Here is a 230,686-nt window from a genome sequence, read left to right as displayed (position 1 = left end):
TCACCACTGGAATCAAGGCATTCTTAAAGGAATGCTTGTAAACAACCCAAAACATTTTCATTCCTTTAGCACGAGCCGTACGAATGAAATCCGATCTCATGACTTCCAGCATGGACGAACGTGTCATCCTTGCAATAATCGCCATCGGAATGGTAGCAAGCGCTATCCCCGGCAAAATGAGATGCTTGATCACCTCGAAAAACTGATCAACCCTGCCAGCCATGAGTGTATCTATCAAATACAGGCCGGTTATGGCCTCAACAGGATCCCTGATATTGTCCCGCCCTGTCGTCGGAAGTAAATCCCATTGAATTGAAATGATGTATTGCTCCATTAATCCCAGCCAGAAAATAGGCATGGACAAACCAATCAACGCAATCACCATGGCGACATAATCAAACCATGAGTTTTGAAACCAAGCTGATACTATCCCTGCATTCACGCCTATGACTACGGCGATGATCATCGCGATCAAGGCCAGTTCAATCGTGGCCATCAAGTATGGTCCAATTTCTTCCGAAACCGGACTATTCGTTTTTAACGAAACACCCAGGTCCCCCTTTAACAGGCCTGATAAGTAATCCCAAAATTGAATGAACCAAGGTTTATCCAGGCCAAGTTCCTTTGTCATCGCAGCGACTGCCTCTTCCGTTGCTTGCTGCCCTAAAATCACCTGTGCTGGATTTCCAGGAATTGCCCGTATCATCATGAATACAATAAACGCCATTCCGAGTAGCACCGGAATGAGAGATCCTAAACGTCGTACGGTATAGGAAAACAAAACAATCACCCGCCTTTTAAATAAGGGTCCTTCGAAGCGCCCTCGATCATTTTGAAATGCTTCCATAACAAAACCGGGAAGCATGCAAGACTCCATACTACCCGGTTCGTACGGTTAATTTTCTAGAGAAACATTAACAAGGGATTGTGAACCAGTTGGATGTGGAACAAACCCTTTGACCGTCTTAGATCCGGCTAACTGCGGTAAAGAGTGTACAAGCGGAACCCATGGGGCTTCATCATGGATGATTTCCTGGGCTTTTCCATACAACTCATTACGCTTGGCTTCATCTGCCGTGGACTGGGCTTCGATCAGCAGTTCATGGACTTCATCGTTTGCGTAACGGGCATAGTTGTTGGAGCCGATATTATCTTTATCCAATAATGTATAAAGGAAGTTATCCGCATCTCCATTATCGCCTGTCCAGCCCATCATGAAGGATTGGGCTTCACCAGCCTGCACTTTCTCTAAATATGCAGCCCATTCGTACGAAACGATATTCGCTTCGATGCCGACTTGTTTTAGGCTTGCTTGAATGGCTTCAGCCACTTTTTGACCATCCGGCATATATGGGCGCGGTACCGGCATTGCCCATAGATCCATTTTAAATCCGTCTTCAAGTCCAGCTTTTTTCAGCAGTTCTTTCGCTTTTTCTACATCGTAATCATAGTCTTCGATTTTGTCATTGTAGCCAGAAACGGATGGAGGCATAGGATTCTTGGCAGGCTCTGCTGTGCCTTCATAAAAATTATCAATGATTTCCTTTTTGTTGATCAAATGCGAGATGGCTTGACGCACTTCTTTCTTGTCGAATGGCGCTTTCTCAACATTGAAAGCAAAGTACCCGACGTTCATGGATGCACGTTCGAATATTTGCAGTTTTTCATCTCCTGTAACCTTACTGATATCACTTGGGTTCAACCCGTCCATCAGGTCTATTTCACCCTTGATTGCAGCATTTAAACGTGCAGAGTTATCTTTAATGACCTTAAACGTGACTCCATCAAGTTTAGGCAGTCCATCTTGCCAATAGTCATCGTTTTTCACCACTTCAATCGTATCGCCAGGTTTCCATGATTTGAACTTGAAAGGGCCTGTACCAGATGGGTTTTTAGTGAAGTCGTCACCCTCTTTTTCAATTCCATCAGGACTGGCTATAGCAAATGTAGGCATGGCAAGGTTTTTCAGGAACGGCGCCTGAGGACGGTTCAAAGTGAATTCCACCGTGCTGGCATCGATCGCTTTTACTTCTTTGATAACATGGCCTTCATCGCCTTCAAATCCTCCGAACATGGAGGCATAGTACGCAAATTTCCCTTCATCCTTACTTTTTGCCCACCGTTGAAAGTTTTTTACGACCGCATCCGCATTGAAATCCGTACCATCATGGAACTTGATTCCGGTTTCCAATTTGAATGTGTAGGTTTTCGCGTCATCGGACACTTCCCATGACTTTGCAAGACCCGGTTTGATTTCCGTATCATCTTCCCCATATTTCACAAGCGTTTCAAAAATCTGCTGAGTGACGATGAATGATTCCCCATCGGTTACGATAGCTGGGTCAAGACCGACAGCATCTCCGCCTTTACCGTATATCAATACGCCGCCCTTCGCTTCACTCGATCCCCCTTTACCATCATCTTTCTCTTTTGATGTAGACGAGGAGCATCCCGCAAGCGCCAGCGAAAGAGCCAGGATACCAGTCAGCAACAATGCCAATGTTTTCTTCATATTCTTCCCCCTTATCATTTGCGAATTTATGTATACGTCGTGTCAATTGTATAGATGACAAGCAACGTAGTGACCAGGTTTATGTTCAGTCAGGATTGGCTTGTCCGTATTGCATTCTGCCATCGCCTTCGGACATCTCGTATGGAATGGACAGCCGCTGGGAGGGTTTGATGGGCTTGGAACATCTCCCTGCAGGATTACCCTATCCCCCTTATATTCCACATCCGGAATGGGCACGGCCGATAATAAAGCCTGGGTATATGGGTGAAGCGGATTTTCATAAAGCCCTTCACTTTCCGTCAATTCAACAATATGTCCGAGATACATGACACCGACACGGTCGGAGATATGCCTTACCACTCCAAGATCATGAGCAATGAACAAGTAGGTCAAATCAAAATCTTCCTGCAAATCCTGCAACAGATTCAAGACCTGGGCTTGAATCGACACATCCAGTGCAGATACCGGCTCATCTGCAATGATCAGTTTGGGATTGACTGCAAGTGCCCTCGCGATGCCAATACGCTGCCGCTGGCCCCCACTGAATTGATGCGGATACCTTTTAGCATGGTAACTGCTTAGGCCAACGACCTTAAGAAGTTCCTGTACACGGGCCTTTCGCGCCTTTTTATCTTTAACCCCGTGGACGATGAGCGGTTCTTCCAAAATTTTTTCAATAGTATGCCTGGGATTGAGGGAGGCGAATGGGTCCTGGAAGACCATCTGCATTTCACGGCGCATCTTTCTCATTTCACTGGAAGATAAAGCTGTCAGGTCCTTTCCTTCGAAATAAACATTGCCCTCGCTCGGCTCAAGCAATCGAAGCAATAACCTTCCCGTCGTGGATTTTCCGCAACCGCTTTCACCGACAAGCCCCAAGGTTTCCCCTTTATAAATGGAAAAAGACAAACCATCAACTGCCTTGACCTCTCCAATGGTCTTTCCCAGAACCCCTCCTTTTATCGGAAAATGCTTCTTTAGGTTTTCTACCTTAACCAATGTTTGATTCATGCAAGGAAGCTCCTTTCCCATCTTCATAAAGCCAGCAGCGAACATGCTGACCCTCATCGAATTCCAGTAGAGACGGGGTCTCATTTATACATTGCTCCATGGCATGGGAGCAGCGGGGGGCAAACTGGCATCCGAGGTTGCTTGTCCCAGGTTTTGGCACATTACCCGGTATCGAGTAAAGGCGCTCTTTCTTTATTCGCATATCGGGAATCGACTGGAGTAAACCGACCGTATAAGGATGCTTAGGGTTTTGAAAAATCGTTTGCACATTTCCTTCCTCTATCACCTTGCCGGCATACATGACAATGACACGTTCACACATTTGCGCCACTACCCCAAGATCATGGGTAATCATCATGATTGCCGTGTCTGTTTCTTTATTTAAATTCTTCATTAACTCCAGGATTTGTGCCTGGATCGTCACATCCAAAGCCGTTGTCGGTTCATCGGCTATAAGGAGTTTCGGCTCACAAATCATGGCCATTGCTATCATGACCCTTTGTCTCATTCCGCCAGAAAGCTGATGCGGATACTCTTTGAGCAATTCCTCGGCACGGCCAAGCCCAACCAGCTTCAACATTTCCACCGCTCTATTTCGTGCCTGCTTTTTATTCCATTTTTTATGTATCCGAAGCGTCTCGACCAACTGCTCGCCAATAGTGAACACGGGATTCAAGCTTGTCATCGGTTCCTGAAATATCATCGCTATATCATTTCCGCGAATTTTTCTCATTTTCGCTTCAGAGGCATTTGCGATGTTTTCTCCTTTAAAAAGGATTTCCCCCTCCACCTTACCAGCCGGTGAAGAAACCAGACCCATGATGGACAGAGAAGTTACGCTTTTTCCGCATCCCGATTCTCCTACAATCCCTAAAACCTCACCAGGATTGACATGAAAATCGATTGAATTCACGACAGGGATCACCCCGTCGTCCGTACGAAAACTGGTTCGAAGCCCATTAACCTTAATAATTGGTTCGTCCATCAAATCACTTCCTATATATAACTTATTTCCCATTATATTATTGGGTTTATTATTGCATCAAAATTAAAATATTACAATATATTTTCTAAAAATTCTAATTTAACAGAATTATTTTTTATTTTTTTCTATTTACTCACATTTTGGCACAAAAAAAAGACTGCTTATTTGCAGTCATTACAAGGGGGAAATCATATAACTCAATTTTTTTGAGGGTAAATCGGGGTTTACTGCGGAGAAAAAGCTATATTAGCTTTGGGGAATGAATGATGAAAAAAAATTCTATATGCTACTGCCTAGTTTCATAAAAAATACCTGTATTCCATGCATTGGTTTTTCATTATGGTCATATAAATACTTTTTTGTGTAAAAGCAAGCTAGCATGCCCAACCTTCACGTAACACTATAAACCAATATGTTCAAAATCCCTGGGCTTTCCATCATTTTGTTTAGTTCCGATGAATTGAACCCTCTCGGAGACCACTTCAGTTACATATACATATTTACCCTCCTGATTTTCGTATCTCCTTGTTTGTATTCTGCCAGTTATGCCGATTATGGCTCCTTTTTTACAATATTGAGCAGTATTTTCAGCCGACTTTTTCCATATGATACACTGTACAAAGTCTGCCTCATAGTTACCGACAGTATTTCGGAAGTTCCGGTTGACTGCTAATGTGATATTGGAAACAGCCTTGCCATCAGGTGTGTATCTTAATTCTGGATCCTTCGTAAGCCTGCCGACGAGGGTAACTTGGTTGATCATTGTTTCACTCCTTCCTCTTTAATTACTTTAATCATACGCTTTCTTCCATCGATTAAAAAATGGAGGAAATGATTTGATTACACCATTTTTCTTCATAAAAAGTCGTTTGGATTGGTGCAAAAACATTTTTTAGTGATTAAAATCAGGTAAAAAACGAATAGTTAACAAAATTAAATATTTTGCAAATTTTTATTCCATCCTTCATAATTTAGACAAATGTTGGGTTTTCATTTCATTAAGAGACTTTTTTTTAGTATGATATAATTACCTTTAAAAGGATTAATCGATATGTACCCTTTAAAAATTTACGTTAAGAGAGGTAATCGCCGCTCTTTCTTGCAAGAAACGGAGGAATTAGATGAAATCATTCAAATTGATCTCGTTGCAAATTGTTACTGAAAATTTAAACTTGATTGATATTGCATTAACAGATGGATTGATCATAAATAAAGAAAACGATGCTAGATCATGGTTACTGGAAGCCTTTGTAGAAGAAAAACATTTCAAAGAGCTTGAACCCTCACTTCCCGATATAGACGGAGAGGTGTATATCCAGGCAGTCATTACCAAAAAGGACAATGAACCGGCTTTGTTTCAAACTGTTTTACGTACAATAAGAAAAGTGGGCAATCATTATAGCCTTTTATTTGTTGGTCACATCCAAAAAACACGGAGCAAATATGCAGAACTCCTTCTTGAAGATTTGGTCCAAAAAGGTCTCGTCGGCGATGAACTTATAAAAGAGTTCAAGAAAAAAATCCGCTCAAAGCCTAAGTTAGCAACCAATAAATAAAAACCCTTCCCTTAATTTCCATCCCCTAATCGAATGCACATAAAAAAGACTGACTTAGACGGATAAGGATATTAATCCTCTTTTGCCTAAGCAGTCTTTCTCATTCTGTGCTAATTACTTATTTTTGTCGTCATTATTATCAGGGTCTTCAATCAAGTCATCGGCATCATTATCGTTATTATCGTCGTTTTCAAGGATGTCATCATCGTTATTGTTGTCGTTATCAAGCATGCCATCATCGTTACCGTTGTTGTTATCATCTGTACCATTGTTATCATCTTCTATGATGTTGTTATCTTCTTCTGGTGCGGGATTGTTGTTGTCATCATTATCCGTTCCACATCCAGCAAGGAACATAATAGATAATAAAGATCCCCCAAGTAGTGCAAAAATTTTCTTCATCATTTTTGGCAACCTCCCTTCTTTCTTTATCATTAGGTATTTTGCCCGAATATGAAAATAACTTGCGTCCTATTTTAAATTTAAAAAGAAAATCTGCTTTTTGGATTAAACATTAAAAATGCCGGACATAAAATGTCCGGCATTCAAAGGGAGAATAGAAAGATCTAAAAACCGCTCTTGCTTTAAAAAAGCAATGCAGTGCTTTTTATATACACCGCTTCACGATTCCTTAAACCACTTTTTGAAATATATAGTTAAAACATTCCATTCCCATCACGGAAAAAGAATTCTTATTTGTCACCAAAAGCAAACATGATATCGGCCTCACATGCTGTTTCCCCATCAACCGTTGCCACTGCTTTCCCTTTACCCATTGACCCTCTCATACGCACTATTTCCACTTCCAGACGCAGCTGATCACCTGGTTTAACTTGCTTTTTAAAGCGGCAATTATCAATCCCAGCGAAAAATGCAAGCCGGCCTTTATATTCTTCTTGTTTCAAGACGGCTACAGCGCCAACCTGCGCTAAGGCCTCTACAATTAAAACTCCAGGCATTACTGGATAATCGGGGAAATGGCCATTAAAGAATTCTTCATTTGCCGAGACATTCTTCAATCCAACCGCTCTTTTCCCTTCATCAATTTCTATGATCCGGTCGACTAATAAGAATGGGTAACGATGCGGAATAATTTCCTTTATTTGTGTGATATCTAGCATACTTGTTCCTCCTATGACTTAAATATTTCAAACATAACGTAAACTCGCCCCTGTCATCTAGACAGAGGCGTAGTTGCCATGAAATATAAATCCGTTAACGACAGCAACTACTTCAAAAAAACATGGAACTACGCGCCCTTGTTCACTATATCAAAAATATGGGTCCATGTGGATTTTTGGAAAACATCCATTGCATGTCCTCCGCCAATCACACTATATCCTAATAGTGCCCCGGATAATACAGCAATGAAAATCAATCCGATTACAATGAGTAAACGAAGCCAAATTGGCAAAAGACGGACCTTGATCCTACGATTCGGTTTCGCCTCAACTTCCTTTATCTCTTCTTCAATTTGTTGTCTCATTACACGATTTTGTTCCATATAGAATGTGAAAGCTCCTTTTAAGAAAACTCGCCGACTGATTTCCCCGATACAGAAATTCAGCAGCTATGCAAAATGGTCGGCACGAATGATTTCTCTTGTTATGAATTCATTATAACCGATTTGCTCTAATTCCGCAGGGAGACATTTTATTTACCAGGTACCTTAACGGATTCCATTGACTAATCCGCTCATTTGATCTGCCATCGTTACCGCCCGGGATTGAAATTGGTAAGACCGCTGAACATTGATTAGATCCGTCATTTCTTTGGAAAGATCGACATTCGAGGACTCCAGAGTACCTTGACGGACCGCTGCCCGGTTGCGGGAATCCCCTGTTAATGCAGTCATGATATCGACTTCCGTAACACCCAAGGCATTGAAGTTTTTGGGCAGGCCAAGTAAATTCCCGCCTAGCCGGTCAAGAAATTGCGGTTTCTTGACCGAGACTATTCCGAGCCCAAAACTCTTCTCGCCATATTCTTCCGTATCCACTATCAATAAGCCATTTTCCGAAATCTTAATGCCTTTAATATTTCCCTCTATGAGGATCGGTTCACCATTTTCATCAAGTACTTTATGTCCAGCAGAGGTAACAAGCATCATTCGATCGTTAGCATTAGGGGATAAATAAAAGGCACCATCCCTTGTTAGCCTTGTATTGACCCCATTATCGTCCTGAACGCTTACGGTGAAGAATTGGTCATCCCGGGTGAATGCTGCATCAAGGTTGCGGTCCGTCGTCTTTAAGGCACCCTGTGAAAGCACCAATTGAGATTTGCTTAACATAGCACCTGTTCCCTGCCGGATGCCAGGTGCGGTCAACCTTCCTTTTTCCTTGGTCTCACCCGGTTGATTATTGAAACTCTGTGTCAATAAGTCAATGAAACTCGTTTGGGTCTTTTTGAAGGCTGTCGTGTCCACATTCGCGATATTATTACTTATTTGATCGATTTTACTTTGAAGTTGGTTCAGCGCATTCGTCGCCGTCATCATCGTCCGGTTCATGGTTTTTCCCCTTTTCCGAATTTCACCTACTGCTCAATTAAAGCCTGCCAACTTCATTGACCGCTTTATCCAAACTTTTATCATAGGCTTGAAGCACCTTCTGACTCGCTTCAAAAGAGCGGTATGCCGACATCATTTCTGTCATCGTTCTCGATTGGTCAACATTGGAGCCTTCAAGAAAGCCCTGCTTAGTAGAAAAACCGTCATCCGCAGCCGCGTATGCGCTAGGTAAATCCCCATCATTCACAGCCTTATATAGACCTTCGCCATCTTTCATGAGCTGTAATGACGGATCATCCGAATAACGGATCCCTAAACGTGCGGTTTGAACATTTCCTTCTAAAATAACACCGTTTTCCGCTACTGTGAATCGATCGCTATCAAGCTGGATCTTTTCATTACTTTCGTTCAATACATAATGACCGGACGGCGTAGTCAGATGACCTTGCCCATCCAGGGTGAAACTGCCGTTACGCGTATAACGGATAGCACCATCGCCATCCTGGACAGTAAAAAACACCGAGCCTTGCCGACCCGTTTCCTCATTGATCGGTAGGTTTACATCAACAAGGGAAATATCCGTATCAAGCTGGGTTTCCTCCAATGTTCCCTGGGTAAATAAAGGATTCGCCTCCTGTACGTAAACACCCGTACTTACCCCCCAACTTGGGAAAAACTGGACATGCTCAATTTGCTCTCCGTGGGAACCGTTTCACCACCCATGCTGCTTATGAGCATTTCCGGAAAAGACCTTACACTCAATTGATCCGCTTTATACCCTGTTGTATTCGCATTGGACATATTGTTTGTGAGTAATTCCGTGCGCCTTTGCTGTGCAAGCATCCCGGAAGCAGCCGTATAAAAACCTCTTAACATCTTCTTCACTCCCCAATCTACATAACTTATCCGTTCAATATCTCATATCTATCTTATCGGTCATGAACATCAGTATCTTAAGGAAAAGGAGAAGCATTAGGCAGAAGAATTTGTCATATCGTAGGCTAGGTCAAATTTAAAGGAATGGTGTTAAATTCTCGACTAAAAGAAGAGGGCCTATTGCTCATCAGTACTGGAACTGCACGCACTTTCACTATGCCTCACGTTTGTCTGAACCTTAGACCCCTATCTTATGATGCGGATTTCCACCCGCTTTTTAGTTGAATTTGTGCCGTGGCAATTTATCCATATTATCAAGCATGATACCGGTTCCGATTGCTACACAATCCATTGGCTGCTCGGCAACGAGTACTGGGACCTTAAGTTCTTCAGCAAGAAGTAAATCAATCCCGTGAAGCAAGGCTCCCCCGCCTGTTAAAATGACGCCGCGGTCGATGATATCAGCAGAAAGTTCTGGCGGCGTCCGCTCAAGTACGCTTTTTGCAGCTTGTACAATGATGGAAACCTGCTCGCGAAGTGCCTCCTCAATTTCTTCAGAATTGACCGAAATGGTTCTAGGCAATCCCGATACCATATCACGCCCACGGATATCGATGACTTCATTACGAGATCCAGGGAAGACGGTTGCAACCTGGATTTTAATGTTCTCCGCTGTACGTTCACCAATCAGGAGCTTATACTTCCGCTTGATATAATTTAATATTTCATTATCGAATTTGTCACCGGCCATTTTAATGGATGAAGATGTAACGATATCCCCCATTGAAAGAACGGCAATATCCGTTGTACCCCCGCCAATGTCTACGACCATATTGCCGCTTGGTTGAAAAATATCCATACCGGCACCGATTGCAGCCACTTTCGGCTCTTCTTCAAGGTATACTTTCTTCCCGCCGCTTTTTTCGGCAGCTTCTTTAATCGCCTTTTGTTCGACACTTGTTATGTTGGTCGGGCAGCAAATTAAAATTCTAGGCTTTGAAAGAAAGCCTTTCACATTCAATGTATTGATAAAATGCTTAAGCATCGATTCTGTTACATCGAAATCTGCAATGACACCGTCTTTTAAAGGACGGATTGCGATGATGTTTCCCGGAGTACGGCCTACCATTTTTCGAGCTTCTTCCCCGACGGCAAGAACACGGTTCGTATTCTTATCAATCGCGACTACCGAAGGCTCATTTAACACAATTCCTTTACCTTTGACATGTATAAGAACATTGGCTGTTCCAAGATCTATCCCAATATCTCTAGCAAACATTTCTTAAATCCTCCTTGAATATCCTCACATATAACCTACTTCTGTCCTAATTGTTTATTTTACCATATTGCATTGACACAAGTAAGTATGAATTATAAATAAACACAAATACAGACTATTATTTCCTATTTTGACAATATGTAAAAAAAATCAATGTCTTATGTACTACCTTACCGTATTTTACCATAAAAAAATCCCGGCATGGAACCGCATCAAGGTTAAGAAAAAGCTGACACTCACTTTCATGTCCCCTTATTCATTCCCCGATAGCCCGATTCACTTCCAATTGCCGGAATGATTCAAGTATCATTTAACGATTTCTTCTTCTCTTTCAGAACGTTTGTATTTTAATTTTGTCGCTTCTCCACCTCTAAGGTGACGAATGGATTTATGATAATCCAATATATCCTTCACTTCGTTAGCCAAATCAGGATTAATTTCTGGCAGCCTCTCAGTTAAGTCTTTATGCACTGTGCTTTTAGAGACCCCGAACTCTTTTGCAATGACGCGGACTGTTTTTCTAGTTTCCACGATATACTTTCCTATCTTGATAGTTCTTTCTTTGATGTAATCGTGCACACCACTCGACCTCCCCAAATTGGATGTGAGAAGTGTGAAATGAGATTCGTATTTTTCGAATCGAATACCGCTGCCCTATAAACAATGAAAGATAGAATTATTCACCTATTAGATAATTTGTAATAAACGATTCCTCACCTCAAACACTCTCTTTGCATGGTTTATAACATCTTATTAGCTTGGTTAAGAATATATGCCTAATGGGACAGGAGGTTTGGATTTATTTCTGATTTTCATCTGTTTATTTTCATTAAACGTAAATTATTTCCCGAGAAATTTGTCAGAAATTCAAAGGTTTCAGCATATTGGCCAATATTTCCCCGAAAGAAAAAAAAGAAGCCGTTCAAAGTGAACGGCCTCCTTTTACCAAATTTTCAGTTGTTGTCATTCGTAACGCTCTAGGTTTTTGTTTTGATTTTATTAAAAATCTTAATCTTAATTAGATTGATTTAACGAATCTTTTAAGGAATCGCTTTCTTCAGTTGTATCTTCACCAGGGACAGAGCCTTCCTCATCAGTGCCACTCTCTAAATCAGTGCTCTCGTCAGTTTCGTCAACTGCAGGCGTTTCTTCTTTATCAGCTTCAGATCCTTCGACTGCAGGTGTTTCTTCTTTATCAGCTTCAGATCCTTCGACTGCAGGTGTTTCTTCTTTGTCAGCTTCAGACCCTTCGACTGCAGGTGTTTCTTTGTCAGCTTCTGATCCTTCGACTGCAGGTGTTTCTTCTTTGTCAGCTTCGGCTTCAGTTGCAGATTGAATCGCGGAAGCTTGTTTATCAACAAAATCAAGTGGGTTTAACGCAATGTTATCTTTTCTGATTTCGAAGTGGACATGTACGCCAGCCTCATCATTGATTTGGCTTTTTCCGGCTGTAGCAATTGCTTGTCCTTGTTTCACTTTGTCACCGACTGCAACCTTAATGTCTTTAACAGATTGATAACGAGTAACAACGCCATCTTCATGCTCTACTTCAACTAAATTTCCAAGTAACGCATCGTCTTGAACTTTCGTTACATTTCCACTTAAGGAAGCTTTTACATCGAAAGACTTTCCATCTTCCATTGCAATGTCTATACCTTTGTTTTGCTCATATCTATTGTTGTAGAAAACCAATGCTTCTTCTTGTGCCTTTTCATCCGCATTCACATCATAAAACTGTTTCTTGATAACCGATTTGTCTGCATCGGCGACAGGCATCTTGATTGTCTCAAGATTGCTATTAACCTCTACAGAAGGCTCACCATAGTTTTTTCCTGTTTCAGCCGATTCCTCTTTGCCATCTTTCGCTGAATCATCAAAACTATTTTGTAATAAGAAGGCCGCGGCTAAGATTATGGCTGCACTTGCGATATAGATTGCTGATAATGCCCAACGTTGTTTTAGTATACGTCGGATTGTGGAAGTTGGTTTCTTTTCTTCCTCTCTCATATTAATCACCTCAGCAATCATTCTGAACATTTTGTTAAAATTATATACATTCAGGAAAAAATTTTTTTTGGATTTATTTTGTGGAAATGAAACCGATTTTATTCGTAGAATGGTAAAATGTTTGGTATCTTACTGTTGAAGGATGTTTAAATCATGAAAAAAGCTTTTAAACTTGTGTTAACGTTATTGCCTTTTCTATATATGATTGCCATTTGGATAATGTCGAGCAACCCCGATGATATGATTCTTGATCTTCCCTCATCGTCATTTGACCGATTTATCAAAGAGGCACTTCATTTGGTCGAATTTGCCCTTTTGTATATATTATTTGTTTCGGCACTTGCTGCACACCAAAAACTGAGACCTGGTTTAAGCCTGTTGGCTGCCCTTGTAGCTTGCCTTTATGGAGTGATTGATGAATACCATCAATCTTTCATCCCATACCGCTCCTCTAGCATAATAGATGTCATTAAAGATATCATTGGGGTAGCTGCAGTTTATTTTCATGTCCAATATCATTATTTCAAGCGTAAACGGGGCTTTTTGACCTTTATAGAAAAATTAAACGAAAAGAAATGAGAGATGGGAATTCCCATCTCTCATTTTTTTGCCGTCATCGTATTCAGCCACTTACTTGAAGACTGAACTTTAACGCCTTTATAATAATATTTCACGATGTCTTCATAGGTTTTCCCTTCCCTGGCCATGCCGTTAGCACCGTATTGGCTCATTCCAACTCCGTGTCCAGATCCTTTTGTCGTGATCACAATCTGGTTGCCTTGACGCTCCCAGTCAAAATCGGAAGATGTCAGCCCGAGCTTCTCACGAATCTGTTTTCCTGTCATTTTCTTTCCTCCGATATCCACTACACCTACGCGATTACCTGATGTTCTTTCAATGACAGTTCCTATGGATGTTCCCGAAGAAAGACTTACACCCAATTTTCTTTCAAAATCTGCAGTATCGACTACTACTTTATTATAAAACTTTGGTGATTCTTCTTTATCCCATGGACTGGATACACTTTTTAAATAGGGGAATTCAGCTTGCCAATAGTCCTCGGAATTCTCCGTATAGCCATTGCTTGTCGAAAAAAAAGTGGCAGTAATCGGTTTTCCTTCATAGGTTAAGATTTGACCCGCCGTTTCTTTTATGGCCTTGTTAATTTTTTGCATTTTCCATTTATAATCAGAGCCCCACTGTTTTTTCAGCTCATCATTATTCTTATAAACTTGGTGCATGACCGTATCGCTTACATCGGCACCATCGGGCAAGCCTAATCGACTTTCGCTTATGAGCTGATTGACAATATAGGTTCTCGCCGTCAACGCTTGTGCTTTCAGCGCTTCTTCTTCAAAATCTGCTGGCATTTCAGCTGCAACCACACCACTCAAGTACGATTCAATCGGCAGTTTTTCAATCCTTTTTGCTGATGTGCGGTAAACGGCAACTTCTACGGAACTCATTTCATTTGCCGCTACCTCTTTGCCCTCACTCTTCCCTTGCTTTTCCAATTGCTCAGTTAACTGCCCACTTGTCTTATCATTTGAAAATGGAAGCACAAGCACTGCCGGAATCATGATAATTACGAATGCTACTGCTATGAATAGTACGACCATCGGTTTGATTGCTTTCAAATTCCTGAGCCTCCCTACACTTGTTCTCTGCCGTATTATCGTATCCAGCAGGTATCTTTACATAACAAATGTATGTCGAAGAACAAGCATTTATGAATAGAAAAACGACAACTATTTAACAGTCGGCCAAGAATCCGGAACATGATAAAAAAAACCATTCACGGTTCGGAGACTCGAACGTGAATGGTTTTATAAGCTACTTATGCGTTTAAATCTGCAATTTTTTTTGTTTCAGCAGGCACATCTTCGTTAATACGTTCCACATCAGCACCTAGAGATGCCAATTTACCATGGAAATTCACGTATCCTCTGTCAAGATGCTTTAATTCTGTAACACGTGTAATGCCATCTGCAACCAATCCAGTCAGGATGAGCGCTGCAGCGGCACGTAAATCTGTTGCAGCTACTTCAGCACCTTGAATGTTAGTTGGACCATTAACGATAACGGAACGGCCTTCTATTTTAATATTGGCATTCATGCGACGGAATTCTTCAACATGCATGAAACGGTTTTCGAAAACGGTCTCCGTAATCATACTTGTTCCTTCAGCACGCAGTAATAATGCCATCATTTGCGATTGCATATCAGTCGGGAAACCAGGATGCGGCATTGTTTTGATGTCAATGGCCTTCAAGGTTTTTGGACCGATAACGCGTAATCCATCTTCTTCTTCAAGAATTTTAACGCCCATTTCCTCCATTTTAGCAATAAGGGAAGTAAGGTGTTCAGGTACAGCTCCTTGAACAAGAACATTGCCGCCAGTAAGAGCGGCCGCTGTCATGAATGTACCAGCTTCGATACGGTCAGGTATAATCGTATGTTCAGTGCCATATAATTTATCGACACCTTCGATTCTCATCGTACCAGTACCGGCACCTCTGACTTTGGCACCCATTTTATTAAGGAGATTCGCAAGATCTACAATTTCAGGCTCTTTGGCCACATTTTCAAGAATCGTAATACCTTCAGCAAGCGTAGCAGCCATCATGATGTTTTCGGTGGCACCAACACTTGGGAAGTCAAGATACACTCTTGCACCCTTAAGTCTGCCTTCTACCTCGGCATCAATGAAACCATTGCCGACCTTCACTTTTGCTCCCATCGCTTCAAAGCCCTTTAAATGCTGGTCGATAGGACGTGATCCGATGGCACAGCCACCAGGAAGAGCAACGCGGGCCCGGCCATTCCTTGCTAGTAATGAGCCCATCACTAAAACGGAAGCTCTCATTTTACGTACATATTCAAATGGTGCTTCTTCTAATAACTCTCTTGATGCATCTACAGTTACTTGATTGTCATGAAAGGCAACATCTGCATTTAAGTTGCGCAATACTTCATTGATTGTATATACATCGGAGAGCGTAGGAACATCTTTAATGATACTTTTCCCATCACTTGCTAATAATGTTGCAGCGATAACTGGCAAAACGGCGTTTTTAGCACCTTCTACTTTAACTGTCCCGCTAAGCCTTTTTCCGCCGCGGACGATGATTTTTTCCAAAAGTATTCCCCTCCGCGTCCATTTTCTCTATATTAATATTCAAACGTTATGATTGGTGTGCCAACTACAAAGTTCGTTCGGTCACCCAATCCTTCTGTCCGTAGCCCAAACTGCAAATTTAATTTTTCTTTTGTCAAAGGTTGTTTAAACAAAGTTGAATGTGCAGATATAGATGTAAAGTTTGTTTCGTGCACACTCTCAATTTCCCTTGCTTGGAACATATCTAACAGGTCTTCAGTTTTAGAGTTTAAAACCGAATCCATATTATCATTGATAGACCCTTTAATACAAGAAAAAATTGAAGGAGTTCCTATAAATAGGTCATTCACCCTGTTTTGGAACGTAGCGGTAAAAAAGGCATTATTGGCTTTCTTCCACTTTTTCCCCTTCACTTCGTAAATAACATAGGTAACTTTATCAAATTTCTCTTCCGTTGTCATTATTTTGATAGACTCGGTCAGACCTGAATCGACATTGTAAGTTAACGCCTCAGCCTTCCAGCCGGAAGCATCATCTTTCCGATGCCATTGAAATTGAGGGTATTTTCGTTTTAAAGCTGTAACTTCGCTTTCAAACTCTTGTTTAATTGTAATCTCTTTATTTATTTCTCTAGTGAGTACAGACCAATCCCCTATGTCTAAATCTTTATCTTCCTGTAACAGTCCCACCATTTTAACTATATCTGGTTTACTTTCTGCCACAATCGTACTATTCCCAATTAAAATCACCATCAAACCGAGAAATACTATGTATGTTAACATTTTTTTATTTAAAAAATACATGTTAAATCCCTCCCCTTTTACACATTCTTTCCATAAGGAGAGAGATCATACTTCGAGTTTTCCGACAATTGGTGACACCTTCCCCTTAAACTTGCAGGAAGCAATAGCGAATACAAGAGTAGAATCATATTTTGCTATAAGAATATTCTTACAGCTTATCAGTCATTACTAAACATATACGGAAGTTGGTTTGCAAATCCCAGGTAGTCGAGGAAGAAATTACTTACAACTGAACCGATGGCAACCGTTAATAAAATATATAATACCCTGGCCTTGATGACCGAATTGGATCTTAACATTTTATCAAAATGTAATGCCTGTAAAGCCCACCAGGTAACTGCGATGAAAAACAAGTGTGCAATTATTCCTGTTAAAGCCTGCTGTCCCATTGCTGAAAACATGTACATACCTCCTAAAAGACACCCGAATTCTATTCTAACACAAAACCCCTTCATATTTGGAATTAAAAAGGAAGAATTGCAAAATATCTTTTTAAAACTGTAAATAGAGGCTTGATCCAATGGAACAAGCCTCTGATACAGGCATTATATCATTTACTCGAAATAAAGTCTGTAAAATCACCAAATTGATCATGAATAAAATCAAAGGCAATATTTGGCGCCACCCCGAAAAGTATGGTGCCTATTACGCATATGATCAATACGATGTGAAGACCCGGACGAATTTTAATGATCTTCTCTGAATGAACCGGTCGGAAAAAGACCTGTACCAATAATCCGAAATAATACACATAGGACACAATGGTACCTGCAATCATGATTCCCGCAAGGACGAAATGTCCAGGCTCCGTTATGAATGTCCCAAGAAAAATATTGAGTTTGCCAATGAAACCTGTCGTCCCGGGAATTCCAGCAAGCGACAGGATGAATACGGTGAATGCCATGGCAAGGTACGGGGATTTCCTCCCCATTCCTGCAAGAATGCTGATATCTTCGGACCCACTTTGACTGGAGAGCAGCTGAATGACTGCAAATACACCGATATTCATTAATACATAAGCCATTAGGTAAAACCAGACAGTATCAAGCAGGAAATATCCCCCGCCCAATGTTGCCACCGCCACAAGCAGGTAACCCGCATGAGCGATGCTTGAATAGGCAAACATTCGTTTTAAGTTTTGCTGCCTTAACGCAACCACATTTCCAATGATGATCGTCAGCCCCGCCAATGAAGCTATATAAATATTATTTTTTTCCAAAAAATCTAGCGCCCCGAACGTATCACCGGAAGCCGTTAGGAACAACGAAAGAAAAAGGCGCAGGATGATGACGAAACCCGCCATTTTCGAAATTACACTCAAGAAGGCTGCGACCGGTGTCGGTGCCCCTTCATAGACATCCGGCGCCCACATATGAAACGGTGCGGCAGCTATCTTGAAGGATACACCGACAAATACCATGAAGAAAGCGAGCCCCATGATGTATTGCAGCTGCCCGTCCGTCATCGCAGCCATCGTCCTGCTCATTTCGCCTAGATTGACGGAACCGGTCACTCCATATAAATAGCTCATCCCGAATAAAGTGATTGCTGTGGAAATGCCTCCGTTTATCACATACTTCATGGACGCTTCGTTGGACTTCCGATCACGCTTGCGCATTCCGACTAATATATAAGATGAAAGTGAAAGAAGTTCCAGTCCAACGAACAGCGTGATCAAATCACCGCTTGAGGACATGACCATCGCTCCAAGCAAAGCGGTAAGGAACAGATAATAAAATTCCCCCCGGTGCTCCCGCAGCCCCTCTCGCGGTTCATATCCTTCAGCCAGAAGGATGATCAGGGCCGCTCCGAATAATAGTAGCAGCTTAAAAGCTTTTGCAAATGAATCTAAACGAAACGTATCGGATAAGATACTGACTGTCTCAAAGGACAGCAGGCTAATCAGTGACAAACATGCCAAAATGATTCCGGTTAGCGCGAGCCATGCCAGTTTTCTCCGATTAAAGTGCTTCGGCCAGAATAAATCCAGTATCGAAAGAATCATGGTCGTTCCAAGAATGATGAATTCCGGCATCATCGCTCCCCAATCATAAGAAAGCATCGTGTTCCAATCCATCCTTCATCGCCCCCCTAGAGCAAGCATCATGGCTTCAATCGTTCCTTGAAGAGGCCCGCCTAACAAATTTGGGTATACCCCAACAGATATTATCAAACCGAGAAGAACCAACGTCGGCAAAAACTCCCAGCCCCTTAGGTCCCATTTCTCTTTTTCTATCAAGCTATCATTTTTCCCGAAAGTCATAAGCATGACCGCCCTCAGTACATAAACAGCGGTTAATACCAGCCCGATCACCCCTATTGCCGCAAGCAACGGCTGACTCTTGAATAAGCCAAGAAATACCATGAATTCACTGATGAAACCGGACATACCAGGCAAACCGAGTGAAGCCATCCCGCAAGCTAACATGAACCCTGAAAAAATCGGCATCGACTTGGCCAGCCCTCCAAGCTTAGGAAGCATCGTGGTTCCTGTACGCTCATACAACGCTCCCACCAAGAAAAACAACAAAGCAGCAATTAGCCCGTGTGAGATGACTTGAAAAATAGCTCCCTGAATGCCCGCTTCATTCAAGGCTCCCAGCCCCATCATGACGATACCCATATGCGAAATTGATGAGTAGGCTAAGACGAGCTTGAAATCCGTTTGTACCAATGCCAGAAAAGCACCATATAAAAAACTGAGGACCCCAAATAGGACTATGGTAAAGGCCAAGCTTTTATATTGTTCAGGAAATATCCCCATTCCAAACCGGATGATTCCGTACGCCCCAATTTTCAATAAGACACCGGCATGTATCATGACTATGGATGGAGGTGCTTCTGCATGGACCCGCACCATCCAGCTATGAAAGGGAAAGACCGGCAGCTTTATCGCAAATGCCACGAGAAATGCAAGACATAAACCATATTTCATCGAACCGGATATGGGTGCAAAAAGCGAAACGCCGCCCATTGTCATCATCTGTGTCAATGCTGCAATGTTGGTCGTACCTGTCCTGGCAAACAAAATCAAAATCGCCACCAATAAAACAGCCGAACCAATGCCATTATAGATCAGAAAACTATAAGAAGCTTTCTCCCTCTCCAGAAAGCCCCATCTGCCAATCAAAAAGAAAGCAGGAATCAAAGTCATTTCGAAAAAGATGAAAAAAAGGATCAAATTTTCTGCCGTGAATACACCGAGCATTCCAATCTCCAGGATCAAAAATAATAAATAATACCCTTTCCATTCTTTTTTTATATAAATGGATGCGATTGCGGCCAGTGATGAAATGATTGTTGTCAGTAATATGAAGATGAGACTTAAGCCATCCAGCCCCAACTCAAAATCAACCGTGAAGAGCTTGGGATCATACATTTCCAAATTTCCAAACCTGATCCAATTCAACTTAATGTCAAATATGGATAGGGCCACACCCGAATAATATTGGCTGCAAAGAAAGAATGATAGGAAAAGGGGAGGCAGTGTTCCGAAAAAACCAAATTGTTTAATCGTCCTTTCCTCTTTTTTCGGCATGAGGGCAACCATCACGATGCCCAGCAGCGGTGAAAACACTAAAAGCGAGAGCAAATAGACATTCATCTTAGATACCCCCCAGTTACTGCAAAAATCACCAACAGTACCGCAAGTCCCAGAAAGGCTATCATGCCATATTGCTGTACCTGTCCCGTTTGCAGTTTAGACCCTACTTTCCCCAATCCTTCTATTGAACTTGTTACAGTGGAAACAAGGCCACCGACAATGAACCTTTCAATATAAGATAGGAATATACTAAAGCCTTTGATTGCATAGCCTGCAGTAAAATGATAAATCTCATCAATGTAATACTTATTTTCCAAAATCCTAAATACCTCGGAGTTTTCTTTGACAAGCCATTCCCGAGATAACTTCTTTTTAACGTATATCATATAAGCAAGGTAAATCCCGGCCAGCGACACAAGCACGGCCATCAACATTATCCAAACGGGCCCCTCACTATGGCTGGCGCCTAGAAGAGCTTCATTTCCCTCCACAAGCCACTCCCCAAGAAAAGTTCCAAACCACGGTGTTTGGATATACCCACCGATTACAGCAAGCAAAGCCAATGCGAGCATGGGAATTAGCATGATGAAAGGTGATTCCTTGACCTGTTCTGCCTGACTGCGTGAATCGCCTGCAAACATCATGAAAAACAGCCGGAACATATAAAACGCAGTTAAAAAGGAGGTAACCACCGCTAGACCAAACAATATATAACTACCATTCTCCCAAGCTGCCATTAGAATTTCATCTTTACTGAAAAAGCCCGAGAGCAACGGAAACCCCGATATCGCCAACGTGCCAGTCAAGAACAGCGGACCGGTCCAATTCAACTTGCGCCATAAGCCGCCCATTTTTTCCATATCCTGTGTATGTATAGCGTGAATAACACTGCCTGCTGCCAAAAACAGCAAAGCTTTAAAAAAGGCATGGGTCATTAAATGAAACACCCCGGCCACATATCCCGAAGTACCCAAAGCAAGCATCATAAAGCCAAGCTGAGAGATGGTCGAATAGGCCAATACACGCTTAACATCCTTTTGCACCATGGCAATGCTTGCGGCAAATATGGCTGTAATCCCACCTGTTATGGCCACTACCTGCATCGCAGCAGAACTAGCCATGAATAACGGAAACATGGCCGCCACCAGGTATACCCCTGCAGCAACCATGGTTGCTGCGTGTATCAATGCGGAAACCGGAGTCGGGCCTTCCATTGCGTCCGGAAGCCATGTATGAAGTGGAAATTGTCCAGACTTCCCAACCGCACCGATAAAAATCAAAATAGCAATTAATGTCAATTTTTCACTTGATATCATGCCCGACTGAACAGCTTGAAAGATCTCTCCATATTCAAAGCTGCCTGTTTCCCAGAATAGAAGAATGATGCCGATTAATAGCCCTACATCCCCAATCCTGGTCATGATGAATGCCTTCTTCGCCGCAGCCTTAGCTTCCAGTTTATAAAAGTAAAAACCAATGAGCAGGAAAGACCCCACCCCGACCAATTCCCAGAAGATATAAAGTTGTAATAAATTGGGTGCCATGACTAGTCCAAGCATGGCAAAGGTGAAGAAGCCCAGATAAGCATAAAAAATGGAGAATCGCACTTCACCCTTCATATACCCCTTCGAATATATCTGGACAAGCAGGCTGACAAGGGAAACGACCACAAGCATCAAGGCATTGAGCTGATTTATTTCGAATCCAGCTGAAAGTTGCGTCCCTCCGAAGGAAAGCCAATCTATCGATATATTATACGTAGGTTCCTTAAATCGCTCGATCAGGACAAGCAACGATAAAACGAACGAAGCCAATGTACATATTATTCCTATAAAAGCGCCTCGATCCCGCAACCGCCCGCCTGATAGAAGCAGAACCAGAAACGTGACGAGTGGAAAGATCGGTATGAGCCATGCGTGCTCCATCATCGTATCAAATCCCCTTCTTCAATTATATAAACCTTCAATTCTTCATCATTTCCATTTCATCGACATTGACCGTCTTACGATTGCGATAAAGGGACATTAGTATGGCCAGCCCTACAGCTGCCTCAGCTGCAGCAATCGTAATCGTGAATAAGGAAAAAACTTGACCCGTAATGGATGGCGTAACCCCGAATTTACTGAAGGCCACTAAATTGATATTTGCAGCGTTCAGCATCAGCTCGATTGAAATCAAAACAATGACCGCATTTCTTTTCGTCAAGGCACCATACAGCCCTATACAAAATAAAACGAGAGCCAATACAAGATAAGCCGACAAAGGAACTCCCGTCATGATCGATCTCCCTCCTCATCATCTTTTTTAGCCAATACGATGGCACCGACTAAAGCAACAAGCAGGAGTACCGACATCACTTCAAATGGAATTACATATTTTGAAAAAAGTTCGATTCCTATTTGCTTTGTATTTTCCTCATGCAACGCCGTTGGCTGTACAGGTATATCCAGATTATAAATCCCCAGATACACCGCTACGGCAAACCCGGCAATCGCTGCCAGCAAGGAGAAACTCCCCCAGCCCCCTTTAGCCGGTGCATCATTTTCCTGGTGTTTTGTCAGCATAATCCCGAATAGCATCACGATCGTAATTGCCCCTGAATAAATAAGGATTTGGACAATGGCGACAAACTCTGCCGAGAGCAACATATAAATTCCTGCAATGCCCAAGAAAGTAAAAACAAGTGCGATAACCATGTGCACCACTTTTGTTAAGGTAATCAGCAACACCCCGCCCACTATCGCGACAAGTGCCAAACCAATAAAGGCAATTAACTCACCCGACAAACTCATACTTTATTCACCTTCCGGATATTTTCATCATTTTCATCCAGCCACTCCAGGTTTTTAAATAGATGATCACGGCTATACTCGGCAAGCTCGAATTGATTCGTCATCACGATCGCTTCTGTAGGGCAGACCTCCGTACATAAATCACATAAAATGCAAATCTCGAAATTGATGTCATACGTCTCGATGATTTTCCCTTTTTTCGACGGGTCCGGATGTTTCTTACCAGTTAATTGAATACAATCCGTTGGACAAATCGTCACGCATTGATTGCATACGATACACTTTTCAGGATAGAATTTTTGGATTCCGCGAAATCGGTCAGGGAGCGGAAGCGGCTCATTCGGGTAGTCATAGGTCACTTTTTTCCTCGTCAAGTTCTTTAATGTATAGGTTAAACCTTTTGCTAAACCAAGCATATAAATCCCTCGCTTTCCGACCAGCTTAAGTTTCTAAAAAAGGTTAAGCAATTCTTTTATTAGTGCCGTCAAAAATATATTTGCCAATGCAACCGGAAGCAGCACTTTCCATCCGAATTCCATCAATTGATCAGCCCTTATCCGAGGAAAGGTTACACGGATCCAGACCAATATATAGAATACGGCACTGAACTTCAGACCGAACCAGATGGCCGCCGGAATAAAATCCAAAAACGGAATAGAATTCCATCCCCCTAAAAATAATACAGTGGTTAGCGTTGCCATTGCAAACATATACACATATTCGGATAACATAAAGAAGGCCCAGCGAAATCCAGAGTATTCAACATGATAGCCTGCTACAAGTTCGGATTCCGCTTCCGGAAGGTCAAAAGGAACCCTGTTCAACTCGGCAACCGATGCAATGAAAAACACGATGAACGCAACCGGCTGAAGAAAAATGAACCAAACCTTTTCCTGGGCTGCAACAATATCATTCAAGTTTAAACTGCCTGTTATGAGGACGATGCCCACTAGCGACATCACCAAAGGGATCTCATAAGATATCATTTGCGCGGCTGCCCTCATTCCGCCAATCAAAGAATATTTATTATTGGATGCCCAACCTGCAGTGACGATGCCGATGGTCGATATGCCGGAAATCGCCATATAATAAAGCAGTCCGACACCTATATCAGCAAATTGGAAGGCATCGGTGAACGGCAAGGTGGCAAGCACCATGAAAGCGGGAGCAAAAGCAATTACCGGAGCTAAAATATATAACGGCTTATCAGCTTTCTTGGGTATCGTATCTTCCTTGATCAGAAGTTTCAAAACATCAGCAACGGTCTGTAAAAGACCCCATTTCCCTCCAATTTGGTTTGGGCCGACACGCATCTGCATGAATCCCATGATTTTACGCTCTGAAAGGATTCCATAGGTTACAAACCCTAATACGACAAACAGGAGCAGGACTGCCAAACCGAAAAAAATGCCAAAATTCAGTAGGCTTGGAGCGGAGTGGAGAAGATCCTTGATCATTTATCCATCCACCTCCCCTAACACGATATCGATTGCACCCAAAATCGTTATCAAGTTCGCCATATTTTCCCCCTCCAATAATTTCGGAAGAATTTGCAGATTATAAAACGAAGGTCTGCGGAATTTCAAGCGGTATGGCTCCTTTTTCCCTTCACTCGCGATATAACAGCCTATTTCCCCTCTTGGTGATTCAATTCGGACAAATGCCTCACCCTTGGGAACCTTTATTATTTTAGGGACCTTAGCAAGGACCGGCCCTTCTGGAAATTGCTCAACCGCCTGCTCGATGATCTTCAGTGACTCTTCGATTTCTTCCATTCTACAATGATAGCGTGAAAAGGCATCACCCTCTTCCCTTGTAGGAACATCGAATGTGAACCTGTCATAAATGGAATATGGTTCATTTTTTCGTAAATCCCACTTCACACCTGTACACCTTAAGTTGGCACCGCTAAGCGAATACTGCAAGGCTTCTTCCTTCGAATAGATGCCCACCCCTTTAACCCGATTAACAAAGATTTCATTCCCTGTCACAAGCTCATGGTAACCGGCAAGCTGCTCCCTCATATAAGGGACAAACTCGGCAACCTTCGCAATCCAGTCTTCAGGAGCATCCCATTTCACACCTCCGACACGCATATAATTGAATGTTAGGCGTGCCCCTGACAATTCAGTCAATAAATTAACGATCATTTCACGTTCTCGGAATGCGTAAAGGAAAGGACTCGTCGCACCTATATCCAGCAAGTATGTACCCCACCAGACGAGGTGGCTTGCAACTCTGCCCAATTCCATTGCGATGACCCGCAAATATTCTGCCCTTTCAGGGATCTCCACCCCCATCATTGTCTCAACAGCATGGCAAAGTACATAATTATTTGTCATTGCCGCCAGATAATCGAGCCGGTCAGTATATGGGATTATTTGTGTATATTGCAGATTTTCCGCTAGTTTTTCCGTACCGCGATGCAGATACCCGATGACAGGTGTAGCCTCTTTGATAATCTCACCGTCAATCTTGATGACAAGCCGAAAAACACCATGTGTACTCGGATGCTGCGGCCCGACATTGAGAAGCATTTCTTCCGTCCTTAACATAGGGGTTACACCTCCACATCATAAGGCTCATAATCTTTTCTAAGGGGATACCCTTTCCAATCTTCCCCAAGTAAAATCCGCTTTAAATCAGGGTGTTCATAAAAGTTAATGCCCAATAAATCATACGCCTCACATTCTGGCCAATTTGCACCTGACCATAATGGGACCAATGATGGGATAACGGGAGTATCCCTATCAAGCTTAACCTTCAAGGCAACTGATTGGTTCATTTTGAATGAGTGTAAATGTACATAGATTTCCATATGGGATTCAAAATCCGTACCATGAAGTTCCGATAAATACGAAAAGTCAAGTTGTTCATCATACCGCAGAAATTTGGCTATTGAGAAATATGTATCCGGATTAGCCACTAAAGTGGGTACATCTTTTGATAGTCTATTAATATAGTTCTCTAATAATGCCCCTTGTCCTACATGGCTTTCAATAGCAGAAACAATTTGATCGAGTTTCGACTGATTTGGGGAAATTTCGCTAGGGGTGTCAGCTTCCTCGCTTTCCTGTACAGCAGTCCTTTTCTTCGCAGCAGCAGCCGATTTCGCTTTGGCAGCAGCTGCTGCCTTCGCCTTGGCCGCTGCCTTTTGCTTCACTGCATCGATTTCGCCTTCCGGCTTTTCTCCGGCTTCTTCTTTCGCCTGTTTCCGGGCCAGTGCCGCTGCCTTCGCCTTGGCCGCTGCCGCCGCTTTTTGTTTTGCTATATCCATTTCGCCTTCCGGCTTTTCTGCCGCTTCTTCTTTCGCCTGTTTCCGGGCCAATGCCGCTGCCTTCGCCTTGGCCGCTGCCGCCGCCTTTTGCTTCGCTGCATCCGTTTCGCCTTCCGGCTTTTCTCCGGCTTCTGCTTTCGCCTGTTTCCGGGCCAATGCCGCTGCCTTCGGCTTGGCCGCCGCCTTTTGCTTCGCTGCATCCGTTTCGCCTTCCGGCTTTTCTCCGGCTTCTGCTTTCGCCTGTTTCCGGGCCAATGCCGCTGCCTTCGGCTTGGCCGCCGCCTTTTGCTTCGCTGCATCCGTTTCGCCTTCCGGCTTTTCTCCGGCTTCTGCTTTCGCCTGTTTCCGGGCCAATGCCGCTGCCTTCGGCTTGGCCGCCGCCTTTTGCTTCGCTGCATCCGTTTCGCCTTCCGGCTTTTCTGCCGCTTCTTCTTCTTTCGCCTGTTTTTTGGCCAGTGCCGCTGCCTTTGCCTTGGCTGCTGCCGCTGCCTTTTGTTTCGCTAAGTCTTCCTTTTCACTCATCTATATCACCCGCTTTCCGGTTTTCGCCTCATAACGGATTTTTTCTTTTAATTTATTGATCCCGTAAATAAGTGCAGCTGGGTTTGGGGGACAACCCGGTATATATACATCGACAGGTACAATTTGATCTACCCCTTTGACCACTGAGTAAGAGTGAACATAAGGCCCGCCAGCAGTTGCACAGGAGCCCATTGCAATAACCCATTTCGGTTCTGGCATTTGTTCGTATAATCTACTTATTATTGGTGCCATTTTTTTCGTTACCGTTCCTGAAACAATCATGACATCCGATTGTCTGGGGGATGTCCGAAAAAAAGAACCAAATCGGTCCAAATCATAATGAGAGGAGCCGACACCCATCATTTCAATTGCACAACATGCCAAACCGAAAGTCATTGGCCAGAGTGAGTTACTTCTAGCCCAGCCTTTTATTTGTTCAAGTGTGGATAAGAAAATACTGTGGCGCATTTCTTCCATTTCTTTAGGGGTAAGTTCATCCAATTTCAATTCCACTTTAACACCTTCTTTTTCCAAGCATAGATTAGCCCTAGCATAAGGATCACGACAAAAAACAGCATTTCAACCAATGCAAACAGTCCGAGTTCATCATAGGCAACCGCCCATGGGTACAGAAAAACCGTTTCTACATCAAATATGACGAACATCAATCCAAATAGATAATACCTGACATTGAATTGAACCCTTGAATCCTGAAAAGGTTCGATTCCGCTTTCATAAGTCGTATACTTCATATCTGTCGGTTTATAAGGCCTTAGCAGTCTACCAAGAAATAAAGCGATCACAGGTAATAAAATTCCGAGACAAAGGAAAACAAATACAATTAAATAATTATTTTGGTAAATATGCAGCTGTCCCATGTTCATCTCCCTTTATGGATATATCATGTTAAATGGCTACAATTTAAGTTTGCTTGTCTTCATTTTGGATACGTTATAAATATTATGCAGAGTAACATTCTTTTAGAAGCAACGTGAAAGGAGGGGTATGAAGCAATAAATGTAAGCGTATACATTATAACATTAGGATAAAAGCATGTCGACGAGTTAAGGGTTAAAATGGAAAATACTTTACTCTATAATTCGACATTTTATTCCTAATTCTGATATTCCATGTCAATAATCTTCAAAAACCATCTGGATAAAAAAACACCTGATCTTACCACGAATGGTTTGATCAGGTGTTTTCATCAATTAAAGTTATCGCATTTCTGCAATTTGGATTCGGTTGATTGCACGTTTAAGCGCTAAATCAGCTCTTTTGGCATCATTTGATCCATCATTGTTCTGCAATCTTTGTTCAGCACGGGCTTTTGCTGCTTGAGCACGTGCAAGATCGATAGTTTCAGCTCTTTCAGCAGATTGAGCTAAAATGGTTACCACATCAGGGCGAACTTCTAAGAAGCCACCATTTACAGCTACATAGTCTGTGTTGCTTCCATTTTTAAGACGGACAGCACCAATGGTAAGCGGGGCTACAGTTGGAACGTGTCCAGCCATGATTCCCAGCTCACCGCTTTTAGCTTTAGTGCTTACCATTTCAACTTCTGCATCATATACTGGGCCATCGGGAGTAACAACATTGACTTTAATGGTCTTCATTTCATTCCCTCCTAGGTCCCTTTAATTAAGCCATTTCTTTTGCTTTAGCAACAACTTCTTCGATGCGGCCAACTAGACGGAAAGCATCTTCTGGAAGTTCGTCATATTTTCCAGCTAGGATATCTTTGAATCCTTGGACTGTTTCTTTAACTGGTACATAAGATCCCTTTTGACCAGTGAATTGTTCAGCCACGTGGAAGTTTTGTGACAAGAAGTTTTGAATTCGACGAGCACGTTGAACGATTACTTTTTCGTCTTCGCTTAATTCGTCCATACCTAAGATGGCAATAATATCTTGAAGTTCTTTATATTTCTGTAATGTTGATTGCACTTGACGAGCCACTTTATAGTGCTCAGCCCCAACGATTTCTGGGCTAAGGGCACGAGAAGAAGACGCCAATGGATCAACTGCAGGGTAGATACCCATTTCAGAAAGTTTACGCTCAAGGTTAGTTGTTGCATCCAAGTGAGCGAAAGTTGTAGCTGGAGCCGGATCCGTATAGTCATCGGCAGGTACATAGATCGCTTGAATGGATGTAACTGAACCTTTATTAGTTGAAGTGATACGTTCTTGCAATTGGCCCATTTCAGTAGCAAGAGTTGGTTGGTAACCAACCGCTGAAGGCATACGTCCTAGTAGGGCGGAAACCTCAGAACCTGCTTGTGTGAAACGGAAAATGTTATCGATGAAGAATAGAACGTCTTGTCCTTGTTCGTCACGGAAATATTCAGCCATTGTCAAACCGCTAAGAGCTACACGCATACGTGCACCTGGCGGCTCGTTCATTTGTCCGAATACCATTGCCGTTTTCTTGATAACACCGGAATCAGTCATCTCGTAGAAAAGGTCATTACCTTCACGAGTACGCTCACCTACACCAGCGAATACCGAGATACCGCCGTGCTCTTGTGCGATGTTATTGATAAGTTCTTGGATAAGTACAGTTTTACCAACACCGGCTCCACCGAAGAGACCGATTTTACCACCTTTGATGTAAGGAGCAAGTAAATCTACTACTTTAATACCAGTTTCAAGAATTTCAACTGTTGTTGATAAGTCCTCAAAAGTTGGTGCTTGTCTGTGAATTGGATCACGGCGCACCTCTGCTGTAAGTGGTTCGAATAGGTCAATGTTTTCCCCTAATACGTTGAAAACGCGGCCTAGTGTTACTTCACCTACAGGAACGGAAATTGGAGCTCCTGTATCAACAGTCTCTGCACCACGGGTTAAACCATCAGTGGAAGACATTGCTACAGTACGAACTGTATTATCACCTAGTTGAAGGGCTACTTCAAGAGTTAGTCCTGTACCAGACGCTGTATTTTCGATTCTTAACGCGTTATAGATCTTAGGAAGTTGTCCGTCTTCGAATTTCACGTCAACAACCGGACCCATAACTTGAGTAACGCGTCCTATATTCATCGTTTTCCCTCCTAACGTTGCTTATAACGACAATCTAGTTTATGGAACGGCCAAGCATCGTCCGGTCCGACCGTCCCTTTAATAATTTTTATTCTAAAGCTGCTGCACCGCCGACAATTTCCGTTATTTCTTGAGTAATTGCGGCCTGACGTGCACGGTTATATTGCAATGAAAGTGAATCAATCAATTCTTTAGCATTATCGGTCGCATTTTTCATTGCAGTCATACGTGCAGAGTGCTCACTTGCTTTACCATCTAACAAAGCACCATAAATTAAACTTTCTGCGTACTGAGGCAGTAATACCTCAAGGATTTCTTCTGCATTCGGTTCAAATTCATAAGAAGTCATTGCTGCATTGGAAGTATTAAAGTCAGCTAACGGAAGGACTTGCGTTTCCGTTACATCCTGCTGGATTGGGCTGACATAATGGTTATAGTACATGTAAAGCTCATCACACAGTTCATTTAGATACAAATTCACTGTTGATTTTGCAAGGGAGCTAATGTCAGCGAAAGAAGGCTGATCAGGAACTCCAGTTACTTCAAGCTCTACGTGCATGTTACGGCTGACAAAGAAATCACGGCCAACCCTTCCGATTGCGATAATGACGAACTCATCATTGGATTTATGGCGTTCAAGAATGGTTTTATGAACGTGGCGAAGGATACTACTATTGTATGCTCCTGCCAATCCGCGGTCCGATGTGATTACCAGGTAACCGGTTTTCTTAACTGGACGCGAGACAAGCATTGGATGAGATGCACCCGTACTTCCGTTCGCAATACTTGATACTACTTCTTGAATTTTATCCATATATGGAACATATGCTTTAGCATTAGCTTCAGCACGGTTCATTTTAGAAGCAGATACCATCTGCATCGCTTTTGTAATTTGACTCGTCTTTTTCGTTGAAGTAATCCGAGACTTAATATCGCGTAAAGAGGCCATTCATTCTCACCACCCTTTATAAATTAGTTAGACCCTTATTATTCAGAAATAACGAAGTTCTTTTTGAACTCGTTAATTGCAGCAACGATAGCAGCATCTTCAGGAAGACCTTTCGTTGTGCGAATGTGATCTAATAATTCCGGATGAGAACGATCTAGGAATACATAGTATTCTTCTTCAAAACGAAGGATATCCGATACTGGAATATCATCTAAATGACCTTTAGTCAATGCATAGAAAATCATGACTTGTTTCTCAACTTTGATCGGTTTGTTTAGATCTTGTTTTAGAACTTCAACTGTACGAGCACCACGGTTAAGTTTTGCTTGAGTTGCAGCATCAAGATCAGAACCGAATTGAGAGAATGCTTCCAATTCACGATAAGAAGCCAAGTCTAGACGTAAAGTACCAGCAACTTTCTTCATCGCTTTAATTTGTGCAGATCCACCAACACGGGATACGGATAGACCAGCGTTAATCGCAGGACGTACACCCGAGAAGAACAAATCGGATTGCAAGAAGATTTGTCCATCAGTGATGGAAATTACGTTTGTTGGAATGTAAGCAGAGATGTCGCCTGCTTGTGTTTCAACAAATGGAAGCGCAGTGATTGAACCGGCACCTAAAGTGTCATTCAATTTAGCTGCACGCTCAAGTAAACGGGAGTGCAAGTAGAATACATCCCCTGGGAATGCTTCACGACCTGGAGGACGGCGAAGTAGCAAGGAAAGTTCACGGTATGCAGATGCTTGTTTAGAAAGATCATCATAAACCACAAGAACGTGCTTGCCAGCGAACATGAACTCTTCACCCATAGTCACACCAGCATATGGCGCTAGGTATAAAAGTGGTGCTGGTTGAGAAGCTGATGCAGATACAACGATTGTGTAATCCAATGCACCATTTTTACGCAGTGTTTCAACAGTTCCACGAACAGTTGATTCTTTTTGACCGATAGCCACATAGATACAGATCATATCTTGGTCAGCTTGGTTAAGGATTGTATCGATCGCAACTGATGTTTTACCAGTTTGACGGTCACCGATGATTAACTCACGTTGTCCACGTCCGATAGGTACTAGCGCATCGATTGCTTTAATTCCTGTTTGTAATGGTTCATGAACAGATTTACGGTCCATAACACCTGTAGCAGGGCTTTCGATTGGACGAGTTTTTGTTGTAGCGATCGGACCAAGACCATCTAATGGTTGTCCTAACGGATTCACGACACGCCCGATTAATTCTTCTCCAACTGGTACTTCCATGATACGGCCAGTACGGCGTACTTCACTGCCTTCTTGAATGTCTCTGAATGGTCCAAGAATAACAACACCTACGTTATTTTGCTCAAGGTTTTGTGCCAATCCCATTGAACCATTAGAAAATTCTAAGAGCTCCCCAGCCATTGCATTGTCTAAACCATGAACGCGAGCGATACCATCACCAACAGTGATTACTGTACCTACATCGCTTACTTTAATTTCCGACTGATAGTTTTCAATCTGCTTTTTAATCAGCGCACTGATTTCTTCAGCTTTGATGCTCATGAATTTCACCCCTATCTGTGAATATTAACCTAATAGTTGTTTGCTAAGGCGATCAAGCTTCCCACGTATCGTTCCGTCATAAATACGGTTACCGATTTGAAGTTTGATACCGCCAAGAATATTGCTATCCGTAACATTAGTGATACGCAAATTACGTTTGCCGATCTTTGCAGCAAAAGCTGAAGACACAGCTTCCGCTTCAGCTTCAGTTAATGGATTAACTGTATAAACAGTCGCATCCGCAACTGAATTTTCTTCATTCGCAAGTTCAATGAACTCTTGTGCCATAGGAATCACTTCATCTGTACGATGACGCTCCACCATTAACATTACAGTGTTTCGAACGGAAGACGAAAGACTTGCAAATGCATTTGCAAGCATTGTATTTTTTGCATCTCTAGTCATTTTAGGATGAGCCAAGAAGCTTAATAGATCTTTATCATTTGTGAAAACTTCATTCACTATGCGAAGCTCTTCTTCAAGTTGGTTAATGAGATTTTGCTCTTTCGCAATTTGGAAAAGAGCTACAGCATAACGTCCTGCTACAGTTATATCGCTCATTTACCTTCTCCTGCCTCTTGAATATATTCATTGATTAGTTTTTCTTGATCAGCTGATGAAAGTTCTTTCTCAATCACCTTAGAGGCGATCATGACAGATAATGAAGCTACTTGCTCGCGTAAGGCGGCAACTGCTTTTTCTCTCTCTTGAACGATTTCACGTTTTGCTGATTCTTTAACACGTTCAGCCTCTGCACGCGCTTGATTAATAATATCTTCGCGTTGTGCTTCGCCTTGTTGCTTAGCATTCTCTATAAGTTGTCCCGCTTCAGTGCGAGATTGTTTTACGATTTCACGCTGTTCTTCTAAATATTTCAGTGCTTCTTTTCTGCTAACTTCAGCTGCTTCAATTTCATTCGCAACATGCTCTTCACGTTCTTTCATGATGCCCATTAGCGGACCCCATGCAAACTTCTTAAGCAACGCTAACAAAATAATAAAGATTACAAGCTGGTATATGATATCTCCACCATTAAAGTGGACTTGACCAAGAACAAAATTGCTTGTTAACACGCTCGGTTCACTCCCTTCATGAGATTCACTATTGAAGTTCTGTATTTTCGATTGACAGTATCACTGCCATAAATGTTCACTTTAAACACAGAGCAATGGCGAAGGGTCTCCTTGGATCATCTTCGCCATTATTGAACTTTTTCAAGTTATCTTATTTACCCATTACAATAAACGCGATAACTACAGCGATGATTGGAAGTGCCTCAACTAATGCAATACCAACGAACATTGTAGTTTGAAGCATACCACGAGCTTCCGGCTGACGAGCCATTCCTTCAATTGTACGCCCAACGATAAGACCGTTACCAATACCCGCACCTAGTGCACCTAATCCAACTGCGATAGCAGCAGCTATAAGACCTAAAGAACCTGTCATGATAAATTTCCTCCTTGAAATGTTGTTTTATTTTTTCATCAATATAATGTTCTAAATGAACAATATTTATAATTAATGGTCGTCACTTACTTTATGGGAAAGATAAACCATCGTTAACATAGTAAAGATAAAAGCTTGAATGGAGCCGACAAAGATACTAAACCCTTCCCAAGCTAACATCGGTAATGCAGCAGTGGCTGCACCCACAACACCACTTGTTCCTAGTCCAGCAAGTAAAGTTAATAGTAACTCACCCGCATAAATATTCCCGTAAAGCCGCAATCCTAGAGTTAACGTATTAGCGAACTCCTCAATAATCTTTAACGGAAACAAGAAACCCATTGGCTGAACATAAGTTTTGGCATAATTTTTCATGCCTCTCATCTTGATACCATAATAATGAGTTAAACCCATTACCATAACTGCCAAAGTTAAAGTTATTGCCGGATCAGATGTAGGTGATTTCCACCAAAGTTCATGTCCTATTACAATCGAGAACGGCAATCCTAACATGTTTGAAACAAATACGTACAATATTAACGTCATTCCCAACATTAGGAACTGACCACCCGTACGCCAATCCATATTGCTGTTGATGATATTTTTCACAAAATCCATAACCCATTCGATAAAGTTTTGGATACCTGTTGGCTTCATCGCAAGTTTTCGAGTTGCTGCTACAGCAATAATGAAGACAATGAGACTTGCGATGGTCATCATAAGAACATTAGCCAAGTTGAAATGTATTCCGGTATTCATAAATTCCCACATAGGAGCTTCATGATTCAACAGTATTCACCTCTCTTCTTTACTACCTACGTATGTTTTGCATAAAATAATCTATCATAATGACAAAGTAAACTGTCATTAATCCCACAACCACGCAGACAACCTGAAATTCACCAGGATATCTCAATGCAATAATTGCAGCTAAACCCGCTACAGACATTCTAGTTAAACTACCAAGGGAGCGCGTTTTCTTTCCTTCGGCAACCTCTTGGGCGAACTTCTTGTTCTTTTTGACCATTGACCAGAATATAAATAGGCTGAAGGCAGTTCCAAGCAATAATCCTTGGAAGACTGAATCATGGGAAGTGAAAACCACCCCAAGTAGATAAATACCCATTAAATACAACATGTATTTTAGCTGCCTATTGAACATTTTTTCCAATTCTAGCATTTTGTCATGTAATCTCCCTAGAAATATTGTAGTATCTTGTTTAGCTTAGGAGAATTTGCCCGTAACAAGTCCAATTAGAAGGTCAAAAACTCACTTCTATTTGACACGTTATTAACGTATGAAACCCCTCTCATTTTACATCCTTAGTTAGCATACAATAGGCTAGAATCATTGTCAATGAGTGGTTAGTGAAATTTGTCACAGGTTTGTAATTATTAACGAATTGTTCACAAATTATCTTTTTTCTTCTATTGACATCCATTTTATTTTACTTATTGTCCTCTCTTCACTCGATAAGTAACGTCTTTTCTATCCGATCTTCCCTTCCGCCCCTTCTCGCAAAGATTATCGCTTTATACACTCCTTTAGGCGGCAAGTCCTTTTTCAATACATCTTTTTTGATCAAACCGGAAGGAGCAGATCTCGACCAATCCAAATATCCAGCGAATTTCAAGCTATCTTCCTCATAAAGGGCAATACCGAATTCTTCAGCCCCGCGCGGAAGATACATTTCGTATCGATATGTGCCTTCCTGGTCCCCTTGGCCAAAATCAAATCCCATTATCCTTGGATAATCCGGCTCTTCTTTTACATATAAATAAGGAAGGGATATTCTTTTGGTTCCTTCCATTATAATGAGGTATCCATCAAAGACTCCCTTTTTAAGTTCGGCTGGGTTGACCTGCAACCCGACTTTTAACCGTTTCTTTTCCTTCGGTTTCAAAGTAAGGGATTTCGGCAATTCCCAAGTGAGTCCCATCTCTTTTAATGGGACCATGAATGAGTACTTCCTCATTTCCGTTCCGGTATTTTCTATGACTATCGTTTCATGATGCTCTTCAATTCCCTCTTTTTTTGTATACATCCCAAAGGACAATGAGCTTGGATTCAAGAGCGTGTCCGCTTTTAACGCTTCGTCGACCTGGATGCGTCCAGCCCCCTGTTCATATGTGTGATACAATTGATTTGCTGTTTTCCTCAATGGCTTGGAAGTGCTCATCAATGCAGATTTCACTTGATCAGGAGTCCATTCCGGGTGTTTTTGCAGGATTAAGGCGCATGCTCCTGCAACATGCGGTGCGGACATACTTGTTCCATCCAGGGACATATATCCTTTAGGAATGGTGCTTTCAATTTCCACTCCCGGTGCCAATACGTCAGGCTTTATTCCCCATGATACGGTTACCGGTCCCCTGGAGCTAAAATCCGCGAGCCTATCCTGCTCGTTCTTATAAACAAATTGAACGGTTTTGCTCTCCCCTTGCTCCATGATTTGCTTAAGCTGCAATCCATCTCTTCTATTAATAGAAGCGGCTGGGATGTTCATTTCTTTTTCCAAGCTTCCAGTAAAGGTCCCGCTCGTATTATTAAAAACAATTACACCCTTCGCACCTGCCTTTTCTGCATTGGATACTTTCTGCTGGAAGGTAAGTGTGCCACGTTCCATCAACACAATCTTATCCCGAACATTCTTCAGGTCCTTTCCATTACCCAGTCCACCATATATGACATCCTCGGAAAACGTCAGGTTCCATTTTTTAGAGCCTTGAAACAAGGTTAAATGCGATTGATGCTTTTTTGATCCAAGTCCGTATATCATATACGGAACCCTTAAGGGCGGAGTCGAAGCCCCAACGGAAATCGCTTTTTCCGCTGTACCGGGTGAACCGACGGTCCATACAGCCGGACCGGAATTCCCGTTTGATGTCACGGCAACGATGCCGCTTTCCACAGCCTTATTCAACGCAAGGGAGATAGGTAAATCAGGACCATTGACGTTATTGCCTAGAGAGAGGTTCAATACATCCACTTTATCCTTCATGGCTGACTCAATGGCCGTCAATACTTGATCTGTATCGCCAGAACCGCCTGGCCCCAATGCTCGATATGCGTAAATCTCCGCTTCAGGTGCGACGCCTTTCATTTTTCCATTGGCTGCAATGATGCCCGCCACATGAGTGCCATGCAATGTATCCAGGTCGCCTTGATTTTTGGTTTCCATCGGATCTGCATCACCATCAACCAGATCCTTACCTCCTTTATAAGCTCGTTGCAAATCTGGATGTGTATAATCAATGCCAGTATCGATTATCCCTACCTTTATCCCTTTCCCGGTGATCCGGTGATTCTCCTTATCAAAGACCCCCCTGACCCTGTCTCCTCCTATGTATGGGACACTTTTATCCAACACGGCTTGATAAACGGATACTTCCGTTACTGCCTGAATTCCACCCTCCTTTTTAAGTTGTTCTATTTCATTCATTTTCCCATGAAGGGAAAATCCATCCAAGGCAACCGAATAAACATTCCGTAATTGAAGGGATGGATATTTTTCAAGCAATTTTTCGATCTTTTTTCGATTAAACGCCTTATCCATCGTGACAACAACCGTTACTTCGTTAGATTCAGATAGTTTTGGTAAAGGCGGCAGAATGACTTTTGCGAAGCCCCTTTCATATTGATATATAAATATAAAAAGGAAAACAAACACTATGAACGTTTTCTTTCCCAACATAATCATCCCCTTAGCAATTATCTTTTCTCAACAATCTTGGAGTATGCAAATAAAAAAAGGAAAAGCGCATGGCTTTTCCTTTTTTATGGTTCAAATCTAGTTGGCGGCATATTCACTTGCTTAAAATGGTAACGGATGGCTTCAGCTATGCGGACCGAAGCATTTCCGTCCCCATATGGATTTGAAGCTTTGGACATTTTTTCGTGCACCTCTTGATCGGTGAGCAATTCATGTGCCAAATCATATATGGTTTGTTCATCAGTACCAGCCAATCTTAAGGTTCCAGCCGTAATCCCCTCAGGACGTTCGGTCGTATCCCTTAAAACCAGGACGGGTACACCAAGTGACGGTGCCTCTTCCTGGATTCCTCCAGAATCAGTCAAAATCAGATAGGCTCTAGAAGCGAAGTTATGGAAATCCAATACATCCAGCGGTTCGATCAAATGAACCCGCGGATCGTCCCCGAGAACTTCGTTTGCCAATTCTTGAACAAGCGGATTTAAATGGACAGGATATACCACTTGAACATCATCATGCTCAACAATGATTCGCTTAACTGCCCTGAAGATATTCCTCATGGGTTCCCCTAGATTTTCCCTGCGATGGGCGGTAAGCAAAATGAGCCTGTCTTCTCCAAGGCCATTTAAAACCGGATGGGAATATGTCGACCTCACAGTCGTTTTTAAAGCATCCGTTGCCGTATTTCCCGTCACGAAGATATTATCCTTCTTGTTCTCGTTCACCAGATTCTCCTCGGCTTTCGAAGTCGGAGCAAAATGCAAATCCGCCATCGTACCCGTAAGCTGTCGATTCATCTCTTCCGGATAGGGGGAATACTTATTCCATGTGCGCAGCCCCGCTTCTACATGCCCAATGACAATTTGATTATAAAAAGCTGCCAGACTGGCAACAAACGTTGTGGTTGTATCACCATGCACGAGAACAATATCTGGTTTAGCTTCCTTCATTACGGAATCAAGACCATTCAATGCTCTTGTTGTAATGTCAGCAAGCGTTTGCCTTTCCTTCATTATGTCCAAGTCATAGTCCGGCTGTATGGAAAATAGTTCGAGAACTTGATCTAACATTTGGCGATGCTGAGCCGTAACAGCAACGATCGGCTTGAAATATTCTGGGTGTTTTTGAAATTCGAGTACTAAGGGAGCCATTTTGACAGCTTCTGGTCTCGTCCCGAAAATGGTCATGACTTTAATCGGTTTGTTCATTCGTGACACCTCAGTTTCTTTCCTTATTTTGTGCCGAATAAACGATCTCCTGCGTCTCCAAGACCCGGAACGATATAACCATGTTCATTCAGTTTTTCGTCAAGACCAGCAATATAGATATCAACATCAGGATGAGCTTCTTTTAAAGCTTCCACACCCTCTGGAGCTGCAATCAAACACATGAATTTAATATTCACTGCACCGCGTTTTTTAATGGAATGGATTGCTTCGATGGCTGATCCGCCAGTGGCTAGCATCGGGTCAACGACAATACATTCCCTTTCTGCCAAGTCACTTGGCATCTTCGCATAATATTCAACCGGTTTCAATGTTTCAGGATCACGGTAAAGTCCAACATGTCCGACCTTTGCAGCAGGAATCAGCTTGATGATTCCGTCCACCATACCTATGCCAGCACGTAAAATCGGGACGATCCCCACTTTTTTACCAGAAAGCATTTTCACTTTCGCTGTGCTTACAGGCGTTTGGATTTCCACTTCTTCCAGCGGCATATCCCTCGTGATTTCAAATGCCATCAATGATGCAACTTCATCCACTAGTTCACGGAATTCTTTTGTTCCTGTATTTATATCACGTATATAGGCTAATTTGTGTTGAATTAACGGGTGGTCAAAAACATAAACTTTTCCCATTTGGCATCTCTCCAATTCCATTGCTTAGTTTTGCGCTTTTTTATGATTTCCCTAATCGAATAGAAAAATTTTCGTGTCTTTTAAATTTCACTTCAACCTATTTTACAGAAAAATGTTTCAATCTTCAATAAAGGTTTAGTTGTCAGACCTATTTTCACTATTCGGATTCTTCTAACACACCGACCTTACATAAATGAAAAAACCGCTCCCTTTAAAGGGAGCGGCCCGATATTACAATGAAGGATATAATTCAAATTTGTTCGCTAATGATTCAACACGCTGTTTTGCTTCTTCAAGCTTAGCTGCGTCTTCATTATTTTTCAATACAAGTCCGATGATAGCAGCTATTTCATCCATGTCTTCCAATCCGAAGCCACGTGATGTCACTGCCGCAGTCCCAATACGTATACCGCTGGTAACGAATGGTTTTTCCGGGTCATAAGGAATCGCATTTTTGTTCACGGTAATACCGATTTCATCCAAAACATGCTCTGCGATTTTTCCCGTTAACCCTGTAGAGCGCACATCAAGAAGAATCAAGTGATTGTCCGTTCCATCAGAAACAAGAGTGAACCCTTCTTTCTTCAAACCTTCACCCAAACGTTTAGCATTGTCGATGATTTGTTGGGCATATACTTTAAAATCATCTTGAAGCGCTTCGCCGAATGCAACAGCCTTGGCTGATATAACATGCATCAAAGGACCGCCTTGAATTCCAGGGAAGATCGATTTATCGATCTTTTTACCGAATTCTTCTTTACAGATGATCATCCCGCCGCGTGGTCCGCGAAGTGTTTTATGAGTAGTTGTCGTTACAAAGTCAGCATAAGGAATTGGACTTGGATGTAATCCAGCCGCAACTAAACCTGCAATATGCGCCATGTCGACCATTAAATATGCCCCGACTTCATCCGCAATTTCACGGAATCTCTTGAAGTCGATTTCCCGTGGATATGCACTTGCACCCGCTACGATCAATTTAGGTTTGTGTTGACGCGCTTTTTCCAATACATCATTGTAATCGATACGGTGATCTTTTTCGTCTACACCATATTCAACAAAATTGTAGTTAACACCACTGAAGTTTACTGGACTTCCATGTGTTAAGTGACCACCATGCGAAAGGTTCATCCCAAGCACTGTGTCGCCAGTTTGAAGCACTGTAAAGTAAACGGCCATATTGGCTTGAGCTCCAGAGTGAGGCTGTACGTTCACATACTCGCCTCCGAAAATTTCTTTCGCACGCTCACGTGCTAGATCTTCAACGATGTCTACATACTCACATCCGCCATAGTAACGTTTTCCAGGGTATCCTTCTGCATACTTATTAGTCAAGACCGACCCTTGCGCTTCCATGACAGCTTCACTCACGAAGTTTTCAGAAGCAATAAGCTCAATTTTACTTCTTTGACGCCCTAATTCCAGTTGAATTGCGTTAAACACTTGCTCATCTTGCTTTGCTAAACGATTCATTCCGTAATTCCTCCTTAAATTGTGCGTGATTCGCTTTTTAGTATTTATGTGCAACATGCCTTCAAAAAGCATGAAAAAGCCATTTCAATAGTTATTAGAAAATTCTACTCCATTTTAACATGTCTAATTTAGAAGTGATAGTCTAATTTTATCGAACATTAAATGTTTTTTCATTTAAAAATGTTCGTATTTGACATCGAAATTGTGATAAATAGCTCTTTCACCCTATATTACAAGAGCGAAATCACCATTCTATTAGCACTATAAAGGAAATTTTTTTCTTCTGATCCTTTACCTTGAGCGTTACGATTTTGCCCGCCTCAATTAAAAAACAGCATTCCCCATCCGAGAAATGCTGTCTTACTTACCCATTAAGTACAACTTTTGTTTTCAGAGAGGTCCCGATAAACTGCACGCTCCCCGCCAATCAGTTTCGGGCGGTTTTTTGCCATGGTCACATGTGCATGTCCTATTTCTTTAATGGCAGAGCGAACCGGAACCGCAACATGCTTCAGATGCATACCAATGAATGTGTCTCCTATATCTATCCCCGCATCCGCTTTGATATGTTCAACGACGACTGCATCTTTCCATTGCTGATAGGCGTACGTCGCCATCGATCCCCCAGCTGTTCTTACAGGTACGACCGAAACTTCTTCATAACCATACCGAATCGCGGTTTCCCTTTGTAAAACCAAGGCCCTGTTTAGATGCTCACAACATTGATATGCAACCTGAACACCCGTTTTTCCTTGAAAATCCCTCACTACGGAAAAAATCATCCCAGCAACATCGAGTGTCCCTTCAGTACCGATCCTTTTCCCGATCACTTCACTTGTACTGCAGCCGATAACCAGCAGCTGTTTCTCTTTTAAAGCCGTCTGTTCTTGGAACTCGTATAAAAGTTCCCGAAACTGGTTTTCCCATATCTCAAGCTCATTTGAAAATGTAGCATCACTTGTCATGAAAACGCATCCTTTCAATAAGAAAACTGGAACTCTCCAAAACCAAAGGAATTAGCTGTGCTTACCTTCGTACTCCGCAATCTTACCAATCCTGTTTTGATGGCGCCCGCCCTCAAATTCCGAAGTCAGCCACGTTTGGGCAATTTCCCTGGCTAGACCCGGGCCAATGACACGTTCCCCCATCGCTAACATATTGGTATCATTATGCTGACGGGTCAATTTCGCACTATAGACATCATGAACCAATGCACATCGTATTCCTTTGACCTTATTGGCAGCAATGCTCATTCCGATTCCAGTTCCACAGATTAAAATGCCCCGATCGAACTCACCCCGTGCCACTTTTTCAGCAACCGGCAAGGCATAATCAGGATAATCCACCGACGTACTGCATTCACACCCAAAGTCCTCAAATGGAATCTGTAACTCATTCAATAAATTCTTTATTTCTTCACGGATATGTATACCACCATGATCCGAAGCAATCGCAACTTTCATCATAATCCTCCTCTAGCTTTTTCATTTGATTTTATTGTGTCACAAAATTATGAAAAGATAAAGGATGTCCATCCTTTTCCCCGCAAAGAAGCAGGAAACCAACTCTGGTTTCCTGCTAGCGGGTAATGGTCCTGTTCAACTTTTCCGCTTTCGCTTTAAGTTCCATTGCCGATTTTTCGACATTTTCCATGACTGCCCCTTTTTCGCTTGTGACAGCCGTCACTTCTTCCGCTCCAGCAGATGCTTATTCTGCAATGGCAGCCAATGCTGCCTTGATCCTATACCAAGCTTAGTAATATCTTTTACCCCAGCGGCCACATTATGTACCCCAGTTCAATTTTTAAGCCTTTTGACTAATTCATCTATCAATTCCTGCAGCTCTCTGAACGTTTCCCGATAAATGCCTTCAGAACCGCCGAACGGATCCATTATATCTCTATCATATTTATCGCCGAGAATGAATTCTTTTAAAGTAAAGGTCTTATCGATCATTTGGGGATATGAACGGGTAATGGCCGATTTATGCCCTTCCGTCATGGTGAAGATATGAGTCGCCCACTCCATTTCCTTCGCAGATAAAGGCGCTGAATGATGATTATGCACTATGTCATTTTCAACCAATACATTTTTAGCATGCATTGAAGCATCCTGACCTGTCGAAGCATACACGCCTGCGGACTTCACTTCAACACCCGCAATATTCTTGTTTTTCAATATCGCTTCTGCCATCGGGCTTCGGCATGTGTTACCTGTACATACAAATAATACTCGGATCATTTTAACGCCTCCTTTTTTATTCATTATAAGCTATCGCCCGTTTATTATAGTCAAAAAATCACTGTCATTGTGTCCGAAGAAAAATAAAAACCGCTCCGTTAATCGGAACAGTTGAGGAAGGAATGATATGAATTCAGGCGGATCAAAAAGAGAATAATAATTTCAATCCAAACGCACACAGGATGCTTCCGCCAAGAATCTCACTATACACGCCAAGCAAACCCTGCATTTTTCTACCCAGTAAAAGCCCGGCCCACGTTAATAGAGTGGCGGCAAACCCAAAACAAAGAACCGTTAAAATCGTTTTAGCACCGTAAATCCCCAGAGTCAACCCTACCGAGAAGCTATCCAGGCTTACCCCTAAAGCAAAAATGATTAAACCTTTCCCGACAGGAGCCAGCATCTTATTTTGCATGGCACCAGCTCCATCCTTTTTACCAGGAATAAACATCTGAATACCAAGAATGATCAACAATAGACCGCCGGCGTATGTAGCGAAGGTCCCGAATTTTTCTGAAATGAAACGGCCTGCCCCCATTCCAAGCAAGGGCATCCAAATATGAAAAATGCCTACTGTCAAACCTATAAACAGAACTTGCCTCAACCTTAGCTTAAACATTCCCATTCCAAGGCCCACTGAAAAGGCATCCATTCCCAAAGCGAAGGCCATTAGCAATAAGGTTATGATTTCTCCAGCAAATGTATTCATTCCAATCCCCCTCGGACGTGCCTACTACATGTTATGCATGTCCGAAAAGAAATAGAAGGATAAATCAGTCCTTATTACACATGTTCCTTGATGATTTGATGACCTGCAGCCTTCTCAAGCCGGTTCATGACCGCAGCCCCTATTCCATGGTCAGGAAACATTTCACTAAAAATGACATCGACCTCCAGCTCGTCAAACTGTCTTAAGGCATCATATAAGCCTGTCGCAACAGTATGTAAATCGGCTAATGAACCTGGGACAACCACATAATCCGCCTTATAATCCTGTTGATGTTCATAAGCCGTAATGATGCCCACCTTTAACCCGTCACTTCTTTTTTCATCCACAAGCTTCTGAAGGAAAGCTTGATTACCCTTGACTAAAAATAGAGGGGCCTTCGGAGCATAATGGGTATATTTCATGCCCGGGGCTTTTGGCGCCGTTTCCTGATTCTTCAAAGCGACATCTTGCCTGACTTCCCCTATTACCGCTTCCAGCTGTTCCAGGGTCACCCCGCCAGGCCTTAAAATAACAGGGACTTCCACAGTGCAATCCAGTACTGTGGATTCCACGCCCACACCTGTATTCCCGCCATCGACTATACCTGCAATCCGCCCCATCAAGTCATCTTCAACATGTTTTGCTGAAGTGGGGCTTGGTTTCCCGGAAGTATTTGCACTTGGGGCCGCAATGGGCAAATCACTCGCACGAATAAGGCCAAGGGCAACCTGGTGATCCGGCATCCTGACAGCCACCGTGTCCAATCCAGCTGTCACAAGATTCGATAGCTGGCCCGGTTTCCGTTTCATGATCAAAGTCAAAGGACCCGGCCAAAACTCTGCCATTAGCTTCCGGGCCTGTTCCGGAATCTCTTCTACAATACCCGACAACTGGTCATCGGAGGCTATATGAACGATTAAAGGATTATCACTCGGACGACCCTTTGCTTCGAACACTTTTTTGACCGCCTCGTCATTTTTGGCATTCGCGCCGAGTCCATAAACGGTCTCTGTAGGAAAAGCAACCACTTGATTAGCCTTTAATAATTCAGCTGATTGTGTAATCTGGGGATAACTTTGTAAATTATCCACATTTTTATCCACTGACCAAATTTTCGTTTTCATCTTGAACACCATCGCCTTTTAACATTTCTTATTTTATATAATCGCTTTAATATGAACGGTATTTTCAACTTAACGTACGAATTCCACTTAAAAGATACTTTGAAAGTATAAAAGAAGTATACACATAATTCAAGTGTTATCCACAAATTGGGGATAACTACATCGAATCCGTGGATAAGTTTGTGGATATTAATGATTAATGACAGACTTTTTTGATTTTTTGTTAATAACCCTGTGGATATGTTTTTAAAATTATCTGAATTTAAAGAAGAGGGACTCTGCCCCCTCCTTAAAATAGATCGTTGAAGATTTCTGCAAACAAGGACTTCACTTCCACCTCGGGCTCCTTTTCCCCTTCATATAATTGTTGACCTTTTTCATTGGATGCCGCAAGTTCAACCTTGTTTTCTTCAACTTTCCCTTCAATAACTTCCTCTGTCACCTGTTCCTTATCTTTCACTACTGCCACTTCTTCTTTTACCTCTGGCTCTACAACCTCTTCTTTTACCGTTACTTCCGGTGCTTCCTCTTTTACGCTCTCCTCGATTACCTCTTCTTCAACTACTTCCTCCGGCCTTTTTTCCTTTTCAGCCAGCACTTCTACTTCAACCACTTCCTCCGCAACAGGTTCACTTTCTTCATTCGTTGCAGCATACGCCGTTCCCTCCGAAGTCAAGGAACCTTCCTCTTCATCCTCGACAATCGGACTTTGACTTACAGCCGTCCCATTTGAAAAATCCAAGAAACACAATGGGGGAAATAACACACACCACCAATTAGCGCCGTCCCCTTCACCAAGCGTGATAATCACTGCTTCATATTCCCCTGCCGGATATAAATACTGCCCGTACAGCTTTGTCGGAAATTCAGCTTGTCCAAAATCCACTTTCACCGACTGCTCCAAACCCTGTTCCTTTATTACCGCCTCAGCCGTCGCCTGGATATCTGGCAGATGCGAGGTGATCACATCCCTCGCCTCATCCAAAGAAGTAAGCTCAGCGACCCACTTTGTGATATCTTCATTTACCTCATCCCTAATCAGCCGTTTAACCGCTTGATCCTCTTCTTTATCACTATTGGCGAGTATCCGCAGCCGAATCGCCTCATCCGGGATTACCTTCGTATCTTCTGCACCGACCATCTCCGCTTTAGGCATATATATACTTACGATCGTTCCTATAGTTAAGATTAATAGATAAATAATGGCTAAATGTTTAGTTTTCATCGCCTTCGCCCCCTCACATGAATTAGTCTCACCATTTTCCAGCTATCTTAAACTAGTAAAAACAAAAAAAGTTGATAGCTGGAAATATAGATTCCAAAGGATAATGAGGGTGCTGTCCCTAAAAAAACCGTCTCACATAAGGGAGACGGATCATTTTAATTCAGCAAAGACCATTCGATCTTTTTCATTAATGTCATTTATGATGGATACTTCCGCGGCAGGAAAGGTTCGCTTCAATAAATCGGCAACCGCCGCACCCTGTCCTGCACCCACTTCAAAACCGATCAGTCCAGGCACATTCATCACCAAAGGTAACTGTTCCATAAAGCGGCGGTAAAAATCCAGCCCATCGATACCGGCAAACAACGCACGGTGTGGTTCATGACCAGTCACGACCACTGACATGGATTTATGATCATCTTCTGGTATATATGGCGGATTCGATAAAAGGATGTCCACCTTCTCGTTTATATCCATGAACGGCGAAAGCAAATCACCTTGCATGAACTCCACTTCGGCACCAAGTGATTCGGCATTTTTCCTCGCCACCTCAAGCGATGGTTCCGCTATGTCCGTGGCCGTCACCATCAGGTTTGATTTTTCAAGCTTCATCGTTATGGCAATTGCGCCGCTGCCAGTCCCAATATCAGCTAAACGGAGCTTCTGTCCCTCCATAAAAATGGCCGGGAGTTTACGTAATGTATAATAAATCAATTCTTCTGTTTCCGGTCTCGGTATGAGCACTTCTTTATTCACAAAAAAGGTCCGTCCATAAAATTCTTCACTGCCGATTATATATTGGATGGGCGTCCCCTCAGCATGCAGCTCAATAGCGTCCTTAAATTGCCCAAAATCCGCTTCACTAAGCTCATCATGAAGGTTGGCCAGCATTTGGGAGCGAGTTTGCTTTAAAAAGTGCTGTAACAGGATTTCCCCAGCATTGGCATCACGATCATTTTCCTTTAAAAAAGAAGAAGCCCATTTAAGGGCTTCAAAAACTTTCACGGCAGAATTACTCATCTGCATTTTCCAGCCTTGAAGATTGGTCTTCCATGATTAATGCATCAACGACTTCATCCAGTTTACCTTCCATGATTTGATCCAGTTTTTGAATCGTTAAACCAATGCGGTGGTCGGTAACGCGGTTTTGCGGGAAGTTATAAGTTCGAATCCTTTCAGATCGATCGCCCGTTCCAACGGCCAGCTTCCTGTTTTGATCATATTCCGCCTGTATTTCGCGATTGATTTTATCGAACACCCTGGCACGCAAAACCTTCATTGCCTTTTCTTTGTTCTTGATTTGTGATTTTTCATCTTGACAGGATACAACCGTATTAGTCGGAATATGAGTCAAGCGCACCGCTGACATTGTCGTATTGACACTTTGCCCTCCAGGACCGCTTGATGCAAAGGTATCGACACGAATATCCTTATCATGGATTTCAACTTCCACTTCCTCAGCTTCAGGTAAAACGGCAACCGTGGCTGTAGATGTATGAATCCGACCGCCTGATTCCGTTTCAGGTACTCGCTGAACGCGATGGGCTCCATTTTCGAATTTCAACTTTGAATAAGCGCCATTGCCATTAATCATGAATATGATTTCCTTATAGCCGCCAAGCCCAGTAGGATTTGCTTCAATGACTTCAGTCCGCCAGCCCTGCACCTCGGCAAAACGGCTATACATCCGGTATAGACTGCCTGCAAATAAGGCCGCCTCATCTCCGCCAGCCGCACCACGGATCTCCATGATTACGTTTTTATCATCGTTGGGGTCTTTCGGAATAAGCAATATTTTCAGCTTATCCTCAAGGTCTTGTATGGTCTCATCAAGTTCATTGATCTCTTCTTTTACCATTTCACGCATTTCCGCATCAAGTTTCTCCTCCAGCATCGCCTTCGCTTCCTGAAGTTGCTCACGAACCGCTTTATATTCTTTATAAGTCGACGCGGTCTCTTGAATGCTGGATTGCTCCTTGGAATATTCCCTTAGCTTCTTGGAGTCATTAATGATCTCCGGGTCACTTAATAGTTCATTCAATCTTTCATATCTATCTTCTACTGCTTGCAAACGATCAAACAAATTATTCACCTCATAAATTTTCCAAAACATCTTAAACGAATTGGAAGTAATCCATCTCTTATTACTATAAATAAGTAGCTCAGTGCCCCAGCTCAGTTCACTTCTAGGTTAATTATAGTATAGGTGAATAATCAACGTCAAAGAGATTCAAAAATGTCTGCCGTTACTTGTTTAATTTGACATCTACATTATATTGAGGCACAACCCTGTTTATCATGCCTTGTATTCGCTGCATTTCCTTATTTCTTTCTTTTTCGTTCTTGATTTTTCCTTTATCATGGACCGTAACGTGTATGGTATTTCCATTAAACCAAACGGAACCGGCCTCATAATCAGTTTCCGATTCGATCACCCCGCGGATTTCATCAATTTGCTGACCCATGGATGGAGAATTATTGGATGTATGATGCGGTGTGTTGAGGACCTGATCTGATGGTCGTTCCGCTTCATTATCCCAATCATTATTGGACACTTGATTTAAACCATTGCCAACCCTGCCATCCCGGGATTGATCTCCATATTCCGAATCATTATTTATTGCATTGTCATTTTGACCGCATGCCGTTAATGCAGCAAGCAGAAAGGCCGTCATGATAAGCAGTTTTGATTTCATATTTTTTCCCTCCATTTTGACTGGTTAAGAAGAACATTTCCTCGTTAGCCTACCCAAAATGGGGCAATATTTATCTTTTATTTCCCTTCCATGTATTGGTCAGGCGACCTGAATAACTCGACAGTTTTTCCACTTTTCCGCATAAAAAAAAGCACCCTGTGATCTCATTGGATCATAGGGCACCATCATTCAAATATGTTCTTTAATCCCAACAGCCTGCTTACCCGGAACTTCGTGATGATGGCGGCAGCGGGGCTCGTACGATTCCGATGCACCCACAAGGATGATCGGCTCATCATAGGAGGCCGGCTCCCCATCTATCAAGCGCTGTGTCCTGCTCGCAGGTGATCCGCATACTTCACACACTGCCTGCAGCTTAGTCACCGATTCTGCAAGCGATAATAGAACAGGCATAGGGCCGAATGGTTCACCTCTGAAATCTTGATCAAGTCCAGCCATAATCACTCGATAACCGCTGTCCGCAAGATGCTGGGCAACCCCGATAATTTCATGATCAAAAAATTGCACTTCATCTATTGCAATGATATCCAAGGGCTTGTCCAAATACTTAAAAATATCCGTTGAATGGGCAATCGGTTTTGCCATCACAGAAGAGCCATTGTGTGATACGACAGCCTCTTCCGCATAGCGATTATCAATAGCTGGTTTAAATACAGCTATCTGCTCTTTAGCAAATTGAGCACGGCTGACTCGTTTAATCAATTCTTCAGATTTACCTGAAAACATGCTTCCGCAAATAAGCTCGATCCAGCCTGTTTGTTTCATTACATACATGGAAACAGCTACTCCCTTCCACCTGTCGATCCATTGGCCATAATTGAAGTCGACCTGGCTTTGTATAAATTCTTACTTGTTTATGGAAAAGAAAAAACAGGCAAGAAAAATACTTGCCTGTTTTTTAAAAAGTCCGGCTTATTTAATACCGTATTTTTTGTTGAAACGATCAACACGTCCGCCAGCTTCAGCGAATTTTTGACGACCAGTATAGAATGGATGGCACTCTGAACAAGTCTCAACTTTGATCTCTTCTTTAACTGAACCAGTTTCAAAAGTGTTTCCGCAAGAGCAAATTACTTTTGAAAGCTTATAATTTGGATGAATTCCAGTTTTCATTCTTTTCATCTCCTTATGCCCTGAATCATTCGAAACAGAGTTATATACTTCAAGTTGAGGGAAAAGCACCCTCACATTTATTGTAAAAACACATGAACTCATTATAACAACTTAAGACTAGTTGTGCAACTGTTTGTTTCTTACAGGGTTTAAGAACGTTTTACGCTCGCTGGACCCTTTTTCATTTCTGACATCTCTTCATCCAGCTTACTGAAAAATTCTTCATTGCCTTTTGTCTGTTTTAGACGGCGAAGGAATTTCTCCGAGAAATCAGGCGAATCTGACATCGTTTTCCTGATGGCCCATAGTTTATCCAGGCGATCTTTCGGAATTAGCAATTCTTCTTTACGCGTGCCTGAGCGACGAATATCGATTGCCGGGAAGATCCGCCTTTCGGCAAGGGCACGATCTAGATGCAGCTCCATATTGCCCGTACCTTTAAACTCTTCATAAATGACATCATCCATTCTTGAACCCGTATCTACCAATGCTGTAGCAAGGATCGTCAGACTGCCGCCTTCCTCGATATTCCTCGCCGCACCGAAAAAGCGTTTCGGACGATGGAATGCAGCAGGGTCAATACCCCCTGACAGTGTACGCCCGCTCGGCGGAATGACAAGGTTGTAAGCACGGGCTAGGCGAGTGATGCTGTCCATTAAAATGATGACATCCCGTTTATGCTCCACAAGGCGCATGGCTCGTTCCAACACCAGCTCAGCCACCTTGATATGGTTTTCCGGCACTTCATCGAAAGTTGAACTTACCACGTCTCCTGCGACGGAACGTTCAATGTCTGTCACTTCTTCCGGGCGTTCATCGATCAACAGCACAATCAATTCCGATTCGGGATGGTTTGTGGTTATCGCATTGGCAATTTCCTTGATGAGCATCGTTTTACCGGCTTTTGGCGGTGCAACAATCAGACCACGCTGTCCAAAACCGACCGGTGCCAGGACATCCATAATCCTGGTCGATAAGTTCTTCGGTGTCGTTTCCAGTTTAATTTGCCTGTTAGGATACAGCGGTGTTAAACCTGGAAAGTGGACACGCTCTTTAGCTGATTCCGGATTATCGCCATTGACCGCTTCAACATGCAGCAATCCATAATAGCGCTCATTTTCTTTTGGAGGCCTTACCTTACCGGACACTTTATCTCCATTTCGCAAATCGAATCTGCGGATCTGTGAAGCCGAAATATAAATATCCTCCGAGCTTGGAGAATAATTAATTGGACGCAGGAAACCGAAGCCCTCTGAAGGGATGATCTCTAAAACGCCCTCCATGAATAGGAGACCATCCTGCTCAGCTTGCGCTTTCAGGATAGCGAAAATAAGTTCCTTTTTGGAAAGTTTGCTGTAATAGGAAACTTTATATTCACGAGCGTGCTCATAGAGATCCTTAAGTTTCATGTTTTCTAAATTAGAAATAGTTAAATTCATTATGACACCACACTTTTATTAATTAAACGTTTTCACCCATACTGAAAAAGAATTGGTTTGTTAGATGGAAGAAAAACCGCAATCCATGTACCCGACCAGAGTTTTCTTAGAAAGGATGATACATTTTTACATGTAAAGAAGAAAATTATTTGAAGGCTTCTTGAAGTTTGGAGTGAAAGGGCAGATTTTAAATTATTAATAGTAGACCAAGCTTTATTTTACTTTTTTTATTTTAATTATTCAACTTAAATTTTTTTAAAGAGAAAGCGAGCGATGAAACCGCTCGCCTTTTAAAAGTGATTTTTCTAAAAAACGCTATCAGTCAATCAAACCATTCGGTTTAATCTTAAGACTGTGACGCCCATCAATGAATCGAACGGTACCAGATTTAGCACGCATGACTACGGATTGCGTTTCGCCGTAATGCCCTTTAAATTGTACACCGCGTAAAAGTTCTCCGTCAGTCACACCTGTTGCAGCAAAAATTGCGTCATCTCCGCGAACAAGATCTTCCATTCTGAGGACTTTTCCTAATTCAAGGCCCATTTTCCCACAGCGTTCCACTTCTTCATCAGTATGTGGAACGAGCTTACCTTGAATTTCCCCTCCAAGGCATTTCAAGGCAACGGCTGCAATGACTCCCTCTGGAGCTCCGCCAGATCCGAATAAGATGTCAACACCGGTAAGATCGAAGGCCGTATTTATCGCTCCTGCGACATCTCCATCATTGATCAGCTTAATACGTGCCCCTGCCTCACGAAGTTCATGAATGATCTTCGAATGACGATCGCGGTTCAATACTGTTGCAACCACGTCTTGGATATCTTTATTTTTTGCCTTGGCTACCGCTTTCAGGTTGTCCAACACGGAAGCATTGATATCAATCTGACCAACCGCCTCGGGTCCGACTGCTATTTTATCCATATACATATCCGGGGCGTGAAGCAAGTTCCCCTTATCGGCTATAGCCAATACAGCCAATGCATTCCAGCCGCCAGATGCAACGATGTTCGTTCCTTCTAAAGGATCAACCGCAACATCCACTAGTGGCCCAAGACCAGTGCCAAGTTTTTCGCCAATATAAAGCATTGGCGCCTCATCCATTTCCCCTTCACCGATTACAACCGTTCCTTGCATGGGAATGGTATTGAAAACATCCCGCATCGCAGTGGTTGCTGCATCATCCGCTTCGTCTTTCTTTCCTCTTCCCATCCAACGAGCTGAATTTAGGGCCGCCGCCTCTGTTACGCGGACTAGCTCCATCGATAAACTTCTTTCCATTTCCGGTTCCCCCTCATGTACACTAGCATGATTTATTTATATATTAGTATAACACATTATATCATATATAGTAACACAATGAGGTAACAAGAAAAGGGATCAGCTTTTAAGCTGCTCCACTTCTTCTTGCGTCATTTCTTCACGCCAAATCGTCGCTCCCAAACCTGAAAGTTTTTCAACAAGATGGCTATATCCGCGATCTATATGTTCAAGCCCGGTCACTTCTGTAATCCCTTCAGCCATTAAACCGGCAATTACCAGAGCTGCTCCGGCACGTAAATCGCTTGCCTTCACTTTTGCCCCATGAAGTTGGACAGGACCATCGACGATGCCCGCTCTGCCCTCGACTTTGATCTTCGCATTCATGCGTCGCAGTTCATCAATATGCTTAAATCGTGCCCCGTATATCGTATCGGTCACCATGCTAGAACCGCTTGCTTTTGTTAAAAGGGAAGTGAAAGGTTGCTGAAGATCTGTTGGGAATCCAGGGTAAACCAACGTCTTGATATCAACGGATTTATAATTTTCTCCCGGTGAGACAAATATCTGGTCATCACCCGCTTCAATATTGATCCCCATTTCCCTCAATTTGGCAGTCAGTGACTCCAAATGCTGGGGAATGACATTATCGATCAGAATCCCTTCACCGACAGCAGCGGCTAAAATCATGAAAGTACCGGCTTCAATCCGATCCGGTATGATTGTATGCTTGCAACCATGCAAACTTTCCACACCATCAATACGAATGATATCCGTTCCAGCACCCTTAATTTTTGCTCCCATATTGGTCAACAATGTGGCGACATCGATGATTTCCGGTTCTTTCGCAGCGTTTTCAATCACAGTGCGGCCTTTGGCCAAAACGGCGGCAAGCATGATGTTGATCGTTGCCCCTACACTAACGACATCCAAATATATGCGTGCTCCACGGAGCTCGTCCGCCCTAAGGTAAATGGCTCCTTGTTCATTCGTCACTTGTGCGCCAAGTGCTTCGAACCCCTTAATATGCTGATCTATCGGACGGGGTCCTAAATGGCAGCCACCTGGCAAGCCGATCACTGCCTTTTTGAATTTACCAAGCATTGCCCCCATTAAATAATACGAAGCACGTAACTTCTTGACCCTGCCATTCGGAAGAGGCATTGAAATCATCCTGCTGGGGTTGACTGTCATCTGTCCTTCATCAAAGGACACCTCACCGCCAATTTCCTCCATTAACTCTTTCAGCATCTGTACATCCGAGATATCAGGCAGACCTTCAATCGTTACGGGAGAGTCCGCTAAAATTGTTGCCGGAATAAGGGCAACCGCACTATTTTTTGCTCCGCTGACACGAATGCTTCCCTTTAGAGGATAGCCACCGGCAATTTTAAGTTTTTCCATAATAAACTCCCTTCCACGCTAAGCACTTAGAAGCTACTTCCAAAAAGTAATATTTTACCACAAGAAAATTGCATAATCCGACAACATTTACTATCTAGTTCTTTAGTTTACACAAAAGTAGAAAATTCATGTAAAAAAAAGATAAAAATTTCTAATTTATGTTAATTTTATTAAAACAGTGCAATCTATAGCGACTTAGCGGCAAGGCATTATGCTTCTGTACGTGAATTCCAATCATTCAAGAAAGCTTCAATCCCTTTATCCGTTAATGGGTGGTGGAATAATTGCATTAAAACTTTATAAGGGATCGTTGCAATATGTGCTCCTTTAAGAGCCGCTTCTGTAATATGCATCGGGTGGCGGATGGAAGCTGCAATGATCTCAGCATTGATATCATGGATTGCAAATATGTCAGCAATATCCGAAATTAAATCCAAACCATTTTGGCCAATATCGTCCAAGCGTCCTAAAAATGGCGATACATAAGTTGCTCCCGCCCTAGCTGCCAATAATGCTTGGTTGGCACTGAAAATAAGCGTGACATTTGTTTTGACACCTTGTTTTGTAAGTGCTGAAACAGCCTTCAAGCCGTCTGGAGTCATTGGCACTTTGATCGTGATATTAGGTGCAATCGCAACAAGCTCCTTGGCTTCTGCCATCATTCCTTCAAAATCAAGCGCAATGACTTCAGCAGAAACGGATTCCTTAACAAGGCTTGTGATTTCTTTTAGCCGGTCATGGAAAGAAACTCCCTTTTCCCTTGCAACAAGTGATGGGTTAGTCGTAACACCTGCTAGAACGCCAAGTTCGTGCGCTTGTTTGATTTCTTCCATATTTGCTGTATCTATAAAGAATTTCATAAAATATCCTCCGTATGTAATCGATTTTTTATTTCTCTATCGAATTCTAATTGTTCGAAAAATAGAGCCCGGATTAAGCCTGCATCTAAAAGAAACCATTAGGGGGGAGCCCCCCAATGGGAATATTGCCTTACATTTAAAGGGAAGGAACCCCTTTGAAATTATGCTTTGCCGTTTGAACCGAATTCACGAATTTTGCCGATGACGGTTTCTTTAATAGCTTCACGGCCAGGAACCATGTATTTACGAGGATCGTACACTTCAGAATCGTTATTCAGGATTTCACGAACCGCTTTTGTGAACACGATTTGATTTTCCGTATTCACATTGATTTTTGATGTTCCAAGTGAAATCGCTTTTTGGATATCTTTCAGAGGGATGCCTGTACCACCATGAAGAACAAGAGGTTTGTTCGTTAAATCCCGTACTTCTTCCATTTCTTTATAGCCTAGGTTAGGTTCACCTTTGTATGGTCCGTGAACGGATCCCAAAGCTGGAGCAAAACAGTCGACATTCGTTTCTTTAACCAACTGTTCACATTCTTGAGGGTCTGCATATACGACTCCATCAGCGATAATATCATCTTCTTGTCCGCCAACCGTTCCCACTTCCGCTTCAACCGAAACATTCCGTGCATGAGCGAATTCGACAACCTTTTTGGTTGTTTCGATATTTTCTTCGATCGGATGATGTGAAGCGTCGATCATTACTGAAGTGAATCCGGCTTCGATAGCTTCCTTACATTTATCAAAACTTGAACCATGGTCAAGGTGAATGGCCACAGGAACAGTGATTTTCATGTCTTCCAACAATCCTTGAACCATCATGACAGTCGTTTTAAAACCACCCATATGACGGGCAGCACCTTCGGAAACACCAAGGATGACTGGAGATTTTTCTTGTTCAGCAGCAGCTAGGATAGCTTGAGTCCATTCAAGGTTATTGATATTGAATTGACCTACTGCATATTTTTCATCAAGGGCTTTATTCAGCATATCTTTCATAGAAACTAAAGGCATTTGATTTCCTCCTACTAGTGGATGTTTATTTTTAAAGTTAATTCTTTCTAGATATTCCCTAAAACGAAAGTAGCATACGCTTATTAATCAGAATATCTCTCCTCTTTTAGCATATCAATACATCAAAAAAACAGCAACAATTACAACTGTACCATGCCTCAAAATTTATTCAAAAAAACACGGCCCATCTAAGAAAAGATAGCCGCGGCAATTTCCCCGTCAATAATATTAAATTTTCAAGACCGTTAACTCGATTGAATCGGTAAGTATTCACGAACGGCTTTTCTAATATCATCAATATCAAACGGCTTTGCAAAGTGTGTCATTGCACCTAAATCCTTTGCTTCTTGAATCATATCAAGTTCACCATATGCCGTCATGATTATGACCCGGATGTCCGGATCGACGACTTTCATCCTTTTCAAGATCTCAATGCCATCCATTCCCGGAATCTTCATATCCAGCAATACAAGATCGGGTGAATGGTTATTTAGCACTTCCAAGGCTTGAATGCCATTAGCTGCTTGAAATGTTTCATACCCTTCTTTATGTAACACCTCGTTCAATAAAATACGAATCCCGAATTGATCATCAACAATCAATATTTTCCCTGGCATTTTATCACCTCCCCCTTCCCGATTCATCCATTAAATATATTAGCCTATTCGGCCCATTACCCGAAAAAGGGTAGTTACATAGATTGCGTCAAATTACTTGAGCAACGCATTTATTCATTCATGATATCTATGTTCATATTCGATAATTGTAACAAAATTCCTGCTGTATGGCTAAAAGGAATTTTAATTTTTTTGTTTTTTCGACCGATTTAGTTAATTCTGCCCTTTGGACCAATAACCCTGAAACCTGTCAATGCAAAGGAAAGTCCTTTATAATTAGTATATTAATTTTTAAAGGAGTCCCTGATCATGTTAAAAATTTTCTCGACACAGATAAGCGGTTTATTTAAAAAAATGATTGAAAATGAAGCCTTTGAAATGGAGGATGCCGGACGCCTGCTGGCTCAGGCTGTGGTTGGGGACGGTTCTGTGTTCATTCACGGTTTTGGTGAAATGCAGGGCGTCACTGCCGAGGCATTGAATGGGGCAGAACCCTTTCCTAAGGCAAAAAGCTATGAATTAAGTGGAACAATTTCCAGGGAAGATCGATTTCTTATATTCAGCCGCCATTCGGACGATTCAGAAGCATTGATGCTGGCAAAACAACTCAAGGAAAAAGATATCCCATTTGTTGCGGTTTCTACATCCGTCCCTTCCGAAGGGGATTCTCTTTTGGAGTTGGCTGACGTACATATTGATTTACGCATCCAACGGGGATTGATTCCCGATGAAACCGGAAATCGATATGGGTACCCTACCCTCCTTACCGCTCTTTTCGCTTATCATGGAATTAAATTCACTCTTGAAGAAATCATAAAAGAATATGAAGATGAAGAATGATGAATTCATCTAAAAAAGGTTCGGAAAAATATATTTTTCATCAAATGATGTTCCCGAACCCACTGACCACCCTTTAAATGTTAAAACAAATTTGATTGGAGCGGGTGTGCGGGACTCATGTGGGAAAGCGCGTCTAAGCGGTGCTTGGAGTGGCCATCAACCCTCCCAAAGTACAAACCATAAAAAAAACTGTAGGCAAACTCGATTTTCTTCAAGTTTGCCTACAGTCTGAAACAGCCACAGGGGCTGTTTTTTTGTTTATTAAAGATTTTTGCCGTTCTTTAATGACATACCGACAAAGTCGCGGAATAGCGGCTGTGGACGGTTAGGACGTGACGTGAATTCCGGATGGAATTGGGAAGCCACAAACCAAGGATGATCTTTCAGTTCAATGATTTCGACTAGACGACCGTCTGGACTTGTACCGGAGAACACGAATCCTGCTTCTTCCATAGCTTGACGGTAGTGGTTATTGAATTCATAACGGTGACGGTGACGTTCATAAACAACCTCGTCATTATAAGCTTCGTATGCTTTAGTACCTTCGATAAGCTTACATGGATACAGACCAAGACGCAGTGTTCCGCCCAAATCTTCTACATCCTTCTGCTCAGGAAGAAGATCGATGATTGGATCAGGAGTATCCTCCTTAATTTCAGCTGAATGTGCTTCTGGCAATCCCAGGACGTTGCGTGCATACTCAATGGACGCCAACTGCATGCCTAAGCAAATTCCGAAGAATGGTTTTTTTGTCGTGCGGGCAAATTCAGTCGCTGCAATTTTCCCTTCGATTCCACGATCTCCAAAACCTCCAGGTACAAGGATTCCATCTGCATCTTGAAGAAGTTCTGCAACATTTTCTTTAGTTACATCTTCGGAATTCACCCAGTCGATTTCAACATCTGCATCAAATGCGTAACCAGCATGCTTAAGTGCTTCCACTACAGAAAGATAAGCATCTTGCAATTCAACATATTTTCCGACTAAGGCGATTTTCGTTTTCTTTGATAAAGAAGTAACCTTTTTGACTAGTTCCTTCCAATCTTCCATATCCGCTTCGCCACAGTCCAATTGCAAGTGATCACAAACGATTTGGTCCATATTTTGTGCTTGAAGCGCTAAAGGGATGGAGTAAAGTGTATCAGCATCAAGACATTCAATAACAGAATTTTTATCGATATCGCAGAATAAAGCGATTTTATCCTTCATATCTTGTGAAATCGGGCTTTCTGTACGTGCAACGATGATATTTGGCTGAATGCCAAGACTGCGTAATTCTTTTACACTATGCTGTGTCGGTTTTGTTTTCATTTCACCTGCAGCTTTGATGTAAGGAACCAGTGTACAGTGGATATACATAACATTATTGATGCCGATATCACTCTTGATTTGGCGAATCGCTTCAAGGAATGGAAGAGACTCGATATCCCCTACAGTACCGCCAATTTCAGTGATGACTATGTCGGCATTCGTTTCATTGCCTGAACGGAAAACCCGTTCTTTGATTTCATTCGTGATATGGGGAATGACTTGAACCGTTCCACCTAGATAATCGCCACGGCGTTCTTTTCTCAGGACGGTTGAATAAATTCTGCCTGTAGTCACATTGCTGTGTTTACCAAGGTTGATATCGATGAAACGCTCATAGTGCCCCAAATCCAAATCCGTTTCAGCACCATCATCCGTTACAAACACTTCACCATGTTGATATGGACTCATCGTACCAGGATCCAAGTTGATATAAGGGTCAAACTTCTGGATCGTAACATTCAATCCCCTATTTTTTAATAATCTTCCTAAAGAAGCGGCCGTAATCCCTTTTCCCAAGGAAGAAACTACTCCACCTGTCACAAAAATATATTTTGTCATCTTATATCCTCCTAATAGAATGTTTTCTTCCAATTCAGTTCTTCACATCATTAGATCGGAACCTGAATCAAATCTTCCGCCACATGAGCGGTTAAAAGCTAAAAACCGTAACCAGTACAAACCATTAATCACTTAAAGGTCTTTAGTGAGAGTCATGCAGGATACATGAACAAGAATAAATTTCCTTAAATGACAGTTAACATAAATATGTTCTCTATAGTTTTTACAATTCTACGAGAAATCATTTTTAAAAATAAAAAAATGATGTCATTTATTCATTCCATCATTAAAAACAAAAACGCTCCGCTTACAAAAAAGTAAGGGAGCGATATAATTTAATCATTGTGTCCTTTTTTAAGGAGCCCAAAAATGATTCTACAAATTTCGCCTTAAAAAGTCAAGGGCGATTATTTATTTCTCATCTTCTTCATTCAAGTCATCCAATTCATCTTCGTCGTCATCTTCGTCCTCATCATCTTCCAGGACAAATGCATCATCCTCGATTATTTCTTCTTCCAGATCGTCGTCATCATCCACGTCATCATCCAAAAGCACTTCGTCGATGACTGGAGAACCTAGAATATCATCATCGTCGTCATCTTCATCCTCGTCCAGATCATCGATATCCTCTTCAAAGTCAAGATCTTCGTCTTCAAGTTCATCGAAATCATCGATGACGACAGCAGCCTTTTTGGCTTTCTTTTTCTTTTTAGGTTTTACAACATGTACCACTTCTTCTTCGATTTGGTCAACTGGGTACCATGTTTTCAATCCCCAGCGGTTGTCTCCAAGTGAAGTGAAACGGCCATCCACATTTAAATCCGTATAGAATTGTGCAATTTTCTTTTCCACTTCCGCTTTGGATAAATGGTGCAGCGAAGCTAATTCACTAATTAAGTCTTTAAATGGAATCGGTTCATTTCTTTCAACTAACAAATCATATGCCATCTCTATTAAGGACATTTCCAATAATTGCTCTTTTGAGTATTGTTTTAAACTCAAATTCCGCACTTCCCTTCTCTATTCAAACACTGAATTCCGTGTTTTTTCACATAAAAAAATAATCTAAAACAGTAGTTCGATAAAATAACGACAATTCCTGCTAGACATATACTCCATTATAAACAATCTAAATGGGTTTATGCTAGTTCTATATGATACTTTCACAGATTTACCTTATTGTCTATCATTCACAGGAAACCAAAAGCTAAAGATCATTCCTTTTTTTCTTTTTCGATTTCTGACGATAGGCTGCCGTAAAAAAGACAACAGTCAGGATAAAAAAAGAAATGGCTCCCAATTGATGCTCATACAGCTCAAATAAAAAAATGATGGCAAGAATGTAACCTATGATCAACCCAATCATCTTCAGGTTCATTTTCTCAACTCCAATAGGGCTGATTCTTCATTTTTGCCCCTTTTCCGAATAATTATAAGGTAAAATCTTCATTTTGTTAAAAAAGACGGGAATTATTAAAAAAAAGGGCCCCTAAACGTTCGGAGCCCCCCTTCTTTAGTTTACATATTTCTTCGATATTGACCGCCTACATCATATAACGCCCTCGTTATCTGACCCAGACTGGCCACCCTCACGCAGTTCATGAGCTCAGCAAAGATATTTTCCCCATTCATGGCTGCCAATTTCAGTTTAGTTAACGCTTCATCCGTGAACTCCTTATTTCTTTCCTGGAATGCCCGGAGATTTATGATTTGCCCTTCCTTTTCTTCCTTGGTTGCACGGGCAATTTCCATGCTGTTCACCGCTTCTTCGGAAGGAGGATTTGGATTCAAATACGTATTTACACCGATGATCGGCAATTCTCCCGTATGCTTTTTCATTTCGTAATGCATCGATTCATCCTGGATTTTACCGCGCTGATATTGCGTCTCCATTGCACCCAGCACACCGCCACGATCATTGATGCGATCGAACTCTTGCAGGACGGCCTCTTCGACTAGATCCGTCAATTCCTCCACGATGAAGGCACCTTGCATCGGGTTTTCATTTTTTGAGAGACCATGCTCCTTCGTAATGATCATTTGGATGGCCATTGCCCGGCGCACGGATTCTTCTGTAGGCGTCGTGATGGCTTCATCGTACGCATTAGTATGCAGGGAATTACAGTTGTCCTGCAGTGCCATTAAAGCTTGAAGTGTCGTTCTGATATCATTAAAATCAATTTCTTGGGCATGAAGCGAGCGCCCGGAAGTCTGTATATGATATTTGAGCTTCTGGCTGCGGTCGTTCGCACCATATTTATCCCGCATGACTGTCGCCCAGATCCTTCTTGCCACCCTCCCGATGACCGTATATTCCGGGTCGAGCCCATTTGAGAAGAAGAACGACAAATTCGGGGCAAAGTCATCAATATTCATTCCGCGGCTTAAATAATATTCGATGTAAGTAAAGCCATTCGCTAATGTAAAAGCCAGCTGTGAAATTGGGTTGGCACCCGCTTCTGCAATGTGATAGCCAGAAATGGATACAGAGTAATAGTTCCTGACTTTCCGATCGATGAAATAGGCTTGAATGTCGCCCATTAACCTTAGAGCAAATTCCGTAGAGAAGATGCATGTATTCTGGCCTTGGTCCTCTTTCAGAATATCCGCCTGAACAGTTCCGCGTACCGTCTGAAGCGTATAATCCTGCACTTCTTCAGCTTCGGCGTCTGTAAGGGGACGGCCTAGCTCTTCTTCTTTCCGTTGAATCTGCTGATCGACCGCCGTATTCATATACATGGCCAAAATGATTGGTGCCGGTCCATTGATGGTCATGGATACAGAGGTTGAGGGGTGGCAAAGATCAAAACCTGCATACAGCTTTTTCATGTCATCCAACGTGCAGATGCTGACCCCGCTTTCTCCTACCTTTCCATAGATATCAGGTCGGTGATCAGGGTCCTCGCCATATAAAGTTACAGAATCGAAAGCCGTACTTAGCCGTTTAGCCGTATCATCCTTTGATAAATAATGAAAACGCCTGTTGGTACGGTCGGGCGATCCTTCACCGGCAAATTGCCGCTTCGGGTCTTCCCCTTCACGCTTGAATGGAAAGACTCCCGCTGTGTAAGGAAAGAAGCCCGGAACGTTCTCACGGAATACCCATCCCAAAATCTCTCCATAATCCACATATTTCGGCAGTGATACTCTCGGGATCATTAAACCTGATAAACTTTTCGTTTTCAGCTTTGTCACGATTTCTTTATCCCTGACTTTCGTTACAAACTGCTCACCTGCATACTTTTCTTTTAAATCGATCCAGCCAGAAAGGATTTTTTTAGATTCAGGTGATAAATTCGAAGCGGTTTCCTTTTTAAGTTTTTCTAAAGAAGCCACCATATCGCCGTCGTTATCATTTTCCTTAACTGCATCAATGGCTCCTTCAAGCTGGAAAAGCCTCCGGGCAATACGCACTTGTTCAGCGGCACGCTTATGATATGATCTGACCGTATCACTGATTTCACGTAAATAATACCGGCGGTCAGTTGGAATGATGACATTTTGCTTGTAAACATCCGCTTCTTTCGAAAAGGCCGTGCTCCAAGCCGTTCCTGATTTTTCATTAAGCTTTTCAATCAGTGCAGCGAATAATGCATTGGTGCCTGGGTCATTGAATTGGGAAGCGATTGTACCGTATACTGGCATTTCAGATGGATCTTGATCAAAAAGCGTACGGCTTCTTTGGTATTGCTTTTGAACTTGGTTTTTTGCATCTTCGGAACCTTTGCGCTCGTATTTGTTAATGACTATCAAGTCTGCATAATCAATCATATCGATTTTTTCAAGTTGCGAAGGAGCACCGAATTCACTCGTCATTACATACATGGATACATCGCATATTTCGGCAATTTCTGCATCACCCTGACCGATCCCGCTCGTTTCAACGATGATTAAATCGAAGCCTGCTGCCTTCACGACGGAAATGGCATCCTTTATCGCCAAAGACAGCTCACTTTTTGAATGGCGCGTGGCTAGGCTCCGCATATAAACACGATCTGAAAAAATCGAGTTCATTCTGATCCTGTCACCAAGAAGGGCACCGCCCGTTTTCTGTTTGGTCGGGTCTACAGATAGAATGGCGACTCTCTCGTCCGGAATTTCGTTAATGAACCTTCGTATCAATTCATCAGTCAATGAACTTTTTCCAGCTCCGCCAGTCCCCGTGATTCCCAGAACAGGAACCTTCTTTTCGGAAGTCTTGATCTGCTCAAAAAGACTCTCCACCGCTGCCGCTGATTCCTGTGAAACATCGAGCCTATTTTCGGCAAAGGTAATGAATTGGGCAATGGCATTCGTTCCCCCGGCAATCAATTCATCAAAACGTTCCTGTAAAGATGGTTTGACTGTCGAGAAATCACACTCCTCCATCAAAACGTTTATCATTCCTTGAAGCCCATATTCCCTCCCTTCATCAGGCGAAAAGATACGGGCAATTCCATAATCATGGAGTTCTTTAATTTCCCTAGGGATGATGACTCCGCCACCGCCGGCAAAAATCCGAATGTGCCCGGCTCCTTTTTCCATCAGCAGGTCATACATATATTTAAAATATTCCACATGTCCGCCTTGGTAAGATGACATGGCTATGCCTTGAACATCTTCCTGGATGGCCGCATTCACGATTTCTTCCACCGAACGATTATGACCTAGGTGAATTACTTCCGCCCCGCTGGACTGAAGGATTCTCCTCATTATATTGATGGATGCATCATGTCCATCAAATAAGCTCGAAGCTGTAACGAATCTAATATGGTTCTTCGGTTTATACACCTCAACTGTACTCATTTAGCTCCCCCTTATTGAAACTTATTTATATCAGTGCACTTTGGAACCCGATACATTTTGAATCAATAATTGCGTCTGCAGTTCAACATACTCTTGAAGCGTGTACTGTTTATGCAATGCCCATCTTCTAAAACTCCACATCTGTCCCTGTACGAAAATGTTATGTGAAACAAGGCTTATTTGTTTTTCCGTTAATGAGAGCTCCCCATTCTCGACACATTTCGTTATCACTTTTTCGAACATGCCCACCATCCGAAGTTCTTTGTTCAGAACATATGGTAAAGCATCTTTCGTCAGGGCCTTCACTTCCTGATACATGACAAGCACTTCGTCTTGCATATCATCCATCACTTTATAAAAATAGGCGATCGTCAGCTTCAAGCTTTCAAGTGTCCCATCACTCTGTTCTATTTCCTTCTGAAGCTTTTCCTGGACTTCATCATAAATAAAGTCACAAACGAGATATAATATATCTTCCTTGGTCCGGATATACTCGTATAATGTGCCAATGCTAAAGCCTGCCGCTTTGGCAATTTCCCTGGTTGTCGTACGATGAAATCCCTTTTCTTTAAAAAGGGTTACCGCTCCCTTAATCATTTGCGTACGCCTTTTTTCAACCAGCCGCTCATCCTTTACAGATGCAAGAACCTCTCTTTTTTCCATTTCCAAACTCCTTTTGAAAGCCCATTATTCAATCATTGATATTCTGAAGAAATTGAAAAGGGAATTCCGGTAAAGGCAGAGCCTCATCGGAAAACCACAGTTTCAACCCTATTTAGTAACCATCCGTGAGATGACCAGCTTTTGAATTTCCTGAGTACCTTCGTAAATCTGGGTTATTTTCGCATCACGCATATACCGCTCCACTGGATAATCTTTTGTATATCCATAGCCCCCGAAAACCTGTACGGCCTCCGTCGTCACTTTCATTGCTGTATCTCCAGCAAAAAGTTTGGACATGGCCGACTCTTTCCCATAAGGAAGGCCCACTGATTCCAACCAGGCTGCCTGATAGGTTAATAGTCTTGAAGCCTCAACACCCGTTGCCATATCCGCCAATTTAAAACCGATTCCCTGCTGTGCAGAAATTGGCTTGCCGAATTGGACGCGCTCTTTTGCATAATCAACCGCGGCATCCAATGCACCTTGGGCTATCCCTACAGCCTGGGCTGCAATTCCATTACGGCCGCCATCAAGCGTCATCATCGCGATTTTAAAGCCTTCCCCTTCTTTTCCAAGGAGATTTTCTTTAGGAACACGGCACTCGTCAAAGATGATTTCCGTAGTCGGTGATGAACGGATTCCAAGCTTCTTCTCTTTTTTACCAACACTGAAGCCCGGGAAGTCCTTTTCAATGATAAAAGCACTCGTTCCTTTTTGCTTCGATTCAGGATCCGTCAATGCAAAGACGACATATGTATCCGCAATCCCGCCGTTCGTAATGAAGATTTTGGAACCGCTGATAACATATTCATCACCCACAAGCTTTGCAGTCGTTCTCATCCCGCCGGCGTCTGAGCCTGAGCTAGGCTCAGTCAGGCCATATGCACCGATCTTTTCACCCTGTGCCATCGGGCGAAGGTATTTTTGTTTTTGTTCTTCAGTGCCAAACTTATATATTGGCCATCCTGCGAGCGAAGTATGGGCTGATAAAGTCACCCCAGTAGAAGCGCAAACTCGGGAAAGTTCCTCAACCGCTATGCAATACGCTAAGTAATCACTTCCAATTCCGCCGTATTCCTCAGGCCACGGAATCCCGGTCAATCCAAGTTCAGCCATTTTATCGAAGATTTCACGGTCGAATCGTTCTTCTTCATCCCTCTCGGCAGCAGTAGGAGCCACTTCATTCTGGGCAAAGTCGCGCACCATTTTCCTGATCATTTCATGTTCTTCCGTTAGTTTAAATTGCATGGCAATGCCTCCTAAGTTTCTCGTAATTATAGATTTTTACTGATGACCATTCTCTGTATTTCGCTTGTACCCTCATAAATTTCAGTTACCTTTGCATCCCTGAAATATCGTTCGACCGGATAATCCGTTGTATATCCATAGCCTCCGAACACTTGGACTGCTTCTATCGCCACCTCAACGGCCGTCCTCGAAGCGAATAGCTTAGCCATCGCTGCCTCTTTACCGCAATTCAATCCTTGCGAGCGTAAATATGCCGCCCGATAGACGAGTAGCCTCGAAGCTTCTATGCTCGTTGCCATTTCTGCCAGTTTGAAACCAATCCCTTGCTGTTCTGCAATGGGTTTTCCGAATTGCTCCCTGCTTTTTGCATATTGGACAGCATGTTCCATGGCTCCTTCTGCAATACCTAGCGCTTGAGCGGCAATCCCGATCCTTCCAGCATCCAAGTTGGCCATGGCGATCTTAAAACCTTCACCTTCTTTGCCAAGGAGATTGGCTGTAGGGACTTTCATATCCTCGAATGTTACCTGCACGGTACTCGACCCATGAAGGCCCATTTTACGTTCATCTTTACCGATGATTAAACCTGGCGTCCCTTTTTCTACGACAAAAGCAGAGATTCCCTTGCTTCCCTTTTGAGGGTCGGTTGAAGCAAAAACAATGAACACATCCGCTTCCCCGCCATTGGTGATAAAAACCTTGGACCCATTTATTCGATATTGTCCGCCTTCCTTTACTGCCACTGCCTTCGATTTCAAACTCGCAGCATCGGAACCTGAGCTTTGCTCAGTCAAACAAAAGGCCCCTAAATTTTCACCAGCGGCTAACTTAGGTACATACTTTCGCTTCTGCTCTTCCGTTCCAAAATAAACGATTGGATTTGTGCCAACAGATGTATGAACGGACAGTATGACACCAAGAGTGGGACTTACTTTGGAAATCTCATTGATGGCAATGATATAAGACATGAAGTCCATACCCGCGCCACCGTATTCTTCTGAAATCGGAATTCCCATCAAACCAAGCTCACCCATTTTTTGCAGAATCGTTTTTGGAAACACGCCGGTTTCCATTGCCTCGATATGAGGAGTGATCTCATTCTCCGCAAAAGAGCTTACCATTTTCCGCATCATTTCATGTTCTTCGGTAAACTTGAATTCCATCCTTCTTCCCTCCCTGGCTGCACATCTTTCCATGATTAGTTATATTCATAAAAGCCCCGTCCTGATTTCTTTCCTAACCACCCAGCCTTTACATATTTCCTTAACAGCGGACACGGTCGGTATTTATCGTCTCCCAGTCCTTGGTGAAGGGTTTCCATTATATACAAGCATGTATCCAGGCCGATGAAGTCAGCTAGCGTAAGCGGGCCCATCGGATGGTTCATGCCCAGTTTCATTACGTCATCGATCGCTTCTTTAGTAGCGACACCCTCATAAAGTGTATAGATGGCCTCATTGATCATCGGCATCAAAATCCGATTCGCTACAAAACCTGGAAAATCATTGACTTCCACCGGTACCTTATTCAAGGATTCAGCCATCTTTTCAACCTCTTGATAAACTTCATCCGCTGTAGCAAGGCCGCGTATGACCTCAACCAGCTTCATGACTGGAACTGGGTTCATAAAGTGCATGCCAATTACCTTTTCCGGCCTTTTCGTGGCAGCGGCTATCTCGGTAATCGGCAGCGAAGAAGTATTGGATGCAAGAATGACGTGCCGGGGCGTGATTTCATCCAACTCGGCGAATATTCTTGTTTTTATTTCCATGTTTTCCACTGCCGCTTCAATCACCAAATCTACTGCAGCTGCATTTTTCAAATTCGTTGAGGAAGTAAGCCGGGAAAGGATTGCATCCTTCTCCTCGGATTCCATTTTCCCTTTTTCAACCTGCCGGGATAGGTTTTTGGCAATAGTCCCTAACCCCTTTTCTACATATTCATCCTTTAAATCGTGTAAAAGAACTTCATAACCGCTCATTGCACAGACCTGGGCAATGCCAGATCCCATCTGTCCCGCACCAATGACCATCACTTTTTGAATGCCCATGGGAATATCCCTCCTCATTTATCTATGAAACTATTATCCTTGCTTAGGCACTTCTATTAAAATGGCATCTCCCTGACCTCCGCCACTACAGATCGCTGCGATGCCCAATCCCCCTCCGCGGCGTTTCAGTTCATGCATCAGCGTAATGATGATGCGGGCACCACTTGCCCCGATTGGGTGACCTAATGCTACAGCCCCTCCGTTTACGTTCACTTTTCCAGGCTCGATGTTGGCAATTTTCCCGCTGGCCAATGCAACCGCTGCAAATGCTTCATTCACTTCAAATAAATCTATTTCCTCTATCGATTTACCTGTCTTCTTCAGAAGTTCATTTATGACCAGACCTGGCGTTTTAGGGAAGTCCTTTGCTTCCACTGCCACTTCTGCATGAGCTAAAATATAGGCAAAAGGCGTTTTCCCTTCCTTTTCAGCACGTTCCTCACTCATCAATACGAGTGCACCTGCCCCGTCATTGACACCGGGTGCATTACCAGCCGTAATGGTCCCCTCATTATTGAAAGCTGGACCTAGTTTAGCCAACTTTCCGGCAGATGTATCTTTTCTTGGGGCTTCATCATGTTCGATGGTAATTGGTTCGCCTTTTCGGACCGGCACCTGTACGGAAATGATTTCTTCTGCAAGAATTCCGCCATCGATTGCTTTTATCGCTTTTTGGTGACTCTCATAAGCCCAGTTATCTTGTTCCTCACGGGTGATTTCAAGATCCTCGGCTGTACTGTTACCGTAAGTCCCCATATGTACGCCCGTAAAACTGCAGCTTAGTCCATCCGATATCATCGTATCCTTCAGTTCCCCATCACCCATCCTTAGGCCCCACCTTGCTTTCGGAAGGATATAAGGTGCATTGCTCATCGATTCCATTCCGCCGGCAACAATGATTTCTTCTTCACCTAAGCGAATGATCTGATCAGCCAATGTGACACTGCGAAGTCCTGATGCGCATACTTTATTAATGGTTTCCGTTTTCACTTCCCAAGGCAATCCAGCATGACGGGCTGCCTGGCGGGACGGTATTTGGCCTTGGCCTGCTTGAAGCACATTCCCCATGATGACCTCGTCCACTTGGCTTCCTTCAATCCCTGCCCGAACAAGTGCCTCTTTGATTGCTATTCCACCAAGTTGTGATGCGGTCAAACTGCTAAGACCACCGCCAAATTTGCCAAAAGGTGTTCTCACACCGCTAATAATCACTGTTTTCGCCATCATTATTTCCCCCTATAAGTAACATTGATTGAACGCTCGCTCAATTTGGAGTTTAAAAAATAGTGTTGTAAGCGCTTAATATTATATTATATTACACATTTTTCTCAAAAATGAAAATATTTAGTTTATAAATATTGAAAATATTGCCTGCTCCCATTTGAATCTCATTTAGAGGAAGCAGGCTATTCCATTTAATATTAAGAGGCAATCGATTTATTTTCACCAATGACCGCTTTTTCGAGTAGTTCAGCTACATCATACGTTTTAACATTTTCCTCAATTTCTTTTGCTTTCGTCCCATCAGATAGCATGGTCAGGCAATAAGGACATCCTGAGCTGATCACTGTTGGACTGACGGCCAGCGCTTGTTCGGTACGGGCCACATTAATGCGGTTTCCAGTTTCTTCTTCCATCCACATCAAACCGCCTCCAGCTCCGCAGCACATACCCTTCTCACGGTTACGCTCCATCTCAATAAGTTTCACTCCATCGATGGATTGTAAGATTTCACGCGGCGGGCTGTAAACTTCATTGTATCTTCCCAAATAACAGGAATCGTGGAATGTAATCGTCTCATTCACCGGATATTGCGGCACCAGCCTGCCTTCACTGACAAGTTTGGACAACAGCTCAGTATGGTGATACACTTCCGCTTCCAAGCCAAAATCCGGATACTCATTCTTAAAGATATTGTATGCATGCGGATCGATCGTCACGATTTTCGTTATTTCATTCTTCTGGAATTCTTCTATATTTTTCATGGCAAGTTCCTGAAAAACAAACTCATTACCCAATCGACGTGGAGTATCCCCTGAGTTTTTCTCCTTATTTCCGAGAATTGCAAATTTGACGCCCGCTTCATTCAATAATTTAGCAAAGGAAAGGGCAATCTTCTGGCTTCGGTTATCGTACGACCCCATTGAACCCACCCAAAATAAATACTCGAATTCTTCGTCTGCCTTTTTTAATTCCTTCACGGTTGGGACGCTGACATCTTCCCGAAGGCTTCGCCAATCTTCTCTCTCTTTACGGTTCAATCCCCACGGGTTCCCTTGACGCTCGATATTCGTCATGGCACGCTGGGCATCGGAATCAAGTCTACCCTCAGTAAGCACTAGATAACGGCGCATATCAATGATTTTGTCGACATGTTCATTCATTACCGGGCATTGATCTTCACAGTTCCGGCATGTGGTGCAAGCCCAAAGTTCTTCTTCCGTAATGACTTCGCCAATCAGGCTCGGACTGTATGCTTCTGTTGCTGCAGCTGACTCCTGCGCCCCCTGCGCGGCACCAGCCAAAGCAATCTTATTTCCCTTCGTATTTCCAAAAACAAAAGATGGAACCCATGGCTGCTTCGTTGTAACGGCAGCGCCTGTATTTGTTAAATGGTCACGCATCTTGATTATGATATCCATCGGGGACAGCATTTTCCCGGTACCTGTAGCCGGGCACATATTCGTACAGCGACCGCACTCCACACAGGCATAGAGGTCCACCATTTGATATTGCGTCAAGTCCTCGATATATTTGGCACCGTAATATTGATTGCCTTCTTTGTCGAGAATCTCTTCTTCCAAATCAACCGGTTTCAATTTCCCCGGATTGTCCAGGCGATTAAGGAATACATTTATTGGACCGGCAATCAAATGAGCGTGCTTAGATTGCGGGATATAAACAAGGAAAGATAATATGATCAGTAAATGCAGCCACCAAGCTACATAAAAAACGACGGTTGCCGCTGTTGGCCCCATCCAGCCGAATAGAAATGCGATGCTCGATGCGACTGGCTCCGACCAGGTTGCATCGTGTCCATGCCAGATCATTCCCATTCCATTCCCCAGTAATACGGTGATCATGATACCGGTAATGAAGATGACAACCAAACCTGCTTTGAAATCCCTTTTCAAGCGAACAAGCTTTTCGACATAACGGCGGTATGCCGCCCATAGGATTGCAACAAGAACGGTAAGCGTCACAATTTCCTGGAAGAAAGTAAAGGCCGGATAAACAGGGCCAAACGGTAAATGCCACCCCGGCCTTAAGCCTTTAACAAAAAAATCAAGTGCACCAAATTGCACTAATATGAAACCATAAAATAACAAGGCATGAATGATCCCGCTCTTTTTATCTTTAAAGAGCTTCTTCTGTCCAAATACATAAACCCCTATTTTGACAAGACGATCTTTCACACGGTTATCGAATTCCACTTTTTTGCCAAGTTTTATATAAGCAATACGAGTCTTTATCAAATAGACAAACAAACCGGCGGCGTAAGCGGTTACAAGCAGGAATGCAACTAAGTTGATCCAAAGTAAACCATTCATTTCCATGCAGTCTTTCCCCCTCTTTAGTAAATTGCAAAATGCCAGGTACCATTATGGGAAATTTGGCATTTTTCTGAAATTTGATTAATTCCATTATATAATGAATGAGCATTCAGTCAACTTTTTTCTTTTAAAAACCATTTAATTTTTCTGCCCCTTAATTTATATAATTCGACAAATCCATGCATTACCCTTCTGCATTCTAAAAAAATGAAGATCCTTTCCCCCTTTTTAATGGTTACTGTCAGGGAATTAGAGCCAAACTAAATATAATCATTTAGGGGGGATTTTTTTTGAAGATAATCACTACGATTGCCTCTATATTTTTATTGATCTTCTCTTGGTGCTGGGTTGATCTTAAGGTAGGGCATAAGCGTTATTTGAAGCAAGCAAACAACATTAAATATCCGCCTCGGAATAGTGAAATGACTGTATTCACATCAGGGAAAATCCTGTTTGAAGATTATATCAAGGAAGTCAGGCAAGCTCAGGATTCCATCCATATCCTTTTTTATATAGTAAAAAATGATAAATTCAGCAAGGACTTTTTGAAGTTACTGCAGTCAAAAGCGGAAGAGGGCGTGGAAGTGCGGCTTTTAGTCGATTGGATAGGGAGTAAAGGGATGTCCCGCCAAACCATTCAGGAGCTGACTGAAAGCGGCGTTCATTTTTCTTTCAGCTTTAAACCGAAACTCCCCTTCCTTTTCTATTCCATACAAAAAAGAAATCACCGTAAGATCTCGGTGATAGATGGAAAAATCGGCTATCTTGGCGGCTTCAATATCGGTAAGGAGTATATAAACCAAGGGGAAAAGCTGAACCCATGGAGGGATTACCATTTAAAAATGACCGGGGAAGGTGTAAAGGACCTTCAGGAAGTCTTCCTCTCTGATTGGTTCTATGATACAAACGAGGATTACAGAGGGACTCCTGCCTATTTTCCGACATTGACTCCCGGGACGCAGGCCCATCAGTTTGTCGTCACGAATGGCAGTGATCTTGAACAGTCACTGACACACATGATTCGTCAAGCGACTAAAAAAATCATTATCGGGACTCCATACTTCATTCCCAGTGAAACTTTATTTCAGGAATTAAGGGATGCCCTTGCACGCAATGTTTCCGTTACGGTCATCGTACCTGAAATTTCAGACCACGCCCTTGTAAAAGAAGCTTCTTTTCCCTATTTTCGGGTACTAATAAAAGACGGGGCGGAAATCATGCAATTTCAAAGAGGGTTCTACCATTCTAAAGTGATATTGATCGATGATATAATGTGTGATATCGGTACGGCTAATTTTGATAAACGCAGTTGTTTTTTAAATAGTGAAATGAACTGCATCGTATTTGACCGGACATTTATAAAAGATGTAGAAAAGGAATTGGCAGTGGACCTGGCCGAATCCAAGCCGCTGAACGGGGACGCTCTTTCCAGTATGAATGTAGTCCGTTCCGCAAAAGAATCACTGGCTTCCATCCTTTCTCCTTTTCTTTGACAACCCTTTGCTCAAGGAGAAAAATATAATGAAAATAAGATTTGGGTTCGTATCCAATGCCACCTGTTTATGGGAGGCTTCTCCGGCTAAGACACTTACTTTCAAGCGATATAGCACACTTGGTGCAGAAAAAGGAATGGAAAAGCTCCTGGATGTGACAAGGCAGAACATTGAAAATACCTTAAGGGTCCTCCAATATAACACGGCACACCAAATAGAAGTGTACCGGATGTCCAGTTCCATTGTTCCTTTAGCCACACATCCCGACATCGAATGGGATTTCGTCACTCCTTTTAAGAAAGAGTGGAAACAGCTTGGCGATTGGGCCACTGCACACAAGATGAGGATCAGCTTTCATCCCAATCAGTTTACGCTGTTCACCAGCCCTAAGCCCGAGATCACACAAAATGCAGTGAAAGATATGGAGTTCCATTATAAAATGCTTGATGCAATGGGCATTGCGGGCACCTCTTTCATCAATATCCATGTCGGTGGGGCCTATGGTGATAAAGAGTCCGCCCTTGTAAGGGTTCATGACAACCTTAAATCGCTGCCTATGCACATCAAGGAAAGAATGACTTTGGAGAATGATGATAAAACCTATACAGCATCCGAAACCCTCGGCGTATGTAAAAGGGAGGGCATCCCGCTTGTATTCGATTATCACCATCATCTCGCAAACCTTTCAGATGAGCCGCTTAACGAGCTGCTCACCGAGGTGTTCACCACTTGGAATCAAGCAGGGGCGGTACCAAAGATCCATATTTCATCGCCAAAATCGGCAGGTGAATTTCGCTCGCATGCAGATTATATCGATTTGGACTTCATCATGCCCCTTTTTAAAGTGCTTAAGGATCTTGGACAGGACGCGGATTTCATGATCGAGGCCAAGATGAAGGATCGGGCAATGTTGCAGCTGATTGAAGATATGGCTAAGATTCGAGGTGTAAAAAGGGTGAGCGGCGGAGCCATTGAGTGCTAAATAACCTAAAAAAAGCGGCTGTTTCGCTAGAAACAGCCGCTTTTTTCCATTACATTTTTTCCGGTGCCGAAACCCCGATGATGGCCAATGCATTCTTTAACGTAATTTGGACGGATTTGACCAGTCCAAGACGCGCCTTACTTCTTTCCATTTCTTCAACATCCAGAACCTTATCTGCATTGTAGAAACTGTGGAATGTAGAGGCCAGGTCGAATATATAGTTCGTCATACGGTGAGGCATCCGTTTTTCGGCTGCTTCCGCTATTGCCTGCGGGAACTCTCCTAATTTCTTCAAAAGCTCCACTTCTTTTTCAGTAGCTAGGGCAGAGAAATCAGTGACTCCTTCATAGCTGATCCCTTGTTCCACACCTTGGCGTAAAATGCTTGAAATACGGGCGTGGGCATACTGTGCATAATAAACCGGGTTTTCATTGGACTGTGATACTGCAAGATCCAAATCGAAATCCATATGAGTATCCGCACTTCTCATTGCAAAGAAATAACGTGTTGCATCCAGACCCACTTCATCAATCAGGTCACGCATCGTAACTGCTTTACCGGTACGTTTACTCATCTTCATTTTCTCGCCATCCTTGTACAGGTGAACAAGCTGGATGATTTCCACTTCAAGCTGCTCGCGGTTGTACCCTAATGCTTCGATCGCTGCTTTCATGCGCGGTATATACCCGTGGTGGTCTGCACCCCAGATATTGATCAACGTTTCAAAGCCGCGCTCCAATTTATTACGATGATAGGCAATATCCGGTGTCAAATATGTGTAAGACCCATCCTGCTTAATAAGCACTCGGTCTTTATCATCGCCTAATTCCGTAGAGCGGAACCATGTAGCCCCATCTTCCTCGTAAACATGGCCCCTTTCCCTCAACACTTTAAGTGCTTCATCAATTTTACCGTCTTGATAGAGGGATGTCTCGGAGTACCATACATCAAATCCGACACGGAAATTACCCAAGTCCGTTTTCAGTTTTTCCATTTCATATTTCAAGCCGTACTCACGGAAAAATTCAAAACGTTCCTTCTCATCGGCATTTACATATTTATCCCCATACTCACTTGCAAGTGTCTTACCGATGCCAATGATATCTTCGCCATGATAACCGTCCTCAGGCATATCCTTTTCGAGGCCAAGTGCCTGGAAATAACGGGCTTCTATGGAAATGGCCAAATTATTGATTTGGTTACCGGCATCATTGATATAGTATTCACGTGAAACATCATAACCTGCTTTAGCTAGGATATTACATAGCGTATCACCTACTGCTGCACCACGGGCATGACCAAGATGGAGATCACCGGTCGGGTTCGCGGAAACGAACTCCACTTGGATTTTTTCGCCTTTACCAAAGTCACTTTCCCCATATGCTTCATCCACTTTCAAAATGACAGGAACCAGTTCTGTCAAATACGCATTATTCATGTGGAAATTGATAAAACCCGGTCCTGCAATTTCAATTTTTTCGATGGATGCTTTTGAATTGTCAAAGTTTTCGATGATTGCCTCTGCTATCATCTTTGGCGCTTTCTTTGCAATCTTCGTTAATTGCATGGCCATATTCGTGGAATAATCTCCGTGTGTCTTATCTCTTGGCAGCTCCAATACAACATTCGGAATTTGCTCTTCCGTTGCTAAACCGGCTTTAATGACTGCCGCTTTAATCTCTTCTTTCAGTTTTTCCTGTACCTCTTTTACTATATTCATGCGTTATGCTTCCTCCTTGTAGGAAATCGTCATCTCATATTGACCGGGTTCGCTTCCCTGCATATGTAACGTATATTTAAGGACAAGTTTCCCTTGTTTGGCCTGCTCATCCCATTGATGATGGATCTTCTTCGCGGTCGTCCGTAATCCTAACCTGCCATATATACTTTCGTAATGCCCATTTGTCGCTTCCTGCAGGCGGAAAAGCTGCCTCATTTTAATGGCACCATTTCTAAGCAGGATCGTTTCATCCGGTTTGTGCTTGATGGTCGTTTGTGTTTGACCGGTTTCATTTTCCTCTTTATATTGCAAATATAAATCTGCACCTTTATACATTTTTGTACCAAATGTGACCAGCTCATACGTTTCCGTTTCTGAACCGTGCTTGATTTTTGTCTGTAAGGTCACTTTAATAGCATGCTTATCTATATCATGAAGAGTCAAAGCTACACTTCCTTCATCATGTCGTTCTTAACTTTATAAGTATAAATATTCTTCAAGGAAGTTTCAACTTGGAGCGGAAAATAAAGTGTTAAACCAAAAGTGTGCTGTCGAAATCAAGTTGTTGCAATTCATTTGATTTTAACGCAATAATGACTCATTGGGCGTAATTATTCAAAAAGAGCCCTTCGGATTCTTTTCCATGGATAAAAAAAGACCATTCCCGCTAAAAAACAGGAACAGTCAATTCTTCCATGATTAACCTTTTTGAACCCACCCTAGGATCATTTCGCGAATCAGCTTGCTCGCCGTATTCGCAGTTTGCTCGGATGGATCATAGATCGGCGCCACTTCTACTAAATCGCAGCCGACCACATTTATTTCAGACCGTGCTATCTCATGAATCGAAGCTAAAAGCTCTTTGGAAGTGATGCCTCCACAATCAACGGTGCCTGTTCCCGGCGCGTGCGCAGGGTCAAGAACATCGATGTCGATCGTCACATATACAGGACGGCCAGCTAACTGCGGCAACACTTCTTTCAAAGGTTCAAGAACTTCAAATTTAGAGATGTGCATGCCATTTTCTTTTGCCCATTGGAATTCTTCCTTCAAACCGGAACGAATGCCGAAAGAGTATACATTTTTCGGGCCGATAAGTTCTGCGGATTTACGAATGATGGACGCATGGGAAAGCGGCTCTCCCTCATAATCCTCACGTAAATCTGTATGGGCATCCATATGGATGATGGCCATATCGGGATACTTTTTGAACATGGCTTTGATGACAGGCCATGTGACAAGATGTTCCCCTCCCATACCCATTGGAAACTTACCTGCATCCAACAAGCTGTCGACAAATTTTTCAATCATATCGATACTGCGCTGCGGATTGCCGAATGGTAATGGAATGTCCCCGGCATCAAAGAATTTAACTTCCTCTAATTCACGATCTAAATACGGACTGTACTCTTCCAAACCAATCGAAACTTCACGAATCCGGGTAGGGCCGAAGCGAGAACCCGGACGGAAACTTACCGTCCAGTCCATCGGCATGCCGTATAGCACAGCTTCTGATTCCTCAAAAACAGGATGGCTTTTAATGAATACATTACCTGAATAGGCTTCATCGAATTTCATGGTCCATGCCTCCCTTACTTCACTAAATCTTGAACGAATTTAGGCAGAACGAATGCTGCTTTATGAAGTTCTTTTGTATAATATTTAGTTTCCATTTCATGGAAACGATCTTCAGTCACTTCTAATGGATTATATTTTTTCGATCCGATCGTGAACGCCCAAAGGCCGCTTGGATACGTCGGGATATTCGCTAAGTACAGGCTCGTGATTGGGAATATCTCTTTCACATCACGTTGTACATCGCGAATTAAGTCCGCTTTAAACCAAGGGTTGTCGGATTGTGCCACAAAAATCCCGTCTTCTTTCAAAGCTTTGGAAATCCCGGCATAAAAACCTTTTGTGAATAAATTGACAGCAGGTCCGACAGGTTCAGTTGAGTCGACCATGATCACGTCATATTCATTTTCACTTTTGGCGATGTGCATGAAGCCATCCCCAACTTGTACGTCTACACGCGGATCTTCAAGCATGCCTGCAATTTCCGGCAGGTATTTCTTTGAGTATTCGATGACTTTCCCATCGATATCCACCAATGTAGCTTTTTTTACGCTTGGGTGTTTAAGGATTTCACGGATAACTCCTCCGTCCCCTCCACCTACAACCAAAACGTTTTCTGGATTAGGATGGGTAAATAAAGGAACATGGGCTACCATTTCATGGTAAACGAATTCATCGCGCTGTGAAGTCATTACCATGTCATCCAGCAATAGCATATTGCCCCACTCTTCCGTTTCAATCATATCAAGCTTTTGAAACTCAGTTTGCTCCGTATGTAAAGTACGATTCACTTTCATCGTAATACCAAAGTTCTCTGTTTGTTTTTCAGTAAACCAAATGCTCATTTATTAACGCTCCTTTTCCATTTCATATTGTCAGTCACCTTATAGGTTCCCCAAAATCGGTATAGTCATTAGCTAGAAAAATTATAGACGAATCTAGCAGAATTGCAAGATAAATTTCTTAAATGCAGTTCTTATGTTTAAAATTTTCTTTTTTTTCCATAATAGTAATAGATACTAGATTCTTACCTGATAAGAGAGGTGAAAGCAATGGAATTGATTCCAAGCGAACGATTTAAAAGGACAACTAAATATGTACGGGCCTTCATTATCCTTGCCACAATCGGGCTGACAATACTCTTTGTATTGCTTCTCTCTTTACTGATTTACGCAAAAATATTAGGTCCGCCTCCTTTGGTCGTGCCGCAGTCCACTCTCTATTACAGTGATGATGGAAATGTGATCGGTGAAACAGATAATGGCCAGAAGCGTTATTGGGCCGGAATGGAGTCGATTTCACCACAGCTCATCAAAGCGACTGTCGCCGTTGAGGACCGCCAATTTTATACTCATTATGGATTTGATATAAAGCGGATCGGCGGTGCCATCCTTGCCGATATTAAGGCAATGTCCAAGGTCCAGGGTGCAAGCACCATTACCCAGCAGTATGCCCGGAACCTGTTTCTTGGGCATGACAAAACGTGGTCGCGTAAACTTAATGAGGCCTTTTATACGATACGTTTAGAAATGAACTACTCCAAAAAGGAAATTCTAGAAGGCTATTTAAATACGATTTACTATGGCCATGGCGCATATGGAGCCCAAGCTGCAAGTCAATATTACTTTGGCAAGGATGCCAAGGATCTGACTCTTCCTGAAGCGAGCATGCTGGCCGGAATACCAAAAGGGCCGTCAAACTATTCTCCATTGGATAACTTTGAAAAAGCGAAATCAAGGCAGAAAGTTGTCCTGCAATCCATGAAAAGCAAAAACTACGTTTCAGACAAGGATATCGCGGAAGCGCTGCGAACATCCCTTACATTAAAGGGGGAACACGGAACGGTCACCAAGAAGACCGCTCCCTATTTCAAGGATGCCGTCAAGCAGGCTTTAAAATCTCAGCTTCATTTAGATGACCGGACGATCGAGCTCGGCGGCCTTAAGGTGTATACGACACTTGACGAAACCCAGCAGGATGCTGCCGAAGAGGTCCTTTCCAATACCATACCCAAGTCTTCAGGCATTCAAGCCTCGATAGTGGCAATGGATCCGGATACCGGGGAGGTCCGTGCGCTGGTCGGCGGTAAAGATTATTCCGAGTCTCCATTCAATCGGGCCACACAGGCCGTTCGCCAGCCTGGGTCAACCATGAAGCCATTGCTATACTATTCAGCGCTGGAGAATGGTTTCACACCGTCCACCACCTTGAAAAGCGAGACAACTACATTTTCTTTCGATGATGGTCACTCATCTTACACACCGCATAATTATAACCATCAATATGCGAAAGGCGAAATCACGATGGCTCAGGCCATTGCTCTTTCTGATAATATCTTTGCCGTAAAAACGCATTTGTTCCTTGGGGAACAGTCATTGGTCGATACCGCGCGTCGATTCGGAATCACGGCAAAGATGGATGCCGTCCCTTCCCTGGCACTCGGTACGTCAGGTGTTAGGGCGATTGAAATGGTGAACGCATACAGCATTCTGGCTAACGGCGGCAAGAAGGTGGAACCCGTGTTTATCAAAAAGGTGGAAAATCAAAAAGGTGAAGTGATTTTTGATGAAAAGGAGAAACCGGAACAGATTCTGGATAAGGACAAGGCATTTGTCATGACCCAGATGCTTACTGGTGTTTTCGATGAAACATTAAATGGCTATACGAAAGTGACCGGCAGCACCATCAGTTCCCGGCTGACCCGCCCATATGCCGGCAAATCAGGCTCCACCCCGACGGATAGCTGGATGATCGGTTACACACCGGAGCTTGTAGCAGGAGTATGGACTGGATATGACCAAGGCAAAAAGATCGAGATCCCTGCTGAAAAAGGCTATGCAAAGAAAATCTGGGCTTCCTATATGGAAAAGGGTTTAAAAGGTAAACCGGCAAAATCATTTAAGGAAACCGAAAACGTAATCGGGGTAAACGTGAATCCCGTAAGCGGAAAATTGGCCACAAAGGATTGTCCCGTCTCAAGAATGACTTATTATGTTAAAGGAACCGAGCCTGTCGAATACTGTGCCGAGCACTTTAAGGGTGAGAATCCGAAACATGCCCCAAAAGAAGAAGAACTTAAAAAGGCCCCTTGGTACAAGAAAATCTTAAAACCTTGGGGATAACGAAAAACCCCCGAAGCCTGCAGAGGCTTCGGGGGTTTTTCTGTCCTAGTTCCACAGTGACTAAACTGCTGTCTTTAAGTTTACTGATTTTATCGCTTTCCTACAAGTGCATTTTTCACTAAACTTAACATTTCATCCATCAAACGAGATTCAAACCGTCAATGACTCCTTCAGCTGATCTGAAGAACGCTCCCACATTCCCGCATCATGATTTTTCAGGAAGTCTGCGAGCACACGTTTTGATTTATCGTCCATGTCCTCAACGATGATCTTTCGTTTTAGCGATTTATCCATCCGGTTAACATGCTCCGGAAGCGATTTGTAACCGCGTCTAATTGACCTGTCGACCATCATTTCACATGCTGTCACACCTGCATAGTGCGGACCATTTTGAGTGGCTTCAATGGTCACCCAAACAAGCCAGTAGGGTTTGGCATTCGGGACTTCCTCTTTAGTCTTTAAGAACTTGATCCCTTTTTCCACTGCACTTCTTGCATGCATCGCTCCGATATCGACCTCTGCTTCACCCGCATCCACATCGATGATGACCGGGGAAATATTATCGAGTGTTAATACCCCTGCCCCATATCCGCCATGGCCTTCTGTTGGGTCGTTTTTTATAATATTGAAGCCTACCTTTTTCTTTGGTTGTTCTTCCATGTTCATATCCCCCTTTATTGTTTGTCATTCCTTATTATTGGTTAAAAAAACAAAAGTGAAAAAAATTGACTCAAGGTGCCTCCTACAAATTTAATGCCAGTATCCAAAATCGGTCTAATTGTATATTGACTCATCGGTGTGATGATCAGGATCAAAAAAATAAGGGAGCCATATTGTTCATACTGGGTCATTTTTGCCCGCAAGTTTGCTGAAACAAGATCCTGAACGATCCTATAACCATCGAGAGGCGGCAGCGGTAACAGATTAAATACAAATAAAAGGACATTTAAATTTATGAGTATATTTAAGAAGGGCTCGACGAAAAACGGTAAATCAGGTCCAACGCCTGCCGCCAGCAACCCGTAAAAAATCAAATACCCCAAAATTGCAACAAGCAAATTACTGAACGGACCGGCAAAAGAGACGAGCACTCCTGCCAATTTTGGATTCTTGAAATGAAAACGATTGACCGGTACGGGTCTCGCCCAACCAAAACCGGCTATCAATATCAACAGAGTTCCGATCGGATCCAAATGTGAAATCGGATTCAACGTGACTCTCCCTTCATTCTTTGCTGTCGGGTCACCGAACTTATAGGCCACATACGCATGGGAAAATTCATGAACCGTAAATGCGATCAACAGTGACACAATGACATATGGAAGCTTTTCCAAAGGATAAACCAAAAACCGTTCTATTTGCTCCAAGAATTGCATCGATAGCTTCTCCCCCAATGTTTAATACCGTTAGTATACATCAAAAGCTCAAGAAGTGAAAAAACTCTGACTTCCGTGTCTTGCAATTATTTTTCCATTGTGAAACACTACAAGATAAGAGAGGAAGGGGGGGAAAAGAGATGCCATATGTAACAGTCAAAATGCTTGAAGGCCGTACAGACGAACAAAAAAAAGCTTTAGTCGAAAAGGTGACTGCAGCAGTGACGGAAACAACTGGAGCACCAGCGGAAGCCGTGACGATTTTCATTGAAGAAATGTCAAAAAATCATTTAGCAGTAGCCGGTGTCCGTAAAAGCGATCTATAAGATTTACATAATGGGGAAAAGCTAAGCCATCAATTCGGCTTAGCTTTTGTTTTTAACTGCTCAATATATTCATATGCCTCATCAATTTCTTCAAGGGTATACTTTTGTTTGCTTTTCAGCGTGAAAATTTTCTCGGTGACTTCCTCTTTTTCAAGCGTGTCGAAGTATAATACCGTTGAAACCAGCTCCAAAAACCTGGCATTCTGTTCGTTCATATCCTGTAAGCATGCCTCAAGTGCCGGCATCTCCACTTCCTGTATGGATAGGAAATCCTGGCCGGCATCCGTTATCGAATAACAATATTGATAATAGCCCGCTTTTTTTTCCCTTACTTCATTCAAGTAGCCCATTTCGCAGAGCTCTTCAATCCGTAAGGTCAACTCCTCCGAATACGGTCCATAAAAGTGAAACTGAAACTTTTCATGAAATGGGAAGGACAGCTTCTTCGCGATATAAACGATTTTTTGTAATTTTTTCCGACCCGAGATTTCACCGGCAGTAGAAATTGCATTGATAATGTTTGCATGATCCTTAAACAAGGCTCGTCACTCCTCACCAAAAATGTACCACTTTAATCCGATAGCTCCAAAAGCTTGCGGATCTGTTTTTTAATATTTTTTTTCGTAGATTCATCACGCAATAAATCCGCTGGATAATACAACTTATGATCCGTTCTTCTTTTCCCTGAAATTGCATCGACAATTTCGGATTCACGTGATAATTCACGAATTTCGCCATTATTTTTAAGCAAGTGAATCGGAAGTCTCTCCTCTTCCTCACCTGGCCGGTAAAAATCATACGGCAGATCTGATGAGGAATCGACGACAAGATAATAATCCGGATCGATGCCTGCCTTCTTGAATAGCGTCCTTAATTCCATCAATCTGTTCATTTGACTGTTCGACGGATGGAATTCCACATATTTAAATAGTTTACGGTTAACGAAGCGAGTGCATAAATCTTTTAAAATCGCATCGTTTTCCTCTTCCCATGCTTCGAAATAATAGAGCATCACCGATTCATCCATTTTCAAATAGTCCGTTAAAGTCACTTCACCCTTGAACAATGAATAAAAATGGTGCGGTTCTTGAGCAAACTCATAACCGGATTCATATAAATGTTTCGCCCTATGTAGGATCTTGGTAAGTATGACCTCCGCACTTCTCGTAACTGGATGGAAATAAACCTGCCAATACATTTGGTAGCGACTCATGATATAATCCTCAACCGCATGCATCCCGCTCTGCTTTATGACGGCATGTTCTTCCCTTGGCCTCATCACACGCAAAAGCCTTTCCATATCGAAATGACCATAACTCACGCCAGTGAAATAAGCATCACGCTGTAAATAGTCCATTCTATCAGCATCGATCTGACTTGAAATCAGGCTGACTACTAATTTGCCTTTATAGGTTTTCGCGATGACTTCTGCCACTTTTTTTGGAAAATCACGCCCAACTCTAAGGAGGATCTTATTCACTTCCGTATCGCCGACGATTATCTGCTGCGTGAATTGCTCATGATCCAGATCAAACACTTTTTCAAAAGAATGAGAGAAAGGACCATGACCCAAATCATGCAGGAGGGCTGCGCACAAGGATAATAACCGCTCCTCTGGTTTCCATTCCGGTCTGCCCTCGAAAACATCATCCACGATTCTCCGGACAATCTCGTATACTCCAAGCGAATGGCTAAGCCGACTATGTTCCGCACCATGAAAGGTTAAATAAGTCGTTCCCAGCTGTTTGATCCTACGAAGCCGCTGGAATTCCTTCGTCCCTATTAAATCCCATATAACCCGGTCACGAACATGTATATATCGGTGCACCGGATCCTTGAATACTTTTTCTTCTTGTAATTTTTCGCCGGAATATCCCATGAACTACCCTCTTTTTCATAATCTCGATGCACTCATTATAGCGTGTTTTGACAAAAAACCCTAACTTCCACCTTGCTAGTAAGAGGGGGCATTTTGTAAGAAAACGGAAGTCCCAGTCTGGTTTTGTCTCGAAAATAAGGAAATAAAAAATCACCGCAGTGTGTCGAATCTGGGTGATGATTACTGGTTCCATATATCATAAGAAACAATCCACTCTACCTATATATCATGGATCCTACTTTAGTTTTTTATTGATTTTATCTAGTAACTCGTCTTCTGTCAGTGCAGCAACCGGACGGTTATTGACAAAGGCAAAAGACTTCTTTCTGCCAGGACCGCAGTAGGATTGGCAGCCCACTTCAATTTTCGCGTCGGGATCAAGCTTTTCAAGACGCGGGATCAATGTTTTTATGTTTACCGCCAAGCAGTCATCGCACACTCTGAATTCATTGGACATCCTCCGGTCACCATCCTTTCCATGACAAACTGTATTTCATCCATTTATATGACTAAAAGGTATTTTACCGTTTCTACTTATGAATATCAAGAGGGCTGAATGATGTGTAAAATGATGTAATTAATCAAAAAACTAGTATCCTTTTAACCTTTTTGTATAAAAAATCCATATTTTGTCCAAAATGCTAGTAGAACACTCCATAAATCACTGCTACACGATATTTTATATAGTTATTTATTTTAAAAGTTACCAGAAAGGGAGTATGTAGAAATGAAGGTTCGTCAAGACGCCTGGACAGAAGAAGATGATTTGCTTTTGGCAGAAACGGTATTGCGCCATGTGCGGGAAGGCAGCACTCAGCTTAATGCTTTTGAAGAGGTAGGAGATAAGTTGAATCGCACCTCTGCAGCATGCGGATTCCGCTGGAATGCAGTTGTCCGCCATAATTATGATAAAGCGCTATCCCTTGCCAAGAAACAGCGTAAGCAGCGGCAAAGGATCCTTGGAAAAGATCAAGGAGGGAAAAAACGGCTTCTTTATACACCGCCGTCCCCAACGATTTCCGACATAATGGTTCCCCATGTACAAGAGGAGGAACTAGAGTTGAATACCGAAGTCGATACTGCCAATTATGAATCAGCAGAGGAATTCGTTGTGGCAGAAGCCCTCGCTCCTAAGACACAGCACACACCAGTTACTTTGGAATCGGCCATGAGCCTTGATGCCGTCATCGCCTATTTGGAATCCATGAACGGCCGCATGCTTCAAGCCGAAGTATTAAAAACCGAAAATGAAAGATTGAAGCTTGAAATTAAAGGACTGAAAAAGCGAAACGAAGATTTGGAGAATAAAATCAGCCACCTAGAACAAAACAGCGGCTTGATGCAGGAAGATTATGAAACTTTGATGAATATCATGAATCGAGCAAGAAAGCTGGTCTTGTTGGAGGAAGAGGAACGTCCGGCAACTAAGTTCAAGATGGACCGGAATGGCAATTTGGAAAAAATGGCCGAGTAATAAGATAATGTGGGGTTCTGTTATATAGATCAACCACATGCCAGAGGCCGTTTCACCCCTATTTATCCGAAAAAGGGAGCCAACAAGGCTCTTTTTTTCATTGTCTCAAGAAAGAAGGAATGCTATCTCCGCCTATCATACAGTCCTTTTACAGTTTCAGTGAATGCTAAAGTCCTATTAAATGAAAGAAGCCATTCCTGACTTAATGGAACGGCTTCTTTCATTTCAATCCTTTAATGCATCGAACACTTTATCATTGCGTTCGACCACTCTCGTCAAATACGCCTCATACAACGGCCATTCCTCAGCGGAAAGTGTGTCAGAGAATATCCTTTCGCTATGTTCCTTCAATACTTGAAGGAATCTGAGCATCACGTCTTGAACACTTAATTGCACACCCAACAATTCGGTTAGGGACGCCATTACCGAAGGGACGATATCAGGATAAGCGAATTTGGTTTCTGCATTTCCTTTAGCTGCATCATAAAAACCCTTTACGAGACTGGCACGTTCAGCCCCGCTTCCATTGACACACAAATAGATTTGCACCGCTACGCCATTGCGGATCCTGCGTTGGGATATACCGGCAAACTTTTGTCCATTTATACTTAAATCATAACTGCCAGGACAATAGGAGCCGACGATTTCCCGCGCCTCCATCTTGACTGGGAAATCGGAAAACATCAATTGGACAAGCTCCCACATCGCATCATATCCACGATTGATTTCAATTTTCTGCTCGTTTTCAGGAAAAATGAGCGAAAAATTAAGGACTCCCTCATCCAGGACGACTGCAAGCCCTCCGGAATTCCTCACGATGGCCCGGAAACCATGTTCCTCCAAATGCTCCAAGCCCTTTTTAAGAAAAGGCAACTTCGTATCCTGTATACCCATGACGATGGTTCGGTGGTGTACCCACGCCCTGGCTACGGCCGCTGATTTACCTGACCCAACGGAAGCGCAAAATGTATCATCCATCGCAAAGGACTCCAGAGCAGGAAACTGAGGTCCAACGGAAGATTGATCAATAATCCTCCACTCTTGCTGCATTAATAATGAATCTGTCTCACCCATACGAATCTCCCTCTACATTTAATCCTCAAGCTGCCTATTGATACTGCGCCACAAATCCCTGTGCAGCTGTAATGACAGCCAGTTTATATACATCCTCTTCACTGCATCCCCTCGAAAGGTCGTTCACCGGACGATTCAGCCCCTGAAGGATCGGACCGACAGCTTCGAAACCACCCAAGCGCTGTACCATCTTATAGCTAATGTTCCCAGCTTCGAGACTTGGGAAAATAAAAACATTCGCATCCCCCTGAATAAGGGAATCCGGTGCTTTCTTCCTTGCCACAGAAGGAACGAAGGCTGCGTCAAACTGAAATTCCCCATCAAGAATGACTTCAGGGTTCATTTCCTTTGCCAAATCGACGGCATCAACCACTTTTAAGGTCTCGGGGGATGTTGCCGATCCCTTTGTCGAAAAGCTCAGCATCGCCACACGCGGTTCGATATCGAACATTAATGCAGTCTTCGCACTTTCTATAGCAATTTCAGCCAGGTCCTGGGAACTCGGGTTTATATTGATCGCACAATCCGCGAATACATATTTCTCTTCCTCCCGGACCATGATGAACACTCCCGAGGTTTTTTGGACGCCCGGCTTTGTTTTAATGATCTTTAAGGCAGGACGAACCGTATCGGCTGTAGAATGCGTTGCGCCACTAACCATTCCATGTGCCAGTTTCATATGGACGAGCATGGTTCCAAAATAGTTCTCATCCATTAAGATTTCACGTGCTTGTACATCAGTGTCTTTACCATCGCGGACCTTCACGAACGCTTCAACCATTTCATCCATCATGATATAATTCTTCGGATCATATATTTCGATTGCATCAAGGGAGATCTTTAAGTCTTTTGCCTTCTCTTGAATCAACCCGATATCCCCGATCAATACCGGTGTCACCAGTTTAGCTTGGGCTAGCCTGCCTGCTGCTCCCAAAATCCGTTCATCCAACCCTTCCGGAAAAACGATCTTTAAATTATGCCCCATAATTTTCGATTCCAATATTTCAAATAAATCACTCATTGGCTCTTCCTCCTTTTTAGATACGTTTCCCCCATTTTTTCTATATTTAACCATCCGGTAAAATCCATTGTCGTCTTCTTTTAAGAATACTCCAGCAGCCAGGTAAATTCCAGCCCTCCGCAAATTTGAAAATTACAGAAACACCGAAAAACAGTGATGGTGTTTGCGGGTTGATATAAATTTCCTTATACTGAAACTATGCTATATTAAAGTTATAAAAAGACTTAGGAGTGATTGTAATGAGTGAAGCAGCACAAACACTGGACGGCTGGTATTGTTTACATGATTTCCGCCTGATCGACTGGGCTTCTTGGAAAACGTTATCAAGTGACGAACGCCAATTGGCCATCTCGGAATTCCAAGGTTTATTGGATAAATGGAATATGACACAAAGCGACAATGAAGGCAGCCATGCCCTATATTCCATCGTTGGTCAGAAAGCGGACTTCATGCTTATGTTTGCCCGCCCGACCATGGAAGAATTGAATGCAATCGAAAACGAATTCAACAAAACGAAGCTTGCCGAATATACAATTCCCGCTTATTCATACGTTTCGGTCGTGGAATTAAGCAATTACTTAGCTGGCGGAGATGGTGAGGACCCATATCAGAATCCTCATGTTCGTTCCAGACTTTATCCGATACTGCCAAAAGCGAAACATGTATGCTTCTATCCAATGGACAAGCGTCGTGATGGCGATGATAACTGGTATATGCTTTCCATGGAAGAGCGCAAAGGCTTAATGCGTTCCCACGGCTTGATTGGCCGCAGTTATGCCGGTAAAGTAAAACAAATCATTTCAGGTTCTGTCGGTTTTGACGATTATGAATGGGGCGTGACTCTATTCGCAGAGGATGTCCTTCAATTCAAAAAATTAATCTATGAAATGCGTTTTGATGAAGTGAGTGCACGATACGCTGCATTTGGCTCTTTCTTTGTAGGCAATATCCTGCCTGAAGAAAATGTATCTTCATTCCTATACGTTTAAGACGAAAGGCTTCCGGTTTCCGGAAGCTTTTTTTGCGTCCGCTCCTTTTTATTTTTTCCCCGTCTGTGGAATAAATCCAATCCCCATCCCATACATTTTCAATAGTGATGAATTTATTTTTTCACAGTCCCATTCAGCTTCAGGAAAATTAATCAAGGCAATTCCTGACTCCAGCGAGGTGAAGGAACGTTACTTCTATTCATTAGCCGGCAAGAGGATAAGGCTTATATCATGAACGGCAGCCGTTATGTATCACTTAACATTCATTGTGGTTTTTTAAGCCACCCGGGGATTGTCCAGAAAACATATACAATACTACCGGTCGCTATAAATCGCACTGTTTCTCCCAGTCCACACTCTCGGATTATCCAAATTCCACAGCATCAACTAAACCTTGAACTCAGGAGGGAATGCAATGTCACAAAATAATCCTTATGGTAATTACCCGTACGGAGGAAGCCCTTATTACCCCTATGAAAATAATGAGCCTGAACTAAGGCAGCAGAATCCTAACCAGCAGCAGGGTTACCCGCAGCAAGGATACCAACAACCACCATACCAGCCACAACAGCCCACTATGGCAGGCACGCCACAACCAATGCCGATGCAGGTGAGTCCAGCAACTTCCGGACCGCAGATACCTGGCATGCTTCCGGTCGAACAGTCGTACATCGAGAACATCTTGCGTTTGAATAAAGGGAAATTGGTCACTGTCTATACAACGTTTGAAAACAACAAGGAATGGAATGCCAAGATCTTCAAAGGAATCATCGAAGCTGCAGGACGTGATCACTTAATCATAAGCGACCCTCAAACGGGAAAACGATTCTTAATCCCGATGGTATACTTAGATTATATAACGTTCGATGAAGAAATCGAATATGACTATCCATTCGGAGGCACTGGGCTTACCACCTATTCGCCAAGGTAAAAAAATCCTATATAGAAGAGCCTCAGAATCTATTTGATTCTGAGGCTCTTCTTATATTGGCATGACTTTTTCCAAAAAGATCGATCAGCTCAGTTTGTAGAGGTTCGGAAAACACTCCACCTTCAACTCATCAGGTATGGTTTCTATCTATATGTAATAACAAAGTTGATTGGAGAAAACGGTGCGGGCCCGCCTCTGGATAAGCGAGTGCCTGCAGCGGTAATATACGTCCAAATTGTACAATCCATAAAAAAACTGCAGGCAAACTCGATTTCTTCGAATTTGTCTACAGCCTTAGCTGACCTTACAAGTATTTATACGCAGCAATGATCATTAAGACCCAAGCAACCAAGAAAGAAACTCCGCCAAGCGGTGTGATGGCACCAAGGACTTTGATTTGCGTAACGCTTAGAACGAATAGACTTCCGGAAAACAGGATAATTCCTATTAGCATAAGCCAGCCGGACCAGTTGATCAGCGGACTATCAATTTTCCCAGCCAATAAACCGAGTACCAATAAACCCACCGCGTGGAACATTTGATATTGAACAGCGGTTTGCCAAGTTTCCAAATATTTATCAGGAATTTTCCCTTCCAGGCCGTGTGCACCGAATGCACCAAGTGCCACAGCAATAAACCCATTCAATGCACCTAAAATGATGAACAGTTTCAATTATTTCGCTCCCCTTCCCTAATTTAAAAATCGAACAAGGACTCCCCATTGGCCTCATCCATTTTAACCGGTTCTACATTCGGTGTAGCCGACATGACGGGCTGGGTCAATGTGATTGGCTTCTGTATGCTGATGTTCGCAGCTTTTTCATCAACCATCACTTCACAAAGGGACTTAATGGCCATTACATACCCTTGCACCTTATCCCCTGAATTTGCCTGTTTCGCTTTTAAAACAAGCTCTTCGATTTTATCTAACATTTGTCTTGATGAAATATCCAACTTTACCACCTCGTCTATATACAGGTCAAAACTATCATAACTAGCATAGCAAAAATCAGAGAAGAAAACACCTTGCATATTTCCTACCTTTTAATTGGCCTTGCTTGAAATTTCAAGCATGGCTCTCCTGAAGAACGAAAGACATCAAGAGAAGGCTGGTTTGATGTTTTGAATTGAAAAGCACGGCAGCCTTTTGGAAAACTGAGATCCCAAGTTATATAGAAATGACGGCACGCCATACAATTCACCCGTTTCGTTTCTCTTGCCGATATCATCGGTTCGGAATTTTCCAATCAATTGGGGATTCCCCCATTTCCATCAGCAATTGATTTGTTTTGGAAAATGGTTTGGTGCCAAAGAAACCACGGGAAGCCGACAGCGGACTCGGATGTACGGACTTAATGATTTTATGGCGGGCTTCATCAATCAAAGGGATTTTGGTTTGAGCAGGTTTCCCCCACAGGATGAATACAACCGGTTTCGGACGGTCATTCAATAGGCGAATAATTTGATTCGTAAAGATTTCCCATCCTTTTCCGCGGTGTGAGTGCGCCTCTCCCTCACGGACAGTCAAGACGGTATTCAATAGAAGCACTCCCTGTTTTGCCCATTCGACCAGGTAACCATTGTCTGGTACCTCATAGCCAAGATCGGTGTGTAACTCTTTAAAGATATTTCTTAAAGAGGGCGGGATGCGTACCTCCGGCTTGACTGAAAAACTAAGGCCATGCGCCTGACCCTGGCCATGGTAAGGGTCCTGTCCAAGGATGACAACCTTTACATCTTCAAAAGGAGTATAGTGAAGCGCATTGAAAATATCGTCCTGATCCGGATGGATGACTTGCTGACTGTACTCTTTCTTTATGAATTCCCATAGCTCCTGGTAATATTCTTTTTTGAATTCCTCTTTCAATAGAGGCCACCAATCATTTGTTAAAAACTGCTTTGCCATCTGCCACAGCCCCTCTCCGCTTTTTGAAACTATATTATATCAAACTTCATCGCCTTGCCTTTTTCCATAGATTACGATTTATGTTTCTATATACCCCAAAAAGGGGAAAATAGAAAGCTAGCAAGCAATTTAACCATGTTGGAGGCATTCCTATGAAAAAGTGGTACAAAAGAAAACGCTTTTATCTGTTTGTCAGCATTTTGATCGTCATTGCAATCGTCATTGCCTATAACAGCTACAAGCCACTTCCCGATGGCATTTCTTATGAAGGGAAGGTTCATCATGTCGAGGAAATCGATTTCATCTATGATCTTTCCTATCACGACGAACAAGGGAATCTGCAACATGAGCAGCGAATTTTCCAAACCATAAATCAAGCCATAGAAGAGGCTGATTCTTATATCGTAATCGATATGTTTTTGTTTAATGCTTTTTATGATGAAAAGATAAACTTCCCGAAGTTAACCGAGACGCTGAAGGATAATCTGGTTGAACAGAAGAAAAAGAAACCTGACCTCCAGATTATATTCATTACTGATGAAGTGAATACTTCCTATAATGCCTACAAGTTAGAGGCATTGGAAACGATGAAGAAAAATGGAATTGATGTCATTGTTACCAACTTAGACCGCCTCCGGGATCCAAATCCTCTCTATTCAGGTGTGTATCGGACCTTTTTCCAATGGTTCGGTGAAAGCGGGAAAGGCTGGATTGTCAATCCAATGGCTAAAAGCGCACCAAAGGTCACCTTGCGTTCTTATCTTAGACTGATGAATATCAAAGCCAATCACAGAAAAGTGGTCGCGACTGAAAAAACGGCCATCATCTCATCTGCCAATCCTCATGACGCAAGTGGCTTCCACTCCAATATTGCCTTCCAGATGGACGGGAATATCATCGGCGATTTCGTTAAAGCCGAAGAAGCCGCTTCGAAATTCTCGGGAGGACCAAAGTCATTTCCTGAGTTCAAGGAGAAATCAGCTGATAAAGGGCCAATATCAGTACAACTGCTAACGGAAGGAAAAATCAATGAACATGTCCTAAAGGCAATTAAGGATGCTGAAAATGGTGACAAGATCCATCTTGCCATGTTCTACATTGCCGATCGCGAGGTTGTCGAGGCATTAACGGATGCAGCTAAACGGGGTGTGAAGATAGAAATGATATTGGATCCGAATCAAAACGCATTCGGAAGTGAAAAAATCGGGCTGCCCAATCTTCCGGTTGCCGCCGAATTCGAAAAACTGGGGGATGAAAACATCTCGATCCGCTGGTATAAAACAGATAAGGAACAGTTCCATACAAAATTGATGATGATCCAAAAGGCTGATGAAATGGTCATTCTTGGAGGATCGGCTAATTATACTTCACGAAATCTAGATGACTATAACCTTGAAGCGAATGTTGAAATCCATGCTCCAAATGATGCGGACGTTTCCAAGGATGTCGAAAGCTATTTCCATAGACTCTGGACAAATCAAAACGGAACATACACGGTGGATTACAGTGAATACCAAAAGAAACTGCCTGTCTTCAAGTACTTGACCTACCGCATACAGAAGGTATTCCGCTTCACCACTTACTAAATATTCTTTGAGATAAATGTTTAACAGGGCCCAAATGAGGTTATATACTACTATAGCCAACCAGCAACTGTAATAAGCAAGATTCCATTTACCCATTTCCAAGAAAATCTTAATGAAATTCAAGGAGGAGTTTATATGTATCAAGTACATGTAGTAGAAAACGGTTTACAAGCAAAGGAAAAAATCGATGAATTAGTTACATCAGGTTATACGAAAGACGATGTATATTTGTTTGCCCATGATAAAACCCGTTCTAAACACCTTACCGAGAATACAAATACAGAAGGTGTAGGCATGAAGGAACAAGGTTTCCTTGATACCGTCGGAAATCTCTTTAAATCTCGCGGAGATGAACTTCGTAATCGAATGAGCAACCTTGGCCTTACTGATATGGAGGCAGAGCGTTACGAGGAAGTTCTTGACGAAGGAAAAGTAGTCATCGTTGCTTCCAAACAAGATAACAAAGACGGGGTCACACACTAAAACCCGTACCATTACCCTATATGGATTCATAAAAAAACGAGGCCCAAAAACCTGGGGCCTCGTTTTTTTATGAGCATTATCCCAGGATGCTTTGGTACGCGGCCTTTGCATGGACCATATCTTTCGTACCGTGAATCAACGCCCTGCCATCCTTGAAAATGACGATACGTTCCCCTGCTTTTTCACAGGAGAGAAGAAATGGATTGAATTTCACCAAATAACCGCTGCCGTCCAGATCTTTGGCTAATTTTTCGAGTTGCAGTTCCAGAGGTTTTGGCGGTCTTACCTGTACAGTGTCCCTCCCGCAAAGAACAGCCGTTTTCGTTGCATTTTCCATTGTTAAAAAGGGGTATGTCCTCTGCTCTCCGCATGAGAGACAATCTTTCTTTTTCGCTTTTGTCAATTTAACGGTTTGGTATTGATTTCTCCACAGATCAAAAGAAACAAGTGCAGGCCGTACCGATTCCCAATCTTCAACAAGGATTTTCAAAGCCTCGGCAGTTTGGTGTGCCACTACCATCGTAACAGCTGGTGATATGATCCCTCCTGTGTCACAGGTCATTCCTTGAATCGGGATCGCTTTAAGCAAACAGTGCAAACATGGAGTCTGCCCGGGAAGGATCGTCAAAGTCATGCCCACGCTCCCCACACAAGCCCCATAAATCCACGGTATATGAAGCTTTTGTGATAAATCATTAATAATCATCCGTGTCTCAAAGTTGTCGGTTGCATCCAATATCAAATCAACATCACCTAGCAGCTGTTCGAGATTCTGGGCAGTTGCGTCCATGATGATGGCATTCACTTCAACTTCATGGTTGATATCCAATAAATGACGCTTTGCCGCCTCTGCTTTTGGCAGTTTCTCCGCGACATCCCGTTCCGTATACATTTGTTGGCGCTGTAAATTACTGGTCTCGACATAATCCCTGTCGACAATGGTAAGCTTCCCTACTCCTGCACGAGTAAGGGCCTCGGCATTAGCAGATCCCAAAGCCCCTGCACCAAGAAGCAAGACATGCTTCTTCATAATTTTCAATTGGCCCCCCTCACCAACTGGGGCGAACAAAGTTTGCCTTGAATATCGCTCTTTCACCGTGAGCCCTCCCTTCCGGACGCTTCACCCTCCACTTACCGGCGGTATGAAAGCAACTGTATCTCCATCAGATAAAATCGTGTCATCATCAGCAAATTCCTCATTGACCGCTGTCATCACGGTTTCAAGACCTTCCAATTGAAAATCCACCTTCATCTTTCCTTTTAGCTGGGCAACACTCATTCCATTTCCTTCTATTGAAACAGTCTCTTTGCCTAGCTCATCTTTCAATTGGGCAAATAAAAGTACATTAATCATCAATATCCCCCTCTTCCGGTTTCCCTGATGGATATGGAACGGTTTCCAACTGGTTTCCTACCCATGTTTCCCCATCTTCCCAATGTTCTTTTTTCCAAATCGGGACGATTTCTTTAATTCTTTCGATCGCATACCTATTCGCCTCATATGCATCATTTCGGTGTGGCGTACTAACGGCAATAACCACTGCGATATCCGTGATTTCAAGTTTACCTACACGATGGGTGATCGCCGTTTCTGCATCTGGCCAACGCTCCTTGATCTCAGCTCCGATTTGCTCCAATTTTTTGTTGGCCATCGGTACATACGCTTCGTAAATTAAGAAGAGGGTCTTTTTTCCTTTCGTCATTTCCCTCACTGTACCAATAAAAGTCGTGACGGCACCCGCATTTCGACTGACTACTTTATCAATCACTTCCTGGATGACAATCGGCTCTTTTGAAATATTATAATTCATGTCTACCATCCTTTATATAATTCAGTTTGATCAATATAATCTGCCTCTTGATACTCTTTCCTCGTATTCATATTGAAAAAAAGGTAGTGAAATTGTTCAGGATTCTCGCGATATAACGTAAAGTCGGTTTCTTTCATGATTTTCACCGAGATCTTTTCCAAGAATAGACTCATTTTTAATTCATGTCTTAATAAACACTCCGTCAGTACAGGAAGACACCTTTTATGGTAAACAGCAAAAAGCGGCTGGATCCTGCCATTTATTTCTGGAATGACAGCATCGAATCCAGGTTCATAATGGGTAATGATATCCTTTATGGCATCTGCACTCACAAACGGCATATCGCACGCTGCAAGGAACTGAAGCTCCGTTTTCGATGAGGTCAGCCCTGCATGCAATCCGCCAAGAGGCCCTTGATCTTTATGTAAATCCGGAATGAGCGGAAGTTGCAGAAAATGATATTCTTCAGACGTATTCGTAATGACCATAATGTTTTCTGACACCTTTTTCAATTCGGATGCCACTCTTGAAATGTTCACAACGCCGCCTACGGTCAAAAGTGCCTTATTCACTCCCATACGGCTTGATTTCCCGCCGGCTAAAAGCAACATGGTCCATTCCATAGAAACCAACCTCCCTTTTTTGGGTTTAATCCAGCATCGAACGGAAAAGCTATACTAAATGTATCTCCACTATATTTAAATATTTTAAATCAAATTTGAAAATAATGACACTTTCACAACCTTTGCTATGTCCATCAAAAGTTGGAGGTAGGGTCCAAAGCTAAAAGTGCATGCTGACATCCATCGAATTTCCTTAATTACAGATTCGAAAAATGACTTATACGAGGCGATTGCCCTTCCTTCGCCAAGACACTCATAGTAGGCTGAAACTAAGTTTTACATAAAAGAAATTTTGGTATATTCTAAAAATAGGATATTAACTGGTATGCTGATAATATCGATATCTAATTCTCCTGAGGAGGTCACATAATGACTATGAAAAGAGCTATGACAGTTGCCGGATCTGATTCGAGCGGCGGCGCAGGTCTTCAAGCAGATTTAAAGACATTCCAAGAATTCGGCGTTTACGGTATGTCCGCTTTAACCACAATCGTGACGATGGATCCGAAGAATGGCTGGGCCCATAATGTATTCCCTACACCGGTCGAAGTTTTGGAAGCCCAAATCGAAACGATTCTATCAATAGGCATTGATGCCATGAAGACGGGAATGCTTGGATCAGTGGAAATCATTGAACTTGTTGCCCGTAAAATAGATGAGTTGAAGCTGGACAAAGTCGTAATCGATCCAGTTATGGTATGTAAAGGTGAAGATGAAGTATTACACCCTGAAACGGCTGTAGCACTGCGCGAACTGCTTGTTCCACGTGCAACTGTAGTCACACCTAACCTGTTCGAGGCCGCTCAGTTAGCGGGAACTGCTCCTATCAAGACGATTGATGATATGAGGGCTGCAGCTGAAAAGATTCATGCACTAGGTGCAAAATATGTCTTGATCAAAGGCGGTAATAAGCTTGACCATGATAAAGCCATCGACCTTTTATATGATGGACAAGAATTTGAAATCCTTGAATCGGAAAAAATCGAAACGACCAATACACATGGTGCCGGCTGTTCATCTTCTGCCGCCATTGCAGCTCAATTGGCTGAAGGGAAAAGCCCGCGTGAAGCTATCCTCATTTCCAAAGACTTCATCACCGAAGCGGTTCGCCATTCTTGGAAAATGAATGACTATGTCGGACCCGTCAATCATGGTGCATACCATAAATATGGAGTTGCGGATAAAACACAAAAATAAAACATCAAGTTTAATGGCTGCTCAAATTCATCGAGCGGCCTTTTTCGCTTTTTTTGTTTTTATTTAGTAAAATAGAAAGAAGGAAAAGCTTATCTAGCCGCCCAGTTAAGGAGGAAATTATCGAATGAAACCTATAGACCGTACAGAGGTGCAAAATGCCATTGATTCTTTCGCCGGACAAGATGTATATCTTCACCTTGAAACGACAAATGGCGCCTATGCCACTCATGTAGATGAAGCTTTCTTCTCGGCAGGTGCTTATATTCGTAACGCTTTTATTCAATATGAACATGGCAAGATAGTTGGGGATGGACCCTATCGCATCGGCTTGAAGCTCAATATTGGCTGGGTATATGCAGAAGGCGTTAACCACTTCGAAATGGATGAACAGGGGAGATTGCTATTGGCAGGCCTTGATTTTTCCGGAAAGCTTGCTGTCTCCATGCAGCTCAGTCCCACTCCCTTTGAATGATGACAACTTGCTTGATATATATCATATGATGATTCCGATGAAAACTCCCATTCACCGATAAACATACTTACTGTAAGTAGTACGGAAGGAGAAATATACCTTGGAAAAAGAACGCCATGTATTAGTTATATTCCCACATCCCGATGATGAAGCCTTCTCGGTCTCCGGAACGCTTGCCCTTCATAGAGAAGCGGGCACTCCTGTCACCTATTTATGCTTAACTTTAGGAGAAATGGGACGTAATTTAGGAAACCCTCCATTCGCAACAAGGGAATCGCTTCCTAAAATTCGTAAAAAGGAATTAATCGATGCAGCAAATGCGATCGGCATCCAAGATCTACGCATGCTTGGATTGCGTGATAAGACGATTGAATTCGAAGATGATGAAAAGCTGACTTCATTATTTACCGATGCCATCAATGAATTGAATCCTTCATTGATCATTACGTTTTACCCAGGATACAGTGTCCATCCGGACCATGAAGCGACAGCACGGGCTGTAGTTCGGGCCGTGGAAAGAATGGAAGAGAAAGAGAGACCTAAACTTCATTGTGTCGCCTTCTCGAATAACTGCATTGACGAATTGGGACAGCCCGACATCGTCCATGATATCACTGCCGTCGAAGAAAAAAAGGTAGCCACATTCACTGCCCACCGTTCGCAAACGGAAGCAATGGTGATCGATTGGAAAGAGAAATTCGAAAATCAGGATGCAGATTTCCTAGACTGGATCCGCAAAGAAAGATTATGGACCTATAAATTTTAAGAAAACCGCCAATAAGGCGGTTTTCTTTGTTTATGGCATAAAAAAAACGCCTGTTGGATTACAGGCGGAGAAAAGGGGGATACTTTGGAAAATCAATCATAATATAAGCATCCCCAAAATTCTTCTTTTTATACAATCCTATTGAAAAAATTCAGGCAGACAATCGTTCCTCATGCTGCATTTTCACTCTTGCCGAGGCTTTTTTCCCATGTGCCAAGTAATAAATGCCAATAAGTACGAATGCAAAAACCGACATTCCCATGAATAACCCTTTGAACCCTGTAAATGGAATAAGGAATCCCAATAGGAATGGACCAACACCAATACCGAAGTCATACATTGTAAAAAATGTGGATGTGGCTAATCCCATCCGATTTGATGGGGCTTCCTTGATGGAAATCGCTTGACAGCTTGATTGGAATGTACCGTACCCCACTCCGATCAAGGCGCCGGCAATCAGAAGCGTAATACCATGATGGGATTGACTGAGGATGACCATACCGACGGCAAATAGTAAGAGCGATGGGTAAATAACTGCATTTTCCCCCTTCACATCAAACATCCGTCCTGTAAACGGACGGGACGCCAAAAGGAAAACAGCAAAAACGACAAAGAAAAAGCTCGCCGCATCCATTAAATCCATTTCCTTTGCAAAAGACGTTAAATAGGACAAGATGCTCGAATAGGTAAATCCGGCAAACCCGATAAAAATGGAAATGGGCAGTGCCCTTTTTTCAAAGTAATCGCTGATTTTAAATCCTTTTTGTGGCGAAGCTCCGCCCTTATCCCCCTCAGGCACATTCATGAATAATGATGCAACTAAAGAAAATGCGGCAAATAAGGAGGCTGCATAGAAAATGATGGAATAACTGAAATGCTGTGTTATCAACAATCCAATGAACGGACCGAATGCCATTGCCAAGTTGGTACTCATGGCAAAGTAACCCGTACCTTCCCCGCGTCTTTCATTCGGAATGATATCCGCAGCAATCGTTCCAGTTGCCGTAGTGGCAAGGCCAAAAGCAAAACCTTGAATAAACCGATCGATCAATAAGAGGGATAAACTAATCACCAGGAAATAGCCGATGGATGCGATCAGGAATAGAACCAACGAGCCAAGCAACATCTTTCTGCGGCCGATCTTGTCAATTTTTTTCCCTGCAATCGGTCTGACAAGCACAGCCCCCAGAACAAAAATACTTGAAGCAAGCCCTGCTTGTGCTTGCGACGCATTAAAATTATCCATGGTATAAATGGTCAATGTCACCATCAGGACATAAAAAGTTAAAAATAGAAAAAAGTTCACAGACGAAACAATCAGAAAGTCTTTCGTCCACAATTTCGGTTTGTGATTCATTTCAATCCTTCTTCCTTACTATTGTTTTAATTTTTCCTTCAGGAAAATCAACGTACGTAACGTTGCCTCCCGGTCTTCTTCAGCCAAACCGCTCATTAATTGAAGTTCAAATTCCTCAACTACCTTTTTGGCCTCTTGATAAGTCCTTAAACCTGACTCCGTTAACCGTATTCTCCGTTCCCGTTTATCTTTTCCTGGAACTTGTTCAATCAACTCAAGTTCTTCCAATCGGTTTACCGTCCTGGTTACCGTCGGTTTCTCCACATCTAAATAAGTGCTTATTTCAACAAGCGTAGAACAGCCGAACTGACTCAGATAATATACAATCGACCATTGGGAATGATAAAGATCAACCTTGGCCAATTGTTCATTTAACTTTTTCGTAAATGACCTTGAAAATTGTAAGTTATGATGAAAAAAACCATTTTGAAAGGACAAAGGTATTCCTCCTGTAAAGTAGTTACCTAGGTAACTATATACCTATTCAATAAAAATGTCTAGCCCTCAGGAAGAACGAAAACAATCGTAGGGACACGGTATCCTCAGCTTCTACACCACTTCCGAGACAAAAAAATCCCTTTTCAGGGGATTCGCGATTTTACTCGTGAATTTCACGCTTTTACTCGTGAGTTTGGGCGTTATTCGTGAGTTTCACCCCTTTACTCGTGAGTTTCACAACTTTACTCGTGAATTTCGCACTTTTACTCGTGAATTTCATGCTTTTACTCGTGAATTTCATGCTTTTACTCGTGAATTTCATGCTTTTACACGTGAGTTTCACGGCGTTAGTCGTGCCATACACAAAAAGGAAACCCCGCTATTGGCGAGGTTTCCCAAATATATGCTTCTTTTCTGCTCATTGATAACATCAAGGCATATTTAACCGAGATAGCGGCAAACGATATAGCTTATCATCCTTTTCATCAGGATTTCCTCGGCCGTCCGTATTGTTGCTTATGAAATATATGAATTCTTCATCAACGAATACATCACGTATCCTTCCTGAGCCCGTTATGATATTGGTCAGTTTTCCGCTCTTTACATCGTAACTCTTTAGCGCTTCGCCCCTTAAGGCTGCAAAATATAGCTTTCCATCAAAATAGGCCATGCCTGAAGGAGCCCATGTATTTTCACCGGAATGAATCAATGGTTTTACCATATCCGGTTTCTGCTCATCGCCCTGTATCTCTGGCCAGCCATAGTTCTTACCGGGGTCAATTTTATTTAATTCATCGAGGGCCGAATCTCCGTGCTCACTTTCATACAACTCTCCTGCTTCATCCCAAGCCAGACCTTGTGGATTGCGGTGACCGTATGAATAGACATATGAATTCCCGAAAGGATTATCTTTAGGAATGGTGCCATCCAGGTTCAAGCGCAGAATTTTCCCGCCTAAAGATTCTATGTCCTGTGCGATTTCAGACTTTCTTGCATCACCTGTTGTTGCATATAGCTTACCATCCGGTCCAATCTTGATCCTGCCGCCATGGTGGAAGTCCCCGCTTGGTATTCCGTCGATTAAGGTCTCCATCTCCTGCCATATATCATCATTTTTTTCTAAAATGACGATGCGATTGATGGAATCCCCGCCCTCTTCATAAGTATAATAGGCGAAAGCTTGCCCGCTCTTAGAGAAATCGGGAGCTAGCAAAAATCCAAGAAATCCAGCTTCCGCTTTAGCTGACAATGTCTTTTTAAGATTGACCTTTTGCCGTGTCATCTTATCCTTGTCCCATTCGACGATGGTTCCTGTCCGCTCTGACACATACATTGTGTCCCCATTCTTCTGAATCGACCACGGGGCCTGCAGGTTCGTTACCAACACATCCGGATCTTCCCCTAAAGTGCCCGTCACTTCCTTATCAGGATTCGGCTCGGTTTCAGTGTCATCATCATTCATGTTGCAACCAGTTAAAAACAATGTAGCCATAAGGAAAAATAAGAGCAATTTTTTCAATGTCTTTTCCCCCTTTGATTCATGAGTTTAATAGGCTGACTGTTTAAGTACCTTTAAAATGGCCTCCGCGACGCCTGATTCATCATTCTTGCCTGTTACTTCATCACACAGTTTTTTAATTTCGAGCGGGGCATTTCCCATTGCGACAGACAAACCTACCCGTTCAAACATGGATACATCATTATAATTATCCCCAATAGCCATGGTTTCCTGCATCGAGCCGGATTTTCCATTCACATATGTTTCAAGTGCCGTACCTTTTTGAGCCGTTTCACTCATGATTTCTACATTTTCACGTCCTGATGAAGTGACTGTAACTCCCTGTCCTTCCAATTTCGAAGCAATTTGATTTAATAAAGTTAAATCCTTTGAGAAGCTGAGAATTTTATAATATTCCTCATTCGAACGGCTGAATAACTCGGAATAATCGGAAATGGAAGTTACCTGTCCCAGTTGTAAACGCTGCTCTGCAAATTTTCGCATACCCTCAGGGTCAATGTCGGGATTGGCTGTAACGAATACATCAACCAAAACAGATATTGCGTTTTCATAGTCTTTGGAATAAATCCCCTGACTCGTATATATTTCGAAATAAATCCCTTGTTCTTCGAGGAATCCAGCAACCATTTTAGCAGTGGCTGCTGACATTGGATTGGAAGCGGCAATCTTTCCTTCCTCCGTGAAGAGGGCAGCACCATTTACACAGATGACAGGGCAAACGATGCCTGCTTCATCTAAAGCGAACCTTGCTTCCACATAAGATCTTCCAGTAGCAATGATCACTTCCACTCCCTCGCTTTGCGCCCTCTTGATTGCTTGTTTATTTTCCTCACTGACCTTTTGCATTTTGTTTAGCAATGTTCCGTCCATATCAATCGCAATCGTCTTTATCAATTCAATCGGCCCCTTTTTTCAATATAATCCCTATTTTAACCGAAAGGGCGTGGATAAACACGTTTAACAAACCCGTACATATTCTTGATGTGGCTTCAGGGGTTAAAAAGTCTTTTATGTATATAAATAAACTGCGCCTATTTAAGGTAGGCGCAGTTTATTTTCTTAATGTAGAATCGTTTTTCTATCGGCATCTTGTGCCCGTTCAGTAATCTGTTCATTGATGTCTTTTTGAATATCATCGATGGCTGTAAAATCCATTGCTTTTACATAAATCTTTTCGAGTTCGTCATGCAGCTCTTTTGCCTTTGCCAGATTTGCTGTCGCTTCATTCATTTTCGTCCGATACCTGGTGGAAACATCCTTTAATTGATCGGCATATATTTCATCTGTTCCTGGCAAAATGGCCGTTTTATATATATCAATGATTTCGTCCCCACCACAACTCGGGAAATATTCATGAGGCGATGTGCTGTCAAAGATGGCGATTCCCACCTCCCGGACGATTACCATGTCCAAGCTATGCGGATCGAAACCACAATGATATATTTCCACATCAAAGCCCCTTTGCTCCGCAGCCTTTGCAATCTTCTTCAGCATCGTTGATTTCCCTGAACCTGGACGCCCCTTTAAAAAGTACCGTTTTTGTATTCCCTCAGTAATATTGGGTATGAAATCAACTGCACCAGTTGGTGTAGCTGCACCTAAGAATCGGTGACGAACATCCGACTTCTTATTAAGGGCGATATCTCTATAAAAGCTTTCAATCAATTTATTGGTCAACCCATTCAATTTTGCGAAATCAATATTTGACTTGTAAATGTCTTCCCATTCATCATGTATCTTTAATGCTTCAGCGAATAGGGCATATGCTTTTTCGAAACTCTTGCTTCTCGCATTCGTCAACTTTATGATAGCCGCTCTTTCAGAAGCCAGCTGCTGGGAATCCCAGGCAGCCCCAAGATTCACATATTCCTCAATCGCCCCTGGTGCCTTCGGCTCAATTACATGCGGCGCAGTCCCATCCACGATACCGATTTTCAAAGCCGGTATGATTACTCCATCAATGGAATCGTTATCGGACGAACAATGTAAATACTCGATGTCATAGCCTTTATCCAGCCATTCTTGGCCGATTTTTTTCATAATGGTCGATTTACCGGAACCAGGTCCGCCTTTTAATATGAATAATCTTTCCAGACCTTTTAAATTTGAATCATATAAACTATAAAAACCTTTAGCCGTATTGCCTCCAGCGAAATAATTCATCACTTTTCCTGTCACTTTTACACTCTCCCTCACAATAAAGATGTGATCTTCAAGACAGCGTATGAAAAAAGTGCCTAATAGGTGAATACCTAAAGGTAAACAATTTATTTTATTAGGGCTGAAGATTCCGCTTGTGTGACTTCCAGGAATTCTGACGGTTTTAAAACGATCTGTGTACCGATTTTCCCGCCACTTACGATGATTTCAGTCAGGTTTGCTGCACTTTCATCGATAAAGGTCGGGTATTGTTTTTTCATTCCGATCGGGGAACAGCCTCCCCGAATGTACCCTGTGTATTTTTGCAGATCTTTAACCGCAAGCATTTCAATTTTTTTTGCACCTGCTGCCTTCGCTGCTTTTTTCAAGTCTAGTTCGGTGGCTACAGGAATGACAAATACGTAAAGCTGCTGGGGTCCATTATGGGTGACAAGCGTTTTAAAAACGGTTTCTGGCGCTTTTCCAATCTTGTCCGCAACAGTGATCCCATCAATTTTTCCATCGCGGGCATCATAACTCATCATGCCATACTCTATACGTTTGTTATCAAGAATTCGCATTGCATTCGTTTTACTGGCTCCCATAAGAAATTCCCCTTATCGTTTTATTCCATCTTACCATTTTAATTACCAGGCAAAAAGAAAAGCACAGTGCTTATGCATCTGTGCTTTCAGACTATAGACAAATTCGAGGAAAAGCCTGTTTTCCTCAGTTTTTATTAAAAAAGTTCCAGTTGTGTTCTGAAGTCCGCTCTCTTTTCGACAAATTGAAGCTCAGTGCTCATTCATCCTAAGAGTCATTCTAAATGGCGTCTTTGAAAATCCGCTATCCTCTTGTAGTCGCCTTCCAATTGCCTGCTTACGGATAAATAAATTGACATCAATTCTTCATACACTTTGACGTTCTCTTCGATCGGGACAAGTTCATTCGTTTCACCAACCATACCCTCAACCTCCTCAAGGCTTTCGATTTCGCCTAAAGCATATAATCCAAGAACGGCGGCACCTAAGCTCGAACTCTCAAAGCTTTCTGGAATTGTCACGTTTTGATTGAATATATCAGCCATGATTTGGCGCCAGAGCTTCGAACGGACAAATCCGCCGCTTGCATGAATCTTCTCGGGAGCACCGGTCAATTCCTTTACGGCTATAAGGACACTGTACAAGTTATACATTACACCCTCCAGTACTGCCCGGACCATATGGTCACGAGTGTGATGAAGCGCCAGCCCAAAGAAGGAGCCCCTTGCATCGGCACTCCATAATGGTGCCCGTTCCCCTGCCATATACGGATGGAATATCAACCCATCAGAACCAGGTGCAATATTAGAAGCCATGTCCGTCAGAATCTCATAGGAGTCCTGTCCCGAAGCCTTCGCTTTTTCGATTTCCACACGGCCCAATTGATCGCGTGCCCATCGGAAGGTGATTCCCCCATTGTTGACCGGTCCGCCGATTACCCAATGATTCTCAGTAAGGGCATAGCAGAATGTCCGGCCTTTGGGATCGGTAAGCGGCCTGTCACTGACGGTTCTTACCGCACCGCTCGTTCCGATTGTCACTGCCAGAACGCCTGGCTTGATTGCGTTTTGACCTAAGTTGGCAAGCACGCCATCACTCGCTCCAATCACAAACGGTGTACCAGCATGAATGTTCATTTTTGAAGCTAATTCCTCACTTAAATCTGAGAGGATATGCGTTGTAGGGACAAGCATCGGCAGCTTATCAGCCCCAATTCCAGCAATGGTGAGTGCCTCTTCATCCCAATTCAGGTCATTCATGTTGAACATGCCCGTTGCAGAAGCGAGTGAATAATCCATTACATACTCATTGAAAAATTTATAGATGATATATTCTTTAATTCCTATAAATTTGTCCGTTTCGTTAAAAATCCCGGGGTGCTCATTTTTTAACCACATTACCTTCGTGATTGGGGACATCGGGTGAACAGGCGTTCCGGTCCTGTGATACAATTGCATCCCTTGTTCCGAAGCCTTCAGTTTCCTCGCATAAGCAACACTTCGATTATCCGCCCATGTAATGCTATTCGTAAGCGGGTTGCCATCCTTACCCATGGCGATCAAGCTATGCATCGCCGAACTGAACGATATCAAGCCCAGTTCTTGCTTTTCTATTCCGCTTGCAATCATGACCTCGCCTATAGCAATGATGACCGCTTTATAAATTTCTTCGGGATCTTGTTCCGCAACGGAAGGAGTTGGACTGTGCAGAGGATAACCCCTTGAACAAGATTGGACAACTTCCCCCCCTTTTGAAAAAAGAACAACTTTCGTACTCGTCGTGCCAATATCGATCCCCATCATATAACCTGAATGTTTCATATATACATCATGCTCCTTTCTCTTAAACAATTGAATTCAATAGTAAGATTAGGATAAGTGAAACGACTGATATAATCATTTCCATAACCGTTCAAGACTTTATCGTTTGTGCGACTGCTGACCATCCAAAATCTGCTCCATTCACATGTGATGGAGTAATGGACCGGCAATTTAGGTATAACACCAGGACAGCAGATATGATCGGCAGGCAGCTTAATATTTATCATGGCTGTAACGAGCCAGCCCAACAATATCAAAGGATTTCGCTAGACTGACTTGCAATGGCTTCATTAACCAGCTCTTGCCATACATTTTTAAATGCACCGCCCGCTCCAATAATCTAGATGATGGAGGCAGCGGACATGAATTGGTTTTGCTCCCCTTTATTAAAACCTCTAGCGCAACCTAATGTAAAGAATGAAACCATGAGGCGCAATGATTGGTTTTCCGATGAAATCAACCCATCATTCCATGTTGAATCTTCACCAAAGCTCCGATCAACATTACCAAAGTATTACCTACCCCTGTCTGAACAGCATCTGCAACATCCCGAATATCCATACCTGTGATGATCCCTAAAATGACGGATGCGAGCAGTAAGGAAATATATGGGTTTCATTTTACTTTGGCAATGATAAAACCGGGCAACAAGCCCGCCTATCCAAATAAACCAAACATCTTATTCAAGCATTCACTCTAAATAGGAAAGGAATCCATCAAGGTAAGATCTCAATGAAAAAAGCATCGAACCCGTTCATTATGAACTAAACTCGATGCCTGATTCAGTCTTGGATCGATCAACCGCCAATAAAAAGAGGACCGGATCTTTGCTTGATTTCTTCCTCCAGTTGTTCAGGATAGGCAATGAGGAAGCAGGTGGATGGTCCTGATGATTTTCCAATATCGACTTTATTGCTTATATGCACAGAAACACCTTCACCACTTTGATCCAGATGCCCCCATTCATACGCTATCCCTTTTGAGCCGACTGGAAGTACATGAACACCTACCATTTCACATAAGCTTTTATATAAAGATAATGGCGCGACCCATTCTTGCTGTTCCATAACTTCCTCTCCAACGAGTGGCCTGCCGATCAGAGCGATTTTCCGTAAGGGCTGTTCCTTTTTAACACGTTCATTCACTCGTTTACCAATCACCATAAGACCAAGTGCCGACTGAAGAAGCGGCATGTTACTTTCTGTGCTGCCAGTGATGGGAAGATCCTCCATTCCCAATTCATTCAGCCCCATCCTGACACCCCTGGTCAAGTCCCCCCAGGCTTCATCACCGCAGAAATTATTTAGTACGACGGATACGGGGCTTCCGCCAACGCCCAGGCATTCCATGACGGCAACCCGAAAGGAATAATATCCAACGACCTCATAAGGGACATGTACAAGATCTTTTTCCTTCAGCCCGATCCCGCCGCTATTGTCACTTGAGACGATCAAGGAATCTGATTCGGAAAATGGCAAAATCAATGAATCACTCATTCAGCTAATCCATCTTTAAGAATGATTTTTTTCAAAACAGGTTCCAAGCGCGGCAATAAAAGGACTGCCAATACTACATTTACCGCCGTCGCCACCGTTAAGCCCGGAACCAATAACGTGTAAAAGCCAGGGCTGATCAGAAATGCGAAAGGCAGGGCCAAAACGAAGGCATTACTGATAAATAAGAGAAAAAATGCGCCTACTTTTTTTCCGTTTATATATAAAATGCTAAACATCCATGTCAGGACAGCCATTTCGACCATGATCAAAAAATGGAATGGCCCAAGTGTCATGCCGCCGATGAACGCTGAAATGATATGACCAAGCCCAGCAACTATCCCCCCCGATACCGGGCCAAGTATGACAGCCGCCAAAAGGGCCGGAAAACTATCTAAAGCAATGCTTCCGATCGGTGAAGGGATTTTAATCATTGCCCCTACCGCCGATAAGGCGATGAATATAGCAATTGCACTAATTTTTCTTACATCCATGTTTACTCTTTTTCCTTTCTTTTCCCTCCTCGGAACACATTTGCGCTGCGGATATATTCCACATCTTTTACACCAAGACGGAAATTGATCACACGTGCAACAGCAAAGAAGTAATCCGACAAACGATTTAAATATTGAAGTGATAATGGTGAAACGGCCGCACCCGACTTGATCAATGAAACGACCAGCCGTTCTGCCCTTCTTGTCACGGTTCGGGCAATGTGAATCGTTGCAGCCGCTTTTGAGCCGCCAGGCAGGATAAACTTTTCCAGTTCCGGCGCTTCAAGTATGAAGGCATCTATCCGTTCTTCCAAATAGGTAATGGTCTCATCCGTCAGCTTTTGCGGGGCTTTCTCAGAAACAGTTGCCAAATCTCCTCCGCAGTCAAACAACTCATGCTGGATTTTTTCTAGATCGGCCAGTACATCCGTAAATATCGCAGGATCCAATTCTGTCACCGCAAGACCGATATAGCTATTCACTTCATCTACCGTTCCATAAGATTCAACACGAATGTCATCCTTGTCAAGCCGACCTCCGATTACGCTGGTTTGTCCCTTATCCCCTGTACGTGTATAGATTTTCATCCCAATTACCTCCTCTACTTTATTCGCTGGTTAATTCCATACCAGATGATATCAACGCGCTTTGATATGGATGCTACATCTTGATAGACCCATCCGCAGGCATCGCGCCATCTGCGGTCTCTTGCTTCCATCGGGACTATTCCCTTGGAAATATCAGAACCGATCACAATGCAGCAGTGTTCATCCCTTTCATTCTCCCATATTCGCCAATCAGCCATGATTTCCTTCCATCTTCTTCGAATCGAATCTGAATCCATCTCTTCTGCATCTTGTTGAATCCATGCATCCAAACCTTGCAATACAACTGCCTTGCCTTGGAAATCAATCAATTCCGGCTGTTCTTGTCGATAACCGGATAACCAAAGGACATCATTTTCCAAACCATACAATTGCTTTACCCACTTAGTTTTGCCATTATAGGCGCCTCCTGTAACAAAGTGCAGCGTTCTCCCCTCCTTAAGCTGTTCCGGTCTTCCCATATCAGCTCATATCCCCGGCCATGGGAAATTCCCCAATCAAAAAAAGACTTTTCCTGCGGGGCATAACGGACCAATAAATCACGAATTACCCCTCCATGCGTCATTAGGGCAAATCGGTTCTCCTTACAGGCAATCAATTGTTTCCAGCCATTATTCACACGTTCGGAAAATGCAGGATAACTTTCACCCCCAGGCACCAGTGCCTCCATGGGACGTTCCAGCCAATTAAGATAATCTCCATCTGTCTTCAACTCATGATACGTCCGCCCTTCCCAACTGCCGAAGTTCATCTCACGGAACGAAGGGTTTTTGATCGGAACTGCATGTGGAAACAGCAGGCGTGCAGTTTCCACACATCGGGACAAATCACTGCTGAAAATTTTTTCATACTGTGGGTACGAGCCCCTTAAGTCCAGTATTTCCTTTTCTCCTTCGGTACTTAATGGAGAATCCGTCCATCCTAAATAGGCCTTTCGTTCATTAGCTACTGTCAGCCCATGGCGAAGTAGTGTAATAGCCACAATATCAGCCATAACCAAAGCTCAACCCCTTCCATGGATGCCCCCAGTACATCCCCCGTTATCCCACCGAACCAACTGAGGATTTTACGTTTCATATATACCAGGAAAAACACGGCAGCCAGACACATGATGAAAAATAAGGGGACAAGCTTAAAATCGATGATCCAGGCAAACGCCAGACTTACAAGGAGGTACAGCCAATAAATGGGCAAACTGCTTTTCATCACTGCACTTTGAAAAAAAGCACCTAGCCCCTCTTTTTTAGCGAGCGGCATCCGGATGAGTAAATAACCCATCACACATTTGCTTAAGAGCGGAAGGGCAATGATCAAGAAGTATGTCCATTCATTTACCCTTTCGACAATTTCAAAGATAAATAGAAACCGGGCGGCCAATAGGACTATGACGGAGATGACACCGAATGCACCTGTCCTGGAATCCTTCATGATTTCCAATCGCCGCTCTTTATCCTGATAGGAAAAAAAAGCATCACTTGCATCGATCCAGCCATCGAGATGCAAGCCTCCCGTTAATGCCATGGTCAAAAACCAAAGGAAAAAGGCAATCGAAAGCGATGACAATGGGGTCCATTCCACAAGTGCATACAAAACGCCGCCCAATATCAAGCCTAGCAAAAGACCTACTAATGGAAAGGTTTGAATGGCACGGTGAATATACTTCTTCTCCATCGGAAGCTGCTTCTTTATTGGAAAGACCGTAAAGAACTGCAGGTTAATTAAAAATCCGATCACTCCGCTCATTCCTGCATGCCCCCTTTCTTCCGCAATGGAAGGCCCGCTTCCACTAGATAGGCTTCATCGGCCAGCCCGACGATCGTTTGATGAAGCAATCCCAGTGTTTTTCCGTATATATGAAGGAAATCATCCTGGAAAATCGGTTCCTGCACCAATTCATTGCTCACGACAATTAAACAATTGGATTGTTTTCTAACCTCATTAATTCCGGTTATTATTTTTGAAAAAACACTATTTAAGAATTCTTCTTCAAGCGGAAGGCCAGGGCCAAATAGTTCGTTATCAAGCAGGGTTGTCAGACAATCGAGCAGAATTATGGAATCCTGATCAATATCCGCCCCTATTCTTGTAATATCCGTTGCGTATTCGGAGGTCTTCCACGCAACCGGGCTGCTTTCTCTATCTTTTCGGTGCCTAAGGATGCGTTCACCCATCTCAGCGTCACTGACTCGGCCACAGGCGAGGTAATGCAAGTTCCCATCCATCTGGAGTGCATACTCCAGGGCTTTTCTTTCCGCGAAGCTGCTTTTTCCAGAACGGACACCCCCGCTTATAAAACAGAGCCTTGCTTTCTCCACTGTCTTACCCCCTCCATCAGTGCTTCGTTTTCATGTTCACTCTTCACTGCAAACCGAAGCCACCTTCCATCCAAACCCGGAAAATTATAGGTATGGCGCGGTACGATTCCTTTTTTCAGCAAAAAGGGGAAAAGGGATAAAGATTCATCTTTCACCAAATAAAAATTAACTGTGCTATCGGAGACATCCAACCCCTGCTCCTCATAAAACCGGAATAGTTTTTGCTTTTGCCATGCAATATAGTCTCTTGTTTTTCTCATATAGTCTTCTTCTGCAAGACAGATTTTCCCTACTTCAAGTGCCACATGGTTGACGCTCCAATGCGGTTTATAATTTCTTACCCGTTTTATGATGTCAGGTGACGCAAGCAAATAGCCTAGTCTCAAACCGGGGATCGCAAAGATTTTAGTCATTGATCTTAGTATGAGTAAATGTGGAAATGCATTGATTAAAGAAGCATAACTAAAGGCATCCTCCGTGAAATCATAAAAAGCCTCATCCAGGACAACCAGGCAATCCGCTTTTTGGCATTCAATGATCAATTCCCTAACTGTATCCCGCTTAAATGAAACTCCCGTCGGATTATTAGGCGTACATAAGAAAATGGCATCATATTCGGGTAATCGCGGAATCAATCGTTCCAGGTCCAATTGCCACGCAGGAGCATCAAGCTGGTGAAAATCGACCTTACATCCTGCTGCCAAACAAGCTTCAGCATATTCCGCAAATGCCGGCTGTATGATCAGCACCCTTTGATTGGCTAATCCGTTCGCTACCAGCATGATGATTTCAGCACCACCGTTCCCCATCAAAATGGATTGCTCAGAAAGTGCTTCTTTTTTTGCAATTGATTTTGTCAGTTCAATGGCATGCGGATCTGGATATCGAAGGATTCCTTCGAAAAACCCAGACCACTGTTGCTTTATGCGTAAAGGCGGACCCAATGGGTTGATGTTAGCACTGAAGTCGAGAACCGATTCAGGCATTTCGATTGCCAGCGCTTCATAAAGATAATGAGGATTAGAGCCATGAGAAGGTAACGTCAAGAATAATTCCCCCTAACCATAGCATCAGCAGAAATAGAAAAGATGACCGATGCATGATGGTAATCGTTTGTGGTATATGTTTTGCTTCCAATCGAACAAGCGGAACTCCCATCCTCGCACGGTCGGAAACAATTCCTTTGTACATATTCCGGCCACCAAGCTGTATTCCCAAAATGGCAGCAACGCCTGCTTCACACCACCCGCTATTCGGGCTTGGATGTTTTTTTGCATCATTGAATAATATCTTCCATCTGGCGCCGAATCCATGATAGCCGGATTTCGAGCTCAGCAACATCAGGAATCCGGTGAGGCGGCTGGGAATCCAGTTGACGATATCATCGAGCTTGGCTGAAGCCCATCCGAATTGCCCATATTTATCATTCTTGTACCCTACCATGGAATCGCAGGTATTAATCGCCCTGTACACCATCGCGAGCGGCGCACCGCCGATAGCTGCCCAAAATAATGGCGCTGTAATCCCATCACTGGTATTTTCCGCTACGGTTTCCACGGTGCCCCTGACGATTTCTGGCTCATCAAGATCAGCCGTATCACGGCCGACGATATAGGAAAGCTTTACCCTCGCCTCAGGGAAATCCCGTTCATTAAGCGGAAGGCAAACATCCATCCCAGCTTGCTTCAAGCCCTTCTGAGCTATCGTTGTGGAAATGACAACAGCTTCCCAAAAGATACCTGCAAGCGGATGGATTAGATAAGCCAAATAAACGGTAAGAACTGTAATCAATAACACCGCCGATAGGACGATGATCAACATGAAGAGCCCTTTCCGTTTCTTATATGCCCCTTTATTGAATGCCAGGTCCAACTTGCTAATCATCGTTCCTATCCATTTGACTGGATGCGGCCAACTTGGCGGATCTCCAATTAATAAATCAAGGAAGAACGCCAGCGTAACCGCAAAAAGATGATGATAAATCATAATTCCTCAATCCGTTTCCGATTATTCGTCAATGCTTCCACTGTACAATCATATACACCGCGACTGATCAGCTTCCCTAACGGAGTGATGGTGCCTGCATATTGAAGCTTTGCCCCTCTTTGAGTTGCCGCAATCAAAATGCTGTCTGTCGATGTTCCAGTTGCACAAGTATTTGTCACCTTATCCATGACATGCAAATCATGAAGCGCTTTTACTTTTGCCTCGGTCGCAGTCACTATACTGTGGATATATGCCTCTTCTGCCAAATGCCCATTTACGAATATCCATGTATTTATCGTTCCTGGAGCGGAACTCCAAGAATGCCGGTCAGCTAATGAAGCGTCGATGGCATTCCCTACACCGGCCGTCACAATGATAAAAACCGAGAAATCTTCAGCTCTTAATAGCTTGCTTGCGACCGTATCGAGAAAGACAGCTGTCATCATCCCTACCGTTTCCTGAGGCTCAAAACCATGAGTTGTTAAATAGTCGGCCATTTCAACATGGTGATCCTCGCAATCATAACCATGATGGACGTGCCTATTCACAAAATACTTATGCCAGCCCGTCCCCGAACCGGTCACTCCAGAAGACATCGTTCTAAGCGGGATCGGAGACTTCAATTGAATCATCTCAAATCCGACTGTCAAAAAAGAATCATCAATTTCCAACGGGATAGTATCCTGGCCATGCTTTTCCGGAACGATGAACATTTGCGGTTTCGGAAGGGCGGGATGTGGATGTTTTTCGATCGTCGTATGATATACACCCTGAATCCGCTCCTGTTGAAGCACTTCATTCGGCACATCAACAACCTGAATCTCCCCTTTCTCAAGCAGCATAAGCCGATCACAATATAATCCAGCCAAATTCAAATCATGAAAAATTGAAATAACGGTCAACTTCTGCTCTTTTGCCATTTTCCTCATTAGATCAAGAAGATCTTTTTGATAGGAAAGATCCAAATGGTTCGTAGGTTCATCCAAAAAAAGGATTTCCGGCTCTTGGGCAAGGGCCTGTGCCAGCAGGACCCTCTGTCTTTCCCCTCCTGATAATCGATCAAAATGAAGATCCTGAAAATCAGCTACTCCCGTTTGTTCCATCACCCGCTGGACAATCGATTCATCTTCTGCGGACCAACTATGGAACCAACCTGATTGATGGGCATATCGCCCAAGTGAGACCGTCTCTTTTACTGTATAGGAGAAAGCTAATGAGGAATGCTGAGGAAGCACGGCAATGACCTGTGCAAGTTGCTTTGACGAATAATCCTTCAAATCCCTGCCGCTTATCCGTACGCTTCCGCCTTTATAATCGAGCACCCCGCTAAGCATACTTAAAAGCGTCGTTTTCCCGCTGCCATTAGGACCAAGAATCCCGAATAATTCCCCCTTATGTACATCAAAAGAGACAGAGTCCAATACAGCTTTGTTGTGATATCCGCCTGTTAACCCTTTTACTTCAAGCATCCGTTTTTACCCTTCTCTCCGTCTCTTTAATAAAATCAGCGCAAATGCAGGTGCCCCGATTAGTGAGGTGATCACCCCGATCGGCAGTTCCGATGGGGCAATGATCGTTCGTGCTACAAAATCGGCCAATATCAAGAATCCGCCTCCTATTAACAATGACAACGGAAGCAAATGTTTATGGTCAGGTCCCCAAATCTTACGGACAAAATGAGGAATGACCAATCCTACAAAACCAATCGCCCCTGAAACGGCAACGGCTGCCCCTGTCAATGTCGAACCGGCTATCAAGATCCACATTTTCCGCCGCTTGACATTCACACCTAAATGTTTTGCCCGGTCTTCCCCGAAAGTCATCGCATTCAATTCTTTTGTATTCATGATCAAGGTCAACGAACCTATGATAAAAAACGGCATAATGATTACGATATAATTCCAGCCGCGCATTGAAACGCTTCCCATCAGCCAGCCGATGATTTGTCTTAATTCATCACCCGTCAGCGCAATCATCAATGAAATGAAGGCACTTAAAAACGAGCTGAAAATGATTCCCGTTAAAATGATCGTTTCCACTTTCATCGATCGATCCATTTTTTTTGCAAAAGTCAGTACGCAGAGCATCGTGAGCACTGAACATAAAATACTCAATGCCGGAAGGGTATATAAACCGATGAATGGCAGTGATATATTCAAGAATATTGTCAAAACGGCCCCGACCGATGCTCCTGATGAAATACCTAATGTGTAAGGATCAGCGAGCGGGTTCCGGAGCAGTCCCTGAAAAGCCGCACCCGCAATCGCAAGTGATGCCCCAACCAAACCAGCGAGCAGCACCCGCGGCAAGCGGATGTTCATCACGATATTCGTTAGCATCACATCCGGATCGGCAGAAATCGGCAAGTGGAAAATCTCCTTGCCGATTATTTGTATAAGTACGGGAATCGGAACTGGCACCGAACCAAAGGAAATGCCTATCGTCATTGCGAATAACAAAATCAACAACGCAATCAAATAAGCAAACGCCCATTTAGTTGTCAAATTGGTTCGGATAGACTGCTTTGGCAAGTTCCTCTACTCCTTCTATTAAGCGTGGACCGGAACGGGTCACCAAGTCAGAATGGACATCAAAGACTTGGCCATTCTTAACAGCATTTACGTCTTGCCATCCTTTTCGGGCCGTCACTTCACTTACTGCATCTTTCGTATAATAACCATACGTTGTAATGATGACATCAGGATTTGCAGCAATCATCGACTCTTCATCAATTTTTGCCCAACCGTCCAATTCAGCAGCCGCATTATCCGCTGAAATAATATGAAGCATCTCATTCATGAACGTATTTTTTCCAGGTGTGTATATTTCCGGTGAAGGCGAAACTTCCACTAAAACGGTCTTCCTATCCTCTTTCTTTACGGATTTGGCTTTTTCCTGGATATCCTTGAGCTTCGTTTTCATATCTGCAACGATTTCGTTTGCCTTATCATGTTCTCCCGTTGCCTGTCCAATCATTTCAATAGATTCATAGACTTGGTCAAAGCTTTGTGCATCATTGACTACGAGCACATCTATTCCAGCATCCTTAAGCTGCTGTAAACCCTCATTTGAATTATGGGCACTTGATGCATGCGCAAGAACAAGGTCAGGCTTCATGGAGACAATCAGCTCCGTGTTCATTTCCATTCCGCCAACTTTTTCAATTTCTTTCGTCTCTTCCGGGTAATTATCATTGTCGGAAACACCAACGACCTTTTTACCCAAACCAAGTGCAAAGACCACTTCCGTATTACTTGGTATCAACGAAACGATTTTCTTCGGTTCTTTTTCTATCGTAACTTTTTCCCCGCTTGCATCTTTAATCGTAATCGGGAAAGCTTCGTGTTGAGCATGATTCGTTTGCTTCTTTTCTTTTCCTTCATCAGCAGCACCGCAGCCTACCATCATGCCTGCAGTAAGCAACATCAACAATATCAGACCAAAAATCTTCTTCATTTTCATTCCCCACAATCTTTTTATTTAATTTCTTCATACCTAACAGAGAAAACCAATACCGGAAGATACCCTCAAAACAAAAAGCATCTCCCGTTAAACGGAAGATGCTTGCATGGCAACAATATCAATACGGACTCTTTCTTAGGGTCTGCCACACACCTTCCCATCCGCGTAGGTTACAGGTGTACGAATTCTGGCAGGTCTCCTGGCTCATGGTCATCGTCAACGGCACCTTCCCATATCTCATACAGTGGTACACAGCCGTCAGCTCCCATATACAGTGGCGGGACCGCGTTGGCATTTCACCAACTTCCCTTTTAAGTCATTAAGACACCAAATCGTTCATATGTATATAATTTTCACTGCCTTCATTATACACCATGTAAGAATCGATTATTATATGATTTTTCTGAACAAGTGCGAAATGACCCTTCCACCTTCAATGCTTTGAAGCATTTTCAATCAGCGACGCAAACCCATTGATCGATAACCCTGGTGAAATCCGAACTCGATGCAGAGCATGCATCCCTTGGTCGCTTGAAGCTCCCCCAGGTTCGGTAGTGACTGCCATCTTATATCCAGCTTCTTCTGACAACCTGAGACTCTCTTCGTTATACCGGCCAACCGGATAGGAAAGCACTGTCGTGTCCTGGTCGAGGATATGGTCGAACAGCACCTTCGACTGAACCATTTCGGCTTCTTGCTGCTCTGCGGTCATGCGGTTCAGCTCCAAATGGTTGATGGTATGGCTTTCAATTGAAATCCCATCCCTGCTCATCTCCAACATTTGATTTTCAGTCAGGTGATGACCTTTATCAATGGCCTTCCCGATCATGAAGACAGTTGCTTTCATATCATGTTCTTTTAATATCGGGAAAGCCTCCGTGTAATTATCTGTATAGCCATCATCAAAAGTAAGCCAGACGCACTTCTCACTTGGCATCCGATTCTCAGTTAAAACGAGGAATGCTTCCTCAGGGGATAATGTATAGTAACCATTCTCCCGAAGCCAAGCCATCTGTGATCGGAATTCCTCCCTTGGAACCCGAAGGCCATTCCCTTCAGAAATGCTGTGATACATCAATATCGGAAGCTGGACCGGGGACTCGGCCTTCCTCCAGCCTCCCGTATCGATTTGCCCCTCCGAATCCTGCCCGGTCCCATTCTCAGCCGCTTCGGCCACTTCAATGTCATCTTCCGTAATCGGTGCAGCCGTCTTTGTGGCTATCCCCTCTAAAATCCCTTGTGAGCATCCAGGTAAAATCAAAACCCCCAGCAATGCCGCCATCCTTAAAACTCTATATTTTTTCACTATCATTCTCCTGATTTTTTTATAGTATAATAGTACCAGGAAACCAGTGAACAATAAAGTATTCCATTTAATGAAAAAAGGGGAAAAACGAAAGCTTAGCGACACGCTAAACATTTATGAGGATTTTTTTTCATAAGTATGTGCTATTAGCTTGAAAAGTTTGCCTATAAGAAATATAATAAATAAGTCGTCGACTTTAATATATGTCCCAGTAGCTCAGCAGGATAGAGCGACAGCCTCCTAAGCTGTAGGTCGTAGGTTCGATTCCTATCTGGGACGCTAAAGTTTATAAGCCCTGTTATAATGCGGTTTCTCCGTGTTGTAGCAGGGTTTTTTTCTGTTGGTATGACCGTAAAAGCCGTAAATTGCATGTAGGATAAAAGCATTTCTGTACGTAGGAACAGTGATATTCCATTTCACTATTATTTTTCTATGTCTGGAGGTGCTTTTTTTCATGAAGAAACACGTTATTAAACAGCGTGGAACTGCGTTAAGGGAACGGAAATTGGACAGTAAGGCTACGGAAAGTTGCACGATTGAATACACACTGCAAGAAGCCTTAGATATTTTTCTCCGTGCAAAAGTTGCTGAAGGTGTCCGACAGCGAACATTAGGCGAATATGTGTGAAGTGAAAAGGATATTTTCGAAAATTCTTGTTGGACTATAGTAAAAGGGGTTTATCAGTGATAAAGACTGATAAACCCCTAAATTCATTTTATTGAAAATTAATCACTTCTATTTCTTTAATGTTAAAGAGCGTTTCCACGAACCATTCCATTTAAATCCAATAGGGTGTCCTGCAATTATAACACCTAGCACATAAACCCCATCAACAGTTATGTTAGCAGTATCTTTTGTACTGTTCTTTTTACTGAAGGATGCCTTCCCGCCTTTATGTAACCAGTCAACTTCCAAATTAATTCCAGTTAAGTAAGAATCGTAATTAGAAACTGATACAAACTGAGGTTTATTATTAACCAATTTATATTTGTATTTTATTCGAATATTCTTGTATGAACCTAGTACGATTTCCCATTTTGAACTGGTGACCAACAGTTCAAAAGTTTTGAGCCACTCTTTGTAGTAGCAAAAGTTTGCATTCTACCGGAGTTTTCTTCATCTTCAGAAACTGAAATTTCTTCATTTTTTAAAATATATGTTTTAACCTGTCCCATCCGGGTATACAAATACTGTAAGACATTCTCACCAAAGGAGATGATAGTGCATGATGAGTACAATCAGAAGCCAATGGAACAAAGAGAATGACGCAGCGGTGTTTAGTCCCGGTGATCAGCGTTAGAGTCAATTGAAGAGTTGGATGATAATCAAACATGAGAATTACTAGTCTTCTCATCCAAAGGAGGAAGATACGATCATGAGTATTTACAGCCTATGGAATCCAGAGAATGATGAAGCAATTTTCAGTCCGGGTGATCAAAAACCATTCAGTACGCTCATACGAGTAGACTCGGATAAACACACACACACTGACAAAACACTTGAATATGAATTACATGGCACCGTACTGAATGAAATTTAGTCGTAGCAGGAATATACCGAAAAAGGATGGAGCGATTGCTCCATCCTTTTTCTTTTATTTATCGAATTTCAGTTTCGCCAAGGCATCTGCCAATGCAGTATTGATCGGCTCTTCTTTATTTTGCTTTTTCATATAATTGGATACTTCATTTTTGGATACTTTTTGATTTTTATTTTGACCTCTTCGTTTATTGTAAGAAGATAGTTTTTCGTGAAAACCGCATTTACAGGTGAATGTCTGTGCTTCTCCTTGACCGCGCATTTCCATCTTTTTATGACATTGCGGGCATCTGGCATTTGTTACACGTGAAACACTTTTTTTGTGGCCGCAATCACGATCTTGACAGACAAGCATTTTTCCCTTTTTACTATTCACTTCCAGCATCAGCTTGCCGCAATCAGGACATTTCGTTCCTGACACGTTATCATGCTTGAATTTTTGGTCACTATTTTTGATTTCATGGACGATATTTTTGGCGTAGGAGCGCATATCGCCGATGAAAGCCTGTTTTGGCAGCTTTCCTTTTGCTATCGCAGTTAACTTTTGCTCCCATTGAGCTGTCAAAGCTGGAGAACGCAAGTCTTCAGGTGCCAATTGAAGAAGTTGTTTTCCTTTCGAGGTGACATGAAGGCCCTTTCCTCTCTTCTCGATCAGGAAGCTATTGAACAGTTTTTCAATGACATCCGCACGTGTTGCAACAGTTCCAATCCCGCCAGTTTCACCAAGTGTCTTGATGAGCTCTTTGCTTTCCCCTGCCATGAAACGAGCGGGATTTTCCATTGCCGAAAGAAGCGACCCCTCATTGAATGGTTCCGGCGGTTTCGTTTCACCCTCTGTTTGTTTCACAGTCGAAATGGTTAAACTGTCACCTTTTTGAACGTTCGGAAGCAGTTGCTCCGCAAGGCCATCTTTAGCTTCTTCCTCATCGAATTGATGATCATAAACTTCCTTCCAACCTGACTTCAGGATGACCTTCCCTTTTGCCATGAACATCTCCTGCCCCATTTTTGCGGTGATGGTCGTTTGTTCATATTCAAAAGGCGGCATCAATACAGCAAGGAACCTTTTAACGACCAAATCGTAGATTTTCGATTCTTTGTCGCTCAGTTTTCCCGGCAGCGGCGTTTGCTCAGTGGGGATGATTGCATGGTGATCAGAAACCTTGCTATCGTCCACGAACGATTTATTTGTTTTAATCGGGCTGCGCAGGATCCTTGATGCATACTGGGCATATGGTTTAATGCTTACAGCCTGTAATCTTTCTTTTAGCGTATCAACCAAATCCGTTGATAAAAAGCGTGAATCCGTCCTTGGATAAGTCAAGACCTTATGGCTTTCATATAAGCGCTGCATGATCGATAACGTCTCCTTCGCAGAATAGCCGAATTTCTTATTGGCGTCCCGTTGAAGTTCTGTTAAATCATATAAAGAAGGGGAAAAACTTTTCTTATGTGCCTTGTTCACTTCAACCACTTCTGCACTTTTCCCCTTAACTGCTGCAAGAACCTTTTCTGCCTTGTTTTTATCAAATGTGCGGATATCTTTTGATTGGGCATCTTGCCAGACGAGGCGCAAATTGGGTTCTGCAATTGCCGAAACGCCATAATATTTCTTAGGCCGGAACTGTTTTATTTCCTCTTCTTTTTTTGCAATCATCGCAAGTGTCGGCGTTTGGACCCTCCCGCAGGATAACTGGGCATTGTGCTTGGTCGTTAGGGCACGCGTCGCGTTCATCCCAACGATCCAGTCCGCTTCCGCCCTTGCTACAGCAGAGGCAAATAGGTTTTCATACTCCTTGCCATCTTTCAGATTTTTAAATCCATCTTTGATCGCTTTATCCGTTACAGAGGAAATCCAAAGCCGCTTGACCGGCTTCTTCACATTCGCTTTTTCGAGAATCCAGCGTGCAACAAGTTCCCCTTCACGGCCTGCATCCGTTGCAATGATGACATCCTTGACATCATTGCGATTCAATTGTGTTTTAACTGATTGAAACTGTTTGCCTGATTGCTTGATCACGACCAATTTCAAAGTAGGCGGCAACATGGGCAGGTCCTCAAGGCGCCACGTTTTATATTTTTCATCATAAGATTCCGGATCTGCATGGGTAACCAAATGACCCAGTGCCCAAGTGACGATATACTGATCGCCTTCAAAAAAGCCATTCCCCTTTTTCCCGCAATTCAACACTTTTGCTATATCTCTGCCGACCGAAGGTTTCTCGGCCAGTACGACTGTTTTACTCATATTAACATCCTTTCGCTTTTAAACTGGTTCCTCTATTATCTCATATAATTTATGACAGGGCGATAATGCACCATGGCATTGGACCGGTTGGTTCACTTTAAGGATTCCCCGTACCCACATATATGTAAATTAATAGATTAGATAGCATTCCCGTGCAGATTTTAGTATGATGAAACGTAGGGATTTTTTCAAATTAATTGGGAGGTTCAATATAAATGAGCTTACTTTCTATAGATAAATTAGCACACAGCTTTGGTGACCGTACCTTATTCAAGGATGTTTCCTTCCGCCTGATGGCTGGCGAACATGTTGGTCTGGTCGGGGCAAATGGTGTCGGGAAATCAACGATGATGAATATCATTACAGGGCAACTCATCCATGATGATGGCCGGGTCGAATGGACACCTGGTGTCGAATATGGCTATCTTGATCAACATACGATACTTTCAAAAGGTAAATCGATTCGCGACGTCTTACGGGATGCCTACTTGCCTTTATTCGAGCAGGAAAAAGCACTGAATGAAGTTACAGAGAAAATGGGTACTGCCACTCCGGAGGAACTTGAAGAACTCTTGGAACAAATGGGTGAAATCCAGGACAAGCTGGAAGCCGGCGGTTTTTACAATCTGGATATTAAAATTGAAGAAGCGGCCCGCGGTTTAGGGTTGGATGCAATCGGCTTGGACCGTGATGTCTCTGCCCTGAGCGGCGGACAGCGGACAAAGGTTTTATTAGCCAAGCTACTATTGGAACAGCCTGAAGTACTGCTCCTTGATGAACCGACGAACTACTTGGATGTGGAGCATATCCGCTGGCTGAGCAGCTACTTAAAGGAATATCCTAATGCATTCTTACTAATTTCGCATGACACTGAGTTCATGAACGGCGTCGTCGACGTCATCTTCCATCTTGAATTTTCTAAACTGACCCGTTACACGGCAACTTATGAAAAATTCCTTGAGCTGGCTGAATTGAATAAAAACCAACATATTAACGCCTATGAAAAACAGCGTGAATTCATTAAAAAGCAGGAAGATTTCATTGCAAAGAATAAAGCACGCTATTCAACGACCGGACGGGCAAAGAGCCGTCAAAAGCAATTGAATCGCATGGAACGCATCGATCGTCCTGAAACTGCAATGAAACCTACCTTTGACTTTAAAGAGTCACGTGCGAGCAGCCGTTATGTCTTTGAAGGTGAAGATCTGGAAATCGGATATGACCGCCCATTGCTTCCGAAGTTGTCCATGACCATCGAGCGGGGAGAAAAAATTGCCGTGGTCGGCTGTAACGGAGTTGGTAAATCCACTCTATTAAAAACGATTTTGGGTAAAATCGATCCTCTAGGCGGTAAAAGATCACTTGGCGATTTCCTTTTTTCTTCTTATTTTGAACAAGAAGTGAAAGCAGGCGATACGACGCCGATCGATGAAGTATGGAATGCATTTCCGCATCTGGATCAACCGCAGGTACGTGCGATTCTTGCCCGTGTCGGTTTGAAAAACGAGCACATTACACGTCCGATGAGCCATTTAAGCGGTGGGGAACAAGCAAAAGTGCGCCTTTGTAAACTCATGCTTACCGAAAGCAATTGGCTGTTATTCGATGAACCGACAAACCATTTGGATGTCGTTGCAAAAGAAGAACTGAAACGTGCATTGAAAGAGTATAAAGGAACGATTGTCCTTGTATGCCATGAACCTGATTTCTATGAAGATTGGGTAACCAAAGTATGGGATGTAGAGGAATGGTCGGCACAAAATTAATTTTTTTCGGGGATGCTGCAGAAGCGGCATCCCCTTTATTATGGAATAAATAAAAAGCTGACTGAAAACACTCCTTCAGTCAGCTTTCATTCCCTCATCATGCAGCTTAAACTCGTTCCGCCACCAAGGTATATGTTTTCGGAAGACCGATATCATGGATTTTATGATTCGGTTCTTCCTCGAGCACTTTAATAACGAGTCCTGATTGACCTATTGACGTTATAAGTTCCCCGATTGTCCATTTACGCTGTACAACTCTTGAAAGGCTCCCTTTTTCCTCATCCGGCATATGCTTCGAAAATGCGACCTCATTATTTTCGATTGCCGGAGCGAAATAGTTGCCTGTTATTTTATGTTTTTTACCATTTGAAGTAATGAGCTTTGTTGAAATCGGATGAAATTCATGCAGTACGAATCGGCCTCCGGGTTTCAGCATCTTTTTAATTTTTTCAAATAACGGCTGCAGATCTATTAAGTAATGAAGTACACCGAGCTCCATTAAAACCAAATCCTGATTCCCTGATTCATGCTCGAATGATAGCGAAAGGACATCCGAAACGATATACTCGATGGAGACATTGGCGCCACTTGCCAGCTCATTTGCAAACATTGCGTTTTCCTGGGAAAAATCAACAACTTTCACTTCTGCTCCCAATATGGCCAGTGCCACTGCCTTAACACCGTTCGATCCCATCAAATGTGTGATTTTTTTGCCGGATATTTCCCCCATATATTTATAAAAAGGGTGCAGTCTCCATTTTGGGTTTTGTTTGATTTTTGATGCCAATTCAACGGGATTTCCATAACGATTGACAAGCGCTAAATAATTATTCTGGTTCCAGGCTTGTTCATTTTCCGCTGTGAACCCCTTCTGCTCGGCTGATAAGTAAGCATGAATCTCGGCACTGAACTTTCTCATTTCTTCTTCGTATAAATAGCTGTATAACGACCTGCACCAAACCTCCATATCCCCCATCTTTATGGATAAACGATAAGGGTCCGTTTTAATGGTCGTGTTAAACCGGCAGCGAACAGTGACAGAAATCCCATCGACATCCATTAGAAAGAATGCAGTCTCAGGACTTCTTTCAGGCTTTGTTGGCGCGTATTCGGAAAAAAGATCCAAAGCCTCATTAAAGACATCCCATTGTACATCCATGCCGATTTTCTTATATTCATCGATATCCACTCCTTGTACGAAAAGCGCAGATCGACCTGTATATTGGTAGGGAATATTGGCTTGATCCAATATGTTCGCCATTAATGTGATTGCATGATAATAACTTGCCTTCATATGTACCTCCTAAACATCAAAAGAGCATGACAATTATTCTTCCATAGCAAATTTCAAACCGGTACTCGTAATGGCAATCAGCTCTTCATCGTGGCGATCTATGCCATAAACGAGTAATGTAACAAGCATATATATGGCTCTGAACCGGGCTAGGCTCTTTGTTTCCTTTTCGATTTCACCATAGATTTCGAAAAAAGCACTGCGCACCTCTTTTGGGAAATAACTGTATAAAAAGGAGAAATCAATGGCTGGATTCCCGATATGGACATCTCCCCAATCAATTACACCTGCGAGAACGCCTTCGTCATCAAGTAAAACATTCCGGATATGGATGTCTCCATGAACGAGCGAAATCGGATGCTGAACATCCAATTCACCTTCACCTAAGGTTTCAACAAAACCCTTAACTGCATGCGCCTGTTCAAAGTATCCTAGCTTTATTAGATTCGAGACATTTTCCATAAGTGATTTCTTTCGATAGGGTACATCAAGCCTCATCATCCCATCAGGCTGCACACCTAAACGCATAGCCTTTTCGACAGGGAAACTGTGAAGAACCTTCAAAAAGCGGGCAAATCTTTTTGCCGATTCGACCTTTTTTGCTTTTGTTCCTTCTACAGGCAAGTGTCCCTTCACCATTTTATAACCGGTAAAAGGATAAGGATACAAAGTGCTTGGTTTCCCAAAAAAGATTGGTTCAGGGATAGCAAGCGGAAAAGTGCCTGCAATGGAAGGCAAAAGCTGATTTTCCACTTGAATCAACGTAACTGCAATAGGGCGGCGGGGAAAACGGAATACAAATTGCCCATTGATTTGTATGACCGTGTTATCGAAACCCTCCCCAAGTTGCTCGATCTCTTTCAACTCAATTTCCGGAAACTGCAGCATGATCAATTTCCCTGCCAGCTCCAGAGAAACTGGATATTCCGCCAACCAAGGCTTGTTCACTCCCGTCTCCCCCTTTTACCGGTTTCTCCCTCTATTGGGGCTGCTGCCAGATCCACCTCTGCGATTGCTCGCGCCTTGTGTACTAGTTGATCTACGGCTGTCTCTTTGATCTCCTCGTGGATTGTCACGCTTTTGTCCACGGCCGTCTTCCGAGCGGCCACCCCGCGGATTCTCTCTCCTTGGTCCGCGGCCGTTTTCCGAACGAACTCCCCGTGAATCCTCACGTATAGACCCGCGGCTGTTTTCCATCCGGCCTCCACGTGGTTTCTCCCTCTCGACTTCACGATTGTCCGCTTGATTTACAGAACGGTGACTGCCCCGATTCGGTCCTCTCGTATCGATCCGTTCCCGATGTTTCCTTCCCCCTCCCGAACGCGGGCGGCGGGTACCCTCATCGGAAGGGTCTTCATGACGCTTCCTTTTTTGCCTCACCTCATCGGGTTGGAACATTTTCACTCCTTCAATCGTCCTTCTTTCAATTTTCATGGAGATCCCTTTTTCAATATCGCTTAATAGCTGAAGATCCTTCGTTGCTATGAAGGTGACAGCCAAGCCATTCTCACCCGCACGGCCCGTCCGCCCGATTCGGTGGATGTAACTTTCTGCATCCTCGGGAACATCGTAATTAAACACATGGGTTACGCCTTCTACATCAAGCCCTCGTGCAGCAACATCCGTCGCCACTAAATATTGAAGCTTTGCGTCTCTGAAGTTTTTCATGACACGTTCCCGCTTTGCCTGTGAAAGGTCACCATGAAGCTCTTCAGAATTGAATCCAGCTGCCTTCAGGGCATCATTCAATACCGAAACGCGACGTTTTGTACGGCAAAATATGATTGCAAGGTATGGCTGTTCTTCTTTGATCATGTTGATTAATGAAGATTGTTTGGCACGATCGGTCGTCTCGATGACAAGCTGCCTGATTTTCTCGACCGTTACTTGCTCGGCCTTCACAGCGGCAGTTAATGGTTTAGTCATGTAGCGTTTAGCCAATTGATGAACCTGTTCAGGCATCGTCGCTGAAAAGAGCAGCGTTTGGCGCTCCTCTGGAAGCTGTTCCATGATCTCTTCCACTTCTGGTAAAAACCCAATATGAAGCATTTGATCAGCTTCATCCAGCACAAGCGTTCCAGTTTGTGAGAGATCGATGGTGCCTCTTCGTAAATGATCTAATAACCTGCCGGGCGTGGCGACCACCACGGAGATGTTTCTTGTCAGCTTTTTCATTTGCTGCTCGACATCCTGTCCGCCATAAACTGCAAGCACTTGAAGTCCTTCGATTTCATCAGCGAATTTTTTCAATTCAGCAGTGATTTGCAAAGCCAATTCCCTTGTTGGCGTGACGATCAGTGATTGTATGTGGGATGCGGCGGGATCGACTTTTTCCAGGATTGGCAGCAAAAAGGCCAAAGTCTTCCCCGTTCCTGTCTGCGCCTTCGCGATGACATCCCTTCCAGCAAGGATATCGGGTATCGATTTCTCCTGAATCGGGGTAGGGGCGGATATTCCTATTTGCTTTAATATGTTGTTAATCGCCGGGCTGACGCCAAGGTCGATGAATTCTGTCATGTATGGGCCTACTTTCTGAATTTCTTCATTTAATTTACTGATAAATCCACTTAAATGGTAACAGCTTCCTTCATTTCAAGTCATTATCCTTAGTCTAAGCTATTTGTTAGTATATCATTATCTATTTTCGAGAAAACCTGTACCTTAAAATTTTTCATCCTATTGTACTTTAGTTATTTTTCTAATATAATTTATAAGATTTATTATCCATCTATCGAGCTACTTACTTGAAAAAGGGTAAGCATCTCCTCCTTGTAGATTTTTGCAAGGATTTTTTGTATATAAAAAAGGAGTGACCGCATGTTTAAATTAAAAGAACGGAATTCAAATATTAAAACGGAAGTACTTGCGGGGCTTACAACCTTTTTAACACTGGCTTATATCATCGTTGTAAACCCCATGATCCTTTCTGATGCGGGCGTTCCCTTCGACCAGGCATTCACAGCAACCATAATTGCAATAATAGTCGGTACACTATGCATGGCCCTTTTAGCCAATTACCCAATTGTCATAGCCCCGGCAATGGGATTGAATGCGTATTTTGCATACTCGGTATTGGGAACCCATGATATCTCATACACAGTTGCCTTCTCTGCAGTCTTTGTTACCGGTATCATCTTTATCCTTTTATCCCTAACCTCTTTCCGCTCAAAATTGATCGAGGCCATCCCTAATAACTTAAAGCATGCAATCAGTGCCGGAATCGGGCTCTTCATTACCTTCATCGGACTTCGTTTGTCAGGTGTCGTCACACAGCATGAATCCAACCTGGTTACCCTTGGAAGCTTCAGGGATCCCAGTGTGGCACTTACATTGGTTGGTTTGGTCATAACGATCGTACTGATCGTTCGCAATGTGCAGGGAGCGATATTCATCGGAATGATCGTGACTGCCATAATCGCTTTCTTTACAGGCCAATTGGAAATTAACGGTCTGGTTTCCACCCCTTCCTTACCTGAAGGGATAATAGTCGCCAATCCAATCACATCTATCGCCGATGTGATTAACTATGGGCTTTATGGCGTCGTCTTCTCCATTTTGCTTGTCATGCTTTTCGATACGACTGGTGCTTTATTGGGCATTGTCCGTCAAGCTGGATTGCTGAAGGAAAATAAGCTTGAAAAATCCGGCAGTGCCTTCTTTGCAGATTCGATCGGCACTACTGTCGGCGCCATGTTCGGCACAAGCCCGACCGCTGCCTCGGTTGAATCATCAGCTGGTGTAGGAGCGGGCGGCAAGACAGGTTTAACCGCGTTGGTGGTGGCCATCCTATTCTTAATAACCGCCTTTTTCAGCCCGCTGATAGGAGCTGTCTCAAATGTAGCGGCAATCACGGCACCTAGCTTGATCATCGTCGGAAGCATGATGATTAAGAGCATTAATGAAATTGACTGGACACACTTTGATGAATCATTCCCAGCCTTTTTGGTCATTGTCGCCATGCCTTTAACATCAAGCATCGCCAACGGGATAGCACTCGGATTCATCGCCTACCCCATTTTAAAAATGGCTAGAGGGAAATTCCGTGAAGTGCATCCGTTCGTGTACATGTTTGCCGTTTTATTTCTTTACCAACTGATTTTCCTGGCTTGATTATCTTAAGAGGAATCCTTGGTGGTTCCTCTTTTTTTAGCCCCCGCAAAGAAAAAGGAGGATATCCAACTTGTCGTCAGATATCCTCCTATATATTCACTGGTTCATTTGATCAAGAAAATCACCCAGGAGATCGTCAAGATTTTCCTCTTCAGGTTCTGTTTCTTCCTCTTGTTTTGAGGGTTCACTCAAATTCCAATCAAAGTCATCCAAATCTTTCTTAGGCAGGTCCTCCTGGACCTCCACGGGTTCCTTTTCCTCGGGCTCGGCCTGCACATACAATTCCTCACTCAATACATTATTATTCAAAGAGGCAAGCAAGGCCGTAGCGCGTAAAGGATCGGATAAAAGGTGGTACATAATCGTTCCAAGCATAGCTTCTGAGTGGGAATGCTTGAGCCAATCACGCTGAGATTTGCTTAGCTTGTTCGGCATAGGCAGGGCAATCATTTCCCGATCCTGATGGGTGGATTGCCCGACTCCATCGAGAACATACTCAGCAATTTTACTGGAAAAATTCCTTCTTTCCGTTTCCTTCAATTTCTGCAGCTGTCTTAACGTATAGTCTGAGACATCCGAAGGGATACGAAAAGTGATGGCTTGTCCTCTTTTAATTTCAGAAGAAGCTGTTTTTTTCATTCTCTCACCTATTTAATGGAACCCGTTCTTTGTTCTTTCTTCTTTTGCTGTGACTGATTCTGTTCCTTTGCATTCCGGCGATTAAAATCCGAAATCAATTTATAATAGGCGTTTGCCATCATCCAAACGCTTTCCCGTTCATCTTCGAAAAAGTCTATATTGTAGCCATCGAAATTTTGATTCAAGGTTTTCAAGTAGTCTTTCAGGACAATCGATCCCCCGCCTACAAAATAGCAGATTTCCGTTTGTGAATTTTTTTGCCATACGTTTCGAAGGTGGCGATATTGCTTTTTGGCCAGTTCTCCCAAAATACGGTCAACGATATCATGGACGCTTGTCCGGCTTCCGCGAACCATAATATGATTGCGATCATTTTTCTTCGTGATGATTTCGACGACATCGCGCCTGCTATCCAGCTCGACACCATGCTTCTTCCTGATTTCTTCACGAATCGATTCAAGGGCTTCAGCTACTCCCAAATTGAATCCTTGCGCTTTGTCATCGTCAACTTTACGATTTTTAATGACAGCGATATCCGTCGATAATCCACCGATATCCTGAATCAGTATTCTTCTATCTATTAATTCACGGTTAATGATATTCAAATCATTGTCCATGACTAAATTAATGTATGCGGCGAAGCCCTCTGGATAGACTTTCACTTCATCAAATTTGATATTAACCTTCATGCCTTGGTATTTAGGAGTAATTAAAAATTCCACCTGGTGGACTGAACCAAGTAATTTCGAGCGGTACCCGACGTCTTTCCCTTCTTTAACCTCCCGAAGTGGCAAGCCTGTTCCAAGCGTATAATTCGCTTCGACAACGTTATTTACTTTTTTGAACTTATCATTATTCCCTTGCTTGGCAGCATCCAATGCAATAGCCGCAAAAAGCATGACTAATGTTTGGTCTTCTTCTGATTTACTGCTCCCCAAATCCAGCTCTGTTGGGTTATCACTTTTTGTCGCTAAATTTCCGACACGATAAATGGCATTATTGTCTTGCAATGCTGGTGAATGCACTCTAATATGTAACCCTTCCAATGGGTTTTTTTCATCGAGTTCTTCGATTCCTATGACCGGACGATCTTCAATGTCTTTTGCAATGACATTTGGTATATATAGTTCAGACTCTAACTTTCCAAAAATAGCTTTAATTGCAGCATTTCCTACGTCTATTGCTGCGATTCTAGAACTCATCTAAAAACATCCCCTTTTTCATAAAAAAATTTAGGTGGAGCACTCTATTAAGCATAGAAAAGGTTTCTATATTAGTCAATGCTTCATAAGTTGTAGCTTTATCTGTCGAATTGTATTCATTTGTGTACACATTAGGAACAAATATGTACACACGTTATATATAGCCATGTGTACGCATTTGTAAACATGTTTACTTTTATGCGTACAAACTAACTATTTTTGTTTACATGTATACAATATTGCATACAAACAAAAAAACTAACTTTTAATAATCTTCTTCATATAAAAGAAAGCGTAAAAAAGGAGAATTTGGTCATGGTAATAAATTGGACAAACCACTAATGAAACGTATGAAAATATTAAAATCACCGAAAAAATACAGAACTTCCTCAATATCCGTAGCCATATTGGCGCAGCACTTTATCCTTCCTTCGTTTTCTAAGCTAGAAACAAATATACCAACTGATGTCTTAATTGTTGGTGCGGAATTACGGGTATCACTTCAGCTTATCTATTAGCCAAGCAAGGTGTGAAAGCTACATTCATTGAGGCAGACCCTTAATGGAACAACAGGCCACACAACCGCAAAAATCACGGTCCAGCACGGCTTGATTTACGACCAATTTATTACTGATCACAGTGAGGAATAGGCCAGACTATACTATATAAGGAACGGAGCTATCAAAGGATTGATAGAAGAACATTCTATTGAATGTACAAGATGCTTATGCTATACGCAAATACTAATGTTTGGTCCTCCTCTGATTTACTGCTCCCCAAATCTAGTTCTGTTGGGTTATCACTTTTTGTCACTAAATTTCCGACACGATAAATGGCATTATTGTCTTGCAAGGCTGGTGAATGGACTCTAATATGTATCCCTTCCAAGTTTTTTTACATCGAGTTCTTCGATTCCTATGACTGGCCCGATCTTCATGTCTTTTGCAATGACATTTGGTATATATAGTTCAGACTCTAACTTTCCAAAAATAGCTTTAATTGCATCATTTCCTACGTCTATTGCTGCGATTCTAGAACTCATCTAAAAACATCCCCTTTTTCATAGAAAAAATTAGGTGGAGCACTCTCGATAGAAGAGATTTTATATTTGTCGATGCTTCATTAGCTGTAGCTTGTTTTCAAATTGTTTGCAATAGGAACAAATATGTATACACCTTATATATAGCCATGTATACGTGTTTGTAAACATATATACATATTTGTGTACAAACTATCTATTTTCGTTTACATGTATACATATTTGTAAACGAACCAAATAATGTATTTTTTTAGTCTTTCTTCTTACAAAAATAAGCGTATAAATAGTGAATTTGGGTATGGTAATAAATGGACGATTCACTAATGAACTGTATGGAGGTATTCAAATGACTGAAAAAAATACAGACCTTCCCCGATTTCCGGAACCTTATTGGCGCAGTGCGTTGACATTCCCTTCTTTTTCTAAATTAGATACAGATTTAAGCACTGATGTCTTAATAGTAGGCGGCGGAATTACCGGAATCACATCTGCTTACCTACTTGCTAAACAAGGTGTAAAAGTCACACTGATCGAAGCAGGCCAAATCCTTACCGGAACGACAGGACACACTACAGCAAAAATCACGGCCCAGCATGGTCTGATTTACGACCAGTTGATCACTGACCATGGCGAAGAAAATGCCAAGCTTTATTATGAAGCCAATACAGATGGAATGAAGCTGATTAAAGACTTGGTGGAAGAACATTCCATTGAATGTAATTTGACTGCACAGGATGCCTATGTGTACGCAAATACGGATGAATATATAAGCAAAATCCAAAAAGAACTGAGGGCCTATCAAAAACTTGGCATTCGGGGGGATTATGCGGAGAATATCCCTTTCTCCATTCCATGTAAAGCTGCTGTGATAATGAAAGATCAAGCACAGTTTCACCCATTAAAATATTTAACCGCCCTCATTTCGACAATTCTCGATGCAGGAGGCACCATTTATGAACGGACAACGGCAATGAAAATTGAAGACGGCGATCCACCAACCGTTCTGACGGATACGGGACATTCCATCAAAAGCAATCAGGTCATCGTGGCCTCCCACTTCCCCTTCAATGATGAAAAGGGCTTATACTTTGCCCGTGTTCATGTAAGTAGGTCCTATGTGCTTGGCATCAGGACTGAACAGGAGTATCCAGGCGGGATGTATTACAGTGCAGACAGCCCTAGCCGCTCCCTTCGCTATACGGAATTGGACAATGGGGAAAAACTTATACTTGTTGGCGGAGATGGCCATAAAACAGGCCAGGGAATCTCGACGATCGAGCATTATGAAGCACTGAAGGACTTCAGTGCCCAGTATTTCGATGTGAAAGACATTCCCTACCGCTGGTCGGCACAGGATATCGTGACACCGGATAATATCCCCTTCGTCGGTCCAGTGACAGCCAACCAAAAAAACGTACTGATAGCTACCGGCTATGCGAAATGGGGAATGACGAATGGATCGATTGCCGCCAGGATCTTAACTGACCGGATTTTGCAAAAAGATAACCGGTATGCGGAATTGTATGATCCTGCCCGTTTAAAAGGCGTGAAGAATATTCTTCAAGATAATGCTGATGTGGCTAAGCATCTCATCAAAGGCAAATTGGCTGTCAATCATAAAACGCCGGAAGACATAGGAATTGATGAAGGAGCAATCGTGAAGGTGGATGGAGACAAAGCTGGGTGTTACCGTGACCATGATGGCCAGCTTCATATTGTTGATTCCACATGTACACACATGGGGTGTGAAGTTGCCTGGAATAGCGGCGACCGTACTTGGGATTGCCCATGCCATGGCTCCCGCTACTCCATCGCTGGTGAAGTGTTAAATGGTCCTGCTGTCGAACCATTGAAGAAAATTCGCTAACTGCCAATTTGTGATTTTATCTAATAGTCGACTGGGCCCGCCGTTTTCCTTATACTGAAGTTACTGCATGGTTGAATGGCTGCAAATAACTCTGAAAAGGAATGAATCGAACATGAACGGTAAAAACCGGAAAGATATTACCCCAGGTGCCTCTGTGGACATTGTACTTAAAGCAGATCAACGCACCGGAAAACTGACAAGTGGCACTGTAAAGGATATTTTAACCAACTCCAGCACCCACCCTCATGGAATTAAAGTAAGATTGACTGATGGCCAGGTGGGCAGGGTTCAAGTCATTCATAAGTAATGTGCACTCGGTCCAGGCCGAGTGTTTTTTTGTGATTGTTCGATGAATTAATGACAAAGGGGGATATTTCAATCATGTTTCCCATTTATAATTCGTACAATAGGGGTGAGATTATCTCTATAAAAAGGCTGGTGTCAAAATGAATCAAGAATACAATGCCCCCTTTAGGGATCATTACCGCACCGATGAACATATATTGAAAGTTTCCGGCTCAGAGACGCTATCTGCTGCTCCGGATCAAGCCACGATCACCCTTGGAGTCATAACAGAGGATGAGGACCCGCAAAAGGCCCAGCAAGCCAATTCCCAAGCAATCGCAAATGTCATCGTATCACTTAAATCCGCGGGCATTCCCGAAGAGCAATTGAAAACGAGTGATTACAGAATCGATCCACAATATGATTATATTGACGGAAAGGAATTGTTCAAGAACTACAAAGTCCAGCACATCATACAAGCCCAAACGACCGACATCGAGAAAATAGGCAGCATAATCGACACGGCCGTCAGAAGCGGTGCCAATTCAATCACCAGCATCCGCTTCTCTTTATCCAATCCAGATGCATACTATAACCAGGCACTTTCTCTCGCTTTAAAAAATGCATACGAAAAGGCTCTTTCCATGGCTCGAACGCTAGGAATCTCATTGAACCCAGTCCCTAATAGGGTTGAAGAACTATCTGAAACGGCAACTCCAATGCTTTTTCAAACAAGTACTCTTTCAAAAATGGCGACTACCCCGATTCAGCCTGGTGAATTGAACATAACTGCCTCAGTAAGGGTGGAATACTCGTACTAGCACTCACTTAATTCCATCATAAAAACCCCCCCTTAACCTAAAGGGGGATTCAGACTGTAGACAAATTAGAGAAGAACTAATTTACTTTCAATTCGGTTAAAAAGGTTCCAGGTGATTTCAGAAATCCGCTCCCTTTCCATCGACTGTCTGCCAAGACTCCTCGCCGGCAAGCGTCCCCGGGGTCTCAGCTAGCCAGTTATTCGGCAGGAGTGTCGCAAATTTCTTCAATCTAGTAAGGGTTTCATTCCTATAATCATGTTAAAAATATGCAGGATAATTCAGTATTCCACTAAAATCATGGTTCTAGGATGGGCGCAAACGGAACCCCCCCTTGGCAACCCAAAGGGGGGTTTTTCATTTTAAAAGACTACCGTTTTATTTTCATGAACAATGACGCGGTCCTCCAAATGCCATTTAACGGCACGTGCCAGCACCCGGCGTTCAGCAGAACGACCGATTTTCTTCATATCCCCGGCAGAATCACGATGGTCCACACGTTCGATATCCTGCTCGATGATTGGACCTTCATCCAAATCATTCGTCACATAATGGGAAGTCGCCCCAATCAGCTTAACACCCCTGTCATAAGCTCGTTCATAAGGCCGTGCTCCAATGAAGGCAGGTAAAAATGAATGATGGATATTGATGATCCTGTTCGGATGGGCCGCTACGAAGTCCGGCGTCAATATCTGCATATACCTGGCCAATACAATAAGGTCCACTTTGAATTCTTCCAAAAGTCCAAGCTGTTTAGTTTCCACTTCCTTACGTATATCCTTATTGGCAGGAATGTAATAAAACGGGATGCCCATCGATTCGACAATTTCCCTCGTATCTTCATGATTGCTGATGACCAGTGCAATGTCAGCCAATAAATCCCCGCTTTGCCACTCCCATAGCAATTCCAAAAGGCAATGGGGTTCCTTTGAAACGAAGATTGCCGTCCTCTTCAGATCACTCACATGATTAAATGTCCATTGCATCGAGAATGCTGTCGAAACTTCCTGGAATGCCAGTTGCATATCCGCTGCCTTGTCATTCAATCCTGGACAATCGAACTCGATCCTGGTGAAAAAGGTACCGCCCTCAGGATTCATCGAATACTGACTCAATTCAACAATATTTGCATCATATTCTTTAAGAAAAGCCGTAACTGTCGAAACAATTCCCGGCTGGTCCGGACATTTTATAATTAAACGGCCTCTATCTTGATTTCTTTCGCGATATTCCTGTAACTGCTCTTGCACAAAGTTGCTAACCATTTTCCCAACTGCCCTTCTTCTATTTTGCTATATTATACTTCAATTCATGGCCAAAATTAAAGTCAGTCAATCAAATCGGGACTTTGTTGGTAGACAAAATCAACATTGCCTAAAATACTCCACAGTTTTATCCCATCCCATTCATTAGATACGGTTATCATCAGTTTTTCGCTTTCGATAGCTAAATCATCAGCCTGAATTGTTTCAAATTTATCTCCAGAGCTGAATCTATCCTAAATTTCTTCACCTATTAAATAATGTTTGTCATTTTTTCAGGAAATTACATGTAATTTGGAAGGAAATGAAGGCAAAGGACGAGAACCTTTATGAAATGCATAGTGAAGGGGGATTCTTGAATGAAATGTCGGTATGATCTGGACAACCTTTTTGGTTTCAGTTTTATTTTCCATAGTTAATAAGGTTATTCATTGCCTCATAAGGGTATAGACCATTCTATTAGTTTTTTTCAAAGGGGGAAATGAAATTATCATGAAATCATCCGTTACATTCATTGTATCCATTCTGGCTGTTCTTGGTCTTCTGTCCGGCTGTGCCGAAAAGGACCAGCTGGAGGACGGGAGTAAGCTGATCAATGAGGACCAGTTTGTTTTCGCTGCCTCAGGTGAATTCAAGCCATTCAGTTATGTCAATGATGACATGACCGTAACCGGATTCGATATTGAAGTTGGCGATGCAATTGCAAAGGAACTCGACCTAGAACCTGTGCCTAAACGGATAAAGTTCAAAGGTATTGTGGAAGGTGTTAAAACCGGTCGGGCAGATGCCGCGGTTGCCAGCCATACAATCAATGAAGAACGAAGTAAACATGTTGCCTTCTCGACCCCTTATTACTACTCAGGTCCTCAAATTTTCGTCCGCCCGGATAGTGATATTAAAACGGTTGAAGATTTAAAGGGTAAGGAAGTTGCGGCTTCTAAAGGCTCCACGTACGCAACGACAGCAGAAAAATATACAACCAATGTAAAAACCTATGACAGTGATATCACCGCCCTGAAAGCATTGAGCGGAGGGCGTCATGATGCCGTCATCACCGACTTCGTAACCGGCAAGGAAGCCACCAAGGAAGGTTTCGACATCGAAGGAAGGCAATTGATCGAACGAAGCGAGCAGGCCATCGTACTGCCTGACGACAACCCTCAGCTGCTTGCACGCATCAACGAAGCTCTTGAAAACCTCCGTGAAGATGGAACGCTTGCTGAAATCAGCAAAAAGTATTTTGGTGAAGACATCACAACTAAGCCTGAATAAAGATTGATAGAAAGGGAGTCATTACATTGCCAAGTTTTTCACATTTTTTTGATACATTATTTAGCTCCTCGGACGTATTCATCCGGGCCATGCTCCTCACATTGGAACTGACGGTAGTCTCCATATTGGTGGGTATCTTCATCGGTTTGCTATTTGCACTATTAAAAATATCCAATATAAAAATTCTTGCATGGATTTCAGATACATATGTATTCCTGGTACGGGGAACGCCTTTAATCGTACAGATATTCATACTCTATTTCGGTATCAGCAATCTCTTCTTACTGCCGGACTTCTGGGCTGCGTCACTTGCCCTGGCTTTCCATAATGGAGCTTATATCTCAGAGATTTTACGTGGTACGATTCAATCCATCGACAAAGGCCAAATGGAGGCCGGACGCTCCCTTGGCATGAGCAATTCGCTCACCTTAAGGAGAATCATCTTGCCTCAAGCCTTCCGCCGCGCATTGCCGCCGCTTGGCAACCAATTCATCATCGGACTGAAGGATTCATCACTGGCAGCCTTCATATCCATGAATGAGCTGTTTAATGTAGCCACTACGTTGGGCTCGAATAATTTCGATGAAATGACTTATTTATTGATTGTAGCTGTCTACTACTTGATTCTAGTGGCTTTCCTGACCATTATCGTCAATTTATTCGAAAAGAAACTGTCCATCAGTGATCGATAGGGGGAATTGAAATGGAACAAAAAGAAATGATTCGCATTAGGAATTTAAATAAATCGTATGGAAACCTGCATGTACTTAAAGATATCGATATGAAGGTACTCGACAGCGATGTTGTCTGTCTGATCGGACCAAGCGGTTCCGGAAAAAGCACCCTGCTCCGCTGTTTGAATTATTTAGAGAAGAAAGACAGCGGCCAAATCCTCATTGAAGGAACGGAAATCAATCCTGGTACCCATGATATTAATAAAATCCGCGAGAAAGTCGGAATGGTTTTTCAGCATTTCTACCTCTTCCCGCATATGACCGTACTGGAAAATGTCATCGAAGCACCGACACATGTCAAAAAAGTCCCTAAGAGCCAAGCGATTGAAGAAGCAAAGACATTGCTTGCCAAAGTCGGTTTATCAGATAAAGCGGATGTCTATCCAAGCAAGCTCTCAGGCGGGCAGAAACAGCGTGTTGCCATCGCCCGCGCCCTTGCCATGAAACCTGATATCCTGCTCTTTGATGAGCCTACCTCGGCTCTGGATCCCGAACTTGTCGGTGAAGTTCTTGCCACGATGAAGGAACTTGCCTTGGAAGGGATGACAATGGTAGTCGTTACACATGAAATGAGCTTTGCACGTGAGGTCGGGGATTGGATTGTCTTCATGCATAATGGGCGGGTTGTCGAAAGCGGACCGCCAAAAGAATTCTTCACCAATCCAAAAGAAGAACGTACAAAAGAATTTTTGCAAACGACGGTTTTTTGATTTTAATTCTAAAATCTGTCTGCTAGCGCGATTATAAGCAATACAGGTGTGAATTCCTGTATTGCTTTTTTTAGATGAAAAAGGTTTAATTTGTTTCTTTAATGTCCAGTTTGGTCGTTCCCTAAATTACATGATCAAAGTTTCAGGGATATTTCCGCTCGGATTGTACAAACTAAATACTTGATGAATTGTTTCAGATAAACCGTGATTCCGGCTCGAACATGGAAAAATATCTGTATTTATGGTATATATACAGGTAAAATTAAAAGAAGTATATAAATGAAAGAGGTCGAATTCAGTTGGAAAATAACTCTTCGAATTTTATTAAAAATATTATAAAAGATGACCTAGAGTCCGGAAAACATGATCATGTCATCACCCGCTTCCCTCCTGAGCCGAACGGATATTTACATATCGGGCATGCTAAATCAATCATCTTGAACTTTGGGGTGGCTGATGATTTCAATGGGAAAACCAACCTTCGTTTCGATGATACGAATCCATTGAAAGAGGATATTGAGTTTGTAAACTCCATTAAGGAAGATGTAAAATGGCTCGGTTACGACTGGGATAACCTTTTCTTCGCTTCCGACTATTTTGATGAAATGTATAAAAGAGCTGTGCTGCTCATCAATAAAGGACTGGCATATGTGGACGACCTTAATGCCGACCAAATCCGTGAATATCGCGGAACGCTGACAGAGCCGGGAAAAGACAGCCCCTACCGCAATAGAACCGTTGAGGAAAATCTTGAACTATTTGAAAAGATGCGCAGCGGCGAATTCGAAAACGGCACAAAAGTATTGCGTGCAAAAATCGATATGAGCTCACCTAACATTAATTTGCGTGATCCCGTCATATACCGTATCTCCCATACTGAACACCATAATACCGGCAACAAATGGTGCATCTACCCAATGTATGCCTTTGCCCACCCGATTGAAGATGCCATCGAGGGAGTCACACACTCCATTTGTACGCTTGAGTTCGAAGATCAACGCCCTCTTTATGACTGGATCGTTGAGAATTGTGAAATGGAAAGCAAACCAAAGCAATATGAATTTGGCCGTCTTAACCTGACCAACACAGTAATGAGCAAGCGAAAACTGAAGCAGCTTGTCGATGAAGGCTTCGTGGACGGCTGGGACGACCCGCGGATGCCTACTGTTTCAGGCTTGCGGAGACGCGGGTATACACCCGAAGCGATACGTGCATTCTGCCAAGAGATAGGTGTCGCCAAAACAAGCGGTATCGTGGACTCTCAAATGCTTGATCATTTCGTGCGGGAAGACTTAAAGCTGAAGGCTCCACGGACTATGGCCATCCTGAACCCGCTTAAAGTGGTCATCACCAACTATCCGGAAGGCGAGATAGAGTGGCTGGATGCTGAGATCAATCCGGAAGTACCGGAAATGGGTACACGCCAAATCCCGTTTTCACGTGAAATATATATCGAACAGGACGATTTCATGGAAAACCCGCCGAAAAAGTATTTCCGACTTTTCCCGGGCAATGAAGTCCGTTTGAAACATGCTTATTTCATTAAATGTGAAGAAGTGATAAAGGACGACGCCGGTAACGTCATTGAACTTCGCTGCACATACGATATTGAAACGAAAAGCGGATCGGGCTTCACTGGCCGTAAAGTGAAAGGTACATTACACTGGGTCGAAGCTTCACAAGCGGTTTCAGCAGAATTCCGCAACTTTCAGCCGTTAATCTTGGATAAGGAAAATGATGAAGAGGAAGAAAAATCATTCCTGGACCGGGTAAACCCTGATTCAATCGAAATTCTACAAGGATTTGTCGAGCCTAACATGAAAGATGCTAAGCCTCAGGATAAATTCCAATTCTTCAGGCATGGCTATTATAATGTTGATTCAAAACTCACTGCGGCCGATCACTTGGTCTTCAACCAAATCGTCGGGTTGAAAAGTTCATTCAAGTTATAGAATCACGAAAAAGAACCAGATTCCTAGCGGATCTGGTTTTTTTCATTAACTGCACCCTTCTCGTATAGCTTGATCCCTTGCTTGGAAAGGGCCTGTTTAAGAGTACTATGTGTCGAAACCTGACTAAAATCAAGGCCTAACTGAATCGATGTCTGGGCCACTTCAGGACGAATCCCGGAAATGGTCGATTGAATGCCTAACAGGTTCAGGGTACTTATCAATTGATAGATTTGTTGGGCAACCATTGTATCCAAAAGGGAGACTCCCGATAAATCGATGAATAAGTGTGTGATATTTTTGCTAATGCATTTGCTTGGAGTCCCATTCAAAATTTCCTTAGCCCGATAGGTATCGATTTCACCGATTAACGGCAATACCGCAATGGCATCAACAATGGGAATGACCGGAGCGCCCAGTTCATTAATCAGCTCCTGTTGAGCTGACAAACGTTCTTTTGTCAAAAGGTAATACTGCTCGGTGAACTCACGGTTCAATTGATCGAAGGCACGATTAATAAGCCGGCTCCACCGGATGATTATTTCTTTCGTTATCTTCGTATCCATGAGCATATAATCAGTGATGAATGCCCAATATGTTTCACGTACCTTATTAAGCGCTTCCAACACTTCGTAAATGGGGGTGTCCGATTCAACCCTGCTTTTCGCGACAAGTGTGGCCCACTGCTCCATCATTTCAATAAAAGCAGTTTTATCTTCAAGTAAAGCACTTGTCACTGTCTTGATGGTCCATGTATTCTGTTCCCTAAGCAGCTTTTCGATTTCCTCATTAGAATCTATTGAATAGATGGACCCAGACTGCTTTTCCCTTAAAGCCAGCCAGTTTTCCGTAATCTTCGACGAGTTATCAAGGATATATCGATATAAATTTTCATCTATTTTATCCATTTGTTTTCCCCTATCTCCCTAGTTATTTCATTTTGAATAGTATTAATAAATCTCCATATCCCGCTTTCTCCATTTCATTTCTGGGAATGAATCGAAGGGCCGCAGAGTTTATGCAATATCTCGTGCCTTTAGGACTTGGACCATCGGGAAAAACATGTCCAAGGTGTGAATCGGCATCCCTGCTGCGTACCTCGGTCCGGGTCATTCGGTGGCTGAGATCCATTTTTTCATTGACACTTGCCGACATGATGGGCTTCGTGAAACTTGGCCACCCACAACCGCTATCATATTTATCCCGCGAATTGAATAGGGGCTCCCCAGAAACGACATCCACATAAATGCCTTCTTCAAAGTGATCCCAATAGGCATTATCGAAAGGCGGCTCCGTGCCATTTTCCTGGGTGACATGAAACTGGCTCTCCGTTAAGGTCTTTCTAAGGTGTGCATTATCCTTAGGCCAATTTTCTTTAATGAAAGCATCCCGGCCTGAGCCTTTACGGTACAATGCATAGCGAAATTGATTTTTCCGATAGAATTCTTGATGATACTCCTCAGCGGCGTAAAATTGCCCCGAGGGTAGAATACCCGTAACAATAGGTTTCTTAAACCGCCCGCTTATCATTAAATCTTCCTTCGATTGTTCTGCTTCCCGTTTCTGACGTTCATTAAGATAGAAAATGGCTGCCTTATATTGCTTTCCCCTATCCGAGAACTGTCCATCGTCATCCGTAGGATCGATTTGCTGCCAGAATATCTCTAATAACGTTTTATAGGAAATGATTGATGGGTCGAATACCACTTGAACCGCTTCGACATGATCAGTCGCACCGGTAATCACTTGTTTATAACTTGGAGCGGCAAATTCACCGCCTGTATAACCTGATGTCACTGAAATGATACCATCCATTTCATCAAAGGGAGCAACCATGCACCAAAAGCAGCCTCCTGCAAAGATAGCTGTTTCTTTTCCATCCATCGTCATCCTAAAACTCCCCTTTCACGCCTGTCATTTTATGTATTATATACCAGCAAGCCAAGCACCTTCAAATTCAAAAATTCTACCTTTGCGTAACAAACATAAAAGAGGCACTTAGGAGTAAACCCAAGTGCCCTTTTATGTTAAATCCGTTATTTAAAGTATCACACTTACAATGATCGCTGATAGGATGCTGACAAGAGTCGCTCCATATAGCAGCTTCAAACCAAAACGGGCTACAACATTTCCCTGTTTTTCATGAAGACCTTTGACTGCACCGGCAATGATACCAATTGATGAGAAATTAGCGAATGAAACCAAGAAAACCGAAACGATCCCTATCGTCCTTTCGCTCAAGGCAGCTGATGCTTCCCCTAAGCTCAGCATGGCAACGAATTCATTGGTTACCAGTTTCGTCGCCATGATTCCGCCAGCAGTCACGGTTTCTGAAATCGGTATACCCATGATAAAGGCAAACGGTGCAAAGATATACCCCATGATGTCTTGGAAGCTGATACCGAAAATCATGTCGAATATACTGTTGATCCCGGCGATTAAAGCAACGAAACCAATTAACATCGCCGCTACAGTGATGGCAACCTTGAACCCATCCATGATATATTCCCCAAGCATTTCGAAGAAAGACTGCTTCTCTGCCCCTTCTTCAACAGGGAGAATATCCTCTTCATCCGTTACGGTATAAGGATTGATAATGGATGCGATGATAAATCCACCAAACATGTTAATAACAATGGCCGTCACGACGTACTTTGGTTCAATCATCGTCATATAAGCACCGACGATCGACATCGATACAGTTGACATGGCTGATGCACAAAGCGTATACATACGAGATGGCGGAATGGCACCGAGTTGTTTTTTCAAGGTTATGAAAACCTCGGATTGGCCTACTATTGCTGATGCAACCGCATTGTAAGATTCCAATTTACCCATCCCATTCACCTTACTTAGAACGAATCCAATCCACTTCATGATGAACGGAAGGATCTTGAAGTGCTGTAAAATCCCGATTAATGCTGATATGAATACGATAGGAAGAAGGACATTTAAAAAGAAGGGCGATGCTCCTTCGTTTACAATCCCGCCAAATACAAAAGTGATCCCTTCATTTGCCCATTCCAAAAGTTTTCCGAAACCATCGGCAATTGAATTGATGATGACTAAACCAAACTTCGTGTTTAATAATAAATAAGTTAAAACAAGCTGAATGACCACCATGAGGATGATCGGTTTAATTTTAACTTTCTTCCGGTCACTGCTGACTATGATAGCTAGTCCAAAAACGATAAGCAGTCCTAAAATTGCAATCAGAAATTTCATATATTCTGCCTCCACTAAGGGTGAATTTAATGTTCGTGCATTAATAGTAGGATACCCTCAAATAATTTATGCAAACGTTTTCTCTTTCATCCAAAATACATGTACGTACCTCTCCAGAAGTCTATATTAAACTAATATTTTTTTAAGTGCAATTATTATTTCCCTTTTTAAAATAACAATTAGTGACAATAATGGGTTTCGTGAATAAAAAAGAAGGCTCCCCTTCGAAAGGAACCTCCTCTTGCCTCATACCGACTATTCAGGCAGCTGTTTTTCTGGATATCACCGTTGTCGCTAATCCAGTGACTCCAATTACAAAGATGATGATGGAAGCGGCCAAGCCACCTGCCCCTTGATAAAAGTCGATGAATTTCCCAGCAAAAGAGCCTCTGCCTTGGAAACCGCCGCCACTTGGCATTTCTCCTGAAGTCCCGGAACCATTAGGCTCCCCTTGCGGAGTGCCCTGCGTATCATTAGTTGCCGTTTCCATCGATGAATCATCTGTCTCCGTACTGCTACTAGCCGATTTTTCCGTATTATCCGAATCTGTTGTATTGCTGCGGTCGGCAGGCTGACCCATCACCGCCTGTCGATTCATGGGCTCATTGCCGCTGCCATCCACATACATCATGATCCCGATGACTGCTTGGGCCATTAATAGGACCGAAACTAATATTCCAACCAAAAAGTGTAACCTGCCAAGTCTTTTCATCAATGATTCTCCTCCGAAAATAAATGTATTTATAAGATGATTATCTAAAAAGACCCTTAATTTTCCCTTAAGAAGCAAGGAAGAAAGTAAGAGTCTTTTTCGTATTGGATGGCAGCTAATTTTTCCTTTGATTTCTCGGAAAAGTGATTTCAAAACGGGTCCGTTCATTCTGCTCACTTGTAACCTTGATGTTCCCTTGATGTGTGTTTACAATCCATTTGGCTATGGATAGACCTAAGCCAGAGCCTTCATTTGCCGAACGGGATTGCTCCACTTGGTAAAAACGGTTAAAAATCAAGGGGAGTTCTTCCTGTGGAATGCCTATTCCATTATCTTCTACAGTAAGAATGATGGATGAAGCATTCTTGATGCAGGATAGGGAAATTTCCCCGCCTTCCTCGGTGAATTTCATGGCATTATCCACCAAGATCACCAATAGCTGATGAATTCTCTCTTTATCCCCATGAAACACTACCTGTTCGGGAGCATGGCTAATGATTGATTTCTCTTGAAAAGAAGCTATATCCGTATACTGTTCCACGATATCCATAAGTAGATCATCAAGGAAAAAGTTCGATTTCTTAACCTCCATTTGATTCGAATCCGTTCTGGTCAAGGTCAAAAGTCCGTTAACAAGCTTATTCAATCGGCGGACTTCTTTCGAAATGATGGATATATCAACGGCTTTTTCCTCGATTGTCGCGTTAGGTGATTGAAATAGCAAATCAGCCCGCGATTGAATGACAGCAAGCGGCGTTCGAATTTCATGCGAAGCATCCGAGACAAACTGCTGCTGCTGATCCCAGGATTTCTTGACCGGGATCAAGGCCCGTCCTGCCAGAAGATAGCCAGCGCCCACCGCCACTAGACTTCCAATTCCTCCACCAACAAACAATATGAGCAGCAAGCGATCGAGCATTTCCTTTTCTGTATCCACATTCCTGATGAATTGTACGGCCATCTGTCCATACCCCGTATCGACCTGGGTGGAAAGGGCCCGATACGTGTATCCATTCACTGAAATTTCTTCAATGTCATCAAAAGTTTTAGGGAAAAACTTTGGTTCATTGACCTTAAAAAAATTATCTACACTCAGTCTTGGCTCAATGATCGTATCATCCGGCCCCCAAACGATGACGCTTGGCCCCGGTCCTAAGAGAAACTCACCTTGCGGACGTCCGCCTGGCATGCCGCCATTATTGAAATCCCGGTAATCCTTTATAAGTGAATCATTGACATCCTTATAGATCTGGTCTTCCGTATAGAAATAAATCGTTCTGCTTAATATGGCTATTAAGACAATAAAGACGATAGAATTCAATATTGTTAGTTGAAGCCTTGTTTTTTGGAACATAATGATCCCCTTATGGTTGTTTTAGCATATAACCAATACCCCGAACGGTTTGAATATCTTTATGATAATTGAAAGGTTCCAATTTTTTTCTAAGGTGATGGATGAACACTTCCACAATGGCAATCGTCGTATCTGAATCAAACCCCCAAATGCGGTCGAAAATCTGCTCACGGGTCAATATTTTCCCATTATTTTGAATCAGGTATTCCAGTAATTCAAACTGTTTCAAGGTCATTTTAATGACCTTTCCATCAACCAAAATATCCTTTTCTTTTTCCAACAGTTCAATATTACGGTATTTCACATGCTGTTCTAGCGAAATAATGCCACTCCTTCGAAGCAGGGCACGAATCCTGGCCTTAAGTTCCGGTGCCTGAAACGGCTTGACTAAATAATCATCGCCACCCATTTCCAACCCTCTGACACGGTCCTCAAGTGCATCTTTTGCCGTCAAAAACAAGACACTTGTATCTATTTTTGCTTCCCTGATTTTCCGTACGATTTCAAATCCATCGATCCCCGGAAGCATTACATCCAAAATGATGATATCGTAAATACTTTGTTGAGCCATGAATAGCCCATCTTCCCCATTATCCGCTGTATCGACTTCATATTCATCCGTCAAAATCTGTCGGATCGACTCTAATAATGAAACATTATCTTCTACCACCAAAACCTTCATGCAGGGTACCTCCCAACCGCCTCAATTGTGATATATGTTGATTTTATCCTTTTTCATATGCAAAAGAAAGCGGGCTTTTAATGCCTGCTTTCTTTCAAAATGGTATGTTCATTCGTGACGCAGTGCCTGGATTGGATTTAATTTGGATGCCTTATTGGCAGGAAATACACCAAACATTATCCCGATTAAAATGGAGAATAAAAAGGCAAACAATGTCACCGTCCATGAATAACTAATCGTTAAACTTGAAAAAGCTGAAATCAATTTTGCGATTCCCAAGCCAATTCCAACTCCCAACAGTCCCCCGAAGCAGCTCAGGACCATCGCTTCAATTAAGAACTGAAGAAGAATCGACTTCCGATTTGCCCCAATTGCTTTTCTAATCCCGATTTCCTTTGTCCTCTCCGAGACGGAAACCAACATGATATTCATGATCCCGATTCCGCCTACCAGTAACGAAATACTGGCAATACCGCCAAGCATGAGTGTGAACGTGTCCGATACAGAGCTCATTGTATCCATCAGATCTTCTTGATTGGACACCGAGTAGTTATCACTCTGTTCTGGGAATGATGTGGTCATCGCACCTTGTACCTGGTACATTGCCCTATCCATGATATTCTCGTTCTCAGCTTTTAAATAGACGGTTCCGATTGTCGTGCTGCCTGTAGCCCTTTCGGCAGTGGTGATAGGTGCAATGATGACATCATCCCCGCTCGATCCCATTGAGGTGCCTACCGATTTCAGGACACCGATCACGCGATAGGAAACACCACCGATAAGCACGTTCTGGTCCACGGCTTTTTGATTTTCAAAAAGCGTGGTGGCTGCATCCGACCCCAGGACAACGACCTTGGAGCGTAATTCCGTTTCCATATCCGTCAAAAACCGGCCTTGACTGAGCTCTAGATCCCTGACTGATAAGTAGGATGAAGTTGCACCGGTCATTGAAACCTGCGCCGTAGCTTCTCCGTTCTTGGCATAAACGCGTCCAGTGACCACAGGCGCCACTTCCGTTATCCCGCTCAGCTCTCTAAACTGTTCAATTGTATCATCCGTCAGCTCCACGGAGTCGGTATCCGTGACACTTACCGTTATCAGGTTCGTTCCCAGGCTATTGATTTCATCCTGAACGGACTTTGAAGAACCTTGCCCAATCGAAACCAGAACGATTACGGAGGTAACTCCAATTATGATCCCAAGCATGGTTAAAAATGCTCTGACTTTATTGGTTTTGATACTGCGTATAGCCATCTTCATTGATTCGCTCAGGTTCAATCCAATCACCTCCGTTTTCAAATAGCTGACCATCCTGTATCCGGACGACACGAGTCGCTTCTTTAGCCACTTCCAAGTCATGGGTTATAAGAATGATTGTTTGTCCCTTCCCGTTCAATTCTTTCAGCATCTGCAGCACTTCTTTACTCGTTTTACTATCAAGCGCCCCCGTCGGCTCATCTGCCAATAAAACGGGAGGATTACCGGCAAGTGCCCTTGCAATCGCAACTCTTTGCTGCTGTCCACCCGACAGTTGGGTCGGCAGATGATTCTTCCGGTCACCAAGGCCCACCATATCAAGGCACGCATTGGCCACTTCTCTTCTTTCCTTCACGCTTGCCCCTCTATAAACCAGGGGAAGTTCGACATTCTCCAACGCTGTCAGTTTTCCCAACAAATTGAAATTTTGAAAGATGAACCCTATTTTAATATTACGAATGGCAGCTAACTCATTATCCTTCATCTTTTCCACTTCTTTACCATCAAGAAGATATTCACCTATGTCAGGCTTATCAAGGCAGCCAATCATATTCATGAACGTCGATTTCCCTGACCCAGAAGGACCGATGATCGAAATGAAATCGCCTTTATCGATTGTAAGACAGACATCCTGAAGTGCCTTGACCGTTTCACCGCCTAATTCATATGATTTAGACATGTTCTTAATTTTTATGATGGGTTTCGCCATTTTACTGACCTCCCTTTCCACTCGGCATTCCGCCACCGCTTGGCATCCCGCCGCTTGGCATTCCGCTGCCGCTCTGCATTCTTATCTCGCCTCCTTGGCCTCCCCTCATTCCTTCGCCGCCGCTGCCAGTGGAGCTTTCATTGATGGTGATAGGCAAGGAAACAAACTGTCCCTCTTCAAGCCCTGAAGTTATTTCAATATATCTATCGTTGCTGATTCCAGTCTCAACCACTTTCTTTGTACTGGCAGCTCCTTCAGTTGTACCGGATTGTTGTATATTCACATATTTCTCTTCCCCGTCGATTTGGACTGCTTCAATCGGAACATATAAAGCATCTTTTACACTATTCGTCAAAATGCTCACCTCAGTCGACATCCCAATTTTTATATCGCCGGGTTCGTCAATTTTGATAGTGACATCGAATGAAGAAACTCCATTCTCATATGTACCTTCCTTTGCTACACTGGTTACTTCCCCCGTAAACGTTTCATCTTCAAAAGCACTGGCTTTAATTTCAACCGTTTGTCCTTTTTTAACACTTGGAACATCCAATTCATCAACACTGATCGTGGTTTTCAATTTTTTATAATCCGTGACATGTGCCAACACTTCACTGCTTGATACACGATCCCCTTCTTCAACTTCCATTGTTGTAACGGTACCATCGAATGGGGCCGTTATCGGGTCACTTCCATCCGTGAAGGTAATAAGTTCATCACCTTTCTCAACCAATTCATTCTTCTCTACAAGGACTTCGTCCACTTCACCCGTTACGGAAGATGTAATGTCCTCACTATTGATTGCAGCGACCGATCCGGAACCGCTTATTTGCACTTCAAGATCTCCCTTTTCAACTGTAGCCGTCACCGATTTCGCAATGACAGGCTCTGCATTGTCCTTCATGAAAAACCAAACGCTTCCCCCAATCAGCACTAAAACCGAACCTATCACTATCAACTTTTTCATCACTTTTCTCCTTTCAGGTTTCCTTCGTTGAAACCAGTATCGTGAAAGAAGCTTAACTTTTCCTTAATGGTTTTGCTTGTGCGTAAAAAGAAAAAACTATGTCGAACGAAAAAAACTTTAATTTCAGCATTTAAATTTACAATATATTCTGAAAAATATATACTGATACTGTTATCGTAAATTGGTAATGAAAACCAAATCAATAATGATGAAGGGGGAACCAACTTGGCATCAAACGATTCAATCGCTAAGGAAACCGAGGTAAGCGCTTCCACGGACTACACCAAGATCGTCCAATCACAATCTTTTCAAGAACTCTTAAGGAAAAAACGCAATTTCATCGTCCCGCTATCCATCTTTTTCATGGTCTTTTATTTCACCCTACCCATACTAACTTCCTATTCTAAAGTTCTTAACTCAATTGCTTTCGGGGCAATCAGCTGGGCCTGGATTTTTGCCTTCGCCCAATTTATCATGACCTGGACTTTATGTATCCTCTATTCCAGAAAAGCTGCGACATTTGACCAATTAGTAGAAAAAATCGTTAAAGAAGCGAAAGGATAAAAGGTGAATTCACAATGAATATTCTTGCTTTTATATTATTTCTTATCATTGTCGGACTAACATTGGTCATTACCTATTTTGCTTCACGGCGCACCAAAACGACCGCGGACTTTTATACGGCGGACAGCAGCCTCACTGGCTGGCAGAATGGCTGGGCCATTGCGGGAGATTATATGTCCGCCGCCTCATTTTTGGGAATAGCCGGCATGGTCGCACTCTCTGGATTTGATGGTTTTTTCTATAGCATAGGTTTTCTGGTTGCGTACCTGGTCGTTCTTTATATCGTGGCCGAACCGCTTCGTAACCTCGGCAAGTACACATTGGCGGACATGATCGCTGCCCGTTTCAATGAAAAGAAAGTACGCGGTGTTGCTGCCCTTAACACCATTTCGATTTCAACCTTTTATATGATCGCCCAATTAGTCGGTGCAGGTGCCCTTATAAAACTCTTACTTGGAATTGATTATCTTTACTCCGTCATCATTGTAGGTATTTTAATGACCGTATACGTCGTATTCGGCGGTATGACGGCCACCAGTTGGGTCCAAATCGTTAAAGCCGTTTTATTGATGGCAGGTACATTCATCATCTCGATCATCGTGTTGGCGAAATTCGACTTTAGCGTGGTCGAGATGTTCAGGCAGATGAAAACAGCCACCCCTTTGGGCGGGGATTTCCTTAACCCCGGTAATAAATTCAAGGATCCTTTGGATACATTATCCCTTAATTTAGCGCTTGTACTCGGTACGGCTGGACTACCTCACATTCTCATCCGTTTCTTTACGGTGAAAGACGCCATCACAGCCCGAAAGTCCGTGGTATATGCCACTTGGATCATTGGCATCTTTTATATAATGACCATTTTCCTCGGCTTTGGAGCGGCAGCCTTTGTTGGTTATGACAAGATCATAGCCGCGAATGCGGCTGGCAATATGGCTGCTCCGCTGCTTGCAGAAGCCATTGGGGGAGACTTCCTGTTCGCCTTTGTCTCTGCAGTTGCTTTCGCTACCATTTTAGCGGTTGTGGCAGGTCTCGTTCTATCGGCAGCATCTGCTTTTGCCCATGACTTCTATGGCCACATCATCCGGAAAGGTCAAGCCACCGACAAAGAACAAGTCGTTGCTGCTCGTTGGGCATCCATCGGAGTATCCATCCTTTCCATCATCCTGGCCTTATTTGCCCAAAACATGAATGTCGCCTTCCTTGTTTCACTCGCCTTTGCCGTCGCTGCCAGTGCCAATCTGCCCATCATTGTCTTTACGGTATTCTGGAAACGTTTTAACACGACTGGGGCTGTAACAGGCATGTTAGTTGGACTGGTCAGTTCTTTATTGCTTGTATTCCTAAGTCCCAATGTCTGGTCTCCGGTGGAGGGAGCGGCAATATTCGTTGGGGAACCATTATTCCCACTTGCCAACCCAGGCATCATCTCCATCCCGATTGGTTTTATCGCAGCCATCGCCGGAACACTTCTGTCAAGCAAGAAAGCTGATGCCAAAAAATTCGACGAAATTTTGGTTACTGCCAACACTGGGATGAAAGATCCTATATAAACTAGATTCATTATTATTTTAAAATATCAAAAAGAGAAAGGAGAGCAGGCTTCGGCCTGCTCTCCTTTCTCTTTATTCAGAACATACTCATCAGGAAGATTCCCGTTAACTTCTCAATCTTACCTTCCTTCTATTGTACTTAGTTACTAACTGGTTCATGACTTCTGCAAAGATCAGTCCCATCGCAATGGCACCAGCCAGCATGAAAACTTTGGCTGCCAGCTGAACGGCGACATAAAAATCATTTCCGACAAAGTGCTTCATCGCATCATACGATAAACCTCCAGGGACGAGGGGGATGATTCCCGATACATTAAAAATCGTGATCGGCGTTTTATACCTTTTAGCGAAATACTGGCTGATGACCGCAACGATAAATGCAGACGCTAATGTTGCAATGATGCTGTTTATCTCATTTTCAACCAGAGCAAAGTATAAGATCCACCCCAACATCCCTACGAAACCACATTGAAACAATGAATTCTTTGGTACATTGAAGATGACACCAAAGGCGGCTGAGGCAATGAAACTTGTAATAAGCTGTGCAATCATCATTCTTCCTCCCCTAAAATCATAAGAAAACAAACGCGGCCGATATTCCTGCCCCAATGGCTAAAGCAGTCAAACCTGCATCAGCACCCTTGGATAGACCCGAAACCAAATGCCCTGCAATTAAATCCCTGGCTGCATTCGTTATTAATAGCCCTGGCACAAGCGGCATCACCGCTCCGATGATTATCGTGTCCAAATTACTCCCTACTCCAATCTGGACAAAGAACATAGCTACTAATCCTACGACTAAAGAGGCGATGAATTCAGCAAAAAAACGGACTTCCAGTAACCAGTGCAAATAAAGCAGGCATGAGAATCCCATTGCTCCAGCTATGCAGGACCAGATGAAATCACTCCACTGTCCTTGGAACATGATTAAAAAGCAGCCGCTCGCTATAAATGCAGCAAAGACCTGCACCCACATGGGATACCCCATCCCGGCCTTTTCGATTTGTTTTAACCGTATATATGCTTCCTCAGGTGACATTTCCTTGTTGGAAATGCTTCGGGATATACTGTTAACCAGCGTTACCTTATGTAAATCTGTAGATCGTTGGGAAACCCGGATCAATTTTGAAGCTGGGTGCATGCCATCCAGCGAAAAAATAATTCCTGTAGGGGTTGAAAAACTGTGTGATTCACCGCACCCAAACGCTGCAGCGATTCTAACCATCGTATCTTCCACCCTTGATGTTTCCGCTCCGTTCTGAAGCATGATTTTCCCCGCAAGTAAACATACATCTATAATTTCATTGTATGGTAAACGATCATCCATTTTATCCTCTCCATTACTTCCTGCATGAGTTTCGCTCAATAACAGATAAATGATCACACCAATTTAAATCCACCTCATAATAGCCCAATTCCTATGAAAAGGATATATAAATATTACCTATTTAATTTATCAATTCCATTAACCTTTCACTACTATCTTCTAATACCAGTATTCCCCTTATTCCATGCCGAAACCATTTAGTTAGAAGAAAATTCAATTATATCCATAATTAAAAGGAGTGCAGACACGGTCACTGCATCCCCCTTTTCCTATCCTGTATGACTATACTCCCTTTTGAATGAAGCAATTCACGGTTTCATTAAACAAATCGCTTTCTTCCATGAACGGACAATGGCAACTATCTTCAAAGATTACTAGTTTGGAATTCGGAATGTTTTTATGCAAATGTTCCCCAGCTGCTACAGGAATGACTTTTTCATGCCTTCCAAAACAGAGAAGTGTAGGTACATTGATTGCTGGCAAGAAGTCACGATAGTCCACAATCGATTGGTCAAATAGAATGCTGCCAGCAATGGATTCCGGCATTCTGGTCACTTCCCCAAGCATCCAGCCTGCATCCTCTGCAGATAATTCATTGTTGAACATGGAAGCAAGGAATTTTTGCAGAAACGGGGTACGATTCGTTTGAATTTCTGTCATGAAGGCAATCAACGTTTCCATATCAAATGCACCGATATGAAAATCGGGCCACTTAAAATCAGAGGCCAATTCATCCACGATCACAGTTGAATGAATATTTCCCTCACCGAATTGCTTAAGATAATCCCAAACGACAAATGCCCCCATCGACCAGCCTACAAGTATGACATCCTTTAATCCCAGTTCACCTATGAACGCATGAAGATCTTTTGCATAAACGGAGACCGTATTTCCGTAATGTACATGATTTGACTGGCCATGACTTCTTAAATCAAGCAATATCGTTCTATATTTTCCTGAAAAGTACGGCAGCTGACTTTTAAAGAACCGACTGCTCATCCACACACCATGGATAAAGATAATCGGTCTCCCCTGGCCCTTTTCTTCATAAAATAACCGAACGCCTTCTTCCACCTCAACAAATGCCATTCTATCCCTCCTTCTCGATATTTTCACCATCCATCCCCCATTATTATTTATTGCCTTTATTCTTTTAACATTCCTTCCTATAAAAAAATATTGTCAAACCCGATTTTAGAGTTGATAATGAAGTATATTTTTATTGATATCTTCATCCTGAAAGGACTGAATTTAAATGAAGAGCTTTATCAAAAACTATCGATCCTCTTTAATACTGCTCACTGCGATCATTATCGGTGGGATAGCGGGCGTGGTTTTCGGGGAGAAAACCTCGGTCATACAGCCGCTAGGGGACTTATTCTTAAATCTGATGTTCACGATCATCGTGCCATTGGTATTTTTCAGCATAGCTTCAGCGATTGCCAATATGAGCGGAATGAAGCGTCTCGGAAAAATCATGGGAAGTATCGTTCTCGTTTTCCTGACAACAGCCGCTTTAGCTGCCGTCATTGGATTTATTGGGACAACCATCGTCAATCCGTTGGAGGGCACAGATACGACAGCCATTAAAGAACTGATGGAAAATAGTTCCCCTGAAGAGGCCATCGAAGAAGTTTCTTTCTTCAGTCAACTGGTCAGCACTGTAACCGTTTCCGACTTTCCAGAACTGTTCTCCAGAAGCAATATGCTTCAGCTTATCGTTTTCTCAGTATTAATCGGACTTTCCACTGCACTGGTCGGTGAGAAAGCAAGACCGATTACTGAATTTTTGACAGCAGGTACAGCTGTCATGATGAAGGTCGTCAAAATCGTCATGTACTATGCGCCAATTGGACTTGGTGCTTATTTTGCGGCGATTATCGGGCAGCTTGGGCCGCAGATTTTAGAAGGCTATGCTCGCACTTTCATTCTTTATCTAGTCTTGGCCTTGATTTATTATTTTGGCTTCTTCACTTTGTATGCCTTTATCGCCGGCGGGAAAGATGGAGTTAAACTATTTTGGAAAAATGCCCTGACACCCTCCATTACAGCGATCGCAACTTGTTCAAGTGCCGCGTCCATTCCAGTCAATCTGGAATCAGTCAAGAAAATGGGCGTGCCTAAGGATATAGCGGAGACTGTCATCCCACTCGGAGCCAACACTCATAAAGATGGTTCGGTATTCGGCGGTGTATTGAAAATCGTTTTCCTATTCAGCTTATTTGGAAAGGATATGACAAGCATTTCAAGCATTTTAAGTATACTTGCTGTTGCCTTTTTGGTTGGAGCTGTTATGGGTGCCATTCCTGGGGGAGGCATGATTGGGGAAATGTTGATTCTTAGCGTATTCGGCTTCCCTGTGGAAGTCCTGCCTATCATTGCCGTTATATCCACGATCATCGATGCTCCCGCTACATTGCTTAACTCAACAGGAAACACGGTTTGTGCCATGCTTGTCACAAGGCTTGTTGAGGGGAAAAACTGGTTAAAACAAGCTTTCGTTAAAGAAAACTCAGCCGTATGATTCTTATGACTGACTGGCCCCTGGTTAAAACAGGGGTCAGTTTTTTCATTTTCACGACTTTCCTTCAAACAGTTCTTTCATTGACAAGGGGTTCCTTCCCCTTGAATAGAATTAAAGATTGAAGGAGGGGATGTAATGTTAATGAAATGCTTACCTGCGGCAATCCTTATCACGGGACTATCCTATATTTTTCTTATACCGGAAGAGCCTTTGATCATCAAAATACTGTTCAAGGTACTCCCTATGTTATTGATTCTGCTCTACGCCCGCACTAATGTAGGAAGACGGGGTCTTTACCAATCCTTAATCCTTCTTGGTTTATTCTTTTGCATGCTTGGAGATGGTTTATTGATTTGGTTCGTCATCGGGCTTTCCGCCTTCTTGATCGGCCACCTTTTCTATATTTCGGCATTCTTTGGACGATGGAACTTTTCATGGCTCCGATTTGCGACGATTCTTCCGATTAGCATTTACTCCACTTGGATTAGCCGTGAAATTGTACCTTCGTTAATCGAAAAAGGTGAACATAACCTCATCATCCCTGTGATTTGCTATGTAACGGTCATCTCCCTTATGGGCTGGGCAGCATTCATGACCGGAAATGCGGCCGCAATCATCGGCGGGCTCCTCTTCATGATTTCCGACTCCATTTTATCTTGGAACAAGTTTATCGATGATGTTGCCTTTTCAGGTCCACTGATCATGCTTACCTACTATGCAGCCCAGTTTTGCATCGCTAACAGCATTCGTAGGAAACCTTCCTTTCATGTATCGAGAGGTTTGGAAAGTGAACGGCCTATCCAGTGAATCTAATGTCCAATCGTTCCACATGAAACATTTACATTATAAAAAAGGCATTCACAGTTCTGCTTGAACTGTGGACGCCTTTTCTTATCCTTTAATTTTCTTAATGAAGACTACTTTTAAATAATTCCCTTCCTTATACTCAGGAATTGTTTTAAAATCAGCCGGCAATGAGAATTGTTCCATGATCTCATACTTTCCATTCATTTCCCTGAAAGCAACATCAATGAAGTTCTTGAATTTTTTCATGTCGAACGTACTGCAATTAGTCGAGGCGATAATGACCCCGTTGTCTTCAGTAATGGAAATGGTATCCTTCAGTAGATTCGTATAGTCTTTTCCGGCACTGAAAGTAAACTTCTTCGATTTGGCAAAGCTAGGCGGATCAAGGATGACCATTTCAAATTTCAAGGCTTTCTTCACCGCATATTTAAAATACTTGAAAACATCCATCACCACGATATTGTGAGCTTCAGGATCTATCCCATTCACACTGAACTGCTCGATCGTCTTTGGTAAACTTCGATTCGCCAGGTCGACACTCGTTGTTTTAACAGCACCGCCTAAAGCGGCAAACACGGAGAATGCCCCCGTATAGGAGAACATATTCAAAACCGTTTTCCCTTTTGCGTATTCATCGCGGATTTTCCTTCTGACATCGCGTTGATCAAGGAAGACACCGACCATTGCGCCATCATTCAGATAAACAGCAAAATGGACTCCATTTTCCTTTACAAGAAGCGGAAATTCCGGCTGTTCGCCCATGACAAAATCGTCTTCCTCCACGTACTGTCCCTTTGTATCAAAGCGTTTCTTCTGATAAATCGATTTGACCTCGACCGTTTCCTGCAATGCCTTAATGATGTAGTCCTTAAAGGAATATATTCCTTTGCTATACCAGCTAATGACATAATGGCCATCATAATGATCAATGATTAAACCGCCAATTCCATCACCTTCCCCATTAAACAAGCGGAAAGCAGAAGTCTCCCCATCTTCAAAAAAAGACTTTCGGAATTCATATGCAGCCTGGATTTTTCCGTTAAAGAAGGATTGATCGATCTTTTCATTCTCTCTTCGGGTCAATATCCAGCCATAGCCCTTATTCTGTATGCCATAATATCCTTTTGCCACAAAGCGGTTGTTCTCATCCACCAAGCGCACCAATGACCCCTCTTCCTGAAGGTCATTAAGATTGGCTATCGACTCTTTAACAATCAAGGGAAAACCCTTGCTGATTTTACTCACGAACTTAGCTTTCACTTTTATATCGATTTCTTTTCCCATCTATATCATCCTATCTTTGCAAATGCTTTCCTCCCCATTTTACCCTAATCCCCTTATAAATAAAAACCAGCCCGGTTCCTTAACCAGGCTGGTTTCCAAGAAAAATTTGATTATGAAACTTCCAAATGAAGATCGCCTGGCTTAACTTTACCCATCATCTTCAATACGCGATGTAAGGCAAGCGTGATCACAGCTGGCAATACCATCCCCACTGCCACATAAACCAAGAACGTGTATAGCCCCTGACCTGTTATGATGGCAATCGGGGCAATCATTGAACTTAACCCCATGCCTCCAAGCTCATACGGCACTTGAAAATCGAATGCCAAGGTAGCGATAGGCGCACAGATGATTGCCGCCACAAAAGGCGGAACTACATATAATGGTTTTTTGATCAGGTTAGGAAATTGAACTTTTGGCGTAACGACCATCTGTGCCAGGAACCCGCCCATATCATTATCTTTATAAGACATGACAGTGAACCCGACAAACTGAACCGTACATCCGATTAGGGCTGCAGCACTGGAAACAGGATCCAATTGCAGGGCGATCGCCAATGCGGCGGAAGACGCCGGTGTCATCAATAAAATGCTCCATACCAAGGCTATGACCATGGAACCGATTAATGGGGAACCCTCGACCGCAGCGGTGGTTTGACTGCTTATCCATGTTAGGAGCGGAGTGGTAACAAGAGCCAGGCCATATCCCGAAACTCCACCGACAAGAACGGCTCCCATCGGGATGGCCATGATGTCCAACTTCGTTTTGCCGATTAGTCGCTTACCTATATATGTTGCAATCACCGCTGCCAAGACAGCACTTAGCGGTTGACCCGTAACAATCGTGAAGGCACCCTCAGCCGTTTTGTGAATGGCAGCACCTCCAACAGCACTTGAAGCCATGGCGCTAAAGATAATTAATGAATTTCCTCCTAGCTGATAGGCGATTCCTGCTCCTAAAGCTGGTGCCAGCAAGACCTTCGCGGCCCCGCCTATTGCCAGAAAGACCTCCCAACCTAAATATCCCCCTATGGATTCAAACAATAACCCGATCCCTAATGTAACCAAAACAGCGTTGGCTATCCCTGTTGATGCCTTGTACATTCGATCGCTGATGTATTCTTTCCTGCTCACTTTATCTCCACTCCTTATCAATTATCAGAATATTCAATTTAGGAAAACCAAAAAAATAAAGGTCTTCATGTAAAAAGCCCATTAAGTATATCGTACCATTACCTGAATGTCTGTTAATGTCTGTTCGTATAATAACATGAATTTTCTGATAATGTAAGTGATATTTTTATTCTAAAAAAATAAAAGCGCTTTCAAAAATAAAGATTTAACACATTACTATTCAATAAAAATCAATAATTCATTATTTCAAAATAAGTTATCCCCTTTTTAGGATGCCTACATGGAATGCTTAGGTACATTTGCCACAAAAAAAAGAATCCGATAAGGATTCTCTCATTAGCTTATGACTTTTCTAATAGATATCATCCTATTTTTGAAATCCTTCCAATTTGGCAAAAGTGTCCTTCAAGTATTGGTAAAACAACTTCTCCGTTGGCATCAGTTCCCTATCAGTCGGAACGATGACCCCTACAGCCCTGGTTACGGATGGATTCTCCAGCGGCAGTTTAACCGTAAAACGCGGCAAGCTATCGATCAAGGAAATCTCAGGTATCAAGGTTATACCCAGACCTGCCGCCACCAGGCCTTTTATGGCATCAGTATCTTTCCCTTCAAATGCCACTTCCGGTTCAAAGCCATGCAATTTGCAAGCTTTCATAACGAGATCCCGTAAAACATAACCCTTTGGAGATAAGATGAACGGATTTCCTTGAAGCTCATTCAAGGATAGTGATTTCTTCAGGGCCAAAGGATGGCTTTCTGGCAGAAGGGCAACTAAGTTCTCAATAAACAGCGTTTCCCCTTTGATTTTCTTTTCATTCACCGGCAGGGGGCCAATCAAGGCCATGTTAATGTTTCCTTTAATCACAGAATCTATCAGGTAGCGATAGGAACCTTGTTTCAATGTGAATTTCGCCTGGGGGTAACTTTCCCTGAAGTCGGAAATGACCCTTGGCAATACATAAGAAGCCAAACTGCTGGGAAAGCCAATGCGGATTGTCCCTTTTTCAGGATCCAGACTTTCGGCCATCTCACGCTTGGCACGATTGATTATATCCATAGCTTGTTCCATATGAGATAAAAATGTATGGCCTATAGGCGTCAATCTAATCTTTCGGCCTTCCCTGATAAATAAGGGCACACCCAGCTCTTCTTCTAAATTGTATATTTGGCGGCTGACAGCAGACTGGGCAACATGCAAATCCACTGCTGCTTCCGTCATATGTTCACGCTTTGCCACTTCAATGAAATATTCAATTTGCCTTAATTCCAATCTAAGCTCCCTCTTTCATATCAAAACAGCATGTTATTTATCTAATATTCAGATTGTTCGTTTCATTCTTAAATTATATCATGAAAGTATCATATAAAAACCGATAGACTTACCCTATTTAATATTTTATGACTTTAACTAAAGGAGAGAAAATAATGACCACTTCACAGGAAGTCGAACATGAGGAATTGCAGGTTGCCAGAGAGTTCGTAAGTCAAGTATACGCACAGGTAAAGGAACGTAATCCTCACGAAAGTGAATTCCATCAAGCCGTAAAGGAGATATTCCTTTCATTGGTCCCGGTTTTTGCAAAACATCCAGAATATATGAAAAGCGGGATATTGGAGAGGCTGGTAGAACCCGAAAGAATGATCACCTTCCGTGTCTCTTGGGTTGATGACCTGGGAAATGTTCAAGTCAACCGTGGTTTTCGTGTGCAATTCAACAGTGCAATCGGACCATTCAAAGGCGGTCTCCGTTTCCACCCCACTGTCAATTCCAGCATCATAAAGTTTCTTGGTTTCGAGCAAATCTTTAAAAACTCGCTTACTGGCCAGCCGATCGGTGGGGGTAAAGGCGGGTCGGACTTCGATCCAAAAGGAAAATCGGATGCGGAAATCATGCGTTTTTGCCAAAGCTTCATGTCGGAACTATCTCGTTATATCGGCCCTGATACAGACGTACCGGCTGGTGATATCGGAGTCGGTGCAAGGGAGATCGGTTACTTGTTCGGTCAGTATAAAAAGATGCAAGGCAGCTACCATGCAGGTGTTTTAACCGGTAAAGGCATAAGTTACGGCGGAAGCTTGGCCCGTACAGAGGCGACTGGATATGGAACGGTTTACTTTGTCAAAGAAATGTTAAAAGACAAAGGGTTACAATTCCATGGCAGCACTGTCGTTATCTCAGGGTCTGGCAATGTATCCATTTATGCCATTGAAAAAGCTACACAGCTAGGCGCTAAAGTTGTTGCATGCAGCGACTCCAATGGCTACATATATGATGAAAATGGCCTGAATCTTGATACAGTTAGACGTCTAAAAGAAGTGGAACGAAAACGTTTAAGCGAGTATGTCGATGCGCACCCGGAGGCTGTATACCATGAAGGAAGCTACGGCATCTGGTCTGTACCATGCGACATCGCACTGCCTTGTGCCACACAAAATGAAATCGATGAAGAAGCAGCAAAATTACTGGTCAAAAATAATGTGAAGGCAGTCGGTGAGGGCGCTAATATGCCTTCGACCCTTGAGGCCATTGATGTATTCCTTAATAACGGCATCCTTTTTGGACCAGCAAAAGCAGCCAATGCAGGCGGCGTAGCCGTGTCTGCACTCGAAATGGCCCAAAACAGTGCCAGGATGCCTTGGACTTTCGAAGAAGTCGATGCCAAGCTGCATGAGATCATGAAAAATATCTATAAAAACAGCATAGAGGCCGCCGAAGCATATGGTGCGCCTGGCAATTTAGTTGTCGGGGCCAATATTGCCGGATTCCTTAAAGTGGCGGATGCGATGCTGACTCAAGGTGTACTCTAGCAATCAATGGATGTAATGGGCGGTTCCGACACAGGGCCGCCTAAAAAAATGAACTACTTTTCTATCTCCTCTTATTGATATCATTTCAAGCTGAATATCCACACTATGATCACATCAATGAGATCAAAACATTTCTTTCTCACTACAAAAAGAGTGCCGGAAGATTTCCGGCACTCTTTTTGTTTGGGAGACAATCACTCTTTGGTGACCAATTTCAATGGAACGGATATTGTGTCATCCACTTTGTCGCCTTTTAAGATCTTTTCAGACGCATTAACCGCTTCTTCACCGATAAGTGCCGGTTGTTGGGCGATTGTAGCTTTTAGTTCACCGCTTTCAACTGCTTTCAATGCATCATCATTTCCGTCAAAGCCAACGACGATGATGTCTTTGCCTGCCGCCTTGATTGCTTCAATGGCTCCTAGTGCCATTTCATCATTATGGGCGAATACCGCTTGGATGTCTTTATTGCCTTGCAGGATATTTTCCATTACGTTAAGCCCTTTTGTCCGGTCGAATTCCGCCGTTTGACTTGTCAGGACCTCTAACTGCTTGTCCGCAATATTGTGGAAACCTTTCCCGCGTTCACGAGTTGCAGATGCTCCGGATACCCCTTCAAGTTCCACTACTTTCGCTTTTTTGCCAAACTCTTTAACTAGATATTCTGCAGCCATTTCCCCGCCAGCCACATTATCGGAAGCGATGAACGTTTCAATGTCGCCTTCGTCTGAAGAGCGGTCAATCGTGATAACGGGAATGCCCGCATCATTTGCATCTTTAACGGCTGAAGATATTGCCGCAGAGTCAGTTGGATTCACAAGAAGGACGTCAACCTTTTGAAGGATTAAATCTTCAATTCCGCTGATTTGTTTTGCCGTATCATCCTGGGCGTCAACAACTGTGACTTTCATGCCCTTTTCTTTTGCCTTTTTTTCAATGCCATCTTTTAAGGAAACGAAGAATGGGTTGTTTAAAGTAGAGATGCTGACCCCGACTTTCACGTCTTTCATCGAGTCTTTCTTTTCTTTTTTATCATCTGTTAGACCAGAATCCATTGAACAGGCAGCCAAGACCATTAAAGAAAGAACCATGATGATCGATACTATTTTTTTCATTGATTACACCTCTTCTTATGATTTTTTACGGTCAAGCAAGACCGCGATTAATATAACTGCACCTTTTACCACTTGCTGGTAGAAGGAGGATACACCAAGTAAGTTCATGCCGTTATTCAAGGTACCGATGATCAGGACACCCACCAGCGTACCGAACAACCGCCCTTTACCGCCTGAAAGGCTCGTTCCGCCCAGAACCACGGCTGCGATGGCATCCATTTCATAGGATTGTCCTGCTGTCGGCTGTGCCGAATTCAGACGCGACGTTAAAATGGCACCGGCGATTGCCGCCATCGTACCGGCCAGACCATATATGGCCACCTTGACCCGGTCAACTTTAATCCCCGAAATCCGGGAAGCCCTTTCATTTCCGCCGATGGCATATGTTTTACGGCCAAAGGATGTTTTATGAAGCAGGAACCATAGGATCATGAAAGCGATGATCATCACAACGGCCGGTACTGGCACTCCCAGGAAGTAACCTCTCCCAAGCATCTGGAACATAACGGAATCGCCAATTCCAGTAATCGGCTTTCCATCCGTGTACACAAGCGTTAATCCCCGGAAAATCGTCATGGTGGCCAGTGTCACGATGAAAGGGGCCATCTTACCCTTTGAAACGAGTATCCCATTGATTACACCCATTATTGCACCTAGTAGAATGCCTACCAATATTGCTAAAATCGGATCTAATCCCGAGACCATCATACCAGCCATGAGTGCGCTGGATAGAGCCAAAATGGAACCGACGGATAAGTCGATGCCGCCTGTCAATATGATAAAGGTCATTCCAAATGCAATAAGTGCATTGATGGAGGTTTGACGCAATAAATTCAAAATATTATTCGGTTCCATGAATGATGGATTTAAAACGGTTATTACGATAAATAAAAGTACCAGGGCGAGTAACGGACCAAATTTTTGCCAAATCCCGCTTTTCCCTGTAGCCTCAAGTTTCATCCTAGTTCCCTCCTGTCGCCAATGCCATAATTTTTTCTTGCGTCGCTTCCTGCTTTAACAATTCCCCAGCAATCTCACCTTCGTGAACCACAAGGATTCTATCGCTCATTCCAATTATTTCCGGAAGTTCCGAGGAAACCATGATGATGGCGATGCCTCGCTCCGTCAATTCATTCATCAATTCGTAAATTTCACGTTTTGCACCAACATCTATGCCCCGGGTCGGTTCATCCATAATTAATACTTTAGGGGAAGTGCCGATCCATTTGGCGATTACCACCTTCTGTTGATTTCCTCCGGATAGGTTGCCGATGACCGTTTCAGCAGAAGATGTCTTTACGTGAAGGCGCTTAATCATCATTTCGGCAAAGTTCATCTCATCTTCCGTTTTCACGATACCGCTAGGAGCAAAACTCTTGAGATTCGGCAAGCCGATATTTTCCCTTACAGAAAAGTCCAGGATCAATCCCTCTTCTTTACGATTTTCCGTAATGAAAGCCAGGCCGTGTCGAACTGCATCCGTTGGTTTTCGTATGGAAACTTTCTTGCCTTCAATGGTGATTTCACCGCTGTCTATTTGGTCGACACCAAAAAGGGCGCGCATTATTTCCGTTCTGCCTGCTCCCATCAATCCGGCTACACCGACAATCTCACCTTGCCGAACCGCTAAATGGATATCTTCAAAAAGCCCCTTTCTGGTTAAACCTTTCACATCAAGGACTATGTCGCCAGCATTCGATTCACGACTAGGAAAACGGTCCTCCAGCTCCCGCCCGACCATTTTCTGAACGACTTCATCGAAATTTGTTTCTGCAATTCTTTTCGTATCGACTGTCTTTCCGTCACGCATTACGGTGATCCTGTCACAAATGGCGAATATTTCTTCCATTCGGTGAGAAATATAAACAAGCGATACACCCTTTTTGGTAAGCCCCTTCATCACTTCAAAGAGCTTCTCTATTTCCCTATCAGTTAAAGCGGCTGTGGGCTCGTCCATGATGATGACTTCGGCATCCGTCATGAGCGCCTTGGCAATTTCAATCATTTGCTGTTCACCGACAGAACAGAATTCGGCTTCCTTATCAAAAGGAAGGGAAATATTGAGTGTTTTAAATATCTCCTTTGCACGCGCTTTCATTTGTTTCGTCTTCAGGACACCGAAGGCATTCACCATTTCCCTGCCGATAAATAGATTCTCCAGCACGGTCATTTCGGGCCAAATATTCAATTCCTGACGGATAAAGGCCATTCCCGCCTCTTCGGCTTCCTTTGAATCCCTGAAGGAGGTTTCTTTACCGTTAATCTCGATCGTTCCTTGATCTTGTTTATGCAGCCCGGTCAAAATGTTCATCAAGGTTGATTTCCCTGCTCCATTCTCCCCCATTAGTGCATGTACTTCCCCAGCCTCTAAAGAAAAATGAACACCTTCCAATACCTTGTTTTGACCAAATGCTTTATAAATATTGTGCATTTTGATTTGCATGCTCATCATCTCATTTCTTTAAAAGAATACTCCAGACTGCAATATGCAATTTGAATATGGCGTCGTCTCCCCGGTCCGGATAATGGCTTTCGCGTTACTTGTCAGCCTTTTAAAATCCTCATGGGAAACATATTCAATCGCTGCTCCGAATTGCTGCTCCATGTATTGATGCTGTTCCGGGTTTTTAACCTTCACTTCTGTGGCAGCGATAACTTTTTCAACAACCATATCTTCGTGAACCGCCCGGACGACATCTTGAAATGATGGCGTCCCAGGCGTCAATGCTAAATCTATCTTGCAAACTCCGTGCGGCACCGGCAGCCCGGCATCACCTACGACAATATAATCGGTATGACCAAGGTCAACCAAGACCTTTGCTATTGAACTATTGATGATTCCTTGACGTTTCATGCTTCAAAGCCCCTCTCGACCTCTACCCTTTGCGGCATGCCGCCTTGAGCACCTAATTTCGTCACGGAAATGGAAGCTGCCCGGTTCGCGAACAACAAACTTTCGTCAAAACTTTTTCCTTCTGCAACAGCCACCGCAAAGGCAGCATTGAATGTATCCCCTGCACCTGTTGTATCCACCGCTTCCACTTCAAAGCTTGGAACAACCTTTTCTTCATGTCCATCAAAGTAACGGACGCCATTTTTCCCTTCGGTAATGAATAATTTATTTGGATACTCAGTCAAGACTTCCGTTCTATCTCTCCCATCGAATAGTATCTCGAATTCATGTTCATTCGGTGTAAGGAATGATGCCTGTTGAATGACAGCCTCGCTTAGCTTGCGGGCGGGAGCTGGGTTCAATAGTAATCTCTTTTGAAGCGTGCTGCACAACTCAGCCAGATACTCCACAGTTTCCTCGGGTATTTCCTGCTGAACCAACACGATATCCGATTCCTCTATCACCTTTTTCGCCTTTTCCACATATTCAGGAGTAATGAAATCATTCGCACCTTTTACGACAATAATGCTGTTATCACCTTCCGAAAGGGTAATATGTGCTGTCCCTGAAGCAGAACCTGTAACCGGTTCCACATACTTCGTGTTTACATGGTTCTTTTTCAGGTTTTCTAAGATGATCTCTCCATAGACATCATCTCCTACACATCCAACCATCGTCACTTCTGCACCAAGACGTGCCGCTGCAACAGCCTGATTGGCTCCCTTTCCTCCAGGAACCGTGATAAAGGACTCTCCTAAAACCGTTTCCCCCGCCATTGGCCGTTTGGCTGATGTCACCACTAAGTCCATTGATGAACTTCCCACTACTGCAATTCTAATCATGTCTTCTCCGCCTTCCTTCTCGTTGTTTGTCTCTCCACAAAAGAAACAGGGAGCTTTTTATGTGTTACTTCCATTTTTTCTTGATTGATCCTTTTAATTAGCATTTCCGCAGCTTGTGCCCCCATCTCATAGGCCGGCTGCCGAATTGTCGATAAAGGTGGGTGCAATAACGCTGTGAAGGAGATATCATCATAGCCGATCAATTGTATGTCTTCCGGTATCCGTATTCCCCGTTTTAAAATCTCTTGAAGTGCTGCGGCTGCAACAATATCATTACAAGCAATGATTCCATCCGTTTCCGGATATTGCTCGAAAAGCTGCTTCACGCATGTTTGGCCGCCTTGAAGAGTCAGGGATGAATCCATGACTTGCACGTTCACTTTTGCTTGTTTCAATTCTTCCAATGCTGCCATGTACCGTTCATATACAGGCTTTATTTCGACTGGCCCCCTAATGAGGACGATATTCGTACTGCCTCTATCCAGCAATACGCGTGCCGCCAGCTTACCGCCTGTTTTTTGATCGGAATAAACAGCTGGTAATTTCTCTGCTGTACGGTCGAGAAGGACAACTGGAATATCCAGATTATCGAAATTCTCATTGGCTTCTTCACTAGTTGAAGCAATCATGCCCACTACATTGTTTTGCAGGAAAGTGTCAATATATTCTATTTCTTTATCTCGCTTTTCATCACTATTTCCAAAAATCAACCGATAACCAAACTGCTGCAGATAATCCTCGACACCTCTTGCCATTTCCGGGAAGAAGGGATTCGTAATGTCCGGCAAAATCAAACCAACCAATTTGGATTTACGTTTGTAGAGGGATCTTGCCACTTCATTCGGTTTATAATTCAATTTTTCAACAGCAGCCATGACCACCTTTTTTGTGTCCTCATGTGCATAACCACTGCCATTCATAACTCTGGAAACCGTTGCCACAGAAACTCCAGCTTCCTTTGCCACATCCCGAATAGTTGCCAAAATATCACCCTCTATACTTTTGTGTAACCGTTTACACATAGCTTATCACCAATTTAAATGAACGGCAAGCCTTATTCCAAAGATAATTTTTAGGAATTTTGACCCAAAAAAGTACAAAACAATTCTTTTTTTATGCGTACATTTCGTCTCTTTGAGTTTTCCACATATAGGTTTAACACTCTCATTACGTCAAAATCCAGTCTACTTTAAAACATAAAAGACTGTAGCTCTACCTAACTGTTAAAACTAGTTGATTGGAGCGGGTGTACGTGACTCCTGCGGGGAAAGCGCGTCTACGGGAGACCCCGCAGGCGCAAGCCGAGGAAGCTCACGAACCGCCCGCGGAAAGCGAGTGCCTGGAGCGGAAATCAACGGTCAACTTGTTAAAACCATAAAAATACTGTGGAAAGGGGGTCGGAACACATTTTAACAACTTCAACTCCTTAGATATGGGTTCTTTCCAAATTTAATAACAAAGTTGATTGGAGCAGAAGGGACGAGACTCGTGCGGGAAAAGCGCGTCTACGGGAGACCCCGCAGGCGCAAGGCGAGGAGGCTCACGGACCGCCCGCGGAAAGCGAGTGCCTGGAGCGGAAAGCAACGGTCAACTTGTTAAAACCATAAAAAAACTGTGGCAAGAGGGTCGGAACACATTTTAACAAATCCAACACCTTAGATATGGGTTCTTTACAAATATAGTAACAAAGTTGATTGGAGCAGAAGGGACGAGACTCGTGCGGGAAAAGCGCGTCTACGGGAGACCCCGCAGGCGCAAGGCGAGGAGGCTCACGGACCGCCCGCGGAAAGCGAGTGCCTGGAGCGGAAATCAACGGTCAACTTGTAAAAACCATAAGAAAACTGGCCCAGAAGTCTGGGCCAGTTTAACTTTATAGCATTTTTGCAGGAAACTTTTCATAAAGGGCATTATTCACATGCCCAAACTCAGAGGCATGCGGACGGTCTTCACCATCACTATACCCATATTGAAGCATCCGATTTCTATTCAGGCAGAGCTTTGTTAATTTTGGCGCAAAGAAATTGAACGTATCGAAACGATCCTGTAACATAGGGAATTTTTTCTGATGTGTAAGGATTGTTCGAGCGACACCTTCCCAAAAAGCATTCTCATCCAAAAGGGACCTCTTCATCAGAAGTGTTGACAAGTATCGGAAATGACAGATGAATAGTCCCGTAAAAATGAATTGAACCAGCCCCTCCGGAGTCTCACTTCTTAGTACTTTCCTTAAATCATCAGGAAGGCTGCTTAATTCAGGAAGAGGCTGATCACTTACGTTTACATCATCTACAAAATCCTTGATGGCCAAACGGTGAGGTTTGTAATCCTTCAAAACTAAAATGGTATTTTGACCATGCGGCGAGAAGACCAATCCATATTGATAGATGAAATGCAGTAATGGTGATAGGATGACGTCAAATAATTGAGCTGTCCAGGCTTCTGCAGTCAATCCCGATTTTTCAATAAGACTTTCCACATATGGTTTGCCTTTGCTGTCGACATGTAAAAGGGACGCAAGCGTAATGGGCTTTTCGCCTTCTTCCATATAACTGTAAATGCTTTCTCTCCAAATCCCCCCCAGCATCTCCAAATATTGATACGGTACATTCTCTAGCTTGGAATAATACGGGTGATCAACATTTAAACTGGCCACTTCACCAGGAAGCACTACTTTGCATTGTTCTTTCAAGAATGAATCATTTTCATAAATGTTCTTTATATACGTTGTGATTTTTGGGGCAATGACCGTGCGTTCAGCTGGCAATCCACGGTAGACTAGCGTATTTAAAATGCTCATCGGCAGCTTGACGTGGTGTTTATCCTTATTCGATACATTAACAAATGTCCGGATGGATTGTTGCGGCAAATATTTATCAGGACCATTTCCCAAAGCTACGATCAGCCCTTTAGCCAAGTCATCGGTAAAGTTCTGGATGATTACATTCTTCCACTGCCATTCATGAACTGGGAGGTAGTAATAGTTTTCTGCGTTCAGCCCTTTTTCTGTCAATGTCTTTGCAAATGATTTTTGGGTTTCCCCATCCAGTTCATTCTCCATCAGTTGCTTATAGGATAACGTTTCGACTGAATTGAACTCCCCCCTCTTTTTATGAACGGCAATCCAGGATAACTGAACTTCCTTCTGGTTTTCTGGGGCGAACTTCAAATAATCATCATAACCAAAACCGATTCTTCCCTTGTTATAAGCAATCCAAGGGTGACCGCTCATTTCTCCTTCAAGTAATGCATAATCCAGTTCGACTAAATCATCCGCATTTTGTTCAGGTTTGGATAGCAATTGGAGATCCGCAAGCAGCGTATGATGGAATTCTTTGATTAAATGTCCTGTTGTTTCTGCAGTCATCCCAATTAACGGCTGGATGTCCAAAATGAATTGAATAGCATCTTTGGCCTGTGTAATGCCTTCCGTTTCACATACCTGGATTGACTCGGCCTGTACTTCATAGCTGTCAAAAAGACGGGGCGACGCTAAAAATCGATAAGATTTCCCCTCATTTATCTTTAACTCATATAGATTTGCTGCTGCGTTTTCGTTCAGGGCAGCTGGATGGATCATATCCTCATACATATACTCAGAAATCATCTTGGCTAGCAGGTTTTGGTTTACTATCGACCAATTTTTTTCTGAAACTGCCTGTTCCACTTCATTTATGAACTGCATATAATTCTCCCCTTCCCTTTTTTCAGTAAGCCATGACGGGTTTTTTTACACGGAATGACTGAAATGCACCCTTTGGCTTCGATGGATAAACTTCTTTACCTGCCAATTGATTGATGATAATCGAATTTCGGAATGCCCCCAGACCTAGATCCGGAGCACCCACACCATGTGTATGTATCTCGCCATTTTGAATAAATAGGTGATTCGGTGTAGAGATGGCCGTTCCTACCTTGTAGTCTTTCGTTATTGCAAGACGCCCCAAGTCATCGCGGACTAAATGGTCCTCCATGGTTTCAAGGAATGCCGGAAGGGTTGATTTATAGCCCGTCCCAAAAACAATCGCCTCTGTGTCCACGTCAAATTCGCTATCTTCAACCCACTGTCGGCATTTCAATTGCCAGCCATTTTCGGCGGGGGTAACTGCCGCAACTTCCGTCATGGCCCGAAGTTCAATGGCAAGTTCGGCATTTCCAATCGATTTCTCATACATCTTGTCAAAAATTGCTGCAATGGTCGTAGCGCTGATCCCTTTATACAATAAATCCTGTTTCGGCAGGATTTCATCCTTCTTTTCCTGCGGCAGCCGATAAAAGAAATCAAGGTAATCCGGAGTGAAGTATTCCAATCCAAGTTTTGAATATTCCATAGGGAAAAACCCCTTGGATCTTGTATACCAGTTTAGCTGGTAGCCATATTCCTCCTGCTCATTAAGCAAATCCAGAAAGACCTCGGCTGCACTCTGTCCAGATCCGACAACCGTTACGGATTTTTTCTTTAAGATGTTTTCTTTATTCCGTAAATATTCGGCCGAATGCAGGATGCTCTCTCCCATATATGGCTGAAAGGCCGATGGAACATTCGGGGAACTGCCAATTCCCATGACTACATGGCGGCTATAATAGACTTCGATCTTTTGTGTTTGTGCATCCCTTACACTGATTTGATAGCAGGGTTCACCTTGATTTCCTATATATTCAACCGCCTCGACCGCTTTGCCAAAACGGCAGCTATCAAGTTGATGGGCAGCCCAGCGGCAATAGTCGTTATATTCTTTTCGTGGAATCAAGAATTTTTCAAGGAAGTAGAAATGATAAAGCCGATCATGCTGCTGTAAATAATTCAGGTAGCTATATGGGCTTGTCACATCTGCCATGCTAACCAGATCGGCAAAGAACGGCACTTGCAGCGTTGTCCCTTCCAGCAGCATCCCTTCATGCCAATTAAATTCCCCCTTTTTCTCAAAAAAGACGGCATTCAACTCCGGGGTTTTCTCCAAAAGGGCCGCAAGTCCAAGGTTAAAAGGACCAATCCCTACCCCTACCAGGTCATAGATAGATTGTTGCTTTTCCATAGTTCCACTTCCTCTCGAAATTCCCCCGTGTGCATGACATAAGCAATGCTGTTTTGTCAGGGAGTTCTATCTCTTTAATTGGGGTAAACCCGCATTTTTCAAATAAATGAATCATCTTTGCATTCCTGATATCCGGTTCAGCCATCACTTTGTTTGTGGTTGAAGTAAGTAGTTGGAATTTCACCATTGCCCGTAAAAACGGCAAAGCCAGTCCTTTTCCTAGATAATCCGGATCACCAATGAGTAAATGAATGCCTTGATCTCCCTCTTCGGATTCATAATAACCTTCGATGATATCGCCTTTTACCCAATACGATTCCCAATAGCTCATGGGAATGGAGTCCAGACAGCCTAAATAAAGTGTTTGGTGTGTATCAGCCAATGCCTTTTTTAAATGAACAGCGAATTTTTCTTTTGTGAAATTCAAATTCCAGTAGGGTATCACATGATCTTCATGCATCCATTCATGCAGTGTATCCAAATCCCTCTCAAATTCAACTTTGACAAATGAAAGCTGTTTATTGCAGTCCTTGAGCATTTCCTCATAACTATTTTTCATGGACGGCCATGACCCCCTGCGCGAACGGATTATCAATCGTTGTATAAACGGATTGTGTCTCGAGTGAACCAACAAGCTCATCCATATCATGGAATCGTGTCAGTAAATTAGCCTTACAAGTTAATTCACGGGCATGAAGCAACTTTGAAACAACTCGATTCAACCCTTCATCTTCGCTATCCCTGCTGTATGTTTCCAGTTGTTCCTGAACGAGCTGTAACAGTTTGTTTTCCGATACTAATCCTTCCGTTCCAAAATTATTGATTAAGCCTAATAAGTGATTAAAAAAGAAATAGTATTGCAGTCTTTCTTCAGCGACTTCATCAGAACAAATCGTGAAGCTTTTTTCACTTAGTTCCGGCATGATTTTCTGCAGCCTGTCCACTTTGGACTCACAATAGTAATACCCTTGATTATCACGATAATAAAAAGCGGCTGGATACCCATCTTGAAGCTGAATGATGGAATTTTGTTGATGGGCTTCCAAAACGATTCCATACTCTTCGAATAGCCAAAGCATCGGTTTCAATGTCATTGACAGATAGGTTTTGAACCAATCCTCACTTACTACTTCGGTACTGCGGTCTTCATCAGCTGATAATTTCCGGATGATCGCTCCAAGCCTTGATGGTGCACCATAGGCATTATCCTGACATAAGCCGGCAATCAGGCTTGCTTGTTTATCGTTTTCATAAAAAGGATTTTCCCGGATATCAACATCGAATCCCGATTCTTGCTCGGTCGTTTTGATCGTTAAGTAAGCAGGGTCCTTGATGATACGGAAGGAGGGGTGCCGTTCTTTTAGATCGTCGCCCACTTTAGAATCTATTAATTTTGCAATTTCGACACCGCGATCTAATTCTTTTTGCAGATTTGCACGTAAGGAATTCGTGATTTTTACCGGAACGGAAAATTTGTACATATATCTCGATGTGGCACTATATACCGTTCTAAATGAAGAGGTGGCCGTGAATTTTTTTCCAAGCGGTCCTGCATAAACTAGTGTCCCTTGCTCGATCAGCCTCTTGACCTCCTCTTTTTCGATAAGGGCTTTTGCCTGGAGCGGGTGTGCCGGGATAATGATGTATCGGCTTTCCTTTTGGCAATACGTGTCACGAAATTCACTGGAAATCTCCAAGTCACCGGCTAATTCCTGTTTAATGATTTCACTTGCCGATCGGCCTTCACTGGAATCCTGAATGACGATCGAAGGTTCTGCCAGGAAGTAGTGCAGCTGGAACTCCCCTTTTAATTCAGGAGAATAGATCCATTCATCTTTTGCCGAAATGCCTTGCTTGCTTTTCGGTGTCGGATGGAACAGATGTCCGAATAAAAGTGACTGCTCTGCTTCGATGTAGGTGAAATCAGGACTTTGAAGGGCATCAGCGTCTTCCGTCCTCGCTTCCACATACCGTTGAATGTTTTGGCTGCTAAGGATGACACGCAGCATCAATTCATCTTCACTATCCGTCCGGCCCTGTTCATTCAATAATTCTTTAGAAACGATCGAGACCATTGTCACGTAATCTAATTCAAGTACTTGCTTGGATGCCGTTTGATAGTAAATCGGGAAGTTGAAAATATGACGCCCCGTTTCCGACCAATATTTAAGCGGAACAAGCATTGCAATATCTTGGGACATGAGCTTACTGACCACTAATGAATCCGGGATGGCCCCATCTAAGTTTGGCCAGTTTTTCGTTTCTTCTAAATTGTAATTTCCGGTTTCCCGGAAATAACAATTCAGAAAGCTTTGCATCGTTGCCCTTTCAGCTATTTGCTTACCATTCATCTTCATTCCTCCATTATCTTGAACATTTCACCTAATACTCGGATTTCATCTAAAATTCCCTCTATGTGTTCAAGGCTTGTCATTGGATTCAATAGTGTCATTTTTAAATATACCTGTCCGTCAAAACGCGTTTTTGCTAAAAATGCCCGTCCGCTTTTCAGTAACTCCTGCTGAATCTGTTTATTTAATAGATTGACTAACTGATCACTTTCTCCCTCGGGATTATAACGGAATACAACCGCATTCAATTCGGGTTCTTTATTTAATACTGTGAATCCTTCCTCCTTATCAATCTTCGCTGCCACTTTACGTGCAAGATGGCAAGTATAGTCGATCATTTCGGCAAAGGTATCCAGTCCAACGACCTTCAATGACATCCAGAGCTTCAATGCGTCGAACCTTCTCGTCGTTTGAACCGATTTATTGACTAAATGAACCATGCCCTCGGCTTCATCTTCCTGTGGATTCAAGTAATCGGCGTGATGCTGGATATATTGAAATGAGTTGCTGTCAGAGACAAGAAAAGCACCACAACTGATGGGTTGATAGAATAATTTGTGAAAATCAACCGTAATCGAGTCGGCCCGTTCAATTCCGCTGATTAACTCTTTGTAATCCTTACTTAAAATCATCGCGCCTCCATATGCGGCGTCCACATGCAGCCATATCCCATTTTTCCTTGCCGCTTCGGACAATTCATGTAAAGGATCGATTGAACCGAAATCCGTTGTTCCACAAGTTGCAACGATGGCAAATGGCAGTAAACCCTGTTCCTCTAAAATCGACATTTGATGATTTAATTCATCCATGGACAGACGGTGGTTTGAATCCGTTTTAATCGTGACTACAGACTGTTCACCAAGCCCCAGCTGTGCCGCTGATTTACGGACCGTAAAGTGGGCAGCCTCGGAGCATAGGATCCGCAATTTTTTCGCCTCGACTGGCAAACCTTGCTGCTGAACATCCACACCCCAGAAACGCTTGCAATAAGCGTCCCTCGCCAATAGCAGTCCCATATAATTGGATTGGGTTCCACCGCTTGTGAAAATCCCATCCGCTTGTTCAGGTAACCCCACCTGGCTGCACAGCCAATCTATTAAACGCTCTTCAACGAAGGTGGCAGCAGAGCTTTGGTCCCATGAATCCATGGATTGATTCAACGTGCCGATAATCATTTCGGCAGCCACGGCAGGTATTAATGTCGGGCAATGCAAATGTCCGATACAAGCGGGGCTGTGTACATTGATGCTGTCATTAATAACAAACTCCGCCAGCTCATCCGCTACAGCTTCCATTGTCTTCCCTTTTGGAGAAGCAAGGGACAGCTCGTTTAATCTTGCTTCGATTTCATACGGTTTTTTCCCAGAGTATGGTGAATCGTTCCCTTTTAAAAAGTCTGTCAGCCTTTTTTCAATGATTTTCAATGACTGGCTGTAGTTGTTGAAGCCTTCTTCGTTATTCAAGAACATCCGAGAATATGCAAAATCCGTTTTATTTATCATTTCGATCATTGATCATTCACCCTCTTGCAACTGCTGCACGAACAGCTTGTTCAAAAATTGCAGTGGCTTCGCGAAGCTGGGATTCCGTTACGATCAATGGAGGCAGGAACCTCACTACACTTCCATGTCTGCCGCCAACTTCCAGAATCAACCCTCTTTGAAAACATTCCTGTTGAATGGCACTGGCAAGTTGCGAATCAGCAGGATGGCTTCCATTCGCATTTTGCGGTTCTTCATGATTGATCATTTCCACACCGACCATTAATCCCCGGCCCCTGACATCGCCGATTTGCTTAATATCTTTTTGCAAATCTTTAAGAATATCCTTTAAGATTTCTCCCATTTTAGCGGCATGCTCCACAAGATTCGTCTCTTTCATGTATTTTAAAGTCGCTGTTCCTGCTGCCATCGCCATTTGATTTCCGCGGAACGTACCGATATGTGCACCTGGTGACCATAGGTCCAGCTCTTTGTTATAAATCACCACCGATAATGGAAGACTTCCGCCTATTGCTTTGGATAGGACAAGAACGTCCGGGACAATACCTGCATGTTCAAAGGCAAACATCTTCCCTGTACGGCCGATACCTGATTGAACTTCGTCGATAATAAGCGGAATGCCCTTCTCTTTCGTTATTCTCCTGATTTCCTTAAGCCATGGAATTGGAGCTGGAATGGAACCTCCCTCGCCTTGTACTGCCTCCAAAATCATCCCTGCAGGTGCCAATAATCCTGATTCGGGATCATTCAATAGATTTTCGATATACTGGCTGCTGATTTTATGGCTTTCTTCTCCGCCTACTCCGAAGGGACACCGATATTGATAGGGATACGGCAGAAATTGCACATCTGGCATTAACCCTTGGATTTTTTCCTTTGGTTTTGCATTGCCGCTAATTGACATCGTTGCATGCGTTGCCCCGTGGTAAGCTCCCTGGAAAGATAAAATGCTTCTGTTGCCTGTCGCTGTCTTAACCAGTTTAAGTGCTGCCTCGATGGCATCTCCGCCAGTAGGACCGCAGAATTGAATTTTTGCATTTTTTCTGAATTTCTCTGGCAGGCATTCAAAAATTTCATCGACGAATTGTTCTTTGATCGGCGTCGTAAAGTCCAATGTATGTAAAGGACGTTTATCCTTAAGAACTTTTTCCATTGCTTCAAGCACTGCCGGATGATTGTGTCCGAGCGCTAATGTTCCAGCCCCGGCAAGAAAATCGATATATTGTTTCCCATCCATGTCTGTCAGGTAAATTCCCTCCGCCTGATCAATCGCCATGGGTAATCTTCTAGGATAAGACCGGGCATTTGATTCCCTTGTATTTTGTTGTTCCAGTAGTTGGTCATTTTTTGTGAGCGTGTTCGTTATCATAGTGAACCTCCATGTATTGAATTAATTGAGAATAATTATCATTATCATGAACCTTATTTTACTGATAATGATAATTGTTCTCAATGAGTAAATCCACTCATTTTTCTTCTAGTAAATTCCAATAAAATTAAGAAAAGGTTAAAAATGGGGCCTATTCTCTATTTATCTATTAAATATAAAAAAGTTTGTGGAAGCCAAGACAGAAAGCAGTATGGGCGGCGGAGAGAATGGTGCACCTCCTGGTATAAACGGGAACATGGGCCAAAAGGGGGCAGGTAACAGCAGCTCCTCAAAAGATATGATCATTCTATCTTCCATGCTCCTAATCTTATTATTAGGTGCAATGGCTTTCGCCCACTTCTTTAGACGAAGAGGTAAAAAAGGATAAGGACGATACCCTTCCAATATGAACAAGCCATCCCAAAATATTCGGGGTGCCTTATTTTATAGGCAAAAGAGATTCTACTAAATTTCATAACGAAGTGGATTGAAACGGAGGGTGCGAGACTACTGCGGGAGATACGCGTACATGGGAGACCCCACAGGCGCAAAGAGTCGAGGAGGCTCCCGGACCGCCCGCGGAAAGCGAGCGGCCGCAGTGGAAAGGAACGATTGATATCCACCCACTCCCCCAAAATTATTGAATGGGCGTCTAGACTTTTCCCGGTTATTCCTACACATTTGAATTATTTTTAGCTGCTAACCAATATAAAATATCCTTATTTGGTATAAAATAGTAAAATAGAGGAGTGAATGAACCTCACTCAAGAGGGTTATTCACTTGTTTATCATTTGAATTTAGGGGGTAAAGATTTTCATTATTACTTTATCCGATCGTACAGTTTCACTTTTGTTAAAATCGGGTCGGTGTCAGGGGGGAAACGGATGAAAAGAAATCATACGATGATGCAATTTTTTGAGTGGCATCTTGAGGCAGATGGTTCTCATTGGGACAGATTGAAATACGCAGCCTCTAAGTTGAAGGATATAGGAATTGATTGCGTTTGGCTTCCGCCAGTTACCAAAGGGCAATCCGTTGGGGATAATGGATATGGAATATATGACGGTTACGATTTGGGGGAATTTGACCAAAAAGGAACAGTTCGTACCAAATACGGGACCAAAGATGAATTGCTGCAAGCAATAGCCACTTGCCATAACTACGGACTTTGCGTTTATATCGATTTAGTCATGAACCATAAAGCAGGAGCTGATGGAACCGAAAAATTTGAAGTGATTGAAGTCAATCCAGACAACCGGATGGAAGATATCTCAGAACCATTTGAAATGGAAGGCTGGACAAAATTCGATTTCCCGGGCCGTAAAAATAAATACTCTGACTTTAAGTGGAACCATACCCATTTTAACGGTACAGACTATGATGCCGAGAACGACAAAATGGGTGTATTTCGAATCACAGGCGAAAATAAGCACTGGAATCAGCATGTCATTGATGAATTCGGAAACTATGATTATTTAATGTTTGCCAACATCGATTACAGCCTGCCGGAAGTTCGTCAGGAAATGATTCGCTGGGGAAAATGGATGGTTGATACGTTAAAGTGTGATGGTTTTCGTTTGGACGCCGTTAAGCATATCGATTATGAATTCATCAATGAGTTCCTCCAAGAACTCATTCCTTATACAAAGGAACATTTCTTCATGGTCGGCGAATTTTGGAAGGCGGATGTTAAAGCTTGTCAAACATACTTAGAGCAAACCAATCATGACCTCAACTTGTTCGATGTTTCCCTGCATTATAAATTTCATGAGGCCTCAAAAGCAGGAGCAGACTTCGACCTCTCAACCATCTTTGATGATACCCTCGTCCAAACCAATCCGGCACAGGCCGTCACTTTTGTCGACAACCATGACTCCCAGCCTCATGAATCACTGGAATCTTGGGTAAAGGACTGGTTCAAACCATCGGCATATGCACTTACCCTGCTTAGACTTTGCGGTTATCCTTGTGTCTTTTACGGGGACTATTATGGAATCGGCGGACCTTCTCCCGTGCCTGGGAAAAAGGATATCCTGGATCGCCTACTATATGCCAGGTATGAAAAAGCTTACGGAGAACAGACCGACTACTTTGATGATCCAAATACGATAGGATGGGTCCGGCACGGAGTTGAAGAGCTAGAAGGCTCGGGGTGTGCCGTCATTATCTCCAATGGAGATCACAACAGTGAAAAAAGGATGTTCGTCGGTGAACATCGTGCTGGTGAAATCTGGATTGATTTAACATGTCATAAAGATGACCACATTACCATTGAAGAAGATGGTTTCGCGACCTTCCCCGTTCATGGGAAAAGCGTATCCGTATGGGCCTTGAATAATCCACTCTAAAAAGGGGATATCAAAGAACGGCATGTCGCTTTCGATATGCCGTTCTTTGCTGATGACACCGCCCTTGAGGATTTCAAATAAAGATAATTTTTCCATTTTAATTAATCATGGTAAGATAAGGGAGAAAGGAGTTGAAGGAAAAGTGAAAAATGAAATCATTGAAAGATTCACTTCTTATGTGAAAGTGGATACCCAATCGAATGAGGAAAATCCCTCATGCCCCTCTACACCCGGACAGCTGACATTGGCAAATGCATTGGTCAAGGAACTTCAATCCATTGGGATGAAGGAAGTGACTATTGATCCGAACGGCTATGTCATGGCAACCTTGCCAGCCAATTCAAATAAGGATGTCCCGACAATCGGTTTCTTGGCCCATGTCGATACAGCAACGGATTTCACTGGAAAAGATGTAAAACCGCAAATCGTTGACAACTATGATGGCAAAGATCTTACTCTACATGAAAAATTGGATGTCATTCTTTCACCTGATGATTTTCCTTCGCTTAAGAACTATATAGGGCATACCTTGATTACAACGGATGGGACAACCCTGTTGGGAGCAGATAATAAGGCTGGAATTGCCGAAATCATGACTGCCATGGATTATTTGATCCAGCATCCGGAAATCAAGCATGGAAAAATCCGTGTTGCTTTTACTCCCGATGAGGAAATCGGCAGGGGACCCCATAAGTTTGATGTAGATGCCTTTGATGCCCAATTTGCCTACACCGTGGACGGTGGCCCGCTTGGAGAACTTGAATATGAGAGCTTCAATGCAGCATCGGCCAAAATCCTGATCAAAGGGACGAATATTCATCCTGGAACGGCTAAAGGGAAAATGGTTAATTCGGCGAAAATCGCCATGGAATTCCATAATAAGCTCCCAGCGGCAGAAGCACCTGAATATACGGAGGGTTATGAAGGATTTTATCACCTGCTTTCCTTTCATGGTGATGTGGAAGAGACCAAGCTTTCTTACATCATCAGGGATTTCGACCGCCAAAAATTCAATGAACGCAAGGAATATATAACAAAAGTAATCGAAGATTTGAAAGAAAAATATGGGCAAAACCGAATCCAGCTCGAATTACACGACCAATACTTCAACATGAAGGAAAAAATTGAGCCCGTGAAGGAAATCGTGGATATCGCCCATGAAGCAATGGAGAAACTCGATATAAAACCGAAAATCTCGCCAATACGCGGTGGTACGGACGGTTCTCAATTATCGTATATGGGCCTGCCAACACCCAACATCTTTACGGGCGGGGAGAACTTTCATGGAAAATATGAGTTTATTTCCGTTGATAATATGATATTGGCCACTAAGGTGATCGTTGGCATTGCATCACTTTTTGAAGAAAAAGCAAAGTAGCTTGATACGAAATATCTATTGAATAACCCCCCAGACTTCAAGTCTGGGGGGTTTCAATAGATATTAAGCGCGTTTCCAGTGACGGTGCTTGGCAATTGCCTCGATAAAAGCAGAAACGCTATTTTTATCCGTAACTGCTACAATGCCTGAAGCTGGATCATTGGAAACGATGCCTGCCTTCGATAAGATCTCGGCCCCTTCTTTTCCCGCACCAATCGCTTTGAAATGATTGTAGGCTTCATCAATAAAGTAAATGGGTTCCTTGGATGCCATTAAAGTATCGACACTCTCCTGCCCCCCTGCTACATATACAGCATCGAAAAGTACCGAATCGGCTGTCAGGAATGTCTGGTTCACCTCGACCTGCTGTCCTTCAGAACTTGTAACCACTCCACGATTATGACTGATGAATTCAGCCGTTATACCTGCCGATTTAAATGATTCCAAGACTTGATTAACCTCTGAACCGTTGAAACCATCTGCAGCCAAGATAGCCACTTTCCTTGTTGCGGCCGTGTTCACTTTCATTTGCTCCTGGCTTAAAGCAGGAGAAGCCAAGTCCATTTGAACCTCACTTTTGTTGGATGGAGGATTCACGCCCACTCCCATGGCGATCGTTTTGGCCAGTTCAACATCCACATTGCTGAACATCTCGACAATTTGCTGCTGAACATCCTTACTTTTCACTTTTCCCACTTCAAAGTGGAAGGCCTGAATAATATGCTCCTTCTCCACTTCCGTCATGCTATTCCAAAATAATTTAGCCTGGCTGTAATGATCCTTGAAGCTTTCACTGCGCTGCCGGACCTTCCTGCCATCAACCTTTTCCTGGTAATGTGCATAGCCGCCTTCCCCTTCCGAAGCAGGTTCAGGAGAGTTGCCTGCAAGGGAATTTTTGTGGTAGCTGACCGGTCCTGGATTTATTGACATCCGGTGCATGCCATCGCGCTGATTATTATGAACGGGGGCAACCGTCCTATTAATCGGTAGCTCATGGAAGTTCGGTCCTCCCAATCTGGATAGCTGGGTATCGGTGTATGAGAATAAACGTCCCTGAAGCAGCGGATCATTTGAAAAATCAATACCCGGTACAACATGCCCCGGATGGAAAGCTATCTGTTCAGTCTCTGCAAAAAAGTTATCCGTATTTTGGTTCAAAACCATTTTTCCGATTATTTTAACCGGGATTTGTTCTTCCGGCCATAGTTTAGTAGGATCAAGGATATCAAAGTCGAAATTGAATTCATCTTCCTCCTTAATCATTTGGACGCCAAATTCAAATTCAGGATAATTCCCGGTATCTATTGCTTCCCACAGATCTTGGCGGTGAAAATCGGGATTCTTCCCTGCAATTTTCTGTGCCTCATCCCAGACAAGGGATTTTACTCCTAGTACAGGCTTCCAATGGAATTTAACGAAATGGGCCACGCCTTGTTCATTTACAAAACGGAATGTATGGACACCAAACCCTTCCATCATCCGGAAACTTCTCGGTATGGCCCTATCAGATAGATGCCACATGACCATATGTGCCGTTTCTTCATTGTTGGCGACGAAATCCCAAAACGTATCATGGGCAGATGCGGCCTGAGGTATTTCGTTATGAGGCTCCGGTTTAACCGCATGAATTAGATCCGGGAACTTAATGGCGTCCTGGATAAAAAATACCGGAATATTATTTCCGACCAAATCATAGTTTCCTTCCTCCGTATAAAACTTTGTGGAAAATCCTCTTACATCACGGACCGAGTCTGCTGATCCGCGGGAACCTGCCACCGTGGAGTAACGAACGAATACTGGTGTCTTGACTGAAGGGTCTTGAAGAAACTTGGCTTTTGTATATTCGGTCATCGGTTCATATACCTGAAAATATCCATGTGCTCCAGATCCACGCGCATGGACAATCCTCTCAGGAATACGCTCATGGTCAAAATGAGTCATTTTTTCACGAAAATGAAAATCCTCCATCAAAGTTGGACCACGGGTTCCCGCTTTCAAAGAATGCTCATCCTCAGAAACACGCAAACCTTGGTTAGTCGTCATCTTTTTCCCATTATCGTCCACTCGATATTGATCCAACTGCCGCTGCTTACTTTGCCCATCGATTCTTCCGCTTTCATTTGCTTTCGTCATCCCACTCAATCCCTCCATGTCTAAGAATTCAGATTAAATCGCGTTGTTTATTGTCTACAGGATCGTTGACTTCCACTCCAGGCACTCACTGTCGGCGGGCGGTCCGTGGGCCTCCTCAGCGCCTTTGCGCCTGGGGGGTCTCCCCTGACTCGCTTTTCCCGCAGGAGTCTAGCACACCTTACGTCCCAATCAACTTTGTTTTAAAATTAGATAAACCCCTTTTTTCTACAAACAGATGTATTTATTGTTTCGAAATAATCGCGTTATCCTTCCTCATATACCACTCTGTTTTGACGGTTAAACAGAATTTGGAGAAAGAATCTTAACCTCCTCATAAACAAAAAAACTACTATTTCAGTGAGGGACGGATCATTTCGGGGGAGGGCGAATTATCTGTGTGTAGGCTGAATTTTCCCCCGGTGGGTCGAAAAGTTCCTGTCCCAAGTCATATAAAAAAGAAGCGGGAAGACCGATTTTCGGTCTTCCCGCTTCTTTTATTCGACATCTTTAGTTCTTAAAGGCCTCTGAAACCTTCAAAAGTTTGCCTTTCACTTTCGTATTTTTCATCACTTTCAAGACAAGCGGTCCTTTTTCATTCAATATTTCTACATAAGAAACATTATCCTGGATCGTAATGATCCCGATGTCCTCTGCATTCACTCCATCAATCTTAGCGATGGTTCCGACAAAATCCACAGCCCTGAGTTTCTTTTTCTTGCCGCCATTAAAATACAGCTTCATGATTTGTTTATTCAATTGTTCACTTTTATCTTTTTTGATTTTTGGACGGGCTTCCAGTTTGGCTTCGAATTCCGTTTTGTTATTGGAAACTTCCTCTTTAGATGGAGCAGTCATCTTAGGGATTTCAAAACCGATATATCCTTGGATCTCGGTAAGGAATTTGTCTTCGTACGGCGTCATAAAAGTAATGGCCTTTCCTTTTTTACCGGCACGGCCCGTTCTTCCTGTTCGATGTACGTAACTTTCCTTTTCTAATGGCAGGTCATAGTTAATTACATGGGTTATATTGTCGATGTCAATCCCACGGGCAGCAACATCTGTTGCAACCAAATAGCGGAATTCACCTCTTCTGAATTCATTCATCACTGCAAGGCGATCTTCCTGAAGCATGCCGCCGTGAATCATGTCACACGGATATTCCAGTTCCAGCAGCTGTTCACATACTTGGTCCACCCTATCTTTCGTCCGGCAAAAAATGATGCAGCTATCAGGGTTTTCCGTGATGGTTACGTCTCTAAGCAGGGAAAACTTGTCATCTTCTTTCACTTCTATAAGGGCATGTTCAATTTTCTCCGTCGTTAAACCCTTTGCTTTGATTTCAATATCCAAAGGATCCTTCATATATTGCTTGCATAGTTTTTTTATACTCTCAGGTAATGTAGCAGAGAACAGCATGGTTACTCTATCTTTCGGAAGCTCCTTAATAATGGCTTCCACTTGTTCGATGAAGCCCATATTCAGCATTTCATCCGCTTCATCAATAACTAAATGAGTTAAGCGTTCCAATGCAAATGTCCCTTTCTCGATATGATCCAGAACACGACCCGGGGTTCCGACGACTACATGGCTTTTTTGTTTCAATTCCGCTTTTTGCAGTGCGAATGGATGTTTTCCATAAACTGCAGTAGCCTTTATCCTCTTAAATCTGCCAATATTCGTAATATCCTCTTTTACCTGTACAGCGAGCTCACGTGTCGGTGTTAAAATAAGCGCCTGAGGCTTATTTTCTTCCCAATCGACCATTTCGCAGATCGGTATGCCGAATGAAGCGGTCTTGCCGCTTCCTGTTTGCGATTTAACGACAAGATCCCGCCTTTTCAGCGCCACTGGAATCACCTCGCGCTGTACTTCGGTTGGATGTTGATATCCCAAGCTTTCTAATGCCCTAACAATTTCATCGCTTAATGTATAGTCAGTAAAACTCAATTCATTCATATAACAGCCTCTTTTGTTGTTTAGTATGTTGCTTTATTGTTCCCATAATCGTAATTTCCTTATACAGAGTTCTATTATACGCGATATGCACCAATAAACCTTGTAATATCCAAATTCAATAGTTCTATTTCAATATAATGAAACGTCCGTCTTTATTGAAACAATGTCTTCAGGGCCCCCATGATTGGAGTTAATCAAAATGGACCCTGCTTCTTTCAATATGCTAAAATATGTATGAAATTGCGGAAATAAAGGGTGTATATTCCAAACCGATGGCCAAAAGGAGGACTCATTATGATAATCGTAACGAATAGAATCAGAGTCAAAAAAGGGATGGGTGCAGTCATGGCCCCAGGATTTACTGCACCAGGACCACTTGATACGATGGAAGGCTTCGTAAAAGTTGAAGTATTATTAACGCAGAATTTGACGGATCACGATGAACTGAGCGTTAATATGTACTGGGAAAACCTTGATAACTTTACGGCTTGGAGAAATAGCGATGCATTCAAAGCTGCACATAAACGGCCTGAACCAGGTTCCGGTGAAGCAAAAAAAGAATCTCCAATTCTAGGCAGCGAGCTTACAACGTATGAAGTCGCCTCGGTAAAGGAAATAGCCAAATAATGAAATCACACAAAAAAGAGGCCGCAAAATATGCGTCCTCTTTTTGTTTTTTAATGAACTTACTTAGCTTCGGCTTTTTTGATTTGTTTACTTCTAAGCTGACCGCAAGCCGCATCAATATCCGTTCCATGTTCTTGGCGGATTTTACAATTGATGCCTCTCTTTTTCAGCGTATCATAAAACGAGAGAACGGACTCTTTGTCACTTCTTTGATATTGGCTATGCTCATCTACAGGATTATATGGGATCAGGTTGACATAAAGACGATGTTTTTTGTCATCAAGAAGATCGGCAAGTTGCTCGGCTTCTTCTTTATGGTCATTGACATCTTTCAATAGGATATATTCGATCGTAATTCTCCTATTCGTTTTCTCTAAATAATAATCAAGAGATTTCATCAATTTTTCTATTGGGATGCCTCGGTTTATCTTCATGATTTGTGTCCTGAGTTCATTATTCGGCGCATGCAATGAGATGGCCAGATTCACCTGTAATTGAGTATCGGTGAATTCATAGATCTTATGGGCAAGACCGCTTGTCGAAACAGTAATGCGCCTGCCCGCGATAGCAAGACCCTTATGGTCCATGAGCACTTTCAAAAAGTCTAACATATTTTCAAAGTTATCGAACGGTTCGCCAATACCCATTACAACAACATGGCTTACAACATCACCTTGTTCCAATTTATCAAGATGCAGTTGGACGTTCATGATTTGTTCCACTATCTCCCCGCTGGATAAATCACGGCTTTTGGCCAATAATCCACTTGCACAGAAACTGCAGCCAATATTACAGCCCACTTGGGTGGTGACACAAACCGAAATTCCATATTTATGTCTCATCATGACCGTTTCGATAAGGTTGCCATCCTGTAATTTAAACAGAAACTTGATCGTACCATCCTCTGCTTCTTGCTTGACGTGCTCAGTCAAAGTCTGGATGACAAAGTGCTCTTCAAGTAATTTTATGCACTCTTTATTAACATCCGTCATTTCAGAGAAACTCGTCACACGTGTTCTATAAAGCCACTCCCAGACTTGGGAAGCTCTGAATTTTTTATGGCCATGGTCCGAAAGCCACGCTGTCAATTGTTCGAATGTTAAACCATAAATGGACTCTTTATTCATTCGTTACCCTCTTTTCATTACAGTAAGATTTAATACTTTAACCCATTACATTAAGGGGAACTCCCCCGGGATCAGTCTCTATCATTTATGATATGGTTCATTTCTATTTATCCGAAAAGCCCGATATATTTGCTCCACAAGAACCAATTTCATTAATTGATGCGGAAAGGTCATTTTCGAGAAGGAAAGGGCATAATCGCTTCTTGATAACACCTCTTTGCCAAGTCCAAGCGACCCGCCAATAATAAAGGCAATTTTGCTCTTTCCATAGGTGGCGAGCTGATCCATATGAGTGGCCAGCTGTTCTGAAGTAAGCTGTTTTCCATTGATCTCAAGCGTTATTACGTAGGTGTCCGGGCTGACTTTGGCCAGGATTCGTTCACCCTCCTTTTGCTTTACAATGTCCATGTCCGCTGTACTCAGGTTTTCCGGAGCCTTTTCATCCGGTACTTCCACAAGTTCTATATTAGCATAGGCGCTTAACCTTTTTGTATATTCAGCAATTCCTTGCTTTAAGTATTTTTCCTTTAGCTTGCCAACAGTAATAATCGTTATTTTCATATATATCCTCTAACTTTCATTATGTTTTTACTATCAATTGTTGGATTTGCCTACCTATTATCATACCTTACAGTGACCTATAAGCAAAACAAGCATATCCTTTCCAATTTTTTATGCTTTTAAAATAAAAACCGCTGCCCCCTGAAAGCGGCAACGGTAACTTTCATTATTGAAGAAATTCGTCTGGACTTAGTTCCAATCCGAACAATTATCTTGATTATTCGTATAACAAATGCTTGAATCTAAACCATTCCACCCGCCGGATTAATCTTAGGAAAATGTTAAGAACAGGTTACAAACATGTTATCCACAAAAGTTATCCACATATCCACAAAATCTATCCACATCTTGTATGGGAATATTAGTTCCCTACTAGATATATTGCCACGTTTCGACAATATTCACAGGTTGTTGATAACTGATTTTCTTCGGGAACAAGCTTTAAAACAGGATAGGTTTCACATTCGTATACCACTTCATCCAGCGCCATGTCCACGTGTTCCTGACAGCAATATAATTTCATCTTTCATATCTCCTTTCCCATTCATTATTCCCGGTTCTTCCATTCCCAATTATCCACAAGTCACTTGAGATCTTTAATTTCACTATATATCCACAGGTAATCGTAACAAAAAATAAGAAAAGCGCAAGGAAATAGAAAGGACAGGAGGCATTTTCTGCCCCCTGTCCTTTTGTGCTTTAAATTTCGCTGCTTGAAAGCGTGACTTCCGTTGTTTCTTTCTTTCCGTCACGGTAATAAATGATTTTAACTTTATCACCGACTTGTTTTTCATTGTAAAGGTATTTTCTTAATTCCACTACATCATGGATTTTTTCATTATCCATTCCAACTACGACATCAAATTCCTTCAATCCTGCTTTGGATGCTGGAGAGTTGCTTTGAACGCCTGTTATTGCAACGCCTGAAGTAACTTTCCTTGGCAGCTTTAATGTATTTTGTTGATGGTATTGGGAAATTTCTTCTACAGATGCCAGGTTAACACCCAAGAAAGCACGTTTCACTTCACCAAATTTCTCTATATCATTAATAATCGGGATTACTGAATCGATCGGAATGGAAAGACCGATTCCTTCCACTGCATTTTCTGCAATCTTCATCGAATTTATTCCGATGACCTGCCCTGACATATTAACGAGTGCCCCTCCGCTGTTACCTGGATTAATCGCCGCATCGGTCTGGATGACCTCCGCATTCCAATCCACTTGTCCGTCCTCGTTGATATCCACCTCTATCGTGCGCTCCAAACCGGAGATGATCCCTTGTGTGATCGACCCGGAGAATTGAAGGCCTAATGGGTTGCCAATGGCAATGACGGGCTCACCAGGTTTCAATTTGCTGGAGTTTCCGAATTCAGCAATGGTTTTGACTTTTTCACCATTAACGACAATGACGGCTAAATCTGTCCATGGGTCACTCCCTTGTAGTTCAGCTGGCAATTTAGTACCATCACTTAATGTCACTTCAAGTTCATTAGCTCCTTCAATGACGTGATTATTCGTGACGATATAGGCCTTGCCGCCATCTTTTTTGTAGACGACTCCAGATCCAGTGCCGGCTTCTGCCGAACTGTCCTCGGCGTTGCCCCCTTGACCCCAGAAGTTCGTTTCCTGAATGTTAGTGATGCCGACCACTGCGTCGCTGGCTTTATCAACGGCATTGGTGACGGCACTTGTTACATCAAGAGTAAGGTTTTGCTGGGACTGCTCCGTGGTCCTTCTCTCCGTTGATTTTTCCGTTGTCATTTCTTTTTCATCGTTATTTAACAGTCCACTTCCCGGAAAGGCAAATAAAATAAGTAAGGCCCCGATGATGGCACCCCCCAAGCCTGCTAGAAAATAGCTCGTATGGCTTTTTTTCCGTTTATTTTGGTTCTCATCATTCTGATCATAATAACCCAAGACCGCCCCACCCTCTCATTTTAGGTATGTATTATAGCAATTCTATTGTTTGGTATCCTCCCTCAATTATACTCAATTACCGAAATTTTTCTAAAAAAATGCATGCTTAATTTAAGGGGCAACATAAAATTGCTAGTATCAGCCCTTTTCCTTTTACCTATACAGTTCTAACCAAACGATACCCCTTTTAATCCGATTCATAACTTACGAATCGAAATTTTTAAAAATAAAAAAGGAATGAACAAGGTATCCCTCATCCATTCCCTTCATTTATAATGTAACAAGTTCCGTTGGTCTTTTCGGGTCAGTATCATATAAGGAAAATTGTTCACCCACGATGATCCCCTTTGTCTTTAACGTCTGTTCCACCGACATTCTTGCTAGATCCTTCATATTGTTATCAAGGCTTAAGTGGGCCAAGTAAATCCGCTTGGTCTTATCACCGGCCACTTCGCTCATTGCAAGGGCAGCGTCTTCATTACAAACATGTCCGACATCACTTAAAATCCGGCGCTTGATGCTCCATGGATATTTCCCCATCCTCAGCATGGACACATCATGGTTACTTTCAAATACATAAGCATCGGCATTTGAGATGATTCCTTTCATCCGATCGCTTACGTACCCTGTATCGGTAATGACCACAAGTTTCTTATCTTCATGATGAAAAACGTAAAACATTGGCTCTGCCGCATCATGTGAAACGCCGAAAGATTCTATATCAAGGCTGCCGAACGTTTTGACCTGTTCCATTTCAAATGTGAATTTTTGTTCGGTTGCAATTTCACCGATCGATCGCTCCATGGCATCCCATGTTTTTGCATTCGCATATATCGGAAGTTTATGTTTTCTGGCAACCACGCCAAGACCTTTAATATGGTCGCTGTGTTCATGGGTAACAAGGATACCGGATAGCTTGGACATATCACGGCCTATCTCCTGAAACAATGCTTCCAGGGCTTTACCGCTTAAGCCGGCATCGACGAGGAATGATTGATCCTCCGTTTCCACGAAAAAGGCATTTCCTGTACTCCCGCTTGCGAGAACACTAAAATGCATTGTCATCTATACTCACTCCAGTATTTTTTCTTCTGTATTCAATTCAATGACCTCTTTATCAAAAGCATTCACGAAGAGATCCGTTTCGTCATCAATGACCACCCACCATGTTGGCACAAGTAAATGTGACACAGATGTCGTCTGCAGCGAATTGTAATATCCCAATTTTACATTCGTGACTTTGCTTTTGGGATCAATATCACCATTCTGATATAATGCTCCGATAGCATTTAAAGCCGATGTCAATTCTTTAGGTTTATTGAATTTTTCGATCCCCTCTAAATACATCTGTTCATAGGAAACGATTTCACCCTTCTTGTTCAGATATAGAGTGACCTTCCCTTTACTATTATTAAAAAACATCTTTTTATCTGCCACTTGATAGCAGATGATGGTCTGGCTGATTTCATCATAGCTCCAAAAATGATATTCATTTCCTTTTAATATATACTCCTTCAGGAATATATCAAGGTCTGCAGCATTAATTTCCGCTTTCATGCCAACCGGTATCTTAAATGTACCCACAAGCTTCTTATCATCGATGATTTTTGCTTTTTGATTTTTCAGGTGCTGTATATCTTTCTTCTCGAAAGTCTTGCTTTGGGCAATCAGGAATTGATCCGACTTTTGTTTCGGAAGTGGGGTTTCTATTGAAATCTCATCTTCTTTCAACAGTTCTTCCGTTGATGGCTCCGTAAAGCTTTCTAATTGGGAGTCATTAATCTTTTCCAGGAATTGATAAAGAAGAAAAATATTTAAAACGAAGAAAACCATGATGAAAATCGACTTTGTATTATTCCAATCCACTTTGACCGCCTCCTTCTTCAAAAGGCACAATAAACCATTTATCGCCTACACGATAATACCAAGTGGGCTCAAGTGTAACTAGAGTTACAAGTTTGGAATCAAGGGATTTATTCAATCTATAGCCTATCGAGATGTCCTCCACGCTATTGAAATCGACATTATCTTTCGATTTCAGCTGATTCACTACTTCTTTACCGCTTGGTAAAGTCTTTGCCGATCCTACTGACGGGAGGACTGAATCCAGTTTAAAATATGGACGGTCATAGCTATAAATTTCTTCTTTCCCCCAAATTTGCTCGATTTCCGTCATTCCAGATTCATTGAAGGCCGGATAACCATTCACGAATAAGCGGAATACCACTCGTTGTTCATGCTCCGACATATAGGCAAAGCGGTAATTGTTATTTTCCCAACCTGCATGTTCATTGATGAAATCAATGCTTTTTTGCAAAAGGTCACTGGAACTGCCAAATGACTTGCTCTTTTGTGCCGGATTGATATAAGAAATTAGGTAATTGTCTTTATTGACCGTCATCAGTCTTGTTCCATCCGTGTATTCCTCACCGACCGAAACGGGTTCCTGTCGTACATACTTCGGATTAATAAATAGAGCGCTTTTAAGGTCTCCAATATCCAAATAGTCGATATAATATTCAAGTCTATTGATCTCCACTGGGTTTTCCGGGACGAACAGCGTCCTTTTGCTGTTTATCGTTTCGGCCGTGTATTCAGGGTGCTTATCGTAAGAACCCCGATAAAATGAATCCATGAAATTCCTTAGTTTTTTAGAGTCGACCATACCTTGATAAATCTTCCTCTGATCGTAAGAAACAAAATAAACGGCAGATTCATTACCACTGATGTTCTTTTGTTTAATGATGATTCGATCAAACCAAAATTCAGGCACTTCCTTATCCGTTATATTCAATACCGTTTTATAAAGAGAGATGGGAATATCATCGGAAAATTCGATTTCAATCGATCCATCTTCATGGACAAAATCGTCAAATTTCCTTTGCAGCCTGTTTACGGATATCTCTTTTATGCCTCTAAAACGCCATTGCGAAAATTCTTTTTCCATTTCATTGATTTCTGCCGGATTGGAAGTCTGGAAATGCTGCCCATTGCCATGGAAAAGGATACTGACTGGTTTAATGACATCACTGACAATTTGGACATCGCTTTTAATCTTTATAAATTCCGACGATTGTTCAAATAGATCATATTCAGGCTCGTACGTCCAAATGCTCCATGTCAAAAAAATGCTTGTCCCGACCAAAATAATCAGTATGATACTTTTTGCACGTTCAAAATTCATGACCAATCATCCTCTTCTTCCTGTTCGTAAGGAAGTGTAAAGAACACGGTTGTTCCTTTTCCATCCACACTTTCCGCCCATATTTTCCCGCCATGCGCCACGACCATCTCTTTTGCGATCGCTAAACCAAGCCCTGTCCCGCCTAAGTTACGGGCCCTTGCTTTATCCACACGGTAGAAGCGGTCGAATATTTTATCAATGACGTTTTTCGGGATACCCACTCCTTGATCTGTAATGCTCACAATGATAAAGCCATCAGATGCCCTGACGCGGAAAGTCACTTGACCCCCTTCAGGTGAGTACTTTAATGAGTTGGAGATTACATTATAGAGAACCTGGGTGATTTTATCTTCATCAATATCCACAAAATAAGCTTCCTTCGGCAAATCACGCTTAAACGTGATGTCATCATTTTTCGTCATTTCAAAACGATCGATGATATGGTCATAGAATTTATTGAAATTCACCCAGCCCGTTTTAAGCCTGTAATCTTTACTGTCCATTTTCGAAAGCTGTAACAGATCATTAACAAGCCTGATCATTCGCTCCGTTTCATTTTGGGTCACACTTAAAAAGGATGGAGCGATTTCCTCGTCCTTCCATGCCCCTTCAGCCAATGCTTCCAGGTAACTTCTCATCGTCGTTAACGGAGTTCTCAGTTCATGTGATACATTGGCAACGAATCCCCTGCGTTCACTCTCGATTTTTTCCTGCTCTGTTATATCATGCAAAACGGTAATCAAACCATTAACGAACCCCGTTTCCTTTTGAATGACCGAAAAGTTCCCCCTCAAAACGAAAGGATGATTTTTTTTGCTGTAATCAAGGATGATGGACTCTCGCTCTTCCAGTAAATCCTCAAATTTATATTCTTCTTCAAGACCCAAAACCTCAATGATCGGTTGGTTCATGACGGTTTCACTCGAGACATTCAATAATTGTGCCGCCGGTTCATTAATCAAGTTCACCCGACCGCGCCTGTCCGTTGAAATTACGCCATCCGTCATATTGGCAAGGACAGATGATAGCTTACGCCGCTCTCCTTCTGTGCTTGATTGCGACTCTTGGAGTTTTTTGGTCAAATTATTGAAAGTGACGGCAAGCTGGCCAATTTCATCATCGCCATATACCCTGACTTTTCTGGAGAAATTCCCTTTTGCCATCACAAGGGCCTGTTTTCTCATATCAGACATGGGTCTAGTGATCGTTCGTGCGAGCAGGATCCCCAAGATGGCCGTAATGACCAAAGCGATGGCCGTACCCGTCATGAAGATGCTATTGATTTCATCCATCTGCTCAAAGACATTCTCCATCTCAGCTATTACATAGACGGCGCCAATGACCTCCCCATTTGCTTCAATGGGTGTCGAAAGGACCCAGAGCCGCCTGCCCTTATCGCTAAATATATCACTATCTTCTTTTCCAAAAGTGAGCGTATTCTTAATGAGGACCTCTGTCGTCTTCTTCCCTACAATATCCTGGTTACCTGGGGCTGAAGTTCCGATCACGCGTCTGCTGCGGGTGTCGATGACTTGTACTTCCGAAATATCATTCGATGAATTATCCCGGTCTTGCAATATCGCATCAATCGCTTCTTCGAGGGTCGGATCTTCCTCTCCCCTCTCTTTTTCCATTTCTTCACCAATACTGTAGGTAAGCAGGTTAACGTGACCTTTTATTGATTTCGTAAAGTTCCCGACAAGATTTTCTTCCAATTCCCCAACAAAATATACCCCGATTATTTGCATCGCCACGAAAATGAGCAATACATAAATCAGAACAAATTTAAAATGAATTGAGCGGAAAAAACCAACCTTTTTCATAGAAACTACTCCTGTTCAGGGTTACGCAGGTAATAACCGACCCCTCTTCTAGTTACAATCCAGCCAGGATGACTTGGATTGTCTTCAATCTTCTCACGAAGACGTCTGACCGTTACATCGACCGTCCGTACATCACCAAAATAATCATAGCCCCACACGGTTTGTAATAAGTGCTCCCTTGTCATGACCTGACCGATGTGCTTCGCTAAGTAATGAAGCAACTCAAATTCACGATGCGTCAATTCTATCGTATCGCCGCGCTTGGATACCACATAGGCATCCGGATGGATAGTGAGCGTGCCTATCGTAATTTCCTTCGGTTCATTTTCTTGATCGGGAACCGGAACGGCTTGCTGACGTCTAAGGTTCGCCTTAACGCGGGCAATTATTTCCCGGGTACTAAATGGCTTTGTCACATAGTCGTCTGCACCAAGCTCCAATCCTAACACCTTATCTATCTCCGAGTCTTTTGCCGTTAGCATGATGATCGGGGTTTCATACTTCTTCCTTACTTCCCTGCATACTTCCATCCCATCGCGCTGCGGCAGCATGATATCAAGTAAAATCAAATCAGGTTGCCGTTCTTCCACCATTTTGAGGGCTTCATTGCCATCATAAGCACAAAAAACTTCGTAGCCCTCTTTTTTTAGATTGAATTGTAATATATCAGCAATTGGCTTTTCGTCATCCACTACCAAAATCTTTTTATCCATGTACTTATCTCCTTTTTAATAACTGAACTGAATCTATTAAAAACCGTGTCCTTATCCGGGACCTTATTCACTTTTCCTTCTGCTTTCACAAAGCTTCGCAACCTAGTTTCGGCAAAGTTGCATATATATACCCAATAAAAGGGGCTGAACACTGGAATGAAAGCAAATTGTCTCTATTCTACTTTATCATTTTATAGGCATTAAATCACCTTTTTCCTATTATTCTCATCTATTAATGAAGCAGAAGAAGTCTTCGAATAATTTTCGAAGACTTCCATCAATTACTGACTTATATAGTTTAGCGGATTAACGAGAGACCCGTTTTTATATATTTCAAAATGGAGGTGGACACCGGTCGAGTGACCTGTTGAACCCATCATGCCAATTTTCATGCCTTTTTCAATCTTTTGTCCCGCTTTTACATCTATTGAATCCAAATGGGCATACACTGTCTTATATCCATTATTATGATTGATCGTTATCTTATTTCCATATCCTCCGGAATTCCCGGCAGTTTCGATTATCCCATGATCTGCTGCCGTTATGGTCCTGGTGGCTGGCCTTGCAATATCGATACCTTTATGAAGTTTCCCCCAGCGCTGGCCCTGCTTACTGGAAATATAGCCCCCATCTGCAGGCCATGAATATGTACCGCTGCCCTGTGAAGGTATGACCTTGGTGCCTTTTCTGGTGATTTGCGTTTTAGCTTCTTCCGTGACTTCTTTTTTTACGATCGATTCACTGATTTTCTTTCCATTTGTTTCAGATATATTATAGGTGAACGCAAGAATCCCCTCATTCCCCATTTGTTCAGTAATGAGTTCGCCCTTTGGAAGTTCGTCATCCTCCTTCACTTTCTTTTCAAAAGGAATCCTCTCTTCCTTTAATACTTCTCTTTCTACCATTACGTTCACATAGGGGGTACGTTGGGTCACATAGAGACGCTCGCCCTCTTTAACACCATTGTCCTCATTCTGTCCCGGATTCAGCTCCAGCAGTTGATCCAGGTCCATATCATGGCTAGTGGCAATGGCTTCAAGATCTTCATCTTCCTTAGCCTCATAGATAGTCGTTTCTTCCTTTCCTTCTTCTATCATGGAAAGGGTTTTATCGACACTCTTGATTTCGTCTGGATATACCATTGTCTCTTTAAACGTAACGGGAAGTGAAAATTCGATGTCCAGAATTCTGCTTCCTGGCTCTTTTAACGAATCGGCATCTTTTTCACTTTCTTTTTTACCTGATTCGTATTCAGCGTATTCCTCTTCATTTACATATAATAAAGTGATTTTCTCCAGAACGTCCTCTGCATCTTCCTTTGACGCAACATAAGCGACCGCCTGGTTATCTATGTCAATTTCATATGCCTCGGCCTTCACATTCAACTGATCTTGAATTCCCTTAACAGCCTGTTCCTCTTTAACATCTTCATCGAATACCTCTTCAGGTACGAACTTCAGCTGTGTCTCCTTATCGAATGTAAAGTCAGGATAATCTTCCTGTGCTTCTTCTACCTTATCGGCTACGATGTTTTCGATTTCCGTTTCATCCGTTACACTGCCGACGAACTCATCGTTAAGATAAACATGCTGTATGGTTGTAGTTTCCGATATCCCAGCAGCAGTTACCCGATTGCCCGCAAGCACCAAAATGACGGAAACCATCAACAGGATGATCCCCTTGCCTTTTGAGCTAAACATATATTGTCCTCCTTAACGGCTCAGTCACCAATTAAGAAACTAATCAAATTTATTTGAGATTTATTAGTCCAATTTAAATATCCAGATGCTTATGACTGATTTCTATAATGATTTTTATCACTCATAACTCTACCATATTAAGAAAAAAAACAAGAAACAGACTTCATAATGTAATAGAACTGTATAAATGGTGACAACATGTACCAATGGATATGGTAATGGGGACAGTTCAATAAACTGCGGAAAAAGGAGTGGACCTAAGCCCAGCAAGGGGAAAAGTGAGTTTTATTCCGAATTGGCCGAAAATGGTATGTTACAAATCGTTAACAATCTATTAACAAGATTTCATTCAGAATCCTCTGGGCACATAACAAAAAAACGCCCTAAAGGAAAGGCGTTTATACAAGGATGGCTCAGGACGGAATCGAACCGCCGACACAAGGATTTTCAGTCCTTTGCTCTACCGACTGAGCTACTGAGCCAAATATTCTATTTTAGAATAAAAATAAAATGGCGGTCCCGACGGGAATCGAACCCGCGATCTCCTGCGTGACAGGCAGGCATGTTAACCGCTACACCACGGGACCAGTAAAGCATATATATAAAGAAGTGACCCATACGGGATTCGAACCCGTGTTACCGCCGTGAAAGGGCGGTGTCTTAACCGCTTGACCAATGGGCCGGAAAAAATGGTGAGCCATGAAGGATTCGAACCTTCGACCCTCTGATTAAAAGTCAGATGCTCTACCAACTGAGCTAATGGCTCGTTCTAATGAAATGTTTCTTTGCTGGATGTTAACTAACCATCTGCAGCTTGTTAATGGCTTGTTCTATTGTGACGACGCTTTTGATAATATCATGGTTCTTATAGTTTAGGCAATAGTTTTTTGAAATAAAATTATTTTTTTCTTATCTTTTTTACTTTCCCTATAGTTTTTATCCACATTCACTCGGTATCCCGGACCTCCCGAACGTGACATAAAATGCATCAATCTTAAAAATGAAAGAAGAGCCGGCAAAAAAAGCCAGCTCCTTTTTCATGAATTACGCTAGACGCCAAGGGCTTCTCACGACATTTGTTTGGTTACGGTCAGGACCGACAGAGAAAGTGGTCAAAGGAATGCCTACCAATTGAGATACGCGCTCTACATAGTGGCGAGCGTTCTCTGGAAGCTCATCCAATGATTTGCAGCCTGTGATGTCTTCTGACCAGCCTGGCAGCTCTTCATAGACTGGTTTACATTCGCCAATAGCTTTCAAAGTCGCTGGCACCTCATGAATGATTTCGCCTTTGTATTCATAGGCCACACAAATTTTGACCGTATCAAGACCTGATAATACGTCAATCGAGTTCAATGATAAATCGGTAATCCCGCTGACACGGCGAGCATGGCGAACGACAACAGCGTCAAACCAGCCTACACGGCGCGGTCTGCCTGTAGTTGTTCCATATTCACGGCCAATTTCCCGGATTTGGTTACCGACTTCATCATGCAATTCTGTAGGGAAAGGACCATCGCCCACACGGCTTGTGTATGCTTTACATACTCCAACCACATGGTTGATCTTCGTAGGACCTACACCCGAACCGATTGTAACTCCACCTGCGACCGGGTTGGAAGAAGTGACGAATGGGTATGTTCCTTGATCGATATCAAGCATGACACCTTGTGCCCCTTCGAATAATACCCGTTTTCCTTCATCAAGTGCGTCATTCAATACAACGGATGTATCACAAACATATTTCTGCACTTGTTGTCCGTACTCATAGTATTCTTCCAAGATATCTTCGATTTTGAAACCTTCCGTTTCATAGAAGCGTTCGAACATACGGTTTTTTTCGACAAGATTTTGAGACAATTTTTCCTCGAAAATTTCACGGTCCAAAAGGTCTGCCATGCGGATTCCGTTACGAGCAGCTTTGTCCATATATGCAGGGCCGATTCCCTTTTTAGTCGTTCCAATTTTGTTGGCGCCTTTACGGTCTTCTTCGACTTCATCCAATTTGATATGGTAAGGAAGAATGACATGTGCACGGTTCGAGATACGAAGATTATCCGTACTCACCCCATGGCTATGTAAATAAGCAAGCTCCTCTACAAGAGCTTTTGGATCAACTACCATACCGTTTCCAATGACACAAATCTTATCACTATAAAAAATCCCTGACGGAATTAAATGCAGTTTATAGGTAACGCCGTTAAATTTAATTGTATGCCCTGCATTATTCCCACCTTGATAACGAGCGATGGCTTCCGCATTCTGGGATAGAAAATCTGTTATTTTACCTTTACCTTCGTCTCCCCATTGTGTACCGACTACTACAACTGATGACATCTGAATAAAGCACCTCCAAAGGTTCACGTAATACCGATCATTAACCGGTTCTTATCAAACAAACCTATTTTATCAATAATCCAAACTGGAAGTCAATACAAAATCCGAACAATACACTTTTTAAAAAATTCTTTGTTCGTAAATATAAGAAATTTCTTTCCGGTTTTTTTAGGATTGTCAAACATTATTGTACCCTCTGATTTCTTTTTCTATTATCATTAGGGCCTTTCTTTTTCCCGAAACAGAGAAAGCCCGCCATTGCATGAATGGCAGGCAGTCCCCTATGCGCCGGGAGACATCGAATCATCATCGAAACGGCGTTCGAGATTAACGAATTTATTATATTCTTTTACGAATGCAAGCGAAACCGTGCCGACCGGACCATTACGCTGTTTCGCTATAATGATTTCAATGATATTTTTATTCTCGGATTCTTTATCATAATAATCATCACGGTATAAGAATGCGACGATATCAGCATCTTGCTCGATACTCCCGGACTCCCGGATATCAGACATCATCGGGCGCTTATCCTGACGCTGCTCCACTCCCCGCGATAGCTGGGAAAGGGCGATGACGGGCACTTTAAGTTCACGGGCCAGCGCTTTGAGTGAACGTGAAATCTCGGATACCTCTTGCTGACGGTTGTCGCCTGAACGGCCATCGCCTTGAATTAACTGCAGGTAATCGATCAATATCATGCCAAGGCCATGTTCCTGCTTCAAACGACGGCATTTTGAACGGATTTCACCAATCCTGACACCTGGCGTATCATCGATATAAATGCCGGCATTCGACAAGCTTCCCATCGCCATCGTCAGTTTACGCCAATCCTCATCAGTTAAGGAACCTGTCCGTAAATTCTGGGCGTTGATATTCCCTTCAGCACAGAGCATACGCATAACGAGCTGCTCTGCACCCATTTCAAGACTGAAAATCGCTACATTCTCCTCCGTTTTGGTCGCAACGTTTTGAGCGATGTTCAATGCAAAAGCGGTTTTACCAACCGAAGGGCGGGCACCAACTATGATGAGGTCATTACGTTGGAACCCCGCTGTCATTCGATCCAGTTCAGCAAACCCTGTCGGTATTCCCGTGACATCCCCTTTACGGGTAGTCAAAATTTCTATGTTATCGTAAGTCGCAACCAATACATCCTTAATATTTTGAAAAGACCCGGAATTCTTACGCTGGGCCACTTCCATGATCGTTTTTTCTGCTTCACCGAGCAGCTCCTCGACCTCGTCCTCGCGACTGTAGCCTTCCTGAGCGATGTTCGTCGCAGTCCGGATCAAACGGCGCAGCAATGACTTCTCCTCGACGATGCGGGCATAATATTCAATATTGGCCGCGGTAGGCACCGATCCGGCCAATTCACTTAAATAAGAAACCCCGCCAACTTCTTCAAGGTTTTTTGTCGCAGCCAATTCCTCTGTCACCGTAATCAAATCGACAGCTTTTCCTTCGTCATTCAATTTAAGCATCACATTAAAGATCTTTTGATGAGAGCTTCTATAAAAATCTTCCGGAATCAAAACTTCCGATGTAACGGTCAATGAAGAGGGCTCAAGAAAAATGGCTCCTAGCACAGCCTGTTCGGCTTCTATATTTTGAGGTGGAATCCTATCCTGAAATTGTTCTATCATATCTTAAAACCTCCCATTCTAAGAGGATACCTTTTATATGTTTCTAGTAAAAAAGAAAAAAGTGAAAGGACAACGTGCCCAATCACATTTTTCGTCTATCTCTATTTTATCAATTTTTCACAGATATGAAACAGCTAAAATTAGTTAATTTCTTTAACATGCACAGTCAGTGTTGCAGTGACTTCAGGATGAAGCTTCACCGGAAGCTTTGTATGCCCTAAAGTGCGGATGCCTTCAGCAAGCTCCATTTTACGTTTATCAACCTTGATACCGTGTTTTTTCTGAAGCTCAGATGCAATTTGTTTAGTCGTGATGGAACCGAATAAACGCCCGCCCTCACCGGCTTTGGCAGATAGTTCAACCGTTAATTTCTCCAGCTGCACTTTCAATTCTTCAGCCTGCTGCAGCTCTTCTGCTGCAAGTGATTCTTCTTTATTTTTCTGTGCTTCCAAAGTTTTCACGTTTGAATTATTTGCTTCAACAGCCAATCCTTGTTTAAGCAGGAAATTATGTGCATAACCATCCGCAACATTTTTAACTTCCCCTTTTTTCCCTTTACCTTTAACGTCTTTAAGAAATATCACTTTCATTCTTTATATCCCCCTTCTAAATATTCATCAATAGCTGCTTTCAATCGACTTTCGGCTTCATCAATGGAGCATACCTGTTGAGTGGCGGCATTCGTTAGATGACCGCCTCCATTCAACATTTCCATGATCACCTGTACATTGATATCACCAAGAGAACGCGCACTTATCCCCACCGTATCATCAGACCGCTTAGCCATTACAAAGGAAGCGACAACGCCATCCATCGTCAATAGGGTGTCCGCAGCCTGAGCAATGAGCACCTGATTATGAACCTGATCGGTTTTTGCCGCGGCAATGGCAATTCCCTTTTTATAAAAGATGACTTCTTCAATGAGCTTCGATCGTTTGATATAGGTGTCCACGTCTTCTTTTAAAAATTTCTGGACAAGTACCGTATCAGCTCCATGCGCCCTTAGATATGAGGCTGCATCGAAAGTGCGTGATCCCGTTCTTAAGGTGAAGCTTTTCGTATCGACGATGATACCTGCAAGAAGCGCCGTCGACTCAAGCATATCAATTTTTGAGCGTTTTGGCTGATATTCAAGCAGTTCGGTCACAAGCTCTGCCGTTGAAGATGCATATGGCTCCATATAGACGAGCAATGAGTTCTTGATGAACTCCTCACCCCGCCGATGATGGTCGATGACCACAACCTTATCGATTCTATTCAATAACCGTTCTTCAATCACCATGGAAGGTTTATGGGTATCGACCACAACCAGCAAGGTCTCATCCGTAATCATTTCTAATGCATCATCAGGTGTTATGAACCTGGCATACAGCTCTTCTTTATTTTTGATCTCTTCCATTAAACGAAGGACACTGCTGTCGAGCTGCTGGGTGTTTATGACAATATAGCCTTCACGTTCATTCATTTGGGCAACTTTCAAGATGCCGATCGCTGAACCGATTGCGTCCATATCCGGGTTTTTATGGCCCATGACAATGACTTTATCGCTATCAAGGACTATATCCTTCAATGCATGGGAAATCACACGGGCACGGACCCTCGTGCGTTTTTCCATCGGATTGGTTTTGCCGCCATAGAATTTCACTTTTCCATTCGCTTGCTTTATGGCTACCTGGTCACCGCCCCGCCCTAAAGCGAGATCCAAGCTGGACTGGGCGAGCGTACCTAGTTCCGGCAAGGATGACACGGCCGAGCCGACCCCGATGCTCAATGTCAGTGGTACATTTTGCTTGGCCGTCGTTTCCCTGATTTCATCCAAAATCGAGAATTTCCCCTTTTCAAGCTGCTGAAGGATATGCTCATTAAAGACAGCGATGAATCGTTCCGAGGAAACCCGTTTAAAGAAAACGCCATTATCCCTTGCCCACTTATCGAGAAGTGAGGTAACCAAGCTATTAATGCTGCTTTTACGCTGATCATCCATACCCTGTGTCAAATCATCATAATTATCAAGAAGAATGATCGCAATTGCCGTTCTCTCATCTTCATATAATTTCTCAATTTCCACTTGCTCCGTCACATCAAAAAAGTAAAGAAGCCTTTCATCACGCTTATGGACCACCTTGAATTTCCGATCGTGGAGCGTAAGTGTCTCTGTCTCGATCTCTTGCTTGATTAACGGTACTATCGAGTCCGCAACATCGTATAGCGATCTTCCTGCCAAGGAGTCCTCACTAAAACAAGAAGCCAGGAATGGATTGGTCCATTCAATGTAATAATCCTCATTAAAGAGCATGATCCCAATCGGCATTTCCAATAACGCTTCCTCGCCCACCTTCTTTAAACGGTAGGATAAAGTCGTTATATACTCTTCTGTCTTCCGTTGCTTTTTTTCTACCATTCTTAATGTTAAATAAAATAAACCAGCAAGAATCAATAGTCCAACAAGTGCAATAACCCAATTATAATAAGCCAGTACGCCCAAAAGTAAAACGACTGCGGCCAGCACCCCATACAATGGGGACTTAATCGAGTATTCTTTCAAATAAGATGGCATAGTTTCAGCTCCTAAAAGCATCTGTTTTACAAAAAAGTCTTCTATTCCTTTTTCTTGATTGTCTCCCTAAAAGGAAAGCCTAAATCTATTATACCTAAAAATCGGACGGCCGTCGTTATAATCGGAATCGGCAGAAGCAAAGAAAAAACCACAATTAAAACAGGTATCGCCTTAACCCATGACTTAACATGAGCGATATAGAATATCAGGGAATATCCTTGTAATAAAATGAAGAACTGCAGTATGAAAAATAGGTTCGTTATGGCCATATATACAAAACTGTTCTTGTCCGTATTCACAAAAAGAGCAAGAAGCATCGTAATTAAATAATACCATAAAAGGCTTTTCGGGAGTCGCAGATCTCGAAAATGAGGCCATTTTAACGCCTTATCACTGAACCTCTTCACAATGGGATGCGCTGCAAAGAAAATCAATAAAACCATGATGACGGACATCAAGACGAACAAACTTGGCATCAACGTGTTCATCATATCGATCGATTCATACATCCGCTTTTTGACTTGTTCCGTAGGTGCCTGTCCAAAAGTATCCATGATGCCGATTGTATTTTCAAGGGACTCCTCAAGAATGTTCATCGATTCTTCTATGTAATTAACATCCGTTATCAACACTGAAGCTGCATACATTAATAAAATGCCCCCCAGAAAGACAAGGACTGCGCTTATGAACATAGGTGCCATCGGTTTGTCCTTTTTCAAAAAATAGCCGATCGCAATTCCCGTTGCCCCCATGAGCAATGTCAGCGGAACAGACAATATCGTCCCGATGAGGATCGACAATAACGAGGCTACAAATAAGTAACCAAGGCTCCACGATAACTTTTGTTTGATTGTGACCAGTATGAATGGAATGGGTAAAAAGAAAGCAGTGAAAATACCCAATAGTGGGATTTGAATGGTGATGAACAATAAAATGCAATATAGTGCCAGAAGTGCTCCGCCCTCGGCAATTCGTCTCCCGCTATTCATCTTTATTTCACCCCCTGTTATGATTGATGTCTTATCTCCATCTTTATATTGTATCCGTTACGGCCAGGATATTTCAAACATCACAGTCTTTTTTGGGATATGATTATTTTTTCTGAGGAAAACGCGCGGATTGAAATAAAAAAACCGCAATTCAGCGGTTTACAGGCATAAGTGAAAACTTATTAAAAAAGGCACATTAAGGATAACTCCTCAACGTGCCAATTTATTATTCACCAGATACGTATGGTAGTAATGCCATAGTACGTGAGCGTTTAATAGCAATCGTTAATTTACGTTGATATTTAGCGCTTGTGCCAGTTACACGACGTGGTAAAATTTTACCGCGTTCTGAGACGAATTTTTTAAGAAGATCTGTATCTTTGTAATCAATTTTAGTGATTCCGTTAGATGTGAAATAACAAACCTTTTTACGCTTACCGCGTCCTTTACGTCCACCCATTGCCATAATATATTTCCCTCCCTGCTTTTTTGAATTTTCATTTTAAACGGCTGTTTAAAACGGAAGATCGTCATCTGAAATGTCGATTGTTTTACCGTCATTTGCAAATGGATCATCATCTACACGAGTGTAGTTGTTATTGCTTCGTTGATTCTGATTAGGATTTTGTCCATACGAATTGTTGTCATTTCCGTTATTACCATAACTTCTTTGACCTCCACCGTAAGAACCGCCTTCATTTCTTTCACCCGCTGAACTGCTTCGTGGTTCAAGGAATTGAACGCTCTCAGCCAGAATCTCCGTCACATATACGCGTTTGCCGTCTTGTCCTTCATAATTACGTGTTTGGACACGTCCATCCACGCCAGCTAAACTGCCCTTTTTCAAGAAGTTAGCTACATTTTCTGCCGGTTTACGCCAAACTACACAGTTAATGAAATCCGCTTCACGTTCACCTTGCTGATTCGTAAAACTACGGTTGACAGCTAAAGTAAAGGTAGCTACGGGAACTCCATTAGGTGTATATCGTAATTCAGGATCTTTAGTTAAGCGTCCTACCAAAACTACGCGATTCATCATCAGAATCAACCCCTAGGTTTCAAGCTTGTTTCATGTGAAACAAGATTAGAATTTATATTAATTATCGAATTAAACTTCTTCTCTAGTAGCCATGTGGCGAATAATGTCTTCACTGATTTTAGCTAGACGATCGAATTCTTGAATCGCAGCACTTTCAGCGTTAACTTTAAGAAGCATGTAGTAACCATCACGGAAATCATTGATTTCATATGCTAGACGGCGTTTACCCCATTCTTTTGCTTCTACTTCCGCACCATTATCAGAAAGGATTGTGTTGAAACGTTCAACTAAAGCTTTTTTAGCTTCTTCCTCAATGTTTGGACGGATGATATACATAATTTCGTATTTTCTCATCACTGTCACCTCCTTTTGGTCTAAGCGGCCCAATTGGGCAAGGAGCAATTATTTATAATTACTCACAAGATAAAATTATAGCATAGTTAAAGAGGCTTTGCAACGAACGGTTCGACTTATTACAATTAAATGTAATCTAATGATTTAAGTCTATAAAAAAGACCCTACATATGGAATGGTAGGGTCTTTGATTCTTATACGTTGAAACGGAAATGGATAACATCGCCATCGTTAACGATGTATTCTTTACCTTCCAAACGAACTTTACCCGCTTCTTTTGCGGCACCATGACTGCCCGCTTCAAGTAAATCGGTATAAGAAACCGTTTCGGCACGAATGAAACCGCGTTCGAAGTCTGTGTGAATGACGCCGGCACATTGAGGGGCTTTCATTCCTTTGCGGAATGTCCAAGCCCGCACTTCCTGTACGCCAGCTGTAAAGTATGTTGCCAATCCAAGCAGATTATAAGAAGCACGGATCAGCTGATCTAGACCTGACTCCTCGATGCCAAGTTCAGATAGGAACATTTCCTTTTCTTCACCTTCAAGCTCTGCAATTTCTTCTTCGATTTTGGCACAAATCACGATTACTTCGGCATTTTCCTTAGCGGCATATTCACGAACTTGCTGTACATATTCATTATCGTCAGCATTCGCCACTTCATCTTCGCTCACGTTCGCCACGTAAAGCGTCGGCTTAGCTGTAAGTAAATGCATGCCCTTCACGATTTTTTGCTGTTCTTCGGTAAACTCGACGGAACGTGCAGGCTTTTCATCTTCCAATGCTTCTTTTAAAGCCACAAGGATTTCATGTTCTGCCACAGCGGCTTTATCTTTTTGCTTGGCCATTTTTCCGACACGGTCGATGCGTTTGACAACAGATTCCAAATCGGCAAGGATCAATTCAAGATTGATGACCTCGATATCATCGATTGGATTTACTTTTCCGGAAACATGGGTAATGTTATCATCTGCAAAGCAACGGACGACTTGACAAATTGCATCCACTTGACGGATATGGGAAAGGAATTTATTACCTAAACCTTCTCCTTTACTTGCTCCTTTTACGATCCCGGCGATATCCGTGAATTCAAAAGCTGTCGGAACCGTTTTTTTCGGTTTTACCAATTCAGTCAATTTTTGCAGACGGTGATCTGGCACTTCCACAATTCCTACATTCGGGTCGATCGTACAGAAAGGGTAGTTGGCAGATTCCGCACCTGCCTGAGTTATTGCATTAAATAAAGTGGATTTACCTACGTTAGGCAAACCGACTATACCAGCTGTTAAAGCCATTTATATTTCACTCCTTCAAGATGATTCGTACATATGGGAAAAGAACTGATCTTCTATAAAGACCATCCAATACCTAAACCTTTCCCAATTATAGATTTCGCTTCCTAAAAAGACAAGTAAATCATGAGAAACGCCGGACTACTTTCACTCCTAAAAAAAAAGCATGATCACTCCTCATGCTTTTGCAGAACTTTTTTCATTTTCTTCGCGAATTCACGTCGAGGCAGCATCACGCTATGACCGCATCCTTCACATTTTATCCGGATATCCATTCCGAGCCGTATAATTCTCCACTTATTCACTCCACAGGGATGTGGTTTCTTCATTTCCACTATATCCTTAAGTGCAAATTCCTTTTCCTCCATAATCATGAGCCCCCCAATTCCTATGACTCGCTGCCATTGTACGTAGATTTAATCCCACTTGCATCAAGCGCAGCACTTATATCTTTTCTTAATATCCTACTGATTTCAATGTGATGCATCGGCTTTGTTTCCGCTTTAATCCGAAAGACGATTTCTTCAGGACTGATTTTTTCAATTCCCAAAAATTCAGGCGCTTTGATCAAGGCTTCGTATTTGCCTTCCATACTGTTTAAAAGATCAATCAGCACTTTCTCAGCACGCTCGGTCGATCCATCGTTAGGTATGGTCACATCAACAATTGCCATACTATTTAAAATGGAATAATTCGTAACCTGGATGATGCTGCCGTTGGGTATGAAGTGCAATTCACCTGCACCGCTTTTAATTTTCGTCGTACGAAGCCCGATTTCAAGGACTTCCCCTTCAAAAGTATTGATTTTAATATAATCCCCGACCGAGAACTGATCTTCAAAGATAACGAAAAACCCGGTAATTATATCCTTGACCAAACTTTGTGCGCCAAATCCAATGGCCAGACCGAGAACACCGGCACCAGCGAGTAATGGCATTACATGAAGACCAAGAATCTCCAGAATCATCAACAAGGCAATGAAATTGATGACATAGGTAATGATATTTTCCAGCAATTTAATGAGTGTCGCTTCCCTGCGTTCCGTTACCCGAATGGGACTTCTTAAACGTGCTTTGAAAAATTTATTCAGAATAGTCTTTCCTATTGTAATAATAATACGCGATAACAGCAGAACAAGGAAGATTTTAATAATGCCCTCGCCCATCAGCAGCCATATCTTTTCATCCAATATCTCTTTTGCAACGTTATCATAAATGCGATCCATATTTTCCTCCTGCCTAATGCAAATAACAGCAAAACTATTATATCTTCGACGTATTCCTCTACCCTCCATGCATGGAGGTAACCATGAAATAGAGAGATTTTCTCTATTTTATCAATAAATAATGGTTTCTGTACAAAAAAATTATGGGTATATAGTTAATAGAATTTAGAAATTTTTTCCCGAACATTCAAATGATTATTTACTAGAAAGTATAGATGAAAGCAATTGGTAGAGGATAACGTCGATTCATATCCCCTTCACCTGTTTGCATGTTTTGCAAAAAATTCCCTCACCCATCATGTTAAATACCGTATATTTTCCCCTTTTTATCCGTATACTGTAATACCAAATAAAGTAAAGGAGTTGAGCCGATGAATCTGAATTCTAGTCTATTTAATAATAATAAAAATAGATTGAGTCGCATCCTGCATGAAGATACGGATGCATCCAAACAAATTTCCCAGGAATTAATCAACCTCCTCCCAACAGGAAAGCTTCAACCAATCGTCATCGTCTGCATAGGCACAGACCGTTCCACAGGCGATTCACTCGGACCACTTGTCGGCACTCTGCTTAGTGAAAAGGCTGAAAACAGTTCTTCTTCATTCCATGTTTATGGTACTCTGGATGACCCTATACATGCGATGAATTTACAGGAAAAATTAAATGAAATTAAAAAGCTGCATGCCAATGCCTTTATAGTCGGAATCGATGCTTGCTTGGGGAAAATGAAAAGCGTCGGCATCGTTCAGATCGGCCAGGGACCAGTTAAGCCGGGTGCCGGGGTCAATAAAGACCTTCCTTCCGTCGGAAATGCCCATATTACAGGAATCGTGAATGTAAGTGGATTCATGGAGTTCATGGTCTTGCAGAACACGCGTCTTAATCTTGTGCTAAAAATGGCGAAAACCATTGCCGAGGGGATTTATGAGGCACAAAATCTTTATCCAATAAAACCTTCCATCACTCCTTTCACATGGTCATTCAAGCAAGAAAAAACCCTTTGATCGGTTTTTTCATAAAAAAGAAGGAAGGGGCCAGCCCCTTCCTTCTTTTTTATGCATAATACATGAAAGTAACCAGAATGGCCGTGATCATTATGCCCGGAAGCAGATTCGCCACCCTGATTTTGGTGACACCGATAATATTCAAACCAATCGCCAAAATCATGACTCCGCCAGTTGCCGTCATTTCCAATATGAAGGAATCCATTAATGCAGATGGGATCATCGTATTGATCTGCCTTGAAAAAACCGCCAGGAATCCCTCATAAAGAATGATAGGAAATGCTGAAAAAAGTACCCCTATGCCTAACGTGCTGGCGAGGACAAGTGCTGTGAATCCATCGATTATCGCTTTTGTTATCAAAACGTCATGATCATTCCGGATACCGCTATCCAGGGCACCGATAATGGCCATCGCCCCAATCCCAAATATGAGCGTAGCCGTTACAAACCCCTGGGATATCGAGGTTCCTTCCTTCGCTTTCATCCTGCGTTCAATCCAATTGCCTAAAGAATTAAGCCTGCCCTCAAGATTCATCCATTCACCGAGGACCGCCCCGCCGACAATACTTAAAATGACAACAAGGAAATTATCGCTTTTAAACCCCATCTGCAAACCTAAAACCATCACGGCTAAACCGATACCGCTCATGACCGTTTCTTTAATCTTCTCAGGTATATGTTGTAAAAACCTTCCTAAAATCGAGCCGATTAAAATGCAGGCACCGTTCACCAAAGCCCCTAATAATACCATCTCATCCACCTAATTTTCTGCATATGTCTTCATGATCTTTTCATAAGGGGATCTAAGAGGAAAGGTTCTCTTGATCGATCAAGTTCAAAATTCTCTCTAAATCTTCTTTTGAAAAGAACTCTATTTCTATTTTTCCTTTTTTCTTGCTTTGTTTTATCGTTACGCTCGTTCCCAGTCTTTCACGCAGACTTGTCTCCCTTTGCTTTATGAAGATATCTTTTTTCTCTTGTTTCTTAGGTTTGGTTTCACGTGAAACGGTATCATTCAATTGATGTATATACTGCTCCAGCTGTCTGACATTCATCCCTTCCTTGAGGACTTTATCCGCTACCGGCTTGAGCATCTCTTTTTTCTTTAAACCCAGCAATGCCCGGCCATGTCCCATGGAAATTTCCCCGTCGGAGATATATCTCCTAATTCCTTCAGGCAAAGATAGTAATCTAACATGGTTCGCAATATGGGGTCGGCTTTTTCCCAGCCGGTTGGCCAGCTGCTCCTGGGTGAATTCCAATTTTTCAAGAAGCGTTTGATAAGCGGCAGCCTCTTCGATCGGATTCAAATCTTCCCGTTGCAGGTTTTCCAAAATGGCCAGTTCCATCATCTGCTGTTCACTCAATTCCCTCACAACGACTGGAACTGTCTTTAAATCAGCTTCCTTGGCAGCACGATAACGCCTTTCCCCAGCCACGATTTCATATCCCTTAATACTTTTCCGGGCAATAATCGGCTGTAATATCCCATGCTCCATGATGGATTGCTTCAATTCCTCTATAGCTTCTAGCCGAAAGCTCTTTCGGGGCTGATAAGGATTTGGCCTTAATTCCCTTAATTTGATTTCGCGCACGATTTCATCTTTACTGATCTCCCCACTGTTGAAAAGTGCGTTAAGTCCTTTGCCAAGCCCTTTAGCCATTTGATACCACTTCCTTTGCCAATTCTAGATAGACCTCCGCCCCTCGTGACTTTGGATCATATATAATTATCGGTTCTCCATGGCTCGGTGCTTCACTCAAACGGACATTGCGGGGAATGATGGTTTGGTAGACTTTATCCTGAAAGTATTTTTTGACTTCTTCTATGACCTGGAGACCTAAATTTGTTCTTGCATCCAACATCGTCAATAGCACACCCTCGATTTTCAAATCATGGTTCAAATGCTTTTGGACGAGGCGGACCGTATTCAATAGTTGACTCAAACCCTCCAATGCATAATATTCACATTGTACTGGGATCAAAACAGCATCGGCAGCCGTTAAGGCATTAAGCGTAAGCAAACCCAATGATGGAGGGCAGTCAATCACAATGTAATCATATTGGCTTTGCACCTCTTCTAACGCCCTTTTTAATCGGACTTCCCTTGAGATGGTTGGAACAAGTTCAATCTCTGCACCTGCAAGTTGAATTGTCGCAGGTATAGCATATAGGTTTTCCACCTTTGTTTCCATGATAACGGTACTGGCCTCAACATCATCAACCAATACATCATAAATACATTGTTCCACATCTGCTTTGTCAATACCTGCACCGCTTGTCGCATTTCCCTGCGGGTCAATATCGACCATTAAGACTTTCTGTCCAATGTATGCAAGACAAGCACTTAAACTGACAGAAGTTGTCGTTTTTCCAACACCGCCCTTTTGATTGGCAATGGCGAGAATCTTACCCACGAATTCACCCGCTTTCAACTATCTTCATGACGCTAAATCTATTGATTTTTACCGTGAATCCAATTATTTCTTTCTATTTTATCATGAATGTTACTGGAAGAAATCGTTTTCTGAAATTCCTCTTAAAATTTGAAATACTTCTAAAAGCATTAAAAATCCAGGAAAAGTTGAATGTTTTAAAAGTGGAAAATGCCAGTTTTGAAGAGAAAATAAAAAAAGCTTGGTAATCGGAGACTACCAAGCGGGCTAAGGATGGGGAATCAAGTTTTTTTCTTGGGTATTTTAATCGTGAACTGATAATACTCCTCGAATTCTTCTTCCTCTGCATCCAAATTTATTCCATTGTCTGTAACCATACTGAGTGATTGGCGGATAGTATTCACGGCAATCCTCATGTCTTTACTAAACGCTTTTCGCTTAGGTTTCGGCTTCTGCACAGTACCCGTTAAGAGCTTGACGACCTGCTCTTCGGTCTGCTTGACGTTTAACCCTTTTTCGATGATTTCCAAAAGCAGTTTCAACTGCTTTTCAGGACTCTTTAACGGTATCAACGAGCGGGCATGGCGTTCCGTAATTTGCTTTTGAAGAAGGGCATCCTGAACCTCCTGCGGCAGCTTAAGCAGCCGAAGCTTATTCGCCACGGTGGATTGACCAATTCCCAGTCTTTGTGCCAGGGCTTCTTGGGTTAAACTATGCAGCTCCAATAGTTTTCCGTAAGCCAAAGCTTCTTCAATCGGTGTCAGTTCTTCACGCTGAAGGTTTTCTATCAGCGCAACGGAAGCCGTTTCTGTATCGGTGAAATCTTTGATTATAGCAGGTGCCAATTCCCAGCCAAGCTTTTGCATGGCCCGGAAACGACGCTCACCTGCAATGATTTCATATTTTCCCTGACCATAAGCCCTTACTACAATTGGTTGAATGATCCCATGTGTATGGATCGTTTGAGCCAATTCGGCAATTTTATCGTCATTAAAAACGGTCCTTGGTTGAAATCGATTAGGCACAATGTCGGAAATGGAAATTTTTCTTATTTCTTCATTATTATTGCTAGGTGTCTCCATCTCTAGTTGCTCTTCTTCTTTTTCGCCAAACCCAAAGAACCGCGAAAAAGGATGCTTCATCTTCCTACACCACCTTTTAAAACTCCCAAATAACATATTCTCTATTTAAAGGACAAGTCCTGCATACATTTCCCGACATGGTTATACATATGTCCCTTCACTGTAAAAAACATGTCGACTGGCGCCATCAAGGCAATAATGAGGGTCGACGGCCAGTTTTTATAAATATCGGCCGGCTTTCCCAAAATTATTTCCCTGAATCAGCAAGCTAAGGGCACACGTCTTAACCTGTACCGAAAATGCCTTCTTGTTGGCAAATGCAGTATTAAGTGAAAATAATAAGGTCATACATTTATAGTAAAAGAAAATAAGGGCAAGTACCAGCCATATATATCTGAATCCTCTGCTCTTACTATGAAAACATACTCATCGTACAGAAGTTATTCAATAGGCTGCTTATTCGGTGTCCCTGGTTTTCTTGGGTATTTTTTAGGAGTCTTCTTCACTTTTTTTACAGTAATGATGTTTCTTTCACTATTTTCCTCTGGCAATGTGAAAGGATGAATTTCTTCGATTTCTCCGCCTAATGTAAAAATGGCCTTCTTCCCTGTGTCCATTTCATCTTGTGCACTAGCCGCTTTCATGGCAATGAACGTCCCATCCAGTTTAACAAGCGGCAAACATAGTTCACTTAAAACTGACATCCTCGCTACCGCCCTCGCCATGACAATATCATAGGATTCGCGATGCTCCGGTTTTTGGGCAAAGGTTTCCGCCCGGTCATGATAAAAGGAAACTCCCTTTAATTGCAACGAATCCGCAAGGTGATTCAAAAAAGAAATTCGCTTATTCAAGGAATCCACAATCGAGACGTGGATATCAGGGAAACAAATCTTCAATGGAATACTCGGAAATCCAGCTCCAGCCCCAACATCGCAAATTTGATAGGATTCGTTAAAGTCAAAATAGAAGGCTGCACTGATTGAATCATAAAAATGCTTTAGATAAACTTCTTCTTTATCTGTGATGGCTGTTAAGTTCATCTTTTCGTTCCATTCCACCAATAATCGATAATACGTGTCAAACTGATCAAGCTGTTGAGGAGAAAGCTCGATCCCTTTCTCCAGCAGTGCTTGTTGGAACTGTTCAATATTCATGTTTTTTCAATCCTTTTCGGGTATTTCCGTTACTGAGATACTCTGGCAATCTTACCTTGTTCCAAATAAACAAGCAGAATGGAAACATCAGCGGGATTCACACCGGAAATTCTTGAAGCCTGAGCTACTGATAGCGGGTGGACCTGCTTTAATTTTTGACGTGCCTCCGTTGCAAGACCAGAAATTGCATCATAATCGATATTCTCTGGAATCTTTTTGTTCTCCATTTTTTTCAGGCGATCGACTTGCTGCAAGGATTTTTCGATATATCCTTCATACTTGATCTGGATTTCGACCTGTTCCGTCACTTCTTCACTCAGTTCGACATCACTTGGCGCCAACTTCTGAATATGGGAATAATCCATTTCAGGCCTTTTCAATAAATCGGAGGCACGGATTCCATCCTTTAATTCACTGCCGCCACTTGCAGTAATGACTTCTTGCACCTCTTTGGTCGGTTTGATGAAGTTTGATTTCAATCGTTCCTTTTCCATTTCTACCGCTTCTTTTTTCATAAGGAAACGTTTGTAGCGTTCTTCTTTGATCATTCCGATATTGAATCCAATTTCCGTTAAGCGTAGATCGGCATTATCATGACGCAATAATAAACGATATTCTGCACGTGAAGTCAGCAATCGGTATGGTTCATTCGTGCCTTTCGTTACAAGGTCATCAATGAGAACACCAATATAGGCATCCGAACGGCTTAAAATCAGTTCTTCCTTACCCATTGCATTCAATCCTGCATTAATACCGGCCATCAATCCTTGTCCTGCTGCTTCTTCATAGCCGGATGTCCCGTTAATTTGACCTGCAGTATATAGATTTTTGATTTTCTTCGTTTCAAGTGTAGGCCATAGCTGCGTAGGAACGATGGCATCATATTCAATTGCATATCCAGCACGCATCATTTCCGCTTTTTCAAGTCCCGGAATTGTTTGCAGGATTTTCACTTGCACATCTTCAGGCAGACTGGTGGATAAACCTTGCACATAAACTTCCTTTGTATTGCGACCTTCAGGTTCCAAGAAGATTTGATGCCGTGGTTTATCATTAAAACGAACGACTTTATCTTCTATCGATGGACAATAACGCGGTCCGGTTCCTTTAATCATTCCGGAATACATTGGTGAACGGTGTAGATTCTCATCAATGAGCTGATGTGTACCCTCATTCGTATACGTTAACCAGCATGGTAATTGATCCGTTATGAACTTTGTCGTTTCATAAGAAAAGGCACGAGGCACTTCATCGCCAGGCTGAATTTCCGTTTTGCTATAGTCTATGGAAGAACTATTCACACGTGGAGGCGTTCCTGTTTTAAAACGGACCAAATCAAATCCTAACTGCTCCAAGTGTTCGGAAAGCCTGATGGAAGGCTGCTGATTGTTAGGGCCGCTTGAATATTTCAGTTCCCCTAAAATGATTTCACCGCGTAAATATGTTCCCGTCGTAATTACGACAGTTTTCGCACGGTACACCGCACCTGTTTTAGTGATGACACCCGTACATACGTCGTTTTCAACAATTAATTCCTCTACCATTCCTTGAATCAATGTCAAATTTTCTTGGTCTTCTATCGTCTTTTTCATTTCTTGCTGATAGAGAAATTTATCTGCCTGCGCCCGCAGCGCACGAACGGCCGGACCTTTTGCCGTATTGAGCATCCTCATTTGAATATGGGTCTTGTCGATATTTCTTCCCATTTCACCGCCTAAAGCGTCAATTTCCCTAACGACTATCCCTTTTGCCGGCCCGCCGACGGAGGGATTGCATGGCATAAAGGCGACCATATCCAAGTTAATGGTGATCATCAACGTTTTAGCTCCTACTCTTGCAGCTGCAAGGCCCGCCTCACTGCCAGCATGACCGGCACCAATAACAATGACATCATAGCTACCTGCTTCGTATTGCATATCCTTTTCCTCCTTTTACGCTTATTTTCCTAAACAAAATTGAGAGAACAATTGGTTGATCAAATTATCCTGAACGCTTTCGCCAATGATTTCTCCAAGTAACTCCCATGCTTTCGTGAAATCGATTTGAACCAAATCAACCGGCGTACCCATTTCAATAGCATCAATTGCATCTTCGATAGCCTGTAATGCCTGTCCCAGCAAAGCTATATGCCTTGCATTGGACACATAGGTCAGGTCTCCCGTTTCTAAAGAACCTTCGAAAAATAAAGAAGCGATCGCTTCTTCCAATTCATCGACCCCTCGATCTTCCAGTAATGAAGTCGTAACAACTTTATGGGATGCCGCCATTTCCTTAACTTTTGCCATATCGATTTTTTGTGGAAGGTCTGTTTTATTGATGATAACGATAACATCCATTCCCTCAACCGCTTGGAATAGTTTCTCATCTTCAGTAGTGAAATCATCGGAATAGTTCAATACAAGCAATATTAAATCCGCTTCTTTTAATACTGCACGAGACCGTTCAACTCCAATTCGTTCAACGATATCCTCCGTTTCGCGAATTCCTGCTGTATCAACAAGTTTAAGCGGTACACCGCGAACATTGACATACTCTTCAATAACATCACGTGTTGTACCTGGAATATCAGTGACGATCGCTTTGTTTTCATGAACTAAGCTGTTAAGCAATGAAGATTTTCCGACATTAGGACGACCTATGATAACGGTCGCAAGTCCATCCCGAAGTATTTTCCCCTGTTGGGCGGTGTGAAGCAGTTTCTCTATTTCATTCTTCACATAACTGCCTTTTTCCAAAAATAAACGATGCGTCATTTCTTCGACATCATCATATTCCGGATAATCTATATTTACCTCGACTTGAGCGAGGGTCTGTAAAATTTCCTGACGCAGATTTTGGATTAATTTCGAAAGCCGTCCTTCCATTTGACCTAATGCAACATTCATGGCTTTATCCGTTTTAGCACGGATTAAGTCCATAACGGCCTCAGCTTGGGAAAGATCAATCCTGCCATTCAAAAAAGCCCGTTTCGTAAATTCACCAGGTTCCGCTAAACGAGCACCTTGTGAGAGAATAAGCTGCAGTACCCTATTGACCGAAACGATTCCACCGTGACAATTTATTTCAACTACATCTTCCCTTGTAAATGTCTTTGGACCCATCATGACCGAAACCATGACTTCCTCTATGATTTCACCTGTTTTAGGCTGGATAAGGTGGCCATAATGAATCGTATGTGATTTCACTTCAAGCAATCCTTTTCCACCTGGTCCTTTAAAGATCCTATCGGCTATTTCTATGGCCTCATCACCGCTGATTCTAACGATGGCGATTGCCCCTTCCCCTAAGGGAGTAGAGATAGCGGTGATTGTATCGAATTCCATGCTTTCACCTCTTATATATTGATGGTTCTATTTTTTTTGATAATAAAATCGTCGAATCCCTAAATTACTACAATACCACAGTATATTCATGAAAAAAAGTAGATACTCCTTCCTTCCAAGAGTTATCCACACGCCGTTAATCCATATTCTGTAACAACCATTTTAACTTATCCACATGTGAATAACAAATATCGCCCGCTTCATTTTCTTCCATCCCCTTTAAGGATCAAGAAAATATAAAAAGTTTGTCACTTATTGTTGAATGGAAAATTCGCAAAAAAGATATTCGACATTCAGGGCCTAAAAAAAAGAACCCCTGCTTAAAGGCAGAAGGTTCATTTAAGTGGAGTGATGACCAAGTGACGATATGGCTCCGTCCCACTTGAGGTTGTTTTTATTTTTGGATAATCCAGGAGAGCATTATGGATGACCTTACGTTCATAGGATGGCATCGGCTCCAGTGAAACAGCTTTACCTGTTTTCGTGGCTTTATTTGCCATTCTTTCAGCCAATTGGATTAAGGTGTCATTGCGGCGGCTTCGATAATCTTCTGCATCTACGGTAATATTCAAAAACTGCTTCGAATATCGATTTGCTACCAGCTGTGCTAAATACTGAAGTGAATTTAGTGTTTGACCCCTTTTTCCAATCAATAATGCAATTTTATCACCTGATAAATGGAATGTTACGTTCTTACCTTTACGGGTGACATTTATTTGTGCATTGACTCCCATTTCGACGCAGACATTCTTCAAAAATCCAAGTGTCTCTTCAATGGGATCCGGAGGCAATGTCACATGGACGATTGCCTTCCTTGCACCAAATAAACCAAAAAACCCTTTTTTTCCTTCATCTTCTACTTCAATCTCCACGCGATCCTTAGTGCTGTTCAGTTGAGCTAAAGCTAAATTTACTGCTTCTTCGACAGATTGTCCTGTAGCAGTCACCTTTTTCACTTTTTCTTTGCCCCTCCCGCGTTTTCCGCAGCTGCTTTTCTAAGATCCGGACCTTTGATGAAATATGTTTGAACGATACCAAAAATGTTACCAACTACCCAGTAAAGAGAAAGAGCAGCGGGGAAATTAATAGCAAATACAACAATCATGATTGGCATGATGTAAAGCATCATCGTCATTTGTGCCGCCATTTGTGGATTCGAGTTCATTCCAGCCATGGACATCTTTTGCTGGATGAAAGTGGTGATACCAGCAACGACCGGTAAAATATAATAAGGATCCGGGGAACCTAAATCAAACCAAAGAAAACTATGTAAAGCAATTTCTTCCGTACGGCTGATTGCATGGTAAAATCCGATCAAAATCGGCATTTGCACCAATATCGGCAAACATCCCGCCAATGGATTCACATTATATTTTGAAAATAGAGCCATTGTTTCTTGCTGTAGTTTTTGTTGTGTGGCAGCATCTTTTGAGCTGTATTTAGCTTGAAGTTCTTTCATTTCAGGCTGAATGGCCTGCATGGCTTTCGAGCTTTTCACCTGTTTGATCATTAATGGAAGTATTGCTAAGCGAATGATTAGTGTAACACCGATGATTCCCAAACCATAGTTCTCGCCCAATGCTTCAGAAAGCCAGATGATCAGGGCTGATAATGGATAGACAATGTATGAATTCCAAAAACCTTCACTATCCGCAGTAATAGGTTCTTTAATTTCCGTACACCCTGCCAACAGCATCATTATCGAGGCTAGTCCAATAATGAGTAATATTCGTTTTTTCAACCGTAATTTCCTCCTAACTGCAATCAATCTTTTTTGAAACAATTGTGAACTGTTTATTAGAAGATTTCAAGGAAAAGTAATCCACTTTTTCCACAGTTACAATCGGAATTTTCTATGTCATCTTACTCAAGTAACCATATGATACGAGGAGTCTTATTCGATATTAAGGGGACTTTATTGTTTTTTCATTTTAAAGTTTAGTGATTTAGAACGTTTCAGGACATGTATCAAGCTGCTTTTCACCTGGGAAAAGTCCATCTCCGCCGCTGGTTTTCGAGCAATCACAATATAATCCTTACCCTCTTCTATATCTTCTTTCAATTCCAAAAACGCTTGCCGTATGTATCTTTTAATTTGGTTCCTCATAACGGCGTTCCCGATTTTTTTACTGACAGAAAGGCCGATCCTAAAATGATCCTGACCCGGCTTTTCAAGGACATAGACAACGAATTGCCGATTAGCAGAAGATTCACCTTTTTTAAACACAAGCTGAAATTCATCCTCTTTCTTAATCCTTAACTTTTTTTTCATTTTTACACCTTCATTACATGAATTGAGTCTCAGTAAATCCCTTATTTTGCGAAAAAAGACCACTGAGACTTTTCAGTGGTCTATGCAGATAATACTTTTCTGCCCTTACGGCGACGTGCAGCGATTACTCTACGTCCGTTTTTCGTGCTCATACGTGCACGGAAACCGTGAACTTTACTATGTTTGCGGTTATTCGGTTGATAAGTTCTTTTCATTATATGACACCTCCCTGAGGAATAACAGTTAAAGACAGTCTTTACAATTATATAGATGGAGGTTTCTACTTGTCAACCTCATCCATAAAAAATTTCTTTTTTTAATGCTCAATGTCCAGTAGGCCTTTTTTTACTACCTAGCCTATTGTAAATGATTTTGCTCCGAACTGATATAGAAATTTTTGGGGAAAGGGAAATTTCCATCATTTTATCCATGGGCACGAATATGAGATTCGCAAGTAATCCTCCCTTACGACACACCATTCGACAAATTATAAGAACGAACCTGAATCCCTTTCGATCTTTCCCCATGCAGGTCTTCCGGCTTGAACACCTGGTTCATATCAAATTAATTCGAGCCTATAATCATGGTCTGTGGATAAAATTCGACATGTTTTTTTCTATCCACATCCCATTTTAGAGACTTTTGCACATAACAATGGCCTGTGGAAAAGTTTTTCCCACAAGCCCGGTAAGTTGTGGATAAAGTTTTCTAACCCATTGCAAGACGCCTGAATTTCTGATATTATATTTGTGTTTTCACTCTGAATAACTTTATCAACAGGTAATGTTTATCCACAGACTGTGAATAACTTGTGGATAGTTTATCCGACCTGTGTATATTAATCTGTCCACAGATGGTGGATATTGTCGAAAACCCTTTTTTCTTCTTTATTATATATTTCTTAAAATACCTGTTGATGAATAAACATTCAAATCTGCACTGGCTCACCAGATGTAGTCTGTACAAAGGTTGTACAGCGCAAGATATAGTTTTGGGCACTTCACATTACACAACACAAAAATTCCTTAATACAGCTCACCGAACCTTTGCTGTCAAAATTAATATGAAGACGGCAATCGATGAGTTTATTTGTGCCTATACATTTAGATACAATGATTAAAATTTTTTTTGCAAAGGAGGGATAAGTTTGGATAACATCGATAGCCTCTGGAACCAGGCGCTCGGAAAAATCGAAAAGAAAATCAGTAAACCAAGCTTTGAAACTTGGCTTAAATCAACCAAGGCTTATTTACTGCAAGGTGATACATTAACAGTCACCGCTCCCAATGAATTTGCCAGGGATTGGCTTGAAGAACGCTATTCCCATCTTATTTCCGATGTATTGTTTGAACTTACCGGTGAGGAATTGGAAGCAAAATTCATCATTCCCCCCAATCAAGAAGATGATGATTTTGCCGTTCCTGTTCAGCCTAAAAAGATAAAAAAACAGGATAAAGAGCATGCTGCATTTCCACAGCATATGCTTAATGCGAAAAATACATTCGATACATTTGTCATCGGCTCCGGCAATCGTTTTGCCCATGCCGCGTCTCTCGCTGTCGCAGAAGCTCCGGCCAAAGCCTATAATCCCTTATTCATATACGGGGGCGTCGGCCTTGGAAAAACTCATTTAATGCATGCAATCGGGCATTATGTTCTAGAGCATAATCCGAATGCGAAGGTCGTTTATTTATCGTCTGAAAAGTTCACGAATGAATTCATCAACTCGATCCGGGACAATAAAGCTGGGGAATTCCGTGATAGATACCGAAGCGTGGATGTTTTATTAATTGATGATATTCAATTTCTTGCGGGAAAAGAACAAACTCAAGAAGAGTTTTTCCATACATTCAATGCGCTGCATGAAGAAAGCAAACAGATCGTCATCTCGAGTGACCGCCCGCCAAAAGAGATACCTACACTAGAGGATCGCCTCCGTTCAAGGTTTGAGTGGGGCTTGATTACGGATATCACGCCACCTGATCTGGAAACGCGGATTGCCATATTGCGTAAAAAGGCAAAAGCTGAGGGTCTTGATATCCCGAACGAAGTCATGCTCTATATAGCCAACCAAATCGATTCCAATATTCGTGAGCTTGAGGGTGCACTTATTCGTGTCGTCGCTTATTCTTCATTGATCAATAAAGATATAAATGCCGATTTGGCAGCTGAAGCATTAAAAGATATCATTCCTAGCTCAAAACCTAAAATAATCACCATCTTGGAAATCCAGAAGACGGTCGGTGAACATTATAGTGTCAAACTTGAGGATTTCAAGGCGAAAAAACGGACTAAATCCGTGGCCTTTCCAAGACAGATTGCCATGTATCTTTCCAGGGAATTGACGGACTCATCCCTGCCCAAGATAGGTGATGAATTTGGAGGCCGCGATCATACGACCGTCATCCATGCGCATGAAAAAATCTCCAAACTCATGCAAACGGACACCCAGCTTCAACGTCAGGTTAAGGAAATCCAGGACCAGCTGAGGGTATAATGGATTCTGGATAATGTGAATAACTGGCGACTACTTACACACAGTCTGTCCACATGTGGATAGACTGTTTTTCCTTAGGTTGAGTGGACTTATCCACATATCAACAGGGCCTACTACTATTACTACTATCTTTTTTAATAAAAATTATTAATAAATATGCCTATTCGGCAATAAAAAATTGGAGGATGAAACATGAGATTTATAATCCAAAGAGATCGATTAGTTCATAGTGTCCAAGAAGTAATGAAAGCTGTCACATCAAGAACGACGATTCCAATCCTAACAGGGATAAAGATAAGCGTTACTAGTGAGGGAGTCACTCTAACAGGTAGTGATTCTGATATTTCCATCCAATCATTCATTCCCGCTGAAGTTGAGGGAGATGAGATAGTTGAAGTTAAAAGCAGCGGCGGTATAGTCCTGAATGCCCGTTTTTTCAGTGAAATTGTCAAAAAGCTGCCGATGGATACTGTAGAAATTGAAGTGGAGAATAACTTTCAAACGATTATTCGCTCGGGAAAAGCTGAATTTAATCTAAATGGACTGGATCCTGAGGAATATCCTCATCTTCCGATCATTGCAGAAGAAAATATTTTCAAACTTCCAACGGACCTTTTAAAGACCCTTATCCGCCAAACTGGCTTTGCAGTGTCCACGTCAGAAACACGCCCCATCTTAACAGGTGTAAACTTGAAGGTTCAAGATGACGAATTGACCTGTATTGCAACAGATAGTCATAGGCTTGCAATGAGAACAGCCAAAATAGAAAATAAAATTAACGGGACCTATAGCGTTGTCATCCCAGGTAAAAGTCTGAATGAGTTAAGTAAAATCCTTGATGATACAAACGAACTCATTGAAATCGTCATTACCGAAAACCAAGTACTTTTCAAAGCTGAAAATTTATTATTCTTCTCAAGACTTCTTGAAGGGAATTATCCCGATACATCACGCTTGATTCCATCAGATAGCAAAACCGATGTGACTGTTCACACCAAGGATTTCCTTCAAGCGATCGACAGGGCTTCTTTATTGGCGAGAGAAGGAAGAAATAATGTCGTTAAATTGACAACCCTGGAAGGCCGTATAATCGAAGTCTCTTCCAATACTCCTGAAATTGGTAAAGTAATTGAGGAAGTTCAGGCAGAAGCCATTGAAGGTGAAGACCTGAAGATCTCATTCAGTGCCAAATTCGTAATGGATGCTCTAAAGGCATTGGAAGGTTCCGATATAAAAATTAATTTCACAGGTGCAATGCGTCCGTTTGTCATTCGTCCGCTAAATGACGATTCCATGCTGCAATTAATTCTCCCGGTAAGGACTTATTAAGCTAAAATAATATTTCAAAAAAATTAAAGGCTTGTATAGCAGGTCTTTAATTTTTTTATATGTAAACATAGGTTTCCAAAGGGTCTTTGCCGTTTTTTCAATTCTGTACGAGACTCTCAATCGCTAAAAACAAGAACTGAAAAAGCTATACTTTGTCTTAATGGGATTAATTTAGTAAAATGAAATATTAAAGACTACTTAGAAATGAGTGAAGCATGAATGGACTCCATAAAAATCAATACTGAATATATTACGCTTGGACAATTCCTGAAATTGGCCGATTTGATCCAAAGCGGCGGAATGGCGAAATGGTTCTTAAGTGAATACGAGGTTTACATTAATGGCGAATTAGACGTGAGAAGAGGCAGGAAATTAAGATCAGGTGATAAAATAGAGATTCCTGGATTTGGCACCTACACAATTACAAGCTAAAACATAAGGGAAGAGCGGAATATGTATATTGAAAATATAAGTTTGAAAAATTACCGCAACTATACCGAATTGAATCTGGCTTTTGAGAATAAAGTCAATGTTATCCTCGGCGAAAATGCTCAAGGAAAAACAAATGTCATGGAATCCATTTTCGTTTTAGCAATGGCAAAATCCCATCGGACCTCAAATGATAAAGAACTTATTCGCTGGGATGAAGAGTATGCTAAAATAGAGGGAAGAGTTAGAAAGAGAAATACCTCAATACCACTTGAGCTGACCATTTCAAAAAAAGGGAAAAAGGCGAAGTGCAACCATATTGAACAAAGAAAGTTGAGTCAATATGTCGGAAATATGAATGTGGTCATGTTTGCGCCTGAGGATCTTAACCTTGTAAAGGGAAGTCCTCTAGTCAGACGCCGTTTTATAGATATGGAAATTGGCCAGGTTTCTCCCGTATACCTTCATGATATGAGCCAATATCATAAAATACTTCAACAAAGAAATCATTACTTAAAGCTTCTGCAGACCCGGAAACAAACGGATACGACGATGCTTGACGTGCTGACCGATCAATTTATTCAGTATGCAGCGAAAATTGTCGAAAGAAGGTACGAGTTTCTTTTAAAGCTCCAGCAATGGGCAGAACCTATTCATTCGGGGATCTCCAGAAATCTAGAAGTATTGAAAATCCAATATAAACCGTCGCTTGATGTATCAGAATCTATGGATTTGACGAAAATGATAGAAGTATACACAGAAAAATTTGATAAAATAAAAACAAGGGAAATTGAACGGGGTGTTACACTGGTAGGTCCTCATCGTGACGACCTGGTTTTTTTTGTGAATGACCGTGATGTCCAGACATATGGTTCACAAGGACAACAGCGTACGACTGCCTTGTCTTTGAAACTTGCCGAAATTGAGCTGATCCATGAAGAAATCGGCGAGTATCCCATTTTATTATTGGATGATGTGTTATCGGAACTCGACGATTTCCGCCAATCCCATTTACTGAATACGATACAGGGGAAAGTGCAAACATTTGTGACGACACCCTCCGTTGATGGAATCGATCATCAAACCCTACGAGAAGCGTCCACCTTTTATGTTAGTCAAGGAAGTATAAAAAAGGTTAAATGATGAGGTGAATGTATGTATCTCCACATTGGTGAAGACATTCTTGTGAAAACGGACGATGTCATAGCCATTTTAGATAAGAAGCTGCTTCAGGCCTCTCCAATCATGAGTGAATTTTTGGAGAAAAAGTCCGATGTAACTTCCCATTTAGCAAAAAACTCGGTTAAATCGATTGTAGTGACGGACAAACAGGTTTATTATTCACCGCTCGCGTCGTCCACCTTGAAAAAGCGTTCACTGCAGCCATCGCTCTTAATCGATGATATAGATATTCTTTGAATTGTAGCTAAAAGTTATAATTACTCCTGAAAATTGATAAATGCCAAAAGAAAAGTGTAGGTGATACGTATGACAATGGAACAAAAAGAAGTACAAGCTCAGGCATACGATGAGAATCAGATACAGGTTTTAGAAGGCTTAGAAGCAGTTCGTAAACGTCCGGGGATGTATATCGGCACTACCTCTGCAAAAGGACTTCACCATCTTGTTTGGGAAATTGTCGATAATAGTATTGATGAGGCACTGGCTGGTTTCTGTACGGAAATCAAAGTGACGATCGAAGAAGATAATAGCATAACCGTAGTCGATAATGGTCGGGGAATTCCAGTGGGGATCCATGAAAAAATGGGACGTCCGGCTGTAGAAGTAATCATGACGGTCCTTCATGCGGGTGGTAAATTTGGCGGCGGAGGTTATAAGGTCTCCGGCGGTCTGCATGGTGTGGGGGCATCAGTAGTTAATGCCTTATCCACGGTATTGGAAGTTTACGTTCATCGTGAAGGTAAAATCCATTATCAGCAATTTAACCGCGGTATCCCAAAAGAAGATTTGAAAATCATCGGGGAAACCGATCATACCGGAACGACTGTACACTTCATTCCTGATGGTGAAATCTTCACGGATACCTTGGAATATGACTTTGATACATTAGCCACGCGAATCCGTGAGCTTGCATTCCTGAATAAAGGGTTGAAGCTGATCATTGAAGATAAACGTGAAGAAGAAGAAAAAATCAGGGAGTTCCACTATGAGGGCGGTATCAAATCTTATGTTGAGCATTTGAACCGTTCTAAAGAGGTATTGCATGAGGAACCGATTTTCATGGAAGGCGAGAAAGATGGAATTTCCGTTGAATTGGCCCTGCAATATAATGACAGCTATATCAGCAATGTCTTTTCTTTTGCCAATAATATTCATACCTATGAAGGCGGTACGCATGAATCGGGATTCAAGACTGCTTTGACCCGTGTCATCAATGATTATGCACGGAAAAATGGTCTTTTAAAAGAAGCGGATGCCAATTTCTCAGGTGAAGATGTCCGGGAAGGTTTAACGGCAATCATTTCGATTAAGCATCCTGATCCGCAATTTGAAGGTCAGACGAAAACCAAACTCGGAAACTCTGAGGTAAGGACGGTTACTGATTCCATTCTTTCGGAACGACTTGATGCCTTCTTATACGAAAATCCTGCCGTGGCCCGAAAAATAGTAGATAAAGGGCAAATGGCAGCGAGAGCCCGTTTGGCAGCGAAGAAAGCACGTGAATTGACCCGGAGGAAAAGTGCTTTGGAAGTATCGAATCTACCAGGTAAATTGGCAGATTGTTCTTCTAAGGACCCGAGTATCAGCGAATTATACATCGTTGAAGGAAACTCTGCGGGAGGCTCGGCAAAACAAGGGCGGGACCGCCACTTCCAAGCCATATTGCCGCTAAGGGGTAAAATCCTGAATGTTGAAAAAGCGCGATTGGACAGAATCCTGCACAATGAAGAAATAGGTACGATCATCACAGCACTTGGAACGGGCATTGGTGATGAATTCAATACTGAAAAAGCCAGATACCATAAAATTGTTATCATGACCGATGCGGATGTGGATGGTGCCCATATCAGAACACTGATGTTGACATTCTTCTACCGGTATATGCGAAAAATCATCGAGTATGGATATATATATATTGCTCAGCCGCCACTTTTCAAGATTCAGCAAGGGAAAAAAGTGGATTATGCTTATAATGACCGCGAGCTTGAAGAAATCATGGCAAGTTTGCCAAGTACTCCAAAGCCTAACCTGCAGCGTTATAAAGGGCTGGGGGAAATGAATCCGGAGCAATTGTGGGAAACGACCATGAACCCAGAAACGAGAACGCTGCTTCAAGTCAGTTTGAAAGATGCCGCCGAGGCAGATGAAACTTTCGAGATGCTGATGGGCGACAAGGTGGAACCGCGACGTAACTTCATTGAAGAAAATGCAATTTATGTAAAAAATCTTGATATCTGATTTTTGACAGGATGCTTTTTACATCCTGTTCTTTACATAGTGCACGAACAGTTAAACTTAAATGAGATATAAGCTTTTAATAGGAGGTTGGCTCCATGTCAGAAAATGAAAGATCAGGTGTTAAAGAAATAAATATAAGTACCGAGATGCGGACATCGTTTTTGGATTATGCGATGAGCGTTATCGTGTCGCGGGCTTTGCCTGATGTAAGGGACGGCTTGAAACCGGTACACCGAAGAATTCTTTATGCAATGAACGATCTTGGAATGACTTCGGATAAACCATTTAAGAAATCAGCCCGTATTGTCGGGGAAGTTATCGGTAAATATCACCCGCATGGTGATTCGGCAGTATATGAAACGATGGTAAGGATGGCGCAACCTTTTAACTATCGCTATATGCTTGTAGATGGCCATGGGAATTTCGGTTCGGTCGATGGTGACCAAGCTGCCGCAATGAGGTACACCGAAGCGAGAATGTCGAAAATCTCGATGGAGTTACTCCGGGACTTAAATAAAGATACGGTCAATTTCCAGGATAACTACGATGGTTCAGAAAGAGAACCAGCCGTCATGCCTGCCCGTTTCCCGAACTTGTTGGTGAATGGTTCATCAGGAATAGCGGTAGGTATGGCAACCAATATTCCGCCCCATCAATTAGGTGAGGTAATTGACGGCGTATTGGCTTTAAGCAAGAATCCTGAGATTACAATTCCAGAGTTGATGGAATATATTCCTGGTCCGGACTTTCCGACAGCTGGTTTGATTTTAGGGAGAAGCGGAATCAGAAAGGCGTATGAAACCGGTAAAGGGTCAATCATTCAACGGGCGAAAGTCGAGATTGAAGAGAAACCGAATGGTAAACAGGTAATCCTTGTTAAGGAAATCCCTTATCAAGTGAATAAAGCAAGATTGATTGAAAAAATTGCAGAACTTGCCCGAGATAAGAAAATCGAAGGCATCACCGACTTACGGGATGAATCGGATCGCAATGGTATGCGTATTGTCATGGAGCTTCGAAAGGATGTTAATGCGAATGTCCTTTTAAACAACCTGTATAAGCACACCGCGATGCAGACCACCTTTGGAATCAATCTGCTTGCTTTGGTGGACGGTCAGCCAAAGGTGCTGAATTTAAAACAATGCCTGCGCTACTACTTGGAGCATCAGCAGGTAGTCATACGTCGCAGGACTGAATTTGAACTGCGGAAAGCGGAGGCCCGTGCCCATATTTTAGAAGGTTTGCGTATTGCACTTGATAATTTGGATGCAGTCATCTCGTTGATCCGCAGTTCCCAAACGACAGATATTGCCCGTGAAGGCTTAATGACACAATTCTCACTTTCCGAAAAACAGGCGCAAGCTATCCTGGATATGCGTTTACAGCGCTTGACAGGTCTGGAACGTGAAAAAATTGAAGATGAATATCAGGCATTAATGGCTATAATTGCAGAATATAAAGCGATTCTTGCCGATGAGGAAAAGGTTCTTGAAATTATCCGTGAAGAGCTTCTTGAAATTAAAGAACGTTTTGATGATAAACGGAGAACTGAAATCACATTAGCCGGCTTTGAAAGCCTGGAAGATGAAGATTTAATCCCAGAGGAAAATATAATCGTTACACTTACGCATAACGGTTATATTAAACGCTTGCCTGCAACCACATACCGCAGTCAAAAACGCGGGGGGCGCGGAATACAGGGTATGGGAACGAATACAGATGACTTTGTCGGTCACTTGTTAACCACTTCGACTCATGACACTCTATTATTCTTCACCAACAAAGGTAAAGTCTATCGTTCAAAAGGATATGAAATACCTGAATATGGCAGGACGGCAAAAGGATTGCCTCTTATCAACTTGTTGGAAGTCGATAAAGGCGAGTGGGTCAATGCAATCATACCTGTGAAGGAATTTGCGGACGATTGGTATTTATTCTTCACGACCAGACATGGGATATCAAAGCGTACACCTTTATCGTCTTTTGCAAATATCCGTAATAACGGTTTAATTGCCCTAGGTTTACGTGAAGATGATGAATTGATCTCTGTCCGACTTACGAATGGAGAGAAACAGATCATAATTGGAACGAAGTCCGGTATGATGATTCGTTTCCCAGAGACGGATGTACGGACAATGGGACGTACTGCAGCAGGAGTAAAAGGAATTTCCTTAGGGACAAATGATGAAGTTGTCGGAATGGAAATTCTTGAAGATGATGAAGAAGTCCTGATCGTTACGAAAAACGGTTATGGAAAAAGGACCTCTGCGGAAGAATACCGTATTCAAAGCCGTGGAGGCAAAGGAATAAAAACATGTAATGTCACTGAGAAAAATGGTGAACTTATAGCCGTGAAAACAGTTACGGGTGAAGATGAAGATTTGATGCTGATTACAGCAGCTGGTGTATTGATCCGAATGGAAGTCGAAGGCATTTCTAAAACGGGCCGTAATACACAGGGTGTTAAGCTCATCCGACTCGAATCTGCAGATAATGAATATGTTTCTACGGTGGCCATCGTAGGAAGGGAAGAAGAAGAAGAAGAAAAAGACATGGAAATAGAGGCGGTAACAACTCTAGATCCGGATTCTGATCCTGAACCTACGGTAAATGAAGAAAATGAAGAAACTGAAAAAGATACGGAAGAATAATCTTTTACTAAAAAAGGGGTTCGGAATTTTAATTCCGAGCCCCTTTTGAAATTCCCTTTGATTTTTTTTGAAATAATGTATTGCATTTAAAATGAAGTGCAATAGGGCTGATGTCCATCAAGCTGCAATTGGAGGATGTCTGGCAGATTGCGGGATGGCAAAGCTGCCACCAAATTTATTAAATAAAAGGGAAAGCCTGACGGCAGATGATTATAAGGAGATACATGTCCATCCCTTCTTCAGCTCCAAGGTGATCAAGGATAGTTCCATCATTAAGGATAGTGTGAAGGTAGCCGTTCTAGAGCAACATGGAAGGTTAGATGGAACGGGTTATCCCATAAGATTGAAAACAAAGCCCATGAACTCATTTTCAAAAATCATTGCTGTTGCAGATGTACTTCACGCCATGACTTCCGAAAGGGCATATAGAAAGAAACAGTCACCGTTTAAGGTATTGGAAATGGTCTTCCATGATGACTTTGGTAAATTTGATATTGCGGTAGTTAAAAGCTTGTTATCAGCTTCGCTAATTATTCCATGGGAAGCCGGGTCAAACTGAACAATGGATTCATCGCTGAAAACATTTTTATTGATGCCGGCTCGCAAACATGACCCGTCATGAAGGTGATGGATAGTGGGATCGTGAATTATATATAAAAGAAATACATAATGTTTAAAGAAAAAATTCACTCTTGAAATCTAAGCTTATTCTTCTTGATCAGGGGTAAAGTCATAGTATTTGAAATCTATGAATAGATGAATATTATTTATTTTAAAATAACTATTGCTTTTATTCCTGATACTAGATATAATAACTAAGTCGACAGCGAAAGAATAAAGTCGTTGACAAGGAATAATATAGATGATATATTATTAAAGTCGCTTACGAAGTAACGACGATAAATCGCTCTTTGAAAACTGAACAGAACAAAGCGCCAACGTTAAATTTTAAGTGAGCACACACTATCAAAAAAGCGAATGAGCAAGTCAAACATTTCTTCGGAGAGTTTGATCCTGGCTCAGGACGAACGCTGGCGGCGTGCCTAATACATGCAAGTCGAGCGAATCGACGGGAGCTTGCTCCCTGAGATTAGCGGCGGACGGGTGAGTAACACGTGGGCAACCTGCCTATAAGACTGGGATAACTTCGGGAAACCGGAGCTAATACCGGATACGTTCTTTTCTCGCATGAGAGAAGATGGAAAGACGGTTTACGCTGTCACTTATAGATGGGCCCGCGGCGCATTAGCTAGTTGGTGAGGTAATGGCTCACCAAGGCGACGATGCGTAGCCGACCTGAGAGGGTGATCGGCCACACTGGGACTGAGACACGGCCCAGACTCCTACGGGAGGCAGCAGTAGGGAATCTTCCGCAATGGACGAAAGTCTGACGGAGCAACGCCGCGTGAACGAAGAAGGCCTTCGGGTCGTAAAGTTCTGTTGTTAGGGAAGAACAAGTACCAGAGTAACTGCTGGTACCTTGACGGTACCTAACCAGAAAGCCACGGCTAACTACGTGCCAGCAGCCGCGGTAATACGTAGGTGGCAAGCGTTGTCCGGAATTATTGGGCGTAAAGCGCGCGCAGGTGGTTCCTTAAGTCTGATGTGAAAGCCCAC

At 42.6% G+C, this 230,686-nt stretch carries 219 protein-coding genes, 5 tRNA genes, 1 rRNA gene, 1 pseudogene and 1 riboswitch (2 of these 227 running past the window's edge); of the genes and pseudogenes, 45 read left to right on the top strand and 181 right to left on the bottom strand.

Translation table 11 applies throughout. The features are described 5' to 3' along the window. From A6755_RS02350 to ssb (A6755_RS02330), 5 genes are all read right to left on the bottom strand, one after another. A protein-coding gene (locus A6755_RS02350; RefSeq protein ID WP_034316217.1) for an ABC transporter permease crosses the window boundary here: on the bottom strand, positions 1–781 show its 5' portion. The gene continues 224 nt to the left of window position 1, outside the view; 781 of the gene's 1,005 nt are visible here — the first part of the coding sequence; its start codon is at positions 779–781; the stop codon falls past the left edge of the window. Between the two features lie 114 nt (positions 782–895). Next, positions 896–2,512: an ABC transporter substrate-binding protein gene (locus tag A6755_RS02345; protein ID WP_057278170.1), complete on the bottom strand. Its 1,617-nt coding sequence runs from the start codon at positions 2,510–2,512 to the stop codon at positions 896–898. A gap of 42 nt (positions 2,513–2,554) precedes the next feature. Beyond that, positions 2,555–3,523 carry an ABC transporter ATP-binding protein gene (locus tag A6755_RS02340; RefSeq protein WP_057278171.1) on the bottom strand — a complete coding sequence of 323 codons (969 nt, stop codon included), beginning with the start codon at positions 3,521–3,523 and terminating at the stop codon, positions 2,555–2,557. Further along, positions 3,504–4,508, bottom strand: coding sequence for an ABC transporter ATP-binding protein (locus A6755_RS02335; RefSeq protein ID WP_148666451.1), 1,005 nt, complete (start codon positions 4,506–4,508; stop codon positions 3,504–3,506). The genes A6755_RS02340 and A6755_RS02335 overlap by 20 nt, the downstream gene beginning before the upstream one ends. Positions 4,509–4,908: 400 nt before the next feature. Continuing rightward, positions 4,909–5,271, bottom strand: coding sequence for a single-stranded DNA-binding protein (gene ssb / locus A6755_RS02330; protein ID WP_034315747.1), 363 nt, complete (start codon positions 5,269–5,271; stop codon positions 4,909–4,911). A gap of 358 nt (positions 5,272–5,629) precedes the next feature. Between ssb (A6755_RS02330) and A6755_RS02325 the strand changes: the two genes are divergently transcribed. After that, positions 5,630–6,064: a YwpF family protein gene (locus A6755_RS02325; RefSeq protein ID WP_053536876.1), complete on the top strand. Its 435-nt coding sequence runs from the start codon at positions 5,630–5,632 to the stop codon at positions 6,062–6,064. A gap of 114 nt (positions 6,065–6,178) precedes the next feature. On the opposite strand, the gene A6755_RS02320 is transcribed toward A6755_RS02325, so the two are convergent. The 9 genes from A6755_RS02320 to spoIIQ form a co-directional block, all read right to left on the bottom strand. Beyond that, the gene (locus tag A6755_RS02320; RefSeq protein WP_063589678.1) at positions 6,179–6,469 is read right to left on the bottom strand and encodes a hypothetical protein; all 291 of its coding nucleotides are present in this window, start codon (positions 6,467–6,469) and stop codon (positions 6,179–6,181) included. Positions 6,470–6,756: 287 nt separating this feature from the next. Next, complete coding sequence (fabZ, locus tag A6755_RS02315) at positions 6,757–7,185, bottom strand: 3-hydroxyacyl-ACP dehydratase FabZ (protein ID WP_034315755.1); 429 nt, start codon at positions 7,183–7,185, stop codon at positions 6,757–6,759. Between the two features lie 128 nt (positions 7,186–7,313). Next, positions 7,314–7,568 carry a DNA-directed RNA polymerase subunit beta gene (locus tag A6755_RS02310; RefSeq protein ID WP_053087418.1) on the bottom strand — a complete coding sequence of 85 codons (255 nt, stop codon included), beginning with the start codon at positions 7,566–7,568 and terminating at the stop codon, positions 7,314–7,316. A 165-nt stretch (positions 7,569–7,733) separates the two neighbouring features. Next, positions 7,734–8,576, bottom strand: coding sequence for a flagellar hook-basal body protein (locus A6755_RS02305; RefSeq protein ID WP_063589677.1), 843 nt, complete (start codon positions 8,574–8,576; stop codon positions 7,734–7,736). Positions 8,577–8,613: 37 nt separating this feature from the next. Next, on the bottom strand, positions 8,614–9,180 hold the full coding sequence (locus tag A6755_RS02300; RefSeq protein ID WP_343929555.1) for a flagellar hook-basal body protein: 567 nt from the start codon (positions 9,178–9,180) through the stop codon (positions 8,614–8,616). Between the two features lie 50 nt (positions 9,181–9,230). Further along, the gene (locus A6755_RS28065) at positions 9,231–9,452 is read right to left on the bottom strand and encodes a flagellar basal body protein (protein ID WP_343929557.1); all 222 of its coding nucleotides are present in this window, start codon (positions 9,450–9,452) and stop codon (positions 9,231–9,233) included. A gap of 277 nt (positions 9,453–9,729) precedes the next feature. Beyond that, entirely contained in the window at positions 9,730–10,731 is a 1,002-nt protein-coding gene (gene mreB / locus A6755_RS02295; RefSeq protein WP_034315765.1) for a rod shape-determining protein, read from the bottom strand. A 306-nt stretch (positions 10,732–11,037) separates the two neighbouring features. Continuing rightward, positions 11,038–11,310 carry a sporulation transcriptional regulator SpoIIID gene (gene spoIIID, locus A6755_RS02290; RefSeq protein WP_034315767.1) on the bottom strand — a complete coding sequence of 91 codons (273 nt, stop codon included), beginning with the start codon at positions 11,308–11,310 and terminating at the stop codon, positions 11,038–11,040. A gap of 435 nt (positions 11,311–11,745) precedes the next feature. Next, the gene (spoIIQ, locus tag A6755_RS02285) at positions 11,746–12,738 is read right to left on the bottom strand and encodes a stage II sporulation protein SpoIIQ (RefSeq protein ID WP_063589676.1); all 993 of its coding nucleotides are present in this window, start codon (positions 12,736–12,738) and stop codon (positions 11,746–11,748) included. A gap of 153 nt (positions 12,739–12,891) precedes the next feature. Between spoIIQ and A6755_RS02280 the strand changes: the two genes are divergently transcribed. Further along, the gene (locus A6755_RS02280) at positions 12,892–13,317 is read left to right on the top strand and encodes a VanZ family protein (RefSeq protein WP_063589675.1); all 426 of its coding nucleotides are present in this window, start codon (positions 12,892–12,894) and stop codon (positions 13,315–13,317) included. 20 nt (positions 13,318–13,337) lie between these two features. Here A6755_RS02280 and spoIID read toward each other — a convergent pair whose 3' ends face one another. The 45 genes from spoIID to A6755_RS02055 form a co-directional block, all read right to left on the bottom strand. Beyond that, on the bottom strand, positions 13,338–14,375 hold the full coding sequence (spoIID, locus tag A6755_RS02275; protein ID WP_237752192.1) for a stage II sporulation protein D: 1,038 nt from the start codon (positions 14,373–14,375) through the stop codon (positions 13,338–13,340). A gap of 200 nt (positions 14,376–14,575) precedes the next feature. Continuing rightward, positions 14,576–15,877, bottom strand: coding sequence for a UDP-N-acetylglucosamine 1-carboxyvinyltransferase (murA, locus tag A6755_RS02270; RefSeq protein WP_034315774.1), 1,302 nt, complete (start codon positions 15,875–15,877; stop codon positions 14,576–14,578). A gap of 32 nt (positions 15,878–15,909) precedes the next feature. Then, positions 15,910–16,659, bottom strand: a complete 750-nt coding sequence (locus A6755_RS02265) for a YwmB family TATA-box binding protein (protein WP_063589674.1) — start codon at positions 16,657–16,659, stop codon at positions 15,910–15,912. A 158-nt stretch (positions 16,660–16,817) separates the two neighbouring features. After that, a complete protein-coding gene (locus A6755_RS02260) occupies positions 16,818–17,060 on the bottom strand; it encodes a DUF1146 family protein (protein ID WP_034315776.1) in 243 nt (80 codons plus the stop codon). Between the two features lie 149 nt (positions 17,061–17,209). Further along, a complete protein-coding gene (gene nuoN / locus A6755_RS02255; RefSeq protein ID WP_063589673.1) occupies positions 17,210–18,736 on the bottom strand; it encodes an NADH-quinone oxidoreductase subunit NuoN in 1,527 nt (508 codons plus the stop codon). A 3-nt stretch (positions 18,737–18,739) separates the two neighbouring features. Further along, the gene (locus A6755_RS02250; protein WP_034315781.1) at positions 18,740–20,263 is read right to left on the bottom strand and encodes a complex I subunit 4 family protein; all 1,524 of its coding nucleotides are present in this window, start codon (positions 20,261–20,263) and stop codon (positions 18,740–18,742) included. Continuing rightward, positions 20,260–22,131: an NADH-quinone oxidoreductase subunit L gene (gene nuoL, locus A6755_RS02245; protein ID WP_063589672.1), complete on the bottom strand. Its 1,872-nt coding sequence runs from the start codon at positions 22,129–22,131 to the stop codon at positions 20,260–20,262. The genes A6755_RS02250 and nuoL overlap by 4 nt, the downstream gene beginning before the upstream one ends. Positions 22,132–22,165: 34 nt before the next feature. Further along, positions 22,166–22,480, bottom strand: coding sequence for an NADH-quinone oxidoreductase subunit NuoK (gene nuoK / locus A6755_RS02240; protein WP_034315785.1), 315 nt, complete (start codon positions 22,478–22,480; stop codon positions 22,166–22,168). Next, positions 22,477–22,995: an NADH-quinone oxidoreductase subunit J gene (locus tag A6755_RS02235; protein WP_063589671.1), complete on the bottom strand. Its 519-nt coding sequence runs from the start codon at positions 22,993–22,995 to the stop codon at positions 22,477–22,479. Before A6755_RS02235 ends, nuoK begins: the two co-directional genes overlap by 4 nt. Continuing rightward, positions 22,992–23,411 carry an NADH-quinone oxidoreductase subunit NuoI gene (gene nuoI, locus A6755_RS02230; protein WP_034315789.1) on the bottom strand — a complete coding sequence of 140 codons (420 nt, stop codon included), beginning with the start codon at positions 23,409–23,411 and terminating at the stop codon, positions 22,992–22,994. Before nuoI ends, A6755_RS02235 begins: the two co-directional genes overlap by 4 nt. Before the next feature lie 33 nt (positions 23,412–23,444). Next, positions 23,445–24,452: an NADH-quinone oxidoreductase subunit NuoH gene (gene nuoH / locus A6755_RS02225; RefSeq protein ID WP_048685830.1), complete on the bottom strand. Its 1,008-nt coding sequence runs from the start codon at positions 24,450–24,452 to the stop codon at positions 23,445–23,447. Beyond that, on the bottom strand, positions 24,453–25,550 hold the full coding sequence (locus tag A6755_RS02220) for an NADH-quinone oxidoreductase subunit D (RefSeq protein ID WP_034315793.1): 1,098 nt from the start codon (positions 25,548–25,550) through the stop codon (positions 24,453–24,455). A 5-nt stretch (positions 25,551–25,555) separates the two neighbouring features. Next, entirely contained in the window at positions 25,556–26,794 is a 1,239-nt protein-coding gene (locus tag A6755_RS02215) for an NADH-quinone oxidoreductase subunit C (RefSeq protein WP_063589670.1), read from the bottom strand. Then, positions 26,795–27,271, bottom strand: coding sequence for a NuoB/complex I 20 kDa subunit family protein (locus A6755_RS02210; protein WP_170946902.1), 477 nt, complete (start codon positions 27,269–27,271; stop codon positions 26,795–26,797). It abuts the gene before it with no gap. A gap of 26 nt (positions 27,272–27,297) precedes the next feature. Continuing rightward, positions 27,298–27,672: an NADH-quinone oxidoreductase subunit A gene (locus tag A6755_RS02205; RefSeq protein ID WP_034315801.1), complete on the bottom strand. Its 375-nt coding sequence runs from the start codon at positions 27,670–27,672 to the stop codon at positions 27,298–27,300. Between the two features lie 339 nt (positions 27,673–28,011). Next, positions 28,012–28,413 carry a F0F1 ATP synthase subunit epsilon gene (locus A6755_RS02200; protein WP_034315803.1) on the bottom strand — a complete coding sequence of 134 codons (402 nt, stop codon included), beginning with the start codon at positions 28,411–28,413 and terminating at the stop codon, positions 28,012–28,014. 25 nt (positions 28,414–28,438) lie between these two features. Further along, entirely contained in the window at positions 28,439–29,836 is a 1,398-nt protein-coding gene (atpD, locus tag A6755_RS02195; RefSeq protein ID WP_034315806.1) for a F0F1 ATP synthase subunit beta, read from the bottom strand. Positions 29,837–29,924: 88 nt separating this feature from the next. Further along, positions 29,925–30,785, bottom strand: a complete 861-nt coding sequence (locus A6755_RS02190; RefSeq protein ID WP_034315808.1) for a F0F1 ATP synthase subunit gamma — start codon at positions 30,783–30,785, stop codon at positions 29,925–29,927. A 38-nt stretch (positions 30,786–30,823) separates the two neighbouring features. Beyond that, complete coding sequence (gene atpA, locus A6755_RS02185; RefSeq protein ID WP_034315812.1) at positions 30,824–32,332, bottom strand: F0F1 ATP synthase subunit alpha; 1,509 nt, start codon at positions 32,330–32,332, stop codon at positions 30,824–30,826. A gap of 24 nt (positions 32,333–32,356) precedes the next feature. Further along, positions 32,357–32,893, bottom strand: coding sequence for a F0F1 ATP synthase subunit delta (locus A6755_RS02180; RefSeq protein ID WP_034315814.1), 537 nt, complete (start codon positions 32,891–32,893; stop codon positions 32,357–32,359). After that, positions 32,890–33,405, bottom strand: coding sequence for a F0F1 ATP synthase subunit B (gene atpF / locus A6755_RS02175; RefSeq protein ID WP_034315815.1), 516 nt, complete (start codon positions 33,403–33,405; stop codon positions 32,890–32,892). The genes A6755_RS02180 and atpF overlap by 4 nt, the downstream gene beginning before the upstream one ends. A gap of 151 nt (positions 33,406–33,556) precedes the next feature. After that, on the bottom strand, positions 33,557–33,781 hold the full coding sequence (atpE, locus tag A6755_RS02170) for a F0F1 ATP synthase subunit C (protein ID WP_034315818.1): 225 nt from the start codon (positions 33,779–33,781) through the stop codon (positions 33,557–33,559). A gap of 72 nt (positions 33,782–33,853) precedes the next feature. Then, the gene (gene atpB, locus A6755_RS02165) at positions 33,854–34,570 is read right to left on the bottom strand and encodes a F0F1 ATP synthase subunit A (RefSeq protein ID WP_034315819.1); all 717 of its coding nucleotides are present in this window, start codon (positions 34,568–34,570) and stop codon (positions 33,854–33,856) included. A gap of 22 nt (positions 34,571–34,592) precedes the next feature. Next, positions 34,593–34,961, bottom strand: coding sequence for an ATP synthase subunit I (locus A6755_RS02160; RefSeq protein WP_034315821.1), 369 nt, complete (start codon positions 34,959–34,961; stop codon positions 34,593–34,595). 286 nt (positions 34,962–35,247) lie between these two features. Beyond that, positions 35,248–37,476, bottom strand: coding sequence for a S8 family serine peptidase (locus A6755_RS02155; RefSeq protein WP_084737289.1), 2,229 nt, complete (start codon positions 37,474–37,476; stop codon positions 35,248–35,250). A gap of 83 nt (positions 37,477–37,559) precedes the next feature. Further along, positions 37,560–38,702: a non-hydrolyzing UDP-N-acetylglucosamine 2-epimerase gene (gene wecB / locus A6755_RS02150; RefSeq protein ID WP_063589669.1), complete on the bottom strand. Its 1,143-nt coding sequence runs from the start codon at positions 38,700–38,702 to the stop codon at positions 37,560–37,562. A 23-nt stretch (positions 38,703–38,725) separates the two neighbouring features. Continuing rightward, a complete protein-coding gene (upp, locus tag A6755_RS02145; RefSeq protein WP_034315825.1) occupies positions 38,726–39,355 on the bottom strand; it encodes a uracil phosphoribosyltransferase in 630 nt (209 codons plus the stop codon). A gap of 231 nt (positions 39,356–39,586) precedes the next feature. Then, entirely contained in the window at positions 39,587–40,828 is a 1,242-nt protein-coding gene (locus A6755_RS02140; RefSeq protein ID WP_054398606.1) for a serine hydroxymethyltransferase, read from the bottom strand. A gap of 371 nt (positions 40,829–41,199) precedes the next feature. Next, entirely contained in the window at positions 41,200–41,793 is a 594-nt protein-coding gene (locus A6755_RS02135) for a TIGR01440 family protein (protein WP_063589668.1), read from the bottom strand. Between the two features lie 51 nt (positions 41,794–41,844). Beyond that, complete coding sequence (gene rpiB / locus A6755_RS02130) at positions 41,845–42,291, bottom strand: ribose 5-phosphate isomerase B (protein ID WP_034315832.1); 447 nt, start codon at positions 42,289–42,291, stop codon at positions 41,845–41,847. A 333-nt stretch (positions 42,292–42,624) separates the two neighbouring features. Continuing rightward, positions 42,625–43,068, bottom strand: a complete 444-nt coding sequence (locus A6755_RS02125) for a low molecular weight protein arginine phosphatase (protein ID WP_034315834.1) — start codon at positions 43,066–43,068, stop codon at positions 42,625–42,627. A 142-nt stretch (positions 43,069–43,210) separates the two neighbouring features. Beyond that, positions 43,211–43,777 (bottom strand): manganese efflux pump MntP, encoded by a 567-nt coding sequence (locus A6755_RS02120; protein WP_034315836.1) that lies wholly within the window; start codon positions 43,775–43,777, stop codon positions 43,211–43,213. A 74-nt stretch (positions 43,778–43,851) separates the two neighbouring features. After that, positions 43,852–44,901 (bottom strand): L-threonylcarbamoyladenylate synthase, encoded by a 1,050-nt coding sequence (locus A6755_RS02115; protein ID WP_034315839.1) that lies wholly within the window; start codon positions 44,899–44,901, stop codon positions 43,852–43,854. A 289-nt stretch (positions 44,902–45,190) separates the two neighbouring features. Continuing rightward, positions 45,191–46,126 (bottom strand): stage II sporulation protein R, encoded by a 936-nt coding sequence (gene spoIIR, locus A6755_RS02110; protein WP_063589667.1) that lies wholly within the window; start codon positions 46,124–46,126, stop codon positions 45,191–45,193. A gap of 150 nt (positions 46,127–46,276) precedes the next feature. Beyond that, positions 46,277–47,131: a peptide chain release factor N(5)-glutamine methyltransferase gene (prmC, locus tag A6755_RS02105; RefSeq protein WP_063592399.1), complete on the bottom strand. Its 855-nt coding sequence runs from the start codon at positions 47,129–47,131 to the stop codon at positions 46,277–46,279. A 7-nt stretch (positions 47,132–47,138) separates the two neighbouring features. Then, on the bottom strand, positions 47,139–48,209 hold the full coding sequence (gene prfA, locus A6755_RS02100) for a peptide chain release factor 1 (RefSeq protein ID WP_034315842.1): 1,071 nt from the start codon (positions 48,207–48,209) through the stop codon (positions 47,139–47,141). 163 nt (positions 48,210–48,372) lie between these two features. Then, the gene (locus A6755_RS02095) at positions 48,373–48,822 is read right to left on the bottom strand and encodes a hypothetical protein (protein ID WP_063589666.1); all 450 of its coding nucleotides are present in this window, start codon (positions 48,820–48,822) and stop codon (positions 48,373–48,375) included. A 189-nt stretch (positions 48,823–49,011) separates the two neighbouring features. Beyond that, complete coding sequence (locus A6755_RS02090) at positions 49,012–49,617, bottom strand: thymidine kinase (protein WP_034315845.1); 606 nt, start codon at positions 49,615–49,617, stop codon at positions 49,012–49,014. A 138-nt stretch (positions 49,618–49,755) separates the two neighbouring features. Next, positions 49,756–49,956 carry a 50S ribosomal protein L31 gene (rpmE, locus tag A6755_RS02085; protein ID WP_034315847.1) on the bottom strand — a complete coding sequence of 67 codons (201 nt, stop codon included), beginning with the start codon at positions 49,954–49,956 and terminating at the stop codon, positions 49,756–49,758. Positions 49,957–50,105: 149 nt separating this feature from the next. Then, a complete protein-coding gene (rho, locus tag A6755_RS02080; RefSeq protein ID WP_034315849.1) occupies positions 50,106–51,395 on the bottom strand; it encodes a transcription termination factor Rho in 1,290 nt (429 codons plus the stop codon). Positions 51,396–51,713: 318 nt separating this feature from the next. Further along, positions 51,714–52,676 (bottom strand): class II fructose-bisphosphatase, encoded by a 963-nt coding sequence (glpX, locus tag A6755_RS02075; RefSeq protein ID WP_034315852.1) that lies wholly within the window; start codon positions 52,674–52,676, stop codon positions 51,714–51,716. 99 nt (positions 52,677–52,775) lie between these two features. Further along, positions 52,776–54,059, bottom strand: coding sequence for a UDP-N-acetylglucosamine 1-carboxyvinyltransferase (gene murA / locus A6755_RS02070; RefSeq protein WP_034315853.1), 1,284 nt, complete (start codon positions 54,057–54,059; stop codon positions 52,776–52,778). A 209-nt stretch (positions 54,060–54,268) separates the two neighbouring features. Then, complete coding sequence (fsa, locus tag A6755_RS02065) at positions 54,269–54,919, bottom strand: fructose-6-phosphate aldolase (RefSeq protein WP_034315855.1); 651 nt, start codon at positions 54,917–54,919, stop codon at positions 54,269–54,271. A gap of 161 nt (positions 54,920–55,080) precedes the next feature. Then, positions 55,081–55,938 carry a class II fructose-bisphosphate aldolase gene (locus A6755_RS02060; RefSeq protein WP_053536898.1) on the bottom strand — a complete coding sequence of 286 codons (858 nt, stop codon included), beginning with the start codon at positions 55,936–55,938 and terminating at the stop codon, positions 55,081–55,083. Between the two features lie 245 nt (positions 55,939–56,183). Next, positions 56,184–56,555 carry a response regulator gene (locus tag A6755_RS02055; RefSeq protein ID WP_034315860.1) on the bottom strand — a complete coding sequence of 124 codons (372 nt, stop codon included), beginning with the start codon at positions 56,553–56,555 and terminating at the stop codon, positions 56,184–56,186. Between the two features lie 309 nt (positions 56,556–56,864). Between A6755_RS02055 and A6755_RS02050 the strand changes: the two genes are divergently transcribed. Continuing rightward, a complete protein-coding gene (locus tag A6755_RS02050; RefSeq protein WP_034315862.1) occupies positions 56,865–57,395 on the top strand; it encodes a DUF2529 domain-containing protein in 531 nt (176 codons plus the stop codon). 261 nt (positions 57,396–57,656) lie between these two features. On the opposite strand, the gene pyrG is transcribed toward A6755_RS02050, so the two are convergent. The 10 genes from pyrG to A6755_RS02005 all read right to left on the bottom strand — a co-directional run bounded on the left by pyrG (position 57,657) and on the right by A6755_RS02005 (position 71,561). Then, positions 57,657–59,264 carry a CTP synthase gene (gene pyrG / locus A6755_RS02045; RefSeq protein ID WP_063589665.1) on the bottom strand — a complete coding sequence of 536 codons (1,608 nt, stop codon included), beginning with the start codon at positions 59,262–59,264 and terminating at the stop codon, positions 57,657–57,659. A 411-nt stretch (positions 59,265–59,675) separates the two neighbouring features. Then, positions 59,676–60,266 carry a DNA-directed RNA polymerase subunit delta gene (gene rpoE / locus A6755_RS02040; protein ID WP_063589664.1) on the bottom strand — a complete coding sequence of 197 codons (591 nt, stop codon included), beginning with the start codon at positions 60,264–60,266 and terminating at the stop codon, positions 59,676–59,678. 205 nt (positions 60,267–60,471) lie between these two features. Next, positions 60,472–60,642, bottom strand: a complete 171-nt coding sequence (locus A6755_RS26855; protein WP_156319604.1) for a hypothetical protein — start codon at positions 60,640–60,642, stop codon at positions 60,472–60,474. Positions 60,643–60,782: 140 nt separating this feature from the next. Next, on the bottom strand, positions 60,783–64,049 hold the full coding sequence (gene icmF / locus A6755_RS02035; protein WP_063589663.1) for a fused isobutyryl-CoA mutase/GTPase IcmF: 3,267 nt from the start codon (positions 64,047–64,049) through the stop codon (positions 60,783–60,785). 30 nt (positions 64,050–64,079) lie between these two features. Beyond that, positions 64,080–64,712: a TetR/AcrR family transcriptional regulator gene (locus A6755_RS02030; RefSeq protein ID WP_034315867.1), complete on the bottom strand. Its 633-nt coding sequence runs from the start codon at positions 64,710–64,712 to the stop codon at positions 64,080–64,082. A gap of 108 nt (positions 64,713–64,820) precedes the next feature. Next, positions 64,821–65,960 carry an acyl-CoA dehydrogenase gene (locus A6755_RS02025; RefSeq protein ID WP_034315870.1) on the bottom strand — a complete coding sequence of 380 codons (1,140 nt, stop codon included), beginning with the start codon at positions 65,958–65,960 and terminating at the stop codon, positions 64,821–64,823. A gap of 26 nt (positions 65,961–65,986) precedes the next feature. Further along, positions 65,987–67,123, bottom strand: a complete 1,137-nt coding sequence (locus A6755_RS02020) for an acyl-CoA dehydrogenase (protein ID WP_063589662.1) — start codon at positions 67,121–67,123, stop codon at positions 65,987–65,989. 35 nt (positions 67,124–67,158) lie between these two features. Then, positions 67,159–68,010 carry a 3-hydroxybutyryl-CoA dehydrogenase gene (locus A6755_RS02015; protein WP_048683542.1) on the bottom strand — a complete coding sequence of 284 codons (852 nt, stop codon included), beginning with the start codon at positions 68,008–68,010 and terminating at the stop codon, positions 67,159–67,161. Between the two features lie 33 nt (positions 68,011–68,043). After that, a complete protein-coding gene (locus tag A6755_RS02010) occupies positions 68,044–69,234 on the bottom strand; it encodes an acetyl-CoA C-acetyltransferase (RefSeq protein WP_063574642.1) in 1,191 nt (396 codons plus the stop codon). A gap of 197 nt (positions 69,235–69,431) precedes the next feature. Then, positions 69,432–71,561, bottom strand: a complete 2,130-nt coding sequence (locus A6755_RS02005) for a (Fe-S)-binding protein (RefSeq protein WP_063592398.1) — start codon at positions 71,559–71,561, stop codon at positions 69,432–69,434. 293 nt (positions 71,562–71,854) lie between these two features. On the opposite strand from A6755_RS02005, the gene cls reads away from it, so the two are divergent. Further along, entirely contained in the window at positions 71,855–73,057 is a 1,203-nt protein-coding gene (gene cls, locus A6755_RS02000) for a cardiolipin synthase (protein WP_063589661.1), read from the top strand. Positions 73,058–73,085: 28 nt separating this feature from the next. Continuing rightward, entirely contained in the window at positions 73,086–74,039 is a 954-nt protein-coding gene (gene uvsE, locus A6755_RS01995; RefSeq protein ID WP_063589660.1) for a UV DNA damage repair endonuclease UvsE, read from the top strand. Between the two features lie 49 nt (positions 74,040–74,088). On the opposite strand, the gene argS is transcribed toward uvsE, so the two are convergent. From argS to speE, 4 genes are all read right to left on the bottom strand, one after another. After that, positions 74,089–75,759 carry an arginine--tRNA ligase gene (argS, locus tag A6755_RS01990; RefSeq protein WP_063589659.1) on the bottom strand — a complete coding sequence of 557 codons (1,671 nt, stop codon included), beginning with the start codon at positions 75,757–75,759 and terminating at the stop codon, positions 74,089–74,091. 3 nt (positions 75,760–75,762) lie between these two features. Then, complete coding sequence (locus A6755_RS01985; RefSeq protein WP_048683553.1) at positions 75,763–76,203, bottom strand: YwiB family protein; 441 nt, start codon at positions 76,201–76,203, stop codon at positions 75,763–75,765. Between the two features lie 255 nt (positions 76,204–76,458). Beyond that, positions 76,459–77,337, bottom strand: a complete 879-nt coding sequence (gene speB, locus A6755_RS01980) for an agmatinase (protein WP_034315888.1) — start codon at positions 77,335–77,337, stop codon at positions 76,459–76,461. A gap of 14 nt (positions 77,338–77,351) precedes the next feature. Beyond that, the gene (gene speE / locus A6755_RS01975; protein ID WP_034315891.1) at positions 77,352–78,179 is read right to left on the bottom strand and encodes a spermidine synthase; all 828 of its coding nucleotides are present in this window, start codon (positions 78,177–78,179) and stop codon (positions 77,352–77,354) included. Between the two features lie 207 nt (positions 78,180–78,386). On the opposite strand from speE, the gene A6755_RS01970 reads away from it, so the two are divergent. After that, positions 78,387–80,456: a transglycosylase domain-containing protein gene (locus A6755_RS01970; protein WP_063589658.1), complete on the top strand. Its 2,070-nt coding sequence runs from the start codon at positions 78,387–78,389 to the stop codon at positions 80,454–80,456. Between the two features lie 150 nt (positions 80,457–80,606). On the opposite strand, the gene A6755_RS01965 is transcribed toward A6755_RS01970, so the two are convergent. Next, positions 80,607–81,116: a YwhD family protein gene (locus tag A6755_RS01965; protein WP_063589657.1), complete on the bottom strand. Its 510-nt coding sequence runs from the start codon at positions 81,114–81,116 to the stop codon at positions 80,607–80,609. Between the two features lie 41 nt (positions 81,117–81,157). Further along, the gene (locus A6755_RS01960) at positions 81,158–81,832 is read right to left on the bottom strand and encodes a site-2 protease family protein (RefSeq protein ID WP_244889618.1); all 675 of its coding nucleotides are present in this window, start codon (positions 81,830–81,832) and stop codon (positions 81,158–81,160) included. Positions 81,833–81,972: 140 nt separating this feature from the next. Between A6755_RS01960 and thmT the strand changes: the two genes are divergently transcribed. Beyond that, positions 81,973–82,158, top strand: a complete 186-nt coding sequence (gene thmT / locus A6755_RS01955) for a 2-hydroxymuconate tautomerase (RefSeq protein WP_034315897.1) — start codon at positions 81,973–81,975, stop codon at positions 82,156–82,158. 29 nt (positions 82,159–82,187) lie between these two features. Here the strand turns inward: thmT and A6755_RS01950 are convergent, their stop codons facing one another. From A6755_RS01950 to A6755_RS01940, 3 genes are all read right to left on the bottom strand, one after another. Next, entirely contained in the window at positions 82,188–82,697 is a 510-nt protein-coding gene (locus A6755_RS01950) for a YwgA family protein (RefSeq protein WP_034315899.1), read from the bottom strand. Positions 82,698–82,729: 32 nt separating this feature from the next. Next, positions 82,730–84,037, bottom strand: coding sequence for an HD domain-containing protein (locus A6755_RS01945; protein WP_034315900.1), 1,308 nt, complete (start codon positions 84,035–84,037; stop codon positions 82,730–82,732). Between the two features lie 235 nt (positions 84,038–84,272). Then, positions 84,273–84,494, bottom strand: a complete 222-nt coding sequence (locus tag A6755_RS01940) for a YuzB family protein (RefSeq protein WP_034315903.1) — start codon at positions 84,492–84,494, stop codon at positions 84,273–84,275. A 270-nt stretch (positions 84,495–84,764) separates the two neighbouring features. Between A6755_RS01940 and A6755_RS01935 the strand changes: the two genes are divergently transcribed. Next, positions 84,765–85,511 (top strand): RsfA family transcriptional regulator, encoded by a 747-nt coding sequence (locus A6755_RS01935; protein WP_063589656.1) that lies wholly within the window; start codon positions 84,765–84,767, stop codon positions 85,509–85,511. A 225-nt stretch (positions 85,512–85,736) separates the two neighbouring features. Here the strand turns inward: A6755_RS01935 and lipL are convergent, their stop codons facing one another. Then, entirely contained in the window at positions 85,737–86,585 is an 849-nt protein-coding gene (gene lipL, locus A6755_RS01930; protein ID WP_034315908.1) for an octanoyl-[GcvH]:protein N-octanoyltransferase, read from the bottom strand. Between the two features lie 34 nt (positions 86,586–86,619). Beyond that, positions 86,620–87,606 carry a phosphate acetyltransferase gene (gene pta, locus A6755_RS01925; protein ID WP_063589655.1) on the bottom strand — a complete coding sequence of 329 codons (987 nt, stop codon included), beginning with the start codon at positions 87,604–87,606 and terminating at the stop codon, positions 86,620–86,622. Between the two features lie 239 nt (positions 87,607–87,845). On the opposite strand from pta, the gene hemQ reads away from it, so the two are divergent. Together hemQ and gerQ are read left to right on the top strand one after the other, a co-directional pair. Beyond that, positions 87,846–88,595, top strand: coding sequence for a hydrogen peroxide-dependent heme synthase (gene hemQ / locus A6755_RS01920; protein ID WP_034315911.1), 750 nt, complete (start codon positions 87,846–87,848; stop codon positions 88,593–88,595). A 415-nt stretch (positions 88,596–89,010) separates the two neighbouring features. Continuing rightward, on the top strand, positions 89,011–89,526 hold the full coding sequence (gene gerQ / locus A6755_RS01915; RefSeq protein WP_063589654.1) for a spore coat protein GerQ: 516 nt from the start codon (positions 89,011–89,013) through the stop codon (positions 89,524–89,526). Between the two features lie 304 nt (positions 89,527–89,830). Here the strand turns inward: gerQ and A6755_RS01910 are convergent, their stop codons facing one another. From A6755_RS01910 to A6755_RS01900, 3 genes are all read right to left on the bottom strand, one after another. Then, positions 89,831–90,199: a DUF423 domain-containing protein gene (locus tag A6755_RS01910; protein ID WP_053536916.1), complete on the bottom strand. Its 369-nt coding sequence runs from the start codon at positions 90,197–90,199 to the stop codon at positions 89,831–89,833. A 23-nt stretch (positions 90,200–90,222) separates the two neighbouring features. Then, a complete protein-coding gene (locus A6755_RS01905) occupies positions 90,223–90,480 on the bottom strand; it encodes a YwdI family protein (RefSeq protein WP_063589653.1) in 258 nt (85 codons plus the stop codon). Positions 90,481–90,751: 271 nt separating this feature from the next. Beyond that, positions 90,752–91,432 carry a uracil-DNA glycosylase gene (locus A6755_RS01900; RefSeq protein ID WP_034315920.1) on the bottom strand — a complete coding sequence of 227 codons (681 nt, stop codon included), beginning with the start codon at positions 91,430–91,432 and terminating at the stop codon, positions 90,752–90,754. 152 nt (positions 91,433–91,584) lie between these two features. Between A6755_RS01900 and A6755_RS01895 the strand changes: the two genes are divergently transcribed. Both A6755_RS01895 and A6755_RS01890 read left to right on the top strand, forming a co-directional pair. Further along, a complete protein-coding gene (locus tag A6755_RS01895) occupies positions 91,585–93,018 on the top strand; it encodes a phospholipase D family protein (RefSeq protein ID WP_063589652.1) in 1,434 nt (477 codons plus the stop codon). Between the two features lie 135 nt (positions 93,019–93,153). Continuing rightward, the gene (locus tag A6755_RS01890) at positions 93,154–93,501 is read left to right on the top strand and encodes a YflT domain-containing protein (RefSeq protein WP_034315923.1); all 348 of its coding nucleotides are present in this window, start codon (positions 93,154–93,156) and stop codon (positions 93,499–93,501) included. Positions 93,502–93,577: 76 nt separating this feature from the next. On the opposite strand, the gene A6755_RS01885 is transcribed toward A6755_RS01890, so the two are convergent. From A6755_RS01885 to mobA, 4 genes are read right to left on the bottom strand one after another with little or no spacing between them, the layout of a single operon-like run. Next, the gene (locus A6755_RS01885; protein ID WP_053536922.1) at positions 93,578–94,597 is read right to left on the bottom strand and encodes a MoeB/ThiF family adenylyltransferase; all 1,020 of its coding nucleotides are present in this window, start codon (positions 94,595–94,597) and stop codon (positions 93,578–93,580) included. A 24-nt stretch (positions 94,598–94,621) separates the two neighbouring features. Beyond that, positions 94,622–94,855 (bottom strand): molybdopterin converting factor subunit 1, encoded by a 234-nt coding sequence (moaD, locus tag A6755_RS01880; protein WP_034315925.1) that lies wholly within the window; start codon positions 94,853–94,855, stop codon positions 94,622–94,624. Next, positions 94,848–95,312, bottom strand: coding sequence for a molybdenum cofactor biosynthesis protein MoaE (locus tag A6755_RS01875; protein ID WP_063589651.1), 465 nt, complete (start codon positions 95,310–95,312; stop codon positions 94,848–94,850). Before A6755_RS01875 ends, moaD begins: the two co-directional genes overlap by 8 nt. A gap of 2 nt (positions 95,313–95,314) precedes the next feature. Further along, positions 95,315–95,935 (bottom strand): molybdenum cofactor guanylyltransferase, encoded by a 621-nt coding sequence (mobA, locus tag A6755_RS01870; RefSeq protein ID WP_063589650.1) that lies wholly within the window; start codon positions 95,933–95,935, stop codon positions 95,315–95,317. Between the two features lie 369 nt (positions 95,936–96,304). Between mobA and pdxK the strand changes: the two genes are divergently transcribed. The 3 genes from pdxK to bshB2 all read left to right on the top strand — a co-directional run bounded on the left by pdxK (position 96,305) and on the right by bshB2 (position 98,370). Further along, positions 96,305–97,132, top strand: a complete 828-nt coding sequence (gene pdxK / locus A6755_RS01865) for a pyridoxine/pyridoxal/pyridoxamine kinase (protein ID WP_174878681.1) — start codon at positions 96,305–96,307, stop codon at positions 97,130–97,132. A 124-nt stretch (positions 97,133–97,256) separates the two neighbouring features. Beyond that, complete coding sequence (locus A6755_RS01860; RefSeq protein WP_034315946.1) at positions 97,257–97,604, top strand: YojF family protein; 348 nt, start codon at positions 97,257–97,259, stop codon at positions 97,602–97,604. Between the two features lie 100 nt (positions 97,605–97,704). Next, entirely contained in the window at positions 97,705–98,370 is a 666-nt protein-coding gene (gene bshB2, locus A6755_RS01855) for a bacillithiol biosynthesis deacetylase BshB2 (RefSeq protein ID WP_034315960.1), read from the top strand. A 151-nt stretch (positions 98,371–98,521) separates the two neighbouring features. Here the strand turns inward: bshB2 and A6755_RS01850 are convergent, their stop codons facing one another. The 21 genes from A6755_RS01850 to A6755_RS01750 form a co-directional block, all read right to left on the bottom strand. Further along, positions 98,522–99,727: an MFS transporter gene (locus tag A6755_RS01850; protein WP_063589649.1), complete on the bottom strand. Its 1,206-nt coding sequence runs from the start codon at positions 99,725–99,727 to the stop codon at positions 98,522–98,524. Between the two features lie 18 nt (positions 99,728–99,745). Beyond that, positions 99,746–100,165, bottom strand: a complete 420-nt coding sequence (locus A6755_RS01845) for a MarR family winged helix-turn-helix transcriptional regulator (RefSeq protein ID WP_034315967.1) — start codon at positions 100,163–100,165, stop codon at positions 99,746–99,748. Between the two features lie 430 nt (positions 100,166–100,595). Further along, entirely contained in the window at positions 100,596–101,684 is a 1,089-nt protein-coding gene (locus A6755_RS01835; RefSeq protein WP_063589647.1) for a PQQ-dependent sugar dehydrogenase, read from the bottom strand. 27 nt (positions 101,685–101,711) lie between these two features. Then, on the bottom strand, positions 101,712–102,578 hold the full coding sequence (locus A6755_RS01830) for a Cof-type HAD-IIB family hydrolase (RefSeq protein ID WP_063589646.1): 867 nt from the start codon (positions 102,576–102,578) through the stop codon (positions 101,712–101,714). Positions 102,579–102,743: 165 nt separating this feature from the next. After that, positions 102,744–103,862, bottom strand: coding sequence for a PRK06851 family protein (locus tag A6755_RS01825; RefSeq protein WP_063589645.1), 1,119 nt, complete (start codon positions 103,860–103,862; stop codon positions 102,744–102,746). An 89-nt stretch (positions 103,863–103,951) separates the two neighbouring features. Beyond that, the gene (gene ybaK / locus A6755_RS01820) at positions 103,952–104,428 is read right to left on the bottom strand and encodes a Cys-tRNA(Pro) deacylase (RefSeq protein ID WP_063589644.1); all 477 of its coding nucleotides are present in this window, start codon (positions 104,426–104,428) and stop codon (positions 103,952–103,954) included. A 212-nt stretch (positions 104,429–104,640) separates the two neighbouring features. Next, on the bottom strand, positions 104,641–106,185 hold the full coding sequence (gene gntK / locus A6755_RS01815; protein WP_063589643.1) for a gluconokinase: 1,545 nt from the start codon (positions 106,183–106,185) through the stop codon (positions 104,641–104,643). Positions 106,186–106,641: 456 nt separating this feature from the next. Further along, positions 106,642–106,791: a GntT/GntP/DsdX family permease gene (locus A6755_RS26505; RefSeq protein ID WP_134402075.1), complete on the bottom strand. Its 150-nt coding sequence runs from the start codon at positions 106,789–106,791 to the stop codon at positions 106,642–106,644. Between the two features lie 191 nt (positions 106,792–106,982). After that, on the bottom strand, positions 106,983–107,681 hold the full coding sequence (locus tag A6755_RS01810) for a hypothetical protein (protein WP_063589642.1): 699 nt from the start codon (positions 107,679–107,681) through the stop codon (positions 106,983–106,985). Continuing rightward, positions 107,678–108,172: an ECF transporter S component gene (locus tag A6755_RS01805; protein ID WP_063589641.1), complete on the bottom strand. Its 495-nt coding sequence runs from the start codon at positions 108,170–108,172 to the stop codon at positions 107,678–107,680. Before A6755_RS01805 ends, A6755_RS01810 begins: the two co-directional genes overlap by 4 nt. Before the next feature lie 2 nt (positions 108,173–108,174). Continuing rightward, a complete protein-coding gene (locus A6755_RS01800; protein WP_048688549.1) occupies positions 108,175–108,759 on the bottom strand; it encodes a cob(I)yrinic acid a,c-diamide adenosyltransferase in 585 nt (194 codons plus the stop codon). A 14-nt stretch (positions 108,760–108,773) separates the two neighbouring features. Continuing rightward, a complete protein-coding gene (locus A6755_RS01795; protein ID WP_244889616.1) occupies positions 108,774–109,148 on the bottom strand; it encodes a bifunctional adenosylcobinamide kinase/adenosylcobinamide-phosphate guanylyltransferase in 375 nt (124 codons plus the stop codon). 5 nt (positions 109,149–109,153) lie between these two features. Then, positions 109,154–109,771, bottom strand: a complete 618-nt coding sequence (locus tag A6755_RS01790) for a histidine phosphatase family protein (protein WP_063589640.1) — start codon at positions 109,769–109,771, stop codon at positions 109,154–109,156. Further along, complete coding sequence (cobS, locus tag A6755_RS01785; protein WP_063589639.1) at positions 109,729–110,520, bottom strand: adenosylcobinamide-GDP ribazoletransferase; 792 nt, start codon at positions 110,518–110,520, stop codon at positions 109,729–109,731. The genes A6755_RS01790 and cobS overlap by 43 nt, the downstream gene beginning before the upstream one ends. Next, positions 110,517–111,092, bottom strand: coding sequence for a bifunctional adenosylcobinamide kinase/adenosylcobinamide-phosphate guanylyltransferase (locus tag A6755_RS01780; protein WP_063589638.1), 576 nt, complete (start codon positions 111,090–111,092; stop codon positions 110,517–110,519). Before A6755_RS01780 ends, cobS begins: the two co-directional genes overlap by 4 nt. Continuing rightward, on the bottom strand, positions 111,065–112,138 hold the full coding sequence (gene cobD, locus A6755_RS01775; RefSeq protein WP_134402074.1) for a threonine-phosphate decarboxylase CobD: 1,074 nt from the start codon (positions 112,136–112,138) through the stop codon (positions 111,065–111,067). The genes A6755_RS01780 and cobD overlap by 28 nt, the downstream gene beginning before the upstream one ends. Continuing rightward, on the bottom strand, positions 112,113–113,078 hold the full coding sequence (cbiB, locus tag A6755_RS01770) for an adenosylcobinamide-phosphate synthase CbiB (RefSeq protein WP_034315999.1): 966 nt from the start codon (positions 113,076–113,078) through the stop codon (positions 112,113–112,115). Before cbiB ends, cobD begins: the two co-directional genes overlap by 26 nt. Then, on the bottom strand, positions 113,075–114,547 hold the full coding sequence (locus tag A6755_RS01765; RefSeq protein WP_063589637.1) for a heme ABC transporter ATP-binding protein: 1,473 nt from the start codon (positions 114,545–114,547) through the stop codon (positions 113,075–113,077). The genes cbiB and A6755_RS01765 overlap by 4 nt, the downstream gene beginning before the upstream one ends. Positions 114,548–114,553: 6 nt before the next feature. Continuing rightward, positions 114,554–115,609 (bottom strand): FecCD family ABC transporter permease, encoded by a 1,056-nt coding sequence (locus tag A6755_RS01760; protein ID WP_063589636.1) that lies wholly within the window; start codon positions 115,607–115,609, stop codon positions 114,554–114,556. After that, positions 115,572–116,534, bottom strand: a complete 963-nt coding sequence (locus tag A6755_RS01755) for an ABC transporter substrate-binding protein (protein WP_063589635.1) — start codon at positions 116,532–116,534, stop codon at positions 115,572–115,574. Before A6755_RS01755 ends, A6755_RS01760 begins: the two co-directional genes overlap by 38 nt. Before the next feature lie 178 nt (positions 116,535–116,712). Next, a riboswitch (cobalamin riboswitch) is annotated at positions 116,713–116,887 on the bottom strand. 86 nt (positions 116,888–116,973) lie between these two features. Continuing rightward, positions 116,974–117,822: a polysaccharide deacetylase family protein gene (locus A6755_RS01750; RefSeq protein WP_134402186.1), complete on the bottom strand. Its 849-nt coding sequence runs from the start codon at positions 117,820–117,822 to the stop codon at positions 116,974–116,976. Positions 117,823–118,051: 229 nt separating this feature from the next. Between A6755_RS01750 and A6755_RS01745 the strand changes: the two genes are divergently transcribed. The 3 genes from A6755_RS01745 (at position 118,052) to A6755_RS26845 (ending at position 119,387) form a co-directional block, all read left to right on the top strand. Further along, a tRNA-Arg gene (locus A6755_RS01745) sits at positions 118,052–118,125 on the top strand. Between the two features lie 175 nt (positions 118,126–118,300). Further along, on the top strand, positions 118,301–118,474 hold the full coding sequence (locus tag A6755_RS26850; RefSeq protein ID WP_174878680.1) for a hypothetical protein: 174 nt from the start codon (positions 118,301–118,303) through the stop codon (positions 118,472–118,474). A gap of 748 nt (positions 118,475–119,222) precedes the next feature. After that, on the top strand, positions 119,223–119,387 hold the full coding sequence (locus A6755_RS26845) for a hypothetical protein (RefSeq protein WP_156404392.1): 165 nt from the start codon (positions 119,223–119,225) through the stop codon (positions 119,385–119,387). A gap of 54 nt (positions 119,388–119,441) precedes the next feature. On the opposite strand, the gene A6755_RS01735 is transcribed toward A6755_RS26845, so the two are convergent. After that, entirely contained in the window at positions 119,442–121,634 is a 2,193-nt protein-coding gene (locus A6755_RS01735; protein WP_063589632.1) for a DNA topoisomerase III, read from the bottom strand. Positions 121,635–121,849: 215 nt separating this feature from the next. Between A6755_RS01735 and A6755_RS01730 the strand changes: the two genes are divergently transcribed. Next, a complete protein-coding gene (locus A6755_RS01730; RefSeq protein WP_034316019.1) occupies positions 121,850–123,400 on the top strand; it encodes an ABC-F family ATP-binding cassette domain-containing protein in 1,551 nt (516 codons plus the stop codon). A 106-nt stretch (positions 123,401–123,506) separates the two neighbouring features. Here the strand turns inward: A6755_RS01730 and A6755_RS01725 are convergent, their stop codons facing one another. From A6755_RS01725 to A6755_RS01715, 3 genes are read right to left on the bottom strand one after another with little or no spacing between them, the layout of a single operon-like run. Beyond that, positions 123,507–124,694: a class I SAM-dependent methyltransferase gene (locus tag A6755_RS01725; RefSeq protein WP_244889615.1), complete on the bottom strand. Its 1,188-nt coding sequence runs from the start codon at positions 124,692–124,694 to the stop codon at positions 123,507–123,509. A 33-nt stretch (positions 124,695–124,727) separates the two neighbouring features. Beyond that, the gene (locus tag A6755_RS01720; RefSeq protein WP_063589631.1) at positions 124,728–125,642 is read right to left on the bottom strand and encodes a phosphotransferase; all 915 of its coding nucleotides are present in this window, start codon (positions 125,640–125,642) and stop codon (positions 124,728–124,730) included. A gap of 15 nt (positions 125,643–125,657) precedes the next feature. After that, on the bottom strand, positions 125,658–127,211 hold the full coding sequence (locus A6755_RS01715) for a DEAD/DEAH box helicase (RefSeq protein ID WP_063589630.1): 1,554 nt from the start codon (positions 127,209–127,211) through the stop codon (positions 125,658–125,660). Positions 127,212–127,511: 300 nt separating this feature from the next. On the opposite strand from A6755_RS01715, the gene A6755_RS01710 reads away from it, so the two are divergent. Beyond that, complete coding sequence (locus tag A6755_RS01710) at positions 127,512–128,804, top strand: NCS2 family permease (RefSeq protein WP_063589629.1); 1,293 nt, start codon at positions 127,512–127,514, stop codon at positions 128,802–128,804. 96 nt (positions 128,805–128,900) lie between these two features. Here the strand turns inward: A6755_RS01710 and A6755_RS01705 are convergent, their stop codons facing one another. The 3 genes and pseudogenes from A6755_RS01705 to A6755_RS25790 all read right to left on the bottom strand — a co-directional run. Further along, positions 128,901–129,443, bottom strand: a complete 543-nt coding sequence (locus A6755_RS01705; protein ID WP_063589628.1) for a hypothetical protein — start codon at positions 129,441–129,443, stop codon at positions 128,901–128,903. 8 nt (positions 129,444–129,451) lie between these two features. Continuing rightward, a complete protein-coding gene (locus A6755_RS01700; RefSeq protein ID WP_063589627.1) occupies positions 129,452–130,645 on the bottom strand; it encodes a ParM/StbA family protein in 1,194 nt (397 codons plus the stop codon). 729 nt (positions 130,646–131,374) lie between these two features. Then, a pseudogene (locus tag A6755_RS25790) lies at positions 131,375–131,687 on the bottom strand (ParM/StbA family protein); the annotation flags it as partial. Between the two features lie 343 nt (positions 131,688–132,030). Between A6755_RS25790 and A6755_RS01695 the strand changes: the two are divergent. The 3 genes from A6755_RS01695 to A6755_RS01685 all read left to right on the top strand — a co-directional run bounded on the left by A6755_RS01695 (position 132,031) and on the right by A6755_RS01685 (position 134,657). After that, entirely contained in the window at positions 132,031–133,551 is a 1,521-nt protein-coding gene (locus tag A6755_RS01695; protein WP_063589626.1) for an FAD-dependent oxidoreductase, read from the top strand. Between the two features lie 112 nt (positions 133,552–133,663). Further along, a complete protein-coding gene (locus A6755_RS01690; RefSeq protein ID WP_034316239.1) occupies positions 133,664–133,858 on the top strand; it encodes a YwbE family protein in 195 nt (64 codons plus the stop codon). 139 nt (positions 133,859–133,997) lie between these two features. Beyond that, positions 133,998–134,657: an SIMPL domain-containing protein gene (locus A6755_RS01685; RefSeq protein ID WP_063589625.1), complete on the top strand. Its 660-nt coding sequence runs from the start codon at positions 133,998–134,000 to the stop codon at positions 134,655–134,657. Positions 134,658–135,016: 359 nt separating this feature from the next. On the opposite strand, the gene purU is transcribed toward A6755_RS01685, so the two are convergent. Then, positions 135,017–135,919 carry a formyltetrahydrofolate deformylase gene (gene purU / locus A6755_RS01680; RefSeq protein ID WP_034316032.1) on the bottom strand — a complete coding sequence of 301 codons (903 nt, stop codon included), beginning with the start codon at positions 135,917–135,919 and terminating at the stop codon, positions 135,017–135,019. Positions 135,920–136,408: 489 nt separating this feature from the next. On the opposite strand from purU, the gene A6755_RS01675 reads away from it, so the two are divergent. From A6755_RS01675 to A6755_RS01660, 4 genes are all read left to right on the top strand, one after another. Further along, a complete protein-coding gene (locus A6755_RS01675; protein WP_053536955.1) occupies positions 136,409–137,188 on the top strand; it encodes a transporter substrate-binding domain-containing protein in 780 nt (259 codons plus the stop codon). 26 nt (positions 137,189–137,214) lie between these two features. Continuing rightward, positions 137,215–137,880: an amino acid ABC transporter permease gene (locus tag A6755_RS01670; RefSeq protein ID WP_034316037.1), complete on the top strand. Its 666-nt coding sequence runs from the start codon at positions 137,215–137,217 to the stop codon at positions 137,878–137,880. Positions 137,881–137,891: 11 nt separating this feature from the next. After that, positions 137,892–138,632 carry an amino acid ABC transporter ATP-binding protein gene (locus A6755_RS01665; RefSeq protein ID WP_063589624.1) on the top strand — a complete coding sequence of 247 codons (741 nt, stop codon included), beginning with the start codon at positions 137,892–137,894 and terminating at the stop codon, positions 138,630–138,632. Between the two features lie 299 nt (positions 138,633–138,931). Continuing rightward, positions 138,932–140,584 carry a glutamine--tRNA ligase/YqeY domain fusion protein gene (locus A6755_RS01660; RefSeq protein WP_063589623.1) on the top strand — a complete coding sequence of 551 codons (1,653 nt, stop codon included), beginning with the start codon at positions 138,932–138,934 and terminating at the stop codon, positions 140,582–140,584. A gap of 23 nt (positions 140,585–140,607) precedes the next feature. Here A6755_RS01660 and A6755_RS01655 read toward each other — a convergent pair whose 3' ends face one another. From A6755_RS01655 to A6755_RS01615, 9 genes are all read right to left on the bottom strand, one after another. Continuing rightward, positions 140,608–141,489, bottom strand: a complete 882-nt coding sequence (locus A6755_RS01655) for an STAS domain-containing protein (protein ID WP_063589622.1) — start codon at positions 141,487–141,489, stop codon at positions 140,608–140,610. A 22-nt stretch (positions 141,490–141,511) separates the two neighbouring features. Continuing rightward, entirely contained in the window at positions 141,512–142,471 is a 960-nt protein-coding gene (msrB, locus tag A6755_RS01650) for a peptide-methionine (R)-S-oxide reductase MsrB (RefSeq protein WP_063589621.1), read from the bottom strand. Positions 142,472–142,621: 150 nt separating this feature from the next. After that, positions 142,622–143,806, bottom strand: coding sequence for a NupC/NupG family nucleoside CNT transporter (locus A6755_RS01645; RefSeq protein ID WP_053536961.1), 1,185 nt, complete (start codon positions 143,804–143,806; stop codon positions 142,622–142,624). 259 nt (positions 143,807–144,065) lie between these two features. Next, positions 144,066–144,521, bottom strand: a complete 456-nt coding sequence (locus A6755_RS01640; RefSeq protein WP_134402073.1) for a hypothetical protein — start codon at positions 144,519–144,521, stop codon at positions 144,066–144,068. Positions 144,522–144,633: 112 nt separating this feature from the next. Then, a complete protein-coding gene (locus A6755_RS01635; protein ID WP_034316053.1) occupies positions 144,634–145,872 on the bottom strand; it encodes a sensor histidine kinase in 1,239 nt (412 codons plus the stop codon). Between the two features lie 10 nt (positions 145,873–145,882). Next, entirely contained in the window at positions 145,883–146,554 is a 672-nt protein-coding gene (locus tag A6755_RS01630; RefSeq protein ID WP_034316054.1) for a response regulator transcription factor, read from the bottom strand. 108 nt (positions 146,555–146,662) lie between these two features. After that, on the bottom strand, positions 146,663–147,853 hold the full coding sequence (locus tag A6755_RS01625; RefSeq protein WP_343929570.1) for an ABC transporter permease: 1,191 nt from the start codon (positions 147,851–147,853) through the stop codon (positions 146,663–146,665). Beyond that, positions 147,780–148,520: an ABC transporter ATP-binding protein gene (locus A6755_RS01620; protein WP_034316058.1), complete on the bottom strand. Its 741-nt coding sequence runs from the start codon at positions 148,518–148,520 to the stop codon at positions 147,780–147,782. The genes A6755_RS01625 and A6755_RS01620 overlap by 74 nt, the downstream gene beginning before the upstream one ends. A gap of 1 nt (position 148,521) precedes the next feature. Further along, a complete protein-coding gene (locus A6755_RS01615) occupies positions 148,522–149,487 on the bottom strand; it encodes an efflux RND transporter periplasmic adaptor subunit (protein WP_063589619.1) in 966 nt (321 codons plus the stop codon). 225 nt (positions 149,488–149,712) lie between these two features. Between A6755_RS01615 and A6755_RS01605 the strand changes: the two genes are divergently transcribed. Both A6755_RS01605 and A6755_RS01600 read left to right on the top strand, forming a co-directional pair. Beyond that, entirely contained in the window at positions 149,713–150,051 is a 339-nt protein-coding gene (locus tag A6755_RS01605) for a DUF485 domain-containing protein (RefSeq protein WP_063589618.1), read from the top strand. Positions 150,052–150,065: 14 nt separating this feature from the next. Then, positions 150,066–151,604, top strand: coding sequence for a solute symporter family protein (locus A6755_RS01600; RefSeq protein WP_063589617.1), 1,539 nt, complete (start codon positions 150,066–150,068; stop codon positions 151,602–151,604). Between the two features lie 105 nt (positions 151,605–151,709). Here A6755_RS01600 and A6755_RS01595 read toward each other — a convergent pair whose 3' ends face one another. The 3 genes from A6755_RS01595 to A6755_RS01585 form a co-directional block, all read right to left on the bottom strand. Continuing rightward, the gene (locus A6755_RS01595) at positions 151,710–152,159 is read right to left on the bottom strand and encodes a threonine/serine exporter family protein (RefSeq protein WP_170956501.1); all 450 of its coding nucleotides are present in this window, start codon (positions 152,157–152,159) and stop codon (positions 151,710–151,712) included. A gap of 16 nt (positions 152,160–152,175) precedes the next feature. Beyond that, the gene (locus tag A6755_RS01590) at positions 152,176–152,931 is read right to left on the bottom strand and encodes a threonine/serine exporter family protein (RefSeq protein WP_034316241.1); all 756 of its coding nucleotides are present in this window, start codon (positions 152,929–152,931) and stop codon (positions 152,176–152,178) included. A gap of 282 nt (positions 152,932–153,213) precedes the next feature. After that, a complete protein-coding gene (locus A6755_RS01585; RefSeq protein ID WP_063589615.1) occupies positions 153,214–154,020 on the bottom strand; it encodes an alpha/beta fold hydrolase in 807 nt (268 codons plus the stop codon). A 166-nt stretch (positions 154,021–154,186) separates the two neighbouring features. On the opposite strand from A6755_RS01585, the gene A6755_RS01580 reads away from it, so the two are divergent. Beyond that, complete coding sequence (locus A6755_RS01580) at positions 154,187–155,455, top strand: dicarboxylate/amino acid:cation symporter (protein WP_063589614.1); 1,269 nt, start codon at positions 154,187–154,189, stop codon at positions 155,453–155,455. A 135-nt stretch (positions 155,456–155,590) separates the two neighbouring features. Continuing rightward, on the top strand, positions 155,591–156,262 hold the full coding sequence (locus A6755_RS01575; RefSeq protein WP_063589613.1) for a lysoplasmalogenase: 672 nt from the start codon (positions 155,591–155,593) through the stop codon (positions 156,260–156,262). A gap of 84 nt (positions 156,263–156,346) precedes the next feature. Here A6755_RS01575 and A6755_RS01570 read toward each other — a convergent pair whose 3' ends face one another. The 3 genes from A6755_RS01570 to gltC form a co-directional block, all read right to left on the bottom strand. Continuing rightward, a complete protein-coding gene (locus tag A6755_RS01570; protein ID WP_063589612.1) occupies positions 156,347–157,546 on the bottom strand; it encodes a class I SAM-dependent rRNA methyltransferase in 1,200 nt (399 codons plus the stop codon). 110 nt (positions 157,547–157,656) lie between these two features. After that, on the bottom strand, positions 157,657–158,649 hold the full coding sequence (locus A6755_RS01565) for a PTS sugar transporter subunit IIC (RefSeq protein WP_063577551.1): 993 nt from the start codon (positions 158,647–158,649) through the stop codon (positions 157,657–157,659). Between the two features lie 397 nt (positions 158,650–159,046). Continuing rightward, positions 159,047–159,952 (bottom strand): glutamate biosynthesis transcriptional regulator GltC, encoded by a 906-nt coding sequence (gene gltC, locus A6755_RS01560; protein WP_048685649.1) that lies wholly within the window; start codon positions 159,950–159,952, stop codon positions 159,047–159,049. A 155-nt stretch (positions 159,953–160,107) separates the two neighbouring features. Here gltC and gdhA point away from each other — a divergent pair, with 155 nt between their 5' ends. Further along, positions 160,108–161,490 carry an NADP-specific glutamate dehydrogenase gene (gdhA, locus tag A6755_RS01555; protein WP_063589611.1) on the top strand — a complete coding sequence of 461 codons (1,383 nt, stop codon included), beginning with the start codon at positions 160,108–160,110 and terminating at the stop codon, positions 161,488–161,490. Between the two features lie 194 nt (positions 161,491–161,684). Here gdhA and rbsB read toward each other — a convergent pair whose 3' ends face one another. From rbsB to A6755_RS01495, 12 genes are all read right to left on the bottom strand, one after another. Continuing rightward, positions 161,685–162,605 (bottom strand): ribose ABC transporter substrate-binding protein RbsB, encoded by a 921-nt coding sequence (gene rbsB / locus A6755_RS01550; protein ID WP_034316081.1) that lies wholly within the window; start codon positions 162,603–162,605, stop codon positions 161,685–161,687. 15 nt (positions 162,606–162,620) lie between these two features. After that, positions 162,621–163,565 carry an ABC transporter permease gene (locus A6755_RS01545; protein ID WP_034316083.1) on the bottom strand — a complete coding sequence of 315 codons (945 nt, stop codon included), beginning with the start codon at positions 163,563–163,565 and terminating at the stop codon, positions 162,621–162,623. Position 163,566: 1 nt separating this feature from the next. Then, entirely contained in the window at positions 163,567–165,048 is a 1,482-nt protein-coding gene (locus tag A6755_RS01540) for a sugar ABC transporter ATP-binding protein (RefSeq protein WP_063589610.1), read from the bottom strand. 18 nt (positions 165,049–165,066) lie between these two features. Continuing rightward, complete coding sequence (gene rbsD, locus A6755_RS01535; protein WP_063589609.1) at positions 165,067–165,459, bottom strand: D-ribose pyranase; 393 nt, start codon at positions 165,457–165,459, stop codon at positions 165,067–165,069. Continuing rightward, a complete protein-coding gene (rbsK, locus tag A6755_RS01530; RefSeq protein WP_063589608.1) occupies positions 165,456–166,340 on the bottom strand; it encodes a ribokinase in 885 nt (294 codons plus the stop codon). Before rbsK ends, rbsD begins: the two co-directional genes overlap by 4 nt. Further along, complete coding sequence (locus tag A6755_RS01525) at positions 166,337–167,323, bottom strand: LacI family DNA-binding transcriptional regulator (RefSeq protein ID WP_034316093.1); 987 nt, start codon at positions 167,321–167,323, stop codon at positions 166,337–166,339. Before A6755_RS01525 ends, rbsK begins: the two co-directional genes overlap by 4 nt. An 887-nt stretch (positions 167,324–168,210) precedes the next feature. Further along, positions 168,211–170,022 (bottom strand): IucA/IucC family protein, encoded by a 1,812-nt coding sequence (locus A6755_RS01520; protein WP_063589607.1) that lies wholly within the window; start codon positions 170,020–170,022, stop codon positions 168,211–168,213. A gap of 22 nt (positions 170,023–170,044) precedes the next feature. After that, positions 170,045–171,373, bottom strand: coding sequence for a lysine N(6)-hydroxylase/L-ornithine N(5)-oxygenase family protein (locus A6755_RS01515; protein ID WP_063589606.1), 1,329 nt, complete (start codon positions 171,371–171,373; stop codon positions 170,045–170,047). Beyond that, complete coding sequence (locus A6755_RS01510; protein ID WP_244889614.1) at positions 171,348–171,932, bottom strand: GNAT family N-acetyltransferase; 585 nt, start codon at positions 171,930–171,932, stop codon at positions 171,348–171,350. Before A6755_RS01510 ends, A6755_RS01515 begins: the two co-directional genes overlap by 26 nt. Then, positions 171,922–173,724 carry an IucA/IucC family protein gene (locus tag A6755_RS01505; protein ID WP_063589605.1) on the bottom strand — a complete coding sequence of 601 codons (1,803 nt, stop codon included), beginning with the start codon at positions 173,722–173,724 and terminating at the stop codon, positions 171,922–171,924. The genes A6755_RS01510 and A6755_RS01505 overlap by 11 nt, the downstream gene beginning before the upstream one ends. 2 nt (positions 173,725–173,726) lie before the next feature. After that, positions 173,727–175,235, bottom strand: a complete 1,509-nt coding sequence (locus A6755_RS01500; protein ID WP_063589604.1) for a pyridoxal phosphate-dependent decarboxylase family protein — start codon at positions 175,233–175,235, stop codon at positions 173,727–173,729. A 7-nt stretch (positions 175,236–175,242) separates the two neighbouring features. Further along, positions 175,243–176,595 (bottom strand): aspartate aminotransferase family protein, encoded by a 1,353-nt coding sequence (locus A6755_RS01495; protein WP_063589603.1) that lies wholly within the window; start codon positions 176,593–176,595, stop codon positions 175,243–175,245. Between the two features lie 885 nt (positions 176,596–177,480). Between A6755_RS01495 and A6755_RS01490 the strand changes: the two genes are divergently transcribed. Both A6755_RS01490 and pepT read left to right on the top strand, forming a co-directional pair. Then, positions 177,481–178,944 (top strand): alpha-amylase, encoded by a 1,464-nt coding sequence (locus A6755_RS01490; RefSeq protein ID WP_063589602.1) that lies wholly within the window; start codon positions 177,481–177,483, stop codon positions 178,942–178,944. Positions 178,945–179,086: 142 nt separating this feature from the next. Then, positions 179,087–180,322 carry a peptidase T gene (gene pepT, locus A6755_RS01485; protein ID WP_063592390.1) on the top strand — a complete coding sequence of 412 codons (1,236 nt, stop codon included), beginning with the start codon at positions 179,087–179,089 and terminating at the stop codon, positions 180,320–180,322. Positions 180,323–180,385: 63 nt separating this feature from the next. Here pepT and A6755_RS01480 read toward each other — a convergent pair whose 3' ends face one another. Both A6755_RS01480 and A6755_RS01475 read right to left on the bottom strand, forming a co-directional pair. Further along, positions 180,386–182,455: a catalase gene (locus A6755_RS01480; protein ID WP_063589601.1), complete on the bottom strand. Its 2,070-nt coding sequence runs from the start codon at positions 182,453–182,455 to the stop codon at positions 180,386–180,388. A gap of 507 nt (positions 182,456–182,962) precedes the next feature. Beyond that, positions 182,963–184,411 carry a DEAD/DEAH box helicase gene (locus A6755_RS01475; protein ID WP_063589600.1) on the bottom strand — a complete coding sequence of 483 codons (1,449 nt, stop codon included), beginning with the start codon at positions 184,409–184,411 and terminating at the stop codon, positions 182,963–182,965. Positions 184,412–184,705: 294 nt separating this feature from the next. Between A6755_RS01475 and A6755_RS01470 the strand changes: the two genes are divergently transcribed. After that, a complete protein-coding gene (locus tag A6755_RS01470) occupies positions 184,706–185,038 on the top strand; it encodes a heme oxygenase (protein WP_057278265.1) in 333 nt (110 codons plus the stop codon). 59 nt (positions 185,039–185,097) lie between these two features. Here A6755_RS01470 and rlmN read toward each other — a convergent pair whose 3' ends face one another. The 25 genes from rlmN to A6755_RS01350 form a co-directional block, all read right to left on the bottom strand. Further along, on the bottom strand, positions 185,098–186,165 hold the full coding sequence (gene rlmN, locus A6755_RS01465) for a dual-specificity RNA methyltransferase RlmN (protein WP_063589599.1): 1,068 nt from the start codon (positions 186,163–186,165) through the stop codon (positions 185,098–185,100). Positions 186,166–186,246: 81 nt separating this feature from the next. Continuing rightward, on the bottom strand, positions 186,247–186,726 hold the full coding sequence (gene rlmH / locus A6755_RS01460; RefSeq protein WP_063589598.1) for a 23S rRNA (pseudouridine(1915)-N(3))-methyltransferase RlmH: 480 nt from the start codon (positions 186,724–186,726) through the stop codon (positions 186,247–186,249). A gap of 361 nt (positions 186,727–187,087) precedes the next feature. Then, on the bottom strand, positions 187,088–187,249 hold the full coding sequence (locus tag A6755_RS25785) for a CxxH/CxxC protein (protein ID WP_084737284.1): 162 nt from the start codon (positions 187,247–187,249) through the stop codon (positions 187,088–187,090). Between the two features lie 176 nt (positions 187,250–187,425). Next, positions 187,426–188,646, bottom strand: a complete 1,221-nt coding sequence (locus A6755_RS01455; RefSeq protein ID WP_063589597.1) for a S1C family serine protease — start codon at positions 188,644–188,646, stop codon at positions 187,426–187,428. A gap of 270 nt (positions 188,647–188,916) precedes the next feature. After that, positions 188,917–189,711 carry an MBL fold metallo-hydrolase gene (locus tag A6755_RS01450; protein WP_063589596.1) on the bottom strand — a complete coding sequence of 265 codons (795 nt, stop codon included), beginning with the start codon at positions 189,709–189,711 and terminating at the stop codon, positions 188,917–188,919. Between the two features lie 6 nt (positions 189,712–189,717). After that, positions 189,718–190,512 carry a two-component system regulatory protein YycI gene (locus A6755_RS01445; RefSeq protein WP_063589595.1) on the bottom strand — a complete coding sequence of 265 codons (795 nt, stop codon included), beginning with the start codon at positions 190,510–190,512 and terminating at the stop codon, positions 189,718–189,720. Further along, the gene (locus tag A6755_RS01440; protein WP_063589594.1) at positions 190,499–191,830 is read right to left on the bottom strand and encodes a YycH family regulatory protein; all 1,332 of its coding nucleotides are present in this window, start codon (positions 191,828–191,830) and stop codon (positions 190,499–190,501) included. Before A6755_RS01440 ends, A6755_RS01445 begins: the two co-directional genes overlap by 14 nt. Next, positions 191,827–193,653: a cell wall metabolism sensor histidine kinase WalK gene (gene walK / locus A6755_RS01435; protein ID WP_063589593.1), complete on the bottom strand. Its 1,827-nt coding sequence runs from the start codon at positions 193,651–193,653 to the stop codon at positions 191,827–191,829. Before walK ends, A6755_RS01440 begins: the two co-directional genes overlap by 4 nt. A 5-nt stretch (positions 193,654–193,658) precedes the next feature. Continuing rightward, a complete protein-coding gene (gene yycF / locus A6755_RS01430) occupies positions 193,659–194,366 on the bottom strand; it encodes a response regulator YycF (protein WP_034316131.1) in 708 nt (235 codons plus the stop codon). Positions 194,367–194,647: 281 nt separating this feature from the next. Further along, positions 194,648–196,066, bottom strand: coding sequence for a peptidoglycan DD-metalloendopeptidase family protein (locus tag A6755_RS01425; protein ID WP_063589592.1), 1,419 nt, complete (start codon positions 196,064–196,066; stop codon positions 194,648–194,650). A gap of 409 nt (positions 196,067–196,475) precedes the next feature. Further along, a tRNA-Phe gene (locus tag A6755_RS01420) sits at positions 196,476–196,548 on the bottom strand. Between the two features lie 29 nt (positions 196,549–196,577). Next, a tRNA-Asp gene (locus tag A6755_RS01415) sits at positions 196,578–196,653 on the bottom strand. Positions 196,654–196,676: 23 nt separating this feature from the next. Further along, positions 196,677–196,748, bottom strand: a tRNA-Glu gene (locus tag A6755_RS01410). Positions 196,749–196,756: 8 nt separating this feature from the next. Continuing rightward, positions 196,757–196,832: transfer RNA gene (locus A6755_RS01405), tRNA-Lys, on the bottom strand. 278 nt (positions 196,833–197,110) lie between these two features. Then, positions 197,111–198,403 carry an adenylosuccinate synthase gene (locus A6755_RS01400; protein WP_034316136.1) on the bottom strand — a complete coding sequence of 431 codons (1,293 nt, stop codon included), beginning with the start codon at positions 198,401–198,403 and terminating at the stop codon, positions 197,111–197,113. 281 nt (positions 198,404–198,684) lie between these two features. Continuing rightward, positions 198,685–200,049 (bottom strand): replicative DNA helicase, encoded by a 1,365-nt coding sequence (gene dnaB / locus A6755_RS01395; RefSeq protein WP_034316139.1) that lies wholly within the window; start codon positions 200,047–200,049, stop codon positions 198,685–198,687. A gap of 140 nt (positions 200,050–200,189) precedes the next feature. After that, entirely contained in the window at positions 200,190–200,639 is a 450-nt protein-coding gene (gene rplI, locus A6755_RS01390) for a 50S ribosomal protein L9 (protein ID WP_034316140.1), read from the bottom strand. Further along, positions 200,636–202,606 (bottom strand): DHH family phosphoesterase, encoded by a 1,971-nt coding sequence (locus tag A6755_RS01385; RefSeq protein ID WP_034316142.1) that lies wholly within the window; start codon positions 202,604–202,606, stop codon positions 200,636–200,638. Before A6755_RS01385 ends, rplI begins: the two co-directional genes overlap by 4 nt. Before the next feature lie 41 nt (positions 202,607–202,647). Beyond that, positions 202,648–203,595, bottom strand: a complete 948-nt coding sequence (locus A6755_RS01380; RefSeq protein WP_063589591.1) for a YybS family protein — start codon at positions 203,593–203,595, stop codon at positions 202,648–202,650. Between the two features lie 226 nt (positions 203,596–203,821). Further along, positions 203,822–204,061 carry a 30S ribosomal protein S18 gene (gene rpsR / locus A6755_RS01375; RefSeq protein WP_053348323.1) on the bottom strand — a complete coding sequence of 80 codons (240 nt, stop codon included), beginning with the start codon at positions 204,059–204,061 and terminating at the stop codon, positions 203,822–203,824. A gap of 48 nt (positions 204,062–204,109) precedes the next feature. Further along, complete coding sequence (gene ssb / locus A6755_RS01370) at positions 204,110–204,634, bottom strand: single-stranded DNA-binding protein (RefSeq protein WP_057278276.1); 525 nt, start codon at positions 204,632–204,634, stop codon at positions 204,110–204,112. Between the two features lie 69 nt (positions 204,635–204,703). Then, positions 204,704–204,988 carry a 30S ribosomal protein S6 gene (gene rpsF, locus A6755_RS01365; RefSeq protein ID WP_034316153.1) on the bottom strand — a complete coding sequence of 95 codons (285 nt, stop codon included), beginning with the start codon at positions 204,986–204,988 and terminating at the stop codon, positions 204,704–204,706. Positions 204,989–205,182: 194 nt separating this feature from the next. Next, on the bottom strand, positions 205,183–206,283 hold the full coding sequence (gene ychF / locus A6755_RS01360; protein ID WP_034316156.1) for a redox-regulated ATPase YchF: 1,101 nt from the start codon (positions 206,281–206,283) through the stop codon (positions 205,183–205,185). Between the two features lie 167 nt (positions 206,284–206,450). Beyond that, positions 206,451–206,648, bottom strand: a complete 198-nt coding sequence (locus tag A6755_RS01355; RefSeq protein WP_034316158.1) for a DUF951 domain-containing protein — start codon at positions 206,646–206,648, stop codon at positions 206,451–206,453. A 20-nt stretch (positions 206,649–206,668) separates the two neighbouring features. Continuing rightward, on the bottom strand, positions 206,669–207,505 hold the full coding sequence (locus A6755_RS01350; RefSeq protein ID WP_063589590.1) for a mechanosensitive ion channel family protein: 837 nt from the start codon (positions 207,503–207,505) through the stop codon (positions 206,669–206,671). Positions 207,506–207,876: 371 nt separating this feature from the next. Here A6755_RS01350 and yyaC point away from each other — a divergent pair, with 371 nt between their 5' ends. Beyond that, positions 207,877–208,512, top strand: coding sequence for a spore protease YyaC (yyaC, locus tag A6755_RS01345; protein ID WP_063589589.1), 636 nt, complete (start codon positions 207,877–207,879; stop codon positions 208,510–208,512). A gap of 49 nt (positions 208,513–208,561) precedes the next feature. Here yyaC and A6755_RS01340 read toward each other — a convergent pair whose 3' ends face one another. The 11 genes from A6755_RS01340 to rpmH form a co-directional block, all read right to left on the bottom strand. Further along, positions 208,562–209,263 (bottom strand): DUF554 domain-containing protein, encoded by a 702-nt coding sequence (locus A6755_RS01340; RefSeq protein ID WP_057278279.1) that lies wholly within the window; start codon positions 209,261–209,263, stop codon positions 208,562–208,564. A 52-nt stretch (positions 209,264–209,315) separates the two neighbouring features. Continuing rightward, positions 209,316–210,176 carry a ParB/RepB/Spo0J family partition protein gene (locus A6755_RS01335; RefSeq protein WP_034316167.1) on the bottom strand — a complete coding sequence of 287 codons (861 nt, stop codon included), beginning with the start codon at positions 210,174–210,176 and terminating at the stop codon, positions 209,316–209,318. Continuing rightward, positions 210,169–210,930 carry a ParA family protein gene (locus tag A6755_RS01330; protein ID WP_034316249.1) on the bottom strand — a complete coding sequence of 254 codons (762 nt, stop codon included), beginning with the start codon at positions 210,928–210,930 and terminating at the stop codon, positions 210,169–210,171. The genes A6755_RS01335 and A6755_RS01330 overlap by 8 nt, the downstream gene beginning before the upstream one ends. Before the next feature lie 260 nt (positions 210,931–211,190). Next, entirely contained in the window at positions 211,191–212,051 is an 861-nt protein-coding gene (noc, locus tag A6755_RS01320) for a nucleoid occlusion protein (protein WP_034316169.1), read from the bottom strand. 380 nt (positions 212,052–212,431) lie between these two features. Beyond that, a complete protein-coding gene (gene rsmG, locus A6755_RS01315; RefSeq protein WP_063589587.1) occupies positions 212,432–213,148 on the bottom strand; it encodes a 16S rRNA (guanine(527)-N(7))-methyltransferase RsmG in 717 nt (238 codons plus the stop codon). Positions 213,149–213,177: 29 nt separating this feature from the next. Continuing rightward, on the bottom strand, positions 213,178–215,064 hold the full coding sequence (gene mnmG, locus A6755_RS01310; protein ID WP_034316172.1) for a tRNA uridine-5-carboxymethylaminomethyl(34) synthesis enzyme MnmG: 1,887 nt from the start codon (positions 215,062–215,064) through the stop codon (positions 213,178–213,180). Positions 215,065–215,085: 21 nt separating this feature from the next. Next, the gene (gene mnmE / locus A6755_RS01305) at positions 215,086–216,471 is read right to left on the bottom strand and encodes a tRNA uridine-5-carboxymethylaminomethyl(34) synthesis GTPase MnmE (protein WP_054398445.1); all 1,386 of its coding nucleotides are present in this window, start codon (positions 216,469–216,471) and stop codon (positions 215,086–215,088) included. Positions 216,472–216,806: 335 nt separating this feature from the next. Further along, positions 216,807–217,427 carry an RNA-binding cell elongation regulator Jag/EloR gene (gene jag, locus A6755_RS01300; RefSeq protein ID WP_034316177.1) on the bottom strand — a complete coding sequence of 207 codons (621 nt, stop codon included), beginning with the start codon at positions 217,425–217,427 and terminating at the stop codon, positions 216,807–216,809. After that, entirely contained in the window at positions 217,424–218,212 is a 789-nt protein-coding gene (gene spoIIIJ, locus A6755_RS01295; protein ID WP_034316178.1) for a YidC family membrane integrase SpoIIIJ, read from the bottom strand. Before spoIIIJ ends, jag begins: the two co-directional genes overlap by 4 nt. A 174-nt stretch (positions 218,213–218,386) precedes the next feature. After that, positions 218,387–218,743, bottom strand: a complete 357-nt coding sequence (rnpA, locus tag A6755_RS01290) for a ribonuclease P protein component (RefSeq protein ID WP_034316181.1) — start codon at positions 218,741–218,743, stop codon at positions 218,387–218,389. 80 nt (positions 218,744–218,823) lie between these two features. After that, the gene (rpmH, locus tag A6755_RS01285; protein ID WP_034316183.1) at positions 218,824–218,958 is read right to left on the bottom strand and encodes a 50S ribosomal protein L34; all 135 of its coding nucleotides are present in this window, start codon (positions 218,956–218,958) and stop codon (positions 218,824–218,826) included. Between the two features lie 932 nt (positions 218,959–219,890). Here rpmH and dnaA point away from each other — a divergent pair. From dnaA to A6755_RS01240, 9 genes are all read left to right on the top strand, one after another. Further along, positions 219,891–221,240: a chromosomal replication initiator protein DnaA gene (gene dnaA / locus A6755_RS01280; RefSeq protein WP_034316187.1), complete on the top strand. Its 1,350-nt coding sequence runs from the start codon at positions 219,891–219,893 to the stop codon at positions 221,238–221,240. 192 nt (positions 221,241–221,432) lie between these two features. Continuing rightward, positions 221,433–222,569, top strand: a complete 1,137-nt coding sequence (dnaN, locus tag A6755_RS01275) for a DNA polymerase III subunit beta (RefSeq protein WP_063589586.1) — start codon at positions 221,433–221,435, stop codon at positions 222,567–222,569. Positions 222,570–222,788: 219 nt separating this feature from the next. Continuing rightward, a complete protein-coding gene (yaaA, locus tag A6755_RS01270; RefSeq protein ID WP_034316192.1) occupies positions 222,789–223,001 on the top strand; it encodes a S4 domain-containing protein YaaA in 213 nt (70 codons plus the stop codon). A 21-nt stretch (positions 223,002–223,022) separates the two neighbouring features. Beyond that, positions 223,023–224,141 (top strand): DNA replication/repair protein RecF, encoded by a 1,119-nt coding sequence (recF, locus tag A6755_RS01265; protein WP_034316194.1) that lies wholly within the window; start codon positions 223,023–223,025, stop codon positions 224,139–224,141. Between the two features lie 12 nt (positions 224,142–224,153). Further along, positions 224,154–224,417 carry an extracellular matrix regulator RemB gene (gene remB, locus A6755_RS01260; protein WP_034316197.1) on the top strand — a complete coding sequence of 88 codons (264 nt, stop codon included), beginning with the start codon at positions 224,154–224,156 and terminating at the stop codon, positions 224,415–224,417. A 75-nt stretch (positions 224,418–224,492) separates the two neighbouring features. Next, a complete protein-coding gene (gyrB, locus tag A6755_RS01255; protein ID WP_034316251.1) occupies positions 224,493–226,418 on the top strand; it encodes a DNA topoisomerase (ATP-hydrolyzing) subunit B in 1,926 nt (641 codons plus the stop codon). 95 nt (positions 226,419–226,513) lie between these two features. Further along, complete coding sequence (gyrA, locus tag A6755_RS01250; RefSeq protein ID WP_063589585.1) at positions 226,514–229,069, top strand: DNA gyrase subunit A; 2,556 nt, start codon at positions 226,514–226,516, stop codon at positions 229,067–229,069. A 91-nt stretch (positions 229,070–229,160) separates the two neighbouring features. Further along, positions 229,161–229,628, top strand: a complete 468-nt coding sequence (locus A6755_RS01245) for an HD-GYP domain-containing protein (protein WP_084737282.1) — start codon at positions 229,161–229,163, stop codon at positions 229,626–229,628. A 437-nt stretch (positions 229,629–230,065) separates the two neighbouring features. Continuing rightward, positions 230,066–230,686 (top strand): 16S ribosomal RNA (locus A6755_RS01240); it runs 930 nt beyond the window's last position.

The sequence above is a fragment of the Peribacillus frigoritolerans genome (genome assembly GCF_001636405.1).
Taxonomy (GTDB): Bacteria; Bacillota; Bacilli; order Bacillales; family DSM-1321; genus Peribacillus; species Peribacillus frigoritolerans.
This window is presented reverse-complemented; position numbering and strand designations above follow the sequence as displayed.

Bases quoted from the DNA above. Each gene is read 5' to 3' on its own strand.
- A6755_RS02345 (WP_057278170.1), bottom strand. From the start codon at position 2,512: ATGAAGAAAACATTGGCATTGTTGCTGACTGGTATCCTGGCTCTTTCG.
- A6755_RS02340 (WP_057278171.1), bottom strand. From the start codon at position 3,523: ATGAATCAAACATTGGTTAAGGTAGAAAACCTAAAGAAGCATTTTCCG.
- A6755_RS02335 (WP_148666451.1), bottom strand. From the start codon at position 4,508: ATGGACGAACCAATTATTAAGGTTAATGGGCTTCGAACCAGTTTTCGT.
- ssb (WP_034315747.1), bottom strand. From the start codon at position 5,271: ATGATCAACCAAGTTACCCTCGTCGGCAGGCTTACGAAGGATCCAGAA.
- A6755_RS02325 (WP_053536876.1), top strand. From the start codon at position 5,630: ATGAAATCATTCAAATTGATCTCGTTGCAAATTGTTACTGAAAATTTA.
- A6755_RS02320 (WP_063589678.1), bottom strand. From the start codon at position 6,469: ATGATGAAGAAAATTTTTGCACTACTTGGGGGATCTTTATTATCTATT.
- fabZ (WP_034315755.1), bottom strand. From the start codon at position 7,185: ATGCTAGATATCACACAAATAAAGGAAATTATTCCGCATCGTTACCCA.
- A6755_RS02310 (WP_053087418.1), bottom strand. From the start codon at position 7,568: ATGGAACAAAATCGTGTAATGAGACAACAAATTGAAGAAGAGATAAAG.
- A6755_RS02305 (WP_063589677.1), bottom strand. From the start codon at position 8,576: ATGAACCGGACGATGATGACGGCGACGAATGCGCTGAACCAACTTCAA.
- A6755_RS28065 (WP_343929557.1), bottom strand. From the start codon at position 9,452: ATGTTAAGAGGTTTTTATACGGCTGCTTCCGGGATGCTTGCACAGCAA.
- mreB (WP_034315765.1), bottom strand. From the start codon at position 10,731: ATGTTTGCTAGAGATATTGGGATAGATCTTGGAACAGCCAATGTTCTT.
- spoIIQ (WP_063589676.1), bottom strand. From the start codon at position 12,738: ATGAGAGAGGAAGAAAAGAAACCAACTTCCACAATCCGACGTATACTA.
- A6755_RS02280 (WP_063589675.1), top strand. From the start codon at position 12,892: ATGAAAAAAGCTTTTAAACTTGTGTTAACGTTATTGCCTTTTCTATAT.
- A6755_RS02265 (WP_063589674.1), bottom strand. From the start codon at position 16,659: ATGTATTTTTTAAATAAAAAAATGTTAACATACATAGTATTTCTCGGT.
- A6755_RS02260 (WP_034315776.1), bottom strand. From the start codon at position 17,060: ATGTTTTCAGCAATGGGACAGCAGGCTTTAACAGGAATAATTGCACAC.
- nuoN (WP_063589673.1), bottom strand. From the start codon at position 18,736: ATGGATTGGAACACGATGCTTTCTTATGATTGGGGAGCGATGATGCCG.
- A6755_RS02250 (WP_034315781.1), bottom strand. From the start codon at position 20,263: ATGAATGTCTATTTGCTCTCGCTTTTAGTGTTTTCACCGCTGCTGGGC.
- nuoL (WP_063589672.1), bottom strand. From the start codon at position 22,131: ATGATGGAGCACGCATGGCTCATACCGATCTTTCCACTCGTCACGTTT.
- nuoK (WP_034315785.1), bottom strand. From the start codon at position 22,480: ATGACGGGAGTTCCTTTGTCGGCTTATCTTGTATTGGCTCTCGTTTTA.
- A6755_RS02235 (WP_063589671.1), bottom strand. From the start codon at position 22,995: ATGAGTTTGTCGGGTGAGTTAATTGCCTTTATTGGTTTGGCACTTGTC.
- nuoI (WP_034315789.1), bottom strand. From the start codon at position 23,411: ATGCTTGGTTTAGCAAAAGGTTTAACCTATACATTAAAGAACTTGACG.
- nuoH (WP_048685830.1), bottom strand. From the start codon at position 24,452: ATGATCAAGGATCTTCTCCACTCCGCTCCAAGCCTACTGAATTTTGGC.
- A6755_RS02220 (WP_034315793.1), bottom strand. From the start codon at position 25,550: ATGTTAAGGACGGAAGAAATGCTTCTCAATGTCGGGCCGCAGCATCCG.
- A6755_RS02215 (WP_063589670.1), bottom strand. From the start codon at position 26,794: ATGAGTGAAAAGGAAGACTTAGCGAAACAAAAGGCAGCGGCAGCAGCC.
- A6755_RS02210 (WP_170946902.1), bottom strand. From the start codon at position 27,271: ATGGAAGAAATGCGCCACAGTATTTTCTTATCCACACTTGAACAAATA.
- A6755_RS02205 (WP_034315801.1), bottom strand. From the start codon at position 27,672: ATGGGACAGCTGCATATTTACCAAAATAATTATTTAATTGTATTTGTT.
- A6755_RS02200 (WP_034315803.1), bottom strand. From the start codon at position 28,413: ATGAAGACCATTAAAGTCAATGTTGTTACTCCCGATGGCCCAGTATAT.
- atpD (WP_034315806.1), bottom strand. From the start codon at position 29,836: ATGAATATAGGACGCGTTACTCAAGTTATGGGTCCGGTTGTTGACGTG.
- A6755_RS02190 (WP_034315808.1), bottom strand. From the start codon at position 30,785: ATGGCCTCTTTACGCGATATTAAGTCTCGGATTACTTCAACGAAAAAG.
- atpA (WP_034315812.1), bottom strand. From the start codon at position 32,332: ATGAGCATCAAAGCTGAAGAAATCAGTGCGCTGATTAAAAAGCAGATT.
- A6755_RS02180 (WP_034315814.1), bottom strand. From the start codon at position 32,893: ATGAGCGATATAACTGTAGCAGGACGTTATGCTGTAGCTCTTTTCCAA.
- atpE (WP_034315818.1), bottom strand. From the start codon at position 33,781: ATGACAGGTTCTTTAGGTCTTATAGCTGCTGCTATCGCAGTTGGATTA.
- A6755_RS02160 (WP_034315821.1), bottom strand. From the start codon at position 34,961: ATGCTAGAATTGGAAAAAATGTTCAATAGGCAGCTAAAATACATGTTG.
- A6755_RS02155 (WP_084737289.1), bottom strand. From the start codon at position 37,476: ATGTTGGGAAAGAAAACGTTCATAGTGTTTGTTTTCCTTTTTATATTT.
- wecB (WP_063589669.1), bottom strand. From the start codon at position 38,702: ATGAACAAACCGATTAAAGTCATGACCATTTTCGGGACGAGACCAGAA.
- upp (WP_034315825.1), bottom strand. From the start codon at position 39,355: ATGGGAAAAGTTTATGTTTTTGACCACCCGTTAATTCAACACAAATTA.
- A6755_RS02140 (WP_054398606.1), bottom strand. From the start codon at position 40,828: ATGAATCGTTTAGCAAAGCAAGATGAGCAAGTGTTTAACGCAATTCAA.
- A6755_RS02135 (WP_063589668.1), bottom strand. From the start codon at position 41,793: ATGACAAGTGATGCTACATTTTCAAATGAGCTTGAGATATGGGAAAAC.
- rpiB (WP_034315832.1), bottom strand. From the start codon at position 42,291: ATGAAAGTTGCGATTGCTTCGGATCATGGTGGTATACATATCCGTGAA.
- A6755_RS02125 (WP_034315834.1), bottom strand. From the start codon at position 43,068: ATGATCCGAGTATTATTTGTATGTACAGGTAACACATGCCGAAGCCCG.
- A6755_RS02120 (WP_034315836.1), bottom strand. From the start codon at position 43,777: ATGAATACATTTGCTGGAGAAATCATAACCTTATTGCTAATGGCCTTC.
- A6755_RS02115 (WP_034315839.1), bottom strand. From the start codon at position 44,901: ATGAAAACGAAAATTTGGTCAGTGGATAAAAATGTGGATAATTTACAA.
- spoIIR (WP_063589667.1), bottom strand. From the start codon at position 46,126: ATGAAAACTAAACATTTAGCCATTATTTATCTATTAATCTTAACTATA.
- A6755_RS02095 (WP_063589666.1), bottom strand. From the start codon at position 48,822: ATGAAATCAAAACTGCTTATCATGACGGCCTTTCTGCTTGCTGCATTA.
- A6755_RS02090 (WP_034315845.1), bottom strand. From the start codon at position 49,617: ATGTATGTAATGAAACAAACAGGCTGGATCGAGCTTATTTGCGGAAGC.
- rpmE (WP_034315847.1), bottom strand. From the start codon at position 49,956: ATGAAAACTGGAATTCATCCAAATTATAAGCTTTCAAAAGTAATTTGC.
- rho (WP_034315849.1), bottom strand. From the start codon at position 51,395: ATGAATTTAACTATTTCTAATTTAGAAAACATGAAACTTAAGGATCTC.
- glpX (WP_034315852.1), bottom strand. From the start codon at position 52,676: ATGGAAAGAAGTTTATCGATGGAGCTAGTCCGCGTAACAGAGGCGGCG.
- murA (WP_034315853.1), bottom strand. From the start codon at position 54,059: ATGGAAAAACTTAAAATTGCCGGTGGCTATCCTCTAAAGGGAAGCATT.
- fsa (WP_034315855.1), bottom strand. From the start codon at position 54,919: ATGAAATTCTTTATAGATACAGCAAATATGGAAGAAATCAAACAAGCG.
- A6755_RS02060 (WP_053536898.1), bottom strand. From the start codon at position 55,938: ATGCCTTTAGTTTCTATGAAAGATATGCTGAATAAAGCCCTTGATGAA.
- A6755_RS02055 (WP_034315860.1), bottom strand. From the start codon at position 56,555: ATGCCAGGGAAAATATTGATTGTTGATGATCAATTCGGGATTCGTATT.
- A6755_RS02050 (WP_034315862.1), top strand. From the start codon at position 56,865: ATGTTAAAAATTTTCTCGACACAGATAAGCGGTTTATTTAAAAAAATG.
- pyrG (WP_063589665.1), bottom strand. From the start codon at position 59,264: ATGACAAAATATATTTTTGTGACAGGTGGAGTAGTTTCTTCCTTGGGA.
- A6755_RS26855 (WP_156319604.1), bottom strand. From the start codon at position 60,642: ATGAACCTGAAGATGATTGGGTTGATCATAGGTTACATTCTTGCCATC.
- icmF (WP_063589663.1), bottom strand. From the start codon at position 64,049: ATGAGTACAGTTGAGGTGTATAAACCGAAGAACCATATTAGATTCGTT.
- A6755_RS02030 (WP_034315867.1), bottom strand. From the start codon at position 64,712: ATGGAAAAAAGAGAGGTTCTTGCATCTGTAAAGGATGAGCGGCTGGTT.
- A6755_RS02025 (WP_034315870.1), bottom strand. From the start codon at position 65,960: ATGCAATTTAAACTAACGGAAGAACATGAAATGATCAGGAAAATGGTG.
- A6755_RS02020 (WP_063589662.1), bottom strand. From the start codon at position 67,123: ATGGAATTCAAGTTTACCGAAGAACATGAAATGATGCGGAAAATGGTA.
- A6755_RS02015 (WP_048683542.1), bottom strand. From the start codon at position 68,010: ATGGGCATTCAAAAAGTGATGGTCATTGGTGCGGGACAGATGGGATCT.
- A6755_RS02010 (WP_063574642.1), bottom strand. From the start codon at position 69,234: ATGGCGAAAACAGTGATTATTAGCGGTGTGAGAACACCTTTTGGCAAA.
- A6755_RS02005 (WP_063592398.1), bottom strand. From the start codon at position 71,561: ATGAATGGTTTACTTTGGATCAACTTAGTTGCATTCCTGCTTGTAACC.
- uvsE (WP_063589660.1), top strand. From the start codon at position 73,086: ATGAAAATAAGATTTGGGTTCGTATCCAATGCCACCTGTTTATGGGAG.
- argS (WP_063589659.1), bottom strand. From the start codon at position 75,759: ATGAATATAGTAAAAGAGGTACAGGAAAAACTGAAAGAAGAGATTAAA.
- speB (WP_034315888.1), bottom strand. From the start codon at position 77,337: ATGAAATTCGATGAAGCCTATTCAGGTAATGTATTCATTAAAAGCCAT.
- speE (WP_034315891.1), bottom strand. From the start codon at position 78,179: ATGAGCATTTGGTTTACTGAAAAACAAACAGAGAACTTTGGTATTACG.
- A6755_RS01970 (WP_063589658.1), top strand. From the start codon at position 78,387: ATGGAATTGATTCCAAGCGAACGATTTAAAAGGACAACTAAATATGTA.
- A6755_RS01965 (WP_063589657.1), bottom strand. From the start codon at position 81,116: ATGGAAGAACAACCAAAGAAAAAGGTAGGCTTCAATATTATAAAAAAC.
- A6755_RS01960 (WP_244889618.1), bottom strand. From the start codon at position 81,832: ATGCAATTCTTGGAGCAAATAGAACGGTTTTTGGTTTATCCTTTGGAA.
- thmT (WP_034315897.1), top strand. From the start codon at position 81,973: ATGCCATATGTAACAGTCAAAATGCTTGAAGGCCGTACAGACGAACAA.
- A6755_RS01945 (WP_034315900.1), bottom strand. From the start codon at position 84,037: ATGGGATATTCCGGCGAAAAATTACAAGAAGAAAAAGTATTCAAGGAT.
- A6755_RS01940 (WP_034315903.1), bottom strand. From the start codon at position 84,494: ATGTCCAATGAATTCAGAGTGTGCGATGACTGCTTGGCGGTAAACATA.
- A6755_RS01935 (WP_063589656.1), top strand. From the start codon at position 84,765: ATGAAGGTTCGTCAAGACGCCTGGACAGAAGAAGATGATTTGCTTTTG.
- lipL (WP_034315908.1), bottom strand. From the start codon at position 86,585: ATGGGTGAGACAGATTCATTATTAATGCAGCAAGAGTGGAGGATTATT.
- pta (WP_063589655.1), bottom strand. From the start codon at position 87,606: ATGAGTGATTTATTTGAAATATTGGAATCGAAAATTATGGGGCATAAT.
- hemQ (WP_034315911.1), top strand. From the start codon at position 87,846: ATGAGTGAAGCAGCACAAACACTGGACGGCTGGTATTGTTTACATGAT.
- gerQ (WP_063589654.1), top strand. From the start codon at position 89,011: ATGTCACAAAATAATCCTTATGGTAATTACCCGTACGGAGGAAGCCCT.
- A6755_RS01900 (WP_034315920.1), bottom strand. From the start codon at position 91,432: ATGGCAAAGCAGTTTTTAACAAATGATTGGTGGCCTCTATTGAAAGAG.
- A6755_RS01895 (WP_063589652.1), top strand. From the start codon at position 91,585: ATGAAAAAGTGGTACAAAAGAAAACGCTTTTATCTGTTTGTCAGCATT.
- A6755_RS01890 (WP_034315923.1), top strand. From the start codon at position 93,154: ATGTATCAAGTACATGTAGTAGAAAACGGTTTACAAGCAAAGGAAAAA.
- moaD (WP_034315925.1), bottom strand. From the start codon at position 94,855: ATGATTAATGTACTTTTATTTGCCCAATTGAAAGATGAGCTAGGCAAA.
- A6755_RS01875 (WP_063589651.1), bottom strand. From the start codon at position 95,312: ATGAATTATAATATTTCAAAAGAGCCGATTGTCATCCAGGAAGTGATT.
- mobA (WP_063589650.1), bottom strand. From the start codon at position 95,935: ATGGAATGGACCATGTTGCTTTTAGCCGGCGGGAAATCAAGCCGTATG.
- pdxK (WP_174878681.1), top strand. From the start codon at position 96,305: ATGACTATGAAAAGAGCTATGACAGTTGCCGGATCTGATTCGAGCGGC.
- A6755_RS01860 (WP_034315946.1), top strand. From the start codon at position 97,257: ATGAAACCTATAGACCGTACAGAGGTGCAAAATGCCATTGATTCTTTC.
- A6755_RS01850 (WP_063589649.1), bottom strand. From the start codon at position 99,727: ATGAATCACAAACCGAAATTGTGGACGAAAGACTTTCTGATTGTTTCG.
- ybaK (WP_063589644.1), bottom strand. From the start codon at position 104,428: ATGGGAGCCAGTAAAACGAATGCAATGCGAATTCTTGATAACAAACGT.
- gntK (WP_063589643.1), bottom strand. From the start codon at position 106,185: ATGAAACATTCAGGTTATATGATGGGGATCGATATTGGCACGACGAGT.
- A6755_RS01810 (WP_063589642.1), bottom strand. From the start codon at position 107,681: ATGAGTGATTCATTGATTTTGCCATTTTCCGAATCAGATTCCTTGATC.
- A6755_RS01805 (WP_063589641.1), bottom strand. From the start codon at position 108,172: ATGGATGTAAGAAAAATTAGTGCAATTGCTATATTCATCGCCTTATCG.
- A6755_RS01800 (WP_048688549.1), bottom strand. From the start codon at position 108,759: ATGAAAATCTATACACGTACAGGGGATAAGGGACAAACCAGCGTAATC.
- A6755_RS01790 (WP_063589640.1), bottom strand. From the start codon at position 109,771: ATGGCTGATATTGTGGCTATTACACTACTTCGCCATGGGCTGACAGTA.
- cobS (WP_063589639.1), bottom strand. From the start codon at position 110,520: ATGAGCGGAGTGATCGGATTTTTAATTAACCTGCAGTTCTTTACGGTC.
- cbiB (WP_034315999.1), bottom strand. From the start codon at position 113,078: ATGATTTATCATCATCTTTTTGCGGTTACGCTGGCGTTCTTCCTTGAT.
- A6755_RS01765 (WP_063589637.1), bottom strand. From the start codon at position 114,547: ATGCTTGAAGTAAAAGGGTTAACAGGCGGATATCACAACAAAGCTGTA.
- A6755_RS01755 (WP_063589635.1), bottom strand. From the start codon at position 116,534: ATGAAGAAGATTTTTGGTCTGATATTGTTGATGTTGCTTACTGCAGGC.
- A6755_RS01750 (WP_134402186.1), bottom strand. From the start codon at position 117,822: ATGGCGGCATTGCTGGGGGTTTTGATTTTACCTGGATGCTCACAAGGG.
- A6755_RS26850 (WP_174878680.1), top strand. From the start codon at position 118,301: ATGAAGAAACACGTTATTAAACAGCGTGGAACTGCGTTAAGGGAACGG.
- A6755_RS26845 (WP_156404392.1), top strand. From the start codon at position 119,223: ATGAGTATTTACAGCCTATGGAATCCAGAGAATGATGAAGCAATTTTC.
- A6755_RS01735 (WP_063589632.1), bottom strand. From the start codon at position 121,634: ATGAGTAAAACAGTCGTACTGGCCGAGAAACCTTCGGTCGGCAGAGAT.
- A6755_RS01730 (WP_034316019.1), top strand. From the start codon at position 121,850: ATGAGCTTACTTTCTATAGATAAATTAGCACACAGCTTTGGTGACCGT.
- A6755_RS01725 (WP_244889615.1), bottom strand. From the start codon at position 124,694: ATGAAGGCAAGTTATTATCATGCAATCACATTAATGGCGAACATATTG.
- A6755_RS01715 (WP_063589630.1), bottom strand. From the start codon at position 127,211: ATGACAGAATTCATCGACCTTGGCGTCAGCCCGGCGATTAACAACATA.
- A6755_RS01710 (WP_063589629.1), top strand. From the start codon at position 127,512: ATGTTTAAATTAAAAGAACGGAATTCAAATATTAAAACGGAAGTACTT.
- A6755_RS01705 (WP_063589628.1), bottom strand. From the start codon at position 129,443: ATGAAAAAAACAGCTTCTTCTGAAATTAAAAGAGGACAAGCCATCACT.
- A6755_RS01700 (WP_063589627.1), bottom strand. From the start codon at position 130,645: ATGAGTTCTAGAATCGCAGCAATAGACGTAGGAAATGCTGCAATTAAA.
- A6755_RS01695 (WP_063589626.1), top strand. From the start codon at position 132,031: ATGACTGAAAAAAATACAGACCTTCCCCGATTTCCGGAACCTTATTGG.
- A6755_RS01690 (WP_034316239.1), top strand. From the start codon at position 133,664: ATGAACGGTAAAAACCGGAAAGATATTACCCCAGGTGCCTCTGTGGAC.
- A6755_RS01685 (WP_063589625.1), top strand. From the start codon at position 133,998: ATGAATCAAGAATACAATGCCCCCTTTAGGGATCATTACCGCACCGAT.
- purU (WP_034316032.1), bottom strand. From the start codon at position 135,919: ATGGTTAGCAACTTTGTGCAAGAGCAGTTACAGGAATATCGCGAAAGA.
- A6755_RS01675 (WP_053536955.1), top strand. From the start codon at position 136,409: ATGAAATCATCCGTTACATTCATTGTATCCATTCTGGCTGTTCTTGGT.
- A6755_RS01665 (WP_063589624.1), top strand. From the start codon at position 137,892: ATGGAACAAAAAGAAATGATTCGCATTAGGAATTTAAATAAATCGTAT.
- A6755_RS01655 (WP_063589622.1), bottom strand. From the start codon at position 141,489: ATGGATAAAATAGATGAAAATTTATATCGATATATCCTTGATAACTCG.
- msrB (WP_063589621.1), bottom strand. From the start codon at position 142,471: ATGACGATGGATGGAAAAGAAACAGCTATCTTTGCAGGAGGCTGCTTT.
- A6755_RS01645 (WP_053536961.1), bottom strand. From the start codon at position 143,806: ATGAAATTTCTGATTGCAATTTTAGGACTGCTTATCGTTTTTGGACTA.
- A6755_RS01635 (WP_034316053.1), bottom strand. From the start codon at position 145,872: ATGTTCCAAAAAACAAGGCTTCAACTAACAATATTGAATTCTATCGTC.
- A6755_RS01630 (WP_034316054.1), bottom strand. From the start codon at position 146,554: ATGAAGGTTTTGGTGGTAGAAGATAATGTTTCATTATTAGAGTCGATC.
- A6755_RS01620 (WP_034316058.1), bottom strand. From the start codon at position 148,520: ATGGCGAAACCCATCATAAAAATTAAGAACATGTCTAAATCATATGAA.
- A6755_RS01615 (WP_063589619.1), bottom strand. From the start codon at position 149,487: ATGAAAAAGTTGATAGTGATAGGTTCGGTTTTAGTGCTGATTGGGGGA.
- A6755_RS01600 (WP_063589617.1), top strand. From the start codon at position 150,066: ATGAATATTCTTGCTTTTATATTATTTCTTATCATTGTCGGACTAACA.
- A6755_RS01595 (WP_170956501.1), bottom strand. From the start codon at position 152,159: ATGATGATTGCACAGCTTATTACAAGTTTCATTGCCTCAGCCGCCTTT.
- A6755_RS01590 (WP_034316241.1), bottom strand. From the start codon at position 152,931: ATGGATGATCGTTTACCATACAATGAAATTATAGATGTATGTTTACTT.
- A6755_RS01585 (WP_063589615.1), bottom strand. From the start codon at position 154,020: ATGGCATTTGTTGAGGTGGAAGAAGGCGTTCGGTTATTTTATGAAGAA.
- A6755_RS01580 (WP_063589614.1), top strand. From the start codon at position 154,187: ATGAAGAGCTTTATCAAAAACTATCGATCCTCTTTAATACTGCTCACT.
- A6755_RS01575 (WP_063589613.1), top strand. From the start codon at position 155,591: ATGTTAATGAAATGCTTACCTGCGGCAATCCTTATCACGGGACTATCC.
- A6755_RS01570 (WP_063589612.1), bottom strand. From the start codon at position 157,546: ATGGGAAAAGAAATCGATATAAAAGTGAAAGCTAAGTTCGTGAGTAAA.
- A6755_RS01565 (WP_063577551.1), bottom strand. From the start codon at position 158,649: ATGTACAAGGCATCAACAGGGATAGCCAACGCTGTTTTGGTTACATTA.
- gdhA (WP_063589611.1), top strand. From the start codon at position 160,108: ATGACCACTTCACAGGAAGTCGAACATGAGGAATTGCAGGTTGCCAGA.
- rbsB (WP_034316081.1), bottom strand. From the start codon at position 162,605: ATGAAAAAAATAGTATCGATCATCATGGTTCTTTCTTTAATGGTCTTG.
- A6755_RS01545 (WP_034316083.1), bottom strand. From the start codon at position 163,565: ATGAAACTTGAGGCTACAGGGAAAAGCGGGATTTGGCAAAAATTTGGT.
- A6755_RS01540 (WP_063589610.1), bottom strand. From the start codon at position 165,048: ATGCAAATCAAAATGCACAATATTTATAAAGCATTTGGTCAAAACAAG.
- rbsD (WP_063589609.1), bottom strand. From the start codon at position 165,459: ATGAAACGTCAAGGAATCATCAATAGTTCAATAGCAAAGGTCTTGGTT.
- rbsK (WP_063589608.1), bottom strand. From the start codon at position 166,340: ATGATTAGAATTGCAGTAGTGGGAAGTTCATCAATGGACTTAGTGGTG.
- A6755_RS01520 (WP_063589607.1), bottom strand. From the start codon at position 170,022: ATGCAGTTCATAAATGAAGTGGAACAGGCAGTTTCAGAAAAAAATTGG.
- A6755_RS01515 (WP_063589606.1), bottom strand. From the start codon at position 171,373: ATGGAAAAGCAACAATCTATCTATGACCTGGTAGGGGTAGGGATTGGT.
- A6755_RS01510 (WP_244889614.1), bottom strand. From the start codon at position 171,932: ATGAAAAATAGTTATGAGGAAATGCTCAAGGACTGCAATAAACAGCTT.
- A6755_RS01505 (WP_063589605.1), bottom strand. From the start codon at position 173,724: ATGAATGGTAAGCAAATAGCTGAAAGGGCAACGATGCAAAGCTTTCTG.
- A6755_RS01500 (WP_063589604.1), bottom strand. From the start codon at position 175,235: ATGATCGAAATGATAAATAAAACGGATTTTGCATATTCTCGGATGTTC.
- A6755_RS01495 (WP_063589603.1), bottom strand. From the start codon at position 176,595: ATGATAACGAACACGCTCACAAAAAATGACCAACTACTGGAACAACAA.
- A6755_RS01490 (WP_063589602.1), top strand. From the start codon at position 177,481: ATGAAAAGAAATCATACGATGATGCAATTTTTTGAGTGGCATCTTGAG.
- A6755_RS01480 (WP_063589601.1), bottom strand. From the start codon at position 182,455: ATGACGAAAGCAAATGAAAGCGGAAGAATCGATGGGCAAAGTAAGCAG.
- A6755_RS01475 (WP_063589600.1), bottom strand. From the start codon at position 184,411: ATGAATGAATTGAGTTTTACTGACTATACATTAAGCGATGAAATTGTT.
- A6755_RS01470 (WP_057278265.1), top strand. From the start codon at position 184,706: ATGATAATCGTAACGAATAGAATCAGAGTCAAAAAAGGGATGGGTGCA.
- rlmN (WP_063589599.1), bottom strand. From the start codon at position 186,165: ATGAATAAAGAGTCCATTTATGGTTTAACATTCGAACAATTGACAGCG.
- rlmH (WP_063589598.1), bottom strand. From the start codon at position 186,726: ATGAAAATAACGATTATTACTGTTGGCAAGCTAAAGGAAAAATACTTA.
- A6755_RS25785 (WP_084737284.1), bottom strand. From the start codon at position 187,249: ATGAAATTATATTGCTGTCAGGAACACGTGGACATGGCGCTGGATGAA.
- A6755_RS01450 (WP_063589596.1), bottom strand. From the start codon at position 189,711: ATGACAATGCATTTTAGTGTTCTCGCAAGCGGGAGTACAGGAAATGCC.
- A6755_RS01440 (WP_063589594.1), bottom strand. From the start codon at position 191,830: ATGAATTTTGAACGTGCAAAAAGTATCATACTGATTATTTTGGTCGGG.
- walK (WP_063589593.1), bottom strand. From the start codon at position 193,653: ATGAAAAAGGTTGGTTTTTTCCGCTCAATTCATTTTAAATTTGTTCTG.
- yycF (WP_034316131.1), bottom strand. From the start codon at position 194,366: ATGGATAAAAAGATTTTGGTAGTGGATGACGAAAAGCCAATTGCTGAT.
- A6755_RS01425 (WP_063589592.1), bottom strand. From the start codon at position 196,066: ATGTTTAGCTCAAAAGGCAAGGGGATCATCCTGTTGATGGTTTCCGTC.
- A6755_RS01400 (WP_034316136.1), bottom strand. From the start codon at position 198,403: ATGTCATCAGTTGTAGTAGTCGGTACACAATGGGGAGACGAAGGTAAA.
- dnaB (WP_034316139.1), bottom strand. From the start codon at position 200,049: ATGATAGAACAATTTCAGGATAGGATTCCACCTCAAAATATAGAAGCC.
- rplI (WP_034316140.1), bottom strand. From the start codon at position 200,639: ATGAAAGTGATATTTCTTAAAGACGTTAAAGGTAAAGGGAAAAAAGGG.
- A6755_RS01385 (WP_034316142.1), bottom strand. From the start codon at position 202,606: ATGCCATCTTATTTGAAAGAATACTCGATTAAGTCCCCATTGTATGGG.
- A6755_RS01380 (WP_063589591.1), bottom strand. From the start codon at position 203,595: ATGAATAGCGGGAGACGAATTGCCGAGGGCGGAGCACTTCTGGCACTA.
- rpsR (WP_053348323.1), bottom strand. From the start codon at position 204,061: ATGGCAATGGGTGGACGTAAAGGACGCGGTAAGCGTAAAAAGGTTTGT.
- ssb (WP_057278276.1), bottom strand. From the start codon at position 204,634: ATGATGAATCGCGTAGTTTTGGTAGGACGCTTAACTAAAGATCCTGAA.
- rpsF (WP_034316153.1), bottom strand. From the start codon at position 204,988: ATGAGAAAATACGAAATTATGTATATCATCCGTCCAAACATTGAGGAA.
- ychF (WP_034316156.1), bottom strand. From the start codon at position 206,283: ATGGCTTTAACAGCTGGTATAGTCGGTTTGCCTAACGTAGGTAAATCC.
- A6755_RS01355 (WP_034316158.1), bottom strand. From the start codon at position 206,648: ATGGAGGAAAAGGAATTTGCACTTAAGGATATAGTGGAAATGAAGAAA.
- A6755_RS01350 (WP_063589590.1), bottom strand. From the start codon at position 207,505: ATGGATCGCATTTATGATAACGTTGCAAAAGAGATATTGGATGAAAAG.
- yyaC (WP_063589589.1), top strand. From the start codon at position 207,877: ATGAATCTGAATTCTAGTCTATTTAATAATAATAAAAATAGATTGAGT.
- A6755_RS01340 (WP_057278279.1), bottom strand. From the start codon at position 209,263: ATGGTATTATTAGGGGCTTTGGTGAACGGTGCCTGCATTTTAATCGGC.
- A6755_RS01335 (WP_034316167.1), bottom strand. From the start codon at position 210,176: ATGGCTAAAGGGCTTGGCAAAGGACTTAACGCACTTTTCAACAGTGGG.
- noc (WP_034316169.1), bottom strand. From the start codon at position 212,051: ATGAAGCATCCTTTTTCGCGGTTCTTTGGGTTTGGCGAAAAAGAAGAA.
- rsmG (WP_063589587.1), bottom strand. From the start codon at position 213,148: ATGAATATTGAACAGTTCCAACAAGCACTGCTGGAGAAAGGGATCGAG.
- mnmG (WP_034316172.1), bottom strand. From the start codon at position 215,064: ATGCAATACGAAGCAGGTAGCTATGATGTCATTGTTATTGGTGCCGGT.
- mnmE (WP_054398445.1), bottom strand. From the start codon at position 216,471: ATGGAATTCGATACAATCACCGCTATCTCTACTCCCTTAGGGGAAGGG.
- rnpA (WP_034316181.1), bottom strand. From the start codon at position 218,743: ATGAAAAAAAAGTTAAGGATTAAGAAAGAGGATGAATTTCAGCTTGTG.
- rpmH (WP_034316183.1), bottom strand. From the start codon at position 218,958: ATGAAAAGAACTTATCAACCGAATAACCGCAAACATAGTAAAGTTCAC.
- dnaN (WP_063589586.1), top strand. From the start codon at position 221,433: ATGAGATTTATAATCCAAAGAGATCGATTAGTTCATAGTGTCCAAGAA.
- yaaA (WP_034316192.1), top strand. From the start codon at position 222,789: ATGGACTCCATAAAAATCAATACTGAATATATTACGCTTGGACAATTC.
- recF (WP_034316194.1), top strand. From the start codon at position 223,023: ATGTATATTGAAAATATAAGTTTGAAAAATTACCGCAACTATACCGAA.
- remB (WP_034316197.1), top strand. From the start codon at position 224,154: ATGTATCTCCACATTGGTGAAGACATTCTTGTGAAAACGGACGATGTC.
- gyrB (WP_034316251.1), top strand. From the start codon at position 224,493: ATGGAACAAAAAGAAGTACAAGCTCAGGCATACGATGAGAATCAGATA.
- gyrA (WP_063589585.1), top strand. From the start codon at position 226,514: ATGTCAGAAAATGAAAGATCAGGTGTTAAAGAAATAAATATAAGTACC.
- A6755_RS01245 (WP_084737282.1), top strand. From the start codon at position 229,161: ATGAAGTGCAATAGGGCTGATGTCCATCAAGCTGCAATTGGAGGATGT.